This is a genomic window from Rhizobium sp. R693 (genome assembly GCF_002211315.1).
Taxonomy (GTDB): Bacteria; Pseudomonadota; Alphaproteobacteria; order Rhizobiales; family Rhizobiaceae; genus Rhizobium.
Genome location: NZ_LOKY01000001.1, coordinates 113,150 through 342,411, shown reverse-complemented (window position 1 = coordinate 342,411; position 229,262 = coordinate 113,150). Strand labels below are relative to the sequence as shown.

216 protein-coding genes and 4 pseudogenes (2 of these 220 running past the window's edge) are annotated in these 229,262 nt (G+C 59.1%); 98 read left to right on the top strand and 122 right to left on the bottom strand.

Annotation, left to right across the window (positions count from 1 at the left end):
* Positions 1-37: the 5' end (the start) of a hypothetical protein gene (locus ATY79_RS01680; protein WP_088702794.1), read on the bottom strand. The gene continues 116 nt to the left of window position 1, outside the view; 37 of the gene's 153 nt are visible here — the first part of the coding sequence; it begins with the start codon at positions 35-37; its stop codon lies beyond the left edge, outside the window.
* 240 nt (positions 38-277) lie between these two features.
* Here ATY79_RS01680 and ATY79_RS01675 point away from each other — a divergent pair, with 240 nt between their 5' ends.
* Both ATY79_RS01675 and ATY79_RS30710 read left to right on the top strand, forming a co-directional pair.
* On the top strand, positions 278-1,048 hold the full coding sequence (locus tag ATY79_RS01675; RefSeq protein WP_088703012.1) for a glucose 1-dehydrogenase: 771 nt from the start codon (positions 278-280) through the stop codon (positions 1,046-1,048).
* Between the two features lie 195 nt (positions 1,049-1,243).
* A complete protein-coding gene (locus ATY79_RS30710) occupies positions 1,244-1,390 on the top strand; it encodes a hypothetical protein (protein WP_189637940.1) in 147 nt (48 codons plus the stop codon).
* Positions 1,391-1,532: 142 nt separating this feature from the next.
* On the opposite strand, the gene ATY79_RS01665 is transcribed toward ATY79_RS30710, so the two are convergent.
* Positions 1,533-2,414: a LysR family transcriptional regulator gene (locus tag ATY79_RS01665; protein ID WP_088702793.1), complete on the bottom strand. Its 882-nt coding sequence runs from the start codon at positions 2,412-2,414 to the stop codon at positions 1,533-1,535.
* 96 nt (positions 2,415-2,510) lie between these two features.
* Here ATY79_RS01665 and ATY79_RS01660 point away from each other — a divergent pair, with 96 nt between their 5' ends.
* The 3 genes from ATY79_RS01660 to ATY79_RS01650 all read left to right on the top strand — a co-directional run bounded on the left by ATY79_RS01660 (position 2,511) and on the right by ATY79_RS01650 (position 4,847).
* On the top strand, positions 2,511-3,179 hold the full coding sequence (locus ATY79_RS01660) for a DsbA family protein (RefSeq protein ID WP_088702792.1): 669 nt from the start codon (positions 2,511-2,513) through the stop codon (positions 3,177-3,179).
* A gap of 26 nt (positions 3,180-3,205) precedes the next feature.
* A complete protein-coding gene (locus ATY79_RS01655; RefSeq protein ID WP_088702791.1) occupies positions 3,206-3,814 on the top strand; it encodes an NAD(P)-dependent oxidoreductase in 609 nt (202 codons plus the stop codon).
* 127 nt (positions 3,815-3,941) lie between these two features.
* A complete protein-coding gene (locus tag ATY79_RS01650; RefSeq protein WP_088702790.1) occupies positions 3,942-4,847 on the top strand; it encodes an MBL fold metallo-hydrolase in 906 nt (301 codons plus the stop codon).
* A gap of 227 nt (positions 4,848-5,074) precedes the next feature.
* Here the strand turns inward: ATY79_RS01650 and gcvA are convergent, their stop codons facing one another.
* Positions 5,075-5,968 (bottom strand): transcriptional regulator GcvA, encoded by an 894-nt coding sequence (gene gcvA / locus ATY79_RS01645; RefSeq protein ID WP_088702789.1) that lies wholly within the window; start codon positions 5,966-5,968, stop codon positions 5,075-5,077.
* Between the two features lie 180 nt (positions 5,969-6,148).
* Between gcvA and ATY79_RS01640 the strand changes: the two genes are divergently transcribed.
* Positions 6,149-7,024, top strand: a complete 876-nt coding sequence (locus tag ATY79_RS01640) for a DMT family transporter (protein ID WP_088703011.1) — start codon at positions 6,149-6,151, stop codon at positions 7,022-7,024.
* A 182-nt stretch (positions 7,025-7,206) separates the two neighbouring features.
* Here the strand turns inward: ATY79_RS01640 and ATY79_RS01635 are convergent, their stop codons facing one another.
* Positions 7,207-7,413, bottom strand: a complete 207-nt coding sequence (locus ATY79_RS01635; RefSeq protein WP_088702788.1) for a hypothetical protein — start codon at positions 7,411-7,413, stop codon at positions 7,207-7,209.
* Between the two features lie 323 nt (positions 7,414-7,736).
* Between ATY79_RS01635 and ATY79_RS01630 the strand changes: the two genes are divergently transcribed.
* Positions 7,737-8,321 carry a DUF4304 domain-containing protein gene (locus ATY79_RS01630; protein WP_088702787.1) on the top strand — a complete coding sequence of 195 codons (585 nt, stop codon included), beginning with the start codon at positions 7,737-7,739 and terminating at the stop codon, positions 8,319-8,321.
* Between the two features lie 314 nt (positions 8,322-8,635).
* Here ATY79_RS01630 and ATY79_RS01625 read toward each other — a convergent pair whose 3' ends face one another.
* The 9 genes from ATY79_RS01625 to ATY79_RS01585 form a co-directional block, all read right to left on the bottom strand.
* Positions 8,636-8,917, bottom strand: a complete 282-nt coding sequence (locus ATY79_RS01625; RefSeq protein WP_088702786.1) for a helix-turn-helix transcriptional regulator — start codon at positions 8,915-8,917, stop codon at positions 8,636-8,638.
* Positions 8,918-9,203: 286 nt separating this feature from the next.
* A complete protein-coding gene (locus ATY79_RS01620; protein WP_088702785.1) occupies positions 9,204-9,968 on the bottom strand; it encodes a fumarylacetoacetate hydrolase family protein in 765 nt (254 codons plus the stop codon).
* A gap of 80 nt (positions 9,969-10,048) precedes the next feature.
* A complete protein-coding gene (locus ATY79_RS01615) occupies positions 10,049-11,425 on the bottom strand; it encodes an FGGY-family carbohydrate kinase (protein WP_088702784.1) in 1,377 nt (458 codons plus the stop codon).
* The gene (gene rhaM, locus ATY79_RS01610; protein WP_088702783.1) at positions 11,422-11,742 is read right to left on the bottom strand and encodes an L-rhamnose mutarotase; all 321 of its coding nucleotides are present in this window, start codon (positions 11,740-11,742) and stop codon (positions 11,422-11,424) included. Before rhaM ends, ATY79_RS01615 begins: the two co-directional genes overlap by 4 nt.
* Positions 11,739-12,752 carry an ABC transporter permease gene (locus tag ATY79_RS01605; protein ID WP_088702782.1) on the bottom strand — a complete coding sequence of 338 codons (1,014 nt, stop codon included), beginning with the start codon at positions 12,750-12,752 and terminating at the stop codon, positions 11,739-11,741. The genes rhaM and ATY79_RS01605 overlap by 4 nt, the downstream gene beginning before the upstream one ends.
* Positions 12,749-13,750, bottom strand: coding sequence for an ABC transporter permease (locus ATY79_RS01600; protein ID WP_088703009.1), 1,002 nt, complete (start codon positions 13,748-13,750; stop codon positions 12,749-12,751). Before ATY79_RS01600 ends, ATY79_RS01605 begins: the two co-directional genes overlap by 4 nt.
* 10 nt (positions 13,751-13,760) lie before the next feature.
* Entirely contained in the window at positions 13,761-15,296 is a 1,536-nt protein-coding gene (locus ATY79_RS01595) for a sugar ABC transporter ATP-binding protein (protein WP_088703010.1), read from the bottom strand.
* A 73-nt stretch (positions 15,297-15,369) separates the two neighbouring features.
* A complete protein-coding gene (gene rhaS, locus ATY79_RS01590; protein WP_088702781.1) occupies positions 15,370-16,365 on the bottom strand; it encodes a rhamnose ABC transporter substrate-binding protein in 996 nt (331 codons plus the stop codon).
* Between the two features lie 51 nt (positions 16,366-16,416).
* Positions 16,417-17,226 (bottom strand): DeoR/GlpR family DNA-binding transcription regulator, encoded by an 810-nt coding sequence (locus ATY79_RS01585; RefSeq protein ID WP_088702780.1) that lies wholly within the window; start codon positions 17,224-17,226, stop codon positions 16,417-16,419.
* A gap of 200 nt (positions 17,227-17,426) precedes the next feature.
* On the opposite strand from ATY79_RS01585, the gene ATY79_RS01580 reads away from it, so the two are divergent.
* Positions 17,427-19,523 carry a bifunctional rhamnulose-1-phosphate aldolase/short-chain dehydrogenase gene (locus tag ATY79_RS01580; RefSeq protein ID WP_088702779.1) on the top strand — a complete coding sequence of 699 codons (2,097 nt, stop codon included), beginning with the start codon at positions 17,427-17,429 and terminating at the stop codon, positions 19,521-19,523.
* 62 nt (positions 19,524-19,585) lie between these two features.
* A complete protein-coding gene (gene rhaI / locus ATY79_RS01575) occupies positions 19,586-20,878 on the top strand; it encodes an L-rhamnose catabolism isomerase (RefSeq protein ID WP_088702778.1) in 1,293 nt (430 codons plus the stop codon).
* A gap of 64 nt (positions 20,879-20,942) precedes the next feature.
* Here the strand turns inward: rhaI and ATY79_RS01570 are convergent, their stop codons facing one another.
* Complete coding sequence (locus ATY79_RS01570; protein ID WP_088702777.1) at positions 20,943-21,401, bottom strand: carboxymuconolactone decarboxylase family protein; 459 nt, start codon at positions 21,399-21,401, stop codon at positions 20,943-20,945.
* Positions 21,402-21,512: 111 nt separating this feature from the next.
* Between ATY79_RS01570 and ATY79_RS01565 the strand changes: the two genes are divergently transcribed.
* Entirely contained in the window at positions 21,513-22,385 is an 873-nt protein-coding gene (locus tag ATY79_RS01565) for a sigma-70 family RNA polymerase sigma factor (protein ID WP_088702776.1), read from the top strand.
* A 77-nt stretch (positions 22,386-22,462) separates the two neighbouring features.
* Here the strand turns inward: ATY79_RS01565 and ATY79_RS01560 are convergent, their stop codons facing one another.
* Positions 22,463-22,672: a hypothetical protein gene (locus tag ATY79_RS01560; RefSeq protein WP_088702775.1), complete on the bottom strand. Its 210-nt coding sequence runs from the start codon at positions 22,670-22,672 to the stop codon at positions 22,463-22,465.
* A gap of 127 nt (positions 22,673-22,799) precedes the next feature.
* Between ATY79_RS01560 and ATY79_RS01555 the strand changes: the two genes are divergently transcribed.
* Both ATY79_RS01555 and ATY79_RS31835 read left to right on the top strand, forming a co-directional pair.
* Positions 22,800-23,423 carry a TetR/AcrR family transcriptional regulator gene (locus tag ATY79_RS01555; RefSeq protein ID WP_088702774.1) on the top strand — a complete coding sequence of 208 codons (624 nt, stop codon included), beginning with the start codon at positions 22,800-22,802 and terminating at the stop codon, positions 23,421-23,423.
* Between the two features lie 126 nt (positions 23,424-23,549).
* Complete coding sequence (locus ATY79_RS31835) at positions 23,550-23,678, top strand: hypothetical protein (protein WP_280950861.1); 129 nt, start codon at positions 23,550-23,552, stop codon at positions 23,676-23,678.
* On the opposite strand, the gene ATY79_RS01550 is transcribed toward ATY79_RS31835, so the two are convergent.
* Positions 23,675-24,112 (bottom strand): DUF1810 domain-containing protein, encoded by a 438-nt coding sequence (locus ATY79_RS01550; RefSeq protein WP_088702773.1) that lies wholly within the window; start codon positions 24,110-24,112, stop codon positions 23,675-23,677. The genes ATY79_RS31835 and ATY79_RS01550 overlap by 4 nt on opposite strands.
* 71 nt (positions 24,113-24,183) lie before the next feature.
* Positions 24,184-24,492, bottom strand: coding sequence for a hypothetical protein (locus tag ATY79_RS01545; RefSeq protein ID WP_088702772.1), 309 nt, complete (start codon positions 24,490-24,492; stop codon positions 24,184-24,186).
* Positions 24,493-24,715: 223 nt separating this feature from the next.
* On the opposite strand from ATY79_RS01545, the gene ATY79_RS01540 reads away from it, so the two are divergent.
* From ATY79_RS01540 to ATY79_RS01530, 3 genes are read left to right on the top strand one after another with little or no spacing between them, the layout of a single operon-like run.
* Positions 24,716-26,086, top strand: a complete 1,371-nt coding sequence (locus ATY79_RS01540; RefSeq protein WP_088702771.1) for an amidase — start codon at positions 24,716-24,718, stop codon at positions 26,084-26,086.
* Between the two features lie 29 nt (positions 26,087-26,115).
* Positions 26,116-26,979 (top strand): TIM barrel protein, encoded by an 864-nt coding sequence (locus ATY79_RS01535; protein ID WP_088702770.1) that lies wholly within the window; start codon positions 26,116-26,118, stop codon positions 26,977-26,979.
* Between the two features lie 27 nt (positions 26,980-27,006).
* Positions 27,007-27,801, top strand: coding sequence for an aldolase/citrate lyase family protein (locus ATY79_RS01530; RefSeq protein WP_088703008.1), 795 nt, complete (start codon positions 27,007-27,009; stop codon positions 27,799-27,801).
* 1 nt (position 27,802) lies between these two features.
* Here ATY79_RS01530 and ATY79_RS01525 read toward each other — a convergent pair whose 3' ends face one another.
* Complete coding sequence (locus ATY79_RS01525; RefSeq protein WP_088702769.1) at positions 27,803-28,474, bottom strand: hypothetical protein; 672 nt, start codon at positions 28,472-28,474, stop codon at positions 27,803-27,805.
* Between the two features lie 97 nt (positions 28,475-28,571).
* On the bottom strand, positions 28,572-28,865 hold the full coding sequence (locus ATY79_RS01520; protein WP_088702768.1) for a hypothetical protein: 294 nt from the start codon (positions 28,863-28,865) through the stop codon (positions 28,572-28,574).
* Positions 28,866-29,058: 193 nt separating this feature from the next.
* Between ATY79_RS01520 and ATY79_RS01515 the strand changes: the two genes are divergently transcribed.
* Positions 29,059-29,343, top strand: a complete 285-nt coding sequence (locus ATY79_RS01515; RefSeq protein ID WP_088702767.1) for an acylphosphatase — start codon at positions 29,059-29,061, stop codon at positions 29,341-29,343.
* Between the two features lie 38 nt (positions 29,344-29,381).
* On the opposite strand, the gene ATY79_RS01510 is transcribed toward ATY79_RS01515, so the two are convergent.
* The 3 genes from ATY79_RS01510 to ATY79_RS01500 all read right to left on the bottom strand — a co-directional run bounded on the left by ATY79_RS01510 (position 29,382) and on the right by ATY79_RS01500 (position 33,507).
* The gene (locus ATY79_RS01510) at positions 29,382-31,181 is read right to left on the bottom strand and encodes a PAS domain S-box protein (protein ID WP_088702766.1); all 1,800 of its coding nucleotides are present in this window, start codon (positions 31,179-31,181) and stop codon (positions 29,382-29,384) included.
* A gap of 119 nt (positions 31,182-31,300) precedes the next feature.
* The gene (locus ATY79_RS01505; protein ID WP_088702765.1) at positions 31,301-31,978 is read right to left on the bottom strand and encodes a dimethylsulfonioproprionate lyase family protein; all 678 of its coding nucleotides are present in this window, start codon (positions 31,976-31,978) and stop codon (positions 31,301-31,303) included.
* Between the two features lie 194 nt (positions 31,979-32,172).
* A complete protein-coding gene (locus ATY79_RS01500; RefSeq protein WP_088703007.1) occupies positions 32,173-33,507 on the bottom strand; it encodes an aspartate aminotransferase family protein in 1,335 nt (444 codons plus the stop codon).
* Positions 33,508-33,649: 142 nt separating this feature from the next.
* Between ATY79_RS01500 and ATY79_RS01495 the strand changes: the two genes are divergently transcribed.
* Positions 33,650-34,198 carry a cupin domain-containing protein gene (locus tag ATY79_RS01495; RefSeq protein WP_088702764.1) on the top strand — a complete coding sequence of 183 codons (549 nt, stop codon included), beginning with the start codon at positions 33,650-33,652 and terminating at the stop codon, positions 34,196-34,198.
* Here the strand turns inward: ATY79_RS01495 and ATY79_RS01490 are convergent.
* Complete coding sequence (locus tag ATY79_RS01490) at positions 34,195-34,974, bottom strand: pyrroline-5-carboxylate reductase (RefSeq protein ID WP_189637939.1); 780 nt, start codon at positions 34,972-34,974, stop codon at positions 34,195-34,197. The genes ATY79_RS01495 and ATY79_RS01490 overlap by 4 nt on opposite strands.
* Before the next feature lie 377 nt (positions 34,975-35,351).
* Between ATY79_RS01490 and ATY79_RS01485 the strand changes: the two genes are divergently transcribed.
* From ATY79_RS01485 to ATY79_RS01475, 3 genes are all read left to right on the top strand, one after another.
* Positions 35,352-35,930: a DedA family protein gene (locus ATY79_RS01485; protein ID WP_088702762.1), complete on the top strand. Its 579-nt coding sequence runs from the start codon at positions 35,352-35,354 to the stop codon at positions 35,928-35,930.
* Positions 35,931-36,161: 231 nt separating this feature from the next.
* Entirely contained in the window at positions 36,162-37,469 is a 1,308-nt protein-coding gene (locus ATY79_RS01480; protein ID WP_088702761.1) for a hemolysin family protein, read from the top strand.
* 81 nt (positions 37,470-37,550) lie between these two features.
* Positions 37,551-37,841, top strand: a complete 291-nt coding sequence (locus tag ATY79_RS01475) for a DUF1236 domain-containing protein (protein ID WP_088703006.1) — start codon at positions 37,551-37,553, stop codon at positions 37,839-37,841.
* A 143-nt stretch (positions 37,842-37,984) separates the two neighbouring features.
* On the opposite strand, the pseudogene ATY79_RS01470 reads toward ATY79_RS01475, so the two are convergent.
* The 4 genes and pseudogenes from ATY79_RS01470 to ATY79_RS01455 form a co-directional block, all read right to left on the bottom strand.
* Positions 37,985-38,485 (bottom strand): annotated as a pseudogene (locus ATY79_RS01470) (iron chelate uptake ABC transporter family permease subunit); the annotation flags it as partial.
* A 58-nt stretch (positions 38,486-38,543) separates the two neighbouring features.
* Positions 38,544-40,718: a TonB-dependent siderophore receptor gene (locus ATY79_RS01465; RefSeq protein WP_088702760.1), complete on the bottom strand. Its 2,175-nt coding sequence runs from the start codon at positions 40,716-40,718 to the stop codon at positions 38,544-38,546.
* A 162-nt stretch (positions 40,719-40,880) separates the two neighbouring features.
* Positions 40,881-41,774, bottom strand: a complete 894-nt coding sequence (locus ATY79_RS01460) for a helix-turn-helix domain-containing protein (protein ID WP_088702759.1) — start codon at positions 41,772-41,774, stop codon at positions 40,881-40,883.
* Positions 41,775-41,853: 79 nt separating this feature from the next.
* A pseudogene (locus ATY79_RS01455) lies at positions 41,854-42,147 on the bottom strand (multidrug ABC transporter ATP-binding protein); the annotation flags it as partial.
* Positions 42,148-42,278: 131 nt separating this feature from the next.
* On the opposite strand from ATY79_RS01455, the gene ATY79_RS01450 reads away from it, so the two are divergent.
* Positions 42,279-42,581, top strand: a complete 303-nt coding sequence (locus ATY79_RS01450) for a hypothetical protein (RefSeq protein ID WP_088702758.1) — start codon at positions 42,279-42,281, stop codon at positions 42,579-42,581.
* Between the two features lie 92 nt (positions 42,582-42,673).
* Complete coding sequence (locus ATY79_RS01445; protein ID WP_088702757.1) at positions 42,674-42,991, top strand: DUF6665 family protein; 318 nt, start codon at positions 42,674-42,676, stop codon at positions 42,989-42,991.
* Positions 42,992-42,994: 3 nt separating this feature from the next.
* Here ATY79_RS01445 and ATY79_RS01440 read toward each other — a convergent pair whose 3' ends face one another.
* The 7 genes from ATY79_RS01440 to ATY79_RS01410 all read right to left on the bottom strand — a co-directional run bounded on the left by ATY79_RS01440 (position 42,995) and on the right by ATY79_RS01410 (position 48,430).
* Complete coding sequence (locus ATY79_RS01440) at positions 42,995-43,825, bottom strand: ThiF family adenylyltransferase (protein WP_088702756.1); 831 nt, start codon at positions 43,823-43,825, stop codon at positions 42,995-42,997.
* Positions 43,822-44,904, bottom strand: coding sequence for a Gfo/Idh/MocA family oxidoreductase (locus ATY79_RS01435; RefSeq protein WP_088702755.1), 1,083 nt, complete (start codon positions 44,902-44,904; stop codon positions 43,822-43,824). The genes ATY79_RS01440 and ATY79_RS01435 overlap by 4 nt, the downstream gene beginning before the upstream one ends.
* Before the next feature lie 19 nt (positions 44,905-44,923).
* Entirely contained in the window at positions 44,924-45,688 is a 765-nt protein-coding gene (locus ATY79_RS01430; RefSeq protein ID WP_088703005.1) for an amino acid ABC transporter ATP-binding protein, read from the bottom strand.
* 32 nt (positions 45,689-45,720) lie between these two features.
* Positions 45,721-46,362: an amino acid ABC transporter permease gene (locus ATY79_RS01425; protein ID WP_088702754.1), complete on the bottom strand. Its 642-nt coding sequence runs from the start codon at positions 46,360-46,362 to the stop codon at positions 45,721-45,723.
* Between the two features lie 11 nt (positions 46,363-46,373).
* Positions 46,374-47,042 (bottom strand): amino acid ABC transporter permease, encoded by a 669-nt coding sequence (locus ATY79_RS01420; RefSeq protein ID WP_088703004.1) that lies wholly within the window; start codon positions 47,040-47,042, stop codon positions 46,374-46,376.
* A gap of 9 nt (positions 47,043-47,051) precedes the next feature.
* Positions 47,052-47,495, bottom strand: a complete 444-nt coding sequence (gene aroQ / locus ATY79_RS01415; protein WP_088702753.1) for a type II 3-dehydroquinate dehydratase — start codon at positions 47,493-47,495, stop codon at positions 47,052-47,054.
* A gap of 104 nt (positions 47,496-47,599) precedes the next feature.
* Complete coding sequence (locus ATY79_RS01410; RefSeq protein WP_088702752.1) at positions 47,600-48,430, bottom strand: transporter substrate-binding domain-containing protein; 831 nt, start codon at positions 48,428-48,430, stop codon at positions 47,600-47,602.
* A 251-nt stretch (positions 48,431-48,681) separates the two neighbouring features.
* Here ATY79_RS01410 and ATY79_RS01405 point away from each other — a divergent pair, with 251 nt between their 5' ends.
* On the top strand, positions 48,682-50,571 hold the full coding sequence (locus tag ATY79_RS01405) for a sugar phosphate isomerase/epimerase and 4-hydroxyphenylpyruvate domain-containing protein (RefSeq protein ID WP_088702751.1): 1,890 nt from the start codon (positions 48,682-48,684) through the stop codon (positions 50,569-50,571).
* A gap of 9 nt (positions 50,572-50,580) precedes the next feature.
* On the opposite strand, the gene ATY79_RS01400 is transcribed toward ATY79_RS01405, so the two are convergent.
* From ATY79_RS01400 to ATY79_RS01345, 12 genes are all read right to left on the bottom strand, one after another.
* Positions 50,581-51,255: a GntR family transcriptional regulator gene (locus ATY79_RS01400; RefSeq protein WP_088702750.1), complete on the bottom strand. Its 675-nt coding sequence runs from the start codon at positions 51,253-51,255 to the stop codon at positions 50,581-50,583.
* A 40-nt stretch (positions 51,256-51,295) separates the two neighbouring features.
* A complete protein-coding gene (locus ATY79_RS01395; RefSeq protein WP_088702749.1) occupies positions 51,296-51,982 on the bottom strand; it encodes a GntR family transcriptional regulator in 687 nt (228 codons plus the stop codon).
* A gap of 323 nt (positions 51,983-52,305) precedes the next feature.
* On the bottom strand, positions 52,306-52,533 hold the full coding sequence (locus ATY79_RS01390; RefSeq protein ID WP_088702748.1) for a hypothetical protein: 228 nt from the start codon (positions 52,531-52,533) through the stop codon (positions 52,306-52,308).
* Positions 52,534-52,774: 241 nt separating this feature from the next.
* The gene (locus tag ATY79_RS01385; protein WP_088702747.1) at positions 52,775-54,094 is read right to left on the bottom strand and encodes a glycosyltransferase family 4 protein; all 1,320 of its coding nucleotides are present in this window, start codon (positions 54,092-54,094) and stop codon (positions 52,775-52,777) included.
* Positions 54,091-56,274, bottom strand: coding sequence for a hypothetical protein (locus ATY79_RS01380; RefSeq protein ID WP_245312291.1), 2,184 nt, complete (start codon positions 56,272-56,274; stop codon positions 54,091-54,093). The genes ATY79_RS01385 and ATY79_RS01380 overlap by 4 nt, the downstream gene beginning before the upstream one ends.
* Positions 56,275-56,360: 86 nt before the next feature.
* Positions 56,361-57,092 carry a hypothetical protein gene (locus tag ATY79_RS01375; RefSeq protein ID WP_088702745.1) on the bottom strand — a complete coding sequence of 244 codons (732 nt, stop codon included), beginning with the start codon at positions 57,090-57,092 and terminating at the stop codon, positions 56,361-56,363.
* A gap of 8 nt (positions 57,093-57,100) precedes the next feature.
* A complete protein-coding gene (locus ATY79_RS01370) occupies positions 57,101-58,351 on the bottom strand; it encodes a glycosyltransferase family 4 protein (protein WP_088702744.1) in 1,251 nt (416 codons plus the stop codon).
* A complete protein-coding gene (locus ATY79_RS01365) occupies positions 58,348-59,187 on the bottom strand; it encodes a class I SAM-dependent methyltransferase (RefSeq protein ID WP_088702743.1) in 840 nt (279 codons plus the stop codon). Before ATY79_RS01365 ends, ATY79_RS01370 begins: the two co-directional genes overlap by 4 nt.
* Positions 59,184-61,439, bottom strand: coding sequence for a glycosyltransferase family 2 protein (locus ATY79_RS01360; RefSeq protein WP_088702742.1), 2,256 nt, complete (start codon positions 61,437-61,439; stop codon positions 59,184-59,186). Before ATY79_RS01360 ends, ATY79_RS01365 begins: the two co-directional genes overlap by 4 nt.
* 65 nt (positions 61,440-61,504) lie before the next feature.
* The gene (locus ATY79_RS01355) at positions 61,505-62,164 is read right to left on the bottom strand and encodes a calcium-binding protein (RefSeq protein WP_088702741.1); all 660 of its coding nucleotides are present in this window, start codon (positions 62,162-62,164) and stop codon (positions 61,505-61,507) included.
* A 273-nt stretch (positions 62,165-62,437) separates the two neighbouring features.
* Positions 62,438-63,838 carry an HlyD family type I secretion periplasmic adaptor subunit gene (locus tag ATY79_RS01350; protein ID WP_088702740.1) on the bottom strand — a complete coding sequence of 467 codons (1,401 nt, stop codon included), beginning with the start codon at positions 63,836-63,838 and terminating at the stop codon, positions 62,438-62,440.
* Complete coding sequence (locus ATY79_RS01345; RefSeq protein ID WP_088702739.1) at positions 63,835-65,595, bottom strand: type I secretion system permease/ATPase; 1,761 nt, start codon at positions 65,593-65,595, stop codon at positions 63,835-63,837. The genes ATY79_RS01350 and ATY79_RS01345 overlap by 4 nt, the downstream gene beginning before the upstream one ends.
* 196 nt (positions 65,596-65,791) lie before the next feature.
* Here ATY79_RS01345 and ATY79_RS01340 point away from each other — a divergent pair, with 196 nt between their 5' ends.
* From ATY79_RS01340 to ATY79_RS01310, 7 genes are all read left to right on the top strand, one after another.
* Positions 65,792-66,364 carry a MarR family transcriptional regulator gene (locus ATY79_RS01340; RefSeq protein WP_088702738.1) on the top strand — a complete coding sequence of 191 codons (573 nt, stop codon included), beginning with the start codon at positions 65,792-65,794 and terminating at the stop codon, positions 66,362-66,364.
* Positions 66,365-66,408: 44 nt separating this feature from the next.
* Positions 66,409-67,644 carry a glycosyltransferase family 4 protein gene (locus ATY79_RS01335; RefSeq protein WP_088702737.1) on the top strand — a complete coding sequence of 412 codons (1,236 nt, stop codon included), beginning with the start codon at positions 66,409-66,411 and terminating at the stop codon, positions 67,642-67,644.
* Between the two features lie 207 nt (positions 67,645-67,851).
* A complete protein-coding gene (locus ATY79_RS01330) occupies positions 67,852-69,324 on the top strand; it encodes a DUF6212 domain-containing protein (protein ID WP_088702736.1) in 1,473 nt (490 codons plus the stop codon).
* Positions 69,311-71,989, top strand: coding sequence for a glycosyltransferase (locus ATY79_RS01325; protein WP_088702735.1), 2,679 nt, complete (start codon positions 69,311-69,313; stop codon positions 71,987-71,989). The genes ATY79_RS01330 and ATY79_RS01325 overlap by 14 nt, the downstream gene beginning before the upstream one ends.
* A gap of 38 nt (positions 71,990-72,027) precedes the next feature.
* Positions 72,028-73,209 carry a polysaccharide pyruvyl transferase family protein gene (locus ATY79_RS01320; protein ID WP_088702734.1) on the top strand — a complete coding sequence of 394 codons (1,182 nt, stop codon included), beginning with the start codon at positions 72,028-72,030 and terminating at the stop codon, positions 73,207-73,209.
* A 40-nt stretch (positions 73,210-73,249) separates the two neighbouring features.
* Positions 73,250-74,422, top strand: a complete 1,173-nt coding sequence (locus ATY79_RS01315) for a polysaccharide pyruvyl transferase family protein (protein WP_088702733.1) — start codon at positions 73,250-73,252, stop codon at positions 74,420-74,422.
* A gap of 21 nt (positions 74,423-74,443) precedes the next feature.
* A complete protein-coding gene (locus ATY79_RS01310) occupies positions 74,444-75,565 on the top strand; it encodes a glycoside hydrolase (protein WP_189637938.1) in 1,122 nt (373 codons plus the stop codon).
* Between the two features lie 206 nt (positions 75,566-75,771).
* Here ATY79_RS01310 and ATY79_RS01305 read toward each other — a convergent pair whose 3' ends face one another.
* The 3 genes from ATY79_RS01305 to ATY79_RS01295 form a co-directional block, all read right to left on the bottom strand.
* Positions 75,772-76,443 (bottom strand): GGDEF domain-containing protein, encoded by a 672-nt coding sequence (locus ATY79_RS01305; protein ID WP_245312290.1) that lies wholly within the window; start codon positions 76,441-76,443, stop codon positions 75,772-75,774.
* Positions 76,444-76,983: 540 nt separating this feature from the next.
* The gene (gene uxuA / locus ATY79_RS01300) at positions 76,984-78,171 is read right to left on the bottom strand and encodes a mannonate dehydratase (RefSeq protein ID WP_088702731.1); all 1,188 of its coding nucleotides are present in this window, start codon (positions 78,169-78,171) and stop codon (positions 76,984-76,986) included.
* 41 nt (positions 78,172-78,212) lie between these two features.
* Entirely contained in the window at positions 78,213-78,935 is a 723-nt protein-coding gene (locus ATY79_RS01295; RefSeq protein ID WP_088702730.1) for a GntR family transcriptional regulator, read from the bottom strand.
* A gap of 209 nt (positions 78,936-79,144) precedes the next feature.
* Between ATY79_RS01295 and ATY79_RS01290 the strand changes: the two genes are divergently transcribed.
* The 4 genes from ATY79_RS01290 to ATY79_RS01275 are packed head-to-tail and all read left to right on the top strand — an operon-like array spanning position 79,145 to position 83,198.
* Entirely contained in the window at positions 79,145-80,320 is a 1,176-nt protein-coding gene (locus tag ATY79_RS01290) for an extracellular solute-binding protein (protein WP_088702729.1), read from the top strand.
* Positions 80,321-80,377: 57 nt separating this feature from the next.
* Complete coding sequence (locus ATY79_RS01285) at positions 80,378-81,478, top strand: ABC transporter ATP-binding protein (RefSeq protein WP_088702728.1); 1,101 nt, start codon at positions 80,378-80,380, stop codon at positions 81,476-81,478.
* The gene (locus ATY79_RS01280) at positions 81,475-82,353 is read left to right on the top strand and encodes an ABC transporter permease subunit (protein ID WP_088702727.1); all 879 of its coding nucleotides are present in this window, start codon (positions 81,475-81,477) and stop codon (positions 82,351-82,353) included. The genes ATY79_RS01285 and ATY79_RS01280 overlap by 4 nt, the downstream gene beginning before the upstream one ends.
* 2 nt (positions 82,354-82,355) lie before the next feature.
* A complete protein-coding gene (locus ATY79_RS01275; protein ID WP_088702726.1) occupies positions 82,356-83,198 on the top strand; it encodes an ABC transporter permease subunit in 843 nt (280 codons plus the stop codon).
* A 63-nt stretch (positions 83,199-83,261) separates the two neighbouring features.
* Here ATY79_RS01275 and ATY79_RS01270 read toward each other — a convergent pair whose 3' ends face one another.
* Entirely contained in the window at positions 83,262-83,513 is a 252-nt protein-coding gene (locus ATY79_RS01270; RefSeq protein ID WP_088702725.1) for a YMGG-like glycine zipper-containing protein, read from the bottom strand.
* Between the two features lie 242 nt (positions 83,514-83,755).
* On the opposite strand from ATY79_RS01270, the gene pepT reads away from it, so the two are divergent.
* The gene (gene pepT, locus ATY79_RS01265; protein ID WP_088702724.1) at positions 83,756-84,988 is read left to right on the top strand and encodes a peptidase T; all 1,233 of its coding nucleotides are present in this window, start codon (positions 83,756-83,758) and stop codon (positions 84,986-84,988) included.
* A 71-nt stretch (positions 84,989-85,059) separates the two neighbouring features.
* Here pepT and ATY79_RS01260 read toward each other — a convergent pair whose 3' ends face one another.
* The 4 genes from ATY79_RS01260 to ATY79_RS01245 all read right to left on the bottom strand — a co-directional run bounded on the left by ATY79_RS01260 (position 85,060) and on the right by ATY79_RS01245 (position 89,299).
* Entirely contained in the window at positions 85,060-85,512 is a 453-nt protein-coding gene (locus ATY79_RS01260; protein WP_088702723.1) for a helix-turn-helix transcriptional regulator, read from the bottom strand.
* Between the two features lie 160 nt (positions 85,513-85,672).
* Positions 85,673-85,945: a hypothetical protein gene (locus ATY79_RS01255; protein ID WP_088702722.1), complete on the bottom strand. Its 273-nt coding sequence runs from the start codon at positions 85,943-85,945 to the stop codon at positions 85,673-85,675.
* A 117-nt stretch (positions 85,946-86,062) separates the two neighbouring features.
* Entirely contained in the window at positions 86,063-87,223 is a 1,161-nt protein-coding gene (locus ATY79_RS01250) for a fumarylacetoacetate hydrolase family protein (RefSeq protein ID WP_088702721.1), read from the bottom strand.
* Positions 87,224-87,463: 240 nt separating this feature from the next.
* On the bottom strand, positions 87,464-89,299 hold the full coding sequence (locus ATY79_RS01245; RefSeq protein ID WP_088703003.1) for an IlvD/Edd family dehydratase: 1,836 nt from the start codon (positions 89,297-89,299) through the stop codon (positions 87,464-87,466).
* 116 nt (positions 89,300-89,415) lie between these two features.
* Between ATY79_RS01245 and ATY79_RS01240 the strand changes: the two genes are divergently transcribed.
* Positions 89,416-90,324 carry a LysR family transcriptional regulator gene (locus tag ATY79_RS01240; protein WP_088702720.1) on the top strand — a complete coding sequence of 303 codons (909 nt, stop codon included), beginning with the start codon at positions 89,416-89,418 and terminating at the stop codon, positions 90,322-90,324.
* 21 nt (positions 90,325-90,345) lie between these two features.
* Here the strand turns inward: ATY79_RS01240 and ATY79_RS01235 are convergent, their stop codons facing one another.
* A complete protein-coding gene (locus ATY79_RS01235; protein ID WP_088702719.1) occupies positions 90,346-91,254 on the bottom strand; it encodes a helix-turn-helix domain-containing protein in 909 nt (302 codons plus the stop codon).
* Between the two features lie 86 nt (positions 91,255-91,340).
* Here ATY79_RS01235 and ATY79_RS01230 point away from each other — a divergent pair, with 86 nt between their 5' ends.
* The 6 genes from ATY79_RS01230 (at position 91,341) to ATY79_RS01205 (ending at position 98,045) form a co-directional block, all read left to right on the top strand.
* Positions 91,341-92,618 carry an ABC transporter substrate-binding protein gene (locus ATY79_RS01230; RefSeq protein WP_088702718.1) on the top strand — a complete coding sequence of 426 codons (1,278 nt, stop codon included), beginning with the start codon at positions 91,341-91,343 and terminating at the stop codon, positions 92,616-92,618.
* 76 nt (positions 92,619-92,694) lie between these two features.
* Positions 92,695-93,555, top strand: a complete 861-nt coding sequence (locus ATY79_RS01225; protein ID WP_088702717.1) for a sugar ABC transporter permease — start codon at positions 92,695-92,697, stop codon at positions 93,553-93,555.
* Entirely contained in the window at positions 93,552-94,388 is an 837-nt protein-coding gene (locus tag ATY79_RS01220; RefSeq protein ID WP_088702716.1) for a carbohydrate ABC transporter permease, read from the top strand. Before ATY79_RS01225 ends, ATY79_RS01220 begins: the two co-directional genes overlap by 4 nt.
* Positions 94,389-94,402: 14 nt before the next feature.
* Positions 94,403-95,488, top strand: coding sequence for a sn-glycerol-3-phosphate ABC transporter ATP-binding protein UgpC (gene ugpC, locus ATY79_RS01215; protein WP_088702715.1), 1,086 nt, complete (start codon positions 94,403-94,405; stop codon positions 95,486-95,488).
* Between the two features lie 43 nt (positions 95,489-95,531).
* On the top strand, positions 95,532-97,535 hold the full coding sequence (locus tag ATY79_RS01210; protein ID WP_088702714.1) for an aldo/keto reductase: 2,004 nt from the start codon (positions 95,532-95,534) through the stop codon (positions 97,533-97,535).
* Positions 97,536-97,706: 171 nt separating this feature from the next.
* Positions 97,707-98,045 carry a DUF2147 domain-containing protein gene (locus tag ATY79_RS01205; protein WP_088702713.1) on the top strand — a complete coding sequence of 113 codons (339 nt, stop codon included), beginning with the start codon at positions 97,707-97,709 and terminating at the stop codon, positions 98,043-98,045.
* Positions 98,046-98,080: 35 nt separating this feature from the next.
* Here ATY79_RS01205 and ATY79_RS01200 read toward each other — a convergent pair whose 3' ends face one another.
* Positions 98,081-98,392 carry a hypothetical protein gene (locus ATY79_RS01200; protein ID WP_088702712.1) on the bottom strand — a complete coding sequence of 104 codons (312 nt, stop codon included), beginning with the start codon at positions 98,390-98,392 and terminating at the stop codon, positions 98,081-98,083.
* Positions 98,393-98,600: 208 nt separating this feature from the next.
* Here ATY79_RS01200 and ATY79_RS31210 point away from each other — a divergent pair, with 208 nt between their 5' ends.
* The 3 genes from ATY79_RS31210 to ATY79_RS01185 all read left to right on the top strand — a co-directional run bounded on the left by ATY79_RS31210 (position 98,601) and on the right by ATY79_RS01185 (position 103,075).
* On the top strand, positions 98,601-98,792 hold the full coding sequence (locus ATY79_RS31210) for a hypothetical protein (RefSeq protein WP_088702711.1): 192 nt from the start codon (positions 98,601-98,603) through the stop codon (positions 98,790-98,792).
* A 326-nt stretch (positions 98,793-99,118) separates the two neighbouring features.
* The gene (locus ATY79_RS01190) at positions 99,119-102,172 is read left to right on the top strand and encodes an AAA domain-containing protein (RefSeq protein ID WP_141105686.1); all 3,054 of its coding nucleotides are present in this window, start codon (positions 99,119-99,121) and stop codon (positions 102,170-102,172) included.
* Between the two features lie 594 nt (positions 102,173-102,766).
* Positions 102,767-103,075: a hypothetical protein gene (locus ATY79_RS01185; RefSeq protein WP_088702709.1), complete on the top strand. Its 309-nt coding sequence runs from the start codon at positions 102,767-102,769 to the stop codon at positions 103,073-103,075.
* 80 nt (positions 103,076-103,155) lie between these two features.
* Here the strand turns inward: ATY79_RS01185 and ATY79_RS01180 are convergent, their stop codons facing one another.
* A complete protein-coding gene (locus ATY79_RS01180; RefSeq protein WP_088702708.1) occupies positions 103,156-103,596 on the bottom strand; it encodes a hypothetical protein in 441 nt (146 codons plus the stop codon).
* Positions 103,597-104,313: 717 nt separating this feature from the next.
* Between ATY79_RS01180 and ATY79_RS01175 the strand changes: the two genes are divergently transcribed.
* The 3 genes from ATY79_RS01175 to ATY79_RS01165 all read left to right on the top strand — a co-directional run bounded on the left by ATY79_RS01175 (position 104,314) and on the right by ATY79_RS01165 (position 110,126).
* Positions 104,314-104,724 (top strand): hypothetical protein, encoded by a 411-nt coding sequence (locus ATY79_RS01175; protein ID WP_088702707.1) that lies wholly within the window; start codon positions 104,314-104,316, stop codon positions 104,722-104,724.
* A 760-nt stretch (positions 104,725-105,484) separates the two neighbouring features.
* Positions 105,485-106,732 carry an arsenic transporter gene (locus ATY79_RS01170; RefSeq protein WP_088702706.1) on the top strand — a complete coding sequence of 416 codons (1,248 nt, stop codon included), beginning with the start codon at positions 105,485-105,487 and terminating at the stop codon, positions 106,730-106,732.
* 265 nt (positions 106,733-106,997) lie between these two features.
* Positions 106,998-110,126, top strand: coding sequence for a rhomboid family intramembrane serine protease (locus ATY79_RS01165; protein ID WP_189637937.1), 3,129 nt, complete (start codon positions 106,998-107,000; stop codon positions 110,124-110,126).
* 289 nt (positions 110,127-110,415) lie between these two features.
* On the opposite strand, the gene ATY79_RS01155 is transcribed toward ATY79_RS01165, so the two are convergent.
* Both ATY79_RS01155 and ATY79_RS01150 read right to left on the bottom strand, forming a co-directional pair.
* Entirely contained in the window at positions 110,416-110,670 is a 255-nt protein-coding gene (locus ATY79_RS01155) for a hypothetical protein (RefSeq protein WP_088703001.1), read from the bottom strand.
* Positions 110,671-110,883: 213 nt separating this feature from the next.
* Positions 110,884-111,105, bottom strand: coding sequence for a hypothetical protein (locus ATY79_RS01150; RefSeq protein WP_088702704.1), 222 nt, complete (start codon positions 111,103-111,105; stop codon positions 110,884-110,886).
* Between the two features lie 353 nt (positions 111,106-111,458).
* On the opposite strand from ATY79_RS01150, the gene ATY79_RS01145 reads away from it, so the two are divergent.
* On the top strand, positions 111,459-111,701 hold the full coding sequence (locus ATY79_RS01145) for a DUF982 domain-containing protein (protein WP_088702703.1): 243 nt from the start codon (positions 111,459-111,461) through the stop codon (positions 111,699-111,701).
* Positions 111,702-112,377: 676 nt separating this feature from the next.
* On the opposite strand, the gene ATY79_RS01140 is transcribed toward ATY79_RS01145, so the two are convergent.
* Complete coding sequence (locus tag ATY79_RS01140; RefSeq protein ID WP_245312289.1) at positions 112,378-113,166, bottom strand: sterol desaturase family protein; 789 nt, start codon at positions 113,164-113,166, stop codon at positions 112,378-112,380.
* 157 nt (positions 113,167-113,323) lie between these two features.
* On the opposite strand from ATY79_RS01140, the gene ATY79_RS01135 reads away from it, so the two are divergent.
* Genes ATY79_RS01135 through ATY79_RS01120 form a run of 4 tightly spaced genes read left to right on the top strand, consistent with a single transcriptional unit; the run spans position 113,324 to position 115,877 of the window.
* On the top strand, positions 113,324-113,527 hold the full coding sequence (locus tag ATY79_RS01135) for a hypothetical protein (RefSeq protein WP_088702701.1): 204 nt from the start codon (positions 113,324-113,326) through the stop codon (positions 113,525-113,527).
* On the top strand, positions 113,514-114,161 hold the full coding sequence (locus ATY79_RS01130; RefSeq protein WP_088702700.1) for a lysozyme: 648 nt from the start codon (positions 113,514-113,516) through the stop codon (positions 114,159-114,161). The genes ATY79_RS01135 and ATY79_RS01130 overlap by 14 nt, the downstream gene beginning before the upstream one ends.
* A 2-nt stretch (positions 114,162-114,163) precedes the next feature.
* The gene (locus ATY79_RS01125) at positions 114,164-114,502 is read left to right on the top strand and encodes a hypothetical protein (protein WP_141105685.1); all 339 of its coding nucleotides are present in this window, start codon (positions 114,164-114,166) and stop codon (positions 114,500-114,502) included.
* Positions 114,503-114,512: 10 nt separating this feature from the next.
* Entirely contained in the window at positions 114,513-115,877 is a 1,365-nt protein-coding gene (locus ATY79_RS01120; RefSeq protein WP_088702698.1) for an ATP-binding protein, read from the top strand.
* Between the two features lie 107 nt (positions 115,878-115,984).
* Here the strand turns inward: ATY79_RS01120 and ATY79_RS01115 are convergent, their stop codons facing one another.
* The 7 genes from ATY79_RS01115 to ATY79_RS01080 all read right to left on the bottom strand — a co-directional run bounded on the left by ATY79_RS01115 (position 115,985) and on the right by ATY79_RS01080 (position 120,858).
* Positions 115,985-116,341, bottom strand: a complete 357-nt coding sequence (locus tag ATY79_RS01115; RefSeq protein WP_088702697.1) for a hypothetical protein — start codon at positions 116,339-116,341, stop codon at positions 115,985-115,987.
* Positions 116,342-116,395: 54 nt separating this feature from the next.
* Positions 116,396-116,614, bottom strand: a complete 219-nt coding sequence (locus ATY79_RS01110) for a hypothetical protein (RefSeq protein ID WP_088702696.1) — start codon at positions 116,612-116,614, stop codon at positions 116,396-116,398.
* 248 nt (positions 116,615-116,862) lie between these two features.
* A complete protein-coding gene (locus ATY79_RS01105) occupies positions 116,863-117,915 on the bottom strand; it encodes a hypothetical protein (protein WP_088702695.1) in 1,053 nt (350 codons plus the stop codon).
* Positions 117,916-118,388: 473 nt separating this feature from the next.
* Positions 118,389-118,601, bottom strand: a complete 213-nt coding sequence (locus ATY79_RS01100; protein WP_088702694.1) for a hypothetical protein — start codon at positions 118,599-118,601, stop codon at positions 118,389-118,391.
* Positions 118,602-118,604: 3 nt separating this feature from the next.
* The gene (locus tag ATY79_RS01095; RefSeq protein WP_088702693.1) at positions 118,605-118,826 is read right to left on the bottom strand and encodes a hypothetical protein; all 222 of its coding nucleotides are present in this window, start codon (positions 118,824-118,826) and stop codon (positions 118,605-118,607) included.
* A 1,218-nt stretch (positions 118,827-120,044) separates the two neighbouring features.
* Positions 120,045-120,527 carry a hypothetical protein gene (locus ATY79_RS01085; RefSeq protein ID WP_088702692.1) on the bottom strand — a complete coding sequence of 161 codons (483 nt, stop codon included), beginning with the start codon at positions 120,525-120,527 and terminating at the stop codon, positions 120,045-120,047.
* A gap of 109 nt (positions 120,528-120,636) precedes the next feature.
* Entirely contained in the window at positions 120,637-120,858 is a 222-nt protein-coding gene (locus tag ATY79_RS01080; protein WP_088702691.1) for a DUF982 domain-containing protein, read from the bottom strand.
* A gap of 390 nt (positions 120,859-121,248) precedes the next feature.
* Between ATY79_RS01080 and ATY79_RS01075 the strand changes: the two genes are divergently transcribed.
* The gene (locus ATY79_RS01075; protein ID WP_088702690.1) at positions 121,249-122,307 is read left to right on the top strand and encodes a DMT family transporter; all 1,059 of its coding nucleotides are present in this window, start codon (positions 121,249-121,251) and stop codon (positions 122,305-122,307) included.
* 291 nt (positions 122,308-122,598) lie between these two features.
* Here the strand turns inward: ATY79_RS01075 and ATY79_RS31205 are convergent, their stop codons facing one another.
* The 3 genes and pseudogenes from ATY79_RS31205 to ATY79_RS01065 form a co-directional block, all read right to left on the bottom strand.
* Positions 122,599-122,760 carry a hypothetical protein gene (locus tag ATY79_RS31205; RefSeq protein WP_245312305.1) on the bottom strand — a complete coding sequence of 54 codons (162 nt, stop codon included), beginning with the start codon at positions 122,758-122,760 and terminating at the stop codon, positions 122,599-122,601.
* 30 nt (positions 122,761-122,790) lie between these two features.
* Positions 122,791-124,064, bottom strand: a pseudogene (locus tag ATY79_RS01070) (CHAD domain-containing protein); the annotation flags it as partial.
* A gap of 292 nt (positions 124,065-124,356) precedes the next feature.
* Complete coding sequence (locus ATY79_RS01065) at positions 124,357-125,040, bottom strand: SMI1/KNR4 family protein (protein WP_088702689.1); 684 nt, start codon at positions 125,038-125,040, stop codon at positions 124,357-124,359.
* Between the two features lie 125 nt (positions 125,041-125,165).
* Between ATY79_RS01065 and ATY79_RS01060 the strand changes: the two genes are divergently transcribed.
* From ATY79_RS01060 to ATY79_RS01035, 6 genes are all read left to right on the top strand, one after another.
* Positions 125,166-125,366, top strand: coding sequence for an SEL1-like repeat protein (locus ATY79_RS01060; RefSeq protein WP_088702688.1), 201 nt, complete (start codon positions 125,166-125,168; stop codon positions 125,364-125,366).
* Positions 125,367-125,775: 409 nt separating this feature from the next.
* The gene (locus ATY79_RS01055; protein WP_088702687.1) at positions 125,776-126,786 is read left to right on the top strand and encodes a Gfo/Idh/MocA family oxidoreductase; all 1,011 of its coding nucleotides are present in this window, start codon (positions 125,776-125,778) and stop codon (positions 126,784-126,786) included.
* An 11-nt stretch (positions 126,787-126,797) separates the two neighbouring features.
* Positions 126,798-127,895, top strand: coding sequence for a Gfo/Idh/MocA family oxidoreductase (locus ATY79_RS01050; RefSeq protein WP_088702686.1), 1,098 nt, complete (start codon positions 126,798-126,800; stop codon positions 127,893-127,895).
* 3 nt (positions 127,896-127,898) lie between these two features.
* The gene (locus ATY79_RS01045) at positions 127,899-128,285 is read left to right on the top strand and encodes a VOC family protein (protein ID WP_088702685.1); all 387 of its coding nucleotides are present in this window, start codon (positions 127,899-127,901) and stop codon (positions 128,283-128,285) included.
* A 140-nt stretch (positions 128,286-128,425) separates the two neighbouring features.
* A complete protein-coding gene (locus tag ATY79_RS01040) occupies positions 128,426-128,680 on the top strand; it encodes a DUF2934 domain-containing protein (RefSeq protein ID WP_088702684.1) in 255 nt (84 codons plus the stop codon).
* 348 nt (positions 128,681-129,028) lie between these two features.
* Positions 129,029-130,030 (top strand): LacI family DNA-binding transcriptional regulator, encoded by a 1,002-nt coding sequence (locus ATY79_RS01035; protein WP_088702683.1) that lies wholly within the window; start codon positions 129,029-129,031, stop codon positions 130,028-130,030.
* Positions 130,031-130,067: 37 nt separating this feature from the next.
* Here the strand turns inward: ATY79_RS01035 and ATY79_RS01030 are convergent, their stop codons facing one another.
* The 5 genes from ATY79_RS01030 to ATY79_RS01010 are packed head-to-tail and all read right to left on the bottom strand — an operon-like array spanning position 130,068 to position 133,886.
* Positions 130,068-130,859: a transporter substrate-binding domain-containing protein gene (locus tag ATY79_RS01030; protein WP_088702682.1), complete on the bottom strand. Its 792-nt coding sequence runs from the start codon at positions 130,857-130,859 to the stop codon at positions 130,068-130,070.
* 21 nt (positions 130,860-130,880) lie between these two features.
* On the bottom strand, positions 130,881-131,798 hold the full coding sequence (locus ATY79_RS01025) for a N(4)-(beta-N-acetylglucosaminyl)-L-asparaginase (RefSeq protein WP_088702681.1): 918 nt from the start codon (positions 131,796-131,798) through the stop codon (positions 130,881-130,883).
* A 9-nt stretch (positions 131,799-131,807) separates the two neighbouring features.
* A complete protein-coding gene (locus tag ATY79_RS01020) occupies positions 131,808-132,542 on the bottom strand; it encodes an amino acid ABC transporter ATP-binding protein (RefSeq protein ID WP_088702680.1) in 735 nt (244 codons plus the stop codon).
* A 1-nt stretch (position 132,543) separates the two neighbouring features.
* Positions 132,544-133,215 carry an amino acid ABC transporter permease gene (locus ATY79_RS01015; RefSeq protein WP_088702679.1) on the bottom strand — a complete coding sequence of 224 codons (672 nt, stop codon included), beginning with the start codon at positions 133,213-133,215 and terminating at the stop codon, positions 132,544-132,546.
* Positions 133,215-133,886, bottom strand: a complete 672-nt coding sequence (locus ATY79_RS01010) for an amino acid ABC transporter permease (RefSeq protein WP_088702678.1) — start codon at positions 133,884-133,886, stop codon at positions 133,215-133,217. The genes ATY79_RS01015 and ATY79_RS01010 overlap by 1 nt, the downstream gene beginning before the upstream one ends.
* Before the next feature lie 217 nt (positions 133,887-134,103).
* On the opposite strand from ATY79_RS01010, the gene ATY79_RS01005 reads away from it, so the two are divergent.
* A complete protein-coding gene (locus ATY79_RS01005; RefSeq protein WP_088702677.1) occupies positions 134,104-134,631 on the top strand; it encodes a hypothetical protein in 528 nt (175 codons plus the stop codon).
* A gap of 171 nt (positions 134,632-134,802) precedes the next feature.
* Here ATY79_RS01005 and ATY79_RS01000 read toward each other — a convergent pair whose 3' ends face one another.
* Together ATY79_RS01000 and ATY79_RS31830 are read right to left on the bottom strand one after the other, a co-directional pair.
* The gene (locus tag ATY79_RS01000) at positions 134,803-135,168 is read right to left on the bottom strand and encodes a VOC family protein (RefSeq protein WP_088702676.1); all 366 of its coding nucleotides are present in this window, start codon (positions 135,166-135,168) and stop codon (positions 134,803-134,805) included.
* A 107-nt stretch (positions 135,169-135,275) separates the two neighbouring features.
* Positions 135,276-135,404, bottom strand: a complete 129-nt coding sequence (locus ATY79_RS31830; RefSeq protein WP_018858765.1) for a hypothetical protein — start codon at positions 135,402-135,404, stop codon at positions 135,276-135,278.
* A gap of 368 nt (positions 135,405-135,772) precedes the next feature.
* Between ATY79_RS31830 and ATY79_RS00995 the strand changes: the two genes are divergently transcribed.
* Positions 135,773-136,153, top strand: a complete 381-nt coding sequence (locus ATY79_RS00995) for a hypothetical protein (protein WP_245312288.1) — start codon at positions 135,773-135,775, stop codon at positions 136,151-136,153.
* Positions 136,154-136,429: 276 nt separating this feature from the next.
* Here the strand turns inward: ATY79_RS00995 and ATY79_RS00990 are convergent, their stop codons facing one another.
* From ATY79_RS00990 to ATY79_RS00970, 4 genes are all read right to left on the bottom strand, one after another.
* Positions 136,430-136,837: a hypothetical protein gene (locus ATY79_RS00990; RefSeq protein WP_088702674.1), complete on the bottom strand. Its 408-nt coding sequence runs from the start codon at positions 136,835-136,837 to the stop codon at positions 136,430-136,432.
* Positions 136,838-137,442: 605 nt separating this feature from the next.
* Complete coding sequence (locus tag ATY79_RS00980) at positions 137,443-138,132, bottom strand: isoprenylcysteine carboxylmethyltransferase family protein (protein WP_189637936.1); 690 nt, start codon at positions 138,130-138,132, stop codon at positions 137,443-137,445.
* Between the two features lie 84 nt (positions 138,133-138,216).
* Entirely contained in the window at positions 138,217-138,762 is a 546-nt protein-coding gene (locus ATY79_RS00975; RefSeq protein ID WP_245312287.1) for a hypothetical protein, read from the bottom strand.
* 339 nt (positions 138,763-139,101) lie between these two features.
* A complete protein-coding gene (locus ATY79_RS00970; protein ID WP_280950860.1) occupies positions 139,102-140,472 on the bottom strand; it encodes an FAD/NAD(P)-binding protein in 1,371 nt (456 codons plus the stop codon).
* Between the two features lie 326 nt (positions 140,473-140,798).
* Here ATY79_RS00970 and ATY79_RS00965 point away from each other — a divergent pair, with 326 nt between their 5' ends.
* From ATY79_RS00965 to ATY79_RS00955, 3 genes are all read left to right on the top strand, one after another.
* Entirely contained in the window at positions 140,799-141,629 is an 831-nt protein-coding gene (locus ATY79_RS00965; protein ID WP_088702670.1) for a MetQ/NlpA family lipoprotein, read from the top strand.
* A 93-nt stretch (positions 141,630-141,722) separates the two neighbouring features.
* Entirely contained in the window at positions 141,723-142,808 is a 1,086-nt protein-coding gene (locus ATY79_RS00960; RefSeq protein ID WP_088702669.1) for a methionine ABC transporter ATP-binding protein, read from the top strand.
* A complete protein-coding gene (locus ATY79_RS00955) occupies positions 142,789-143,442 on the top strand; it encodes a methionine ABC transporter permease (RefSeq protein WP_088702668.1) in 654 nt (217 codons plus the stop codon). The genes ATY79_RS00960 and ATY79_RS00955 overlap by 20 nt, the downstream gene beginning before the upstream one ends.
* Here the strand turns inward: ATY79_RS00955 and ATY79_RS00950 are convergent, their stop codons facing one another.
* The 9 genes from ATY79_RS00950 to hutI form a co-directional block, all read right to left on the bottom strand.
* Positions 143,443-144,789: an LLM class flavin-dependent oxidoreductase gene (locus ATY79_RS00950; RefSeq protein ID WP_088702667.1), complete on the bottom strand. Its 1,347-nt coding sequence runs from the start codon at positions 144,787-144,789 to the stop codon at positions 143,443-143,445.
* A 67-nt stretch (positions 144,790-144,856) separates the two neighbouring features.
* Entirely contained in the window at positions 144,857-145,711 is an 855-nt protein-coding gene (locus ATY79_RS00945) for an ABC transporter permease subunit (RefSeq protein ID WP_088702666.1), read from the bottom strand.
* Positions 145,708-146,499, bottom strand: coding sequence for an ABC transporter ATP-binding protein (locus tag ATY79_RS00940; RefSeq protein ID WP_088702665.1), 792 nt, complete (start codon positions 146,497-146,499; stop codon positions 145,708-145,710). Before ATY79_RS00940 ends, ATY79_RS00945 begins: the two co-directional genes overlap by 4 nt.
* Positions 146,500-146,568: 69 nt before the next feature.
* Positions 146,569-147,582, bottom strand: coding sequence for a taurine ABC transporter substrate-binding protein (tauA, locus tag ATY79_RS00935; protein WP_088702664.1), 1,014 nt, complete (start codon positions 147,580-147,582; stop codon positions 146,569-146,571).
* 213 nt (positions 147,583-147,795) lie between these two features.
* Positions 147,796-148,380 carry a HutD family protein gene (locus ATY79_RS00930; protein WP_088702663.1) on the bottom strand — a complete coding sequence of 195 codons (585 nt, stop codon included), beginning with the start codon at positions 148,378-148,380 and terminating at the stop codon, positions 147,796-147,798.
* A 494-nt stretch (positions 148,381-148,874) separates the two neighbouring features.
* Positions 148,875-150,563, bottom strand: coding sequence for a urocanate hydratase (hutU, locus tag ATY79_RS00925; protein ID WP_088702662.1), 1,689 nt, complete (start codon positions 150,561-150,563; stop codon positions 148,875-148,877).
* A 25-nt stretch (positions 150,564-150,588) separates the two neighbouring features.
* A complete protein-coding gene (hutG, locus tag ATY79_RS00920) occupies positions 150,589-151,389 on the bottom strand; it encodes an N-formylglutamate deformylase (protein WP_088702661.1) in 801 nt (266 codons plus the stop codon).
* Between the two features lies 1 nt (position 151,390).
* Positions 151,391-152,926, bottom strand: a complete 1,536-nt coding sequence (gene hutH / locus ATY79_RS00915; protein ID WP_088702660.1) for a histidine ammonia-lyase — start codon at positions 152,924-152,926, stop codon at positions 151,391-151,393.
* Positions 152,923-154,179, bottom strand: a complete 1,257-nt coding sequence (hutI, locus tag ATY79_RS00910; protein ID WP_088702659.1) for an imidazolonepropionase — start codon at positions 154,177-154,179, stop codon at positions 152,923-152,925. Before hutI ends, hutH begins: the two co-directional genes overlap by 4 nt.
* A gap of 121 nt (positions 154,180-154,300) precedes the next feature.
* On the opposite strand from hutI, the gene ATY79_RS00905 reads away from it, so the two are divergent.
* The 3 genes from ATY79_RS00905 to ATY79_RS00890 all read left to right on the top strand — a co-directional run bounded on the left by ATY79_RS00905 (position 154,301) and on the right by ATY79_RS00890 (position 157,386).
* Positions 154,301-155,662 (top strand): formimidoylglutamate deiminase, encoded by a 1,362-nt coding sequence (locus ATY79_RS00905; protein WP_088702658.1) that lies wholly within the window; start codon positions 154,301-154,303, stop codon positions 155,660-155,662.
* Positions 155,663-155,719: 57 nt separating this feature from the next.
* Entirely contained in the window at positions 155,720-156,442 is a 723-nt protein-coding gene (gene hutC, locus ATY79_RS00900) for a histidine utilization repressor (RefSeq protein ID WP_088702657.1), read from the top strand.
* 419 nt (positions 156,443-156,861) lie between these two features.
* A complete protein-coding gene (locus tag ATY79_RS00890; protein WP_088702656.1) occupies positions 156,862-157,386 on the top strand; it encodes a tetratricopeptide repeat protein in 525 nt (174 codons plus the stop codon).
* Positions 157,387-157,504: 118 nt separating this feature from the next.
* On the opposite strand, the gene ATY79_RS00885 is transcribed toward ATY79_RS00890, so the two are convergent.
* From ATY79_RS00885 to ATY79_RS00820, 14 genes are all read right to left on the bottom strand, one after another.
* The gene (locus tag ATY79_RS00885; protein ID WP_088702655.1) at positions 157,505-158,080 is read right to left on the bottom strand and encodes a hypothetical protein; all 576 of its coding nucleotides are present in this window, start codon (positions 158,078-158,080) and stop codon (positions 157,505-157,507) included.
* Positions 158,081-158,162: 82 nt separating this feature from the next.
* The gene (locus ATY79_RS00880; RefSeq protein WP_088702654.1) at positions 158,163-159,467 is read right to left on the bottom strand and encodes an AAA family ATPase; all 1,305 of its coding nucleotides are present in this window, start codon (positions 159,465-159,467) and stop codon (positions 158,163-158,165) included.
* A 15-nt stretch (positions 159,468-159,482) separates the two neighbouring features.
* A complete protein-coding gene (locus ATY79_RS00875; protein ID WP_088702653.1) occupies positions 159,483-160,427 on the bottom strand; it encodes a type II secretion system F family protein in 945 nt (314 codons plus the stop codon).
* 7 nt (positions 160,428-160,434) lie between these two features.
* Positions 160,435-161,388 carry a type II secretion system F family protein gene (locus ATY79_RS00870; protein WP_088702652.1) on the bottom strand — a complete coding sequence of 318 codons (954 nt, stop codon included), beginning with the start codon at positions 161,386-161,388 and terminating at the stop codon, positions 160,435-160,437.
* A complete protein-coding gene (locus tag ATY79_RS00865) occupies positions 161,385-162,839 on the bottom strand; it encodes a CpaF family protein (protein WP_088702651.1) in 1,455 nt (484 codons plus the stop codon). Before ATY79_RS00865 ends, ATY79_RS00870 begins: the two co-directional genes overlap by 4 nt.
* Positions 162,840-162,854: 15 nt before the next feature.
* The gene (locus ATY79_RS00860) at positions 162,855-163,424 is read right to left on the bottom strand and encodes a L,D-transpeptidase (protein WP_088702650.1); all 570 of its coding nucleotides are present in this window, start codon (positions 163,422-163,424) and stop codon (positions 162,855-162,857) included.
* Positions 163,421-164,563: a response regulator/pilus assembly protein gene (locus tag ATY79_RS00855; protein WP_088702649.1), complete on the bottom strand. Its 1,143-nt coding sequence runs from the start codon at positions 164,561-164,563 to the stop codon at positions 163,421-163,423. The genes ATY79_RS00860 and ATY79_RS00855 overlap by 4 nt, the downstream gene beginning before the upstream one ends.
* 29 nt (positions 164,564-164,592) lie before the next feature.
* Positions 164,593-165,225: a TadE family protein gene (locus tag ATY79_RS00850; protein ID WP_088702648.1), complete on the bottom strand. Its 633-nt coding sequence runs from the start codon at positions 165,223-165,225 to the stop codon at positions 164,593-164,595.
* On the bottom strand, positions 165,219-165,698 hold the full coding sequence (locus tag ATY79_RS00845; protein WP_088702647.1) for a TadE/TadG family type IV pilus assembly protein: 480 nt from the start codon (positions 165,696-165,698) through the stop codon (positions 165,219-165,221). The genes ATY79_RS00850 and ATY79_RS00845 overlap by 7 nt, the downstream gene beginning before the upstream one ends.
* Entirely contained in the window at positions 165,695-167,299 is a 1,605-nt protein-coding gene (locus ATY79_RS00840) for a TadE/TadG family type IV pilus assembly protein (RefSeq protein WP_088702646.1), read from the bottom strand. Before ATY79_RS00840 ends, ATY79_RS00845 begins: the two co-directional genes overlap by 4 nt.
* Before the next feature lie 95 nt (positions 167,300-167,394).
* Positions 167,395-167,697, bottom strand: a complete 303-nt coding sequence (locus ATY79_RS00835) for a hypothetical protein (protein ID WP_088702645.1) — start codon at positions 167,695-167,697, stop codon at positions 167,395-167,397.
* Positions 167,678-169,159 (bottom strand): type II and III secretion system protein family protein, encoded by a 1,482-nt coding sequence (locus tag ATY79_RS00830; RefSeq protein WP_088702644.1) that lies wholly within the window; start codon positions 169,157-169,159, stop codon positions 167,678-167,680. The genes ATY79_RS00835 and ATY79_RS00830 overlap by 20 nt, the downstream gene beginning before the upstream one ends.
* 70 nt (positions 169,160-169,229) lie before the next feature.
* Positions 169,230-170,141, bottom strand: a complete 912-nt coding sequence (gene cpaB, locus ATY79_RS00825) for a Flp pilus assembly protein CpaB (RefSeq protein WP_088702643.1) — start codon at positions 170,139-170,141, stop codon at positions 169,230-169,232.
* Positions 170,142-170,240: 99 nt separating this feature from the next.
* Positions 170,241-170,444 (bottom strand): hypothetical protein, encoded by a 204-nt coding sequence (locus ATY79_RS00820; RefSeq protein WP_088702642.1) that lies wholly within the window; start codon positions 170,442-170,444, stop codon positions 170,241-170,243.
* Positions 170,445-170,705: 261 nt separating this feature from the next.
* Between ATY79_RS00820 and ATY79_RS00815 the strand changes: the two genes are divergently transcribed.
* A complete protein-coding gene (locus tag ATY79_RS00815; protein WP_088702641.1) occupies positions 170,706-171,218 on the top strand; it encodes a prepilin peptidase in 513 nt (170 codons plus the stop codon).
* Positions 171,219-171,775: 557 nt separating this feature from the next.
* A pseudogene (locus ATY79_RS30330) lies at positions 171,776-171,859 on the top strand (LysR family transcriptional regulator); the annotation flags it as partial.
* Positions 171,860-171,917: 58 nt separating this feature from the next.
* Here ATY79_RS30330 and ATY79_RS00805 read toward each other — a convergent pair.
* The 3 genes from ATY79_RS00805 to ATY79_RS00795 form a co-directional block, all read right to left on the bottom strand.
* Positions 171,918-172,139, bottom strand: a complete 222-nt coding sequence (locus ATY79_RS00805) for a hypothetical protein (RefSeq protein ID WP_088702639.1) — start codon at positions 172,137-172,139, stop codon at positions 171,918-171,920.
* 478 nt (positions 172,140-172,617) lie between these two features.
* Positions 172,618-174,297 carry a hypothetical protein gene (locus tag ATY79_RS00800; RefSeq protein ID WP_245312286.1) on the bottom strand — a complete coding sequence of 560 codons (1,680 nt, stop codon included), beginning with the start codon at positions 174,295-174,297 and terminating at the stop codon, positions 172,618-172,620.
* A gap of 236 nt (positions 174,298-174,533) precedes the next feature.
* Positions 174,534-175,115, bottom strand: coding sequence for a hypothetical protein (locus tag ATY79_RS00795; protein WP_088702637.1), 582 nt, complete (start codon positions 175,113-175,115; stop codon positions 174,534-174,536).
* A 238-nt stretch (positions 175,116-175,353) separates the two neighbouring features.
* Here ATY79_RS00795 and ATY79_RS00790 point away from each other — a divergent pair, with 238 nt between their 5' ends.
* Positions 175,354-178,518: an AAA family ATPase gene (locus ATY79_RS00790; RefSeq protein WP_088702636.1), complete on the top strand. Its 3,165-nt coding sequence runs from the start codon at positions 175,354-175,356 to the stop codon at positions 178,516-178,518.
* A gap of 208 nt (positions 178,519-178,726) precedes the next feature.
* On the opposite strand, the gene ATY79_RS00785 is transcribed toward ATY79_RS00790, so the two are convergent.
* The 3 genes from ATY79_RS00785 to ATY79_RS00775 form a co-directional block, all read right to left on the bottom strand.
* Positions 178,727-178,936, bottom strand: coding sequence for a hypothetical protein (locus ATY79_RS00785; RefSeq protein ID WP_088702635.1), 210 nt, complete (start codon positions 178,934-178,936; stop codon positions 178,727-178,729).
* Between the two features lie 16 nt (positions 178,937-178,952).
* The gene (locus ATY79_RS00780; RefSeq protein WP_088702634.1) at positions 178,953-180,461 is read right to left on the bottom strand and encodes a hypothetical protein; all 1,509 of its coding nucleotides are present in this window, start codon (positions 180,459-180,461) and stop codon (positions 178,953-178,955) included.
* A gap of 628 nt (positions 180,462-181,089) precedes the next feature.
* A complete protein-coding gene (locus tag ATY79_RS00775) occupies positions 181,090-183,045 on the bottom strand; it encodes an EAL domain-containing protein (RefSeq protein WP_189637935.1) in 1,956 nt (651 codons plus the stop codon).
* Positions 183,046-183,471: 426 nt separating this feature from the next.
* On the opposite strand from ATY79_RS00775, the gene ATY79_RS00770 reads away from it, so the two are divergent.
* Together ATY79_RS00770 and ATY79_RS00765 are read left to right on the top strand one after the other, a co-directional pair.
* Positions 183,472-185,055 (top strand): Na+/H+ antiporter, encoded by a 1,584-nt coding sequence (locus ATY79_RS00770; protein ID WP_088702633.1) that lies wholly within the window; start codon positions 183,472-183,474, stop codon positions 185,053-185,055.
* Positions 185,056-185,292: 237 nt separating this feature from the next.
* Positions 185,293-185,481 (top strand): hypothetical protein, encoded by a 189-nt coding sequence (locus ATY79_RS00765; RefSeq protein ID WP_088702998.1) that lies wholly within the window; start codon positions 185,293-185,295, stop codon positions 185,479-185,481.
* Positions 185,482-186,395: 914 nt separating this feature from the next.
* On the opposite strand, the gene ATY79_RS00755 is transcribed toward ATY79_RS00765, so the two are convergent.
* Positions 186,396-188,141 carry a right-handed parallel beta-helix repeat-containing protein gene (locus ATY79_RS00755; RefSeq protein WP_245312285.1) on the bottom strand — a complete coding sequence of 582 codons (1,746 nt, stop codon included), beginning with the start codon at positions 188,139-188,141 and terminating at the stop codon, positions 186,396-186,398.
* Between the two features lie 8 nt (positions 188,142-188,149).
* Between ATY79_RS00755 and ATY79_RS00750 the strand changes: the two genes are divergently transcribed.
* Positions 188,150-188,896: a phosphoglycerate mutase family protein gene (locus tag ATY79_RS00750; RefSeq protein ID WP_088702631.1), complete on the top strand. Its 747-nt coding sequence runs from the start codon at positions 188,150-188,152 to the stop codon at positions 188,894-188,896.
* A 49-nt stretch (positions 188,897-188,945) separates the two neighbouring features.
* Here ATY79_RS00750 and ATY79_RS00745 read toward each other — a convergent pair whose 3' ends face one another.
* Entirely contained in the window at positions 188,946-189,281 is a 336-nt protein-coding gene (locus ATY79_RS00745) for a hypothetical protein (RefSeq protein ID WP_088702630.1), read from the bottom strand.
* Between the two features lie 338 nt (positions 189,282-189,619).
* On the opposite strand from ATY79_RS00745, the gene ATY79_RS00735 reads away from it, so the two are divergent.
* Positions 189,620-190,333 (top strand): DUF899 family protein, encoded by a 714-nt coding sequence (locus tag ATY79_RS00735; RefSeq protein WP_088702628.1) that lies wholly within the window; start codon positions 189,620-189,622, stop codon positions 190,331-190,333.
* A 21-nt stretch (positions 190,334-190,354) separates the two neighbouring features.
* Here ATY79_RS00735 and ATY79_RS00730 read toward each other — a convergent pair whose 3' ends face one another.
* Positions 190,355-191,245, bottom strand: coding sequence for an AraC family transcriptional regulator (locus tag ATY79_RS00730; RefSeq protein ID WP_088702627.1), 891 nt, complete (start codon positions 191,243-191,245; stop codon positions 190,355-190,357).
* A gap of 202 nt (positions 191,246-191,447) precedes the next feature.
* Between ATY79_RS00730 and ATY79_RS00725 the strand changes: the two genes are divergently transcribed.
* From ATY79_RS00725 to ATY79_RS00685, 9 genes are all read left to right on the top strand, one after another.
* On the top strand, positions 191,448-192,914 hold the full coding sequence (locus ATY79_RS00725; RefSeq protein ID WP_088702997.1) for an alpha-glucosidase/alpha-galactosidase: 1,467 nt from the start codon (positions 191,448-191,450) through the stop codon (positions 192,912-192,914).
* Positions 192,915-193,035: 121 nt separating this feature from the next.
* Positions 193,036-195,123: an ABC transporter substrate-binding protein gene (locus ATY79_RS00720; RefSeq protein ID WP_088702626.1), complete on the top strand. Its 2,088-nt coding sequence runs from the start codon at positions 193,036-193,038 to the stop codon at positions 195,121-195,123.
* A gap of 112 nt (positions 195,124-195,235) precedes the next feature.
* Entirely contained in the window at positions 195,236-196,243 is a 1,008-nt protein-coding gene (locus ATY79_RS00715; protein ID WP_088702625.1) for an ABC transporter permease, read from the top strand.
* Between the two features lies 1 nt (position 196,244).
* The gene (locus ATY79_RS00710) at positions 196,245-197,378 is read left to right on the top strand and encodes an ABC transporter permease (protein WP_088702624.1); all 1,134 of its coding nucleotides are present in this window, start codon (positions 196,245-196,247) and stop codon (positions 197,376-197,378) included.
* A gap of 10 nt (positions 197,379-197,388) precedes the next feature.
* The gene (locus ATY79_RS00705) at positions 197,389-199,056 is read left to right on the top strand and encodes an ABC transporter ATP-binding protein (protein ID WP_088702996.1); all 1,668 of its coding nucleotides are present in this window, start codon (positions 197,389-197,391) and stop codon (positions 199,054-199,056) included.
* Between the two features lie 21 nt (positions 199,057-199,077).
* Positions 199,078-200,448, top strand: coding sequence for an alpha-glucosidase/alpha-galactosidase (locus tag ATY79_RS00700; protein ID WP_088702623.1), 1,371 nt, complete (start codon positions 199,078-199,080; stop codon positions 200,446-200,448).
* 319 nt (positions 200,449-200,767) lie between these two features.
* Complete coding sequence (locus tag ATY79_RS00695) at positions 200,768-202,087, top strand: TadE/TadG family type IV pilus assembly protein (protein WP_088702622.1); 1,320 nt, start codon at positions 200,768-200,770, stop codon at positions 202,085-202,087.
* A gap of 618 nt (positions 202,088-202,705) precedes the next feature.
* The gene (locus tag ATY79_RS00690) at positions 202,706-203,632 is read left to right on the top strand and encodes a cation transporter (protein ID WP_088702621.1); all 927 of its coding nucleotides are present in this window, start codon (positions 202,706-202,708) and stop codon (positions 203,630-203,632) included.
* Positions 203,633-203,774: 142 nt separating this feature from the next.
* Positions 203,775-204,110, top strand: a complete 336-nt coding sequence (locus tag ATY79_RS00685) for a hypothetical protein (RefSeq protein WP_088702620.1) — start codon at positions 203,775-203,777, stop codon at positions 204,108-204,110.
* A 219-nt stretch (positions 204,111-204,329) separates the two neighbouring features.
* On the opposite strand, the gene ATY79_RS00680 is transcribed toward ATY79_RS00685, so the two are convergent.
* Genes ATY79_RS00680 through ATY79_RS00670 form a run of 3 tightly spaced genes read right to left on the bottom strand, consistent with a single transcriptional unit; the run spans position 204,330 to position 207,112 of the window.
* Positions 204,330-205,469: a mandelate racemase/muconate lactonizing enzyme family protein gene (locus tag ATY79_RS00680; protein WP_088702619.1), complete on the bottom strand. Its 1,140-nt coding sequence runs from the start codon at positions 205,467-205,469 to the stop codon at positions 204,330-204,332.
* A 10-nt stretch (positions 205,470-205,479) separates the two neighbouring features.
* A complete protein-coding gene (locus ATY79_RS00675) occupies positions 205,480-206,388 on the bottom strand; it encodes a dihydrodipicolinate synthase family protein (protein WP_088702995.1) in 909 nt (302 codons plus the stop codon).
* A 13-nt stretch (positions 206,389-206,401) separates the two neighbouring features.
* A complete protein-coding gene (locus ATY79_RS00670; RefSeq protein ID WP_088702618.1) occupies positions 206,402-207,112 on the bottom strand; it encodes a GntR family transcriptional regulator in 711 nt (236 codons plus the stop codon).
* A 120-nt stretch (positions 207,113-207,232) separates the two neighbouring features.
* Here ATY79_RS00670 and ATY79_RS00665 point away from each other — a divergent pair, with 120 nt between their 5' ends.
* The 12 genes from ATY79_RS00665 (at position 207,233) to ATY79_RS00605 (ending at position 221,590) form a co-directional block, all read left to right on the top strand.
* Positions 207,233-208,834, top strand: a complete 1,602-nt coding sequence (locus ATY79_RS00665) for an ABC transporter substrate-binding protein (protein WP_088702617.1) — start codon at positions 207,233-207,235, stop codon at positions 208,832-208,834.
* Between the two features lie 51 nt (positions 208,835-208,885).
* Complete coding sequence (locus tag ATY79_RS00660) at positions 208,886-209,920, top strand: ABC transporter permease (protein ID WP_088702994.1); 1,035 nt, start codon at positions 208,886-208,888, stop codon at positions 209,918-209,920.
* A gap of 4 nt (positions 209,921-209,924) precedes the next feature.
* Complete coding sequence (locus tag ATY79_RS00655) at positions 209,925-210,836, top strand: ABC transporter permease (RefSeq protein WP_088702616.1); 912 nt, start codon at positions 209,925-209,927, stop codon at positions 210,834-210,836.
* Complete coding sequence (locus ATY79_RS00650; RefSeq protein ID WP_088702615.1) at positions 210,829-211,677, top strand: ABC transporter ATP-binding protein; 849 nt, start codon at positions 210,829-210,831, stop codon at positions 211,675-211,677. The genes ATY79_RS00655 and ATY79_RS00650 overlap by 8 nt, the downstream gene beginning before the upstream one ends.
* Before the next feature lie 7 nt (positions 211,678-211,684).
* The gene (locus ATY79_RS00645; protein ID WP_189637948.1) at positions 211,685-212,446 is read left to right on the top strand and encodes an ABC transporter ATP-binding protein; all 762 of its coding nucleotides are present in this window, start codon (positions 211,685-211,687) and stop codon (positions 212,444-212,446) included.
* Positions 212,447-212,855: 409 nt separating this feature from the next.
* Complete coding sequence (locus ATY79_RS00640) at positions 212,856-214,241, top strand: diguanylate cyclase (RefSeq protein WP_088702613.1); 1,386 nt, start codon at positions 212,856-212,858, stop codon at positions 214,239-214,241.
* Positions 214,242-214,514: 273 nt separating this feature from the next.
* The gene (locus ATY79_RS00630) at positions 214,515-215,441 is read left to right on the top strand and encodes a helix-turn-helix domain-containing protein (protein ID WP_088702611.1); all 927 of its coding nucleotides are present in this window, start codon (positions 214,515-214,517) and stop codon (positions 215,439-215,441) included.
* Between the two features lie 109 nt (positions 215,442-215,550).
* Positions 215,551-217,062: an alpha-N-arabinofuranosidase gene (locus tag ATY79_RS00625; RefSeq protein ID WP_088702610.1), complete on the top strand. Its 1,512-nt coding sequence runs from the start codon at positions 215,551-215,553 to the stop codon at positions 217,060-217,062.
* 239 nt (positions 217,063-217,301) lie between these two features.
* Positions 217,302-218,402 (top strand): sn-glycerol-3-phosphate ABC transporter ATP-binding protein UgpC, encoded by a 1,101-nt coding sequence (ugpC, locus tag ATY79_RS00620; RefSeq protein ID WP_088702609.1) that lies wholly within the window; start codon positions 217,302-217,304, stop codon positions 218,400-218,402.
* Entirely contained in the window at positions 218,395-219,330 is a 936-nt protein-coding gene (locus ATY79_RS00615) for a sugar ABC transporter permease (protein WP_088702608.1), read from the top strand. The genes ugpC (ATY79_RS00620) and ATY79_RS00615 overlap by 8 nt, the downstream gene beginning before the upstream one ends.
* Positions 219,327-220,178 carry a carbohydrate ABC transporter permease gene (locus ATY79_RS00610; protein ID WP_088702607.1) on the top strand — a complete coding sequence of 284 codons (852 nt, stop codon included), beginning with the start codon at positions 219,327-219,329 and terminating at the stop codon, positions 220,176-220,178. Before ATY79_RS00615 ends, ATY79_RS00610 begins: the two co-directional genes overlap by 4 nt.
* Positions 220,179-220,264: 86 nt before the next feature.
* Complete coding sequence (locus ATY79_RS00605; RefSeq protein ID WP_088702606.1) at positions 220,265-221,590, top strand: extracellular solute-binding protein; 1,326 nt, start codon at positions 220,265-220,267, stop codon at positions 221,588-221,590.
* 98 nt (positions 221,591-221,688) lie between these two features.
* Here ATY79_RS00605 and ATY79_RS00600 read toward each other — a convergent pair whose 3' ends face one another.
* From ATY79_RS00600 to ATY79_RS00575, 6 genes are read right to left on the bottom strand one after another with little or no spacing between them, the layout of a single operon-like run.
* Positions 221,689-222,996, bottom strand: a complete 1,308-nt coding sequence (locus ATY79_RS00600) for an MFS transporter (RefSeq protein WP_348627554.1) — start codon at positions 222,994-222,996, stop codon at positions 221,689-221,691.
* A complete protein-coding gene (locus ATY79_RS00595) occupies positions 222,984-224,420 on the bottom strand; it encodes a M81 family metallopeptidase (RefSeq protein ID WP_088702604.1) in 1,437 nt (478 codons plus the stop codon). Before ATY79_RS00595 ends, ATY79_RS00600 begins: the two co-directional genes overlap by 13 nt.
* Positions 224,421-224,428: 8 nt before the next feature.
* Positions 224,429-226,348, bottom strand: a complete 1,920-nt coding sequence (locus tag ATY79_RS00590) for a beta-N-acetylhexosaminidase (protein WP_088702603.1) — start codon at positions 226,346-226,348, stop codon at positions 224,429-224,431.
* 25 nt (positions 226,349-226,373) lie between these two features.
* A complete protein-coding gene (locus ATY79_RS00585) occupies positions 226,374-227,150 on the bottom strand; it encodes an SDR family oxidoreductase (protein WP_088702602.1) in 777 nt (258 codons plus the stop codon).
* A 27-nt stretch (positions 227,151-227,177) separates the two neighbouring features.
* Positions 227,178-228,041, bottom strand: a complete 864-nt coding sequence (locus ATY79_RS00580; RefSeq protein WP_088702601.1) for a MurR/RpiR family transcriptional regulator — start codon at positions 228,039-228,041, stop codon at positions 227,178-227,180.
* A gap of 15 nt (positions 228,042-228,056) precedes the next feature.
* Positions 228,057-228,446 carry a RidA family protein gene (locus ATY79_RS00575; RefSeq protein ID WP_088702600.1) on the bottom strand — a complete coding sequence of 130 codons (390 nt, stop codon included), beginning with the start codon at positions 228,444-228,446 and terminating at the stop codon, positions 228,057-228,059.
* Positions 228,447-228,558: 112 nt separating this feature from the next.
* On the opposite strand from ATY79_RS00575, the gene ATY79_RS00570 reads away from it, so the two are divergent.
* Entirely contained in the window at positions 228,559-229,044 is a 486-nt protein-coding gene (locus ATY79_RS00570) for a hypothetical protein (protein WP_088702993.1), read from the top strand.
* 21 nt (positions 229,045-229,065) lie between these two features.
* Positions 229,066-229,262: the start of a M81 family metallopeptidase gene (locus ATY79_RS00565; RefSeq protein ID WP_088702599.1), read on the top strand. The gene runs 1,264 nt beyond the window's last position; 197 of the gene's 1,461 nt are visible here — the first part of the coding sequence; its start codon is at positions 229,066-229,068; the stop codon falls past the right edge of the window.

Genomic DNA, 229,262 nt, shown 5'->3' with positions numbered 1-229,262 from the left:
AGAGCCGATACTCACCCGATTTCAGCTTGCGGATCATGACATCCTCCTTCGTGTGCTAGTCCGTAAATTCCAAACAAGCCACGAAGGTTCCCGCTTCCCAAGGCGGGGTTCTCGAGTGCACGTGAAGGCGCGAGGCTCGGGACAGCCCAATCGATCTGCCCCCCGCGCCGCTTGGGGATAGCCCATTGGCCAAGGGACGCTCCTCGGCATGCACAGAACATCTGGTATCCGTACTCCGACGCTGCCATAAATGAGCTTCAGCGAGGAGGCCATCATGATGCAGAAGAATGCGCCGGACTTCAGCCTTGAAGGCAAGGTGACTTTGGTGACGGGAGCAAGCCGTGGCATCGGTCGAGCTTGTGCGCTTGCCTGTGCTGCAGCGGGCTCCGATATTGTTTTGGGGGTCCGCGATGTCGCAGCCTCGACGGACCTGGTTGCCGAACTCGAGGGTGCTGGACGAAAAGTTCTCCCGGTCAAACTGGAGATTCCCAATAAGGCCCATATCGCACAAGCCGTCGACGCGGCGCTTACGGCTTTTGGTCGGATAGACGTCCTCGTGAACAACGTCGGCGTGGCGCCGGGCAATCTCGCCGAACTCGTTGAGGAAGAGGACCTTGACGAGATACTCGATGTCAACGTCAAGGGCACCTTTCTGATGACCCAGGCCGTCGGTCGTCACATGATCAAGCTCAATGGGGGCCGCATCATCAACATCAGCTCACAGGCCGGTACCGTGGCGCTGCGTGGTGAGGCAATCTATTGTATGAGCAAGGCGGCGATCAATCACCTCACGCGCTGTCTTGCAGCGGAATGGGCGCGCTATAACATCACCGTCAATACCGTATCGCCGACGTTCATCCACACGGATGGTACAGCACCGTTTCTGTCCGACGCCGACAATCGCAAAGCGACGCTCGGTCACATTCCACTCGGCCGGATCGGTGAAACCGATGATGTGGTGGGTGCCGTAGTCTTCCTTGCATCGCCGGCTGCGAGCCTAATCACCGGCGCGAACTTGCTGGTGGATGGTGGGTGGTCGGTTGCCTGAGGCCAGGACGCTCCTGCAGCGGCGAAAGTCGGCTAGCTGGTCGATGTCCGGTGTCGACCCCTTGCTATCCTCGACGACAAGCACAACGAACGGCCCGATTAATGCCCAAAGCGGCCACTGCCTTGGCAAGGGCAATTTACCAGCCAAAAGGAAGGTTGCCGACGATCTGAAAAGCGATCGCTGGAGCGTCCGGGCATGTCGGTGCAGGCCGCCTGCAGCCATTTACAACGTCGCCGGCCAAACCGCGGCGTCGCAAAGGCCCTGGAGAACGCCGGCAAGGCGGACGAGTCAGTCTTCGTGGGGCACAAGCTGACGAACCATTCCCATGGCCTGCTCGAATAGAGGGTTTGCGAGCGAACTCGCATCGGCCGGGCCAGATGGATAAAGGACAACCTCAACGCCGTCATCACTGAGCCTCTCCCTCTCAGATACTCGTGCAGACACGGCAGAACTGCGGTCTAATGATCTGTCTCATGCACGCCGCCTAGGCGCGCGGCTGCTGTGCTGCCAGGAAGTCGATGAGTGCCCGTGCCGCCATGGGAAGATGCCTGCGGGAGACATAGAGAGCATGGATACCGAGCGTGATCGGCTTCCACTCCGGAAGGACGACCACCAGCTTGCCTGCCTGGACCTCCTGATCGGCGGCGAAGCACGGCAGCATTGCAATACCGAGACCGGACACCGTGGCACGCCTCAGAGCAAGAGCGTCGTTCGTCTGGAATCCTCCCCCCACGGGCACCACGACTTGCGCCTCGCCCTTCTTCAAAATCCATTCCGCGCCGCCAAGATGCGTGTAGGTCAGGCACTTTTGGTCCTTCAGATCCTCTGGCGCGTTCGGCGTCCCTTCCTTTTCCAGATACTGCGGCGACGCGTAGAGCCGCGACGGGCACCGTCCCAGCCGTTTGGCGATCAAGGAGGAATCAAGCTGGTTGGCGATCCGGATCGCCACATCGATACGGTCCTGCACGAGATCGACCGGCCTGTCCGAAATCTGTAGATCGATCTTGATGCGAGGATAGTTATCCGCAAACTCCGAGAGCAAGGGGATTAACTGCGTCTCTGCGAGAATGCCGGGCGCGGTCACCCTGAGGAGGCCGTGCGGCGCATTGGCATGGCCCGCCACTTCGGTTACGGCATCGGCGACGCGGACCATCTCTCTGCAGAGTTCGATCACGCGTTCGCCCGCCGATGTCAGGCTCAGCTGCCGCGTCGTCCGGTGGAGAAGCCGTGTTCCTGACCAGTCTTCCATGGACGCGATGTAACGTGATGCCATCGCTCGGGACATGCCCAATTCTTCGGCTGCACCAGAGGCGCTGCCGCGCTCCACGGTCTTCAGCAGAACTTTTGCTGCGATTATCCGGTCCATCTATTCGCTCGATCCATGCAACATTCTTTGGACCATAGTGGCGTTTATCTTTGATATCCGCAACATTACATTTCTCCTCAACACTAGGAGATCGCAGTGACCACGGACATCGAACTTCACTATTTCTTCGACCCCTTCTGCGGCTGGTGCTACGCAAGCGCGCCCGCGCTCGCTGGCCTCGCCGACAAGTTCGGAAACAAGCTCAAGATGCGCCCGTCCGGCTTGTTCGTCGGAGGACGGCCGATTTCGTCGATCGCCGACCACGCCTGGCGCAACGACCAGCGGATCCAGAGCCTCACCGGGCAGCAATTTTCTGAAGCGTATCGCCAGAACGTCCTGATGGCTCCGAACGGCATCTTTGACTCCGGGCCCGCAACACGTTCGCTGACCGCTCTCGGCGAACAGGATTCAACGCTCGAACCTTCTTTCCTGCATGCCGTCCAAATCGCTCGCTATGTCGAGGGGCGCGACACTTCCGACATCCACGAGGTGGCGAAGGTCGCCGTTCAGGTAGCTGCCGACCACGGCGTCGAACTGACTGCTGCAACGTTCGCGAAGAGGCTCCGGAACGACACTGATCTGAGCGAGCGTACGCTGGAACGGATGGAAGATACGCAGCGTCAGATGAACACCCTCGGCATTCGCGGAATCCCGCAGCTCGTCGCCGTCGTCAACGGCGAGGCCCACATCCTTAGCGGCGAGGCCCTGTATCAGGGTCCGGCCCGTCTCGTCGCAGCGCTCGACACGCTCTGCGCAGACGCATGAATCATCAACCCACCAGGAGTATCATTATGAAAATCGCTCTTATCGGAGCTTCCGGTCAGGCCGGCTCCCGCATCCTCACAGAATTGTCCGCTCGCGGCCACGTTGTCACCGCGATCGCCCGAGATCCGTCCAAGGTCGCCTCTCTGCCGAACGTCACCGCCGCGTCGGGTGACATCGAGGCACCTGAAGCTCTCGCAGGGGTTCTGGAAGGCCATGATGCAGTCATCAGCTCGGTGCATTTCTCCGCCAGCGATCCCGACAAGCTAATCGGCGCGGTCAAGGCCTCCGGCGTTCGCCGCTACCATGTGGTGGGTGGGGCAGGCAGCCTTGAAGTCGCTCCGGGTGTCCTCCTCGTCAACACGCCCGCGTTCCCGGCGATCTACAAATCTGAAGCGCAGGGCGGCGTCGACTACCTGAACAAGCTCAAGGGCGAAAACGACCTCGACTGGACCTTCCTGTCCCCTTCGGCCGCATTCGTCCCTGGCGAGCGGACCGGCACCTTCCGCCTCGGCAAGGACGAGCTCCTGACCAACGAAAACGGCAGCAGCATTTCCTTCGAGGACTTCGCCGTTGCGCTCGTCGACGAGATCGAAGCTCCGACCCATGTCAGGCAGCGGTTCACCGTCGGCTATTGATTCGAACTCCCAAAACTCAATCCTTCATTGCAGTGCGGCCGACACCCTTCGGATGTGTCGGCTGCGTGCCCGACCTTTCAGCCTCAAAGGCAGGGTCGTTCTCACCTACAAACCTCGGAAATTTACGATGATCAACAGACGCACGACCCTCAAGACGATCGCCGCCGCCGCCGCTATCATCATCCCCCTGGCCACATCCGGTCTCGCGCAGGAGAAGTCGGCCCTGTCATGGACGGCATTCAAGAGCACCGAAGCGGGCTTCCTGCGCGCTCCGGTTCTTATTACTGGGACGACGGAAGCGGTACTCATTGATTCAAGCTTCAGCTATTCGGACGGCAAGGTCGTCGCCGATGCCATCAAGGCCAGCGGCAAGCACCTGACCACGATCTACATCACGACAAACGATCCCGACTACTATTTCGGTCTTGCACCTATCCATCAGGCCTTTCCCGATGCTCGCATCCTCGCCGCTCACGACACCGTCGCACTGATGCGGAAGAAGGCCGAAGGCAAGATCAAGGCCTGGTCGCCTGTCTTGGGTGACAACGGTCCGAAATCGGTCTCCGATCTCGTTTTCCCGGAAGCGAGCGACATCAACACGCTGTCCGTCGATGGCGAGAAGCTCGAAATTGTGACTGCGCCGGGTCTCAAGGATCGCGGTCGCTATATCTGGGTTCCGTCGCTGAAAGCCGTCTTCGGCGGTGTCCCAGTCTTCGGTGGCATGTATCCCTGGGTCGCCGATCTTCCGACTGTCGAGGAGCGAAAGGCTTGGCGCGCGGCACTTGACGACATCCTCGCCCGTAAGCCCAAGATCGTTGTCCCCGGTCACACCACCGCCACATGGCCGACGGATGCTTCCAGCGTCGACTACACGCGCGATTACCTGGTCGCATTTGACGCCGAGGCCGCCAAGGCCGCAGACTCCAAGGCGTTGATCACAGCCATGAAGAAAATCTATCCCGACGCTGCCATGCCGATTTCGCTGGAACTGGGTGCGAAAGTCGCCAAGGGCGAAATGACCTGGGGTCAGTAAGAAAAGCGGCAAACTCGCGGGCCAGGGCGGCGCTTCGAAGCCAAACGTCGCCCGCTGGCCTGCTGAGGCGAAGACCGACCCGTTGCGGGCATTGTCGTGCGGCCCCATGAATGGCACGGTTGTGGCGATTGCAGACGGTCGGTGGGACGGAACGAGAGTCCGCTTCGGCCTGGAAGGCTTCAAATGGCCTTGGCATGCGCGCCACAAGCGGACATGTGCGGCGTTCTCTAGGCGCCTGCCCGTATCTCATCGGCGATCCAGTTCCGGAATGCTCTAACCTTGGGATGGTCTCCATTTCCCGTTCGGTAAACGAGGTCATAGCCCCACTCGACGTCCAGCCTGGCTTTCGGGAACAGGGCAACGAGACGCCCTTGAGCAAGATCCTCAGCTACCAGCACACTGCGTCCCAGTGCGACGCCTTCGCCTCGGATAGCCGCTTCGATGGACATGCTGCCATGGCTGTATCCCGGGCCGCGTGTTTTCGAATAGGGCAGCCCGACCGACGCGAACCACCGCTCCCAGGTCGCGGTCATGCCGATCTCATGGATGAATTGGCACTTATCCAGATCAGCGGGGTTGGAGAGCCCGCCAACACGCTCAAGATAGGACGGAGCACATACCGGCGACACTGTTTCGTTCATGATGCGCTCGGCCGTCGCTGCTGGATAAAGGCCCGCTCCATAGCGAAGAGCAACATCGACCTGGCTCTTCGTGAAGTCCACCCAAGTATCCGTGACTTCCAGATGCACATCCAAATCCGGGTATCGCGCCATAAGCCTGTGAAGACGGGGTGTAAGCCATTTGCTGGCGAAGGAGACACCGGAGCTGACCACGAGGCGCGTTGTATCGCTGCGGCTACGGATGGAATCCGCCTCACGGGCAAGCTCGGACAGAAGCCTTGTCACGGTGCCGAAGAAGGACGCCCCTTCTTCCGTCAATTCGATCTTTCGCGTTAGCCGACGGAAGAGTGGAATCCCCAGATGGACCTCCAGCGTCTTGATCTGTCGACTTACGGCCCCGTGCGTCAAATGCAGTTCTTCGGCTGCTCCTGTCATGGATAAACGTCGCGCAGTCGCCTCGAAGGCGCGAAGGGTTTGCAGCGGAGGAAGTTGGTCGGGCATGGCACCTACGCGTGAATAGAAATCACGCATCCTGTGAGGAACAATCGTTTGTCAGCAGAACACGAGCAGAGCATATGGATGACAGCTTTGCACGTATCTTCCAACGATTGAACCACCTGCATGACCCAAGCCGCCGCCATTCCCTTTAAAACATTTGCCTCCACGCGAAGCTTTGCAGCGATGTTTTTGCTTGCCGTTATGTGGGGGCTCTCAATCCCGATAACGAAGCTCGGCCTGGAAACAGTCCCGCCGCTGATGTTCACCGCGATGCGCTTCCTTGTCGCAGTCCCCTTGCTGCTCATCCTCGCAGCCGGTCGCCTTCGGGTGCCGCTCCGGGCCGCGCCGAGCATTATCGCGCTCGGGGTAATGGGCATCACGCTCGGTAATGTCGCCCAGTCATTCGGGGTGCAAGGTACATCGGCATCCGTCGGCACCATCGTGTCGGCAACGATTCCCATCTTCATCGTGATCTTTGCCGCACTACGCCTCGGTCAATTTGTGGCTGGCAGGCATTGGGTAGGCCTCCTCGCTGCATTCGGGGGCATTGCTCTGGTGGCGGTCGCAAGCGGCTCGGGCGTCGACGATCTGTCGAAAACTACAGTGACAGGGGTCGCCTGGATGCTGGTTTCGGCGGTCGCAATCGCCTTCTACTACATATGGAGCGCAGAGCTGACGGAGAAATACGGCACATTGCCGGTGGTCGCTTGGAACGCGCTGGCAGGCCTCCTCGCAATCCTGCCTTTAGCGGCGACCGAGATGGCAAATGCGCCATACCTCGTCACCGTTCAGGCGTTCTGGACAGCGGCCTATCTTGGCGTAATGGTGACGGTTGCTGGCCTCTTGCTTTGGCTTTACATCCTGCGTTCTGTTCCGGCCCGCGTGGCTGCGAGCGTCCAATATCTCCAGCCGGTGTTCGGGATCACCGCGGCCTCGATCATGTTCGGTGATCGGCTTGGTGTCCTGTTCATTGCAGGCGTGATCGTGATTTTGGTTGGCTTGGCTCTCGCGGTCTCAAACAAGCGACCGGTACCGGAAGAGGTGGTCACTCACGAGTAACCCCAATTTCCCCCCGCTCTGTTATTCCAGGAGCGGATTGGCCTGCCCCTCGGGGCGGGCCTTTTTCGCGCAATGACCGCTTCTCTGACACTCGCCCTCTTCGAAGGTCTCAGACGACTTCAAAGAGGTCGGAGGCGTGCTCAGCCGACAACTTCCCTCGAACATCCCATGCGCGGTTTCGATCAGAGGGTTGAAAGCAGCTCTCGCAGTTGGTGGGGTCTACCGACGCCGACCTCAAACCACATCACCAGCTCGCGGGCCGCCGACTGAGCCTCCAAGTCCAAAACGCCGCAATGGCGGCTCTCGCACCATTCCTTGAGTAAGCCGTCGAGCATCTTCAGATCAGTTGAAGACAGCACGCGTTTTTGCGAGGCCACTATGTGTGACATTCGATTTCCTCCCAAAAATCATACATTTACCGGCTCCTGATCCGGCGAACATGACCTTAGCCTAATGTTTCTCTCTCGGAAATACACTTTGACATGCTTTAAGGTGCGGACCGTGTATCTGCTTATTCCGACGCGGAAATTTCTCTTGCGTCAGCGCCGACGGCTGCTTACCGGTGCGTTAAAGTCTGGCTACTGGTGACGATCATTCCCCTTGGTTTCGCATCTCTCATCATTTCAAGGAAATATAGCGAACTGCACCCGGCGACACGGTGACTGCGGACACACACCGGGGCAATGGTCTGCAGATACTGGAGAGAACTGACATGGGCGACGTTGCACGCAGTATCGATGAGGTTATCAAGCATGGATTTGCCGACCTGCTGAAAGCGCATGGTTTCAAAAAGTCGGGACGCAATTGGCACCGGGCCGACGGTGAAAACTGGCTGATCGTGAATGTCCAAGCGAGCAGCTCGAATTCGGGCGAAAATGGAAAGTTCGTGGTAAACCTTGGGGTCTATGCAGCGGCTGTTGCAGCTCTTGCAGGAGAGGTCGCAATCCTTGGAAAACCCAAAGAATATAACGCGACAATTCGGGAGCGGCTAGGGAGCCTCGCCTATGGCGAGGATCATTGGTGGGCGATCGAGTCCGACTCAAGCTTGGATTTGATATCCGCTGATCTCGTGGAAAAAATGTTGTCTGTCGGCCTCCCATGGCTCGACACTCATCGCGACATATCGCATCTTGCCGCCGCCCTCCAAAACAGCCCGTCTCTGTTGTCAGTCAGTGCGGCGTGGCTCATCGGGGATAAAGACGAGGCAAGTCGGCGATTGCGAGAGGCCATAGAGCGCAGGCCTGCCGCCAAAGAGCGTTTCAGTGCCTGGGCGATCAGCAATGGTGTTGCGATCTGAGGCGTCTGGACGCGATCTTTCCAGTCGGAATGGCCGCATTTGGGGCGGGAAGGGGCGACGACAGCCTTGGCTGCCACGCGTCGTCATAAGACGCCGAGGGTGCAGTGGCTGCTCATCAACCTTTTGGCGGGAGGTCGGGTTAAGTGCAGCTTCCCGGTTTTCAGGTATTCTGTAACCGCTGTTACCCGGCCGCCAAAGGGTGGCCAATCATGATAACCAAGGGCGCAAAGAGCGACACGCTCATGAGCGTGGGACGATAAGAATGCAGCCACTTATCATCGACGCAAAGCCACAAGCTATTTCAATTGATCCCGCTAACACGGCAGTTCTTGTCGTGGAGATGCAGAATGACTTCGGCGGAATGTTCGACTGAGCCGGGATCGGTTGCGCACCGATCCAGTCACCTTGCGCGGAATGACAACCACTTCGGCGTCCAGTGCGGCGCAAATAGACCGTAGGGTCGCGAGTTCGACGTTTGCAGTGCCGCTCTCGATCAGGGAGATTGTCGCTTGCTCGGTGCCTGCCAGATCGGCGAGGGCCGCTTGTGACAACTTCTTTGACTTGCGAAGATCCCTGACAGTTCGAGCTAAGGTCATAATAATGAAACCTTCAATACCTTTTACGGGATAAATCGCAATATATATACCTTAAAAGGTATTAGGGCTGATAATCCGTGCCGACGAGCCGCTAACATGGAACGGTCCTAATTATACAGGTTCCGTCGACGCCTCTTAGTCGCTCTCAGACCGCATCTTGGAAGGCACGCCGCTTAATAGGCAGTTTATCCACCCCACGGGCGGGCCTGTGTTCAAGGTTCCTGAATCTAGGGGTGAGATCCCAAATCCGCAGCTTTTTGGACACACGGATCAGATCAGGTCAGGCTCAGACGAGGATCAGGCGGAAAGAAGCAGTGTTGCCAAAAGCAATCTCAAGGTCCCCAGGGGTGATGAGTTCGATGGCGCCGCAGAGCGTGCCTGTCGTGATGAGGGCGCCGGCCTTGAGCGATGTGTTCGGCCGCAAACCATCATTGGCGTAGTCCAGAAGCCACGTCAGCACATCGCCCTTCGGGTGTTGAGCTGGCGCGTCAAAGATCGGCTGGCCGTTAAACGTCACCTTGAGCGGCGTGCCGCCTGCGCTATCCATGAGCGGCTTTTCCACCCGAGGACCGAGCACATATCCGCTGTTTCCAAGTCGATCGGCCAAAAACAGTAGGAACGAGATCCTGCCGCTCTCCTCGACCGCGCTCGCAAGAAGCTCGGCACCCAGATAAACGGCGTCGATCGCATCAACAATGTCTGCGCGGCTGTAGGCGCCGTCGCGGCGGATCGGCAGGTCGCGACCGAGGCGCACGGCAATTTCTGCCTCGAACCTGGTGCCCCGCTGCCAGGGAATCCGTGCCCCAGAGTCGGCCTCCACATAGGGATGAAGTGGTGCCGTGACAGCCTGCCCGTCGGGCGAGACGGTCACTTTCCAGGCGTTGCTTGCGATCGCCTCGTCGGCGACGAGAAAATTCTGTGCGTCCATTGCGTGCCTAAGATCGGCAGGCAGCGCAAATTCCGCCGTCGGCGCCTGGCTTCGTGAACGGCGAAGGCCGTGCAGCTTTGCTGCGAGCGCTCGCGGATCAAAGGGGGCGGCGGAAGCTGCCATGAGGTCTTCTCCATTTTGCTTTGAGTGGCGAGCCTATAGCTAACGCTAAGATTGGGCGAGGGGTCCCGATGGAAAGACTGTTATGCCACCGCTGCATGCCAGGCCTGGCGGTAGGTCTCGAGCCCGGGTATGGCGCTCGGGGGCACCCGACGCTCGGCGCTGGCAGGTGGCTTGATCCCGGTCAAAAGCGCAGCGCCCTGGCTCGTGCCGGTCGATCCGGGCATGGCGATGACATCGCGGCCGGTTAGCGCGGCCAGCAACATCAGGTAGGTATCATTGAGTGCAAATGGTCCTTCGACAATGATCGGGCCTTGTGCGCCGATCAGATCGAGGCAGGCCTGGTTCATCAATGCGAGATAGAGGCACAGTGCCGCATACCGCTCGGACCCAGTCGCGTCCTGTGCGTTGATCCAGCGCGCCCCTTGGCCCGGGAACGGTCCGGAGCCGGAGACAACATTTGGAAGCAGCATCATGCCTTTTTCGACGACTTGCTCGATTGCTGAGACAACCTCTTGCGTGTCAACGTCTCCGATCTCGCCCGCGATCGTTTCAAATTCGCGTCCACCCATGAAACGGGAAGAGGGAACAGCACGGCCATAGGCATCCACATTGGCAAGTGCGTCGCGCTTGGGATCAAGATGAGCGAGATCTCCGCCGACCCCGAAATTGACCACCCATGTGCCTGTCGAGACCACCGCGAACGGTGCTGCGCGATCGATCAGATGCGGCAGAAGTGATGCGTTGGAATCGTGAATCCCACAATAGACAGGGATCTCGTCGGTAAGGCCGAGCGCTTCGCCAATATGCGGCAGAACCGGCCCGAGCGGATCGAAGGCTGAGCGGATCGGCGCCATCAGTTCGCGAATGTCAAGCGTGTCGACAAGCGAGGAATAGCGGTTCTCACGCGGGTTCCAGAGGTCGGTGTGGCAGCCGAGAGAGGTGACTTCATTCGACGCGACACCGGTCAGCCGTGCCGTCCAGTATTGCGGATAGGTGACGATCGTTGCCACTTTGGCAAAGTCTTCGGGGAAGGCAGTCTTCTGATAGTGCAGCTGCGCCCCGATGTTCAGACCCATCATCTGATGCGGCGAAAAGGTTTCCTCGAAGGCAGGGCGCAGCCGCGCATAGGCCTCGCAAATATCGGCGGGATATTCGTGCTCGTAGTCGAGCACCGGCATGGCCAAACTGCCAGCCTTGTCGAGAAGTGCTGCCGAGGCTCCATGCGTTGTGATCGAGATGGCGTCAAAGCCCGGCTTCTTGGCGAAGGAGCGAAGGGCATCCAGCATGAAGGACCAGAGCCGGTCAATATCGTAGTGCGGATAGGGGCCGTCCTTGAGAACCGCATTCGGCGTTTTTGCCACAGCGATCTCCGTGCCGGTCGCGCCGTCCAGGACCACCACTTTGGCATTGGTCTTGCCGATATCGAGAACGGCGATGCGGCGCATGTTCGGCATCATGGCATATGGAAGACAGTGACGAGGTCGCTCTGGACGGGGGAATTGTCCGGGTTGGTCGCCATGATGTCGGCCATGTGCGCCCACCACTTCTTCATGACGGGATGATCGGGCAGGCTCGCCATCGTATGATCGCCGCGACGTGTCAGAACGCCAAACAGCGTGTTCGTATCGCGGTCGAGATGGATCGAGTAATCGCTGGCGCCGGACTGGTGCAGCAGTTCGACCAGTTCCGGCCAGATTTCGTCGTGCCGCTGTCTGTACTCGGCTTCCATGCCCGGATTGAGCGTCATCTTGAAGGCGTGTTTTTCCAGTGTCATTTGGAGCTCATGGCTTTGATGCGACGGGCGACGATCGGGATCGCGATGGTGATGATCAAGAGCAGGCCGATGAAGATCGACATGACGATGCCGGGCACATTCAACAGCCCGAGGCCAAAGGTGACAAGGCCCATGACGAAGGCGGCAATGACGACGCCACCGATCTTGCCCGAGCCGCCGAGGATCGAAACGCCCCCGAGCACGACCATGGTAACGACTTCAAGTTCCCAGCCCTGGGCAATCGAGGGACGGGTAGAGCCGAGCCGCGAGGTCAGGCAGACGGCGGCAACGCCGCTCATGACGCCGGTCAGTATGAAAAGAATGAATTTCACGCGCTCGACGGGGATGCCGGAGAAGCGGGCTGCGAAGTCGTTATTGCCGATCGTGTAGACCTGACGGCCAAAATTCGTGGCATGCAGCAGGATCGCAAAGGCGATCGCCAGCACGATGAAGAGCACGAATTCGAACGAGAAGACCCAGAAGACATAGCCCTGGCCGAAGAAGGCGAAATCCTCCGGATAGCCACCATAGGCCTGATCGCCGAGGACGATGTAGGAAATACCGCGGAACAGGCTCATCGTGCCAATCGTGACCACGATCGACGGCAGCTTCATGACGGAGACGAGGAAACCGTTGAACATGCCGCATACGAGCCCGACGCCGATGCCGATGCCGACGAGGCCGGGCGCCCCGACACCGACCTGCACGGCCGCCCCCATGGCCGTAGAGGCCAGCGCAATAATGGCGGCAACCGAAAGGTCGATTTCGCCGGCAATGACGAGCAGCGCCATGGCAAAGGCGATCATCGCCTTTTCCGTGAAGTTGAAGGTTGCGTCCGACAGGTTCCAGGCATCCAGAAAATAGGGAGAGGCCAGCGAATTGAAAATGAAGATCAGGACGGCGACACCGAAGAGCAGAACTTCCCAGCTCGACATGATGCGCTTGAACGGTGTGCCGAGGCGATCGGGGATGACGCGCTTTTCGCTCGGGGTGGAAACGACGGTGCTCATGCTGCCACCTCTGCTGGGATTTCTGCTGCGGCCTTGTCGCGCAGAATGATGCGGCCGCGATTGCGCTCGCGTCTTGCGTTGAAGACGACGGCAAGGATGATGACGGTGCCCGAAATCGCCATTTGCGTGAACGGCGAGATGCCGATGACGGGGAGTGCATTCTTGATGACGCCGAGGAACAGGGCACCAAGGACCGTGCCGACGACCGATCCGACACCACCGGCAATCGAGATGCCGCCGATGACGCAGGCCGCAACGCTGTCGAGTTCGAAGCCATTGGCGATATCGACATAGGCGACCGCATAGCGCGATACCCAGAGATAGCTAGCAAGGCCGGCGAGCGCACCCGACAGAACGAAGGCGAGGAACTTCGTCCAGCCGACATCGACGCCGGCATAGACGGCGGCTGTCGGGTTGCCGCCTGCCGCATAGGTCGAGCGGCCAAACTGGGTGTACTTCAATAGCATATAGATCAAGGCGACGATGATGATCGCAGCCCAGCTGAGAACCGGCATGCCAAGGATCACGGTACGCGGAACATTGAGGAAGGTCGGCGTCATCTGATGCGCGTTGACCCATTCGCCACCCGACAGCACAAAGGCCATGCCACGATAAATGGTGAGCGTACCGAGCGTGACGACGATCGGCGGAATCTCAAGCGCCCAGACGAGGAAGCCATTGATCGCACCGAGAAAGGCGCCGATCAGGATCGCCGCAAGGATGAGCACGATCAGTGGCAGGTCGGGATAGGCGGCATTCATCATCGCAATGGCCATGCCCGTAAAGGCAAGGTTTGCGGCAACCGACAGGTCGATCGACTTGGTGAGAATGACCGTCATCTGCGCCAGCGCAAGGATGATGAGGATCGACGTGTCGTTGAAGATCGCAGCGAGGTTGCCGGGCGTTGCGAAATCCTGGGCTCTTGTCGAGAAGATCGCGACCATGACCGCGATAATGACGAAGAGCAGCGTTTCGCGTTTTTTCACAAGTCTGGACATTCCGATTACCTCAAGCATTGCCGGTCGCAGCGCGAACCAGCGTTTCCGGCGTCAGATCCTTGCGTTCGAAGAGACCGGCCATCAGCCCCTCCTTCATCACCAGGACGCGATCGGACATTCCGATGATCTCCGGCAGTTCCGACGAGATCATGATGATCGACAGGCCCTCGGCGGCAAGCTCGCTGATAAAGCCGTGAACGGCAGCCTTCGAGCCGATGTCGATGCCCTTGGTCGGTTCATCGAGGATGATCACTTTGGGCAATGTTGCCAGCCATTTGCCGATCACGACCTTCTGCTGATTGCCGCCTGACAGCGTTCCGACGGGAACAGACAGTGCTGCGGCGCGAAGATCCAGGCGCTCGGCATATTTACGGGCGAGCGCAAATTCATTGGCCGCCTTCAAGAACCCCTTGCGCGAGGTGCGGGCGAGCGACGGCAGCGTCATGTTCTGGTAGATCGGCATGGGCAGCGCCAGGCCGTGGCGGCCGCGCTCTTCCGGCACATAGACGATGCCGGCGCGGATAGCGTCAAACGGCGAGTGGATGGCAAGCGACCGGCCCTCGAGCTTCAGCGTGCCGGAGGCAGGCCTGGTGATGCCGAACAGGGACTGGCAGAGTTCGGAGCGACCGGCGCCGATCAGCCCGTAGACACCAAGTATCTCGCCCTTGCGAAGCGTAAACGAGATGTCGCGAAACTCTGTCTGGTGACAGTATTTGTCGACTTCGAGCACCGGGCCGCCGATTGCCACGTCGATTTTCGGAAACGCATTCTCGACATCGCGGCCGACCATGAGGCGAACGATATCGTCTTGCGGCGTCTGCTTGAGTTGGCCGTGGCCAACAGCACGACCGTCGCGGAAAACCACGAAGTTATCGGCAATCTCATAGAGCTCGTCGAATTTGTGGCTGATGAAGAGGATCGCTTTGCCCTGTGCCTTCAGGCCCTCGACGATCCGGAAAAGGTCATCGATTTCCTTGCGTGAAAGCGCAGCTGTCGGTTCGTCCATGATGACGATGCGCGCTTCGATCGAGAGCGCTCGGGCAATGGCGACGAGATGGCGCTGAGCAATCGAGAGATCCTTCAGGCGGATCGTCGGATCGATGTTGCTTTCAAGCGAATGCAGCAATTCCTTCGAGCGACTGTTCATCAATTTCCAGTCGATCGTACGCAACGTCGTGCGCGGGGCGTGGCCGAGGAAAATGTTTTCTGCAACCGTCAGTTCGTCGAAGAGAACGGTTTCCTGATGGATGGCGGTAACGCCGACATCGATGGCGGCCTGCGCATTGGAAAAGGTCGTTGGTTTGCCGTCGACGATGATCTCGCCTTCGTTCGGCCGGTAGATTCCGGTCAGGATCTTGACGAGCGTCGATTTGCCGGCGCCGTTTTCACCGATAAGCGCGGTGACCTTGCCGGGATAGAGCGCAATGCTGACGTTATCGAGCGCCTTCACGCCGGGGAAAATCTGCGAAATGCCACGCATCTCGAGAATTGCAGGTGCGTCATCCGCCTTGGCGCCCGCCACGGGTTGTTGAAGGGCAGTGTTCATCAGCATCTACCAGTGTTCAATGGAAAGGTCCCGGCGGCATGAACCGCCGGGTTTTGCTTGCGTCAGCGAGGTCTTAGAAGACCTTCGAGAACTGGTCGATGTTCGACGCATTGTAGACGAAGGGATCGGCCATCGCAGCTTCGCCGTTTTCGCCAATCTTGATCTTGCCCATGCGCCCGGCTTCGATCTCGGTGCCCGGCTTGCCAGTCGCGTCACCCTTGACGAGGTGATAGGCGATCTGCGTTGCGGAGTAGCCAAGGTCGATCGGGTTCCAGATGGCGAATTCCTTCGTCGCACCCGACTTGATCGCACCAGCCATTTCCGACGGCAGCCCAAGGCCGGTCACATAGACCTTGCCGACGAGGCCCTTGTCCTCGACGACCTTGGAAGCGGCCAGAACGCCGACCGTCGTTGGAGCGACGATGACCTTGACGTTCGGGTTCGACTTCAAAAGGCCTTCGGCTTCACGGTAGGACTTGTCCGACAGATCGTCGCCGTAAACCGTGGTGACGAGTTTGAGGCCCGGGAAGTCCTTGAGTTGCTTCTTCATCTGGTCGATCCAGATATTCTGGTTCGTGGAGGTGGTCGTTGCCGACAGGATTGCGAAGTCGCCCTTGCCACCTTCGAGGTGGTCCTTGGCAAGCGTCAGGCACATCTTGCCGATCAGTTCGTTGGACGAGGGGTTAAGCTGCAGGATGCGGCCGTCCTTGTTGACGCCGGAATCCCAGGAGATGACCTTGATACCGCGCTGCTTGGCCTTCTTCAGGGCCGGCACAACTGCATCCGGATCGTTGGCGGAAATGGCGATTGCATCAACGCCCTGAGCGATCAGCGAGTTGATGACTTCGATCTGGCCTTCTGCCGTCGTCGACGTCGGACCGGTGTAGATGACTTCTACGCCGCCAAGCTCCTTTGCCGCTTCCTGCGCGCCCTTGTTGGCAGCTTCGAAGAAACCATTGCCGAGAGACTTCACGACCAGGCCAATCTTGACGTCCTTGGCGCTTGCGGCGCCTGCCATCAAGGCGACGGCAAAGGCGACGCCCACTGCCAGTGTCTTTACGAGTTTCATGCTTTCATCCTCCCACGTTGATTAGACTTGACTACATCCTGCCGGCGCCACTCAAGCGACCGACGAGGAATCCTCCTTCGCTTGCGAGACCGTGCTCGCAATAACGAGCTTGATGCCCGCATCTTCGATCATTCGCACCGAGTCCTCGGGAATACCGTCGTCCGTGATGATCGTCGAAACGCGGTCGAGCGGGCACAGAATGAGGCTCGACCGGCGGTGAAACTTGCTGGAATCGGCCATGACGACGAGTTCATCGGCCTGGTGCATCAGCTTCTGCTCGCTCTGAATGATCTGCGCATCGGCTTCCATGACGCCGAGCGGTGCAATGCCCTGTGCGCCGATAAAGAAGCGGCGTGCGTAAAAATTGCGGATCGCATCATTGTCGAATGGCGACAGGATGAGGCTCTGCTCACGATAAATGACGCCGCCAGGGACCGTCACCGTATTCTTGGAGTGCTTGACCAGGTGCTCGGCAATCGCAAACGAGTTGGTCATCACCTGCATGCGATGGGCGGCCATATAGTGCACCATCTGGAACGTCGTCGTCCCGCCATTGATGATGATGGCATCGCCAGGATCGCATAGATCAACGGCTGCTCGCGCAATTGAGCGCTTTTTATCGATATTGACAGATTCCGAAACCCGGAAGGGACGCCCGGCGAGATTTCCGAGTTGCGGCGGGTGCACGGCTTCGGCGCCACCGCGCACACGCCGGATCTTTCCCTGCACGTGAAGGGCCGCGATGTCGCGCCGGATCGTCGCCTCGGAAGCCTCGGTCAATTCGGAAATATCCTGAATCGTAACGACCGACTTTTCCTGAACGGCGCTCAGGATGATGCGATGGCGTTCGCGTTCGTGCATGGGGTTCCTCCTAGCTTGCTTATTTCGCAGTTATGAGAATGTGTCAATCAAAAACGATCATAAAATTTCATATTGCGCTGCAGCACAATCGAATTTGATCGTTTTCGATTGACAATGTCTATTTTGATGAGCGATACCGTCACCGCAAAGGGGCGCTGAGTTCGTTCGCGCTTCCAAGAAATTTTACATGGGAGGATGACATGGCGGCAACCGTCCGGCTTCTTGATAACCGTTGGGACGACGCATATGCGGCAGGCCTCGATGAGCCTGGCAAGCTTTTGTATCGCTCGAATCTGCTTGGAGCCGACAAGCGCATCACCAACTATGGCGGCGGCAATACCTCTGCCAAGGTGATGGAGACCGATCCGCTGACCGGCGAGAAGGTCGAGGTTCTTTGGGTCAAGGGTTCGGGTGGCGACGTCGGCACCATCAAGCTCGACGGGTTTGCGACCCTCTACCAGCACAAGCTGGTTTCGCTGAAAGGGATCTACAAGGGCGTCGAAGACGAGGACCGCATGGTCGGCTTCCTGCCGCACTGCACCTACAACCTTAACAGCCGTGCCGCTTCGATCGACACGCCGCTGCATGGTTTCGTTCCCTTCACCCATGTCGACCACATGCATCCGGACGCGATCATCGCAATTGCTGCCTCCAGGAACTCCAGGGAATTGACGAAGCAGATCTTTGGCGACGAGATCGGCTGGCTGCCGTGGCGTCGTCCTGGCTTCCAGCTCGGCCTCGACCTCGAAGCCTTCGTCAAGGCGAACCCGAATTCGAAGGGCGTTGTCCTCGAAAGCCACGGTCTCTTTACCTGGGCAAACGACGCCAAGGCCTGCTACGAGCTGACGCTTGCGATCATCAACAAGGCGATCGTCTGGTTTGCGCAAAACACCGAAGGCAAGACGATCTTCGGTGGCGCCGCTACCGACAGCCTGCCGGTTGAACAGCGCCGCGCCATTGCAGCCCGCCTGATGCCTGAAATTCGCGGCCGCATTGGCAAGGCGGAACGCAAGCTCGGTCACTTCGATGATCAGGACGCCGTGCTGGAGTTCGTCAATTCGAAGAACGTGCAGCCGCTTGGTGCGCTCGGCACCAGCTGCCCCGATCATTTCCTGCGCACCAAGATCCGCCCGCTGATCGTCGATTTCGATCCGGCAAAGCCTGACGTCGACGCAACCATCGCCGGTCTCGACAAGGCACTGGAAGACTATCGCGCCGACTACGCCCGCTACTACAACGACTGCAAGCACGACAATTCGCCCGCCATGCGTGACGCGAACCCGGTCATCTTCCTCGTTCCCGGCGTCGGCATGCTGTCGTTTGCCCGTGACAAGGCGACTGCCCGCATTGCCAGCGAGTTCTATGTCAACGCCATCAATGTCATGCGCGGTGCTTCGACCGTTTCCGAATATCAGGGCCTGCCCGAGCAGGAAGCCTTCGACATCGAATACTGGCTGCTTGAGGAAGCCAAGCTCCAGCGTATGCCGAAGCCGAAGAGCCTTGCCGGCAAAGTTGCCTTTGTCACCGGCGGTGCCGGCGGCATCGGCCGGGCAACGGCTGCCCGTCTGATCGGCGAGGGGGCCTGCGTGGTTTTAGCCGACATCGACCAGGACGCGCTTGATAGCACGAAGGCCGACTTTACCAAGCAGTTCGGCGCGGATGCGGTTTTCGCCGTGAAGCTCGACGTGACCAGGGAAGACGCGGTGATTTCGTCCTTCGCTGAGGCCTGCGTCGAATTCGGTGGTGTGGATATTCTCGTGTCGAACGCTGGTATCGCGTCGTCTGCTCCGATCGAAAGCACTGAGCTTTCTATGTGGAACAAGAACATCGACATCCTGGCGACCGGCTACTTCCTGGTATCGCGGGAGGCCTTCCGCCTGTTCCGCAAGCAGAATCTGGGTGGCAACGTCGTATTCGTTGCGTCCAAGAACGGTCTTGCCTCGTCGCCGAACGCCGCCGCCTATTGCACGGCCAAGGCCGCGGAAATCCATCTTGCCCGTTGCCTGGCGCTCGAAGGCGCAGAAGCTGGCATCCGCGTCAACACCGTCAATCCGGATGCCGTCCTTCGCGGTTCGAAGATCTGGAGCGGCGAGTGGCGCGAACAGCGCGCGGCATCGTCGAAGATCGAGATCAACGAACTGGAGGAGCACTACCGCAAGCGCTCCATGCTGAAGCTGAATGTCTTCCCGGAAGATATTGCCGAAGCAATCTACTTCCTGGCATCCGATCGTTCTGCCAAGTCCACCGGCAACATCATCAACGTCGATGCCGGCAACGCGCAGAGCTTCCCGCGCTAAATTGAGCTTGGCGGCGGGCGTGATGTCCGCCGCCACCCATTCCACTTTCTCGGGAGGAATTCATGGCCGAGTCCAGAATAGCGCAGGATGTCATTGCGCAGGAAAACGACAAGCGTGAAGGTGCGCTGAAGTTCGACTACGAAGCGCTTGGCGAAAATCTTGCTCGCCGCGGCATCGACATTGAAAACATCACGCGCCGGGTATCCGAGTTCTTCGTCGCCGTCCCCTCATGGGGCGTCGGTACGGGCGGTACCCGCTTTGCCCGCTTCCCCGGTGTCGGCGAACCACGCGGCATCTTCGACAAGCTGGACGACTGCTCCGTCATCAATGAACTGACGCGGGCAACGCCGACCGTTTCGCTGCACATTCCCTGGGACAAGGCCGATGCCAAGGAACTCAAGGGAAAGGGCGACGCGCTCGGCCTCGGCTTCGACGCCATGAACTCGAATACCTTCTCCGATGCGCCCGATCAGAAGTATTCCTACAAGTATGGTTCGCTCAGCCATACCGACGCTGCAACGCGTGCACAGGCGGTCGATCATAACATCGAATGTATCGAGATCGGCAAGGCGATCGGCTCCAAGGCGCTGACTGTCTGGGTTGGTGACGGCTCGAACTTCCCCGGCCAGAGCAACTTTACCAAGGCTTTCGAGCGCTATCTCGCCTCGATGGCCGACATTTACAAAGCGCTGCCGGATGACTGGAAGCTCTTTTCCGAGCATAAAATGTATGAACCGGCCTTCTATTCGACGGTCGTGCAGGACTGGGGTACCAACTTTCTGATCGCCCAGACGCTTGGTCCGAAGGCGCAGTGCCTGGTAGACCTCGGTCACCATGCGCCGAACACCAACATCGAAATGATCGTTGCCCGCCTGGTTCAGTTCGGCAAGCTCGGCGGCTTCCATTTCAACGACTCCAAGTACGGCGACGACGACCTCGATGCCGGTGCGATCGAGCCCTACCGCCTGTTTCTCGTCTTCAACGAGCTCGTCGATGCCGATGATCGCGGCGTCAACGACTTCAACCCGGCCCACATGATCGACCAGTCGCACAATGTGACCGATCCGATCGAAAGCCTGATCAACAGCGCCAACGAAATCCGCCGCGCCTATGCGCAGGCGCTGCTCATCGACCGCAAGGCGTTGGCCGGCTACCAGGATGACAACGACGCGCTGATGGCGAGCGAAACCCTGAAGCGCGCTTACCGCTCTGACGTCGAGCCGATTCTCGCGGAAGCGCGCCGCCGTGCTGGTGGCGCGATTGATCCGGTCGCGACCTACCGCGCCAGCGGCTACCGCAGGAAAGTTGCGGCCGAGCGGCCGGCTTCGGTTGCCGGTGGCGGCGGCATCATCTGACCCTCAAGCCTCCCACGGCCTTTCTGTCGGGCCGCCATCGATAAGATGGCGGCCCGATGCCGTCTTACGGCTTCCATTCGCCGGCGATCTGCCGGGTGGCGATATTCAGCCGGTTCCAGACATTGATGTTGGCGATGGCGATAACGAGGGCTGCCAGGCTCTTACCGTCGAAATGCCGCGTGGCTTCGTCCCAGATGTCGTCGGGCACGGGGTCGGCACGATCACTGATGCGGGTCACCGCCTCCGTCAGCGCAAGGGCTGCCCGTTCGGCCGGGGTGAAATAGGGAGTGTCGCGCCAGGCGCTGACTGCGAAGAGCCGCTCGTCGGTTTCACCAGCCCTCTTGGCGATGCGTGGATGCCCGTCGATGCAGACGCTGCAGCCATTAATCTGGCTGGCGCGCAGATTGACGAGTTCCAAAAGGATTGGTGACAGGCCAGATTTGGCCGGTATCGTCCCCAGGGCGTGGAGCGCCTGCATCGCTTCAGGAACGACGAGGGCTGGATTTCCCATTCTTGCTTGCATCACATGTCTCCTTGAGGTTCTTTCCAAAGTGACGCCGCCGGCCCTGCTTTGTCACATCGGCCGGGTTTCGTTCGTCATGAAGTTGACGCAACAGGCTGGAGGAATGTGACAATGGATGAGAAAAATTGGCTGGCGGGAGAATTCGAGGCGAACCGGGCGCATCTCGGCGCCGTCGCCTACCGCATGCTCGGCTCCCGCGCCGAGGCCGACGACGCGGTTCAGGAAGCCTGGCTGCGGCTCGGTCGCTCCGATGCCGACGCGATCGGCAATGTCGGCGGCTGGCTCACGACAGTCGTCGCCCGCATCTGCCTGGACATGCTGCGGCAGAGGAAGACGCGGCGGGAAGAGCCCCTTGATCTACCCGTTCATCAGCGCGTCGCCGACACGTCCAAGTTGGCCGATCCGGAGCGGGAAGTGGCCTTTGCCGACTCGGTCGGCATGGCGCTGCTGGTTATCCTGGAGACATTGGCGCCGGCTGAGCGCGTCGCCTTCGTGCTGCACGATATGTTCGATCTGCCCTTCGACGACATTGCGCCGATCATTAACCGCTCATCGGCGGCAACGCGCCAGCTCGCGAGTCGCGCCCGCCGTCGGGTCCAGGGAAAGACCGATGTGCCTGAGGCGGACGCCGTGCGCAAGAAGCAGATCGTCCTTGCGTTCCTTGCGGCTTCGCGCCTCGGCGACATCAAGGCGCTGCTCTCGGTCCTTGATCCGCAGGTCGTCTTCAGCCCTGATGCTACGGCGATGCAGTATAACCCTTCCGTTCGCGAGCTTTTCGGCGCAGATGCCGTCGCCGAGACCTTCAAGGGGCGCGCCCAGGCCGCCCAGCCCGCACTGGTCGATGGAGAGTTCGGCCTCGTGGTTGTCGTCGGGGGGCACTTGCGCGTTGTCCTGCTTCTGACTTTCGACGGGGAGAAGATCGCCGCGATCGATGCCGTCGCCGACCCCGACCATCTCGGCAACCTGAAATACGAGTTGCTCTGAGAATAGTGGCTCAAACAGAAAGAGCCGTCGCTTGGTCAGCGACGACTCTCACAGGGGGCAGGGAAGTGCCCGAAACGTCAGCAGTAGCTGCACATCGCAGCCGGATTGTTAGGGATCACGTTCAGAAATTTGCCCACTGGAGAGGCCCGCTGTTCGCGCTTCTTGGCGGCCGTCTCGAGGAGACGCTTGAAATCGTCAAGTTTCACACCGTCGGCGCGCAGCACCATGGCGATCAGGGGATCACGAAGGGCTTCGGTAATCGTCAGGTCTTCTCTGGTCTTGCTCATGGTTTGCCTCCTTTCGTGGGCAGCTGCCCGTGTTCCACTCAGGCCGCATCATTCAACCACGTTGACTTCCGCGACGAGTGGTGTTACCGGTAAGTAACAGTGCATTTGTTACCGATCGGTCACATGGATGTCAAGGACCTTGTCCGCAAAAAGATCAGAATCATTGAGCCTGCTGTCTCCCGCAAATACTGATGAGAAAGTCCCGCCACGGGAGCGCATCGTCTCGACCGCGGCGGAGCTCTTTCGTGAGCACGGTATCCGCGGTATCGGCGTGGATGCGATTGCAGATGCCGCGCTGACCAACAAGATGACGCTCTACCGCCATTTCGGCTCCAAGGACGAGCTGGTCTGCGAGACGTTGCGGCGTGCTTCGGAAAAGGCCGAGGCGATCTGGCGTGACCTCGAGACGGCCCATCCAGGCGACGCCAAGGGGCAGCTCAGAGCGTGGGTCGAAGCGCGAACGCAAAGCCTTTGTGGCGAACACGTTGGCTGTGATCTCGCCAACGCAGCCATCGAGCTGAAGGGTGAAGGGCATCCGGCCTATGGCGTGATCGAACGCCACAAGGCAGAGCAGCGCGACAGGCTAGAAGCGCTCTGTCTTGCGGCCGGTGCACGCGAACCGAAACTATTGGCCGACACGCTGACACTTCTTCTGGAAGGCGCTCGCGTCACGCGCCAAGCCATGGGCAACGACACATGTTGCAATCATTTCTCCAAGGCCTGCAACGCTGCCATCACAGCTTTTGCGTGATGGCAACCGCCGATTGGCGGGAATAATATGCCTTTGCACTCGTTTCAAAAGATCTTTGAAACAACGGCAAGGACTACGCCTACCTTCATCGTCTTTATGCAATGCGCGCCGAAATCGAGGCCAAGCTTGAGCTCTATGACGCGCGCAGTTGCTTCGGTGACGAAGACCGACGACGGCACATATCAGGAGTTGCAAGAGCGGGGCAATGAGATCTCAACCGAGATCGAAGCGCTGGAGCTCTCGAGCGCCGGCTAGTTGCTGGCATTGAGGAGCTGGATGGTACGGTCGTCGAACTCTCCCCGATAGAGCCGATCAATCACCTTGTGAAACGGCGATCCGTGTTCGCTGATCGCCGCAAAGAGCGTCATGGAAGAGCGCAGCTTGACATCATCAGGAGAGCCAAAGACCTCGTGCGCGGATCTGCCTTCGATAGCAAGGACGGCATCGACACAGCGCAACAGCCTGCTACCTAAAACGGGGTCTGCGAGATAGGCAGCCGCCTCTTGCGCAGAGCGGATGGCGTATTTCTCGGCCATCAACGATGAGCCGAGGCCGGCGATCTGAGGAAAAATGAACCACATCCAGTGGGAACGCTTGTGTCCCGCTCTCAACTCTGAGAGCGCCTGCTCATAGGCGCCATTCTGAGCATCTACGAAACGCTCCAGATTGTAGTTGATCTTATCGGGCATCGACGATCCTCCCCTTGCCCATAAACTATATCGCAGGGGAGGGTTGTCCATGCCCGGTGCGTGGCAGATCGTCAGCAGGATCTGTCAGGGTACGGGCTGTGCTCACGGCAATAGTCGACCGCGGGCAGCGATTCTGAGATCGAACCAACCATTGCCGTGTCGAGGCCCGATACCATCGGTGCTGTAAAATGGACCGTCAGCCCGGCAACGCCCAAAAGCGCAAAGGCTGCAAGAACGATGAAGCGCTCTGATATGGAAGGTTTGTGCGCATTCACATGCTCGGCGTATTCGCGTTCACCCATGCCGTTCAACTCGTTATCCGTTGCGTGGTGGTGCACCACGTCGCCGCGCGCCGTGTTCCAACTCTCGCCGTTTGTCATTTTGTTAACTCCTACACTGATGCGTGCACCGGCCCGTATCGTCCTCAAGCCGGCAAAAGGCACGCAAAGGCCATGTGTGTTTTCTCAGGCTCCGTTAGAAGACCGGATACACAAACGCAGTGTTCATAAAATCGAACCAATCGGTTTGATTTGACTTTAAGGGCTTGGCTCGCCGAGGAAATTCGGCTTAGTTCGGCGGGTCAGCCAGATTGTGGATACCCCAATGACGAAAACATTTGGCGCGATGTCGGTCGCGCAGCTTTCCGGTCTCATTCAAACGGCAGCTGTCGATCCCATCGAGGTCACGGAAGCGGTGATCGACGGCATCGAAGCATATGCCGATCGGGCGGTTTTCACGGGCATCCTCAAAGATCGCGCCAGAATAGAGGCGAAAGCCTCGTCGAAGCGACTGAAAGAGGGCCGCTCGCGTGGCATGCTGGATGGCGTGCCAATCGCCTGGAAGGACCTTTTCGATATCAAAGATCGAATTACGACGGCAGGCTCGACCGTTCTGGCAAAGGGTCCGGCAGCGCAGGCAGACGCGCCGGTCGTGGCAAGGCTGAAGCAGGCGGGTATGGTCTCGATCGGCTGTACCAATATGAGCGAGTTTGCCTTCTCCGGGCTCGGCATCAATCCGCACTATGCAACGCCACACAATCCGCTGAGCAGCGATGTTCCGCGAATACCCGGCGGCTCGTCTTCCGGCGCCGGCGTTGCGGTGGCAGCTGGCCTCGTACCGGTTGCAATGGGGACGGACACGGGAGGCTCGGTGCGCATCCCTGCCGCCTTCAATGGTATTGTCGGATACAAGGCAACCCGCGGCCGCTACCCGATGGCGGGCGTCTATCCACTGGCGAAAAGTCTGGATTCGCTCGGTCCGCTCTCAAGGACGGTTCAGGATGCGGTTTGGATCGACGCTGGAATGCGCGGCGCAGCCGTTGCCTCAATTGTCGCCTGCCCGCTCAAGGGGCTCGATATCGTAGTCCCTCAAAACGTCGTGTTTGATGGGGCAGAAGCCGGCGTTCTCGCAGCGTTCGAGACGGCGGTCGATTGGCTCGCAGCCGAGGGCGCATCGATCAGCCGGATCAAGATCCCGGCTTTCGATGACATCCTCGCGCTGATGGCGAAACATGGTGCCATGGTGACCGCAGAAGCATTCGCGCTTCACCGCGAACGGTTAGCCGGGCCGCAGGCCGCCGACATGGATCATCGCGTCGTGATGCGCATGAAGCTTGGCGAAAAGACAACGCTTTCAAATTATCTGGCGATCCTCGAGGCGCGTGAAGCCTTGATAGGTGACGTCGAGCGCCTTGTCGGCGAAAGCTTTGTTGCCTTTCCGACCGTTGTTCATGTGGCGCCGCCAATCGCGCCGCTTGAAGCCGACGACGACTTGTTTTTCGCAACCAACGGCAAGACGCTGCGCAATACGATGCTGGGCAATTTTCTCGATTGGTGCGGCGTATCGATCCCCTGTGGAACGGGAGATGCCAACATGCCGGCAGGCTTCCTGCTTTCGGCTGTGGGCAAGCGGGACGAGGCGCTCCTCAGTGCGGCGCTTTCGATCGAGGAGGTTCTCCGCGGAGAGTTCATTTGAGACGCTAGGTATTGCTCCTGGGAGGAAACATGACGGAAGGCAATATGGAGAATGGACGTTTTGCGGTCTCGACATGGTCGCTGCATCGGCTGCTAGGGGCCGTCTATCCCTACAGCCCGGATCCGGACAAGAGTGCAGCGCGCAAGGAACCATACGGGCCGGGGCGCTCCTCGCTGACCGAGATCCCCGCGCAACTTGCCAACCGGGGCATTGGGCGGCTGGAGATATGCTCGTTCCATCTGCCAAGCCTTGATCGCGCCTATCTCGCGGAGATGCGTGCCGCGCTCCAGGATGCTGATATTCTGGCGCAGACACTGCTCGTCGAAGATGGGGATCCAAGCCATCCAGATACCGGCCAGCGTGATATTCGGTGGATTGCCGGCTGGATTGAGATCGCGCAAGCGCTTGGCGCCAAGAACATGCGAGTGATTGCCGGCAAACAGGCACCGACGGCAGGCAACCTTGAGCGCGCAGCCGACCATCTTGGCTGGCTTGCGAAGCAGGCTGACAACAGCGGCGTTCGTGTCGTCACCGAAAACTGGTTCGAGCTTCTCGCCTCTCCAAAGCAGACGAACTGGCTGCTTGATGCTTTGCAAGACAAGGTCGGTCTGAATGGCGATCTCGGCAATTGGCCTGCTCCGGAAAAATATGCAGGGCTTTGCGACATCATGCGTCGCGCGGAGCTCTGCCACGCCAAGGCCGATTTCAATGGATCGGGGCTCAACAGCGTGGACTATCGCAAATGCCTCGAAGCGTGCCGGTCGGCAGGCTACAGCGGACCATACACCCTGATTTACGATTCGCCGTTTTTTGCCGACGAGTGGGATGGCATCTTGCTTGAAAAGGCATTCATCGAGGACTTTCATCAGGAAAAGCAGCGCGCGGCTGGCTGAACTGCAAAAGGAGATCCCATGGGTGACATGAGTGGCGCAACGACGATCGACGGCTTCTCAACGCGGATCCGAAGCGGAAAGGGTGGATTGATATCCGCATGGATCGGTATTCCCGATCCGCTTTTCGTCAATCATCTGGCGCAAGAGGCTTTTGATGCCATCGTGCTGGATATGCAGCACGGTGTCTGGGATATCGGATCAGCCACCATTGGCATCGGCCAGGGCAGGCTTGCCGGCAAGCCCGTGCTCGCCAGAATTCCGGTCGGCGATTTCGCATCCGCCTCGCGGCTTCTCGATGCAGGAGCGTCGGGCATCATTGCGCCGATGATCAACTCGGCGGCGGACGCCGCAGCCTTGGCGAAAGCCACCAAGTACCCGCCGGTCGGCGAGCGCAGCTGGGGGCCGACATTGGCGATGAATCACACTGGGCTTTGCGCGGCAGAATATCTCGCGAAAGCCAACGAGCAGACTGTGGCGATTGCCATGATCGAGACACGCGCCGCCCTTGACGCCGCGGATGAAATCATGCGGGTCGATGGCATCGACGGCATCTTTGTCGGGCCGTCCGATCTGTCCATTGCATTGTCGGATGGAGCGAAAGTGGCGCCTGACACGGCCGAGGTCGACGGTGTTCTCAAGCATCTGATCGCGCGTTGCCGGGCGCACAGCAAATTCGCCTGCGTTTTCGGCAGCAATGGCGAGCGGGCCGGTGAACTGTTGAGAATGGGTTTTGATTTCGTCATAGCCGGGGCCGACACGCAGCAGCTGCGGGCTGGTGCTGCCAGTGCGATTGCAGCTGCACGGCGGGTTCAGGCAGGCTGATCTATTTGACGGCCAGCCAGATGACATGACGCACGCCGCCGCGCTTGCCGTTGGCGCGCGTGTTGACGGCGTCGACGGCAAAGCCGCAGTCACGAAGCCGCCGGGTGAAGGAGGCGTCCGGTCCGGATGACCAGACGGCGAGAACGCCCCCGGGTCGCAGCGCATCGCGTGCGGCGCGCAGACCCGCGAAATCATAGAGACGATCGTTGGAGCGGCGGGTAAGTCCGTCCGGACCGTTGTCCACGTCGAGCAGGATGGCGTCGAACCGTGCAGTGCTACGCCGTACCAACTCGCCAACGTCGCCCTCATGGATGGCAACGCGGGGATCGTCGAGGCAGCCCTGGAATACCTCCGACATCGGCCCCCGGGCCCATTGCACGACGGCCGGCACCAGTTCGGCAACGATGATCGCAGCATCCTCTGGCAAAACGGCCAGGGCAGCGCGAAGTGTGAAGCCCATGCCGAGGCCACCGATCAGTATGTTGGGCCGCGCATGTGCCTTGATCTTTTCTCGCGAAAGCGTCGCAAGCGCTTCCTCCGAGCCACTCAGGCGGCTGTTCATAAGCTCGTTCGAGCCCAGCATGATCGAAAATTCACTGCCTCTCTGCTTGAGACGCAATTCACCATTTTCTCCGGGAATGGCGGCGGAAGCGAGTTGAATCCAGGGGAGCATGTCTGTTGTGCCTCGTGTTACACGTTCCCCCTAGCACATGCAAAGCACCCCGCGAACCGCCAATTCGCGCCGCGGGGTGACGTCACAGAAGTCTCGCTTAGTCGTTGCGGCACGCCTGATTTGTCAGCGTGTTGGTCCGGCCATGCGCTCGTCCGCGCTGGTCCTCGGGGCATCCTGTCCATTGGATCGAGCCGGAAGTCGAACTGGTGGCGCCAAAGTCGATCGGGATCGAGAGCCCTCCACCGCCGGTTCCCTCGCTGTCGGGCGAAGTACCAAGTGGCGGCGAGCCGTCAAAGCGGCCGCTACTGTCCATGCCCATACTTGCTTGCGCAAAGGCTGAACCGACGAAACTGACGAGGAGCACTGAAGTCACTGCGATAAGCCTGCGCATGATCGAGATCCCTTCAAGTTGAAGCACTTATCAATGTAGCGCAGCGTTTGATTCGGTAAAGCGGTTCGCGCATTTCTGGCGTCGAAATACCGATCCATGCTTAACGGGGGCGACATGCCGCCGCGTGAGCGACGCTTGAATTCTTTTCGGATGCGCCAGATTGCTGACAAGGCAGGCGTAAATGGAGGCTAGCATGGACGAGGATTCCAAGGCGGTACTGGTGCGGATATCCGGTCGGGTTCAGGGCGTCAGCTTTCGCGTCTGGACACGGGCGCGGGCCAGGGAGCTCGGGCTGGCGGGTTGGGTTCGCAATGAAGGCGATGGCTCTGTGAGCGCTCTCATCGCCGGTCCGGAAACGGCTGTTTCGGCAATGCTAAAGGAGTTCTGGAAAGGACCACCCGGCGCGTCTGTCGTTGCAGTGGAGGCGCAAACGGCATCCTTGGCGAAAGCACCCTCTGGATTCCAGATCACGGTATAGGTTGGCAGCGAGCCTGCGGGAACTGCCTGACGCAGATATCACGGCGAAGATAAGGCCGATTGATCGTGATCCCATCCACCAATAGGGGCGTTGACCACGCAGATCACGCCGGCCGGATCATAGGTGATTGTCACATCACCTTTCAATTCGGCCGCCAGCAGGCTTTCGATCAGACGCGAACCGAAACCTTTGCGCGAGGGTTGCACAACGCTTGGGCCTCCCGTTTCCCGCCACTGCAGCCTCAGCCTGGCAGGATCATCCCCCGGAAACGACCATTCGATCGAAACCCGGCCGTCTTTAACGGACAGGGCTCCATACTTGGCGGCATTCGTCGCCAGTTCATGCAGTGCCAGCGAAATCGATACGACGGCGCGCGGCGCGAGTTGAATGGGCGGGCCCGAGATCGAGATCCTGTCGGGTTGATAGGGCGACAGTGCTTGTCGCACGACCGTCTCCAGTTCTGCCTGCTCCCAGTTGCCGTGCGTCAAGAGATCGTGCGCTCTCGACATCAAGGCAAGACGAGCCTCGAATGCGTCCACTCCCGCCTGATTTGCTTCCTCTCGACCGAGCGTCTGTCGCGCGATGGCCATCACCGTTGCGAGCACGTTCTTCACGCGATGGTTGAGTTCGCCAACGAGAACGGTCTGGAGCCGCTCGGCCTCCTTTCGCGCGCTGATGTCGTGCGCTATTTTCGATGCCCCGACGATCCTGCCATAAGGGTCGAAGATAGGCGAAACGCTGAGCAGCACGTCGACCAGGCGACCATCCTTGCGCCGTCGCTTGGTCTCATAGGGATCAACCTTAAGACCGGCGCTGACCTGGCGGATGATTGCCGGCTCCTCTTCAATCCTGTCGTCGGGAACGAGCAGTACGACCGAGTGGCCGATCGCTTCCTCGGCCGAATAGCCGTAGAGCTTTTCGGCTCCGCTGTTCCAGCTGGTGATCCTCATGTTCAGATCTGTGCTGAGAATGGCGTCGTCGGACGAGGCAATGATCGCGGCAAGACGACGCTCAACCTCCTGAGCGCGCTTGCGTTCCGTGATATCGACCACAACGGTGGCAGCCTGGCGTATGTCGCCATTCGCGTCGCGCATTGGCGAGACCGAATTCGCTACCCAGACCAGGCTGCCATCCTTGCGAACGAAGCGCTTCTCGATTTCAAAGCTCTGTCCGGTTTGAAGCATTGTCCTGAAGGCGTGAACGTAGTCGTCGAGGTCCCTCGGAAACGTGATGTCCTGCACCCGCATCTTCAAAAGCTCAGCCTCAGAGTAGCCGATGATCTCGCAGAAGCGGCTGTTGACGAGCAGGAGCCTCCCGGCGAGATCCGACTGGCCGATGCCCGCTGCCGACTGCGAGAATATTGCGCGAAACCGCTCCTCGCTCTCCCGCAATGCCGTTTCGGACTTCACGCGTTCCGTCGTCTCGCTGACGATGCAAAAAACGCCACCAACCTTGCCAGCATCGTCCCTGATCGGTGAATAAGAAATGTCGAAGTGGACGGTCTCGGGATAGCCGTGCCGTTCGATATAAAACGGCCGGTCTTCTGCAACCACCGTTTCTCCATCGTCGAGGACACGCCGCAGCAGCGGTTCCAGGTCGCTCCACAATTCGCTCCAGTTCTCGCGGGCGGGGCGGCCGAGGGCCTGAGGATGCTTGCTACCGATGGTGGGCGCATAGGCATCATTATAAAAGGCAATGAAATCCGGGCCCCAGAAGATGACGATCTGAGCTTTGGCCGGCAGCATGATGTCGACGGCCGATTTCAGGCAGGGCGGCCACGAAGACGGCGGGCCAAGGCCGCTTGCTTCCCAGTCATCGCCATAAATGCGATCGGCCATCTCGCCTGACCCGGGATTTGTATCGCTGCTGCGCAGGAGTTTTGTCCTCTCTAGAACGGCCTTTGCCATTCAAAGGTTTGGCGCGCAAACGTCAAGAGGCAAATCAGGGAAGCGATCCGCTAGCGCTCGACATGGCACCAGGCAGCCAGAAGAGGTCGTGCGGTGCACCGCATCGCGACGTTGTGGCCCGCTTCATTGAAGAAGATGGAGCCGACGCAAGCGCGCTGCCATCCCTTGTCGTCACAGGAAAACTCGCAGTCGGACAGCGCAAGGAAAACACGGGAGCGATACTGAATGTGATCCGGGAAGCGGCTGTACGGCGCCATGATCGTCAGGCCGAGGGCGACGTCGTCTCGTTCCTCTACCCCCGATATGCCCGCCACCACCGCATGCGCATGCGTGTGCTCTATGTTGATGCTGGCAAATGGGCCGGTCTTGCTCGCAACCCATTCCAGGTTTTTGGCGACATCGCTGATGGCTGCCGCGACTTCGGCGAAGGGCTGGCCTTTCGAGCTCAAGTTGCGCAACGCAAACTGCAACTGCGGCCCCAACGGCACTGGCGTGGCCGGCTTGGTTGCGATCGCCCCCGGGTCCTGCAGCCGGTGAAACACCTTCCCGGCAACGAATTTTTCCATCAATGGAGCCGCATCGGACAGCATGATGTTGCCCAACGCACCGATCAGGCGCTGTACGGCGGCAGGTCTGCGCGCTCGGCTCACGGGATAGTCGCCGCTGGCAGCCCTGGTCCCACGATGCAGAAGGAGATCTGCTTCCCGTCTCAACCGGGGTTTCGACATCGATATGGAAAACTCCTTGGTCACACTCAGGGATCCTTATCCCGGTGGGATCAAAAAGCAAACTGTTCGAAGCGCCTTTTGCAAGGATGCTGACGCGATGCCAAGCGGCGGATGGCAGAATTCTTCATCGAACGAACGCGTTGCGCTTCTGTTTGGCTGTTCATCGCCAAACAGAAACGGTCCGGACATGCCAGCTAGGCTGCACGCTTCAAGGCATCCGCCAGGATGGCCACGATGCTTTCGATTTCGCCCGTCTCAATGATGAGTGGCGGCGAGAGCGCAATTATGTCGCCAGTCACACGAATGAGCAGCCCGTTGCGGAAGCAGTCCACGAAGACGTCATAGGCGCGTGTCCCCGGAGCGCCGTCGCGTGGCGCAAGCTCGACGGCACCGACGAGCCCAAGGTTACGGATGTCGGCGACATGCGGCAGCCCCTTCAGGGAGTGTAGGGCGTCCTGCCATGTGCCCGCCAGGGATGCCGCCCGCGTGAGCAGTCCTTCCTCCTCGTAGATTTCCAAAGTGGCGATGCCGGCGGCACTGGCGACCGGGTGACCGGAGTAGGTGTAGCCATGGAAGAGTTCGATCTGGTTTTCCGGCCCGACCATCAACGCGTCGTAGACGGATCGGCTCGCAAAGACCGCGCCCATCGGAATGGCGCCGTTCGTCAGGCCCTTGGCGGTGGTGACGAGATCGGGAACGACACCGAAATAGTCGGTGGCGAATGGCGTGCCCAGGCGGCCGAAGCCGGTAATCACCTCGTCGAAGATCAACAGAATGCCGTGCTTGTCGGCAATGGCGCGCAGGCGCTCCAGATATCCCTTTGGGGGCAGGATCACGCCTGCCGATCCGGACATCGGCTCGACAATGACGGCGGCGATCGTTTCTGCGCCGTGCAACGCGACGAGGCGCTCCAGATCGTCCGCAAGCTCGACGCCGTACTCGGGCAGGCCCTTCGAGAAGCCGTTACGTTCGATGTCGAGGGTATGGCGCATATGGTCTGCGGGAATCTGCGGAAAGACCCGACGGTTGTTGACAAGCCCGCCGACCGAAATGCCCCCGAAGCCAACGCCGTGATAACCCTTCTCGCGACCGATGATACGCGTGCGCGTGCCCTGGCCAATGGCGCGCTGATAGGCGATTGCAATCTTCAATGCCGTGTCGACGGATTCGGAGCCGGAGCCTGTGAAGAACACGCGATCGAGTTTTGCGGCCGGGCCGCCCGGCGCGATCTTTGCGAGCTTTTCGGCAAAGTCGAAGGCAACAGGATGGCCCATCTGAAACGTCGGAGCGAAGTCCAATGCCTGCAATTGGCGGGCAACGGCGTCGGCAACGCGCTTGCGCCCGTGGCCGGCATTGACGCACCAAAGGCCGGCGGTGCCGTCCAGCACCTTGTTGCCGTCGATATCGGTGTAATACATGCCTTCAGCCGAGGCGAGCAGCCGGGGCGTGGCCTTGAACTGGCGGTTTGCCGTAAACGGCATCCAGAAATTATCGAGGGAAGGCCGGTTGGAAATGCTGATCTGGTCCACCACTATCGTCTCCATTGTGCGTGGCTTCATGTTCAGTGATTTCCGTCACGGAACAAGTCCTTTTCTGCATGTGAGTAAACACTTGAATTTCATAGGTGTTGGGTGAATATGTTCGATATAATCAACAGATGAAACACGCCACATGTCAGTCGATATCGGCAACCGCCTTCGTCATCTGAGGATGACGCACAATCTCTCGCAACGTGAACTGGCAAAGCGCGCTGGTGTCACAAATTCGACGATCTCCTTGATCGAGTCGAATTCCTCCAACCCCTCCGTCGGCGCGTTGAAACGCATCCTCGACGGTATTCCCATCGGTCTCGCGGAATTCTTCGCCTTCGAACCGGAGCGGCCGAGAAAGGCATTCTACGCGGCCGAGGAACTCGTCGAGATCGGGAAGGGGGCAATCTCCTATCGGCAGGTAGGGGAAAGCCTGTTTGGCCGTAGCCTGCAGATTCTGAAGGAGTGCTATCAGCCAGGCTCCGACACCGGCAAGGTTGCGCTCGTCCACGAGGGAGAAGAGGGAGGAATTGTCCTTTCCGGGCGGCTCGAGGTGACGGTCGACGACGAACGCCGGATCCTGGGGCCGGGAGATGCCTATTACTTTGAAAGCCGGCGGCCGCACCGGTTCCGATGCGTTGGGCCGGTCGCGTGCGAGGTCATCAGTGCCTGCACGCCGCCGACCTTCTAGGCGCCCTTTATCCTTGCCAGAACGCGCTCAAGCGCCAGGATCAAGGCATCGCGTCCGCCGTTTTGATGAAAGTCGGACAAGACCTGCTCGTTCAGGCCGCCCTTTGTCGCAAACTCGCCGCTGAGCTCTTCGAGCGTAACAGTGTCGGAACGAAGCGCTGTCTGCGAAAGACTGGCAAACAGCGGTGCGATATAGGCGCGCCCCTTGCCTTTGGCGAGGCCGCGCTGCTCCAGCCACGCCGCCGAGACGTCCATGATCCCAAGGACGGTTGACATCAATGAACTCGCCGCCGCCAAGAGGTCATACTCATCCTCGCTCTCGCATTCGACAGCCGTGCCAAGAACCGAAAAGAGCGCCGCAACATGTGCGTCTGGCGGGAAAACGGCAGTCACTCCCTCGCGATCCGCGACGAAAGGCAATGGGATGGCCTGAACGAGGTGAACATCGGCCCCGATCCTTTCCAGAAGCGTCTTGCGGTTGGTCGCGGCAATGACGCTAACAACGAATTGGCCCTTTCTGAACGTCAGTCCGCTCAGAACGTCCTTGGCAATCTGCGGGCGCACGGCCAGGACAACCATGTCGCTCGCGTCGATGACAGCCTGGTTGTCGGCTGCAATCGAAACCTCGGCAAAGTCATCAGCCAGCGCCCGCGCGATCTTGGCGTTGCGGGGCGAAATCGTCACCAGCGAGACGGCAGCAGGATTGGTCAGCAGGCCCCTGACCATGGCGTCAGTGATGGTTCCAGTTCCAATGAAGCCGATCGTCCCTACGTCCACGACTGTTCCCCTGAGCGCTCGAGCACGATATAGGTCGCGCATTCCTGTGCAAGAGCGGGATATCGTGTCGCAAGCGGGCTTGCAAGGCTGCAGACAACCCTAGGGCTCGCCTGCGCGACATGACATCTTTTTCACCATGTACCGCGTGGAGTTCGATTTATGCCACGACTCCCGCGGGCTGGCATCGCCAGAGCAATTGATCGGGAATAGGCCTGGGCGACCGGCTGCCCGGCATGGTTTCATCGAGCAAGGGCCTCTCCAGGTCGCACGCGTCTGACCGCTCGCCTCGGTGTGTCGGGAGGGCGCCTTCGGCGGGCGTTGCCGCAAAACGCAATTCAGGGCAGATTGCGCAGCGTTGGGCCGCCGGAGGTTAGACATTGCTGGAGAGGCTGATTGGTGAATACGGCGTGCTGGCCGTCTTTCTCGGGGCTGCGGTGGAAGGCGAAACGGCCGCGTTTCTGGGTGGCGTTTTCGCCCATCGGCAGCTCATTCCATATTGGCAGGTCGCGTTGGCTGCATGTCTCGGATCGTTTGTCGCAGACCAGTTCTTCTTTCTATCCGGTCGCTACGCCACGAAGTGGTCCTATGTTCAAAGGCTGCTTGGATCGGAACCGATTGGGAGAGTGACGCGGTTCCTGGAAGCGTATCCGACAAGCTTCATTCTCGCCTTCCGCTTCATCTACGGCATCCGTACGATCAGTCCCGTTGCGATTGGCGTCTCCAGAATTTCGGCGCTGAGGTTCGTCACGCTCAACGCGATCGCCGCCCTGATTTGGGGCCTCCTGATGACGGGAATTGGGTTTCTCGCCGGACAGGCCGTAGAGGCCGTGCTCGGACGGCTGGAGCTGCACTTGCATTTGCTGATCGCGCTCGTCTGTGTCGCAATCCTTGTTCCGGTCAGTGCCTACGCTTTGCGGCGAGCAATGGCGAGACGCGCGGCGCGCCCGGGCGCTTGAGAAGAAGCGAGCAATCAACATCGGGTCACGGGCGAACGCGGCCGGCGTTGATCGAGCCGTGGGAGGCTCGAAAGATGTCAACGCAAAGTGATGGCGCTCCTGGCGCAATTGCAGCGATCCGATCTCGCTGCGATCAGCGAAAGAAACAATCACTGAGACGGCCTTGGCGCTGGTGTTCTGTGGGAGAATGCCTATGTTTCGCTTAGTTTCGAAACAACAGGGTTTTCATTTTTGCTTCTCGAAATTTCAATCGTTGCTGTACTCACCATCTTGAATGGCGTTCTTGCCATGTCCGAACTTGCGGTAGTTTCCTCACGGCCGGCTCGTCTCAAAGTCCTCGCCGATCAGGGAAGTCGCGGAGCTGCCATGGCCATCCGGCTGGCTGAGGAACCAGGACGGTTTTTATCGACCGTGCAGATCGGCATCACCCTCGTTGGCGTGCTGTCCGGTGCATTCTCGGGTGCAACGCTCGGTGCGCGCCTGGCCGACTGGCTCGGCACGCATGGCCTGTCACGGGCCGCAGCCGACGCGCTCGGGGTCGGCTCGGTCGTGGTCGCGATCACATACCTGTCGTTGATCGTTGGTGAATTGGTGCCAAAGCAGATCGCGCTTCGCGCGCCCGAGACGGTCGCAAGCAAGGTCGCTCCGGCGATGATGTTCCTGTCTCGCATGGCGGCCCCGCTCGTCTGGTTGCTGGACATCTCCGGGCGCACCATCCTTCGTCTGCTTGGCCAACAGGGTAAGTCCGGTGACGTCGTGACCGATGAAGAGATCAAGACCGTGCTTGCGGAGGCGCACAGCGCCGGCGTCATCGAGACGGAGGAATCGGCGATGATCTCAGGTGTCATGCGGTTGGCAGACCGAAATGCCAGGGCCTTGATGACACCGCGCCGCGATGTGGAGGTGATCGATGTCGAGGACGGTTTCAACGAGATCAGGGATCAACTCCGCCGGACCGTGCAGGCGCGATTGCCGGTGCGTAAGAACAGCTCCGACGAAATCATCGGCGTGCTTCTGGCGAAGGATTTTTATGACGCGCTTGCGTCGTCCGGCCATGTCGACATCACCACGATTGTGCAGGAGGTGCCAATCGTTTCTGATCTTTCAGGCGCTCTTGACGTCATTCAGGCCATTCGCCGCTCACGCTGCCACATGGTGTTGGTCTACGACGAATACGGCCACTTTGAAGGCGTCATCACCTCCGGCGACATCCTGGAGGCGATCCTTGGCGCAGTCCAGGAGGATTCGATTGGAGAAAAGGCCATCGTGCGACGTCACGATGGCAGCTATCTCGTATCCGGCTGGACACCGATCGACGAGTTTGCGGATTTCATGAACTTTCAGGTTGCCGACGACAGGGACTATCAGACGGTCGCCGGGCTCGTGCTGGAAGAGATGAAGCATCTGCCCGAGGTTGGTGAGAGTTTCGTCATGAACGGCTGGCGGTTCGAGGTCGTTGACCTTGATGGACGCAGGATCGACAAGCTTCTGTTGACTGCTGAACTGCCTCCCGGCGATGGAAGCCGAACCCTTCAGTAAGGTCGCCGCTCGACCCTCCTGCCATGTTCGTGAAGGAACCTTCATGTGAAAGGGGAGTTCCCTTTTCATATGGAGGCAGACATGAAAGCTCTTACAATAGCTACGGCTGCGGCAGCAGCATTTGCGTTTACCGGCACCGCTATGGCTCAGACAGCTGTTGTGACCGTGCCGGGCGAAGTGAGGACCTACATTACCGAACAGGACGTCCCTTCCACTGTCTATGATGGTGATGTCATTGTCGGAACAGAACTGCCGTCATCGATCGAAATACGCACCATCCCAAGCAATGATGCATACGGTTACACGGTCATCAACAAGCAACGTGTAATCGTCGATCCGCATACGCATCGCGTGATCGAAATCATCAGATAATCAATCGGTTTATGGTGATCGTTGATGTTATGCTTGCGCTCGGATGCATCCGCCTTGCGTTACGGAAGGTAACTCTGGCCGATGCGACCGAGCGCAGACGCTAACGACGCGCCCGGGCGCTTTCGCAATCCCTGGCGGACGCGCTAGGCACGCGGTTCCTTTCGACCAAGAAGCCACAGAAGATACGGTCCTCCAATCAGGGCGGCGAAAAGGCCGACCGGCACTTGGTAGGGATAGATGACGACGCGCGACAACCAGTCGGCCAGGACAAGCAGGCCGGCGCCGATCAGCATGGCAGCCCTCAGGCTATGGTGCACCCGGTGGAAGCCTGTCAGTTTCGACAGGTGGGGTGCGATCAAGCCGGTGAGGCTCAGCGGTCCAATGAGGAAGGAAGAGATCGCTGTGATCAGCGCGGCAAGGACGGCAAGCAGAAGGCGTGTCGATGTGACGCCAAGTCCGACACTGCGCGCCAACACCGTGCCAAGCGGCAGGATTGCGAACCAGCGCGTCATCAGGATGAGCGGCGCGGTCAAGACGATCAGCGAAATGATCGCTGTCCAGGCTTCAAGCGTCCCGGCCCGATTGGTCGAGCCCGAGATCCAGGTCATGAGAATGTAGCTTCGCATGTAGTGACGTGCTCAAATTCGTCTCCAATCGAGTGAAGAAGGCGCGGTGGCCTTCTTGCTATTCAAAATTAATATGTTACCAGACTTTGCTCAGTTTGAAGGTGAAGGTACGTGCGTCCCCGTAACCGCATGCGCCCACACCGCCGCAGCTTTCGACGTATACGTTGTCAAAGAGGTTTGTGACGTTGAGCGATGCAACCCAATCGTTCTTTTTGTAGCGAACCGCCGCGTCGACAAGGGCAGCGTCCGGAACCTTGAGCGTATTGGCCTCGTCGGCCCATGACTCGCCCTTGTATCGCACGCCTGCGCCGAGGCTCAGGCCCTCGAGTGTGCCTGTTGTCACGGTGTAGTCGAGCCACAGCGAGGCTGTCACGTCGGGCACGATATACGGTGTCTTGCCGACAAGCGATGGATTGGGATCGTTCCTGGTGATCTCGACATCATTATAGGTAAATGAGCTGAGAACCTTCCAGTTGTCGTTGAGGTTGACCTTGCCTTCCAGCTCAACGCCCAGGGATCTGACTTCACCCAATTGATCCTGCCACGGTGGCACTGCGATCGACACGACGTTGTTACGCTTGTTGATGTGGAAGACCGAGGCTGTGAAGGTCGCATCCATGAAGGTCGGTTCGTACTTCACACCGGCTTCAAATTGCTCGCCTTCCTCGGGTACCAGCGGGCCTTGCGCGCCAAGCCCAACCAACGGGTTGAAGAAGCTTGCGGCACTGATGTATGGCGTCACGCCATTGCCGAATTCATAAGCGAGCCCCGCACGACCGCTCCAAGCCCCTTCAGAGGTGTTAAAGTCGTCGTTTGCTGGAAGCCGGTCGTCCATGTCGGTCAGCACATAGTCGTAGCGGCCGTTAAGGGTGGCGATCCAGCCATCGCCGAAGCGGAGCTGGTCCTGGGCGTAGAGGCCGAGCTGGTTCATTGCCAGGACCTGGTTGTAAAGCGGGTTGTTCGGCGGCAGCGGTAGCCCGTAGATCGGGTTGACCGGGCTGATTGGCGTCGTGCCGAACAGCGAGTTTTGAACATTGTCGATGCGGTAGTATCGGTAGTCTATCCCTGCCATGACGGTATGGGTGGCACCACCAAGTTCAAAATCGTTCTCGACGCGGTTGTCGAACGCCAGGGTGTCGGCGCTGGTGTCGCCCTCGAAGCCGATGCGCAGCAGCTCGTAGTTCGGCGCAGTCGGTGTTGCGCCAACATAGCCGTAGGGGTAGGGCCCGAATTCATACTTGTTAAGATGCCCGTAGTGGAAGTTCGACGACAGTTTCCAGCCGTTGTCGAACGCGTGCTCCAGCTCATAGCCGACCATTTCCTGACTATAGCGGCCGCTGTCGCTGTCGGGTTCGCCCGGGAAGAAGTCGCGGCGTATCTTGCCGAACGGCGCGTCCACCACGGTGCCGACGTAAGGCAGGAACCCATTGCCGACATGCACCTGATCAAGGCCGCCGGCATAAGCCCATACTGTGAAATTGGTGGAGGCGTCAGGGGAAATTGTCAGCTGCGGCATGATGAAGCCGCGAAGGTCGTGCGAGAAATCGGAATAGTTGTCGCCGCCGGCGATCTTGCCTGTCAGGCGATAACTCATCGTGTCGCTGCTGCCGACCTTGTCCGAGAAGTCGAAACCGCCAAACCCGTTGCCGTTACTGTTGATGCCGGTCTCAGTGTAGTAATGGGGCTCGTCCGTCGGTCGCTTGCGCACCATGTTGACGATGCCACCCGGGTTGGAGCCGCCGTAAAGAGCCGAGGCGGGGCCTTTGAGGACCTCGACGCGCTCCAGCATGAACGGATCGATCTGGAACCCACCGAACCCATAGCTGAACAAGCTGAGGCCATCCAGGAAAACGCCGGTCTGGGTGGCGTTGAAGCCTCTGATATAGAACCAGTCGGTATCAGCGTCCGTGCCATAGGGCGCAGCCGTCACGCCAGGCGTATAGCGCAGCGCTTCATCGACTTTGCTGACGACCCCGCGGTCGTCCATTTCCTGCCTTCCGACAACCGAGACGGCCTGTGGGATCTCGTTGAGTGGCGTGTCTGTCTTGGATCCGGTCGTGGTCTCCTTGGCGACGTATCCGTTCACAGGACCGGTCGCGCTCTTATCGGCGCCCTTGCTTAGAACAATGATCGGCGCAAGTGCCGTATCGGCGGTCTGCGCCTGCGCTGTCCAGGACGCGCAAATACCGATCAGCGTGACGCTTGCACTGAGAGCCCGGCGCGAACCCTGGAAACCTTCTACCTTGTACATTCATTCTACCCCGCTTATTCGCCCGCCGGCCGCCCGCCAGGCACCAGCACGGATAAGGTGAGCGATTAACTCAAATTTAATAGTTGGGCTTGGCCGGATCGGCGGCGATTGAACGATTTTGGGCAATTCCAGAATTCGCGGGCAAATCTTTGCAAAAATGCATCACTCGCCCGGCTCGCCCTTTGATCGTTTCCAGCGCGCCGGTGTCGTGCCAACGTGCTTGCGAAACACACGGGTAAAATGCGCTTGGTCGGAAAAGCCGGTCTCGACGGCGATCGCGGTGAGACCCTGTTTGCTGGCGCACAACAGCTGTTTGGCAAGCTCAAGTCTTGCGTTCATTTGCCAATCGTGTGGTGTGAGGCCGGTGGAGGCCTTGAACGAGTGGCTGAAATGCGACTGCGACAATCCAGTCAGTTCCGCCAGTTCCTGCAGGCGGATGTTTCGACCGCAATTCTCCCGCATGAACTCGGTGGCGCGGCGCAATTGCCAGGATGCCAGTTCACCGCGCTTGCGCGCCGGCGTCTTGACCATCTTCAGGACGTCGATGACAAGTGAGAGCGCAAGGCCATCGCCATAAAGATCATGCAGCGGAGCGCGACTGGCGATCTCCGTGGCGATCAATTCGGCAAGCGCTATCGCCCTCTGGTCGAAGAAGAGCAGTTGCGGCTCTTTGAGCCTTTGCGGATCGATCTCTTCCATCAGCCGCTGACCGACAATATCGGCATCGAAATGGACGTCGAGATGACGCATCGAGTGCACGTCTGCGATATCCACCCACAACTCCATGTCTGCGGGAATGTAGGAAATTGGACTGTACAGGCGGTCCTGAGGCGCTCCGGCCGCCGTTGCTGAACGCCTGACCGAGGGGCGACCACGCCCAAGATGATCGAGAAGAATGAAGAGCCGCGGATCGCGTGCCACGTAGTGTCCGCCCGCATAGGCGCCGCATTCGACATCCCACAGGTCTGCTGTGATGCCGTTCCAGTTTCGACGCCTCAGCCCGCCAACGACCGAGAAACCCTCGATTGCGTTTTGCATGCGCGGCTGAAATGTCATGGGGATGTCCTGCAATGGTAAAACATGTGCGCAATTATCAAGTTTATTGCATCGCATCAATCGTGACGTGTCGGGTTTTTCAGTGGTTCTTCATCTGCGCGTCATGAAGACGGTCATAGGCGCCGTGTCTGGCAATAAGCTCGTGATGCGTGCCTGCTCGACGATGCCCTTGGCGTCGACGACGACAATCCGGCCCGCTGCCTGGATGGTCGCCAGCCGATGAGCGATAGCGAGTGCGTGTGCCCAGCCGACAGGCCGGCAAGCCAGCGCTGAACGGCTCCGTCTCGGCGTCGAGAGCCGACGTCGCTTCGTCGAGGATCAGGATTGGAGGGTTCTTCAGGAACATGCGAGCAATGGCGACACGCTTTCTTCTGGCCACGCCGCTTTAAAATCAGGGCCAAAGACGCGATATCTTTCTTCAACAGCGCCTAAGGGTTAGACTTGGCTGTTGGCCGCGGCGTTGCGATGAAGGACGTCTGGCGCAGGGCTGAAACGAGCTGATTGATGATCGAGTTTGGCAAAGGCGCGGTGGTGCGTGCCAAAAAGATGGTGACGCCTTCATTGACCGCTCTTGCGGCGGCCAGCTCATTTGGCGTCGAGGCGCGCGAACACAGCGCCCGCACACCTCTTTATGCGACCTTTTTGTCGCCCGGCGGTTTGTCCGGACGTGTCGTGCTTGGGCGGGCTCGGCCGGGCGAGATCAATCCGCCTCAAGTCGTTTCGGCCGAGGCAGTTGCCATGCCAGCACGTGATATTAGTTCCCGATCAAAGGCCCGGAAGCCACCGCTGAGGCGCGATGGGATATAGCAAACGTGCCGAGCAAGGAGGCGTGCTAGCCCGTTTGCATCGCGACTTCGCTGCCCGACGACAATGAGGCGCATGTGCGGAAAGGAGACAGTGTGAGTCTGAGGCCACCACGATCAATCTCCGGCCAGTCGAGTGCCTTGAATCCGCTTGAATATGAGCTTGCCTCAGTGAGAGCAGACGCATTGGGCCGTCAGGGCAGGAAAGCCGAAGCCGCGCTGGCGAAGCTTGCGGCATGGTCGCCAGGCAACCGAAGAATTGACCGACAAACTCTTGTCGACGAGGCCTCGGAAGCCGTTTGGGCGTTGTTTATCCAGCGCGAGATTTGCGGGCTCCACAATGGCAAGGATGTCATCAAGCTCTATGAGATCCCCGGCGAGGTTCTTGCAAGGCTCGGCGCCGCGCGCAAGTAATCCTCATTGAAGCCGTGCGATTGATCGCAGGTCATCTGCCGTTGTCGTTGGAAATCCGAAGAACTCCAGATAGGCCGGGATCTGCTCGAACAACATATCCGTGCCAACCTGGAATGGGCATCCGCGCTGGCGCGCCGCCGCAAGCAGTGGCGTGATCTCTTCCTTCATGACGACCTCGCCCACGAAGGTGGACGCAGACAGGCGAGAGACGTCCAGTGGCAACGGATCGCCTTTCCGCATTCCCAGAGGCGTCGCATTGACGACGATATCGAAGCCGGTCGGATCGTTCGAGCCGGCAGTCACGTCAGTATCCGGATAGTATGTAGCCAGGCGGCCTTTAAGCCCATTCAGCGTGACCATGTTGTCATCGTGCAGTGCAATTCGCCGCACCCCAGCACCTGCCAGTGACGCGGCGATCGCCGACCCGACGCCGCCGGCGCCGAGGATCAATACCTGCGCTCCCGCGATTGTCCGCCCCTTGCGCAAGAGGCCCCGCACGAAGCCTTCGCCGTCGAACATGTCGCCGATCAGCCGCCCGTCCGGCGCCAGCCTGACCGCATTGCAGGAGCCCGCAACCTTGGCGTTGGTGGAGACCTCGTCGATCAATCCCATCGTCGTAATCTTGTGAGGCATCGTGACGAGGGCGCCATGAATATTCGAAAGTCTGAAGACGAGCCTGAGGAACGACGGATAGTCTTCTGCCCTGCAACCCATTGGCACGACGACGGCGTCGATGCCGCTCCTCTCGAAATAGGGATTGTAGATCAGCGGAGCCTTGAAAGCTTCCGTCGGATAGCCGAGATGCGCAATAAGCCGCGTGGTTCCAGTTATCATTTCAGTGACCTCGTCGAAGCCGGGGTTTTATCCAGGTGGATCGTCTCGCCTGACTGCGCCGATGCCTTGATCGCTTCGATGACGCGCAGGGTGGCAAGCCCTTCCTTGCCGCTGACAAGAGGCTCTGCCTCGCCACTTATGACATCGCAGAAGTGCTGGAGCTGTATTGTCAGTGGATCGGCCGGAGTGAATGGTAAGTGCTCTTTGACAAGCGGTTGAAGCCAATCGGGATTCGACATGTTGGTCCAAAGTGCGAGCTGGGGAACGGCCAGCGATCCGCCGGTCCCGCCGATTTGATAGCAAAACTGATCCTGCTTTGGATAAGCCGGGTTCTCCCCGGTCGTCATTTCCCAGCTCCAGGGGGAGGCTACAGCATCGGAGGCACTCAAAGTCCCAAGCACACCGCTTGCGAACCGGAGCAGGACGACGGTGGTATCCTCGACAGGATACCCGCGCGCCAAATTCGATTCCATCGCATGGACGGCGTCGATCTCGCCGAAGAAATAGCGGAACAGATCAACGTCATGGATCAGGTTGATGAAGGTAGGGCCTGCACCTTGCTGTCGGCGCCAGTCGACATGGAAGTAGTCGTCCGGCTTTGCCACCCAGAATGTTCCCTGCACCGTCAGCGTCTTGCCGAGCCGACCACTTTCGAGAACGCGCTTTGCTTCCTGGATCATGGGGTTATGACGGCGATGGTGACCAATCAGGATTGGCACGCCTGCTCTTGCGCCGGCGGCGACAAGGACGGCTGCTGCTTCGGCACTGTCGGCGATCGGCTTCTCGACAAGGACCGGAATTCCGGCCGCGACGACCTCCAGGGCGTTGGCGACATGAACTTGGTTCGGAGTGGCAATGATCACTCCATCCGGGCGCTCCGTTGCGGTTGCTTCGGCAACAGTGGAGAACCATGGAACCGCCTTTGTTGCCGCAAAGTCCCGCCCGGCATCCGAGGGGTCGATCACGGCCGATAATGTCGTGCGCGGCTCGGCCAGAATGCCTTCGATATGGCGCCTTCCGATGAGGCCGGCGCCCATCACAGCAATCTTCAAGGGAGGCGTCTGCGAGGCGGCTGACATGAAATTTCCTTTGGAGGTCTCAGTTGCGCAGGATTTCGCCGAGGAATTTACGTGTGCGCTCGTGGCGGGGATTGGTGAAAAATTCACCGGGAGGCGCCTCTTCGACGATGGCGCCGTTCGACATGAAGATGATGCGGTTTGCCACCTGCCGGGCGAAGCCCATTTCATGGGTCACGCAGACCATCGTCATGCCTTCATCGGCAAGGCTGATCATGGTATCGAGCACTTCCTTGACCATTTCCGGATCGAGGGCGGAGGTCGGCTCGTCGAAGAGCATGATTTTTGGGCGCATGCAGAGCGCACGCGCAATGGCGACGCGCTGTTGCTGCCCACCGGAAAGCTGCAGCGGATACTTGTCGGCCTGTTCGAGAATCTTGACCCTCCCAAGCAGCGAGCGTGCGCGGTCTTCGGCCTCGGCCCTTCCCACGCCAAGCGCGCGCATCGGCGCCAGCATGCAGTTCTGCAACACGGTCAGATGCGGAAAGAGGTTGAACTGCTGGAAGACCATGCCGACTTCGCGGCGGATCGCGTCGATCGCCTTCGCCTGCTTTCCAAGCAGGATGCCACCAACCCGGATTTCGCCCTTCTGATAGGTCTCCAGATGATTGATGCAGCGAATGAGCGTCGACTTTCCGCTGCCGGATGGGCCACACAGCACGATCCTCTCGCCCTTTAGAACCGACAGGTTGATATCGTGCAGGGCCTGAAATGCGCCATACCACTTCTCCACATGGTTCATGGCGATAACGGTCTTTGCGGTCGATGCGCTCGAGGCAGTGTTCATGGTTTCATCTCTTTCGTGGTCGGCGCCGGAAATCACCGCGATGCGGCGGCAAACTTCCGTTCCAGGCGAGCACCGAAGATCGTCAGTGGGCAGCACATCAGAAAGTACAGGGCGCCGACGATCCCGAAGACCGTCAGCGGCTCGAAGATCTGGTTTGAGATGATGTTGCCGGCGCGGGTAAGCTCGGTGAAGCCGACGATAGAGGCGAGCGAGGTTCCCTTGATCAACTGCACCAGAAACCCGATTGTTGCCGGCAGGGAGATGCGTAGAGCTTGTGGAAGAATGACGTCCTTCATGCGGGAACCATATTTGAGGCTGAGCGCTCTTGCGGCTTCCGTCTGGCCGCGCGGCACCGCTTCGATCGAGCCGCGCCAGATCTCGCCCAGATAGGCGCTGGCATGTAGCGTCAGGCCGATCGCGACGGCCACCCAGGCATCGAGCCTGAAGCCGATCAGGGCAAGACCATAATAGACCACGAAGAGCTGCATCAGCAGCGGTGTTCCCTGGAATACTGCGATATAGCCCGCCATCACCCGCTCCAGCAGCGGAATTTCCGAGGTGCGCGCGAGCGCCACACCAAGCCCGGCAATGCATCCGCAGACAAAACCAACCGCGGACAAGATGACGGTCCATTTGAGACCGATCAGAAGGAAGACGAATTCTTCGCTGCCCATCGAATTGGCTCCTACTTGACCGGATAGGTGAAATAACGTGCCGAAAAGAACGCGAAGAGGCGCATCATCAGCCAGGACATGACGAGGTAGAAAACCGTCACCGTGAAATAGACTTCGAAGCTGCGAAAGCTTTCGGACTCGATGCGCTGCGAAACCGAGGTGAGCTCATAGGCGGAGATTGCCGAGGCGATGCTGGTCGAAAGCGTCAACAGCACAAACTGACTGGTCAGCGACGGATAGATCGCCCTGAGTGCCGGCTTGAGAATGATCAGGCGGAAAACCTGAGCCTTATGCAGCCCGAGCGCCAGGCCCGCCTCCATCTGCCCCTTGGAGATCGACTGGACGCCGCCGCGGATAATCTCGATGGCGTAGGCGCCGCCGTTGATCCCAAGCGCAATGATCGCCGTCGGCGTCGGATCCAGCCGGATGCCGGCCAGGGGGAGGGCGAAATAGAGGAAGAAGATCTGGACCAGGAATGGCGTGTTGCGGATGAGCTCGACAAAGCCGATCACCAGCCAGCGCAGCGGCTTGTGGTGAGAATCTCGCAACGCGACCCCGCCGATGCCGATGACGATTGCCAAAAGCATACCGCAGAGCGCAAGCAGTAGCGTGCCCAGGCAGCCGAGGAGCAGGTTTGGCAGGCCCTCGATGACGGGCGTGAAATCCAGCGTGTAGGTCATCATCCCTCCTCAGTCGCGTCCGACCATGCCGGCCATGGCCTGGATCGCCAATTCATACCCGGCTGCGCCAAGGCCGATGATGATCCCCGTTGCGACGCGAGAGATGAGGGACTTGTGATAGATGCTCTCACGGGCATGCACGTTGGAAATGTGCAACTCGATCTTTGGCGGATCGAAGGTTTTCAGCGCGTCGAGAAGCGCAATCGAGGTGAAGCTATAGGCGGCGGGGTTGATGATGATGCCGCAGGCCTCCTTGCGTGCCTGGTGCACGCTCTCTACCAGTTCACCTTCGAAATTCGTCTGGCGAAAGTCGACGTCGAATCTAAGCTCATTGGCCCTGGCGAGGCACCTTTTTCTGATGTCCGCAAGCGTTGTCGTGCCGTAGACGGAAGGCTCCCGCTCACCAAGAAGGTTCAAGTTTGGCCCGTTGAGCACGAATATCGTCTTGTTCATGATCGCTCCCAAAGACGCCCAAAGCCGTGTTTTCGGCATCGCGATATCACTGGCGGGCATCGCAACGCCCGCCAGACTGCTTTCTTGCAAAGCGATTGGCGGGCTCAGTTGGCGGTGAACGGAATGCCGTCGAGGCTCTCGGGGAATTCCGGAACCGGCACCTTCATCCACTTGTCGTAGATCTTCTTGAGTTCGCCATTGGCCTTGATCTTGTCGATGAAAGCGTTGATCGAGGCGTTGATTTCCTTCTCGCCAAGCCGCGTGCAAGCGCCGTTGTAGAGCTTCTGGAACTCCAGCTTGTTTTCGAATTCGCCCGGACGGGCCTTTTCGACGCGATCCATGTAAAAAATGTTGCCGCCGAGCGCCTGCACCTGGCCGGACACCAGCGCCTGGACGCTCGGTGCATCACCGTCGAAACGGCGGATCGTAGCACTTTGCGGCGCGTTCTTGGTGACCTGGGTATCTTGCGCCGCACCTTTCGCGACGCCGATCGAGAGATTGGCCATGTCGTCATTCGTCTTGACTGACATCGACTTTGGAGCAATCAGCACGATGGCGTTGGCAACATAGGGCTTGGAGAACTGAACGGCTTTGGCGCGTTCCGGCAGCATGGCCATCGTTGCGAAGAGAACGTCGACGCGGCCCGTGGTCAAAGCGGGAATACGGTTGTTGACTTCCAGCGGCACGAACTCGACTGAAACACCCAGTTCCTTTGCGTAAAGTGTTGCAATATCGGCATCAAGGCCGTCCTGCTTGCCACCGCTCGTCACAAAGCCCCATGGCGGGTTGTCGCCCTGGATACCAACGATGAGCTTTCCTCTGGCTTTGATTTCCTCCGGCGTGACGGCGGCAGCCGGATTTGCGAGCCCGACGGCAGCGACGAGACCAGCCGCATAAAGCATTGCATTTCTGCGCGTCAGCATCGATTTGAACATTGATTCCTCCTCCTTTTTTGGTGGTCGTGCGGACCCAACAGTCATCCTCTCCCGACTGCATGCCCAACTTTTTGCCAGAGGACTTGTCACAAATCAACAGAGTTTTTTAAAATCATATGAGACTTTCGATTTGACCAATTGATTTGAAATGCTCACGACATTCGGCATAATGCCATTATCGAGAGTTGGTCCGTGATGCAGATCGGCCGGTGGCGGCGCTCTCGTGGCGCCGATGGAAAGGGTTTTGAATTATGAAGACCTCGATTGCGACGGTGACGCTCAGCGGTGAACTGCCCGACAAGCTTGAAGCCATTGCGCAGGCGGGCTTCGATGGTGTCGAGATTTTCGAGAACGACTTCCTGGCTTTTGACGGGAGCCCCGCCGACGTCGGCAAGATGGTGAGCGATCTGGGGCTTGCGATAACGCTCTTCCAGCCGTTTCGCGATTTCGAAGGCATGCCGGATGCACTTCGAAGCCGGACCTTCGACCGGGCCGAGCGCAAGTTCGACGTCATGCAGGAGCTTGGAACCGAGATGGTGCTCGTCTGCTCGAACGTCTCGCAGGCCGCCCTTGGAGGCATCGATCGCGCGGCCGCCGACTTTCACGAACTGGGAGAACGTGCCGCCAAACGCGGCCTCAAGGTGGGTTATGAGGCACTTGCCTGGGGACGTTATGTCAATGACCACCGTGATGCCTGGGAGATCGTACGGCGTGCCGATCATCCAAGTGTCGGGCTCATCCTCGACAGCTTCCATTCGCTCTCGCGCAAGATCGACATCAACTCGATCCGCTCGATCCCAAAGGAGAAGATTTTTATTGTCCAGTTGGCCGATGCGCCGCTGATCGATATGGATCTGCTCTATTGGAGCCGTCATTTTCGCAACATGCCGGGCGAGGGTGATCTACCGGTAACTGCGTTTGCCGAAGCCGTGGCCTCGACCGGGTATGACGGCTACTTCTCGCTCGAGATTTTCAATGATCAGTTCCGTGGTGGCTCCGCGCGCGCAATCGCCGCGGATGGCCATCGCTCGCTGATCTATCTGGCGGATCAGGTTCGCAGCAAGGTCGAGACGCCGATTGGGGTGCCGATGCCCAAACGCGCTGTCGTCAAGGGCGTGGGCTTCGTCGAATTCGCCACGGACGAGGACGAGGCCGCTGAACTGATCGCCCTGCTGCGGGCCCTTGGCTTTCGCAAGGCGGCCGTTCATCGTTCGAAAAAGGTCTCTCTGTTCGAGCAGGGTAACATTCGTATCCTCGTCAATGTCGATCCTGCAGGCTTTGCCAGTGCCGCATATGCCGTTCACGGCACATCAGCCTACGCACTGGCACTCGTCGTTGACGATGCCGCCAAAGCCTATGGCCGCGCGCTCGCGCTCGATGCCGAGCCGTTTCGCCAGCCGGTGGCCGATGGTGAGCTGGAACTTCCGGCCATTCGAGGGGTCGGCGGGGGGCTCGTCTATCTCATCGATGACAAGAGCCCGCTTGGCCGTTTCTCGGAGATCGATTTCGAACAGGTGGCTGACGACAGCGATAGCGGCGGCGTCGGATTGCTGCGGTTCGATCATATCGCCCAGACGGTTGCCTATGATGAAATGCTGACCTGGCTGCTCTTCTACACCTCGATCTTCGAGACCAGGAAGACGCCGATCGTCGATATCATCGATCCGAGCGGCGTTGTGCGCAGTCAGGTCGTTGAAAATGAAACCGGCACGCTGCGCCTCACGATGAATGGCGCCGAAAACCGGCGCACGCTCGCCGGTCACTTTATCGCCGAGAAATTCGGTTCGGGCATCCAGCATCTGGCCTTTTCGACCAACGACATTTTCGCCACTTCGAAAATCCTTCGAAAGCAGGGCTTCAAACCGCTCCATATCTCGCAGAACTACTATGATGATGTCGAGGCCCGCTTTGGCCTTGACCCGGATCTGACCGAGCGATTGAAGGCAGAAAATATTCTCTACGACCGCGACGAGCATGGCGAATATTTCCAGCTCTACAGCGGCAACTACGGCGAGGGGTTCTTTTTCGAGATCGTCGAACGACGCGGCTATCGGGGTTACGGCGCGCCGAACGCCATTTTCCGCATTGCCGCACTCAAGAGGCAGATGCGGCCGGAAGGTGTGCCGAAGGATGCCGTCTGATCAGCTCGCTCAGTCGATGCGACCGCTCTTGAGTACGTGGGCCACGCCACTTTCGATATGGCGACAAATGACGGCTCGTGCTCCCTCGACGTCACGCTTCAGGGCGAGTTCGAACAGTCGCTTGTGGTCGTCGACCACGGCCTGCCCGCGAAAGCTCTGGGCAAGCATATGATAGCGTAAAAACCTGTCGAACACGGATGACAGCGCAGCCATCAGCGTGGCGGAATTGCAGGCAGACACGATCGCCTGATGAAATTCCCAATCGTAGCGAACCCAGTCGATCGTGCGCGATGTATCGCCCGCAAGCAGCTTCTTTTCCGCTGCCGCCAGCTTGTGGTGGGCCGCAACGATGCGTCCCTCCCATTCAAGATCCCCGGCCGAAAATGACAGGCCGATCGCATGGGTTTCGAGTACGGTGCGCAGATCGGCGAGTTCCTCGAGTTCCTTGCGCGATGCCGGGCTGACTTCGAAGCCACGCTGGCCTTCCGCCAGCACCAGGTTTTCCGTGGTGAGGCGACTGAGTATTTCGCGAAGCGACGATACGCTGATGGAATAGCGCTCCTTGGCCTGCTCAAGCTTGATTTTCGCCCCAGGCGCCAGGGCACCCGAAATAATGTCCTGACGGACCTGCCGAAAGACGACGTCGCTTACAGTTTCGGAAAGTTCACCGACAGTTTTGAGCATGAGATCCTCTGCTTCGCTGAAGCGCCAGGAGTGACGACGATCACGCTTGTGGCGGAACGGCTGATAGCAAGCCCTTCTTCAGCGCATGTTCGACGCCTTCTTGTATGTGACGCTGCAGGACCGTCTTTGCGGTCTTGCTGTCACGTTGCAAAGCGGCTTCCAAAAGCTGCTTGTGTTCTTGTTGGGCAACTTCACCGCGATAGGACAGCGCAACCATCTGATACCGCAAATATTTGTCGAAAACGGCCGAATGGGTTTCCATCAACAGACGCGATCCGCACGCTGAAATCAGCGCCTGGTGAAACTCCCAGTCATAGCGCTTCCAGTCTTCCGCCTTGCTGGTGTCGCCCGACGCCATCACCTGCTCCATCCGCGCAAGTTTATAATGCGCGGAAACCAGCCTTGCCTCCCACTCTACGTCGCCCTGTTCGAAAGATTGTTCGAGCGCATGTTCTTCGAGAAGCAGGCGCAGGGCTGCGATCTCCCTAAGATCCGCAATTGACACTCGTGCAACTTCAAAGCCCCGCTGGCCCTCCGCCACGACAAGCCCTTCGGACGTCAAACGGTTCAAAATCTCGCGAAGGGTGCTGACGCTGGTCTCGTAAGCGCCTTTCAAATTCTCCAGCTTGAGCTTCTGGCCGGGCGCCAGGCGTCCGAATATGATGTCCGCGCGTATTTGCCGATAGCCGCTTTCGGCGACAGTTTCTTCAACAATTTCCTGGCGCACGCTCTGTCTCCGAGATTTTGCTTTTCGTCCTATATATCTGAATAACTAGGTCGAATTCAATCTGATGTTTGCGTGTGGTTCATCGCTCGGCAATAAGCTGCCGCCGATTTTATCGCGCGGGTCCAAGGCCAGCGTCGCAATCTTGATCGAAAGCTTGCGGGAGAAAGTGAAGCGATCGCGTTACCGTTGCCCGCTCAAGCGGTTGTCTCGGGGGTCACCGCTTGGCTTTTCGATTTAACGATGCTCTCGTTGCAAAAGATCATGCCGATCTTCGCTGGAAAGAGGTCAACGCGTCGTAACAGGCCGTTCCGGGCCTATGCCGTTCAAGCCGACTTCGGCAATTTCGGGCTTTCTGAAAGAATGCGCGCCTGGGCAACAGAAACGCCGTAGGACGCCATCAGCCACAGGCTGAGGGCCACGGCACGCGGGACCGGCTGTTCACCCGACGCCCACCGACGGCTGGTGAGTTCATCGACGCCAAAAAGCTCTGCGGCGACGCTTGCCGTCAATCCAGTGACAGCGAGCGCCGCCCTGTATTCGGACGGGGTCATTTAATGCGTTCCCGGCGCGCTTCGCGCGCGTTTTATTTCGTTATGGTGTAGATTAGCTTTCATTTAATTACGCGACATAGTAATGGGCGACATTTTATATCTGCTTTGCGACATCCTCCCAGCGAGCGGAAAACGGAGGAATCGATTTGCTGCCTTGAGCAAATATGTGGATCACGGATTCACGGGCCTTGGGGCGCTGATCTTGGTCGACGCAGTTTCCTGTTGCTCAAGACGATGGTCGTCAAAGCGCGGGTGAGAGAAGCGCAGGGTTCTCGGCCATCGCGGCGTCGCGTTTGCGCTGCAGCAGCGCGCGGTAGAGCTTCACATGGTCGCCCGCGCAACCGAGGTGGTCGGCGGGTTGTCGCATGGACGCGCGTAGCCGATCCCAGGTTTGGTTATCACCCAATACCTCGACGATGCGGTCCGCGAGATCCTGGCTGCTTCCGGCGCGGAAGTGCAGGCCGTCCTGTCCTTCCCGTACCTTCTCGGCCATCCCGCCGATGTCGGAGCAGATCATCGGCCTGCGATGGAGCAGGGCCTCCTGGATCACGACAGGCGAATTTTCCCACCAGACGGACGGTAGAACCACCCAGTCGACCGAGCGCATCAGGCGCGGCACGTCCGCGTTCTGGTAAGCGCCATAGAATCGGACGCGCTGGCCGGCGTCTGCGATAAGCTTCTTCATTCGTTCCTGGAATTCGCTCGGCTGTCGCTCGAGGTTGCCGCCGAAGATCATCAAACAGGAGTCTTCGCCCCATGTCTCCTTCGGGATGCGCAAAACAGCGTCAATCAGCACGTCGACACCCTTGAACGGGGTCATCTGGCCGAAATAGGCGAAGCGGTTGCGACGCGGCTTGTGACCCTGCAAGTCGCGCGCGGGTGCAGCCGCTTCGAGGACGATCCCGTTTTCGATCACGCAGAGCTTGTCCTCTTCGATGCCCCATTTGATGTAGCGCTCCGCCAGAAACCGGCTGGGCGAGACGAAGGCGTCTGCAAGGCCAAGCATGCCGCGCGCAAACAGCTCCCGCTTCAAGAAGTGCGAGACGGGGATGTCGGGAAAGCAACCGTGGCAGGCGATCGGGGAGGCCGTTTCGCAGAGCTGACCGGAGGGACGTTTCACCATCTGCCCGTGATTGTGGCAGATCGAAAGGTATTCGTGGAACGTGACCAGTATGGCCGCATTGGGAAATGCCTCTCTAAGGGCGTAGAGCGCTTCGAGACCGATGCCGAGAACATGATGGAAATGCACGACATGGGGCCTGAGATCGCGCGCGAAGCGCAACAGGTCCCGGCTGATCGCCTGCGTGTCTCCATTCGACAACAAGAAGTGGTCGTAGTCGTCCGTGTGAAACAGCAACTCATCTTCGGCAAGGCGAAAGCTCATCAACGCAGACGCGGCATGCCGGGGTACCGGATGGCCGACCCGGGCGAGGTAAACCGATCTCACGTCCGGCAATGCGTTTAGGCCACGATGCAGGTTGTGCGATGCGATTTCTGCCCCGCCGAGCGACACTGTCGGGTGCGCATGCGAGACGACAAGGACACGAAGTTGCTCGTTCATGCGGGCCTCATTTCACGGTGTTTCTCGCCTGCGAGGACAGGCGACCATTGGCTCGTGAAGATCTTTCGATCGATGTCTTCCACCAGAGCCGCCATTGCCGGACTGTCCCCATCGCCTGCGTCGTCGCAGCCCCACATCTGCACCGATGGCAGCAAATAGGAGTCGATGCCGGACCGGCTGAGACGGAGGCCGAGATCCAGGCCTTTTTTCTGTACGCCGAGATAGCCGCCGGAAAAGCCGCCCGCACCCAGCAGGGCGTCGCGAGGCATGACACAGCACTCGAGCGAGGCCGCCGCGATGCGGCTCAGCTTCATGTCGGTAACTGCTTTGAGCGGATATCCGGCATATCGACCCACAACTGGCTGGTCGCCGTTGTCGTTATCGATCCAGTTTCCCGCCCAGCGAACGGAATGGTCCTCGTAAGCCAGGACGGGCGAGATGATACTTCCTTTCAGGGTCGCGGCCGTGGCCAGGAGCTTGCCGTACCAGCCTGTCGCGCGCGGGACCAGTGATGCAGAGAGCGACACGACTGTTTCACAGGAGAGTGCCTGCGTGCCGGCTTCAAGCATATCGTAGAAGTCGCCTGAACCCTTCGCCGATACCAACCTGGCCGAAAGGCGATAAAATCGCACGAGTTCTTTGAGGCGGGCTGCCTGCCTGCGAAAGCGCTCGGCAGGCATGGCGATCACGATCGGCGCGCGTCGGGTCTCCGGATCGAGCGCGAGCAAGGCCAGCAGCGGGGAAATATTCTCCTCTTTCTCCCCAACGCCGATGAGGATCGGCGGGCCGCTTTCCTGATCGAAACAGCCAGCGTCCAGGATTGTGTCGGTGACCGGCGCCGACTGTCTGGACTCGCTGAGGAACGGCACAATTTGTGTGTCGACGATCGCCGGCAACGCACAGTTCGCTGGATCGATGGAACCGATTTGGCGCAATGCCGCCAAGCGCGCCGAAACCCGCGTCGGTTTGACTGGCAAGAACGCACGGCGCGAATCGCGCAGCGTCAGTTCGAAGTAGCAAGGTGCACTGTGATCTTCACTCGGCAATTGGGCGTGGGCGATGAACCCGTGGGCACACTGTGCGCCGTGAATGCTCGGCGCGAAGTTCTGCTGGTCATTGAAACTGTCCGCGACATCGGGGCGATCAAGGCGCGTCCAGCGTTCGTCGAGGCGAGCCGCGCCATTGCATCTACGAAGTCTTACCGCCGCGACGTGGGCGTCGGGATCATAAAGCCAGCCGGAGGCGAGGAGTTTTCCTCCATCGGCCTCGAACATGTTGTCAATTCCCATCCGAACGGGAAACGGCAGGCTGGAGACGGTTTCTTCGCCATCAAAGCTGTTAGCGACTGCTCGCAGGGATAAGAGCACGTCCGGCGCGCCATGTGCGCGCGGCAGGATTGACCTGACGTGTTCGGGCGTTTCCAGCGGGCCGGCCATGCGCTTTCGGGGGTGGACCGCGGCATACCTCCAACCGGCGCGCCCCCGAAAGATGAGGCCTTCGATGTCGCGTGCGCGGGGAGCCTCGGTAGCCTCGAGAAGACCGACAAAACCCGGGGCGCCATCGGGCGCGTCCGGGCGGGAAAAGACGGCGATGCTGCACTGCGAGGCCATCGATGTCGGGCTGCCGACCACGGACACCCGGCAAGGCCCGGGCGCTATGCCGCGGCTCCAGCCCTGCAGGAACGTCGTGCCCTCATGACTTTCACCAATCAACTCGATGAAACCATCGTTTGCGTGGGCTGCCTGCAAAAGTGCGGTGATGGTTAGACGTCTGCGGAGGTCAAGGTTGCCGGCCATCAGAACGTCGATGAGCCCGTCGATGACGGCGGCTGACTGAGATCCCGCGGATTCGGCCACGATCGCGGCTGCTTCCTCGGCGGAGGCGAGTCGGGGCGCGAAGATGTAGCGTGCCCCCGTTTTCTCCTCGCCGAACCGCATTGCAGTGATGGCGCCGTCCGTGCCGTCTGTCGGCAGGAGCGCCGCGAAGCCGTGCTTAGCCCTTGGCGATTGAGCGGTGAGCCGCCATTCTAAGACAAACGCGCTTCGCGTGCCCGCTTGATCCCCGTCGACGTCGACCATCACGTCGCCGGCCACCACTTCTCCTGCCAAGACACGACCGAGACCGATGATCAACAAGGTGGTCTTGTCTACACGGCAGCCGATAACCCTTCCCGGGCGCATGGCCCTGCTGGCCAAAGGCTTAACCGCCGTGGGGTTCCTAACCGCGAGGGACTGTTCAGTAACCAACACGCCTTGACCTCCCCGCGTCAGATCCTGACAATCAGCGCGAGGCCAGCGCCCGCGGCAAATCCTACAAGTGCAAACAGCAGCAGCAGCAGGGGTTTCAACTCGCCGCTCTTACGCTTGTGTAACGCACTCAGGTTCTTCTCCATTGCTGCCACCACCCCATCCAGCCGCATCAGATGGACATCGAGATCGTTCAGCCGTTGGCCGATATCGACTCTGAGATTTTCGACGGCGTTGCTGACGTCGGTCAGGCCGACTGTCTCAATCTTGTCCACGTCGATTTCTGTTGTGCGCTGCAGCGAGCGCTGTGAGACCTGCAGTTGCCGCTGCGACGCCATCAGTAAGTCGAGCTTGTCGAGCACTCTCGCGAGCGGCGCGGCGATCAGAGCTTCGGCCGCCTGCTCGTCTGGCTGGGGGACGCGCAAGGCGTGTTCGGAACCACTTCCATTTCGCGCCACGACGACGACGTCGTTCGCGCGCGACTGGACGGGATCGGGCAGTGCGATTTCAAATGCGTGCTTGCCGTCGCCGATACCGTTGCGCCGCAGGTCGGGACGATTGCGATCGGCAACCGTTTCGGCAATCACCTTGCCATCGAGCAGGACACGGACGGTCAATCGTTGGCTTGGTGCCATCGGGTCGAATGCCCAGCCGAAGACCCGACCCTTGTCGATGGCATCTACCCGGCCGTTCATCGGCTTGGCGTCGTCCTGTTCGGATGCGGCGTCCGGTCGTTCAGCGGGACTGGCCATAAGTTCTCCTATGCCTGAAGCGGTGCCGCCTCGAACCGCTTGAGGTAGCGGCGGGCGGTCGTATCGATGTCGTCGGGCTTGCGAGCGTTTTCGCCGAACTGGCGCAGCAGGCTCGGCTGCTCCATGATGTTACGCATCGCTGCGGCGAGCGCTCGCGCATCGTTGGGTGGAACAGTCAGGCCGTTGACGCCGTGCTCGATCATTTCAGCCATGCCACCAATGTTGCTGGCGATGACGGGACGACCCTGAGCCTGGGCCTCCTGAATGACCAACGGGGCGTTCTCCCACCAGATGGAAGGAACAATGGTGCAATCGACCGCGGCCACCAGATCGCCAATGTCTTCGCGTCGATACGGCCCCCGGGGCTGCACGCAGTCTGCCGTTTCGGCGAAGCGGCGATCGACCTCGTCGACGAAGGTCTTGCTTTGGAACGGCGCGCCTCCATGCACTCGCAGCTCGAATTCGAGGCCATCGGCCAGAAGCTGGCGCGCGGCGTCGAGCAATACGGTCACCCCTTTCCAGGGATTGAGATTTCCGAAATAGCCGAAGACCGGCCGTCCGCCTGCGAGAAGCTCGCGCCGCGCGCTGGCGTTTCGGATGGGAATACCATTGGGAATGACGCTAATCGCATCTGCGTCCAGCCCCCATTGCACGAAGCGCTCCCTCAAAAAAGCGCTTGGCGATACGAAGTGGTCGACCGTGCTCAGCAGGGCCTTCAGGTGCCGCTCGCGCAGGACAAAGCGATCGAGGGGAATGTCCTTGAAGCAGCCATGGCAACGGTCCGGGCTGGCCTGATGGCAAAGCTCTTTGCTGCCGGTGCGCACCATCAGGCCGTCATGATGGCAAATGGGGTAGTAGTCATGGAGCGTCATGACGATCTGACAGTGGGGCAGCGTGCGGCGGATAATGTGAGGGAACTCGGCGCCAAGCAGCAACAGATGGTGGATGTGGACCACATCCGGATGGAACTCGCGCAGCAACTCCGTTATGTCAGGCACCACGCCATAGAGGTCGATCTGACTCATGAAGAAGTGGTCGAAGTGTCCGGACCACAGCAGGACTTCGTCTCCCGCCGGGCCGATGCCCTGAAAGCTCGTGCCTGGCCTCGCCTCGCGATGGATTTGGTTCGTGGCACCAAGAAACAGAGCCTCGTGCCCCGCGCGCTGGTAGGCGCGAAACAAGTCGTGGGCGAATATCTCCGTTCCACCTGGATGGAGGGACGGATGGTTGTGGGCGGCCACCAGAATGCGCTTGCTCATCGAGCATTTCCCCGGCGCTTCGCCACGACGAAGTCCTGATGGTGGCCAGCGTTCGTGCCGCGCCAATGACCCAGAGATTTCAGCGCGACGGAAAGGCCGGCCCGTTCGAGCGCCTTGTCGAGAAAACCTTCTTCGAAGCCGATCGCGGCAAGCGGCGGCTGGTTGGGTACGAACCAGCACGGCCCCTTGCCGTAGCGACGGAAAGCGAGACGCGGATCGCGCCGCCCGTTTTCGTTTGCCGCGGCGATGCCGTCGACCACGAACGCGGTTATGAAGAGGCGGCCGCCGGGTGACAGGACTCTGCGGACCTCGGAGAGGTAGACAAGCACCTCCCCGGGCGGCAAATGAGTGACCACGGACGTCATGATGACGAAGTCGAAATGATGATCGGGAAAGGGCAACGCCAGGGCCTTTCCGCTGATCTTGCCGCTCGGGTTGTAGAGCTCGTGCGCGATATCCAGTCGCTGAAAGGCGAAATTGGGGTAGGCGGGCGTGATCGTACGCTGGCACCAGATGATGCCGCCCTCGACCGGATCGATACCATCGTAGCGGCTCGTTTGTGGATCGAGATACTGGGTGAGCGGTACGGCCATCCGGCCGATACCGCAACCGATGTCGAGCACGCGGCTGTCTTCGCGCAAGCCGCCGATGCGAATAAAGTAACCGAGAAACTCCGCCCCTATCGCGCGAAAATCACCGTCTCCCACGAAGACGTTGGTTGGTTCCGGTCGCGGTAGAAAACGATTGGACCGAACGGATTCTATCAGCCAACGAACACGGTCTTCATCGATCAGCCGGGCCGGCGCGGGGGGATGCACGAGGGCCGCTTGTATCACGCCGCGTTCCTTTCCCGGGTTCTCCCACCCGCGGTGGCGGGGCGATCCCGGTCTTTGCCGAATTGATTTGCCATCAGTTCGGTGATGTCGTCGTCCCAACGCTGCGTGTGCAGCCATGAATTGTATTGGCTTGCAACGCCGCGCATGTAGTCCTGGCTACGGCGGATCGAGCGACGCTCGAAATGATACAGGCACGCTGCCGGTTCATAGACTATCTTTAGTCCGAGGCGACGGATCTTGAGGCACAGGTCGCTGTCCTCGTAGTCGCCGATCACATAGTCCTCGGTGTAACCGCCAACGCTTTCATAAGTATCCCTGCGGGTCACCAGGCAAGCGCCGGTGACGCCGGGAACCTCGCGGGCATGTAGCGCCGGCGCGTAGTCGCCCGGCATGCCCTTGTGGAAATGATGGTTCAGCCAGATCCCGCGCTGGTCGCGGCCGAAGTAGAGACCGGCATGCTGCAGCGATCCGTCCTCGAAAATCAGCTTCGGGCCGATGGCGCCCAGTGTTGGCCTTTCCAGCAACGGACGCGACAACACCTGGAGCCAGCCCGGCGCTGACGGCACGACATCCGAATTGAGCATCACCAGGATGGCGCCGCGTGCAAAGCGTGCGCCGGCATTGCAAGCGCGCGCGTAGCCTGCGTTGCGGTTCATCACAACAAACTTCATCGCCAGCCCGTGCAGAAGATGCAGGCCGCCCAAAAGGTGCTCCGTCTCGTCCTGAATTTCCGGGGAATCGAGGACATAGATGATCTCCGCGTTGTTGGCGAGCCACGGATCCGTCGCCATCCCGGACAATTGGAAACGCAGGAAGTCGAGAACCCGGTAAAGTGGGACGACAATGGAAACGAGGGGCGCATCTTTGGTAAGGCCGTAGTCCTTGGTGCGGTTGACCTCTATGGTCCTTCCCAGTCGTCGCTCGACGTCCTGCAAGGCGGGGGCGAGGATTGTACGGAAGGCGTTGTCGACCGCATGCTGCGGAGGCACGGCGCGCAGGACATGGTTTCGCTGCATTGCGGCCTCGAAAGCCTGTGGCTCCGGGACAAGAGGCATGGCCGCTCCCGAGGCAAGGCGCATCTGAAATCGTGGCTGCAGGAGCGGCCCGGGGGATTGCGCCAGAGGGACCCAGGCAACGAAACCGGTTACATCGGTCTTGCTCTTCTCATCCTTGCCTTGTGCCCATGCCGGAAATTCGTAGCTGTTGCCGTCGAGCGGCACGGCCGTGCCGTCCTCTTTGACGTAGTCGATGCCGGCGAACACGGTTGACGGCGCATGGAACCAGCCGCCGGCCAACAGACCGCCTTCGAGCGCCAGAGCGAGATCGACCTCTCCGGACGGATGCATCGACGACTTGGCGATCCGGATTGTCGCCAATGGTGCGCGAACTTGCAGGTCGATCGCCGTGGCGGCGCCGCTTTCCGGCAAGGTGGCGAGCCGACGCACAATCATCTCGCGCAACTCCACCGCCTCGCGGTGTTTAGCCCACCAACCCTGAAGGCTGGAATAGCGAGGCTTGCCGTCGGCGAGCTGGCGGATGGCGAGGCCATTCTTGCTCAGGAGGACGATGAGAAACGGAGGAGAGGGGGCAGGCGCCTCGGTGATGAAATGGCACGACCGCGCGCCGTGTTTCATGTTGCGTCCAAGGACAATCCTTGCGGCCATGCGCGTGATCGACGCCACGCCAACCGCATAGATCGCTGTGATGTCGCCCAGATCCGGATTGATGGTCGTCTCAACCAGATGGCGTCCTTGCGCAACCTGGCACACGATGCTGGCGCCCTGCGGTTCGGGTACGAGCGCGTGAAGGGCGTCTTCAACGACCATGCTGAACAGATCGTCGCTGGCAATGCGGAAGGCGCTTCGCCACACAGTCAGGAGGTTGTTGACGAACTTGATGCGAGCATCTGGCGCAAGACCGGTAAACAGGGCCTCAACATCGAGTGGCGCGAGCGCGCGCGCGGGCTGCATCACGATCGTATCAACGGTGGCGCCGTCTTCTGTGCAGATGTCCACGCTCTGCGGCTGGTTTCCGGGCCTCATCGCCCAGAACATGCGGTGCCGTCCGTTGCCAAGCGGGAGCGTCATGCTGACGAGCGGTACCGGCGACTGGTCCATGGACAACAGGCACCTTGTGGCGGTGGGAAGGGCTGGGGGGAGATCCAAGACAAGGACGGCCAGCTCGGCGCCGAGCCGAAAAATCTCTGCATTCCTGAAATCGCCCGTGGCGTCTATCGGTACGTCGAACGTCACACGCTATCCTCTGGATTGGAATAGCGCGCCCCGAGGGAGGAAGCAGGGCGCGCGGGGCCCACGCTTTAGTGAACCGTGAAGTAGTGGTCGGGATTGGCCTGGATGTCGTGGGCATCGACATTGACCAGGGTGAGGGTATCGCCATGTCCGAGATCCACGACGACATTGCCGCCGACCTGGGTGACGCGCGAGGCCAGGTCTTCGGCCGAAGACACGTCGAGGCCATTGATGCCCTTCGAGATCTGCAGCAGATCCTCGCCCGCAGTAAAGTCGAGAATGACGTCATTGCCGCCGCCGCCGTCGAAGACGAAGACGTCATGGCCAGCACCACCTGCCAACACATCGTTTCCGGCACCGCCGTCGAGGATGTCGTTGCCATCGCCACCATAGAGGATGTCGTTGCCCTTGCCGCCGGACAGAAGGTCGCTTCCTTGTCCGCCAAACAGGGTGTCGTTGCCCTTGTCGCCGTACAGAAGGTCATCACCCCAGCCGCCAACGAGGTTGTCGTGACCGTCTTCACCGTTCAGCAAGTCGCTGCCTTCGCCGCCAAACAGGGTATCGTTGCCCTTGCCGCCGAACAGCAGGTCGTCACCGTCATCACCGAAAATGATGTCGTGCCCGTTGCCACCGCTCACGAAATCATCGCCCCCATGGGCGCGAATGAAGTCGCTGAAACGGGAGCCGAACAGGGCGTCGTGGTATGCACCGCCTTCCAATGTGGCCATCTGCCTCTCCTTTCAGGTTTCTATGCACGCGTTGTTCGCACGGGGTGCGACGATTGCGCGCCCGAAATGTGCACTGCAAAAAAAATCTTCGCAAGCGTCCCGGGAAGAGAAAGCGTCCAGTTTTGAGAAATAAATTTCTTATTTTGAGTCTTATTGGCACATCATTTCGAAAATCGCGGCTTTTATGATGTAAAATTCCAGCAGTTTACTTTGAAATAACTTCAAAAATTGAAACAAATTACACGTGGTATGCCCCAATGTTGTTTCTGCGTCCTAGTCTTCTCTGAAGGCGCGATTGAAACTCTCGGCGACGGGAGAGGTAAGATATTCGATCGCAAGGCGTGACTTGTGGATGATCAGCACCTCCGCGGGCATACCGGGATAGAGGCGGACATCAGGGTTTGCCTTGAATGATGCCGGGTCGATTTTGGCGCGCGCGACGAAAAATGCGGAGTTTGACTTTTCATCTAGCGACTGGTCCGCGGCCACATATGTGATGGCGCCTTCCATGGGCAGGCGGGAACGCTGATTATAGGCCGTCAACCGGATTTGCGTTTTGGAGCCCACGGCGATGCTGTCGATGTCACGGGGATTGACGCGCATCTCGATCAGGAGAGGCTCATTTTCCGGCACGATCTCGATCAACGGCTGGCCGGGCGTGACCGCGCTGCCAGGGGTGCGCAGGAAGATGTTGCTGATGATCCCGTCCTGCGGAGAGCGGATTTGAAGACGCCGCAGGACGTCGTTCGAGGCGGTGATCTGTTCTTCGACGTCCGCGAGCTCGACGCGCGCCGTTGTGATTTCGCCGGCAATCGTCGACTGAAAATCGCTTTCGATGCCGGTTAATGCAAGCTGTGCGCCTGCTTCGGCCTTTTCGGCCCGGGCCTTGTCGCCGACGAGTTCGCCCCGCTCCCTCGCGAGCCCGCTGAGCTTGGAGTCGATCTCGATGAGTTGCATGCGCGGTACGGCGCCTTTTTTCACCAAGGTTTCTGTCGCAGTCCGGTGCTCTTTGATGAGGTCCATTTGCTGGTCGGTCGCCTGGATCTGGATGGCGAGTGATTTTGCTTGTTCGATGTACTCCTCAATGGTCTTTTCTTGGACGTCGATGCGCCCGTCCTTGGTCTCGCGCCGCTTTTTGAAAAATATCGTCTCCGCCCTGACGGCGTCATCGACCGTACCGTCCCGGGCGTCGCCGAAATCGCCAGGAAAGCTGATTTGCGCCATGTCACTCTGCTCGGCCTTCAATCGCGCCAGTTTCGCAATCAGGCCGATACGTCGGATCTGGAGCGACCGCAGGCTGGAACGGGCGCGCGTATCCTCCAATTCGATCAGGGACTGCCCGGCGGACACCTTGTCACCCTCCTGAACGAGCAGCCGGCTCATGACGCCGCCTTCGAAATGGCTGACGGTCTTTCGCTTCGAATCGACGATGACCGTGCCGCTGGCGACTGTCGCGCTGCTGAGTTCGGTCGAAAGCGCCCAGGCAAAAAATCCACCAAAGGACAAAAGGATCGTGGCCATCCCCGCGATGACAAGACGGCGGAGCGGCGAGCGGGTATCAAATTGGTCGAATTCAACGTCGGCAGGGTTGACACTCAGCGACACCGGCTGATGCGTCTGTAGACGCCGTTCGGAAAGGTCTGGGCGGGCTGCAAGAGGCTTCTTCTCGGTCATTTCGCAGCGACCTCGCGGCGTACTTCGCCCGGCATCGTAGCGGGAATCACGTCCGTTCGCGGCCCGAACTGTGTGACGCGGCCGGATTCAAGCACGAGCAGCTTGTCGGCGACCTGCATGATGGCCGGCCTGTGAGCGATTATGATGACGATGGCGCCGTCGTCGCGCGCATGCTGGATCGCGCGGATGAGGGCCCGCTCGCCAATCGCGTCCAGGTTTGCGTTCGGCTCGTCGAGCACGATGAGGCGGGGCCGGTTGTAGAGGCAACGTGCCAACGCTATGCGCTGCCGCTGTCCTCCTGAAAGGGTCAGGTGTCCGTCGCCGACGGGTGTGTCGTAGCCCAGTGGCAGGCGTCCGATCATGTCGTGGACGTCGGCCAATCGCGCCGCCTCCAGCACCTTGTATGGATCGCTGTCGGTCATCCGCCCAATGTTTTCTCGAATCGTGCCCTCCAAAAGGGAGACGGATTGCGGCAGATATCCGACCACTTGGCCGAACGAGCTACGCTCCCAGAGATAGGTGTTGTTGCCGTCGAGAAAGACACCGCCGGACGTCGGCCGCAAGGTTCCGACGAGCAGCCGGGCGAGGGTCGATTTACCAGCCGCGGAGGGACCGACCACACCCAGGACCTCGCCTGGAGAGAGGGAAAACGAAATGCCCTTGATGATTGGCACATCCAGCCCAGGGGCTGCGTAAACCAGTTTGTCGATGACGATGTCGCCCGACGAATGCGGCGTGGGCATCGTTTGGCGGATAGCAAGGTCCGCTTTGAGGGTCGCCTCAAGGCGACGCCAGCCTGCGATCGCCAGCACCCACTGCCGCCAATTGTCGATGACCGAATCGAAAGGTATCAGGAGGCGTCCGACAAGAATGCTCGATGCCATCATTGCGCCGGGCGTGATGGCCTGCTCCAGCACGAGGAACGCCCCGGCCGCCAGGGTGACGATCTGGATGGAATAGCGCAGGCTGCGGGTGATGGATGACATCGCCTTGCTCCTGCTGCCGCTCGCTTCAAAGGCGTCGAGGGCTTGCATTTGCTGGGCGCGCCAACGATTCGCCAGGGCCGGCAACATGCCCATCGCTTCGATAGCCTCGGCATGTCGCAGTGATGCGCCGATCTTTGAGATGGCTTCGACATTCGTCTGGTTCGCTTCCTTGGTGAGTTGGCGTGTCAGCATGTCCGTGATCAGGCCGCCGCAAAGGAGCAGCGCTGCGGAGACGGCCCCGATGAGGCCGAATAGCGGATGCAGAACGAAAAGGGCGCCGAGAAAGATCGGTGACCAGGCCGCGTCGAGGGGCGCGGTCACCGCTGACGAGGTCAGGAAGCTTCGCAATTCCGCGATGTCGCGAAGTGACTGGGTCGCGCGCGACAGGCCCTGGTCAACGGAGGCCTGAACGGCGGCAGCCAGGACTGGCGTGTTTAAACGGCGCACGAGTGCGCCAGCGATGGCTTGGAAAGACAGGGCGCGGATGAATTCCAGAACACCGAGCACCACAAGGGCGCCGATCGCCAAAATCATCAGCATGACCAGCGTCTCCATGCTCTGACTGTTGAGCACCCTGTCATGAACCTGCAGCATGAACAGAGGCATCGTGAGTTGTAGGAAATTCAGACACACGCTAAGCGCCGCCGCATATATCAACCCCGACAAGAACACGCGCTTCGCTTGCGCGATCAGCATCCCTGGGTTGTTTTTGTCGTTGCCTCCCAAAATTTGAGCCTTGCTTCTTGTCTCATTTTGAACAGTATCACGCATGGCAATTTGCCTTGAATTAACGTTATGGCCATCTGCTGGAGGACAGAATTGGTTATAACTGGGGGGATGTGTAGTATCGCTTTTACCAATCTGGCATAGAACGGGGGGCGCGTGCAAGATCAGGTTGATCATGGGTGGTAGGGATATTTGAAAATTACTTCAAGTTTTGAAGTATTTTTCCGAAATGGGGAATATAATGAACGAAAATGATGCGCTTAATCTATCCGAGTTGAGTGACGGTCTGAGAATTCAAAATAACGGTCAGGCTGCACAAGCAGTTTCCGGGTATGCTCAAGATGTCGAGTCTGGTGATCTCCGTCAGATTACGTATTTTGAGCTCGCTCGCCTTATGGAGCGGGCAAGTAGACGGTTTTCCGGACTGATACGCGCGGCGCTCACCAAGCTTCGTGTGGATGATATTGGGCCTGCACAGGCGATGATACTACTCGCAATCGGCGATTCGGAACTTTCGGTCGCCGAGCTTCTAGAACGTGGGCATTATGTTGGTTCCAATGTTTCCTACTATTTGAAGCAGCTTGCCGACGGCGACTACATTGATCGCGTAGCCTCCCAGCGCGACAAGCGGTCCGCACGCATCAAGCTGACGGCGAAGGGGCGGCAACTGAGGGCAAATCTCCGCGATGCGGCGATGGCCTACGAGCGTGCGGTGAAACGTGGCGACCAGGATCAGCGGATGCTTGAGACGGCCTTCCAGACACTGCACGAGCTTGAGCTGGCCTGGGCCAACGGTTCACGGTTCGGCGTCTAGGCGGTGCGTGGTGCCGCGGGCCCGGCAAGGGCGGACTAGACGCGATGCATGTGGCGTTTGTTCATCGTAGGGGCTTCGGTCAGTTCGCTGCCTTGGCCGCTCAACTCGCGCAGGCGGGCAATGAGGTCAGCCTTATCACCGAGACCATAGACAGGAAGATCCCATCCGTTCGAGTCGTTCGACATCGAACGGAAGCGGGCCCGCGCGCAAGTCCGCACATGGCCCGGCACATGGCCATTCCCGATCACCACGCGCGAATCGGCCATCGTGTTGCCGAAACGCTCGACGCCATGGTGCGGCAGGGGCTGGCGCCCGAGGTTGTCGTCGGCCATATCGGTTGGGGCAGTATGATGTTCTTGAAAGACGTGCTGCCACAGGTGCCCGCATTGGGATATTGCGAGTTCTTCTACCGGTCGGAAGGCGCGGACATCGGGTTCTCCCTCGACGATCAGCCGGATCTGGAGACGCGCAAGAGGCTGCGCCTGCGCAACATCGCGCAACTCTTGTCCCTCGAGGCCATTGAGGCGGGTATCAGCCCCACCCATTGGCAGAAAAGCCTTTATCCCGCCGATGCCCAGGGGCGCATTTCAGTGTGCCACGAGGGTATCGATACAGCGCGGTTTCGACCGGACCCGACAGCTTCGGTCACGCTTGCGGATGGGCGTATGCTCTCTGCTGGCGGGCCTCCCATTGTCACCTTTGTCGCACGTGACCTCGAGCCGTACCGCGGATTTCCACAGGTTCTGGAGGCTGCCGCCAAGGTTGCGCGGCAATGTCGCGATGCACTGTTCGTTTTCGTCGGCGGAAATGGCGTCAGCTATGGCGTGCCGCCGCCTGGCGGCGGCGCCTGGAAGGACCATCTCCTCGAGACGCTGGATATGCCGCGGGAGAATATCCTCTTCCCCGGCGTGGTGCCGCATTCGGTTTTGCGGCGACTTTACCAGATATCGTCCGCGCACCTCTACTTGACCTATCCGTTCGTTTTGTCCTGGTCGGTGCTGGAGGCAATGGCGTGCGGTGCCCTCGTCATCGGATCGGATACCGCCCCTGTCCAGGAAGTTATACGCGACGGCCGCAACGGCCTCTTGGTGCCATTCTTTGACACGGACGCACTCGCAAAGGCCATTGTCGGCGCCCTGAACGAACCCGAACGCTATTTCGGGATGCGCGCAGCGGCACGCCGGACGATCGAATCTCGTTTCCGACTGGCGGACTGTCTCGATCGTCAGCGGGATATCCTTGAAGGATTGGTCGGAAAATCGCTTCTCCGTCATGTATGAGCAAAAATAATAGATTATTACTTTGATTTTTAAAGTATATCTGAACTTCTTTTCTTATATGCTGTCGAATATTATTATTGTGCGCCGCAATCTTAGTTGTTAGATTCTTGCTGGTGACGCTGCGATGATTTGAGCAAGAAACTGATTGTCTGGTGTCTTTGGGTTCGTTCCGAAATAATTCTTCAGAGGCCGTAAGTGCGAGAGTTGATGTCCTCCGGCATTGGAAAACGACAGGCGACGAGAAAGCTGATAGCGGCATCGGATCGGGATCGGTCATGCTTCGAAGGGAGCGATATCGAGCATCTCATCGTTCACCTCGAGGGGAACGGCCGCCCTCCAGCGACATTGCAGAATGCATTTCCATTGATCGCCGTCGCCTTTTCCGACGAGGGTGAGGCGGATCTTGAGGAGCGCCTGGCGCTGCTTGGATCGCTGGGGACGGTCCCCGCGGTTCCCCTCCAGCGGCTTGATCCTGTCAACAAGTCGGACAGTTTCGCGCTTCTGCGGGCGCTGGCCGAAGGTGGCGTCGGCCGGCTCGCCCAGTACAGCGCCTCGATCACCTCGGAGCTTGCGATCTTGCGCCGGGAGCGCGAAACGCTGCTGGAAAACTACCGGGTCCTTGAAGATGCGTTTCAGGCGCGAAACTGGGAGCCGGTTTCCGAGATTTTCTCCCACGATCCCTATGCCGATCCCAAGGACGACGGGATCGGGCAGTTGCTTGCCACCGCCTTTGTCGAGCAACTGCTGCCGGTATCCAGCCTTGGCGTGGCCGGGTTCGCTCTTCACCTGCATTCGGTGCCCAGGGTCAGTGGAGAACTTGTCGTCGCACTGAGCTATCTCGAGAGCGGCGAAGGGGTGGCCGAGTGGACCGTACCCTATGCGCAACTCGTGCCGAACTGGAATTTTTTCTCGTTGCCGCGTGCCTGCGGTGGGGCGGCGCGCACGCTTCGGCTGCGCATCTCCGCAACCGGACCCGAGACCGCCGGCGTTTCGCTCGGCTATCCGATCGCCGGCGAGCGCTATTCGGCGCGCTCGGAACTTCCGCATCCGGATCTCGACCTGCGCCCGCTGGCGTTCAAGGTGTTCACGGGACTGCCCGGCGTCAAGCCCGCCAGCGCACCCAACATGATTGCGCCGAGCAACCTGCTCGAAGGCCAGTTCATCGTCGATTATCGTTTGGCGGTCGACACGTTGAGTCAGATCGCGGACGTTTCGGTCACCCCCATCGTCCCGGAATTCCAAACCGTGCGGTTTCTTCCGCATGAGCACGCCATCGTCTGCCACCCATTGCCGAGCGGTATAACCGCGGGCGCGGTCAGTCGCGCCGTCGAGCCGGGAACGATATCCTTCTCGGCAAGCGCCGTTATTGATCATCCGGAAGGTCAGCCTGCGGCGGTCAGCTTCCTGCTCGCTCCGGCGAATTCGAACGCGCGTTCCGAAGTGGCCGAGCTCGCGCGAAAGGGCACGGCCAGGCCATCTGCATTCTTCAGCGGATGGCGCGAAGTCACCTCTAATCAGGTCGTCAACATCAACATCCAGTTGGAGGAGCCGGTACGCGGCCCGATGGATCTGATGATTCTGAGCCGCGCAGTGACGGGTTCGGTCGATTTCTCCTGGCTCAAGGTGTCGGGCTTCAGGCTGGTCAAGCAATCGACGGAGGCCGCCGATGTCCGCGCATAGGGAACTCCCCGATCTGATCGCCGTGGCTATGCCCCTCTATGGTCACGCGGCACTCGCCCTGGAGGCGATCGAGTCCGTACTTGCCTCGCAGCTAAGTGGCTGCCAGGTCGTCATTGTCATCTCGGTCGATGGGGATCCGCGGCATGAGACGTTCGATCAACTGTTGCTCTACGCCGCGGCCCATCCTTCCGTCCATGTCGTGATGGGCCAGAACGCCGGGCCGGGCGGCGCACGCAATCGCGCAATCGAATACGTTCTCGAGTGTTTTCCCGAGACGAAGGCGGTCTATTTCCTGGATGCCGACAATCGTGTCCTTCCCGGCACCATCCAGACGCTTTACCGGCAGCTCCAATCCAGTGGTTGCGGGTGGGTCTACACCAATATCGACACGTTTTCGGTGAGCTGGCGTGCCCACTACGGCAACCGCTATTCGCGGCTCGTCCACTGCATTACCGACAATATCTGCGACACCGGATCGATGATCTCGATCGACGTTTTCCAGACGGGTGTGCGCTTCAGCGACGACAGGCAGAACGGCTTCGAGGATTGGGAGTTCTGGCTGTCCTGCATCGACCATGGCTTCGTCGGCACGCCCTGCCACGACACAGTCTTCGAATACAGGCTGCGGGCCGAGAGCCGCTTCAAGGAGGCGAACCGAGACCGCGCCACGTCGGTCAGCTTCCTGCGCAAGCGCCACAAAACATTGTTCCAGCGACCGATGCTGGTCGATTTCGAGCATGAGGAGTGCCCGCGCTACCTGTTTGCGCGAACCGAAGATACTGCGATCTCCTTCTTCACCGATCCGACCAAGCCACCGACGATGCTTCGTCTCGACGACATCATCCCGGCATTCTGGGCCAACACAGGCGAACCCGACAATGAACACTTCCCGCCGTTCATGGTCGCCGGAAGCGGCGCGGCGCTCGACCTCCTCCGGCGTTCGCGCATGCTGCCGAACGTGCTTGCCCACCTCGAACGCTTGAGCGAGAGCAGCAACGTCGTCTTCGTCCAGCTCGCCAACGATGCCGCTCAGCGCAAGATTGAGCCGATTGATCACGGACCCGGCGGAGAACGCATCGGCTCTGCCGATCTCATTTTCCTTTCGACCCGGCTCATCCAGGACGTGGTCCAGAACAATGCGGTGGACTGGTTCGCTTCGATCGGCAGCCAGCAAGTATGGCCGACATCGACTGTTTTGAAAGTGCGCTTTCCTTTTCCAAGAAGCCTTCCGCGCCGCTCTCTCATTACGCCTCAGCAGGTGATGATCAATTGCGTCAACGCGATTGCCGCAAGTCCGCTGCGCGAGACGGCGGGCAGGCGGTGGACCTGGCGTCCGGCACGGCTCGTGCCCTACGCCGATCTGCACAAGGCGCTGCGCAAGGAAGTCGGGGGGGGGCCCGTTCTGCCGCTCGGACACAGTGACGGCAAGCGGACCGTAGCACTACTCGTTCCGAACGCGTCGTTCGGGGGGGCCGAGAAAGTCGTCTACGCGGCCGCCCGGGAATTGAAGGCGGTGGGTTACGAAACCCATCTCTTCGTGCTCGGCTCGTCCCGGATGGACGTCATCGACGAATTCGATTCCAGCTTCGACTACATTCACTTCTGGGACGCGGGAATTCCGGCCTGGGGAGGGTCGGGTTCCTTCCTGGGGCAGGACTTTATCGCCGAGGGGCATTCGGTCGACTGGGAGGCGCTGAAGGGACAGCTTTCCGGCTTCGACCTCGTCATCAACAACCACGTGATGGCCGTCCATCCGATCATCGCGCGACTGCGCTCCGAAGGCACGCGCACCGCCTGCTATCTTCACGTGGTCGACAACACGGCGTTCAAGAGGCCCGCCGGGCAGCCCTTTGCAGCGGTTGCCCACGAGCATTGCTACGATGCCTTCCTGACCTGCTCCGAACAGCTCAAGATCTATCTGCACAGCTATGGCGTCCCGCACGAGAAAGTTTTCGCCGTTGCCAATGGTGCGAGTTTCACGGTGCCGCCCAAGGCCCTGGCGGAGGTTCTGACCGTCAGGCGGATCGAGCGCAAGGATGACCGCTTGCGGCTTCTCTACATGGGGCGGCTCGATCAGCAGAAGGGCATCGATCGACTGGCGGCGACGCTCGCGGAACTGCGGGCCTCCAACGTCTCCTTCGACGCCCGGGCCATTGGCGGGGAAATCCTCGCCGATTCCAGCTTGTCTTGGAGCGAACGATTGAAGGACCTTGGCGTCGACGTGCGTCCTCCCGTCTTCGCCAGCAAGGATCTGATCAAGGCGCTGGGCTGGGCCGACATTCTCGTCATGCCGTCGCGCTGGGAGGGCGCGCCGCTGATGATCGCCGAGGCGCAGCAGCTTGGCTGCGTGCCGATCGCGACTGCGGTCGGCGCCGTGGACGAACTGATTTCCGACGGTGAGGACGGCATCCTCGTCAACGCGGCGTCCGATCCTCAGGTGGTGAGGGAGATGGCGCGGATCATCGAAGAGGTCGCGCTCAATCGCGAGAGGCTCGCTCCGCTCATGGAGGGCTGCCTGCGCACTGCTGCGCGCCGCTCATGGGCCTCCTCCTTCTCGGACTTCATCGCGTGGAGCGATCGCTCCGTTAATAACTCATCACTGTCGCGCGCCGCAGTCTTTCGCGAGCCGCCAGTGACAAATCCCGTGGTCGCGGCGATCGGCTGATTGCCGGGCCGCTCCCTGAAACAGAAAGGTCTAGTCGAATGCGTCCACGAATTCTCGTGACGGGTATTCCTGGTCACTACACGCGCCTTGCCAATGGCGCCCATGGCTTGTCCGTCTCCTATGCAGAGCGGCAGAAGCAGCCGGAATCGAAAGAGGATTTCCTGCAGGAGCTCAGCAACATCAGCAACACCGGCAACTACCTCATCGGTGAGGGCGCCCTGCGCGCGCTTGCGCCGCATGCGAAGCAGGTTCCCTTCTGGCATCTCTACAATTTGAGCAAGAACGGCAGCAGCGGGTTCGACGAGTTCAACGCCAACTTCGACATCTGCGTCTTCACCTGCGCGAACCTGTTGCGCAAGGGGCTGTCCGCCGACGCCGAGGCTGAGGTCCTCAGCCGGCTCAACATGCCGATCGTCATGCTCGGCATCGGCCTGCAAAACCGCAAGGATCTGGAAAACAATCTTCCAGAGGGAACGAAGCGGCTCCTGGCCATCTTGAAGGAGCGTGAGCACTACTTCCTGACGCGCGGCCACGAGTCGGCCGGCTTCCTGAAGGACCAGGGCTTCTCCTTCGTGCGCCCGACCGGTTGCCCTTCCGTCTATTTCATGCCGGACAACATGCGCCGGTCGATGACGAAGCTGTCGAGCGTGGAAATCGGCAAGGCGCGGACGATCTTTTCAGGTTACCTTGGCGGCAATCAGGATGCGATCCTCGACGCCAATGCGCTTGCCCCAAACGACACCGTTCCGCAATACGTCGTGCAGGACGAGTTTCTCCACTTCGACATGAAGGTGGAGCCCAACAACGAGGGGCGCGTCTATGATTCCGCATCGGGCCTGATGATCGGCAATCTGGCCTATCCCGGCACGGAGCGGGAGAAGCAGCGGTTCGAGGTTCGCACTTTCTACGACACGAACCAGTGGCGCGCCTGGGCCTCGTCGATGGACTTCAATCTCGGTCGTCGTTTCCACGGATCGATCATCGCCATGCAGGCGGCGGTGCCGAGCCTGATGGTGGCGGTGGACGACCGCATGCGCGAGATGCTCGGCTTCACCGGCCTGCCCGCCGTCGACATCACCGAGATCGACAAGGCGGAAAACCGAGCCGAGTTCGTGGCCGATCATCTGGCAAAGCTCAACACGAGCGAACTTGTCGACCGGTATTCCGACCGCGAGCGCGCCTTCCGCACCACACTTCGTGAAATCGGCATCGGACACTAGCGGCCCCCGGGGTCATCTCTTTTCGGTTCAAAGGACAGTTATGCGTATCTTGCTTACGGGAATCCCATCCTATCTGCAGCGGACGATTGCGGACGTCTCCGGCACGACCGTCATCCACCGGCCCTATTTCGACGAGGCCAGGACCAGAAAAGACCTGATCTCGCAAGTCAGAAAGATCGCCAACACCGGCAACTACCTGATCGGTGAAGGCGCGGCCGAAAGCCTGCGCGGCCATGACGTCACCTATCTGCCGTTCTGGCATCTCGCCAACAATCGGGATTCGCACGAGCTATACGAACGCGTGAACCGCGAATTCGACTTGTGCGTCTTCGCCTCCGCCAATCTCCTGCGGCCCGGCTATTCGGCCGACCTTGAAGCGGAGATCTTCGCCAAGCTGAAGATGCCGGTTGTGGTGATGGGCATCGGCATCCAGCGCAAGGAGGGTCTCAAGGAGCAACTGCCGGCTGGCACGCTGAAATTCCTGGAAGTCTTGAGAAACAAGGAAAGCTTCTTCCTGACACGCGGCTATTTCACCGCCGAGTTCCTGAGGGAGCAGGGAATGAAGTTCGTCAAGCCAACGGGCTGCCCGTCGCTCTACTTCTCGCCGAACGACATGAGGCGCTCGCTTTCGGCGCTTGCCAATCCGGGACTGGCGGAAGCCCAGAAAATCGCCTTCGGCGGCTATCTCGGCAGCGTTGCCGACACGATCGTCGATGCCCACGCGCTGCTGAAGCCCGACAGCGTCGCAAGCTATGTCGTCCAGGACGAAGTGGTTGCCTACAACCTCTTTCTGACAGGCGACGACAACGACATCGTCTATGACCGGGCGAGCGGGCGTATCACCGGGGGGACCGAGTACAAGCATTCGGAGAAATGGCAGCGGACATATGAGCTGCTGGTCTATTTCGACACGAACCAGTGGCGCACCGCGATGTCGGCGCGCGATCTCTGCTTCGGTCGTCGCTTCCACGGCTGCATTATCGGCATGCAGGCCGGCACGCCCGCGCTCATGATCGCGGTCGACGACCGAATGCGGGAAATGCTGGAGTTCATCGGCTTCCCATATATCGAGGCGGCCACTTGGAACAGGGAGGCGGACAAGCGCGCCTATCTCGCCAATTTCTTAGGCAAGATCGACACGCAGGCCGTGATTGACCGCTATAGCGCCTGCGAGGCGAACTTCCGAAATGCTCTTGGGCAGATCGGACTTTGAGCGGATGACGGGGGGCCGAAAATGCGCGCGCTACTCGCTTGCGCGCTGACAACACTGTGGGCCTTGGCCCCGGCGCCGCCGGCGGACGCGGACGATGTGCTCCCCGATCGCATCGGCATCAACCGGGTAAACCTTGCATGGCTTTCGCGCGCCGATCAGGAGCGCGTGCTGAAGGAGATCGCGGCAAGCGGCATCACCCATGTCCGACTTTCACTGTCGAGGCCGGTGGACAAAAGCATCGAGGCGCTCGAAATTGCGGACCGGCTCGGGCTGAAGATCCTGCTCGAGATCCAGCTCGGGAACAAGGACTACTATCCGTCCGAGACGCGCCCTCGCACCGGTTTCGGCCGCGTCTGGGACGTTCAACGGCTTTCGGATATCAACCTTGATCTTTACCGTGAGCACCTGCGCGCGGCGCTTCGCCGTATCGACAAGATGGGCATCCGCATCGACGCCGTCGAGCCCGGAAACGAGATAAATTACAGCACCTACAATGGCGACCTCCTCGTCTACGAAAACCCTGGGCGGCGCACGCCGCGCAGGGTTTCGGAAGTCGCAAATCGCTCGGCGTTCGAGCGCGGCCTCGACGCCTATATCGGCACCATACGCGTCACCCGGGAAGAATTGCGGGCCACGGTGCACAGCGGCGACGCGCTTCTCATTTCAGCCGGGCTTTCCGATGCCGGCACTGCCGAGGCAGATCGCCGTGGCATGGAACGGCTCGATCCCTCGTCGCTTATTTCGCTTCTGCGGAGGCGGGGGATCGATGCGCTAATCGATGGCTACGGCATCCATGTCTACCCTGGGCGCAAAGGTGACACGGCGCTTGCGCGCTACGTGAAGACGCTCCTCGATTTTTGCCAGCCCGAAGGGCAGGGCAAGCCGTGCTGGGTGACCGAATGGGGTATTGCCAACACCGCGCTTTCTTGCCCGCTCGACGACCGTGAGCGGGAAAAGGCGGTCCGCGCCGTGCGCCGCGCCTTCTCGGAAATGATGGAGAAAGGGAGGCTGGACGCGGCCTTCTACTATGACTGGGATACGCAACCGGTCTACAGCGTCTGGCGCTGCGGCGTCTTAAGCGCAGCCGGAGTCGCGGCCACCGAAACGAATACTGGCGGTGGGGTGGCAAGAGGATCGCCGTAACCGGGAACCGGCGCCAAGTCGCCTGGCTTTGATGGAGCGGGCACGCGGATAGCCCCACCTTAAGCGTTTACCTTGAGACGCCGAGCCTGAGGTGGCCAGGCCGGAGACCTGCTGGCTGGCACCGGCGTCCTTGTACCCCCAGCTTGTCGTGTCCGCCGATACGGCCGTCTCTCATAGCCGGAACGTGTCTATGGGATCAGCCCCTTTTACGAAAACAATTCCCGGAAAAGCAGCGGGCCATCCTTTTCTTCCGCAAGGGCAGCGCTGTTGGCAGCCTGGCAGAGCGCCTGGAAGGCGGACTGGTCCCCGACCCTGGTGCCGCCAAACCGCACCGTCACGGATATCTGCCGCTCTTGTCCAGCTATGAAGGTGGTTTCGTATACCCGAGCGCGGATGCGCTCGCAGATGTCGCTGACATTTTCCGTTGTGGTGCTTGGCAGATAGATCCCGAGTTCGTCGGAGGCAAGGCGGGCGACGAGATCACCATGGCGCACGGAAGAATGCACGATCCGAGCAATCGATTGAAGCAGTGTATCGGCCCATTCCGGTCCATAGCGGCGACCGATCTCATCGAAATTGCCGACCCTGACAACGAGCATGACGCCATCCGGGCTTTCCGTGGTGCTCACGCGCCTGCGGTCTATCACATGCTCGACCGAGGTCGCAAATTCGTCGGCACGCAGTGTAACTATGACGGGATCATGATGGAGGGCGTGTTGAAGTTCTATCTGGAGATCACGAAGCGCTTTTTTGCGTCGGTGAAGCGCAAATTGCAGCGGAAATGTAATAGCCGCCGATATCAACGCCACAGCGACCAATTCTGCCCAAAACGGACGTTCGGGAACAAGCAGGCTTAACAAGAAGACGACCCCGGTCATCACACCCGCCCAGGTAAGGGCGCCGAGCGTTGCATTCTTGAGATGCGGGACTATTGCGGCTGGGCGAAATTTAAATTGCAGAGTCATCGGTTAAACGGAGCTATTGCAGTGGTCGCTATATTTGACAGATTCGGCGCAAATAGCAGGTGAATTAATCTGACGGCATTTTAGGTATAGCCACTCAGAATTTTAAGGCCTGCATGGCCAAGATCTATGCGCCTGTTTAAGAAACCCATTCGCATGTTCCGCGTCGGTGGCGTTCAGGCCAAAAGAGCAGCGGCTTGTTTATAAGGATGGGCATCCCGTCGAAATTGCGATGGCGCCGCGGTCTTTCCAAACAGCACCCCGACGCATTCTCATGTTCATGCGCGGGTGCGTGCAATATTCCAGGACGTTTACGATCTGCATACCGCCTGAAGTGCTTACTTCAGGCGGTTTACTGCGTCTGCTCGACGTCGGTCAGCAGCTGATGTCATGGACGGCAGGAGGAGGTGCCGTCATCCGCAAAGGACACTGTAGGTCCTAAGCGGTAGGGCGCAATCACGTCGGCTTCGCGCCCAGCGCGTAGAGTATGCCGCGAAGCTCCGCCAGGCCGCGCAAACGTCCGATCGCGGGATAGCCTGGCGTCACATTCTTGTTGAGATCATCGAGCATGCGATGGCCGTGGTCGGAGCGGAATACGATCGTCTCGTTTGCCCGACGTTGGCGGTCTTCGGCGACAAGCTCCTTGAGAACCGCAACCATGTCGACGTCGCCCTCAAGGTGCGCGCTTTCATGGAAGGTGCGGCCATCGCCCTCGCGCTTGGTCGCGCGCAGATGCGCAAAATGAATCCGCGACGCAAAGCGACGGGCGATTGCCGGCAGGTCGTTGTCGGCGCGCACACCAAGGCTGCCGGTGCAGTAGCACATGCCGTTTGCTTCTGAAGGGACTGCTTCGAAGAGTGCGGCATAGTCGTCGGCTGTCGAAGCGATACGTGGCAGACCGAAGAGGGAGCGCGGTGGATCGTCCGGATGCAATGTCAGTTTGACACCTCGGGCTGCGGCGGCCGGTGTCACGGCCTGCAGAAATTCGATGAGGTGTTGGCGCAGCTTGGCAGCGTCGATACCGGCGTAGGCGGCGAGCCTTTCACGAAACTGCGGGATCGTCAGCGGTTCGGTTGTCGAGCCGGGAAGGGCGGAGGTTATGATCCGCGTGATCTCCGCGACCTCGGCTTCGCTCATCGCATCGAACACGTCGCGCGCACGCTTCATGTCTTCGGGAGAATATTGCTGCTCGGCGCCGGCACGCTTCAATACGAAAAGATCGAAGGCCGCGAACTTCTCATGATCGAAACGCATGGCGGTCGCGCCGCTGTCGATCACATGGTCAAGTTCGGTGCGCGTCCAGTCGACCACGGGCATGAAGTTGTAGCAGACGATAGGTATCCCACAGGCTGCAACAGCCTCAAGGCTGGCGATCCAGGCCTCGATTTCCGCCTTGGCGCGTGCGCCATTGCGCTTGACCGCATCGGGGATCGGGATGCTTTCGACGACCGACCAGCTCAGGCGCGAACGCCCGGGCGGCGTCGTTTCGATCATCGCCTGACGCTCACGGACTTCGCCTTCAGTCCAGGCGCGGCCGATGGGGACCTGGTGTAGCGACGAAACGATATTGGTGGCTCCCGTCTGGCGCACTTCGTCAAGCGTTACGGGTGCTTCCGGCCCGAACCATCTCCAACCTTGGCGCATCTATTCCTCCTTGGGGTCGTTGTCGTTGTTTGCTGATCGGCTCAGCAGAAATAATCCGGATATTGGGTGCGAAGCTCGGCGACATCAGGGATGACGGCGCCCAGATGGTGGGTCATCGCCGTGCGCGCGCTCTCCGCGTCATGGGCGGCGATCGCGTCGCGAATGAGCTCGTGCTCGTGCACAACATTGTCCATGCGCCCAAGTGCTGGCAGCGTCAGACGTCGCGCCCTGTCGATCTGAACCTTGACGGTCTTGAGGATCGTCCAGATGCCGGGATACCCGGCAATGCCGGCAATGGCCTCGTGGAAGGCCTCATCCTCCTCGTGAAATGCCGAGGTGTCGCCAAGGGCTGCAAGCGATTTCTGTCGCGCAATGATGGAATCGAGGCGGCCGATATCGGCTGCCGTCGCAATCTCGGCAGCGCGCTCCACGGTCGTGCCCTCGAGCGACTTGCGAACGACCACTGCCTCGGGAATTGCCGAGACCGGCACCCGCGAAACGACGGTACCGGATTGCGGGTAGATATCGACAAGACCGCCTTCCGACAGTCGCAGCAACGCTTCGCGCACCGGTGTGCGGCTGACCGCAAACTCTTCGGCAATCCGCTTTTCCTGCAACTGCATTCCAGGTGGTATCCGCAAAGCAAGAATATCCGCGTAGAGCCGATCGAAGATCGCGTCGGCCGTCGTCACGCGGCGAAGCTTCGCTGGCCTTTCGGCTTCGGAAGGCATGGCCGCCGGAACGGGAACAACTGCTGCCTGCATAAGGTGCCCTGACGTTGACTTGTTTGTGCATACTAGTATATCAATTTATTGCGACTGCCAAGAAGCGCCGTGGAGGAATGGTGTTTTTGGCAATCATTTCAGGAGGTTTCACACAGTTTGAGACAAGGTTCCGGTCCCCTGCAGCGATCGGCCGAAGACGCAACCACACCGAATTGGCGGCGTCCGGCAACAAGAGGAGGAGAAACAGAATGAAAGTCACCCGCAGAACATTTGTCGGTACCGCGGCGGGCGCCGCTGTCGCAACCATGCTGCCCTTGAAGGTCTTTGCCCAGGCGAAGAAACCGGCAAGCCCGGTCACCATCACGATTGCCGACGTTGCCGGCAACCTGGCGCTGACGCAGAAAATGTTTGAAGCCTATGCGGCCGAAAAGGCCGACTGGGTCTCCAGCTTTGCCTTCACGAAGGCGCCGGCACCTGAGCTGCCTGGCAAGATCAAGGCGCAGCAGGCGGCCGGCAAAGTCGATATCGATCTCGTTCTGACCGGCACGGACGCACTGTCTGCGGGTCTTGATCAGGGCCTCTGGATCGATCTCTCAGCACATAAGTCGCAGCTTCCCAACCTCGAGCAGATCCTGCAGCCGCAGGCTTTCAAGATGCAGGCTCTTGCCAAGAATGAGGGCGTTGTCATCACCTATTACCCGTCCGGCCCGCTCATCGAATATATGCCCGACAAGGTGCCCACACCGCCAAAATCGGCGCAAGAACTGCTTGACTGGGCAAAGGCCAACAAGAACCGCTTCATCTATGCCCGGCCGGCCAATTCTGGCCCTGGCCGTACCTTCCTCATGGGACTGCCATATCTCCTTGGTGACAGCGACCCGCGCGATCCTGCCAAGGGCTGGGCCAGGACTTGGGACTATCTCGCAGCGCTTGGCGAACACATCGAGTACTATCCGACAGGAACCGGCCAGGTGATGAAGGAACTTGGCGAGGGGACGCGCGACATCGTGGTTTCGACGACAGGCTGGGACATCAATCCGCGCGCGCTCGGCATTGTTCCAGCCGAGGCGAAGGTGCAAAAGCTCGATGGCTTCCATTGGGTCACCGATGCCCACTATGCCGTGATCCCGAAGGGTGTCTCGGACGAAAAGACCGGCGTGCTGATCGACGTCCTCAACTATATCCTGCAGCCAAAGCAGCAGGCGATCGCCTACGACGCCGGCTATTTCTATCCGGGCCCGGCCGTCAAGGACGTCACCCTCGAGATGGCGCCGCAGGAAAGCCAGGACACGATCAAGGAGTTCGGCCGGCCGGAATATGCCGACTGGATCGCCAACAATCCCCTGGAGGTTCCGCTTCAACCGAAACAGCTCGTTGAAGCCTTCCGCATCTGGGACGAGAAGATCGGCGCCAAGAAGGGCTGATAAAAGGACATCGGCCGGCCCGGGATTGCGCCTCGGGCCGGCAACCTCATTTTGCAGATGGAGATTGGTTTGACCTCGGTTTCGAATGCCACCGCGCCGATGCGCAAGACCGCACGCCTGGAACTCGATGGGATGCGTCGCGCATTCGGAGCGTTCAATGCCCTGAACGGCATCGATCTTGCAATCGAGCCAGGAGAATTCGTGGCCCTGCTTGGCCCATCCGGCTGCGGCAAGTCGACGGCGCTCAACTGCATCGCCGGCTTGCTGGCCCTGACCGGCGGCGAAATTCGCCTTGGCGGCACACGCATCGACCAGCTCGAACCCGAGCGCCGTGGCTTTGGCATGGTCTTCCAGAGCTACGCACTGTTTCCGCATATGAGCGTGCGCAAGAACGTCGGATTCGGCCTTGCCATGCAGGGCATCAAGGGTCCGCAAGCCGATCAGCGCATCCGCGATGCCCTGGCGCTGGTGCGCCTTGAAAGTCAGGCCGAGAAGTTGCCGGGTCAGCTCTCCGGTGGCCAACAGCAGCGCGTGGCGATCGCCCGCGCCATCGTCATCCGTCCCCCGATCGTGCTGATGGACGAGCCGCTGTCGAACCTCGACGCGAAACTGCGGCTTGAGATGCGCGCCGAAATTCGCGGCATTCACGACCAGATCGGCTCCACGACCATCTATGTTACGCATGACCAGGACGAGGCGCTGTCGCTTGCCGATCGCATCGTCGTCATGAGCCAGGGCAATATCGAACAGATCGGCTCGCCGCAGGATCTCTACCAGCGCCCCGTCAATGTCGAGGTTGCGGATTTCATGGGCTTCAGGACGCGTGTTGCGGGCCGCATTACGCGCGTCTCAACCGAAGAGGCTGAGATCGAGGTCGCCGGCGCGAGGCTCGTCGGCACGATGCGCTCGCCGCTTAGCGTCGGCGACGCAGCCATCCTGTCCGTTCGCCCGGAGGATCTTGTCGCTTCAAGCGGCGAGGGGATCGTCGCCACCGTCAGCAGCATGGAGTATCGCGGGCGCGCTTTCTTCGGCATGGCGCGGGCCGCGGACGGTTCGGAACTCTATTTCCGCGCAGATGAGCCGTTGGCGCGCGGCGCGTCGACCAGGCTGCAACCGGCCGTCGGTCGGGCGCTCGTCTTTGCAGGGAGAGCGGGATGACCGGCCCATCGCTACAAACACGACTTGGAGCCCGAGGTCTCGATGGCACGACGCTCCTGCTCTTGCCAGGGCTGATCTTCATGCTCGCGCTCTTTGTCTACCCCTTTCTTTATGGGGTTGCCGTTTCCCTCATGCCGAGGGAGGGCGCGTGGTATGCCAACTACACGAAGTTCTTCAGCGATCCATTCCAGTACCGGACCATCGCCGCGACGCTGTGGCTGGCGCTGCCGGTCACCGTGATCAACCTCGCCTTTGCCGTGCCGGTGGCGCTGCGCGTGCGCCTGATGCGCAGGCAGCGGCTGCTTACCACCATCCTCGTCTTGCCCATCACGCTCGGCACGGTCTTCGTCGCCGACGGCCTGTTGACGTTTCTCGGTCCGCGCGGCTGGTTCAATCATACGCTCTTGATGCTCGGCATTCTCGACGCGCCGGTGAAGCTCACCAACAATTACTGGGGCGTCTTTGCCTCGCTTCTGATCACCGGCTTTCCCTTCGCCTTCCTGTTGACGCTGTCTTACGTCACCGGCATCGATCCGGCGATTGAGCAGGCCGCGGCGACGTTGGGTGCTGGACCGCGCCAACGCTTCTTCCGCGTCTTTCTGCCGCTTCTCGTCCCGGGGCTTGCCGTCACCTTCTGTCTCGCCTTTGTTCAGGCCTTCGCAGTCTTTCCTTCTGCTGTGCTCTTGGGAGCGCCCGCCGGCCCGACCCGTGTCATCTCGATTGCGGCCTATCAGGCAGCCTTCGAGCAATATGATCATTCGCTCGGTTCGGCGATTGCACTGATCATGGGCGGCGTGGAACTGGTCGTCGTGCTGGCGGTAATGGCCACACGTTCACTCTTTTACCGCGGCCCGGCCGGCGGAACGAAAGGCTAGTCATGATCCGAGATCAGGGCCTCACCTCGAAGATCTGGCGCTTTTCCATTTGGGCGCTGGCCATCCTCTTTGTCCTCAATCTGCTTGCAGTCATCGCCGCCGTCATCGTCAATTCCTTCGCGACGCGCTGGCTTGGCACATGGCTGCCTGCCGGCTGGACGACGCGCTGGTATTTCAGCGCCTGGAAGGAATTCCAACTATCGAGCGTCGTTCTCGTCACCTTCGAGATCGTCTTTACGGTCGTCTTCATCTCCGGAATTCTCGGCGTCACGACTGCTTATGCGCTGGCACGCCGCGATTTTCCCGGAAAGCGTCTGGTCGTTTTGCTGTTCCTGCTGCCGTTGCTCATTCCGCCGCTGACCTACGGCATCCCGCTCGCAACCCTCCTTTACCAGCTGGGGCTTGGCGGCACCTTCTGGGGCGTCGTGTTGATCAACATCGTGCCGTCGCTACCCTTTGTCGTTCTCGTCATGATCCCCTTCATCGAACAGATCGACCCGCGTATCGAAGCCGCCGCACGGGTGTTTGGTGCAGGCACGACGAGCCTTTTCGTCCGTATCCTGCTGCCGCTGCTTCTGCCGGGGATGCTGGCCGCACTGTTGCTTGTGCTGGTGCGCACGATCGCGATGTTCGAGTTGACCTTCCTGATTGCTGGGCCAACGACGCAAACGCTGGTGGTATCACTCTACTACGCTGTCTTTGCCTCCGGCGTTCGTGCCGGGCAGTCGATCGATGCAATGGCGGTGGTCTATATGGTCACGACATTGTTCTGGCTCATTCTCGCCTTGCAGTTCGTGAACCCGACGCAGATCGTTGCAAGGGCAAAACAGCAAAGCGCCCACTAGTTCGGGTCTTGTCAAATGCAGGCCGCCTCCTCCTTAGAAAGAGGCGGCCTTGCGGCGGCGCTATTAGCAGCGCGCCTCATACCTGCGGCCGTACCGATCACGGTAAACACAATAGCCGCGGCGCTCGGTCGAGCGTCCGATCAGAGCGCCTGCCACACCGCCTGCAACAGCGCCAATGGCTGCGCCGCCCCAGCTGTGGCTGACGGCACCGCCGATGATGGCGCCCGTGCCCGCTCCGATTGCCGTGCCCTTTTCGGTGGCCGTGCACGACGCCAATGCACCCATAAATGCGCCAACCAGAATAATTTTTCTCATCTGACACTCCTACCATTATGTCTTTGGTTTACCGGACCAGAACTAAGGCCGCAGTCTTTGCGTTCCATCGGACTTAAGTCCGACGCACCTTTCCTCTGCATCTCTTTACTTTAGTCTCCCCCGGCCGCGCGGCAAGAGAGCCATTTGTTGTCAAATGACCTCCTCGGCCCTGAAAACCTCTGTTCACAACGCATTCCCGAAGGCTATACCGGGGCGACGCCCAAACATCGAATGGACCTGCCATGACCGATACCGTCCTCGATCGCTTTCTTCGCTATGTCGTTATTGATACCCAATCGGATTCGGCATCGTCGACGCAGCCGTCGACCATGAAGCAGAAGGAGCTCGGTCGTTTGCTGGTCGACGAACTATTGGCAATGGGCCTATCCGATGCGCATCTGGACGAACACGGCTACGTCTATGCGACCGTTGCCTCAAACACCGACAAAGCGGTTCCGATCATATGCCTTTGCTCGCATATGGACACGGCACCCGACTTCACTGGAAGAAACGTGAAGCCCCAGATCGTGCACAATTATCAGGGCGGCGACATTCAGCTTTCCGGTGACAGGAAGCAGGTCATAAGGGTCAGCGACAACCCGGCGCTCAACGACCAGATTGGCAACGATATCGTGACGACCGACGGAACGACGCTGCTTGGCGCCGACGACAAGGCAGGCATTGCCGAGATCATGACGGCAGCGCAGATCCTCGTGAGTAATCCGGATATTAAGCACGGAACCATCAAGTTGCTTTTTACACCGGACGAGGAGATCGGCCGCGGCGTCGACAAGGTGGATCTGGCGAAACTTGGTGCCCAGTTTGCCTATACGATGGACGGCGAAACAGCCGGGTACGTCGAAGATGAGACGTTTTCGGCCGATGGCGTCGAGATTGTCATCGAGGGTGTTGCCATCCATCCGGGCTTTGCCAAGGGCAAAATGGAAAATGCGATCAAGATCGCAGCTGCGATCATCGACCGGTTGCCGAAGTATGCCGCACCCGAGACGACCGAAGGACGAGAAGGGTTCATTCATCCGACCAGCGTGACCGGCTCGATGGAAAAGGCGGCCATCAGCCTCATCGTCCGCGACTTCGAGGAGGCAGGTCTCCGCGACAAGGAGAAGCGTCTTGAAGCCTTGGTACAGGAGGTGATGGCCGCCTATCCCGGTTCTTCCTACACTTTCGTCGTCAAGCAGCAGTATCGCAATATGAAGGTCGTGCTCGATCGCCATCCTCAGATCGTCGAGAACGCTGTCGAAGCCATCCGGCGAGCCGGCATGTCGCCCATCCGTGGCAGCATCCGAGGTGGAACGGACGGGTCGCGTCTCTCCTTCATGGGATTGCCGTGCCCGAACATTTTCGCCGGAGGGCATGCCTTCCACTCGCCGCGCGAATGGATCAGCAGGCAGGACATGGAGAAGGCCGTCGCCACCCTCGTCGAACTTGCAAAGCTATGGGAAGAGCGAGCTTAGGCTGCGAAGAAGGTTGTCCACTTGTAACGACCGGGTCGCGTGTTCGTCTCGCGGGCTCCGTTGCATTCCTCTCAGGCGAAAGTCGCGCCTGGCTTCGATCGCCTGGTCACAACGTCACGTCCCTCCTGCGCCTGGGCCATCGCTTTGACCAAGGCGACAATCTTCTCGCGCAGCTGCGTATCGGTGATTTGCAGGAAGGCGCGGTTGAGGGCGAGGCCTTCTTTCGAATGCAGGAATTCGGCAACTGGGTCGGCCGCAACCGTCATCTCGGATCCGGCCAAGCTTTGTGGCTCGGAGTCGTCCTGTTGAAAGAAGAAGCTCGGGGACGTGCTCAGTACGTCGGCAATCCGTTGCAGTCGGCTGGCACCGATCCGGTTCAGGCCTTTCTCGTATTTCTGCACCTGCTGGAATGTAACACCTATCTGATCGGCTAATCTTTCTTGGCTAAGACCGAGCAGTTGTCTGCGCATCCTCACGCGAGAACCGACATAGATATCGATGGCATTCGGCGTCTTTGCATTCATCTTGATGTTTCCATGTGCCGGGCTGGCGTCGCGATCATCGCTCGACCTCCGGTATACAGCACTCCTATGAAATGTGTATTAGCCGTCGACTAAATTCAATTGTTAGTTCGTACGGCGCGGATAATATCATCCGAGAGAAGGTGACTAAGAAGCGCGGCGCTCAGCGGTTGAAGCGAATTGGCCGGATTTCCCTGTGCACGATCTTCAGCGACCGATCGGGTTGTATCATGTAGGTCTCATCGACCTGTCGGCCCCACTCGTCAATGAAGTTGTGCGGGAAGGTCGACCCGGGCGGGGATTTCGTCAGCTTGGTGCGCGGCTGGCCACCATAGGTGACGCTGCCGGGGATTGGATCGAGACCTGGCGAGGAAAAGTCCTTCATCGTGCACCCGACAAGCGCGAGCACACCGATCAACACAAGGGCCTTCTTCATGGCACACCCAAACAGTTCCGCTTCATTCCCAAAGGCATATATGCGATCAACTGCGCCGGAACAGATGCGGTGCGGCACAAGAATGCAGCAGGTCCGCCGCTTTGCTTGCCCCAACGTCTATAACAGGCCCCGCTTTGCAAGATTTGCCATCAGGGCAGTGATACCGAACGTCCAGGGAGGGCACTCGGTCGAAAGCCGTACGGTATTGACGAGCGCGCCGAGGCCGGCCGCCGAAATTTCGACGACATCGCCCACCTTGTGGGTGAAGCCCTGGTTCGGCGTGTCACGATCCTGTGTCGGGGCAAACAGCGTCCCTAGGAACAGCATGAAACCATCCGGGTACTGATGGTGAGGCCCGCAGGTCTGCTTGACGAGATCCGTCGGATCACGGCTGATCTTCGACATCGAACTCTTCCCGCGAAGAACGAACCCGTCTGTCCCTGTGACTTTCAGATCGAGTTCGGCGCTGCGCACGTGATCGAGGCCATAGCCTTCGTCAAAGAGGCGGATGAAAGGACCTATCGAGCAGGACGCATTGTTATCCTTTGCCTTGCCGAGCAAGAGTGCAGAGCGGCCTTCGACGTCGCGCAGATTGACGTCGTTGCCGAGTGTTGCGCCCTTGATTTCGCCACGGCTGTTGACGGCAAGCACGATCTCCGGCTCCGGGTTGTTCCAGGTCGAGATCGGGTGCAGGCCGACATCGGCACCCCAGCCGACGGACGATAGCACCGGCGACTTCGTGAACACCTCGGCGTCCGGGCCGATGCCGACCTCGAGATATTGGGACCACATGCCTTCTTCGATCAGCGCCTGCTTGACCTTCGAGGCTTCCGGCGAACCTGCCTTCAGATTGTTCAGGGTACCGCCAATTTCCGTGCTGATGCGCTCGCGGATCGCGGCGGCGCGATCGGGATTTCCTGCAGCCTTCTCTTCGATCACGCGTTCGATCATCGACTGGGCAAAGGTTACGCCACAGGCCTTGATTGTCTGAAGGTCGGCGGGAGCAAGCAGGTGGACGCGGGATGGGTCAGCCTTTCCCATGCCACTTGCCCCGACATCCTCCAGTGTGGCGAGCACAGGGCCATGCGCGGCGCCCACGAAGCCGGCGGGGTCGGCTTGCTCGAGGAGCGCGCTCAACGTCGGCACAGCTTTGGAGGTGATGTCGAGCAACTGACCGTCCCGAACCACCACGACGCTCGGGCCCTGGACAGCAGGGTTCCAGGCACGACCGACAAACAATCCGCCGGCGGCGGCAAAATCCAGAAGAGTGTAAGACATCGATATGTTCCGTCACGCGAGCGATGGAGGCGCTCAAAATCAAAACGAACCAGCCGCCCTCCAACCCAGCGGCACGGCAAAATCGACCACAATAGATGCGGGTCGGCAAGGTCAAAACCGGGCAATCTCGTCCTCGTTGTTAAAAACGAGAAAGGGCGCGATGCCGCAGATGGCATCGCGCCCTTGGTACTTAATCAGACTATCTTCACGAACGCTTGCTGCTGCAAGCGCGCCAATGGCTTAGTGGTTGTCGCGCGGAATGCCCTTGGTCTGGGCAATGCGCTGGTACTTGACGGCAGGCTCAAGCACGGCGCCGGTTTCCATCTGGCCGACATAGGTGCGCTGGATTTCCTGCCAGGGCGTCTGGCTCTCGGGATAGACATAACCGCCGGCAGCCTCGAGCGCCTTGCGTCGTTCCGCAAGCTCCTCGTCGCTGATAAGAATGTCGGCAGTGCCCTTCTTTAGGTCGATGCGAACCTGATCACCGGTCTTGAGCAATGCAAGCCCGCCGCCGGCTGCCGCTTCCGGCGAAGCGTTGAGGATCGAGGGGGAACCAGACGTGCCGGACTGGCGACCGTCACCGATGCAGGGCAGGGAGCTGATGCCCTGCTTCAACAGGTAGTCCGGCGCGCGCATGTTGACGACCTCGGCAGCACCCGGGTAGCCGATCGGGCCGGCTCCGCGCATGAACAGGACCGTCGAAGCGTCGATCGCCAGCGACGGATCGTCGATTCGATGATGGTAATCTTCCGGTCCGTCGAAGACGACCGCGCGGCCGACGAAGGCTTCCGGATCATTCGGGTTCGAAAGATAACGCTGACGGAACTCCGGCGAGATCACGCTGGTCTTCATGATCGCCGACGAGAACAGGTTGCCGCGCAGCACGCGGAACCCGGCGCGCTCCTTGAGCGGACGCTCGAACGGGCGAATGACCTTGTCGTCTTCGATCGTTGCCGTGGTGTAGTTCTCGCCGACGGTCTTGCCGTTAACGGTCATCGCACCTGTGTGGAGGAGGTCATGCTTGATCAGTTCGCCCATGACGGCGGGAACGCCACCGGCATGATAATAGTCCTCGCCGAGATATTCGCCGGCCGGCTGCAGGTTGACGAGCAGCGGGATTTCTTCACCGTAGGTCTGCCAGTCGTCAACCGTCAGCTCGACACCGACATGGCGCGCAAGCGCATTGAGATGGATCGGTGCATTGGTGGAACCGCCGATCGCAGAGTTGACCTTGATCGCGTTGATGAAGGCCTCCTTGGTCAGGATGTCGGAAGGCTTTAGGTCTTCGCGAACCATTTCGACGATGCGCAGGCCGGTTTCATAAGAAACTTCCTGACGGTCGCGGTAGGGCGCCGGAATTGCCGCGCCGCCCGGCAGTTGCATGCCAAGTGCTTCGGCAAGCGAGTTCATCGTGGTCGCAGTACCCATGGTATTGCAATAACCGGTCGAGGGGGCGGACGATGCGACGAGCTTGACGAAGCCCTGATAGTCGATTTCGCCGCGCGCCATCATCTCGCGAGCTTTCCAGACAATCGTGCCCGAGCCCGTGCGTTCGCCACGGAACCAGCCGTTCAGCATCGGGCCGACCGAAAGCGCGATGGCCGGAATGTTGACGGTCGCCGCGGCCATAAGACAGGCCGGTGTCGTCTTGTCGCAACCGATCGTCAGGACAACGCCATCCAGCGGATAGCCGTAGAGGACCTCGACAAGGCCGAGGTAGGAAAGGTTGCGGTCGAGACCCGCGGTCGGGCGCTTACCCGTTTCCTGGATCGGATGCACCGGAAATTCGATCGCGATACCACCAGCGTCACGAATACCTTCGCGGACGCGCTTGGCGAGTTCGATGTGGTGACGGTTGCACGGCGACAGATCCGAGCCGGTCTGTGCGATGCCGATGATCGGCCGTCCCGACTGCAGTTCTTCCTGGCTGAGACCGAAGTTCATGTAACGCTCGAGGTAGAGCGCGGTCATGTCAGGGTTTGCGAGATTGTCGAACCACGCCTTGGAGCGAAGCTGGCGCGATCCGTCCTGCGCTTGAACTGCATTCTGATTCGGGGAGGGGGTCTTCTCTACCACGATGAATTTCCTTGCGTTGACGCGGTTGTTGTCATGCACTTAGCTGATCGATACAGGAATGTATAATCAGTCTTTCGCATTTTGATATGCAAATTTCTTATATCGGGTGAGGCAATATGGGATTGGACGGTTTCAGACTGCGGCACTTGAAGATGCTCGTGGCGCTCAGCGAACACGGAAAGCTTGGCGTCGTTGCGGAAATGTTTGGCGTCTCCCAGCCGGCGCTATCCAGAACCTTGAACGAGTTGGAGCAGATGTCCGGCCACCAGCTCTTCGAGCGCCACAATCGTGGTCTCATACCCACCCCTGAGGGCGAGGTGATTGTTCGCCATGCGAAGATGCTGATTTCCGAAGCGCAGCGGGCGGAATACGAAATGGTGGTTGCCGCCGCCGGGCAGGGCGGCAGCGTTGCGTTCGGCACGATCATGACGCCGGCTGCCGATTACGTTGCCCCTGCGCTGAAACGGATCTTCGAAACCCACCCGACGATCGACATCAGCATTTCCGTTGGCAGCAGCGACGTGCTTCTGGAGGACGTCTTGAGCCGAAGGCTCGACTTTGCCGTGTGCCGCGTTCCGAGCGGCATGAACCCGCTCTGGTTCGATTATCTGCCGGTCGGCCAGGAGACGTTGCGCGTCATCGTGGCCGTGGACCATCCGCTATCGGCCAAGCCCGTGGTCACCGAGGATGATCTCAGGCACCAGAGCTGGGTGCTCCAGCCCCACGGTTCGTTCCTGCGCCAGGTCGTCGATGACTTCATACGCCGCCATGGCATCGTTCCGTCAAGCGTCGTTTCAACCTCCGATGCGCTGCTCACCATGCTGCTGATACTACAGAGCCAACGGCTTGGGATCTTCGCCGAGCCGGTGGCCGCACTTCTCGAACGGCACGGTCTCGTCAAGGCGTTGCAAATCGAGGGAGACATCTCGGTCCCGGGCTTTGGTCTCATCAAACTCAAGGACCGCGAGCTGTCGGCCTCCGCCGAGCTTCTCTACAATGTCTTCGCCACAACGCGAAACCCGTGAGGCCGTGCCGTTGCCAACCGCTTAAGGCGCATATTGCGTGACCATTCGTGCGTCACGGCGGAAATCGGAAGGCGACATGCCCGCGATATGACGAAACGACTTGTTGAAGGCGCTGATCGAGCCGAATCCGCTGTCCATGGCGACCTGCAACACATTTGCCTCATCGTTCATCAGCATGGCTTGCGCGCGCGATAGACGCAGCAGATTGACATATTTGTTGAGTGTCATGCCGGTCGTCTTCTTGAACAGGTTCATCGCATATTTCGGATGAAGGTCGGCGGCGCGCGCGATATCCACCGAATCAATCTCCTGCAGGAAGTTGACGGCAATGAAGTCGCACATGCGCGCAACGCTGCGCGACGATTGCGGATAGCACTGCTCGATATCGTCGGCGTCTGTCGGCCCGAGTGTCGGCAGCATCGAATAGGGTTCAAGCGCGATTCGCTCCACCCTCAACAGCATCTCGTCGACGGCGTGCTGTGCCTTGGCCGGATCACCGGATCTCGCATAGCGCACCCAGCGGGGAAAGTTCTCTCTGTCGGCAGCGTCCGTTGCCGAGGTGAACAGGATCTCGCCTTTCATCAGGCGGCTGGAGATATTGATCGGCAGGCGCATGCGGAAGAAGTAGACGAGCGGAAGGTGTCCGCCGGCATAGATCGCGTCCTCGGAACAATCGTCCATCTGGTGGGGTTGCCCGCCCCAAAACAGGCACATGTCGCCCGCCTTCATCGAGATCCTCTGGCCGTTCATGCGGTAGTGCACGCTGCCTTGCATGATATAATTGACTTCGACCTGCACATGCCAATGCGGCATCAGCATCACAGGTGGATGGTTGTGAAATATCTGAAGGGCCGTCGGCAACCCCTCGATACTGCTCGCTCCCGGCTGGTAGACAGCCCGCTTCACGATCTTACTTTCCGCCAAATCCATGTTCCCTTTTTAGGAGACAGCGGCTCCCTTCCAGATAGTCTAGCCGCGTTCGCTAAGGGACGGCAATTGAAAAGGGAGGATTTTCAATGCGCTTCAAACTTATCGGTGCGACCTGTGCCGTCGCACTGCTTGCTTCCGGTTCTGCATTCGCACAGCAGTCGGGCAATCTCACCATCTGGAGCTGGAACATCGCAGCATCGGCGCTGAAGTCCACGCTCGAGGGCTTCAACAAACAGCATCCGGATATCAAGGTCACGGTCGAGGATCTCGGCAACCAGCAGGTCTTTGACAAGATGCTGGCAGCATGCGCGGCCGGCGGCGAGGGCCTGCCTGACATCGTCAGCGTCGAGAATTTCGAGGCGGAAATCTTCTGGAGCCGCTTCCCGGACTGCTTCGCCAACCTGAAAGAGCTCGGCTACACGCCGGAAATCCAGGCAAAATTCCCGGACTTCAAGCGCACCGAGCTTGAGGTCGGCGACGTCGCCTATGCCATGCCCTGGGACTCCGGCCCGGTCGCCGTCTTCTATCGCCGCGACTTTTATGAAAAGGCCGGCGTTGATCCGTCGACGATCAAGACCTGGGACGACTTCATTGCGGCTGGCAAGAAGATCTCAGCGGCCAATCCGGGCGTCGTCATGGCGCAAGCCGACTTTAACGGCGACAGCGAATGGTTCCGCATGATTTCCAACGAGCAGGGCTGCGGCTACTTCTCGACAGACGGCCAGACGATCACCATCAATCAGCCGGCCTGCGTTGCGACGCTCGAAAAGGTCAAGCAGATGAAGGACGCCGGCACGCTGACGGCAGCCATCTGGGATGAGAAGATCCAGGCCAATACCGCAGGCAAGGCCGCCAGCCAGATGTATGGCGGCTGGTACGAAGGCACGATCAGATCCGGCTCGCCCGATCTTGCCGGCAAGTGGGGCGTCTATACGATGCCAAGCCTGACGACCGATGGCCCACATGCGGCAAACCTCGGCGGTTCGTCGCTCGCAATCGCGGCCAACTCGCAGAACAAGGAGGCCGCCTGGACCTACATCAACTATGCTCTTGGTACCAATGAGGGCCAGGTGACGATGCTGAAATCCTTTGGTCTCGTTCCCTCGCTTCTGACCGCCGTTCAGGATCCGTTCGTCAACGAGGCGCAACCTTTCTGGGGCGGCCAGAAGGTCTGGGTCGATATCCTTTCGACCCTGCCGAAGATCGTTCCAAGCCGCGGCACGGCGTTCCAGACGGACGCGGACTCGATCTACAGGGCAGCGCAGACCAAGTACTTTGCCGGCGGTTATCCCGACGCGAAGGCAGCGCTTGATGACGCCGCAAAGCAGATTGCCACGGCGACAGGCCTTCCGCTTGCGAAATGAGTAACGGTGCCGGGCGTCTTCTGATGCCCGGCCTCCATCCTGCGGGGTGGCTCGTCTCGTCTGTCAGGAGATTAGAATGCCGATCCGGAACCGGAACGCCTACGCATTTCTTGCGCCCTATCTTTTGGTCTTTGCCACCTTCTGGATATGGCCGATCATCAGTTCGTTTCTGACCTCGTTTCAGAACACCCGCGTCAATCCATGGAAATTCAGTCTTTCCGTCAACTGGGGCCGTCTTATCGGCGATCCGGCCTTCTACAACGCGCTCTACAACACGCTGATCATCCTGGTCATCCAGGTACCCGTCATGATCGCCATCGCCACCGTGATGGCCGTGCTCTTGAACTCTCCGCTTCTAAAGGTAAGGCCGCTGTTCCGCTTTGCCTTTTTCGCGCCTGTCGTCGTCGGTGAGGTGGCCTACTCTGCGGTTTTCCGCCTGATGTTCAGTTTCGATTTCGGGATCGTCAACAAGATGATCACCTTGGTCGGCCTTCCTGCCGTTTCCTGGTTCGACAATGCCAACGCTGCCATGACCCTGATCATCATCGCCGTGACATGGCGCTGGGCCGGCTACAACGCCATCATCATTCTCGCGGGCCTGCAATCCATTCCCGACGACGTCTACGAGGCGGCAACGCTCGATCGCGTCAGCAAGACGCAGCAATTCTTCCACATCACCCTGCCGCTCTTGAAGCCGATCATCCTGTTTTGCGTCATCCTGTCGGTCATCGGTACGATGCAGCTTTTTACCGAGCCGTTCCTGATTACCAATCGCGGTGGCCCGGGAGGTGGAACGGAAACACTTGGCCTCCTGCTTTACCGCGAAGGCTTCCGCTCACTCAATTTCGGCTACGCCTCTGCTGTAGCCTACACGATGGCGGCGCTCGCAGTCGCGATCTCGCTCTTCAATCTGTGGATCGGAAGGGAGCCCAAATGAGATCGAAGTCTCAATCGCTGCTGTTGCGGCAGATTGCCCTCCACGCCATCCTGACACCGCTCGCCGTCATCTGGCTGTTCCCGCTGTGGATGATGTTCGTCTTCTCGACGATGTCGGACTTCGGCATTTTCAGCCCCGAGATCGTCCTCTGGCCCTCGACCAACTTCGTCGAGAACTTCAAGAGCCTGCAGGCCGATACGGACTTCATCCGCGCGATGTTCATCTCTATTGGCGTGGCGGTGATCTATACGATCCTGTCGGTGCTTCTCACCTCGATGGCCGGCTGGGCGCTGGCCCGCTACCGCTTCGTCGGACGCTCGATCGTCATCGCCATCATCTTAGGCACGATCACGCTGCCCTTTGCCGTCGTCGTCATTCCGCAGTTCATCATGGTCGCCCGCGAGTTCAAGCTGGCAAACACCTGGATCGCCTTGATCGTTCCGCCGCTCTTCAATTCGCTTGGCGTGCTCTTCATGCGACAGGCCTTCTCGATGATGCCCGGGGAGCTTTTTGATGCGGCGCGCGTCGAAGGCGTCAAGGAATGGCAGATATTCCTTCGGATCGCCCTACCACTCGCAAGGCCCACAATGGCGGCGCTTGCCATCATCCTCTTCCTGCATTCCTGGAACAATTACCTTTGGCCGCTGCTCATCAACTCGAAGCCGGGGATGATGACGGCACCGGTGGCGCTTGGCACGCTGATCGGCCTCACCAAGGTTTCCTGGGGAGGGATCATGGCGGGTGCGATCATGCTGACGGCGCCGATCCTGGTTGTTTTCGTGTTCCTGCAGCGCCACTTCATCGCCGGCATTTCGGCCGGCGCCGTCAAATAATCGGGGAACGCCTGATGTCCGAACTTTCGTTGAAAAATGTCGTCAAGCGCTTCGGCGCGCTGGAAATCATCCATGGTGCCAATCTTGAGGTCAAGGACGGCGAGTTTGTCGTCTTCGTCGGTCCGTCCGGCTGCGGCAAGTCGACACTGCTTCGAATGATTGCCGGTCTTGAGGATATCTCGGGCGGCGAGATCAATATCGGCGGCAAGATCGTCAATGACGTCGAACCAGCCGACCGCGGTATTGCGATGGTCTTCCAGTCCTACGCGCTCTACCCGCACATGACGGTCGAGGAAAACCTGAGCTTCGGTCTGCGCATGAACGGCAATCCGAAACAGGACACCGAAAAGCGCGTCAAGCATGCGGCCAACATCCTGCAGATCAACGAGCTGATGCAGCGCCGTCCGAAACAGCTTTCGGGCGGCCAGCGTCAGCGGGTCGCCATCGGCCGCGCCATCGTGCGCGAGCCGCAAGTCTTCCTCTTCGATGAGCCATTGTCGAACCTCGATGCTGAACTGCGCGTACAGATGCGCGTCGAGATTTCGCGGCTGCACAAGCAGCTCGGCACGACGATGATCTATGTGACCCACGACCAGACCGAAGCGATGACGCTGGCCGACAAGATCGTCGTGCTGCGTGCCGGCAATATCGAGCAGGTCGGCGCACCGCTCGACCTTTATGACGATCCCGCCAACCAGTTCGTTGCCGGCTTCGTCGGCTCGCCGAAGATGAACTTCCTGAAGGCCGAGATCATCGAAAAGGATGGTGCGAGCGCAACCGTTGCACTTGCCGGCGACAGGAACGTCCGCCTGAGCATGCCGATCAGCGGCCCGATCGTACCGGGTGCTGAGGTCACGCTTGGCATCCGGCCGGAGCATTTTGTCGACGCCGGGCAGGGGCAGGCGGATCTCACCGTTACGATCGACGTCGCCGAGCACCTCGGCAATACGAGCTACATCTACGCGACAATGGCAGGCGGCGAGCCGCTCATTATCGAGCGGCCGGAATCGCGCGCTGCCGGTAATCGCGACACGCTGAGCGTCGGTCTGAGCGTCAGCCACATTTTTCTGTTCGACAGCGACGGCAAGCGCCTGCGCTGAATGCACCTTCATCCCAAGACCTATGCAATGAAGAGGAATTCCTATGAGCACAGATCAACCGATCCGTTGGGGCATCATCGGCCCTGGCACGATCGCCCGCACCTTTGCGGACGGCATCGCGCATTCGCGCACCGGAAAGCTCGTCGCCATTGCCACCCGCAACCCGCAAAAGCCGGGGCTCGGCGACAACTTTCCTGGCGCCCGCATCGTTAAAGGATATGACGCGCTGCTGGCGGATGCAGAGATTGATGCGATTTATATCGCAACCCCTCACACCGGTCATGCCGAATGGGCGATCAAGGCTATCCGCGCCGGCAAGCATGTTCTGGTCGAAAAGCCGATTGCGCTTTCCGCATTCGATGCTGATGCAATTTATTATGAAGCGAAGAAGGCCGGTGTGTTTGCCGGCGAGGCCTTCATGTATCGCCTTCACCCGCAAACGGCCAAGATCGTCGAACTGGTCAAAAGCGGCGTCATTGGCAGCGTGCGCATCATCCGTTCGAGCTTCGGCTTCAACATGGGTTCGTTCAAGCCGGAGCATCGGCTCTTTGCCAACGAGACGGCCGGCGGCGGCATCCTCGACGTCGGCGGTTATCCGGTCTCCATGGCTAGGTTGATCGCCGGGGTTGTCGAGGGCAAACCGTTCCTCGAACCGGAAAAGGTCTCCGGCGTCGGTCACCTCGGTCAATCCGGCGTCGACGAGTGGGCTTCTGCCGTCTTGAAATTTCCAAATGGCATCATCGCTGAAGTGTCATGCTCGATCATGGCGCAGCAGGACAATACGCTGCGCATCATCGGCTCGGAAGGACGTATCGAGGTCAAGGATTTCTGGTTTGCCTCTGGCCATAAGGGCGGTGTCGGCAAAATCGAGATCTTCAAGGGCAATGAGCAGCAGACAATCGAGGTCACGGAAGATCGCTGGCTCTACTCCTTCGAGGTCGATGCGGCCGGCGATGCAATCCGCGCCGGCGAAAACGAATTCCGCTCGCCCGGCATGAGCTGGACCGATTCGGTGGGAAACCTGCGCGTTCTCGATCAATGGCGTACCTCGATTGGTCTGGAATACGAGGTCGAGAAGGCGGGCAAGCGAACAGTGAACCTCGCAGGTGGTACGGTGCGCCGTGGCAACAGCATTCCGCAACGGCAGATTCCCGGCATTTCCAAGCCCGCCTCGGTCGTCACACTCGGCTTCGAATTCTTCCCGAGCTTTGCTGCCGCATCTCTGACCCTCGACGCATTCTACGAAGCTGGTGGCAATGTCTTCGACACGGCCTTCGTCTACGGCGGTGGCAAGACCGAGGGCATTTTTGGTGACTGGCACACCAGCCGAAAGGTGCCGCGCGAGGAAATCGTGCTGATCGGCAAGGGCGTCCATTCACCGCTTTGCTATCCCGATGTCATCGCCAAGCAGCTTGATCAGTCGCTAAACCGGCTAAAGACCGATTACGTCGACATCTACTTCATGCATCGCGACAACACCGATATTCCGGTCGGCGAGTTCGTCGATGCCATGGATGCAGAGGTCAGGCGTGGTCGAATCCGCGGCATTTTCGGCGGGTCGAACTGGACGCGCGAGCGCATCGATGAAGCCGCGGCCTACGCTGCCAGGAACGGCAAGACGGCACCGGCGGCCCTTTCCAACAATTTTTCGCTTGCCGAGATGCTGGATCCGATCTGGGCTGGATGTGTGGCGGCCTCCAACGATGACTGGAAGAATTGGCTGAATGCCAAGCAGATCCCGAACTTTGCATGGTCGAGCCAGGGACGCGGCTTCTTTACCAATCGTGCCGGACGCGACAAGCGTGATGACGAGGAAATCGTTCGTTGCTGGTATTCGGATCGCAACTTCGAGCGCCGGGACCGGGCAATCGAGCTGGCAAACAAGCTCGGCCGCAGCCCGATCCACGTTGCACTCGCCTATGTGATCGCTCAGCCGTTTCCCGTCATTCCGCTGATTGGACCGCGCACGATTGCAGAACTGGAAGACAGCCTTTCGGCGCTCGACATCCGGCTGACGCCGGAACAGGTGAAGTGGCTGGAAGCGTGACGCGATAGCGGCGATCGCCCGGGGCTGCGAAGCGCCAGTCCCGGGCACCTGACACGCCTTCGAGTGCCAGGGGCACTCAAGGCTGGAGCGCGACGCCTTCGGGGCGTATAGTTTAACGCTTTAGGTCGGACCATCGGCCTCACCCTTGGTGTGAATAGGGGAGCGAGAACCATGAAACGGCTGGTATTGACCACGGCGTCGATGACGCTCGTGGCCTTCTCTGTTTTGGCTCAAGAGCCTGTCGTCGGCACCTGGAAGACACAAGTCGGCACCACCGCCGCGATCGACGAATGCCCCCAAGGGTACTGCATCACGATGAAGACGGGCAACAGTGCGGGCAAACGCATCGGCTCGTTCCAGGGCAGCAACGGCAATTTCACCGGAACCATCGTTGAGCCGGAAAGCAAGAAGACTTTCACGGGCGTGCTCACCCTCAGCGGCGATACGGTGCACATGCGCGGCTGCACGATGAAGGTTATTTGCGTTTCGCTGATCTGGACCCGGTGGTGACGATCGTGCGGAACTGTGCCGGCTTTTGTGCGCTGCTAGTTCCTGCGCTTCAGCCCGTCGATGACCTGCCGGTATTCCTCGGCAATGGAGATTGCCGCTTTTGCAACCACAGGATTGACTGATTTGCGGTCAATGGCGTGCGAGCAGGCTTCGAATACGCCGCGCAGTTCACGCTCAATCGAGGAGAGTTCCGGGTATTGCTCTACCAGCACATGCGGAAGTAATTTTGCCTTCTCCTTCATAGACTTGGAGCAAACGAGGACGCTGGGATCTGCAGCGGTAACATCGAGAATGGCTGCTTCGAGCTGTCCAGTGGCGCTGACGATATCGGTAACCAAGGCCGTCATTCTTCCCTCCTGACAAAGGAACCCCTGGAAAATACCATGCATTCCTCGTGCCAAACTGGTGAGCGGTAACTTTGGTGACCGTCAAAGTTGATTGGTCGCAGAAAAGTTCTCCTGGCAGCAATCGATGACGAAGTATTGATGGCACGCGATATTTTCCCGGTCCCACCGCGAACTAGTTTCTGTCGCAGTGGCGATGTGGGAGGATGGCATGGAAACGCTTCGCAAGATGACGCGCCTTGGAATGGCCGTTGCACTCGCGGCTATCGCAACGGCGTGTTCGACAAACTCGGACGCTCCGCGAACAACGGGGTCAGTTGGATACGGCGCTCACAACGCCGACTTTGCACTGCGGCCGGCGTGCAGCGGTGGATTCGGCAACGATCGTCCCTGTAGCTATTAGATGTCAGGTGCGGCCTGGCTCAAGCACGCTCGGCTGCAAGCCTTCGAGAGCGGCGAGCCTTTTCCTTAGACCTGCCACAGCCGTGGTCATCGGCCTGCGCTATCTTCGCAAAGAGGAAGAGAGCGGCCGATGATCAAAGGGATGGTCCAGCGCTGTTGCTCCATATCTCTTAAATACCGTCACCACGATGAGCGGTGATCCTCCTACTAACGTGCCGGCTGCCACGAGCTTGTTCGTTCCCGATCCCGCAAGAAGGCCGCCTGCGCCATACCCAATGAAGGCCCCCACATCCGGTAGGCGGGCTTGCGTTAACGATTTGTTAACCATTGTGGCCGAGCCTCGTTGTTGAGGCACTGTTAACGATTCTCGCGTCTCGATGGATAGCAGAAGGCAGTCAGGGTCCGGCTTATTGCAGTAATCGCGAAGGCATTTCCCAAATGGCAGGTACCCCATCTCCTTCGGATAACAAGCGACCACCTTATGTTCCCCCCTACGATAGCGAAATGCACCAGCAGGTTGCCCGTATCCTCAGCTACTGGGAAAATATTGAGTACTACAGTCCACCTGTTCTCGAAAACGATGGCGATAAAAGCGCCTCTGTTTCAGTTACACACGTCGTCAACAAGAATGATCCGTGGCCGCAGACCGAGGACAACGGCAAAGCAGTTCGCCATTTTATCCGCTTTGGCGTGGCGGCTGTTCGGGAATGCGACGATCTCCTGATCCGCCGCTGGACGAATGGTACGAATGCCCCCGACGATAAGACTTGCGAGGAAACAAAGTTTACCTTTGCAGGCACATTCGCTGTGTCCGACAAAAGGGCCGCGGACCGTGGTTCGCTGGTCATCAACCGCTTTCTCTACGATCTTGCGGTAGCGATCGAGCGGACGCAGATGAGCTTCGCCGAGTACTCAGAGGCTTTGGCGAGGGAATTCAAAGCGCGAGTGACGGTACGTTCGAATCCTGTCGCCATTGCAGAAGCCCTGGCCGACTTGGCTTTTTCCACGCTTGGGCTGCCCGCCGAGGTTCAAGCCAGGGTGAAGTGCGTCGTCGTCACATCTTCCAAGCCGGTCATAGAGGGCAAGGCAAGCCGCAAGCCCAAAGATGCAAGGCCGTTCAACAACGTTTACCCAAGCCTGTTGCGTGAGTTGCGCGGCGACGTCGTCAATGGTGTGGTTATCGGAGCGGCCTGGGATCTACTGACGCAGTCCTCGGCAGAATCCGACTTCGATGCCACGAGTGACGCAGCCGTTTCGAATAGTCTCGAAACGGGCCGCTATCCCTCGACTAGGTGGCCGTCGGACTTCTCCTTATCCGCCCAACAGCAAGTCGCTGTGAACGAACTTTTCGCCAGATTGTCGAAGGAGGGGGTCTTTTCGATCAATGGACCGCCTGGAACCGGGAAAACGACCCTCCTGCTGGACGTTGTTGCGGGAATTCTTGGCCGTCGTGCAGACGTCTTGTTGAGCTATGACGATCCCCGGTCAGCTTTTACGCCAGTATATGATGAAGAAGGCGGTACGCATTTCAGGATCGACCGGGCGCTCAACGATTTCCTGGTGGCTGTCGCCAGCTCCAATAATGGCGCTGTGGCCAATCTGACGCTAGAGCTTCCGAAGCGATCTAAGATAGGAAAAGCATACTGCGATACGGTGGGTTTTCTCCCGAAGCTTGCTGAGCGCCTGATGGCCCAGCATCAGCTCACCTCCAAGACCTGGGGGGCGATATCGATCCCGTTGGGAAATCGACAAAATCGAGACCGCTGTGCAACGGCAATGGCGGAAGCGATTGACGATGAGACGCTGTTTGAAGGCGGGACCGATAATTGGGACGATGCCAGGACGGAATATAGAGCTGCGAAAGCGAAATTGGATGAGATAAGGGCGAAGCACCTAAGCCTGTACGAACTCGTGAACGCGGCAAGTAACCTCGAGGCTGCTCAGCGTTGTTCCAATCAGAAATGGACGTCGCCGGTGCGCTCTGCAATGGGTACGGCCGCGATTGCATTTGAACCGGGCCTTTCGGCAACGCATCCCGTCCTAATGCAGGCACGAGAGCAAATCGAGCAGCTTAGGGAAGAGCTTGGCAACGTCGTTCTTCCCGACGAGTTCACGCAAGCGGACCTCAAGGCCCAGGCTCAAATGCTTCCTGGTACATCAACAGCACTCGAACGCGCACGTTGCGAGATGTTCGTCGCAACGATGCGGTTGCACCAGTCATTTGTGGCTCATGCCTGGGCATCAATCAGGCCCAACCTCGCGGCGTGGATCGACCTCATGTCGGCAAAAGGGCGATCTTGGTCAGAGTCCGCCGCTCGCGATCTGTGGAGCACATTCAGCCTCCTCGTCCCGGTCGTATCGTCGACCTTCTGCTCCTTTTCAAATGCCTTCGGCAGCATGGGACGTGGCGCGATTCCGTGGCTGATTGTCGACGAGGCAGGACAGGCTTCCAGCCAGCACGCGATCGACGCTTTGTCACGAGCAAGGCGCGCGATCGTGGTCGGTGATCCATTTCAGCTCGAACCGATCTCCACAATCAGCGACGCTGTCGAAACTGCGCTCGCGACCAAATTTGGCATCGCGCCTCAATTCCGGACGAAATATACCTCCCTGCAGACACTTGCGGATCGGATCAACCCGTTTGGTGCAAAGCGAAAAGGGAAATGGGTCGGCGCCCCCTTGCGTGTCCATCGTCGTTGCGTCGAACCGATGTTTTCGATCTCGAACGGCCTTGCCTATGATCAATCGATGATCCTGGCAGACGAAATCGTTCGCAGTGATGCATTGGATAATGTTCGACGGCCGACATTTGGACCCAGTGCATGGATCAATGTCGTGGGCACGGCCGAGACCGCAAATGATTTCTACATTCCGGAAGAGGGTGCGTTAGCTGCGCACATAATGTCGCGATGCGTCGGACGGACGAGCCCGTCACAACCGGCGACCGAACTACCCGACATTCTTGTTATCTCTCCTTTCAGAAAGGTCGCCGAAGGCCTCAAGCAATACTTGCGCGATCATGCTCCTGCCGTGTTTGGAGAGACAGCCGCAGCGCGGGCGGAGGAATGGATCGAGAGATCCGTGGGAACGGTGCACAGCTTTCAGGGGAAGGAAGGTGACACGGTTCTTTTGATCCTGGGGGCGACGCGCTCCGACAGCATTGATTGGGTGCTTGCCAAACCGAACATCATGAACGTCGCCGTCACCCGCGCTCGCAGGCGCCTCTACATCATCGGCAATCGCAGCAATTGGTACCGCGATCCCATTCGCGATGCATGGATGGTCGGAACTGGGGGCGACTGGTTGATGCAGGAAGGCGAGGCGAGGCACATGTTCAACGCCAGCCCCATCCAAAAACCATTTCTTCGGGTCGTCAAATGACAGGCATCGGCAAACGTTAAACCCCTGCCCACCGGTCGGCGATGAAGGGCGGAGGCAACGTGAAATTTGCCCCGGGGATGATTGCTTCATCAGTATCTTACTACAAATGGCTCTGCTCACGTCTCGCGGCACCGGCAGCAATGGACTGCGAAGCGCTGCATGACCACCTCGCGCCAACATGACGTGCATATTCCCTGGGCAATCCAGCGCACCCCCGGAGAAGCCTATAGACGCTCCTCAGGCGAGGACATCAGTCCCGCCCTCGATATACCGGCAATGGGTGGAGGAGGACCTCATCGGCAAGCCTGGTGCCGTCGCAGACGTCGTATAGAGCGATGGCGTCGGTCATAAACACGCCCGTTTCCAATCGCACGTTTGCGTATCGGTCACGCGCATTCCATCCAGGCAGGCGTCATCGGGCCCTTCGCAACACCTTTGCCTCTCGCCTCTGGGCAAGCGCAGATCTTTTATCGTTCGGGAAGAAGCGGCAGTTCCTCCATCGCTATAGCGGCAAAGCACAAGGGCGTCATCGCGCACTGCGCCGGACTGCTATATGGTTAGCAGAATGACCTGATCTGAGAAAAGGTGGGGGAAATGTCCAACCAAGCACTGCTGATTGTGCGCGCCGATGTTCCCAATGAGCCCGACCGAGCGCCCTTCGACCAATGGTACGATCGCCACATGGCAGACGCAGTCCGCGTGTTTGGGGCACGCGGGGCATGGCGCGCCTGGAGCCGAACCGATCCCTCGAAACACACTGCCTTTTATGAGTTCGACAGTTTGGAGGCGGCAAACGCCGCCATTCAATCGCCGGGCACAGAATTTGATGCCGCCTGGGGCTCGCGGGCAACACGCACGCGTGACATTGTTGAAGTTGTTCAGCGACTGCCAATTTCAAACTGAGACGCTACGGAAAATGGCTTTTCTGCCCGTTCACGCTTGACGAGATGGAAATCGAACCTCCGCGAACCGAGTAGACCGCCTTACTTTACCGTGATGCTCATACCGCTGATATCGGCGTTGACTTGGAGGCCTACCTGCCTGCCTGAGAGCTCGAGTTGGGCGCCCTTGTCATTGGTCATGACAATTACTTGGGCTCCCTCGCCGACCGCGCCGCCGCCGCCTGCTGCAGCGTATACCCCCGTCACGTCTTGGGCGCGGCGTATGTGACGCACGGTCCCTTGGAAATAAGTCTTAGAGGCGCCGAAGGCGAGGCCACCCGAGATGCCGCCGACCGAGACGGGATATCGGCGACCGTGGAAGGTCAGCGTGCCATCGCCTCCGGCGCCACCGACGAAGAAGGCCGCCTTGTAGATGGCAAATCGGATCGTACCGCTGTCTGCATGCGCGGCGCTGGCAAAGCTAACTCCCGCGATGGTGATGGCGGCAACCACAATTGAACGAAATCTGGACGAAACTTTCATGATGAGAGACTCCTCAAGATCGCCGCTTGGCCCAGCCGGTCGGGCATGTCAGCGTCGAATCAAATCTATAGCTGAACAGTCTCGCGCGTCATTAGTTCCAAGGTACGCGCACTGAAACCAACGCAACCGACCACCACAAATTGACGCGGAAGGCTTGCCCGTCCGACGAGGCGCGGGTGAAGCGGGTTTTCCAGATAGCAGACCGCAAGGGATTTCCTCGGAAGTCGCCCAATTATCCCCTCTTTCGGCTCGCCCGGTTCACGTCGAGCATCGTGGCGTACCCGTCCTCGCCAGGATTGAGAATTTCAAGGAGCTTTTCGGATTTTCCGAAGATCCATTGCGCCACAGCATAGACACCGATTGACACCTTTGCGTCGCCGGCCTGCATCCTGCGCAGTGTAGGGATCGAAGTCCCCGTCCTCGCGCGTGCCAACGTCATGAAGTGCGAGACGTGTGGTGACTTTAGGTGGCAGAAAATCCAATAGATTCGTAGAATCTAGCCCCGCAGCGGTGTCCGTTAGCAACCAGACCTTCGAAAACCCGTCTTCTCGCGCACATTCTGGCAAGGGGCAGTCGCCAATTCTTGGCGTCGAGCCTGCTTCAAATCCACAGCCTTGGAACACCGGTTCTTCCCCATTCTCGCCGTTAACCATCCGTCTCCTTGCCTCTAGCGTAATTTTTCAACCCTGGGTAAGAAGGCGCGGAAAGAGGGGTCACATGAAGAAACTGATTTCGCTCGTCGCCGTCGCTGCGTTCATCGCCGCTCCCGCCTTTGCTCAGTCGAGCGTAAGGGCCAATCATACCAACCGAGTGATCGAAAGCTACCGGGCCTACAGTGGTGAGGCTGATCTCTTCAATTCGAATGGCGTCCGGCTCACGCAACCGTGGCAAATCATTCGTCAGGACCGAGCGAACTTTCACCAATATGGGATACGTGATCGAGACGATGGATCCGATTCCTTCTTTGCCGACCCCGCAAATCGGCAGGCACTCGAAGCAATGCTTCGTAATGGCACCATGACGCGAGACGCCGCAAATATGATCGTTCGAGGCAACGTCTGGATCGACGTAGACATCTACGGCAGTCAAGGGTCTGGACGATGGATTGACGTGACGGTCTCCGATTGACCGGCACGGCGCCCAAGTTCGAGGGTGCTCTTGTGCGGCCGGGTTCTCACTCGGCACGCTGACGTTCCAACGAACGTCTTGAATTCGTCCCCCACCGCGGAATCGTAACCTTTAGGTTGAACCACAACAGCAAAGCCCGGAGCCTAGCCCCGCAGCAATGCTGAAAGCGTTGGCTTTGGTGGCCCATTCAATAGATGGCAAAAGACAAATCCAAACATTGGAAAAAAGATCGGCATAGCAACATCCAGACGCCAGTAGTCCGCCTAACGAACCTGCCGGGAAAATGGTCTTCTAGCCCATCTCAGGAATCAATCATGCATTAAACGTCCGCTGGTGATGAAATATCGGGGGTTCTATTGCACGTCACGGTTGAATTACGGTTTGCAGCTTTATCGTGGGTGGGAATTCCCAGCAATGGGCGTGATAGGTTAGGCGCAACTGCGAATAAAGAACCGCGGCGGACGGAGTTCAATCAGTATCGCCACTCCGATCGTGCCGAGCCTATCCCTTCGGGCAACCGTTTCAATGCCGGCCTGGCGGCGGTTATGACGGGCAGGGCTCTCAAGCGTCATTGAGCAACGGTGTCGTGGGTTGGTTGACAGGCCGGAGCGGATATGGTCCTGCCTACTGGTTCAAGGCGCCGCCTCTGTGGCTCCCATAGCCTTTGCCACAGCAAAGAAAATCGCACCTTTGCGAACCAACCATCCCAATGGCACTGCCCTTGCTGCGCCGTAACGCTCTAATTTGGATACCGATCAATATGACCGCTGCCACTTGGCTGATTTCTAGCGCAACCGTGCTCGGCGTCGTGAGCCGACCTTTCGGCTGGCCTGAGGCGATCTGGGCTGGTGTCGGGGCCGTCTTGTTGGTGGCTCTGGGGTCTTTGGGTATTCAAGAGGCTTGGAACGGGGTTGCTAAAGGATTTGACGTCTATCTGTTCCTGATCGGAATAATGCTTCTGTCCGAAACGGCGCGTATAGAAGGACTGTTCGATTGGCTCGCCTCAATTGCCACCGGTCATGCGAGGGGATCGCCGAGACGCCTTTTCGTCCTGATTTATGTTGTCGGAATCCTTGTCACTGTCCTCCTCTCAAACGATACAACAGCAGTGGTCCTCACGCCCGCCGTTTATGCGGCATGTCGCACAGCGCGGGTCAAGGATCCGATGCCTTACCTGCTCATATGCGCCTTTATCGCAAATGCGGCGAGCTTCGTCCTGCCGATTTCCAACCCGGCCAACCTGGTAATCTTCGGTGGCGGCACCATGCCGGCGCTTTCGGACTGGCTGTCAGTCTTCGCTTTGCCATCGCTGATGGCGATCGTTGTGACATTCGTCGCTCTCTACGCGACCCAACGGAGTACCCTCGATACGGAAACCGTCGCGGTGAATGTGCCGACCGTCTCGCTCAGTGCAGGCGGGAAATTGGCAGGCGTTGGGCTTTGCGCAACTGCCCTCATGCTGGTGACGGCGTCAGCCTTCAATTTCGATCTGGGACTGCCGACATTTCTGGCCGGACTTTTCACGGCAGCAGTGGTTTTACTATCGACGGGAAAACAGGTCGCCCAGATCGCGCGGAGCGTCTCGTGGGAGGTGTTGCCTCTCGTGGCAGGTCTGTTCGTGGTGGTTGCAGCTCTCGATAAAACAGGACTGATAAATCACCTCGCCGCCACATTGGCAGGTTTGTCATCGCTCGGCGCAACCTCGGTAACAATGTACGCAGCCTCGGCCGTTGCTCTTGCGTCGAACCTTGCGAACAATCTTCCCGTCGGTTTGGTGGCTGGTAGCGCGGTCCAGGCTGCGGATGTGTCGCCGAAGATTTCCGCCGCTATCCTGATCGGTGTCGATCTAGGTCCAAACCTCTCCGTGACCGGATCATTGGCAACGATACTATGGCTGGCGGCCTTGCGCCGCGAGGGTCTGCATATGGACGCATGGGCCTTTGTGAAAATTGGCGTGATTGTTATGCTGCCGGCACTCGTTCTCGCGATCGCGTGCCTGTCGATTTAACCCCAATGGATTGGACGCTCGCCTCACGCCTACTCCAGTTGACGAGAGCGGCGTAGATTCGCCGTAAGGGAACCAAACGCAGCTTGTGGCATCTCGCGATTGAGACGCGGTGGCTCCAGTCATTTTCCATGTGTCCAACTGTCTGTTATCAGCAAGCGAAACGGAGACCCCCGAGCAATCCTTGAGCAGCCCATAAGCCTCAAGGCTCGGAAGCCGCAACACTTCTGCAGCGGCGCGTGTATTGCCGTCCAATTGACAATCTAGGTTGTATATCCTTATTCAGGCCGGGCAACTACGTTCTAATACGCCAGTTTGGCACCAGGGCCTTTCCGACTGGCACGACGCATCTGATGTTGGCGAACTGAAGGACGAAGGCGCTGAGAGTATTTCTGCTCCAGCCGCCTCAGGAGTGCCCCATGCTGAACGTCTGGATTATTCCGGCGCTGTAGTCGTGCTGCAGCCGGGGGACTTCAGATCTGCCCCATCCAGGATTCTTCCACCAACGTCGTACCGTCGGGACGACGGTAAATTGCTTCGGGCTGTTTTGGGGGGCTTCGTGTTCGCGGCCCTGATCGTCGCCAACACATGGATGTCAGAAGGGGCCGGCCGTTTTCCCGGTATCATTTTTTCATGGATCGGGGCCACACTCTTCGGGCTGCTCGCCGCCAGAGCTTTGTTGAATCTCCTCTCCAGAGATATCCCGTTGGCAATATCGACCGACGGTATCCTGTTGCCAAGTTTCAGCACGCGGCCCATTCCCTGGGCGGCCCTCAAAGGCCTCGAACGCTCGCGTAGCCGACATCTGTACGCCTTGAAGCTTCAGATCGACCCGGGGATTGCAAAAAGCATTCGTAGGCAGGGTCTCAGGGGCTTCGTTTGCATGGTGATGCATGCCTCGAAAAGCGAAGCCAGCTTCAATCTCAAGACGCTGCAGGGGGACCCAGATAGGATCTTCAATCGTTGCTTTGAAGCGTGGAAGCATGCACGCGAAACTATAGCAGAGGGCGGGCAGGCGATTGCGACCGCGCATCCCGCTGAGGCCGAAGTGCCGCTTGTTCGACAGGTCCTTACCTATCTTATCATTGGTCTGCTCGTCCTAATCTACATCGGCGAACTGATATTCGGTGTGGATCCTCCGGAAAAAGGATGGCCAAGCTCGCAAACCTTGTTTGTGCTCGGAGGAACCTACGGGAACGCGATCTTCGAAAATCACCAGTGGTGGCGGCTGTTCACCGCGCCATTGCTCCATGGCAGTCCGCTGCATCTGGTCTTCAATTGCCTTGCTCTGTGGTTCGCCGGCAGGCTACTTGAGCGCCTGACCGGTTGGCGCTGGTTTGGTGCAATTTTCGTCGCAAGCGCGTTGGGCGGGGCGATCGCCTCCGTCCTAATCAACGCACCGAATATTGTCGGCGTGGGGGCTTCCGGCGGCATCGTCGGGCTATTCGCGGCCACTATTGTGACCAGCTTCCGGCGTCCTTTCGCTCCGATCGCCCCGGCGCTAAGGCTTGGCGCAGCGCGACTACTGGCACCAGCGCTCATCCCGTTTCTTTCCGCTACCAAGGATGGACAGCAAGTGGACTACGCAGGGCATTTCGGCGGTGCAGTTGCAGGCGCTCTGGCCGGATGTCTTCTCATCATGGCATGGCCGCGCAAACGACGGCTACCCCGCTACGGGGGTGCTGCGGTTGCCTTCAGCAGCCTCTTTGCGGTCGTGGCCATTGTGTCTCTACTGCCTATTGCGCTGATACGCGGGGCAGTGCTGAGAGATCCGTTCCACGAGTTTTTCGCAGGACGCTACGACAAGGCCGCAGAGCAGTTTCTTGCCAAAGCCGAAACCGAAGGAGTCCCGGCTCCTTACTACCGCCTTTGGCGATACCTGGCACAGGAAAGAGGCGGCGACAGCGAAGCAGCCGCCAATCTGCAGAACGCTGCCGCGAAACTCAAACCGGCCCAGTGGCCGTACCCCATCTACGACCTCTTCCTCGGCAAACTCACCCCGGAGGAGCTCGCGATGGGGGCGGCAAACAACGATGAGCTGTGCGAGGCCATTTTCTATGCCGGCGAATGGTACCTGCAGCGCGACAAGATCGCGGAGGCTAATCGACGCTTTCAAGGTGCTTTGTTGTCCTGCCCGAAGAGCTTTTTGGAATATGACGGAGCGGCGGGCGAACTGAGACTGCTCGCCACGCGAGAGGTCGCGAACGCGAAGCAGTCGGCAACCAAGCCTATTCAGTCAGCCAGGCAAACAGTGCCAAAGGAGCAATCCTCGGCGAATGCCTTTACGGAACCAGGTTCCGTAGAGCGGCTGAAAGCTCCCAATGACGTGATTGAACACGCTGCCAACGGATCAACGATCCGAACCATGTTCGACTACCGAACCCGAAAGACTTTACAGACTGAGACCACGGTTGAAGGAAGCACAATCGATACAATTTTCGATGTGGCAACCGGAAGGCCGCGCAGCGTTGAACGCAAGGACAAGGGTGGCCGGAGGACAAGTATTACGCTCTATGATCCCCTCAATACTGAGAGCTGGACCAGGGTGGAACAAGATTTCGCCCCGAGCGGCACGCGAACATTTGAAATGCAGCACAGGGATGACGGTACCCGGGTTGGAGTGACTTTTGCGGCGTCCGGCGCGCAGAAAAAGCTGGAATACTACAGCAAGACGAGCAATTTGACGGACGTCGTCGATCTTGACTCAGACAATTCAGAACCATGGTCAAAGATTACGAGGCAACTGGGCGCAAAGGGGCTGGTGAGGGCGCAGGTCACCGTCCTGGACGATGGCTCCAGGAATCAAGTCAATTACGACGTCGACAACCAGGGCAAATGGATGCGCCACGAGCAGGCCTTTAGCACAACAGGCCAACTCACATCGATTGCCCAGGCGAATGACGACGGTACCAGAAACTACGTCACGTTTGACGTTTCAAACAGTCAGGATTGGTCCAAGTTTGAACAGTTCAGGGACAGCTCCGGCCGGCTACTCACTGAAACCAGATTTTTCGACACCGGCGCTAAAGTGGTGACCAGCTACGACACTGCCAACGCGGCAATCTGGTCTGCCTACCAGCAGCACTATGACGCTGCTGGGTCGCTCCGATATATCGACCAAACAAATCGCGATCACAGTCACTACTCGATCACTTACGACACCGACACCCGGCAGCCGTGGACACGTTACGAGCAGGTTAATAGCAGCGGCGGGCAGATTGTCTCCCAGACCAACTTCAATGACGACGGCTCGCGGGACTACGTCGTCTTCGATGTCAGCGGAGCCTATCCGTGGATATCGAAGTCCGACCGCTACGATCCGTCAGGCAAACTCGTTGCGATACGTTGGGTTGACGACAACGGAAGGCATCATGGTGATCTTGTGCCGATGAAATGATCCATGCTGGGCAAAATCCTCACCTTGACCGGTACGGGTCGGTTTTCGGTCGGCGCAAGGGCGCACATTCCCCGTCATTTCTTGCACTATGGAGTCTCCGAGAAAAAGACGCGGACCAGACTGCGGGGGCATAGAGGGTTTCGAGCAGCTTCGCGACCGATCGCGACTAGCGAGGAGCCTGCGGACCTCCGACGAATGGCATGCGCCTTCATATCAATGGAGAAGACGGTGATTGCCTAACGCAAGACCGTAGGGGGATTTCGGATCGGAGTGGAGAGACCCGCCTTCGTTAGTGCAAGGTCATGTCGGAAGAGGTGATCCACACCCGTCCATCATATGCCAGCTCGCCCTCAGAGAACTTGCGATCCGCAATATTCTCATAAACATGAAGATAACGAAGGATACCTTGGATCATGTCCCCTTCGCCAGCAGGCATTGCATCAACAGAGATGCAGACTGTCTGATGCAGACTTCCTTCCGTCATCACCAAAATAGCATAACTGCCATATAGCTTTATTTTGCCGGGCACGGTCGCGAGCGACATGGCGTCCTCCTCGAAATTCATCCGACTTTCGCTTTCGGGTAAGCTAAGGAGCCATGGTTAACGAAAGGTTAATATTCGGCAATCTGACAATTTGGAGGGATCACACCACAAAAAGACGCAGTGCGATGCGGTCAACAAGCTGACGTTGAACGAAATCTGGATCCTTCGCGGGCGACAGACGAGGGCTTTTCTTGCGGAGCCCTGTTGCTCGCGCTACTCGGCAGCCTGACGGATCGGATACGCTTCCGGTGGCTCGACAAGGGCGATGATCTCGAAGTCGGTGATCATGTGGTGCTGATCCGACCCCAATACCGCCAGAGTCCAGTAGTCCGGATCTTGGCCGAAGATCGTGGAAACCTGCACGATGGTCGTTCGCCCATCGGTATGCTTATCGGATGTCGCCCAATAAAAAGCGTCCGCAACCAAACTCGTCATAACGCCTACTCCCCACAAGGAGGCGAACGATATCACAAAATCAACAGATGACTATGCTTCGCGTTTAGTCACCCACAAGCGACCGATGTCCCTGGAGTCCGCTGGCGAAAATCTAGGGAAGTTGGCAGGAAGGAATGTCAATTGATCGCAAGATCAAAGATCGCGGTTTGCGTGTCGAAATGACGCCTTCCGCGCCGGTGTCTAGCTGTCCGGCGCAAAGACCGAGCGCGAGCCGCATGATTTTTTTTAGCGGTTGCTAACAAATGTGGTGAGCAGCCGAAATTTCGCCTTGGTGGTTGGGAACCTTCGTGCGCGGTCTGCGTTTGCAGTCCGTTAAAATGGAGGAGGAAGTCATGCCGGTAGCGAAGTGGCAATCGCCAATCACCATATCGACTGGAACCCGCAGCAGCGAGACGGTTGCCAGCCCGTTCGAGGCGGTCATCTATCTGACCGATAGTTGGGCGGACTGCAGCAGCGCACCCTTCGTCGAGGCACGGAACGCCTGCCGCGGTGCGCTGGCCGGTCGTATCGACGGTGAAGTCGCTCGCGCAAAATTCCTGGCGGCCGTCAAGGCAGCAAACATGAATGTGCATTAGTCGCGTTCACGGGCGGCCCCCACCGCCCGTCGTTCCATTGTGATCCCCTTTACCACCAAGCCTGTTTCACTCAAGATCACAGGAATCCGGCGGCGTACCAAACCACGCAGTGCCTCCTAAGGCGGCGTTCATGGAAAACATCCTTGTCGTGTTCTGATCGAAGCTCCGCCAGCCCGAAGCATTCCGCGACCACGTCCAGTCTGACCAGCCCCTCAGCGGTGCTGATGCTCTGGCCATCTCCCTAAGACGCGACAGGAAATCGTGGAGATCGGCTCGATCCACACATAAGTGTGCGGAGCGCCGGGATGCAAGTCGCCGAAACGGATCTTGCCCATGGGGTATTTTGACGAGAATTCATGGTCGGTCGATTTTTGCGACGAAAATCTTCGACCAATCGTGGAAAGATGGGTGAGAAGCCTCCCAAGCAAACATCGGCAAGCAACATCGGCAATTTTCTTGCGCCATGCAGCCTAAACTCTTACAGTCATTTGGATTTTGACCCGGCGAAGATCGGCGAATGATGGAAGAAGTCCCAACACCCATTGAGCCTACATTCTTTGAAGGGAGCATCCCACAGGTTCTATCTGACCTGGTTGTCGAACTTCGAGGTGCCGCCGCATCGCTCGGTCTTAGACGGCTGGATGGATGAGATCCGCGTTACCAAGAGCGTTGCGCGCTACGCCTCGGATTCAGGGTTCTCCGTTCCGACTGCGGCATATCCACGGAGTTGATTTCCCGCTGCACTGCCGGCGCGCTTGAACGGATACACGAGTTGCTGGTGGTAGAGCGGAGGTACAGGATCATCAACGCCATATGCCTTCGGCATCCGCTCCGGCATGTATAAGGTGCCTGCCAAAGCATCGATGAAGGGTAACTGAGCGGCGAAGTTTTTGTCGTAGGCCTGCCGCTCGTTAGCATGGTGCCAGTGATGGAACGCGGGTGAGGCAAGTACCCATTTGAAAGGTCCAAACTCGATACGCGTGTTCGAATGTATCAGAAGCGCCTGCCCATGATAAATTAAAGTATGGATTGCGATCGCTGTGCTGGAGAAACCAAGGGCATAAATCGGGAGCAGGGATACCGTCATGGTGACGATCTGGTCCACCGGATGAACACGATGAGCGGCCAGCCAGTCCATTTCCTCGATGCTGTGATGGATAGCATGGAACTTCCAGAGGAAAGGGATGGCGTGGAAGGCGCGGTGTGCAAGGTAAACGCCGGTATCGGCGACAAGAACGACCTCGATCGTCTGCAGCCATATCGGCTGAGCTCGCACAATGTTGCCCAGTCCTTCCGGAACCACGAAACGGCTGGCAACCAACAGTGAGCCAACGAGCAGCACAAAACCGATCCAGATCGGGATGCTGTTGAAAAAGAGATAGAACACATCGTTCAGCCAGCGCTTTCGCATTACTTTCTGACCGGCATAAAGCGGAACAACGCGCTCAAGCGGGATGAAGATCATGGCGACGATGAGTATCGTCTTCAGGTCAATGAAGGCTGAAATAGACTCTAGCATATCCGCTTAGTTCCCCAATCCCCTCAATGCAGGCTCGCACAGAGCACGCAGAAGTCAAGGACTTGGGCCTTCCCACAACCTCCTCACAATTCCGGAGCCTTCCATGCGTCTCGTCAGCAATCCCTGGCGCGTCCTCACGCGCTCGGCTTCCATGTGGTGCGTCTATCTAAGCCTGCTGTCGGAACTGGTCCCGTACATCGTTCCGTACCTGGACGATTACATCCCGTCGTGGCTTTCGGTCGCTCTCCTCCTGTTGTCCCCGCTCTTGCGCGTCAAAGACCAAGGAAACCTCCATGCCGATAAATAAGATCGTCGCATCCAAGCGCGGCAAGGCTGCGGCGGCGGCTGCCATCGTTGCTGCCGGCATCAGCGGATGGACAGCCTTTACCGGGGCAAAGCCGGCGCCAGCGCATCCAGAGATTACGCCGGCTATCATCCATGCCGCCGTGGCCAAGGGAATCACGCCGCCGGCCGTCGAACTGGCGATCAAGGAACTGATCAAGCCGTGGGAAGGCGTCAAACTGACGGCCTATATCGACATCGTCGGCGTGGTAACGGTGTGCTGGGGCGAAACGCTGATCGACGGCAAGTCGGTCAAACTTGGCACGACCTTCACGCTCGAACAGTGCGACGCCATGCTGATCCAACGGGTCATTCGTGACTACTTCCTCCCACTGGTCGACAAGGTCGATGGCTTCGCGCAGGCGCCTTACACGGTGCAAGCGTCGATGACGTCAGGGGCCTACAACTTCGGCACACCCGCGCAGATCCGATCGACGGCCGCAAAGAAGGTCGGCAAGAACGAATACAAGGATGCTTGCGAAGCCCAGACCGCCTTCAACAAGGCCGGCAAGATGATCGTCCGCGGCTTGGTGCTTCGTCGCGAGATGGGCGATGCCCAACGTATCGGTGAAGCCGAACTTTGCGTCTCGGGTCTATGACCATGTGGACGATCGCCTGGAACATCCTCGTCTCCCTCGCAAAGTCCAAGATCGGGCGCGTGCTCATCGGCCTGGCGATCATCGGTTTTTTCTATGCCGGGTTCCGGATCTGGTTGCCTATTCACGACGCGTCCGTGGCAAGAGAAGCAACCTCACAGATGGTCACCAAGTTCGAGCGCGACACTCTGGCCTCACAGTTGACCGAGGAACGCCGTCGAGCCCAACAGGCGGCACGGATCACCGACGAGTATCGGAAACGCACACATCCGGTGTACCGAAGAAGACCTTCTGACCTTTTACCATGGAAAACAGAACAAAGCGTTCGACACCCATGTTATTGACGACGCTTCGATGGATGATATCGATCCGGCTGCAATTTCTGCTTATCGTAAAGCTAGGCAGGAGAGCAATGCGGAGGCTGAGGAACTCAACTGGGGAGACGAGGAGCTGCTGCATGCCGTGGGAGCGCTGCGTAGACTTGACGGACGCCTCAGGGTGACCGCCGCGGGAATCTTAACCTTTGGCAGGGCGTCAGCAATCCGGCGATTGTTTCCAGTTCACCGCATCGACTACATCCGCGTCCCAGGGAGGACATGGATTTCTGATCCAGAAAATCGTTTTGAGTCGATTGATATGCGAGGGCCGATCATCCTTGTGATCTCCCGCATCATTGCCGCTATTACAGATGACTTGCCCAAAGCGTTTCATCTGGAGGACAACAGGTCTGGGCAGAGACTAGACCTGCCAATACTGCCAGTGCGGGTACTTCGTGAGGCGGTTGTGAATGCGCTGATGCATCGTAACTACCAGATTCATCAACCTATTCAGATAATCCGCTACGCGAACCGGCTCGTGATCAAAAAACCCGGTTATTCTTTGAAATCGGAAGACAAGTTCGATGACCCTGGGTCCGTCAGTAGAAACCCGCATTTAGCTGCGATACTCCACGATACCCGTTTCGCTGAAAATAAAGGAAGCGGCATTCGAGTAATGCGGGAGCAGCTCGAAGGAACAGGATTGTCCGCACCGTCACTAGATTCCGACAGAAACAACGACACCTTTACGGCCATTTTCCTATTCCATCATTTCTTGAATCGGTCAGATTGGGATTGGCTGAAACAGTTTTCTGATCTCGATCTATCTGAGGACCAGAAAAGGGCCCTGATTTTCGTTCGCGAGGTGGGCGCAATTGATAACTCCACCTTTCGCAGTTTCAGTAAGGTAGATACCTATTCAGCAAGTCGCAGTCTGAAAAAACTGCGCGATTTAGAGCTGTTGGTCCTGAAGGGGAGTAGCTCTAAAACCTACTATCAGGCGGGAGAGCGTCTGCTTGCCGCAAGTGATGAGACTGAAGCTACCTTGGAAGTTAGCTCCCAAGATAAGGGCGGCAGCTCCCAAGATACAGAAATCAGCATCCGCGATGTTCCCGCAAAATTACGCGTAGCTCTCCAGTCAGTGGCGCTGGGTAGAAGAGCCGCTCCCGAGAAGATGTCTGCAATAATTCAAGACCTTTGTTCGTGGAAGGCGTTATCGGCGGCAGACTTAGCGAAACTCATGGATCGGTCTTCTGTCTATATCGCTCAAAACTATTTGTACGGAATGGTTCGAGACGGAAGCTTGAGCTACCTCTTTCCGGAAATGAAGAACCATCCAAATCAGAAGTACGTTCACAAGAAAGCTACGGCTAAAGCAGCGCCCCCACCGGGCCAGCTTTGAGTTGCGCTAAAGAAAATCGCGGATCAGGAGGGCTCGCCGGCTGATCTCCTCGTCTTCCTCATCAAGACGCCCAGGGGCAACAGAGCCTATCGAGCGCGCCTCCGTGACTAGCCGACTTTCGGCCGGAAGTTGCTCTGCCGCTTACCTGGGCAATACTCTTTAATGATTTTCTGCATTTCCTCACATGCAAGCCGCTTTTGCCAGTCTGCCGGCGGCTTGGCCAATTGGCCGCCGATTTGTGATGGATATCCCGACGTGGCGCTTTTCAACATGTAAGTCACGTCAGGCCGGCCATGGCTCTTTTCTTCTTTGGCAATGAGATCGAGCAAGTCCTTCGCACCGCGCATGCGCCAGATTCCGACCTCGTCCCCGAATTTCTCATACGTGACAGGCTCGCCGCCCTCCGCCACGCGAACTAATGCATCTCTGATTTCATCTTTCCGATCGATGAATCTCACGGGCATGAGCGTACCTCTTCCCTCTTCTTGTGCTTACGGCTTTTGAGGCGCTGCTTGCGATCAGTCCCCAAGGCAGAAATCGCACAACGGGTTTTCGGGGTCTGTTGCCTGCCAAGAGTGCATCGGATTGTTACAGTGGAGGCATCTTGTATCCATCCGCTGCATGTCCGCGATGCGCCACGCTTCTCTGTCTCTCTCCGCGGCCTTGATGGAATTTCGAATGGCATCATCGCGGCGTTTCATCTCGGCCGCGCGCTCCTCGTCAGTAAAACCGCTCATTGGCGCCCCCGTTTTCACTTCCTTAACCGGGTGCAGCGTCGCAGAGCACGCGCTGGAATCAAATCTGTCTGAAGGGAGTAGGACCACGGTGCCGAGTCATCGAAGAGATTGAAGGGAAGCCTTCGGTGGGGCGTACCGCGCGGGTGGCGGCTTCCCTTCGTGTCCTGCCCAGCTCAGGACAACTCCAGATTACGCTGATCAGGGAAGCGCGCTAGTCGGACCAAGGTCCTAGCGCGAAAGGAGGGAGGTTAGCGTTCACTTGTATCGCCCAGATTCGGAGGCATGACTGCGCTCGCTGGATCATAGTTGTAAAGCTCCACCACTACCTGAAATGGGAACTCCCATGTGGGATCATCATATTGACGCAAGGTCTTCATCATTCGCCCATCCTTATCGGAGACCCAAATGCCTATGTTGGCGGAGAACGGGTCTTTATGCCACCTTGCTGTATAGTAAGTTGCCGGCTCTGAGCCGACGTTGGCAGTCTCCCCCAAGCTGCAATCCGAAAACTTAGGCCCATAGCGATCAACGGCAGACCAGTAATCGGGGTCGTAGGGCATCCACTCGGTTGAGCGTGGACGTCTCTCAAAATGCTTCGTCTTGGTAACCCTGATCTCTCGGAACGCGTCCAGAGAGCCGTTCTCTTTGACTCCGTAAATGACCTCGCTGTATTCCTTGCTTCGGCGGGTCTTTACGTACGCCGTGTTCACCGCATCGCAGGTGGCGTCGTTTTTCCATACATCACGGGTGACAATTGATGCGTCGTCAGGACGCTTCGCTTCCTGAGCATGATAGTCAAACGTCGAAATGACCGTTGAGAACGGAAACTCTTTCTTGTCGGGTGGATAGCGACGTATGACCTTCGAGAGTTTCTTCCTGTCGGGCGTCAACCAAATTTCGGCCGATGCACGGTACCCGGGCTTGTTCCAATTGGCATAGTAGTGAAAGCTATTATTTTCGATACCGACGGACGTACACGAGGTGTATCTTTGGTCGTACGGATCGACCTCGTGAAGGTCGAATTCTTGCCAGGTGGATCTGCCCGAATATCTTTCGAACGAGGCGGAAGCCCTGAAAATGATCTCGATATATTCTTTCGTTTTTCCATCTAGAAAGGGCTGATGGATCAATTCCCGGTAGTTGTAGCCCCTTCGTGTATTGACATCGGCTTCGTTGACGGCGGTACAAGTGCGGTCGAGCCGCTCATCGGGGCGCCGTGCGTCGGCGCCAAAGGCAAGTGATTGCGCAAAAAGAACCGTAGCGAACAAGGTCGCGCCCAGGCAGGCGGGTTGAAATTTCATGATTCCCTCGACTTTTGAGGGAAGATATCCCCGATGCCCTTGCAGCAGTCAATTAGCCAAGTGAGGACAATAATAATCGTTGGAAGCTTCTTCGGTTCTATGACAGTGGTGAGAGCCCAGCACCAATAGGTGGAACCGCGATGAGTATCTCTAAGGCTGCGAAGATGACGTCATATTTGCGTGGGCGGTTGCCTTGTCCGGTTTTGCAATGTTCCTCTTTTTTGGATTAGCTGGCTTTGTCGCCTGGAGCGACAGCTCTTTCCGCGGATGTCCCGACGCTGTCCAGTGCGAGGATAATGACGCAATCATTTCGATCGCGGCATGGCTGTCGCCGAGTAGTCTTTTTCTCGCGGTAGTGGCGGGCTGGGTAGCGGTTCGGATCTATCGTTTCTCAAAGCCGAATGACAACCGTGCCTAGCGCCTCTTCTTCGGCTTCTCCCGTCTTGGGGGAGGGCCCAAAATTGCTGGGCGCATCAATTGCTCAGGGGATCGTTGCTTGCAGCTTCCAATATCTGGCGCACCCACTTAGCCAACGCCGGATCTTTTGAAAGCTGGAACTGGAAATCTTTCTCGTCGAGCTTCCCCAATCGATAAGCGTCAACCAGCTCCCGCTGTTGTTTATTCAATCCTCGGTCGTTCGCGTGCCTCAGCCGGATTTTGAATGTCTTGGTATCGCTCGTCGACATCACCTACTCCGCTCGCCCTTCTGGCTCCAGCGCGTTGGCAAGCGCGATCGACAAGCTCTCACGAGTCGTGAAGCCGTCGTGCATCAGGTCAAGCGCCGTGGCGGTCACCGCTCGAGCGCACTCGCTTTCGGGATCTATTTGCTTTTCCTTGCACCATGTTTCGATGACGGAGGTGAGGACTTCAATCTCGCCGTTTTTGAGCGTGGGAAATGTGGGAAACATCATCGATACATCCCTCCCGATTTACGGCAGGGGCGCATAATCGACCCATGCCGTGCACTTGGACCGATGCAGACATTATAAGCCGTATCAGCCGAGTTTTCCACAGGATGGCCCAGGCCGAAGGGCTACCTGCTTCGAGGTCGTTCTTGGCCCAAAAGAAGCCCCGCATGGGCGCGCGGTCGAAGCAAATTCGCCATAGTCGCTCAACCGCACGCCCGGTTAATACACGGAAGGGCCGGGTTCGGCTTCGAGGTCAGCCCCTCAAACTAATGAACCTTCAGCTCCTCTTCTTCCGCTTCTCCCGCCGTGGCGGCGGCTCGGAATGTTCATGCGTTCGCGCCACGATAGCCAACTAGCGGCTGGCAAAAGGCCGCCTCAATTGGCTTCTGCCCGCGCGGGCTAGTGGATTTCACCCCTCGGCTTGTAAGAGATGTCGCCGCTGAGTTCGGCCACTTTCCCGTCCTCTGTCACGTGCCATCTTACCTCGGCGTCCATCGGGGTTAGACACCCTTTTTGGCAAACTGGGCCAGACGGACATTCGGATTGTACTTAGGACAAGGTGAAACAACCTTGAACCCCATCGATTGAAGGCCCGCTCTATACCAGCCGCATCACTGCCGGCGGGAAACAGTGCCTGCAAGCGCCTTGTAAACTCGGGTGTAAAGGCCTGTTTCTTCCCTTCGGGAGGTCCGCATCCGTCACTGAACATGTCCCCTTCGCGAAATTCCCTTGGAATGTGCGCGCTCATAGGAGCGATTAACGAAATCGCACGAAGGGTCTTCGCCGGGCAGCCGGTCGAGTAAGCCGGAAGACCTACGATCTTCTTGCGCGGAAGACGGCGATGCGATCGACAAACTCAGCGCGAAAATTAGAGGAAAGAAGCTAGCGATCGACCGTAGTTGCATCGTGAATTATCCTCGACTTTTGAGGGAGATATTCCCGATGCGCTTGCTGCAGTCAATTGGGCAAGCGCGGTCCTCCTTGAAGCACGTCAGAAATTTGTTTCAATTATTTCCGGGATCGCTAATGTGCCGGCATGGCAAACCGAACGGTGCGGCTTAAACAGGGCGCAACGGGGACCGAGCATCCTGTACAGGACGAAATCTCGAATGCCAGAGGGAGAGAAGCTTAGCTCTTCGGAGGCAACGCCTGAGTTTCTCTCCCGATCCTGAAGCCCGCTCGACGTGATTTTCGATTTTCACCGCGTCAGGTGCCTCACCATCAAACAGGCGCTCTCGGACGGGTAGCACTCGTGCTGGGTCTGGCTGCCGAGCCGACGACCTTCGGAACCTTCTGCGACAATTCCTCGAGCGTCGCCATGACGCGGTTCACCTGCGACAGCGCAGCAGTCATTTCAGGACCGTATCTTGTAATCAGGTACTCCCGCTTCGAGGTCAGGGTCTCCAGGTGCTCGGCCGTACGCTTGCGCAAGTTCAACCCGGCATCCGAAGCCATTCTTGATCGTTCGCCAATATTGTGCTGAAGGCCGCGAACGGATGCAGGGTCGAGAATTCCTTTGGCGAGCAGAAACACATTCAGGTAAAGCTCGATCGAGTGCAGAGCGAGAAACCGACGCGGAATGTGAGACAGTGGCTGGCCCCGTGGTGATCGTTCTCCGAGCAAGATAGCGGCCATTCGGTACTGCGATGCCAGACCGAGAATCTCGTGAATGCTTGCTGTATCGCCTGGGTACGCTGCATCCAAGGCGGAACCTCCCTTTACCCTCAGTGTCGGTGGCTAGCGTCGCAGAGCAGGCGGTTGGAGAAAATTTATCCGAAGGGAGTAGGCTGACTAGATGGCGTCAAGGCCGTGCCTAGCGCTTCTTCTTCGGCTTCTCCCGCCTTGGGGGAGGCTCAAACAGTTCCGGATTCCCGTTAACGTCGATGCCAGCATCTTCGGCTGCCATCATGAACGCGGCTCGGGCCGCCTCGGCGTTCGTCTGCGTTTCCAATGCTCTCAGACAAGCCTCTATGGCCCCCCGCCATGCATCGCCCTGCTGCTCCTCCGGCCATCGCTGCGTCTGGATCTCGGCCATGCCTTCAACTGCCCGTCAATCAAGATGAGACTCGGCGGCGGTGGGTGTGACGAAGGGAGGGCGTAGCCCGACCGGAGTTACACCCACCGCCGCGGCGCAAATTTCGACGTCTCATGATCGCGGTCGGCCCGATACGATGACGGTTTTCTGGAATGGAGAACCACCTTTGTGCCGGGTCGGCATGTAACCGATCATCAGATGAGATTATTCATGAAGTACCGACAAACACATTCTGTTGAGGTCGCCGGGTCGATTGCAGTACGAGGCGACTTACCGAAACCGCACGCTCACCGCTATCGTCAACGGCCACAGGCAGAACAAGATCGCTGAATGCTGCCGTGGAGCCATTCGAGGTAGATAGCGGATCATGACGTGTGGTAGTTGAAGGACATGATCGATAAAAGCCACCACCTTTGGCCCGGCGTCCCGCTCGCTTTGGGTTCCGCTGTTCTCTTCGGTGCCTCCGCGCCACTCTCGAAGCTCCTTATGGGATCAATCGATCCTTGGCTGTTGGCTGGAATTCTATACTTAGGGGCTGGATTTGGCCTCGTTATCGTCAGTTCGGGCCGCCGCCTGATCGGACTGCCAAATGTCGAGGCACCGCTCCAGGTGAGAGATACCCCCTGGTTGGTTCTGGTGGTCCTGTTCGGAGGCGTGCTCGGTCCGCTTCTCTTAATGCTGGGGCTTGCTCGCACGTCAGCATCATCGGGGTCGTTGCTGCTCAATCTTGAGGGATTGGCGACCATGTGCATTGCATGGTTGGTCTTTCGTGAGAACGTTGATCGCCGATTGCTACTGGGTGCGGCCGCCATTCTCGCGGGCGCGGCCCTGCTGTCATGGGACGGCGGGACGCTCAATCTCGATGTTGGTGGGCTGCTTATAGCGGCCGCATGCCTGTCATGGGGTATCGACAACAACCTTACACGAAAGCTGTCGTCTGCTGACCCGGTTCAAATTGCCATGATCAAGGGGCTTGTGGCCGGTGCGACCAATCTTGCATTAGCCATCTTATTCGGCGCTTCATTGCCGACCCCCGCTTTCGTCTTCGCCGGTTCTATTGTTGGTTTCCTCGGTGTGGGGATCAGCCTTGTGATGTTCATGCTCGGGCTTCGCCATCTTGGGGCAGCTCGCACCGGAGCCTACTTCTCTTTAGCTCCCTTCATCGGCGCAATGCTCGCTGTTGCTTTCTTGGGCGAGGCCATAACGGTTCAGCTTGTCGGAGCGGGAATCCTGATGGGCATTGGCTTGTGGCTCCATCTGGCTGAGCGCCACGACCACGAGCATTTCCACGACGTTTTGGAGCACGAACACTCGCATATCCATGACGAACATCACCAGCATGCCCACGAGGGACCGTTCACCGAACCCCATTCACACTGGCATAGACACGAACCGCTTAGGCACAAGCACGCACATTACCCTGATCTACACCACCGCCACTCGCATTAATAAAAAGACGCCGCCGCCCCAAGGTCCTGGCGACAAACTCAAGCGGGAGCAGCACACCGCTTTCGTTTCAGGGCGAGACTCGGACCGTAATAGTGGATGCTCAGCCGCTGGACGACCAGCCGAAGTAGATTGCGGTGGCAAAAGCGACTTCGGCCAGCCCGATCGCCATGCAGAGCAGAAAGGCCGAGACGAGGAGTCTTCTTCGAGTCGTCTTTCGCATAGAAGGCTTTTAGCCTCTGAACGATGAGACGATCAAGGTTGGAGCTCGCCGGCGACTACCTGTGGCCGGTATTATCTCCAAAATTTCTTGGCATCGATGACGTCGTCGAGCGCGGTCTGAGCGGACCTGATCATCGCGTCTTTGTCTCCATGGACGGTGAGTGCCTCCGCCTCCGGATGATCGCCAAGCCCAATGTCTGCAAGCACGATTGCGCCAGTAACGAGATCGTTCAAGGCACCGAGTTGATCCTGCAATTCCTCCATGGCATCGATGAAGCGCTTATGGCGCCGGGCACCTTTCTTGTCGTTGTAGAGAGAGGCGAAGAACTCTGCCGCGTAGCGAAGTTTTTTGCATCCTTGCGCGCCTGATGCCGCTGCTCGTCATCGACGTGGGCAAGCGCCTTGCCGTGTTTCCTCAATTTCTTTCTGGCTTGGTCGAGGGCGAATGCAGCGTAGTCGGCCGCAGGACGATCTCGCTCTTCGGCTGTCGTCGGTTTCGACAGATAGTCCCCACTGTGCAGCCACTCGTTCAGGTCCAGCATCAAGGCGCGGCCTCGAAAGCCATTCAGCGCATCTGACGCGTCCTCGTAGCGATCCTTCCGCACCTCCTCCAAGCGATCGCGGAGATCGCCTCGAGGTTTCCGGGACAACAGCACATCCACGTCGCGTGCCTTACCGAGCACGCCTGCCAGGTGCCTGAGTTCGCCGTTGAGGCGCGGGCTCTCTGCGTCTGAAACGACGTGCTTGAAAAGCGAGAACGCGGAACGCATGCGACGAAGCGCGACCCGCGCCTGGTGGAGGGCTTCCGGGTTTGCGTGACAGCGAAGGATTTCCTCGTTCAAACGGAATTGCCGGAAACAGGCGGAGGCGATTGCCTGAAAGGCCTCAATCGCTCGCATGCTCCGGTCAAGCTCGATCGGCTCCGCCTTCGACGCCAGTTGCCGAGGGGCGATCAAACGGTAGCCGCGCCCGGCTTTCGAGACGATGCCGAAACGCAGGGGGACCACCGCCTCGATCTTGCGCGCAATGCCGAACAGGGCATTTCGGTCGCCATCCTTCAGTTCGATCTCGATTTCGCAAATCCGCGTCTCCCGGTCTCCCGCTCTGACCAAGCCCTGATCCGCGACGACTTCGACGTCAGCACCGTTCTCCTTTGGTCGCCAAATCTGTCTTTCGACTTCAACGGTAAACTGCGGCTCGAGGTCCTGAAGTATGTCGCCGAACTCGCGTTGAAGGGGCGTCGTGTGATCAAAGACAGGTCTCTCATCTGTAAGGGGCTGCTCCCACACCGATCGCGCAAACAGCGATGCGACAGCGCCGGCTGCCTTGACGGCCTGCGTGTAGGTCTCGCCGATTCTCCGGATACGTAGTGTAAAGCCGGACTTGAAGAGGTCGTGATTGCATGTGTCGAAATAGATCGAGCGCTGCTGTACGGTCTCCTCCGGGTCTCCCAACAGTTCCGAAGAAATCAGCCGAGGACGGTCTTCCCGTGAGATGTCGAGCTTGATTTCAACTTCCGCGTTCAACTGAGGCTCCATGCTGAAAGTGGACTTTCCGGAAACGCCTCGTTCTCAAAATCGTTCGCCCGTTCTGACGCCACGGTGACGCCAATTTGAGAGTCTGCAGCGGCCGGCACAATCATTATAGCTCTTTGGCAGACCCGACGGCCATCAGGCAGTGAGGCATGGCCGAGCATCGTTTGCGGTCTGCGGGTCGCGCAAACGAATCCGTCGTGGAAGCCTGATACTCGATCTTTGATCGAAACGAATCCAACAAAGCGAGGCCGATCTGAGCGCCGTTAGCCGCGACATGATAGGAGCCCGAAACCACTCATCGTTTGGCTATCATCCGATGGTTGAGATTGAACGTGTACGTTCCTGTTTCCAGTCCATCTGCGATGCGTGCGAACATTTCGCCAATACTCTGCGCATCTCTTCTGCGGAAGGCCTCATCATGGTAGTAGATGACGATTTGCCCCAAATTCCCACCCGCCGTCGGGTCCATGTCGACGCATAGATAGTCGCCCCCGCCGTTTTCCATAAAAGGAATCCACTTGGGCCACCACCACACTGGCCGGACACCCACGTCGGCATCGATTGGCGCATGGTTTGGGTTCTCGAGATTCTTGCCGCCTGGAAACTCCTCGAGCAGGAATTTGTAAGCCGAGACCATCTCATCGAGTGTCATTAAGCCAAATGCGCCCGCTAGCGAGGGAGAGCTGCTGGTGGCACCGTTCGTGAAGCTCAATAGGGCGTGCAAATCGGGATGGAATTGCACCCCAATTTCCCGTTCGGCTTGGGTTATTTGCTCCAACGACGCCGGTTCGCGATAGATCGGAAGAAATCGAGGCGGTGCGTGCGCGGCGAGCCATGTGTCGATGCGCTTCATATCTGCGACCAGTTTCTCCGGCTGGATGGCAAGCGGATTGGACGACTCGGGAGCCGCCACGCTTCGACGTGGCATCGATAAGCCAGCGGCAAGCGCCCCGAATATGCGACGAGTAATGCGGATCAAGGATATGCCTCACGTTCGACTGACCCACGCAACGGGTGTTTTGCGGATAGCATCAAAATCCAATAATCTCCAGGAGGGGAGTGAAGCCATTGAAATCATGCGCACGTCGCGCCTGGAGTCGCGGCGTGCCTGCCGAAGCAGATCAGGCAGCTTTCTGGATTACGAAGGCGGCGGAGCAAAATCTACCGAACGCCCAACTCTTCCTGAGCGGAATGTATGAAGCCGGAATTGGCGTGCCTAAAGATCATGAAAAGGCAAAATACTGGAGCGGGAAGGCGGACAATGCCATCAAAGACGTCCTCCCTCTATTGATGCCCACACTATAGGTTCCAGCCGTAGAGGGTTTCGAAGGCATGTCGCCGCCGAGGAAGCAGCCCGACGGGTTCGAACCGGAATAGGTGCATCAGTAAAAAGTCTAGGGTTTTTCAAGAGGCGCGGGCTCATCAGCGACAACGCAGCAAACCTGGTACAAATCATCCAAACAAGCGTGCAGATGGAACATGCAAGCGAGCATTGGCAGATGCGAGTCTGTCAGAGGGCGAGCCAGATAAATAAATAACTATTTAGATACAAAAAATTGTTTTTAATTTCCGTGGGTTAATATGTTGTGTCTGGATTCTGGTCGCCGGTCCAACCTTGACAGTGCGCCGGTTTCGCTGTCAGCTTCAGGCTGAGGAGACCGCCCAGGATCTGAGTCACTGGGCTTCGTGAATTTCCCAGGAGGACATTGCTGTTATGTTGAGATTTGCCGTCGTCGGGATCGATCATGGGCACACGTTCGATCACGTGAGGGGCCTGCTTGCGGCGGGTGCCGAGTTCGTCGGATATTGCCCGCAGACCTCAGTGCCTGCGCTGCTGGAAACCTTCAAGAAAACCTATCCAAATGCCCCGCAGATCGATCGCGACACAATCTTCGCCGATCCGTCGATCGACGTCGTCTGCATCGCCGCGATCCCCAGTCACCGTGCAGGATTGGCCGTCCGCGCGATGCAGGCCGGCAAGGATGTCATGACCGACAAGCCCGGCGTGACGACATTTGCCCAACTCGAAGAGGTCAAACGCACGGTCGCCGAGACCGGCCGCATTTTTTCGATCTGCTTTTCCGAGCGCCATTGCGTTCGCTCTGCCGTCAAGGCGGGCAAGCTCGTCAAGGAAGGCGCGATCGGTACGGTGATCCAGACACTCGGCATCGGGCCGCACAGGCTGCAACTGCCGACACGGCCGAATTGGTTCTTCGATCCGGAGCAATTCGGTGGCATTATCGTCGATATCGCCTCGCACCAGGTCGATCAGTTCCTCTTCTATACAGGGTCGACCGGCGGTGAAGTCGTGGCAAGTTCGGTCGGCAATTTCGGCATGCCCGACAAGCCGGCATTTCAGGACTTCGGCGAGGTTCTGCTGCGCTCGGAGAAAGCCTCGGGCTATGTGCGTGTCGACTGGTTTACGCCGGAGGCTCTGCCGACCTGGGGCGATGGCCGCCTGACCATCCTTGGCACGGAGGGCTACATCGAACTGCGCAAATACATCGATATCGCCGGGCGCCCTGGCAAGGACCACCTCTTCCTCGTCAATGGCAAGGAGATGACGCATATCGATTGCAGCGGCGAGAAGCTTGACTACTTCGATGCCTTCGCTGCCGATGTGCGCGACCGGACCGAGACGGCGATGTCGCAGGCCCATGTCTACGAGGTCTGCCGCCTATCACTGGAAGCACAATCAAGGGCCGCGCGCCTGGGTCACCGCTAAGGGAAGCTATCATGTCCAAGAAGTTTCGCGTCGGCGTCATCGGAGCAGGCATCGCTTCGCGCCACCTGACGGGCTTTGCCTGGAACAAGGAGCTGTTTGACGTTGTGGTCCTTTGCTCGCTCGACGAGGACCGCGGCCGGGCGCTTTGCGAGGAATTCGGCATTCCCGAATATACCCAGGATGCAGAGACGATGATCGCTCGCTCCGATCTCGATATCATCGACATTTGCACCCCGCCGAGCTCTCATTTCGAGCTGTGCCGTCAGGCAATCGAAACCGGAAAGCACGTCATTTGCGAAAAGCCGCTGTTCGGCTCGATAGCTGAGGTCGACGAGATGGCCCGCATTGTTGCGCGCGCCGAGGGTCCGCAACTGATGCCGATCTTTCAGTATCGCTACGGCTCGGGACTTCAGAAACTCAAAATGCTGATCGATCTCGGGCTTACCGGCACTCCATTCCTGACCACAATCGAGACCCACTGGTGGCGGGGGCCGGACTATTATGCCGTGCCATGGCGCGGAAAATGGGTGACGGAGCTGGGTGGCGGCCTGCTTGGACACGCGATACACGCGCACGATATGCTGAATTATGTGCATGGCGCATGTGCCGAGATCTTCTCCTACGGGGCGACGCTGGTAAATCCGATCCAGGTCGAGGACACGGCAGCTCTGTCGGTGAAAATGAAAAACGGTTCGCTGGCGACGCTGTCGATGACGCTCGGTTCCCGTAAGGAAATCTCTCGTCTGCGCTTCTGCTTCTCAGATCTCGTCGCAGAAAGCATTCTCGAGCCCTACACAATGGGTCGAGATCCCTGGAGCTTCATTGCCGGGACGGAGGAGCACCAGAAGCGCGTGGATGAGGCGCTGGCCGATTATGTCGTCAAGGAAGACGGCTACACCAGACAGTTCGAACTCTTCCACCATGCGCTGACCACCGGCGGCGAGCTGCCGGTGACGTTGGAAGATGCCCGCAATTCGCTGGAGATTGTCACGGCCGCCTACCATTCGCAGCGCACGGGCAAGCCGACGCCACTGCCGATCCTCGCCGAGCATCCGCTCTATCATTCCTGGTTGCCGGAAGAAGAGAGACGTCTGGTCGTCGGAGCCTGAATCATGATCAAGAGCTTCGAGCATGTCGGCATGGTGACTGGTGATATGGACCGGTCGCTTGCCTTTTACCGCGACCTCCTGGGCCTGCGTCTTCATTTGCGCAAGACCATGGCCAACGGCACGGACGTGGCGTTCCTCGACACCGGCAACGGCATGCTTGAGATCTTCGCGCCCCTGGGCGGCGCCAGATCTGCATCGGATCTGCCGCCCGCCACATCGGGCGTTCTGCATATTACCTTTCTTGTCGACAACGTCGATGAAAGTTTCGCAAAGCTCCAAGCGGCAGGCGTGGCAATCAAGGAGAGGCCGCGTCCCGCCGTCAATTCTGAAGTGCTGGACCGCGTGGCCTTTCTTCGCGATCCCGACGGTATTGTCGTCGAGCTCGCGTAACGCCGTCGTGAACTGAAACGCGATTGATCCCAAAAACAAACAAGGCCGCCGCAGATTTTTTTGCACTGCGGTAACGACTCCGCAATGCCCATTTGGTAGCCTGACGATGACGATACATTCCTTCATGGCTGGGGGCTGGCATGTCACACAGCAAAGACGACTGGATCAATCAGCGCGCTTACGCACTCTGGGAAGCCGAAGGGCGACCGGAGGGTCGCAGTGGCGAACATTGGCAGCAGGCCGCCCTGGAATATCAACACCTCGAACTGACCCGCGCTTCCGTTGACGGCAGCGATCTTATCGCGCGCTTGCGGGCAATGGGCCGCCTGATGCGTGCCAGGGACGCTGAAAATGGCATCGACACCGGCGCACCGGAACAAAAAGCATCTGCATGATTGATATTGCCCGGCGCACGATGACCGTTGCTTCGGCGCAGACCGTCCCATTACTCCCGCAGGAGAATGTTGCCCGACTGCAGCCAGGACGGCGGCAGACAGTGCGGTGTCGACGAGAGCGGCGAAATGTTTTCTGAGAGGTCACGCACCAGGCCGCCCGAAACCCGGTAATGCGACAAGTGCGAGACTGATCGACATGAAGTTCCTCCAACCAGAGGAAAGTCAGACAAAGGGAAAAAGCATAAAATCCCTGTAAAGCGGCTCGCGAACCCTCGAGGAGCGAAAGATTACATAGCCGAAGCACGCGACGTTGCGTTATCACGCTCCAAAGGTGGAAAGCTCTCGATCATGAATCACGACAATAGCCGCGACGCTCCCCCCACGATTGCCGATGTTGCGCGCATGGCGGGTGTCTCGCGTGCGGTTGCAAGCCGAGCACTTTCCAACGAGCCGCGACCGGTATCGTCCGAGAAGCGAGAGCGCGTCATTGCCGCCGCTGCAAGCCTCGGCTACAAGCCGAACCTTTTGGCGCAGAGCCTGACGACCAAGACCGTCAATCTCGTCGCTGTCGTCGTCAATCACATCCATGATCTCTCCGACCTCGATCTCTTTGACCGGCTCATCGATCAGGTCCAAATGATCGGCAAACAGGTCATCCTGATCCGCATCGGATCTGTTGCGCGCGTCGAGGAATTCCTGCGCAATGGCGTCGCCTACCATGTCGACGCTGCGCTGGTGTTTTCCGATTTTGCCGACGCGCCGACCGTTCGTCGCATGTTCCGCTCCGACCATGTCGTCATGCTGAACGGTCTTCACGACGAGTTTTCTCCCGTGATTATCCCTGACGAGCACGCCGGCATTGCCGAAGCCGTTGCTGATGCAGCATCGAAAGATGTGCGCAGCGCCGTTCTGGTGACCGGACGGGCGTCTTCTCCTGTCGAGCAGGCGCGCATTCGCTCCTACCAGGACGCCCTTTCGCACTATGGGATCAATCTCCTTCGAACGGTCCAGGGCGACTACTCCTATGAAAGCGGACATGCGGCGGCGACGGAGATCAGGGGCGTTAATCCTCCCGACGCAGTATTTTGTACATCCGATGCAATGGCGATGGGCATCCTGGACGTCTGTCGGGCCGACTTTCCCGATGGTCGTCCCTCATGCTTCCGGCTTTACGGTTTCGACAATCTGTCGCTGACCGATTTCGACGCCTATCCGATCTCGTCGATCGGCTATGACAAGGCACTTTATGTCCGCCATATCGTCGATTCCGTCGCCAATCCCGGCAATTTCAAACCGGGCCAGCCGCCGGTCACAGTGCCGACCTGTTTCGTGCCACGCCTGACCGCCTAACGAGAAACGGACCGCCCGAAGACGGCCCGCAAACAGCTTACCACTGAGGGTTCAGGGCAGGGGGATTGGATTCCGGTCCCCACCACTTCTTGTAATTTGTCGCATAAGCGCCCGACTGGATGTAGTCGGAAACGAACATGTCGAGCCAGCGCACGAACTCCGGATCTCCCTTGGCGACGGCGATCCCGATCGGATCGTTGGAATAAAGGCCCGGCAATGTCACGAGAGACGGGTTCTTTGTCGCGAGGTAATCGAGCAGCGACGAATCCTCAATTGCCGCATCGGCTCGCTTCTGTTGCAGTTGAAGAACACCGTCAGGTGCAAACTGATCGACATAGACGAGCTGGGCCTCAGGAACGGCGGCCTTCAGGAAGCTCTCGCCCGTCGTACCGCGACCAACGACCACTTTCTTGCCGGCGAGGTCCTTCAATTCCTTGATGCCCGCGTCCTTCTGAACGATGACGCGCAAGCCAGCGCGATTGTAGGGGATCGTGAAGTTTACTGTCCTGGCGCGCTCGAGCGTTGCGGAGGTATTGGCAACGGCAAGGTCAATCTGGCCCGAAACGAGCATCGAGATACGAGCGTCGCCCGAGACGTCGACGAATTCCGCCGGCACGCCGAGCTTCTGGGCGAGCTGCGTTGCGACATCGACATCATAACCGACCGGGTTGTTTTGCGCATCACGGAAACCGATCGGCTCACCACCGAGCGACACACCGATGCGAACGGTGCCGCGCGAGCGGATGTCTTCGATCATTCCCGCAAGGGACGGAAGTGCCGAACCGGCCACGATGGCCATGGCGGCAAGAGCAGTCAGAATGCGTTTCATGGTTTCATTCCCTCGTTTGATTTATGCCAGTTTCGCTGCCCGCAGTTCCGGTTCGGGCATCTTATCCTCCCAGAGCCAGTAGCGAATCTCGCCCTCGCATCTGAAATTTACGACCTCGTGGTTCCCCTTGGCATCGACAGCGTGGATCACGACGCCGGCCAGGAAGCCGCACGAGAGCTCATTGAGCTCATCGACGGCGAGCTTCACGGCGTCTGAGAGCGAATAGCCGAGCTTCATCGCAAGAACGACCGTGCGCGCCGTCGAACAGCGCATCGTCATTTCGCCGGTATGCGTGCACGCGGCCGCGCCGTAGCGGCTGTCGGCGTAGAAGCCAGCGCCGGGGATGGGGCTGTCGCCAAGCCGACCGGGATATTTCCACGCCCAACCGGAGGTCGACGTCGCCGCGTGGATGCCGCGCTTGGGATCGGCGGCCAGGAAGACGGTCGTGTCGCGAACGCGCTCCGGATCGGTGATCGCACGACTGAGAGGGGCCAACGGAATGTCTGGAAACTTCGCCAGATCCTCAGGCGAGAGTTCCTTTTCCAGTCGCTCCCACCAGACCCGCTTGCTGTCCTCGAACAATACACTGTCTTCTGAGAAACCGATTTCACTGGCAAAGCGCCGCGCACCGTCGCCGGTCAGCATGACGTGCGGCAGGCGCTTCATGACCTCATGTGCAAGGCGTGCGACGGCAAGCGTATTTGGAACGGCGCCAACCGTGCCGACTTCGCGCGTGTTGCCGTCCATGACCGCGGCATCAAGCTCCATATTGCCAAGCATGTTGGGCCAGCCGCCGTAACCGACGCTGCGCACTTTGACGTCGCTTTCCACCTTGCTGATCCCGGCAACCATCGCGTCGAGGCTGACTGCACCGTCACGCAACATTTCGACGGATGTCGGAAAGCCCGGCCAGGCTTCTTTATTGGCCAAAAGGAGCATCTTGAACCTCTAATCTTTGCGCATCTTGGAAAGAAACTGGGCAACCCGCGGCTGCCCCATGCCGCCGTCGGCGGCGAAGAACGCCTTGGTCGGCAAGTCGACCAGCAACCTGCCTTTATCGAGAAAGACGATGCGATCTGAAATCTGCCTGGCGAACTCGACCTCGTGCGTGACGAACAGCATCGTCGTGCCATCCCGGGCGAGCCTGGCAAGAATTGTCAGCACCTCCCCCGTCATCTCCGGATCAAGCGCGCTGGTCACTTCATCCAGCAACAGGTAACGCGGCTGCATTGCGAGCGCGCGGCAGATGCCGACGCGCTGCCGTTGGCCCCCTGACAGCTGCGCCGGATAGGCGTCGGCCCTGCCACCGAGGCCGACCGATTCCAGCAAGCCGCGGGCCATCGCTTCCGCCTCGCTGCGAGGCCGCCTCAATACCTCGACCGGCGCGAGCGTGATGTTGCCGAGCACCGTCATGTGCGGATAGAGGTTGAAAAGCTGGAAGACCGTGCCGGAGCGCTTGCGTGCTTCGGCAAGCTCCTTCGGCTTGCTCACATCGAACTCGTCGACCATGATCCGGCCGCCGTTGAGCTTCTCCAAACCGTTGATGCAGCGGATCAACGTCGACTTGCCGGAGCCGGACGAGCCGAGGATCGAGACAACCTCGCCAGGCTCGATCGTCAGATCAACGCCATCAAGTACCGTCGTGTGGCCGAAGGCCTTCTTTACGTTTTCAACTCTTATCATTTCAGAGCCCTCTCCAGGCGCTATGGGCGCGAAGGCGTTTTTCAAAGCGCGACCCGAGCCATGCGACGAGCTTGGAGGCGAGGTAATAAAGCAGGCCAACGGCCGTCCAGACGATAAACGGCTTCAGGGTCCGCATGTTGAGGATGTTGCCAATCTTGGTCAGGTCGACGACGCCGATGACCGAGATCAGCGATGTCACCTGCAACTGGTTGACAAGCAATGCGACGAGCGGACCAACCGCAAACGCCGCCGCCTGCGGCAAAACGACGTGACGAAGCACTTGCCAGCGGCTCAAGCCAAAGACGCGCGCCGCTTCGATCTGGTCGCGGCCGATCGACTCAATCGCCGAGACCGCAATCACATAGGTGAATGCGGCCGTGTTGGCCGAAAGCGTGATTGCCGCTGCGGTGACCGGCGTGACACGGATGTGAAGAAGACCAGGTAGGCCGAAGAACACCAGAAACAATTGCACCAGCACCGGTGAATTCTTCAAGAGCTCGGAAACGAAGGCGATCAATTCGCTCAACACCGGTACGTGATAGTAGCGCACGATTGCCCAACCGATGCCAATCACCAGTCCGAGCAGTGAGGTCCCGAGGAAGAGGGCGACATTGACGCCGAGACCCTGTGCGAGAAGAACGAGGTCGAAGGGTGTGAAATCGGTGAAGCGCATCAGGCAACAGCCTCCCTCATGTCACGGTTGAGGCGACGGTGGAGGAGTGCGATTGCGAGCGAGACGAGGTAGGTCAAAATCGCATAGACGACGAGCAGCACGACATAGACTTCGAAGGGCCGGTATGTCTGCGAGACCACGATCTGTGCTGAACCGGTTAATTCGTTGAGCGTGATCGTTGAGAGGATCGACGAGGTGAGGATCATGTTGATGAGAACCGAGCCGAGTGGCCGCACCGAGGTTCTGAGCGCGATCGGCAAGACGATGCGCGTGAATATCACACGCCGCGACAGGCCACTGACCTCGGCTGCTTCGATGACGCCCTGGTCGATTGCCAGGATACCGGCTCGGATCACATCCGAGGCGTAGGCGCCACCGGCGATCGACAAGGCGATCACTCCGGTCGTGAACGCATCGATATAGATACCGATCTCCGGCAGGCCATAATAGAAGAAGAACAATTGCACGATGAAGGGCACGTTGCGGAAAATATCGACGTAGATGAACGACGTCCTTTGCAGACGTACCGACGAAGATGTTCGCGCAATCGCCACGAATGCGCCCATGATGACGCTGCCGACAAGCGCGAGCGCGCATGCTTGTGCCGTCAGGAAGGCGCCTTGCGCGAGAAAGCCGAGATGAGGCAATAGAACCGACAGGTCGAGCCGCACGATGCCTCCATGAGTAAAGTGAAACCGGTTTCATCGTGTATTGCAGATCAGATATTGTCAAGAATGCCGGGAAGGTTTCCTGGTGCGTCCCGTCATCCGTGAGCTAAGGGATTGGCGCCAGGCGGCCGATCTTGCGAAGATGCAATGAAAAGCCGTGTCAGTATGATGTCCTGTCTCGCAGACGCCGGACAGTTGCCCACATGGAACGAGGATCGCCATGAGCCATATCTCGCAGATCGATTACGCAACGGTTTCCGAAGAGATCAGGGCGGCACACGACGAGGAGGTGAGGGTGCGCGGCCGGATGACGAACATGAAGCGCACATTGTTGCATTCGCCGGTCGCCCATCGCGTTTACGCCGAATGGTTCACGCTTCGCGCCGAGCTCTCTTCAATTGCCGATAGACCTATTTGGGTCTTCTCGCACGCCATTTCGAAAGCCGCGAACTCGAAGATTGCCATCACTTTCTTTCGCCGGGCACTGATCAATGCGGGGTTCGATCCGGACGGCCTGATACTTTCTGAAGAAGAACGACTTCTAAACGCTTTCGGCAAGGCAATCGTTGCCGATTCCAACGCGATCCCCGCAGAGATCTGGACGAAGCTGAAGGATCGCTACGATGCCAAGACGCTCGTCGATCTGGTGGCTCTTGCTGGCATCATGCTTGCGACTGCGGTCTTCAACAATGTGGTCGAGGTTGACTTCGATCCAGAGCTCGAAGCCTTCGCGGAGACTGTAAAGTAGGCACGGTTGTTGCCTGCCCAAAAAGTTGGAAGACAACTGGGGATTGGCGCAACGAACCAAGAAACTTTTGGCATCCTTGGTTTTCTCGGCCAGGTTGACACCAGGCCGACATAGCATGGCGGTGGGCCAATACCGCAAGAAAACTGGCCTTTGAGCCAACAGGAGGAGGCGTCAGTCCCTCTTGAACTCGAACAGTTCGATAACGTTGCCTGACGGATCTTCGAGCAGGATGGCACGGCCAGCACCGCCGTCGCTTATCTCGCCGCGGAAACCTGCATTGGCTTGGCGCAGTCGCTCAATCAACGCATCGAGTTCGTTGGTGATGAGCATAAACCGGTTCCACCCGCCCGGCTTCGGGTTGCCGCCAGCCTGACCGCCGCTTCCTGCACCTGGGGCGCTCGAATAAAGCGTCAGCTCGTCGCGCACGAGCGCGGCGAATTTGCCCGGACTGTGCTTGTCGAGCCTGAAGTCGAGGTTGTTTCGGTAGAACGCGACCGCCTTGTCAACGTCGGCAACGATATATCGGACGGAGACCATTCAGGCTTCTCCTATCGTCTGATAGCGACACGGGTATAATCTAGACCAAAATCGCCAGGCAGACAGCTGGTTCCGTACCCTGCCTCGGTATCAATCGTTAGATTTCACTAGAATGTGGTTTCCTGTACCAGCCACCACACCGGAAGAAATGCCAGCGCGATAGCTGCCAACCAGACCGAGGCGAACTTGATCAGGTATTGCCGTCTCGCTTTGGCTTCGTTCCATTCGTAGTACATCGCCAACTCCCAACTTTAGGCTTCCCTACTGAAGCACCGCGTCGGCCGCGAGTCGAGTGCGCAACTGCAACACTAGCCATCGCTCGCTTCAACCATCCCTTTTTTCCTTTCACCAATCTGGAGCTTGCCATCGACGCTGGCGACCGCGTCGACCATTGCGTGACACTGGCGCTCGTGTTGTTGGGCTACGAGCCAAACGGTGCCGGGCGATTGTCGCAATCAAGAGCATCCGCGACGCGGTGGGGAACTGGGATATGGGCGGTTCCGTCGGTGAGGATATACGTCGAAATAAGGCGTTGATTTAGCCGTAGCTTGAGGAGAGCCTTTCGAGGGACGCCAGCCGGCGAAGTATATTTATGGAGAGTTTCATGAAGAAAATCGTGATCGTCAGTATGGTGATGCTTGCTTCCTGCACAGGGGTCTCTCAGCGAGAACAGGCCGTCCCCTACACCTTATCGCAGGACGAGCTTTCTGCGGTTCAGGACGGAACTCGCAAGTTCCTGAGAGATCCTGCCAGCGCGACGTTTGCAAGTATCAGAGCTTCACAGAAACCGTCCGGGATCTATGTTTGCGGCATTGTGAACTCCAAAAGCCAGTCGGGAAATTTTACAGGCGGTGAGCCTTTCGCAGGTGTCTTGAGAACCACGAATGTTGGGAGAAAAGCGACGTTGTCGTTCGCCCTGACCACTCAAGGCAATGTGCGAACAGACCTGGATTCCGTGTGCCGGCAGAACGGTATCGTCAGCTGAAGTTCACCCTCGCGCTGCGAAAAACATCTAGGAGAGACGCGGGCCAATCCAGTCAGTGCCCGATCGCGCTACAGTTGGCGTTCCTGCGGCGGTAGTTCGCATGCTCGATTGAAGGAAGCCCGGAACCAGGCGCTGCGGCTTGCCGGCCTCGTCATGGGTATTGATGAGAGATACGGAGTTCCGGTGAGTGAGCACATCGGCCGGTCGTGCTGGAAAGCACAAGGGCTTAGAGTGGCACCATGAATAGGAAGGCCCTCATACGGTGGCAATCAACATTCAGCCATCCCGTGCGCCAAATTCATGTCGTCTTGGCCGTATGTCCTGGTTCATCAGGGCAGCTTGAGCAATCGACCCGGTGAGCGGGCGCAGCATCTCGAACATCTCGTAGACGATTGGAGGGGAGGAGACCATCACGCTTTGAGGCCGCATCTTTTTCGCCATCGATACCGACTTGCGCGACGCGCTCCTGAGGCGATCAATGCCCTTGAGAATAGCCAGCATGTGTTTGGCTTCCACCGCATCCATGGATGAAAGTGGAACGCCGTCGAGCCGCGCCGGCTCTTGCGTTGCTTGATCGATGATGGACCAGAATTCCCCTTGCGAACAGAGGCGATATTCGCCGGCCATAGCTTTCCCTTTCTTGCAGATGAACCAAGCTTGGCAGACCGCGACAGTATCTGCCATTTGGCAAATATGTCGGTTTCCTCACTCAAACGTTGTATATTTTTGATTGCGATATCAATCGCTGCCATGGCGCCGCTGGGTGGCAGGTCTGTATGCGGCAATGCGCGTGGCGATGCCTTTGACGGACCGGAAGTCGGTCGTTGAAAGCTCCGGATTGTTCGGGAGGCGCGAGGTTGCTCGGCCGCGCTGACTAACGAGCTAATAAACGATCGTTGATATCGAGCCGCCGCACGAAGCGGAGAGGCGTCGCACATGGTTTGCGCGCCCTTGTCCCTTTTCGCTGGCTTTGCGGCCATCTTCTACAACGAAACGCCACCAGAATTTCCGGTTTGGCCGGAGGCGCTTCTCGCTGAGACAGGTCAGTCCTCCCATCCTGAGGCGATTGCCATGATAAAGGTGGCGGAGGAGTTGGAATGTCCGATCCGGCGCAAGGCTAAATGTCATTTTCGGCCGCCACACGGCATGAAGACCAGCCCCGATCTGACCGGCTGATAGCGGTTGCAAGATCAGATCGGGCGGCGGCGGCTCAGTCTACATAAACCCATAGCGCGCCACGTCCTTGGTGAAGCGGCTCTTGTCCAGCCAACGTGCCTCGGATTGCGGGTTCACCGAACCGACAGCAACTTGCGGACGCTCCTAAACGGCACGATGCGTGGCACGCTTGCGGCGTATCGATCGTATTCGAGGAAAGCACTCCGAAGTACGCGCTCCTCATTGACCATGCGCCTGAGCTGCAGCATCCAGTGTACAGCGCCAAGCAAGACCGTCCAAACGGATAGGTTGAGGATGATGAAACCAATCACCGCGACTTCTTCGGTGAGATAGAGAGGATTTCGCACGACAGAGTACGGCCCGGAGGTAATAAGGGTGCGTGCCTCTGGCATGACACTAAAGGCCCGCCCCAAATATAAGAGCACGTATGCCGAGGCCAGACATCCGATGATCGTTAAGCCAAGCCCGATCAGGCGAAACACCATTGGCATCTCTGTAGCGGGCGGAAGATAGCCGACTACCAAGACCATAAGGAATGTCCCCGACATCGCGGTAACGTAACCCTCGATGTTTTCGGCCGAGCGGATGGGCGGCAACCGCGTGATGGTAACGACGCTCATCATTCCAGCGAACACCACAGAAGAAAAATCAGCCGCCACTGTCACCATATCGAGGAACTTGAGATCGCCCCTCGCGAAAATGTGATGGATGGCAACCACCCTGCTGATCATCACCGGGATGAAATAGAGACAGATGCAGATCCTGCCAACGATGTCGGCAATAGCCAGGTATCGACTGCTCATTGGTTCCCCATCGGTTGTATGGAGGCAATCTGTGCATGGTTGCAGCAAATAGCAATCGCAACCATCGAATTTGTTTACCGATGGTTAACTACGCTGCTCGCGCATGGCCGTGATGATCTCGGCATGCGAGGATAGGCAGGCCAAAGAAACGAGACAGAACAACGCGGTCCCGAGCAGCGTCGCCGGCATCAGCACGGACCAGTCGCCATGACGCATCCGAGGGAGAATATAGACAATGAGACTGGCTTGAGCGCTACTTGTCCCGATGTTGGCAAGCACCAGAGCTATCAACGCAGTATGCGAATGGATGAACCGCGTTCGAAGAAACTGTTGCGGGTGGAAGGAAAGATACACGCCGATAACGGCGGCTGATGCCAGAATGGCGACCACGCCCGAAATCGGGACGTTCGGAATGCCCAACAACATGAACACCGGCAACCGCATCAAAGGCAGGATTGTCATATAAAGCGCCCAGACAAATGGGCTTGAAGGGAATAGGGCTAGCAAGAGCATGCTGGCAGCGAATGTCGCGCCCACTGCGTAAACCAAAGTGGGGCCGAGACGAATACACTTCATGGCCAAGTCGCGCATAACGTTGCCCTCACGGCGTGCATTGGTTTTGGAAAGCATTAGCCGATACATGCGCAAGACTTATCGGTCCAGAACAGAAATGGTTAATCCGTCACCCGTGTCAAGTATCGGCCCAATTTGCACTTGGCAAACACACATGAAACTGATTGCCAACTGGCGGCAGGGCCTCAAACACGGCTGATTGAGCGCGCATTACGGCCTAATGGGATGACGATCCAAGATTTCGCCCAAGTAACTGTCGTGCCGCGCCGTTGCAAAACCGGTGCGTTCCAAACCTTTTGACCCAGCCGCATTTTCGAACGGCCGCCACGAAAATCCTGGCGCAATAATCGGCCCGCAAACCGACGGCTTAATCCGGCTTAATTTCAGCGGGATTTCTCATTGTTTTACCTTTGCGGCCAACTTGCTGGCCACGAAGACCGCATGTTCGGTGATCTGCGGCAGCCCCATCAACTCTCCGAACGTGCCCCGAGCCAGAGGCCCGGAAATAAGCAAGCTCGGATCGGGGTCTCCATCGGCACCAACCGCCTCCGAGTTCTCGGAACAGGCAATCCCGAGGCCGGTCGGGTCGAGCTGCAAGTGTGATTGATCGCGAAGCCTCAAAAGCCAGTTCTGGCTTTCGAGAATGCCGCCATGCGCAGGGCCAGTTGTGACGACCACGGCATCATAACTCCTCTGCAGCGGCGGGCCATGCCGCTGCCTAAGCTCTACGTGGATGGTCTCGCCCTCGCGATGCACGCGACCGACGGAGGCGGCGAGTACCTCCATCCTGCCTTCCGCGATTGCGTGTTCCAGCACGTCTTCCACCTGCGGCGCGATCCGGAACCGATGGACGTCCCAATAGGGCCTCACATGGCGAACGATCCTGCGACGCTCTGAAATCGGCAGGTTCTGCCAGATTGTGTGGCCGTGTCCGCGTACCTGATCAATCACGGCGTGCCATGTCAGCCCGACAGCCTTTGCCTCATTGATGGTCTGCCGGATGCTGCGTAACAGTGCCGTCGCGCTTAGAGCCGGCGCCGCCTCGAAGTCGCCGAACGGCTCCTGCGGACAAAGTGCATGGCCCCTTGATCTCAGTCCCCGGCGCGAAATCGATGTGATCTGGCCACGATGGCCGGTCCGCGCTAGCGATGCGACGATGTCGGCGGCGGTAAGACCATTGCCAACGATCAGCAACCGGTCGTCCGAACGGATGGTCTCAAGTGCTCCGGCACAGGTGGAATCCGGTACAAACCGGTGGTGGCCTTCAAGCGCGCGTAAAACACCTGGCGTCGATGGCGACGGATGGCTGGTCGCGATCACCAGGAAATCGGCAAACAGCTGTCCGCCCTGGCTATCTGTTATATGCCAGAGCGCACCGTCCCGCCGCACCTCGGTAACGAGCGCGACGCGATGGCGCACCGCGCCGCTCTGCACGAAGGGAGCAAGCGCCGAAGCAATATAGGCGCCGAAGACATGGCGCCTGGGAAAGAGGTTGCCATCTGGCCGGTAAGCTTCGGGGTCGTCCGCGACAGCATCATTGCGCGCGATCCATTCGAGGAAATCCTCCGCATGATCAGGTAGCAGGCTCATGCGGGCGGCTGGAACATTGATGCGATGGGCCGGATCGGTCGTATCGTAGGCAAGCCCTCTGCCAAGCTCGCGCCGCGGCTCAAAGACGACGATTGCTGGCGCTCGGTCAGTCATGGAGCGCGCCAGGTGGTATGCGACGCCAGCTCCCGAAACCCCTCCGCCGATAATCGCCACCAGGGGGCGGCGCGTTCGGTCGCGGGGCGGCTGTTTTGATTTCGTGCTGTCTTGCATCTATGCCCGCTGTCCAGATCGTCTTGGTTTCAAGAGCGCAGGTTTGTTCTTCGCGCTCGGATGGTCTAATTTAGAGTCAGTCAGGCAGCCCGGCAACGGCAATATTCTACTAAATCAGTAGAATTTTTATCCCGCCATTACGTCCAGGCGCCGAAGAGTTTTTCCGTGCTGCAGCGCAATAGAGATCGGCTTGCTTGGTTTACCATGAGCGGTTTTGAAATTATCTGGCCGTTCGAGGCTCGCCTCATCAATTCAAGACGGGAAACACCACAATGAAGAAGACGTCCAAATCAAGCCTGACGCGTCGTGCAAGTCTTGCCGCAATCGCCGCCTCGACGGTTGCCCTGATTGCCGTTGCATCGCCTCTTGCTTCCTTTGCGCAAGACAAGTCGATCAAGGTCGGCATCATGAGCGGCGAGGATGAAGACGTCTGGCGCGTCGTAACCGCCGAAGCTGCCAAGAAGGGCCTGACGATCGAAACGGTCGTCTTCAACGATTACACACAGCCGAACGAGGCCCTGGAACGCGGCGAGATCGATGCCAATGCCTTCCAGCATAAGCCCTATCTCGACAATCAGGTCGCGCAGCACGGCTATCATATCGTGCCGGTCGGATACACGGCCGTCTGGCCGATCGGTCTTTACTCCAAGAAGCACAAGGCAGTCGCCGAGATCGCCGAAGGCGCGACAATCGGTGTGCCAAATGACCCGTCGAACGAGGGTCGCGCACTGCGCGTGCTGCAGAACGAAGGCGTCATCAAGCTCAAGGACGGAACGGGCATTCTGGCAACCGTCACCGACATCACCGAGAACCCGAAAAACGTCGAGATCAAGGAGCTTGATGCCGGCGTCGTCGGTCGCGCCATTGACGATCTCGATGCTGCAGTCGTCAACACCGACTGGGCATTGAAGGCAGGGCTGTCTGCGGCTGACCGCATTGCGCAGGAGCCGATCGCCGACAATCCGTACCGCAACTTCATCGCCGTCAAACAGGGCAGCGAGAACGAAGCCTGGGTCAAGACACTGGTGTCGTCCTACCAGAACGACGCCGTTAAGGCAGAGTTCGACAAGGTGTATAAGGGAACCGGCGTCAGCGCTTACTGATCTAACATTCGCGCCGAGCGGTAGGCGCGTTGAACAAGGCGGTCCGGGCGTTCCTTGCCCGGGCCGCCTTGGGCGTTTCCGAAGGGAAAGAACATGAACTCAATTGTATCGGCCTCTCTAGTCGGGGCAAAATCGCAGGCGGCGTCAAAAGAGGTGGTCCGCCTTGTCGATGTCCATCGGCACTTTGGTGCAACCGCTGCGCTGGACGGCATATCGCTCACTGTTCACAAGGGCGAAATCCTTGGCATCATCGGGCGAAGCGGTGCGGGCAAATCCACACTGATCCGCTGCCTCAATGGTCTGGAGCGTCCTGACAGCGGCGAGATCGAGATCGAGGGCGGTAGCATTGTCGGTCTCGATGAAAAGGATCTGCAGCCGCTTCGCCGCCGCGTTGGCATGATCTTTCAGCACTTCAACCTGCTGTCATCGAAAACAGTGGAGGAGAATGTGGCGCTGCCGCTGAAGATCGCCGGTGTCGGGAAGGCCGAGCGTCTGAAGCGGGCGCACGAACTGCTGGATATCGTTGGGCTCGCGGGCAAGGCTAAGGCCTATCCATCCTCGCTATCTGGCGGTCAGAAGCAGCGCGTCGGCATTGCCAGAGCGCTCGCCGCGCGTCCTGCTTTGCTGCTCTCGGACGAAGCGACATCGGCACTCGATCCGGAGACGACACGGCAGATCCTTACCCTTCTGAAGGATATCAACCGCAAGCTTGACCTGACGATCGTCCTCATCACGCATGAGATGGAAGTCGTGCGCAGTATTGCAGATCGCGTCGCCGTGATCGATGCCGGTCGCATCGTGGAAGAGGGACAGGTCTGGTCTGTTTTCGCCGATCCCAAGGCGCAGATCACCCAGAGCCTGCTGTCGGGCAGCCGTCCGCAGCTACCGGAGCACATAGCCGCCCGGCTGTCACAAACGTCTGGTGACGATGCAATCCTTAGTATCGACATGGCAGGGACTGCAGCGCAGGGTGCTGTTTTTGCCGATCTCTTTGAGGCACTGCCGCAATCTTTCCGGCTGATCCACGGCGGTATCGATCACATCCAGAACCAGCCGGTGGCGCGGTTCTTCATTGCTGTGCCGATGCGCGAGCCAGCCCTGAAGGACAAGGTTGTGCAGTTTCTAACGGCGCGCTGCGCGCGGGTGGAGGTTCTCGGCTATGACACCGATCATGTTTAATCTCCTGCTTCGTTCCCTCTGGGAAACGATCCTGATGACGGGTGCATCCGGGCTCATCTCGCTGGTCTTCGGCCTGCCGCTTGGTCTGGCGCTGGTTCTCACAAACAAAGGGGGAATTGCCGAGAACGCCTGGGTAAACGGCTTTCTTGGCGCCATCATCAATGGCTTCCGCTCCGTACCCTTCATCATTCTCCTGGTCGCGCTGATCCCACTGACGCGGCTGATCGTCGGTACCGCACTTGGCACCTTTGCGGCCATCGTGCCGCTCGCCATTGCCGCAACCCCGTATTATGCCCGCATCGCCGAAGTGTCGTTGCGCGAGGTCGACCGCGGTCTGATCGATGCCGTGCGCGCCATGGGCGGCAACCGTTGGACGATCATTTGCGAGGTGCTCGTTCCAGAAGCGCTGCCAGGCATCGTCGCAGGCTTCACGGTTACGCTGGTAACCTTGATCGGCGCATCCGCGATGGCCGGCGCGATCGGTGCGGGCGGGCTCGGTGATCTCGCCATCCGCTATGGCTACCAACGCTTCGAGACCGCCGTCATGGTCGCAGTTGTCGTCGTGCTGATCGTCCTTGTCTGCGGCATACAGTGGCTCGGCGATCGACTGGTCGCGAGGCTCGACCACAGGTAGTCAGCGGCGAAACGCAGCGGCAGGGTGCGAGGATGGCAACCTGCCCCCGCCGCCGAACAGTTTCTGCCTAAGGGGCCCCTCGGCGTAGTCCGCCTTGAACAGCCCGCGCTCCTGCAGCACCGGTACGACGAGATCGACAAAATCGCGCAGGCTTTCGGGTGCCACCGTGCGCGCCAGATTGAAGCCATCCACGTCGCCATCAAAAATCCACGCCGCCAGGTGATCTGCCACCTGCTCGGCCGAACCGACGATCGGCCGCATGCGGCTGCCAAGGACCATTTGGTCGATGATCTGGCGCAGCGTCGCCGGCGCCCTGGTGATAGCAGCAAGCGCAGACTGATTGGCGTTGGTCGACCTCTGTTCGATCGGATCGTCAAGGCCGTACTTCGATAAATCGACGCCTGTCGAAGCCGAGTAATGCGCGAGAGATGCTTCCACGCTCGCATGCCGGCGGTAGTCTTCGAGCCTGGAAAATGCTTCCTTTTCGGTGCGACCGACGACCACCGTGACGAGACCTAGAATGCGCAAGGCGTCCGCTCCACGCCCGAATGCCTCGGCCTTTTGCCGCAGGGCCGCCACGGTCGGCCGGGCAGCCTGCGGGGTCGGTGCGGCAATGAAGACGCATTCGGCGTGGCGGGCGGCGAAATCCTGTCCGCGCGCCGAGGCGCCTGCCTGGAAAAGCAGCGGCGTGCGCTGCGGCGAGGGCTGCGAAAGGTGAATGCCTTCCATCTTGTAATATTGGCCATCGTGCTTGACGGCGTGGACCTTTGAAGGCTCGGCGAAGATGGCCCGCGTCTTGTCACGAAGCACGGCATCGTCGTCCCAGCTTGCCTCCCAGAGCTTGTAGAGGACTTCGAGATATTCCTCGGCTGCGTCGTAGCGTGCGTCGTGTTCCGGCAATCTCTCCAAACCCATGGCGCGCGCAGCACTGTCGAGATAGCCGGTGACGATGTTCCATCCGATCCGACCTTTCGTCAGGTGATCGAGCGTCGACATGCGCCGCGCCAAAAGGTAGGGCGGCTCGTAGGTCGTGTTGACGGTTACCGCGAAGCCGAGATGGCTGGTGACGTAGGCCATGGCCGAGATCGGCATCAATGGGTCGTTGACCGGCATCTGCGCGCCGGTCGCGATGACCGATGCGGGACTGCCCTTGTAGACATCGTAGACACCGAGGATATCCGCCAGGAATATCCCGTCGAGCTTGCCCCGCTCGGCGGTGCGGGCAAAATCCACCCAGTAATCGAGATCCGTATATTGGCTGGACGTATCGCGTGGATGTGTCCACAAACCGTGGTTGATATGGCCGACGCAGTTCATGTCGAATGCGTAGATCTGCATCTGCTTCATATCGTCGTTCCCTGTGCCGGCAAGACCCGGCAGGTCGTAAGCGACAAGGGGTGGTCGTGAGCCCTTGTCAGCTCTTACCTTTCCACGGAACGATGGTGGCTTCCAAGAGCCGAACGGTGGCACTGAAGGCAAATGCACAGGCGGCGATAATGGCGATGCCGACGAAGACGACGTCGGTCGCCAGAAACTGGGAAGCCGACATGATCATGTAGCCGATGCCGCGGTTGGAGGCGATCAGTTCAGCCGCGACAAGCGTACCCCAGCCGACGCCAAGCGCAATGCGGATGCCCGTCAGGATCTCCGGCAGCGCCGATGGCAAGACGATGCTGACAAGAAGCTGCAAGGGCCGGGCACCAAGAGCGCGCGCCGCATTGACACGCTCGATCGGCAGCGAGCGAACACCGGCCTGTGCCGAAAGGCAGATCGGTGCGAACATCGCGAGCACCAGAAGCGTCACCTTCGACGTCTCACCGATCCCAAGCCAGATGATCATCAGCGGCAGATAGGAAAGCGGTGGCAGTGGCCAGTAAAATTCGATCGGCGTATCGAAGATACCCTTTGCCCAGCGATTGAGCCCCATCAGCAAGCCGATCGGGATGCCCGCCGCGATGGCGATGGCCGCCGCCGTCGCGATTCTGAAGAGACTTGCCGAAACATGTTCACCAAGCGAGGCTCCCGCATAGCCGTTGCGATAGACAGCGCCGATCTGCGTGACAACCTCCTGCGGTGTTGGCAGGAAGAGCCGCGGCACCAATCCAAGTTTCGCGACGCCCCACCAGGTGCCAGTCAAAACGACTGCCGTTGCAAGGCTGATCACGAACGTGCTGGTTTCGCCGGAGCCGAACCCCTTCATGTGAACGGGTTTCGCCTGCCTTGGCTCGGCCCGGACGACAACGCCTGTCGTTTCGATGACATTGCTCATTGCGCCGCACTCCTGATCTCGTCGGAGCCGTGGAGAATGGTCCGGATTTCTTCTCGCAAACCGGCAAACTCTGGCGCGGTCTTGATCGATCGGGCGTCGCCCGTTCGGGCAAACTCCCTGACGAAATCGAGATCAAAGCGCGCGACGATACGGCCTGGACGCGGCGACATCACCACGACCTGCGTGCCGAGGAAAAGAGCTTCCTCGATCGAGTGCGTAATGAAGAAGATGCGTTTTCCCGTGGCTTTCCAAATCGATACGAGCAGTTCTTGCATCTGTTCTCGAGTGAGACTGTCGAGCGCACCGAACGGCTCGTCCATCAGGAGGACTTCGGGATCGGCAGCAAGGGCGCGGGCAATGCCGACGCGCTGGCGCATGCCACCGGACAATTCGTAGGGAAAGGCGTTTGCAAAGTCTTTCAGACCGACCAGATCCAGAAGCTCTTTTGCGCGGGCGCGCCGCACAGCCCTTGGAACTTTCGCAAACTGCGGGCCAAGCGCGACATTGTCGGCGACCGACTTCCAAGGCAGCAGCGTGTCCTTCTGGAAGACGACGCCGCGCTCCGCGCCGGGATGCGTGACCGGTCGTCCGTCAAGAGTAATGGCGCCTGACGAAAGCGGTAGAAAGCCCGCAATCGCGTTGAGAAGTGTGGACTTGCCGCAACCCGAGGCACCGAGTGCCACGACGAAGCTGTTGTCCGAAATATCGAGACAAACGCGATCGAGGGCATGGACCGTGCTGCCATCCCGCGTCCTGAAATAGACGCTTGCGTGATCGACTTTGAGCATGTGCCGTCTCTTCATATTGGTGCGCTGGCGCGATATCGCGCCAGCGGGAAGGGGGGATTATATGTTATTTCAGTTACTTGCGTTGACGAGTGCATCCGGCGTGACAAAAGCCGCGTAGCTCGGCAGCACTTCGCTCACCTTGCCCTGATCCTTCAGGAAGGCGGCCGTATCCTTGAGGATCTTGGCAGCGCCCGATTTTTCGCCACCGCCGAGCCAGGCTTCGGATGCTTGCACCTCAGGCGTCAGAAGGGTCAGGTTCTTGAGTGCGGCAGCCTGCTGTTCGGGCGTTCCGCCAAGTGTCTTGGCGAGCAGCTTGGCGTTCTCGCTGTCGGCATCCCAAGCCTTCTTATCGGCTGCGAAGGAGGCGTAGTACTTGTTGATGACGCTGGCGAAGCTCTTCAGGAACGCCGGATTCTCATCTGCAAACTTCGATGCGGCAACCCAGGCGGAGAAGGTCGGAGCGCCCTTGTCGGCGACGTCCTTTGAGGTGACCAGCACCTTGCCGCTCTTTTTCAGCTCAGTCAGAGCCGGGTCCCAGACGAAGCCGCCATCGATGTCACCCCTGTTGTAGCTGGCGACGATTTCCGGCTGCGGAATTGCAAAGACCTGCACGTCCTTTTCGGTCAGCCCCAGCGACCTGATCAGGGCCAGGAGTTGATAATGGTCGGTGGAGACCGGCGCGGCAGCAAGCTTCTTGCCTTTCAGGTCAGACAGAGAGGATATGCCCGAGCCGTTGCGAACCACGAGCGCCTCGTCGATGCCCGAAATCGAGGAGAGGTAGAAGGCCTTGACCTCCAATCCGCGGGATATTGCAGCGGCAAACGGGCTCGAGCCGACATAGCCGACCGCAACATCGCCAGAGGCGATGGCCGCAAAGATTTCGGCCCCTGAGTTGAACTTGCGGAAATCGATCTCATAGCCGGTTGCCTTGGCGAGGTCGCCATTGGCAATTGCGACCGAGGACGGCAGTGCGTCGGTCTGATAGGCGACGACCACTTTCTTGTCGTTTGCCTGGGCAACAGACGCTGCCAGCAAGCTGGCGGAACCGAGAGTGATCGCCGCCAATAGTGTCCTGATTTTCATGTTTCGCCCCCTTGCAGCTGAGCGTCAGCTTCAGCGCTTGAACTTGTTTCGACGCTAAAACCGTAGGGCGGATGCTTCGGCGTAAATAGATAAAACTATCTATTTTATAGACTATACGGACAATAATGTTTTTTGATTGATTTGCGGGGCAAACATTCGAGCCTTGGCCAACCTAGGCCCGCCAAAGGCCGTCGTCCTTATCGAGGACGCCCGTCAGATCGGATCGATGGAAATCAGAAAGCAGCGCGCTTTACCGCTGATCACGACATCCTTGCCTTTGGCTTGCTCAAGCACGACTGCGTCCTTGGGGCCAAGATCGGCGTGTTCACCGCTGCAATCGACGGTGAGGGTTCCCTGGTGACACAGGACAAACAGTGTCGGCGCTGCCGGATGCACCGTCACCGTGGAATTGACGTCAGCCCTCTCGACCCGATGGCCAAAGCCGTTGCGCCGGGTCATGACGTTCAGGTCTAGGATCGGTCCATCGGCAAGCGTTGCCGAAACTGAGATGTCGGCGGGAAAGGCGAGGGGAGCACTGTCTTGTGTCAGCAGCACCCGAGCCTCACCTCCGATCGTCAGCGACATGCCATTCCCATCGAGGATTGAGAGCGTGCGGTCGATGCCGGCAAAGATCGAGAACGGCCCATCCGTCGCAACGGCGGCCATGCTGATACGCCAATCGAAATCAGACAGCGCCGCGCCGTCCGGCGAGACGGCAATTTCGACGGTCTCGCCGCCACCATTCTTCCATGGCATACGGCGATAGGTACTGGATCTGAGGACGGTGGCGCGGATCATTTGGGCTCCATGTCGCAAAGGGGGGTAGCGTAAACGAAGGTTAGTGGACCAGGTCTATCGAGCCATGCAGACGGTGAACATCCACCAAGCGAAGAGGCTCTGTGGCAGCTTGTCGATACGGCCGCGAAAGGTGAGCTATTCATCATAGTCAGAGCCGGCAAACCCTTGGTGAAAGTCGCCCCCTGGAGAAAGCCGATGCCCCGAAGACGCGGCGGATTGACTTCATGAAGGGCAGATCTCGGTACCCGATAATTTCGATAGCACGAAGGCGGATGAGATCGGGGAGAGTTCAGCGAGGGAAAACGGTGTCCCGAATGAGGCTGCTCCTTGATACTCACATACTAATCTTGGCGGCCGGCGACAGCGGGCCACAAGGACCCCTTCGACCGTATCCCAATTGCCCAGTCAAAGATCGAAGGCATTCCTTTGGTCACGGTCGATCGGGCCGTGCTGCAGTCCGGGCCCCATGGAATTTTGAGGCCCGGCGCAACAGATCAATTTCCGAGAATTGCCGGCAGGCGCAGGCCCTGCTCCCTGGCGCAATCAAGGGCGATCTCATAGCCCGCATCGGCATGACGCATGACGCCGGTCGCCGGGTCGTTCCAGAGCACGCGCTCCAGGCGCCGCGCCGCATCGTCCGTCCCGTCGGCGCAGATGACCATGCCGGAATGCTGCGAGAAGCCCATGCCGACGCCGCCACCATGATGGAGCGACACCCAGGTCGCGCCCGACGCCGTGTTGAGCAGGGCGTTGAGCAGCGGCCAATCAGAGACGGCATCCGAACCGTCCTTCATCGCTTCCGTCTCGCGGTTCGGCGAAGCGACCGAGCCTGAGTCGAGATGGTCGCGGCCGATCACGATCGGCGCCTTCAGTTCGCCATTCTTGACCATTTCGTTGAAGGCAAGACCGAGGCGATGACGATCGCCGAGACCTACCCAGCAGATGCGGGCCGGCAGTCCCTGGAACGAAATCCGCTCCCTGGCCATATCCAGCCAGTTGTGCAGGTGCTTGTTGTTGGGCAAAAGTTCCTTCACCTTCTGATCGGTCTTGTAGATATCCTCCGGATCGCCGGAAAGTGCGGCCCAACGGAATGGACCGATACCGCGGCAAAACAGCGGGCGAATATAGGCCGGCACGAAGCCGGGGAAGGCGAAGGCGTTCTCAAGACCTTCATCTTTAGCAACCTGGCGGATGTTGTTGCCATAGTCGAGTGTCGGGACGCCGGCATCCCAGAAGGCGACCATGGCTTCGACGTGCAGCTTCATGGAGGCGCGCGCTGCAGCTTCCACAGCCTTCGGATCGCTTTCGCGCTTGGCCTTGGCCTCCTCGACGGTCCAGCCGGCCGGTAGGTAGCCGTTGCGTGGATCGTGCGCGGAGGTCTGGTCAGTGACGATATCGGGGCGTGGGCCACCGGCCTTCATGCGACGAACGAGTTCCGGGAAGATCTCGGCGGCGTTGCCGAGCAGGCCGACGGACTTTGCCTCACCGGCCTTCGTCCATTTCTCGATCAGCGCCAGGGCTTCATCGAGCGTCTTTGCCTTTTCGTCGACGTAGCGGGTGCGGAGGCGAAAATCGATGCGCGTCTCGTCGCTCTCGACGGCCAGGCAGCAAGCACCTGCCATGACGGCTGCAAGTGGTTGTGCCCCGCCCATGCCGCCAAGACCGCCAGTCAGGATCCACTTGCCCTTGAGGTTGCCATTGTAGTGCTGGCGGCCGGCCTCGACGAAGGTCTCGTAAGTGCCCTGAACGATGCCCTGCGTGCCGATATAGATCCACGACCCGGCCGTCATCTGGCCATACATGGCAAGGCCCTTCTTGTCGAGTTCGTTGAAATGATCCCAGGTCGCCCAATGCGGCACGAGGTTGGAATTTGCGATCAGGACACGTGGGGCATCCTTATGGGTGCGGAAGACGGCGACCGGCTTGCCGGACTGCACGAGGAGCGTTTCATCCTCGTTCAGCGTCTTCAGGGTCGCTGCGATGCGATCGAAGTCATCCCAGGTGCGGGCCGCCCGGCCGATGCCGCCATAGACCACCAGTTCATTCGGGTTTTCTGCCACGTCAGGATCGAGGTTGTTCATCAGCATGCGAAGCGGTGCTTCAGTCATCCAGCTCTTGGCATTGAGCTCGTTGCCGCGCGGCGCGCGTATCTCGCGAATGTTGTGGCGTGGGTTTGAGGTCATGCGGGGTTCCCCCTGTGAGTGATCGTTATCGTTTCAGGCCCGGTGCAATCTGTTCGATGCGCACCAGAATGTCTTTGAGGTGAGTGCGAAGGCGCTTTGCCTTGGCAGTGTCGTAGGCAAATGGCGGCGCTTCAGTCTCAAGATGCGTCGATTGCGCAAGCTCCATCTGGATCGCGTGCACACCTGTGGCGGGGCGTCCGTAGTGGCGTGTCGTCCAGCCACCCTTGAAGCGGCCGTTGAGCACACTGTCGTAACCCTCGGCAGCCTCGACCACGGTGAGCGTTGCCAGCTCGATAGCACCGTCGCAGGTCTTGCCGATATCCGTGCCGATGTTGAAATCCGGCAGCTTGCCTTCGAAGAGGAAGGGAATATGCGAGCGGATCGAGTGGCAGTCGTAGAGGATTGCCACGCCATGCATTGCTCTGACGCGCTCGATCTCGGCGGCCAATGCCGCATGGTAGGGAGCGTGGAAGTCCCGCAGCCGCGCTGTAATGTCGGCCTCGCCCGGCGCCTGCCCATCCTTCCAGATCGCCTTGCCGTCAAAATCCGTTTCAGGAACCAGGCCCGTGGTGTTCTGGCCGGGATAGAGGCTGGCGCCTGCCGGATCGCGGTTTGCGTCGATCACGTAGCGGTGGAACGTTGCGCGCACGGTGGTCGCGTCTGGCAGCAAGCCATCATAAAGGTGATGGATATGCCAGTCGGTATCGGCAAGAATCCTGCCGTTTTCGTTCAGGCGCTCCCAGATGTCGGTCGGAACCTCGGTGCCCGTGTGGGGAAAACCGAGGATAACAGGAGATGAACCCTGTTTGACTTCGAATACGGCCATGTCAACTCTCCAGGACGGGCAGGATACCGGGCAAGACGGATGCATTGAGTGCTCCCGTCGCAATGAGGTCGCCTGCAGCCTGGAGGTCGTTTGCCATGTAGCGATCGAGCTCCAGTGTCGGCACTGCGCTGCGGATCGTCGAAATCGCCTTCTGCAGTTCACGGCTGGTTGTCAGGGGGGCACGGAACTCCACGCCCTGGGCCGCCGTCAGTGCTTCGATGCCGATAATGTTGAAGAGATTGTCGGTCATCGTCAGCAGGCGACGGGCGCCGTGGCAGGCCATGGAGACGTGGTCTTCCTGATTGGCCGACGTCGGCGTCGAATCGACCGAGGCCGGGTGCGACATCTGCTTGTTTTCTGACATCAGCGCCGCCGACGTTACCTCAGCGATCATCAGTCCGGAGTTCAGACCCGGCTTCTTTGCCAGGAATGCCGGCAAACCGTAGGACAGCACAGGGTCGACCAGAAGGGCGATGCGCCGCTGTGCGATGGCGCCGATCTCGCAGACGGCAAGCGCGATCTGGTCCGCCGCGAAAGCAACCGGCTCGGCATGGAAGTTGCCGCCAGAGACCACAGAATTGTCCGAAAGCACCAGCGGGTTGTCGGTGACGGCATTCGCTTCGATTTCCAATGTCCGCGCCACCGAGCGCAGCAGATCCAGGCAGGCGCCGTCAACCTGCGGCTGGCAGCGAATGCAATAGGGATCCTGAACGCGCTCGTCGCCTTCAATATGGCTCTGGCGGATGACCGAGCCTTCGAGAAGCATCCGTAGTGCTGAAGCCGTATCGATCTGGCCCTTATGGCCGCGCAGCGTGTGAATATCCGGATGGAAGGGCGCCGACGAGCCCATGGCTGCATCCGTCGACATGGCTCCGGTGATCAAGGCTGCCTGTGCTGCCCGATGAGCCCGGAAGAGACCGGCAAGCGCCAGTGCCGTTGACGTTTGCGTACCGTTGATCAGTGCGAGGCCTTCTTTTGCAGCGAGCACGACGGAGTTCAGCCCGGCCCTTTTAAGGGCCTCGCCGCCGGCAAGACGCTCGCCGGCAAAGAAGGCTTCGGCTTCGCCCATCATCACGGCGGCCATGTGGGCAAGGGGGGCAAGGTCGCCAGAGGCGCCAACCGAACCCTTTTCCGGGATGACCGGGATAACGCCCCTTTCCAGCATGCCTTCGATCAGCCGCACCAATTCAAGTCGCACGCCAGACGCGCCACGACCGAGCGAGACCAGCTTCAGGGCCATGATCAGGCGAACGACGTTTTCAGGCAGCGGCGCGCCGACGCCGCAGCAATGCGAGAGGATCAAGTTACGCTGAAGCGTCGCCACATCGGCGCTGTCGATCTTGATCGAGGCGAGCTTCCCGAAACCGGTATTGATGCCATAAACGGGGGCATTGCCGGCAGCAATCTCGGCGATGCGTGCGGCGGCCTTGACGATGCCGGCATCAAAGGATGCGTCGAGTTTTGCCGGCTCACCGGTCCAGTAGATCGTCTCCAGATCCTTGAGCGAAACGGAGCCGGGATGAAGGGTAATGGTCAACGGTCGATCCTTTCGCCCTTGAAGACATGTGCATGAAGCGGGTTGAAACCGATGCGGTAGACGAGCTCGGCAAGGCTCTCGATATCCCAGATCGCAAAGTCGGCGGACTTGGCCGGTTCGAGCGTGCCCGTTTCGTCCAAAAGCCCGAGGGCGCGTGCGCCTTCGCGGGTCGCGCCGGCGATGCATTCCTCGACAGTAAGGCCGAAGAGGGTCGCTGACATGTTCATCGTCAGGAGCAGCGAGGTCAGCGGCGAGGTCCCCGGATTGCAGTCAGTGGCAATGGCGATCCGGGTGCCGGCATCGCGCAACGCCTGAACCGGCGGTTTCTGCTTCTCGTTGATCGCATAAAAGGCGCCCGGCAGCAGGACAGCGACCGTACCAGCCGCTGCCATCGCGGCGGCGCCTTCCGCATCGAGATACTCGAGATGATCGGCAGACAGCGCATCATAGGACGCTGCGAGTTTCGCGCCCCCGAGGTTCGACAATTGCTCCGCATGCAGCTTGACCGGCAGGCCGAGCGTCTCGGCCTTGTCGAAGACCCGCGCTATCTCGGCCGTCGAAAAGGCTATCTTCTCGCAGAAGCCATCGACAGCGTCGACCAGGCCCTCGCCATGGGCATATTCGAGGGCCGGGATGACGACATCGGTTATGTAGTCGTTATTGCGGCCCTTGTATTCGACCGGCGTCGCATGAGCGCCGAGATAGGAGGTCACGACCCGGACCGGACGGAGGCGCTCGAGCTGGCGGGCAGCGCGCAGCATCTTCAATTCGCCGTCGACGTTCAACCCGTAGCCGGACTTGACCTCAATCGTCGTCAGACCTTCGGAAATAAGCGCATCCAGACGGGCAAGTGCCGCCTCGACGAGGCCTTCCACCGAAAGTGCATTTGTTGCCTTGACGGATGAGACGATGCCGCCGCCGGAGCGCGCAATCTCCTCATAGGTCGCGCCCTCCAGCCGCATTTCGAATTCGCGGGCGCGATTGCCGCCATAGACGATGTGTGTATGGCAGTCGACGAGGCCAGGTGTGACCCAGCGATCTTCAAGATCCGTGATCTGGGCTCGTTCTATTGCCGACACTGGCACGTCGGCCTCCGGTCCGACGAAACTTATGCGACCGCCCTCCGTAACGATGGCTCCTTTTTCGATGATGCCGAGACCCGGCTTTTGCCGGTCGAGCGTCGCCAGTCGCGCATTCCGCCACAGATGTGGGCGACCGGATGCCTCATCGCCTGAAAATTTGTTCCCATTCATCAGCTTTGCGCCTTCCTTTATGTGGAAACATGTATATACATAATAAACGGGTGACAAGTGAAATTTTGTGCGTCTCCATGGAAAAGAAAGATGCGCGGCGCCAAAGAGGAGAAAAAGCGTTATGGCTCAGACGGTAGCGACCAGACTTCACTCAAGCGCAGCACTTCTGCCGCACGGATGGCAAAAGGATGTGCGCCTGACGATCGCCGATGGCCGTATTGCCAGCGTCGAAACCGGCGTTGCAGCCGAGCCCGGCGATGAGCATCACGACACGCTTGTCCCTGCGATGGGCAACCTCCACAGCCACGCCTTCCAGCGCGCAATGGCTGGTCTTGCTGAAGTGCGCGGACCGGCCAACGACAGCTTCTGGAGCTGGCGCACGGTCATGTACAAATTCGCCCTCTCCATGACGCCTGAGCATGTCGAGGCGGTGGCCGCCCAACTCTATATGGAAATGCTGGAGGCCGGGTTTTCCCGCGTCGGTGAATTTCACTATCTGCACCACGACAAGGACGGCACGTCCTATGCCAATATTGCCGAGCTTGCCGAGCGCATCGGGGCCGCGGCGAGCATCAGCGGCATCGGCTTGACGCTGCTTCCGGTCTTTTATGCCCATTCAGGCTTTGGCGGGGCGGCACCGATTGACGGCCAGCGGCGCTTCGTCAATTCGCTGGACAGCTTTGCCGCATTGATGGACGGCTGCCGCAAAGTGACGGGCGCGCTTCCCGGTGCCGAGCTCGGGCTTGCCCCGCACAGCCTGCGCGCCGCAACGCCTGAGGAACTCATCAAGGTCGTGCCGCTGGCCGGTGACGGGCCGATCCATATCCACATCGCCGAGCAGGTCAAGGAAGTGGAAGATTGCATCGCCTGGTCGGGCGCACGGCCTGTTGAATGGTTGCTTGAAAACGCTCCCGTCGATGGCCGCTGGTGCCTGATTCACGCAACACACATGACCGATGACGAAACCCGCGGCATGGCGCGAAGCGGCGCGGTCGCCGGCCTTTGCCCAATTACCGAAGCCAATCTCGGAGACGGCACCTTCCAGGCGCCGCTCTTCATCGACGAAGGCGGCCGCCTTGGCGTCGGCTCGGATTCCAACGTCCAGATCTCGCTTCCAGGCGAACTGCGCCAGCTCGAATATTCCGAGCGTCTGGCGCTCAAGGCTCGCAATGTCGTCGCTGCACCAGGCGGTTCGACCGCTCGAAGCCTGTTTGACCATGCGATGACAGGTGGCGGTGTGGCACTGAAGGCACCGGGAGGGATCGCGGTCGGTCACAATGCCGATCTCATTTCGCTCGACAACAAAGCCGTGCCCTACCTTTCCGGCGACCAGCTGCTCGATCACTGGGTTTTTGCCGGTGGCGTGGCCGTCGATAGCGTCTGGGCGCTTGGCCGCAAGCAGGTGTCGGGCGGCCGTCATGTGGCGCGCGATCAAATCAACCGGCGTTTCCTGAAGGCGATGGGCGAGCTTCTGGCAGCATAGGGCTTTCCAGGTCGCCTCAGACAGATTAGAGCGGGAGGCACTAGACGGAGCGTGACGATGAACGAAAGCAAGGAGACAACCTTGCACCAGCGGATCGTGAGCGACATCGAAGGCCGCATCGTTTCTGGCGAGTGGCCGCCGGGTCACCGCATCCCGTTTGAGGTGGATCTCACCAAGGACTATGACTGTTCGCGCATGACCGTGAACAAGGCGCTCACCCAACTCGCCAAAGCCGGCCTCATCGAGCGTCGCAAGAAATCCGGCAGCTTCGTCACCCAGCCGCAGGCGCAATCGGCGGTCCTCGAGATCCACGACATCAGGGCTGAGGTCCAGTCGCTGAACCTTTCCTACGCCTTCACTGTCTCGAAGCGCGAGCAGCGCAAGGCGAAGGACGATGACGTTAAACGGCTTGACGTCGCACCAGGATCGTCCGTTGTCGATGTGGCCTGTATCCATCAGGCCGGCGGCCGACCGTTCTGCCTGGAAGAGCGACTGATCAGCCTGTCGACCGTGCCTGAAGCGGCCGACGCCGATTTTACCGAAATGGCCCCAGGCGCCTGGCTCATCAATCAGATCCCCTGGAGCAGCGCCGAGCACCGCATTCACGCCGTTTCGGCCGGGTCAGACGAGGCGGCAGCACTTGATATCCCGCGCAACACCGCCTGCCTGGTCGTCGAGCGCCGCACGTGGAGCAATGTCGGGCCAGTCACCCACGTACGCTTTACCTATCCCGGTGACCGGCATGCGCTGGTGGCGCGTTTCACACCGGCTTCGCAGTAGTATCCCCCGACGGCACCGTTGTCCGGCCGTTCGGCGGGCCGCCAGGTTCGACCCATTCAGGGCCGTGCGTTTGATGATCCTCAAGTGGGAGCAAATGCATGCCGACAAGACGCAGGTAAAAGGAAAAGTGCCAAGCGGCGACTGGGATAGCGGCGGGAATGACCAGTCGCGCTGAAACTGTGGCAGCGAAGAGCCGGAAATGCCGGCTTGCGCAACTGCCGGCCGCCCGATGGTGGGGCCGGTCACGATCAGAGCGACATGGGCTGGATCAATCCTTCGGCGTGCCGGCAAAGGCCGCCTGTCGCTTTTTTGCGACTATCCACCCAAATTCTTGAGTTGTTAGCTTTTTTTTACGATGATTTCTCGTGAACGCATCCGAATCGTTGCTAAGAATGTCTGACGGGGGGATCGAATTGCCAATGTTTGAGATCAAAGCTCGGACCAGATGCATTGCATTTTTGATGGTGAGTGGGGCCGTTTTGGCCGGGTGCCAGTCATCCAGTTTCGATGGCCTGGCTGCATTTGGCGATAGTGCGAAGACCCTTGAGGATGAGTCAGCCGTGGCTTTCTACAAGAACGACGAGTTGATCACCAACGGCAAACTGCAGTTTCAGGAAAAGAACTACGGAAAATCCTACGCCATTTACAAGCGAGCAGTCGACGTTTTTCCGGAAGATCCGGCCGCTTGGCTAGGTTTTGCAGCCTCCGCGGATATGGTTGCCCGCTTCGACACCTCCGACCGCGCTTACCAACGGCTGTCGCGAATGATCGGAAACACCCCGGTCTACTACAACAACATCGGATACTCTCACCTTTTACGCGGTGACTTGCCAGGCGCCAGACGGTATTTCCTGAAAGCCTATGAGCTTGATCCTGCAAACGAAGTCACCGCCCGCAATCTTGAATTGATGAGGAACAGCGTGAATTTCGCTCAGCGGGGATAGGCTCTTTACGATCGACAGGCCGCGTCGAGATGCCAACAGCTTAGCGTCCTTGCCGCATTGGTGTAGGCACTCCGCCGGCTGTCCAGCGATTGTTTGGTAACCTTCGTGAAGGCGCCCTTTACCGCGCCTTCCGGAGGATAAGCTGGCCTTCCGGTGAAAGCGTTCGTTCGTAACGCGGCAGGTCATTGACTGCGATGCCACTGGCAGCGATGGACGCAAGACTGCTATCTGGAGTTTGGGTTCCCGCTGTCAGGGTGCTGGGAGACGGTGCAAAAAACTGCGATGGCTCCTTGCCTGGCGCGCTCAGGACCAATGCTGAACCCATGCGTGTGCCGCTTGCCTCGTAGCGGCTCCGTTCGTTCATCGCCAAAATCGTCTTTTGCAGGTTATCCATCTCCTGGCGGATATTTGCGACGTCGTCGGCCTTGGCATTACCTGCGATGTTGCGCGACTGTTTTTCCATTTGTGCCCTCAGGCCATCGATGGACCGTTTAAGCGCGGCCATGGTCTCGCGGCTCTCGCGAACATCGGCCGAGTTTTTGGCCGTATAGATGAGAACCCCCGCGTTCACGGGCAAGAGCATCAGGACCATACCGATGAGTAGCGCATTTTTCGGTCTTCTCTGCTCTGTTGTACGCATACTGTGTGGCTTTGAGCCGTCCATGTCGACTTCGAGATCCGGGATGCTGGTCATTTGCTTTACTCCGCCGCGAGTCATTAGATCAGCGTTACAAAAATGTCCTAAGGAGACGCCATGATCGCCTCCCATTCGGCAATCATTCCAACGTAAATACCCCTTCCCACGCCCGTTCGAGCATATCGAGTGACGCGATTCGAGGCAGGCCATTGAATTCGCAATAAGAACTGACGAAATCCAGAAGGTATTTCGGATGATAGCAGGATGCTAGCACATCGCCCTTGTAGCTGCGATCATAGAAAAGGTTCAGGTCAGAATCAGAGACACCCAATCCGGTGCCGCTGGCGTACGACTTGAAAATCCGCAGATATTCGTCCCGGGACGGCGTGTTCACAAAGATCTTGTACTTCAGGCGTCGCAAGCCTGCCTCGTCAGAAAGATCCTTCGGCGCGATGTTCGTCGAAAAGACGACCAGTTCGTCAAACGGAACCTTGAACTTCTTGCCGGTGTGCAGCGTCAGGAAGTCGTATCCGCGCTCGAGCGGCACGATCCAGCGATTGATGAGCGCCTGCGGCGCCACTTGTTGCCGCCCAAAGTCATCGATGATGAAAACGCCGCCGGACGCCTTCAGGTGTATGGGCGCTTCATAGACATTCGGCCCTTCGTTGAAGGTGAGATCGAGGAGATCGAGGGTCAATTCCCCGCCCGTCTTGATCACAGGACGACGGCATTCGATCCATCGCTGATCAGCCTTCGGATAGGATCGTGCTTCAGCCCCGGCTACGGATTGATGCACAGCCTCGTCATAGAAGCTGATGACATGACCGCCGACCTCGATCGCGTAGGGCACCCAGATTGTTTGCCGAAACAGTTGCGACGTCCGTTCCGCAATGCTGGTCTTTCCGTTTCCGGGTGGTCCGTAAAGCAGGATGGAGCGACCGGAGTTCATGGCTGGGCCGAGCTTTTCAACCAACGAGGCTGAGAGCACCAGCCCGTCAAGGCTGTCGGTCAGCCGCTCTGGGGTCACACGCTCGTCATGGATGGACTGCAACCCTACTTGTCGGCAGAAGGCGTCCAGCGAAACCGGTGCCGGCCCGACATATTGGGATTGGCGCTGCGCCGCGTTTGCATATTCGAACCCCTTCATCGAAAGCGCGTAGCGAATATCGGATCTCACATCTTCACCCGCCAGGCCACGAGCCTCGAGGTAGGCAAGTTTCACGAGTTCCTTGATCAGAATATTGACGATCACTTTCGGCAATTTCATGCGGTCAGCCAGATGCGATGCCGTGATCGTATCCTGCTCGGCTGCACATTTTGACGCCAGCCGAAGCAGGAACGACGGGTCCAGGCCGGCTTCCTCGATGCTTGCCGGTGCCATCGGCATCCGCGGATCGAGGGAAATCATGGCATCAGTCTGATTCTGTTCGAGCGAATACTGCATACAACCTCGCTTGGCTCAACCGCCGGGTGTCATGCCGACAAGAAGACTGACGACACGGATAACGATAGGAACGAGAACGATGAAGAGGCTTACCGGGAAAAGGAACGCGCCGAGCGGCAGCAGCATCTTGACCGGCAGGGCGTTTGCCTTTTCCTCCGCGCGAACAATTCTGAGATCGCGCATTTCCTTGCTGTAGACGCGCAGCGTCTGCGTTACACTCGTGCCAAGCTCCTCCGATTGGCGGAATAGAACCGAAAGCGCCCGCGCCTCGTCAATCCTGAGGCGGGTGGCAAGATTGGCCAGCGCCTCCCGCAACCGCCGGCCACCTCGCACTTCCAGCATCATGATCGACAGATGCAGGCCGAAGTCCTGCTGTTTGTCGACGAATTCCCGGGCAACACGGTTGGCCGCTGCCTCGATACTCATCCCCGCATCGAGGCAGACGATCAGCATGTCCATGAAGTCGGGAAAAAGCCGGCGATACTCCCGCTCCTTGGCGCCGCCGCGACGGTCGATATAGATGTTGATGAGAACAAAGGTCGCCCCGGCTGCAAACATGGCGAGGAGCAGGGTAGCCAACCGCGACATGTCGGGTGCGAAGCGATTGAGGGCCCAGACCGCTGCAACGGCGACGCCGATACAGAGCAGGGCTCGAATCATTTGGAAGGTGGTTACCGCGCCGGCATGGAAATAGCCCGCGCGGATCAGCCGGTTCTGGGTGGAGTTCGCGTTCGTATCACGTCGGGTTATTTCGAAATAACGCCGGATAAGGCGGTTCTCCGCCTCGCCGAGATCGGCGATCGCCGTATCGCCAACGTTGAATTCCTCACCTCTTGCAGCCGTTGCTTCCGACAGCCGCACGCCAACCTCGCGCCGGCGGAAGAACAATTCCGATGCTGCCGCAGAAAAAATCAATACCGCAAAGAAGACGATGAGGTAGATACCATACTCACTCGACATGACGACCTCAGTACTCGAAATTGACCATCTTGTAGAGAATGACATTCCCGACGGCCATAATGGCCAGCAACACGCTCACCACGGTGGGTCCGTAGCCGCTATCCCATACGGGATCGAAGTATGTCGGCGACAACGCCTTGATCATCGCGTAAAGCAGAAATGGATAGATCGACATGAAGATCGCCGTGATGCGCCCTTCTGACGAGATCGCCTTCACCTTCGCCTTCAGCATGGTCCGGTCGCGCAACGTCTTCGAAAGGTTCTGCAGGATTTCGACAAGATTGCCGCCGGTTCCAGCTTGTACGCTCAGCGATATTGCAAGCAGGTTGAGATCCTCGACGCCAACCCGGTTGGACATGTTTACGAGGGCGTCGTCGAGCGTCACGCCGTAGGTGAGTTCGTCCGTCAGGAGGCCGAACTCGGTACCAATCGGATCGGGCATCTCGCGTGCGACAAGAGCAATCGCCGCCGGCAGCGGATGGCCGGCGGCCAGACTGCGGTTGGCGACATCAAGCGCCTCCGGAAGCTTCAGAGCAAATTTTCGCATGCGGCTTGCTCGGGCGCGCCAGACGACGAGCGCAGGGATCAGCAGGCAGATCACAAGAAAGGCCGGAACCCGAACCAGGTTATTCGGCACGAGAAACTGAACGACCAGCCATATCAAGACTGCGCCGGCAATCGCAAATAGCGCAAATCGTCCGAAATCGAGCTTGATACCGGACTGGGTGTAGAATTGCCGCAGGCGCTGCATCAGTGGGATTTGGCGCCAGCTTCCGTCGGCACCGCGCTCCTTCAGCATGTCGCGGTAAGTCTTGCGATGATCGTTGCTGACAGCAAGCAAGCTCAGCCGATGGTTTACTGCCCGGTGACGCTCGGACGTCCTGAAGTAGCCGCGCATGATTGCTTCGACGGCCACAAGGGTCGCAATGAATACGGTGGCGTAAAGCAGGGCAAGGGTCATGATTGAACAGGTCCGGTTTGCAGCGGTTTGCCGGGCTCGAATATTGTCGCCGGGATCACGATGCCGAGTTCGGCAAATTCCTCGATGAAACGCGGCCGGATGCCGGTGGCGCGGAATTCTCCGCGAAGCCGCCCGTTCTCATCGGTGCCTGTCTTCTTGAATTTCATAATCTCCTGCATTTGCACGACCTCACCTTCCATACCGGTGATCTCTGAAATCGAGACGACCTTGCGGCTGCCATCGCTCAGGCGCTGAACCTGCACGATGATCGTGATGGCGGAAGAGATCTGCGAGCGAATGCTGAGCTGCGACATTGGCATCCCCGCCATGCCGACCATTTGTTCAAGCCGGCCGACGGCGTCGCGGGGGGTATTGGCGTGAATGGTCGTCATCGACCCCTCGTGGCCGGTATTCATCGCCTGCAGCATGTCGAAGGCTTCATCGCCGCGCACTTCGCCGACGATGATGCGATCAGGGCGCATGCGCAACGCGTTTTTCAAAAGTTCGCGCTGACGGATCTCGTTGCGCCCATCGAGCGTCGGCGGCCGGGTTTCCAGCCGGCCGACATGCGGCTGCTGCAGTTGGAGTTCAGCCGCGTCCTCGATCGTGATCAGACGTTCCTTCGGAGAAATCTGAGACGAGAGCGCGTTGAGCAAGGTGGTCTTGCCCGATCCCGTGCCGCCGGAAATGACCATGGAGACCCTGCCTTTGACCGCAGCGCTGAGAAGAATGCGCATCGCATCGGCCATGGCGCCGTATTCCACGAGGCGCTCCATCGTCAGCGGCTTGCGGGTGAACTTGCGGATGGAAACGAGTGGCCCGTCGACCGAGATCGGTCTGATGGCGACGTTGACACGTGAGCCATCCTTGAGACGTGCGTCAACCATCGGCGTCGATTCATCGACGCGACGGCCAACCGCCGAGACGATCTTGTTGATCACCCGCAGCAGATGGTCCTCGTCCTTGAACCGCACGGCAGTCGGCTCGAGCCTGCCTGACCGTTCCACGTAGACGCTATTGTAGCCGTTGATGAGAATATCAGCGATCGTGTCGTCTGTGAGCAGCGGCTCGATCGGTCCGAGCCCCAACATCTCGTCGGTAATGTCGCGGATCAGATCATTGATTTCCTTGGCATTGAGCGGAAAGTTGTTGCGCCGGATATAGTCTTTGACCAGCGGCCGGATCTCAGTTGCAATCTCCTCGTTGTCGAGCGTGTCGAGGATGCCGAGATTGATACGATCGAGCAGATAGCGATGCAGATTGACCCTCTCGGATACCATGTCCGGTCCGAGCGAAGCCTCTTCCTCAATCGCTGGCGCTTTGCCGATCTCGGATGCCAAGGCGGGTGCGTTCTGGACTGGGCCGGCGAGAGACACTTCGGGTGCCTCCACACGCTCCTGGCTCTCCGGATCCCGCTGTTTGTAAAAACGCCCCATGATGCCGTTCGCCATGCCTTCCACCCCTGACTATTTTACAATGACCGTGGAACCGACCTTCACGCGCTCATAGAGATCGATCACATCGGCGTTGCTCATGCGGAAGCAGCCCGACGACGCGAAACCGCCAACCGTCGACTGCTCGTTGGTTCCATGAATGCGGTACAAGGTGTCGGCTTCACCCCGGTATAGATAGATTCCGCGCGCCCCCAGCGGATTGAACGGCCCGGGCGGAACCAGGTTCGGAAGTCCCGGCGAGCGCGCCTTCATCTCGGCCGGGGGCCGCCAGCCAGGCCATTCTTCCTTGCGTCCGACCCGAACAGTCCCGCTCCAGCGAAATCCGTCGCGACCAACACCGATTTTGTAACGGATCGCGCGACTTCCTGAGATGATGAGGTCGAGTGTCCGCTTATCGGTGACGATGACGATCGTCCCTGCCGGATAGCTCTGCTCGACAGTTACCATCGCCCTTGATGTTGGTCCGAGGCTGCGTGGCACGAGGCCGTTTGCATGCGCATCCGCAACCGCGGCCGCGATCGCGCAAACCGAAAGGCCGAGGTTCATGGCGGCGGACCGCATGCGACAACCGAGCGACTTCATCGCACCAGTGCTCCCAGTTTACCGACCGCGCTGCAGAAGCGGCCCCGGGAATTCACGTCAACCGGCAGCACCCCGCGGTTGACCGCCTCGCTGAGCGTATCCCAATCATCCCTGATGACATGAGTGGGAATATCCTTGAATATCTTTTCCGTTTGCTGCCGGCGCACACCCGGGCCGAAGAGCTTGGTTCGGTATTTGTTGATGACGACGAATATCTGCTCCGAACTGCCTCGCAACCGTACCAGATTGGCAAACAGATCCTTGGCCTGGGAAAGAGCCGGGATCGTCATTTCGGTGACGATGCAGATGCTGTTGACCGTACTGAGGACATCGTATTTCCACGGCGTGTCGTAATAGGGAATATCGATAACCGTATGGTCGCTCTCGAAGGCAGCCACATCGAGCATGCGCAGCACGAGTTCTGCACCCCTCGGCGTCAGAAGGACAGACGGCTGCTTGAAGGACAGCAGCGAAAAGCCGCCCGAATGACGCTTGCGGACCAGATCGATGAATTCCAGATCGACCCGGGAAGGATTGGCGATGACCGGCTTCAAGTCGTAGTCGTTGACAAGATTAAGATAGTAGCCGAGTGCGCCGGAAGAGAAATCCAGGTCGAACAGATCGACGCGCGGCGTGAAATTCTTGGTCGGCTGGGCAAGCACGTGCGCGAGCGACGAAGCGATCACGCTGGCGCCCGCACCGCCGACGGCCGAGACCACCGCATGCACCCGGCTGTCGCTGGCCCCGGCGCCAGGCGCATGGGTCGAGATCATGTCGATCAGCGCGCGCCGCTCGAGCGGTTTCTTCAGCCAGTCGTTTCCGTTCAGCCGAAAGAGCAGCCGCAGCATGTCGTCCGGCAGGTTTTCAGAAACGACAACCAGCGGAATGTCGCGATGGCTGGTGCGGAACGCGAACAGTTCCGGGCGGTGCAGTGCTTCGCCATCGTCAACGTCAAGAACGATAAGGTCGACTTGCGTTGGGTCGAACCGGCCCTTCTCGCCGAGGGCCTTCAATGCCAGATGGCTCACATCATATCGCGATAGCGCACCGAACGCGTCGAGCATGAAGCTTGCGGCCGCGGCGTCGTCGGACAGGATCAGTATCTTGGCGGATGCTGCAATGTTCATGTGAGCTGTCATTTCGCTTCCCCCACGCAATATTCAAGGAATCAGCAGGTCGAACACGTTTTGAGATCTTCCGTCGTTATCGTTACCGGATGCGCCGGAATGGTCACGTCATTGAGCCCAAGCAACCCACCGAGAACCGGCAGGTCGAAGGTGATGTCGCGCACCTCCAGCCGCATCGTCAGCACCGGCCCATCCGGTCGCCCCCAATAGCCAAGCCCCGAGCGTTGGTAGGTGACGACAACGTTGCTTGCGCCGATCCGCGGGTTGATGTGGCACATCCCGATCTGGGCAACAGATGCCAAACTCGGACAATCTTGCGCATCCTTTGACCCATAGACGATGCGCTTCAGTTCGGCGCTGCATCCAGAACCCGTGCAGGTCGCGGAGATACTCGCATCGTTCGGAGTGGCCTTGCCGTTGTTGAGTGGATCGCTCGCATCGGCCGGGAAGGCGGTGCTGAAGGCCGTAGCCGGCACCAGTGGATCGGACACTGCAGCAAGCCGCGCACCATATTGCAGTGCCTTCACCGTCTGGTTCCATTGCGACATCGCATAGCCGAACTCGATGAAGGCGGCAAACACCAGCATCACGATGGGAAAGGTCAGCAGCGCCTCGACGAGACTGACGCCACTATTGTCCCGACAGAAGTTGGCGAGTGTCCGCGAAGTCACCATCCGACATACCTCTCTTCATGGAAGGAGTTGATGGTGATGGCATCGACGCCAAGCCACCCGAATAGCGGCGAAGTCTGGTAGAGGTGGGCGGTGGAAACAGTGATGTTCCCGTCGGCATCCGGCCCTGCGAAGGTGATTTCGGCGGCGTTATTCCAGCCTGGCACCCGCGGTTTGGCATCGGCTGCAGGGTTTTGCGTTCCGTAAAAGGCGATTGTCGCCGCCGTTGCCTGATTGCATGTCGGCGCATAGGTTCCCGACGCTGGCCGACAGCGTGACATGTAACGTCCAGCATCGCGCAGGCCGGCGTCGATCTGCATGCGCTCCCAGAAAATGTTGCCGAACTCCAGGATCCCCGCGGCAAAAAGCGTCACGAAGGGGATCGCAAGCAGTGCTTCGGCAAGCACCGCGCCTTCCTCCTGCCGCCAGAAGCCGAGGCAAAGCCGATGCCGGATAAAATTGCGGAGCGACATCATCTGACCAGCTCCGCTTCTTCACGCAGGAATTCGTCCAGCGTACCGCGCCCGCCCTTGCCGGTGATGTCGATCATTTCCAGGGAAAGGTATCGCTCGGCTGAGTCCTTGATCGCCGGCTTGGTCAGGAACATGCGCGCGAAGGCAACGGCCCGAGTGGCCTTGTGGCCATTCAAATGACCAACTGAGGCCTCGTAGCCACAATTTACGATCGCCGAGAATATCTCACGGCGATCGCCGTATTCTGCTGCCGTATAATTCGAAAGGTCCGGACCGCCGTAGCACTGGCCGCCTGTCGCAGGCGTGCCGGTCTCGCCGTTCGCAGAGGCATGGCTGATGAGCGTGGGATTGGAAAGTTCGTAGCGGTAGACGTCATAGGCGGAGGGCTGCGACGGCGTACCGGCCGCTTGCGCCGGATAGCTGGAGTAGTTGCTGAGGATCGTGCTTGCCAAGGGAGCAGTCGTTCCCTGAGCAACATTCCAGTATGTCGCATATTGCCAGTTGTTCCCGCTGCTGATCTTGCCGCCGGCAAGGGATGTCATGGCTGCCCCGTAGCCCAAGGGGAGGGCCTTGCTTTGATCGCCGACAATGTTCCCGACCATCTCCGGATCGTATGTATCGCAGCTCTTGTTGCCGTTTCCTGTCGTCTTTTGGGCAGAACGGACGTCTTGCGCCGGCCGATAGTGATAATCATTCCTCACTTTATTGAACGACGAGGAGTAGTAGCCGAAGCGCGTGTTCACACCGTCTTCGACGGGCCCCGCCTTCGCACCGGTCTCGGTATCGAGGCTGTCTTGCGTATAGCAGGTACCGGGATTGCCAGTGGCAAGAGCCTCAGCCAGCACTGACGCGCCACTTCCCAACGGGGTCCGCAAGAATCCGAAATTGCCAGGGCCCGGATTGGAAACCGAGGTGCTGTGAAGTTCGATCTGCCGCCCATAGAGATTACCGGCCGCAAAATTGGTGTGCAGGGCCTCAGCGGCAGTCTCGGCTGCCGTTTCGTTCGTATTCCCAGGGGGCTCGAACGGATTGCAGATATAGATCGGCGTCACGTCACAGGCGCTGGCGTGATACACCGCCACGGCATCAGCCGAGATATTCACGGTGTCACGGTTAAACCCGACCGGTATCGGGAAGATGGTCTGCATCGCCTGAGGCTTGCTGGTCACCCAGGCATAGGATGCCTCGCTGGATTGCGTTGTTTCCATGGACGAGGGGATCGGCGTATCATCGTTGGCTGGGATGTCCTTTAAAAACACCACATTGACCGTGCTCCCGCTATCGTTTCCGGCATGATAGGCTACGGTGATATGTGAGCCGAGCGACATGCCGATGCCGCCGTCCTTGAAGGCTGCCGTATTCGCGATCTTCTCGATCGCCGCCTGTGCTCGCGCAATCGCATCGTCACGACCGTCGAGTTCGCGGGCTCCGGCAAGCGCCATCGCATCAACGGCGTTCTGGAGGTCCGTATGCAGGTTGCTGCTGCGGCCAACATCGATCACCAGCAGCGAAAAACCGAGAAGCATCGGCATGGCGATGAGCGTCAAGGCAATGACGTAACCGCGGTGATCGTTCCAAAATCGCCTGATAGCGCTATTCAGCATTTGCTACCCACCCCCTCGCGGCGCTTTCGCCGTGACCTCCCTGCTTCGTGCGTCTTTCCCTTCCGGCACTTGGGCCGTTCATGCTTTTTCGAGCGTTACTGACCGGTGGTGGCCCCACCGGTTGTTCCATTGACCGCCATACCTGGCGTCGGCTGGATGACCGCTCCGCCGGTCTGATACTCGGTGACCACTCTGCGGATCACCTTGCCGTCGCTCGCGATATGGGTCCGTTGGGCTTCCGGCGGGAACGGATCCTCGATGTGGATCGCCTTGTTGGCCTCGACGGCATTGCCGAGACCGAAGGTGATCGAATCGCGATGGTTCATGTAGTCGGCGCAACCGGCAAGCAGACTGGCGGCGAGGACGAGGAGCGTCCGCTTAACGCTTTGTGACGGCAAGTTGGCCTCCCTGGTCCAGGTCTAGACGATGGCCGTAGGGCCCAGTCACACCTTCGCCATAGCGAAAGCGTCGCAGCATGTCCTTGTCCACTTCCATGACGCCAAGCGCGAAAAGCTCGACGTCGTTTGACGAGCGCGTCTGGTCGAGCGGGCTATAGAGATCTTCGCCTGGCCGGGACGGTCGCACGATATGCGGCGTGACGACGATGACGAGGTCGGATTCCTTCTTCTGGAAACTCGTCGAGCGGAACAGCGCGCCAAGAACCGGCAGCTTCCCGAGGCCCGGCAACTGCTGGATGTCCTTGGAGTTGATCGACTGCAAAAGCCCCGCCAGGGCAAAGCTCTGCCCGTCACGCAGCTCCACCGTGGTACTGGCCGCCCGCGAGATGAAGCCCGGATTGCCGTTGACGTTGATCGACGTATCGAGCTCGGAGACCTCTGGGTCGATCTGCAGGTTGATGAGGCCGTCGTCGAGGACAACCGGCTTGAAGGTCAAGCGCACGCCGAAGGGACGATAGTCAGTCTCGGTGGCGACGGTCGTACCGTTGTTCGTGGTCTTCAGGATCGGTACTTCGCCACCGGCATGGAAGCTGGCGGTCGAGCCGCTCATTGCGATCAGGTTCGGCTGCGCCAGGCGACGCACCAGCCCTTTCTGCTCAAGCGCGTTAATGACTACGTCGATGCGGCCGCCGGAGATTTCCAGTACCTTGGCGATAAGCTGGCCGAAGGGCAACATCCCCGTTGCAGCACCTTTCGGGTCGAGAAGGCTGCGTGCCAGGTTGCCGTCATCGTCAACCGTGATGCCCTGGCTGGTCGTTGCCTTGCCAATGCCGTTGTTGCCGTGACCGGACCAGCCAATCCCGAGGTCGCGGCCCGTCTGCCGCGAGGCCTCGATGATACGAACCTCCAGCATGACCTGCTGGCTGTCGCTGACCCTGAGCTGGTTCAGCACCGGCTGGTTGGAATAGGACTGGGCGACTTCGACGACGCGCTGCAGTTCGGCGGCGTCACGCACAATTCCGGTCAGGCGGATGCGATCGTTGGAGTTGTACACCCTGACCCGGGCCGAGGGCGCGGCGGAGCGGATGGCGGAGGCCGCCTCGCTGAAATCACTGGAGATGCGCACGTCTATGACGCCGAGCAGCTTCTTGTTGTCGTCATAGACCGAAATGTTGGTGGCGCCGATCTGCTTGGCGCGGACGAACAGCGACCGGTCGGACAATGGCACCACGTCGATCATATCGGCGCTACCGATGACGAGATCGCCGAACGGGTGTCCGGTGTTAATCGTCAGCGTCTCGTTCGGAGGCAGCGTGATATGCTGGACCGATCCCCCGAGCGTCACGAACTTTTCCTGTGCCTCGGCGCGCCAACTAAAGCCTGGCCCCCAGTACGCGCAGGCCGAAAACATTGCAACCAACGCCGCAAGCCTCGACCTTGCGATTCTCTTGCTCCTCGACATGCCTGCTTTTACCCCCTTATGGCATTCAGACCATTCGGCCCCACCGCGGGCCGAATGGCTGCATTTCACCTCAATCTATGAGTCCCACCCTGAAATCTTCGCGCTTTGTCTTGTTCCAGACGCCGACCGTCGCCCATTTTGGCTGAGGTGGCAATACCGGTTCCACCTTGCGTTCGACAATCTGCACTTGTTTTTCGGGCTCCGGCGTCTTCGCCAGATCCTTGCCGAGTTCGGTCGCCGTCGGTCCGCCGCCGAGATCGGAGACGGTGATCGCCCGGGTCTCTTCGACCGAGGAGGAGGCAATATTGCGAAGCGCCAGCGACAGCGTACCGATGCTGGAGCCGAGCGTCAGGCGCTGGGCCTCGCCGGTCGTCACCTCGAAGGTCACGGTCTTCACAACCGAAGGCTCATCCTTGCGCTCGTCGGCCGTCTGGTCCACAGCCAGCACCTTGACCCCCTGCAATAGCACATCGACAAACGTCTGGTCGTTGCCAGCCTGCCCTCGCACGACCCGCGTCAGAAGCACGTCGACGCGATCTGAAGGCCGCACGAAGCCGGCGACGCCGAGCACATCGTTAACGCGAATCGAAACTGCTTTCATGCCCTGGTCGAGCGCCGCTGAAAGCGTGGCGCGCTCGCCAGCGCCGGTGATCTTGGAGGACAATACCGGTTCACCGGGATCGATCGCCTCCATGGCATAGCGCGGCTGGGCGTCATCGCCGACCACTGCTTCGATGCTCAGGAAAGAACCTGTGGGTGTTTCGTCCGAGGGCCATGGGATGGCCTTGAGATTTTCGGGGCGCACCCGGTCGCCGAAACGCATTGGCTTTGCGGCGACGACTAGCGTCTTTTCTGGCGTCTTGGTGCCGCCCAATGCCAGCAGGCGGGCCTGCTGCCCGGCGAGGTATTCTCGCATTCCGAAGACCGCCGCGGCTGCGAGTACGAAAGCAAAAAACAGACTGAAAATGGTGGAAGAACGCATCGCCGCTACTCGTTACACCGGACGGAAAATTTCCATCTTAGATTTCTAATTTAGGAGAGAGGGGTTAATAAACCCCACTCTCTTCTTCGGATTCCAAAGTCATGGGGTAGTGGTAGGAGCAGTCAGGTTGGTCGTAAACCACCCGGCCCATCCCTTCCAAACGGTAGCCAGATTGGTTCCTGCAAGGGTAACCGCGGCGATGACACCGCCGACCAGCAAGGCAAGCAAAATAAGATATTCAGTCAGTGCCACACCATCTTCTTCCCGCGCGAAAGCGCGTACGCAGTTTACAAGTGCTTTCATCGAGAACTACCTCCAGATTATCTTGCGCGCCGTCATTTTCCCCCGGCCTCGCCTTGTCGTCGAGACCGCCCCTCCGACTGGGAATATTAATAATATGTTAATTCTAATATAGTCAATTACTCATACATACTCCAATCGGGAAGTATACTTTATGGTTAAAGTTCGTTTCGATCCATATTTGTTAAAACCGCTCTATGGCGGCACTTATGGTGTTTCGAAACAGAAATTCCGTAGATTATCTCCACCAAAAGGTTGAGTTTCATGATGCCGATAGTTGCTTTCACCAATTGGATCTCAATATTGCTCTTCCTTTATGCTGCCTGGACCGATTTCCGCACATGGAAGATCCCCAACACGCTCGTGCTCGCGCTCGTAACACTTTATGCGCTGCGTGCGGTGGCGGTGATACTTGGCTCCGAGGATGTCGGCGCGTCGCTGTTTGCCTCTACCGGAATTGGCGGCGACGTCGGGGCCGGTCTTCTAATGTTTATGCTTGGGGTCGTGCTCTGGGGCTTCCGGCTGTTCGGCGCGGGAGACGCCAAACTATTCCTGCCAATCGGGCTCTTTGTCGGATGGCACGGAATGCTGCCGTTTTCGTTCTTGCTCCTCGTCCTCGGCGTCGTGACACTCCTGATACTGCGACTACCAGTGCCGCTGCCCGTCGCACATCTCGCCTTTTTCATGCGCATCGAGGAAATCCGGGCAAGCCGCAAGGTACCCTATGGGGTCGTCATGGTCTTCGCCGCGCTTATCACCCTCGCTGTTTTCAAATAGCAGCTTAGGCTTCCGCAACCTGGCATCGCAGAAAAGGTTTGATTGCAGTCGTCTGTAGGAAGAGGTTCAACAGCGGCCTCTCTGGCCGTTAAGGGCAGATATCTGGAGCAATGCTCGATATCTCGAAAACACGTCTTTTGTTCAAGGAAATTACGGGAATTAGGCAACATACGCCACGAGATTCCGGCCACGTCCTGCCGCAACGTTCGCTTCATGACGGCGAGATGGTAGGAGGGCTGCAGGTCACCCCCCCGCACCGGGGAATGCGGCGGCGTCGCCGACGTCTACTGTCATCTTGACTCGGAGAAAAAACCTGGAGTTCTCGGATGATCTTTCGTCCGCCGGGTCAGCCCGGGTGAGTTCCTGCCAAGGGAAGGAGCCAACGAACGATAGCTGCTTAACACAGCGCCATCTCCCATTAAACATCCCTTTGATGGTTAGATAAATCATAAAAATTCGGATATAGACCCCTCGAAGGGAGCTATAGATGCGTTTAAGCATCGAAACATTTTGGAATGGCGGGTGGCACGCCGCAGCCAGCGTCAGGATCGAGGATGAAGCACGACCTGACCAAGAACATTGCCGATACCTGTGACGACACTTGGTCGCTGGTGTCGCTCGTCTCGGCCGGGCTCGGCATATCTGTTCTCCTTCCGCCCAACAGGCAAAGCGGAGAATGCCCGCCGTTGTGCCGTGAACTTATTTCGTGGTGATCACGATGTCGTCGCGGATCAGATCCGTGAGCTCGTGTTCATCCGTGACGCCAAGTTCAATCCACTGAAGTAGGCTCTTTGCCTTTTGGCTTGCCTCCGCGCTTCCCTTTTGATGCCCGTTCTCATCGCACCAATTCCTAAGAATGCGATCGATCAACTCCGTGATCTTAGATACTAGCACCGGTCGTTGCCACGAAATCCATTGCATCGGCCCATCTCCCTTCGAAGCCAGAACTTAAGGGGTGCGACGTCAGGCAGGCAATGCCGCAATATGATAAAGTGCTCATATAGTCGCGCTAAAAGACGAAGCGTTGCAAAATGGCAATAGTCGCCGTGTGAGAGCCTCTCGGAAAGACTACGAGACCGCAGCGGTTCTCCCTTGCGAATGCCTGGCATCCGGTCCCTGCTTTGCGACGGGGCTGTCGTCTCAAATTTTGCTTTTTCGTCGGATGAGGTCCTCGGCCGCCTGTGCCCGAAATAGTCGCTGTCAAGGATGATTGTCCCCACGTTCCGGCGCAGTTCAATGCCCAAGGATGTTGGTGAATAGCCAAGAGCGCGAAATATGAGCACAGGAGTAGCCCAACAAAACAGCAGTGAGGTCGAACCCAGGGCCACAACGACTTGATGTGTTCGCCGCCGGTGGGGCGGCGGTTCCTTGAAATGGATCGACGCTAACCACGCCAGGCCTATCTGCCGCAATCGACGTCCCTGTAGAGCAGGTAGTCGGCTTCGCTGAACCGGATCCCAGTATTATCGAAGCAGAAGCGCGCCGGCACGATCCTGAATAGGTAGCGCTTTCCGCATGCCGCCGGAACGTCTACGTGATATAAGCGAGGTGTGTCGGACGGGGCGGGATCTGTCCATTTTTCGTGCCCGGCGAAGGAAACGTCTTTCAGGAGCGTCGCCGATCCCGAGCGGCCGACGCCATCTGCCGCCGCGACAAAGGAGATTCCCTTTGCTTCGTCAGCCGTTGGATACTCCGGCCGCGTCGGTGCTCCTTTGGCCAGCGGCACATCCACCGTCTTAAATGCCACGTTGAAGCGCACATCGTCTCGGGCCGGCACGTCGCCGTAGCCGTTCAGGTACTTCCAGGACAGGCGCAGGATCCTCTGCACGCCGGCCGAAATGCCCGGGTAGAAGTGTACCTCAGCGGAAAAATCCGTCGGAATGAAGGTGTCGCCGCCGCTGCCGGGGGGCGGGCACTGCGTAAACAGCGGTCTGTATCCACACTCGCTTGCGCCGAGGCCCCATGCGCATCGACTAAGACGCAGCCATTCGTCGTTGTTGAGGTCGCGCACGCCCTTCCATAAGCTGCCGCCATGCTCTGGTGTCATCCACGGACTGATCCTGCCCGCTCCTGAGGCGGAGGCCCATTCGGTCCTATGGTTCTGGACAAGTGCGAGAGCTCCCTTTTGCGCAAAGAGGGCGGCGTTCTGCATCACCGTCGCGTTCGGGAGGATGGGCGTTTTGCCAGTGGCATCGGCGGAAAAGCGGCGTCCCGATTCCAGCGTCGTCAGGCTGTGGCAACCCGAGCACGGATGACCTTCGATCAGGATGGATCTGGCCTCGAGTAGAGTGCTGGCATGGGCGGCCGCATATCCTGAACCGATGACGCGAAACGGCGCGTCCGGTCTTGCAATTCGGCCCGGAAGGAAGTTGCCCATCCCGAGCGCGGCGCGTCGATCATGCCGACCCGCGAAATAGCCGACCCTTGCCTGCTGCATGTGGGGATCAATGACGGTGGGCTTCTTGTTGTCGTGACACAGTACGCAATCGACCTTGGAGCCGCCGTCGTAAAGCTCGGCCGCAGCGCGTCGCCCGGCGGCATCGTCGTAGGACGCTCCGCCAGGCGGTGGGAAGGGTTCCGTCCAGTCGAAGACAAAGCGGTCCTTCCGGCCGTCGAGGAACGCGATTTCGCCGGTCACGTCGTTGAAACCGATGGCGCTGTACCGGGAAAACCGTGGATCCGTCGCTGTCCAGTAGGGTTCCATCTCCAGTTCCAGGCTCTCAGACGACTTCCGGCAAAGAAACAGCCACTGTACATGGTTGCGTGTGACCCGACCGATCCGCGAGTTCATCCCGCAAAAGGTTACGCCACCCGCGAGCGAAGGTTTGTCGCAGCGATCGACGGCGTTCGTCCACTTCACCAGGCGGCCGGCAATGTCACGGTGGGCAAATTCGAGTGGAGCGCCGGTCTTGGAGCGGTTTGGCTCCAGCGTTACGACGTTACCGTCGACCTCGAGGCCGACCTGCTGCGAGTTCGCTCCCGTGCAGGCACCGTCCGGCATGGGGCCGAACACCGATCTGGCCTCGTCGCCGAATTTCGTCACCGGATCGGCACTTGCCGTGGCCGGAGCCCACAACACGCCACCGTTCAATTCAATTAGAAGGTCGTATGGTGACCCAATCCCGGTACCCGCGGTTGCTGCGCCTGGCAAAGAAACTGGGATGGGTCCCGCTACCTCGCGGGGCCCTGCCAGCAGTTCCCTTGGAATGGGGGGTGCCTCCAAGCCATCGGAGAGACAAAAAGCAGCCGCAGTCGCTGCGGCGAGGTTGACAAGGCGTCTCATCAATCCGTCCCCCAATTCCCGTCCGCGTGCAGTCAGCGCGCGCTGGCCTGGATCCCGGATTGGGCAGGGGCGACCTTGAGGACAACGAACTTCAACAAGTCGCCGTCCTTCGTGATCGTGGCGTATATCTTGGCAGTATAGTCGAGATGGGCCGCGCTGACGCCGATTGTCTGAATGTTCACTTGAACCGAGAACGCAACCTCGAAGTTGCCGTCTTTCGTCTTCCCGATCAGGATGTTGCTGAGCAGCCGCGTCGCGCTGGAGTTCGTTGCAGCGAGGTTTGCAAACATCGTCTGGAACTGTTGGGCCAACGACCCTGCCGAAATGGCCAGCACGGCATTCGCATTGCCCGGATCGCAGTGGTAGTAGTGACCGTCGTCCACGAACAGGGAAGGCAGCCCGTTGAAGTCCCGGTTGTCCATCCTCCATGCGTATTGGGAGAGCAAGTCGATCACGGCGCCCCGTTCCTCCGGCGTGGGCGCTATCAATGGCCCGCCGCGGAACTCCCTCCAGCCCATGTCGTTTGCCCCGGGGCATTCGCTGGCGGCGAATGCGGGCAAGGCGGCAAGCCACGAAAAAAGGGCTACAGCCCCGAACATCTTGAATGCTTTCATGTTGACCCCTCCGTGCTGCCCGCCGAGGGTCCGGTCCGCCTTCTACGCCATTCACACCATGCATTACCAACGGACCGCACCAGACGCTCTCGCAGCACTGCAAATATACGCGGCCACACCATGCCGCCGCGTGAAGAATAGACTGAAGTTATTGAATGACCTCTGGTAGTATAGTAGCCTGAACTGAAGAAATGCGCAAGTTGAGGTGCGGATCGGTATTAAGCGGGCGGGTCCGGCGATGAGCGACGTGACGACATGGCTTGCCGAGATCGGGCTACAGCACTTGGCGAACAAATTCGCCGACGCGCAGATCGATTTCGATACGCTCGCGCTGCTATCCGATCACGATCTGCGCGAGCTGGGCGTGCCCTTGGGGCCCCGCCGCAAGCTGCTGGCCGCGATTGCGGCTCTTGGCAGGTCGCCGCCCCACGCAGGTGATCGCACACCGGTCGAACGCCGGCAGCTGACAATCCTGGTCGGCGACATGGTCGGTTCGACCGAGTATGCTTCCAGGCTCGACCCCGAGGACTTCAGCCAGCTGACGCAGTCATTCCTGTCGCGATGCAGCGCGCTTGCGAGGTCGCACGGGGGCTTCGTCGCCAACTATGTCGGCGACGCACTGCAGGTCCTGTTCGGATTTCCGGCGGCCGAGGAGAACGACGCGGAACGCGCGCTGCACCTTGCGCTCGACATCCTGGCAGCGGTCCCACAGATAGAGACGCCGGACAGTTCGCGCCTGGAGGTAAGGATGGGAGTGGCGAGCGGCCTGGTCGTCGTGGGCGACATCGAGGGCGCGCCCGCCGGGATTTCGACGGTGGCATTTGGCCATGTCCCAAATCTCGCCCACCGACTTCAGGCCATCGCGGACCCGAACAGTATCTACGTCGACGAGAGCACGTTCCAGGCGACATCGAGCGCCTTCGAGTACGCCGACATCGGCGCGAAGACGTTAAAGGGTTTCAGCAATCCGATACACATTCGGCGTGCCATCAAGCCGATTGCAAGACAATACCGCTTTGCCGGCGAAACCAGATCGACGCCCTTCGTGGGCAGAAGGAACGAGTTGCAGGCTATCGAAACTCTCTGGGACACCGTGCGAGCCAATCGCCATGGGCGTGTCGCATTGATAAGCGGTGAGCCCGGGATCGGGAAGTCGCGGCTGCTTTTCGAGATCGCAAGGAACTTTCCCGAGGCGAAGACATTGGTGGCGCAATGCGCCCCCACCTACACCAACAGCGCACTCTATCCGTTCCTGCGGCTGTTCAAGCAGCAAGCCGGCATTACCGAGGACACGTTGTTGCCGTCTGAAAGGCTGCGGGCCGCTTTGTCGGCCAGTGATGTCCCGTTGTCGGTCTCGTACCCGATCTTCACACGGCTTCTGGCCTTCGAACCGGACTTCGAACCGTCCAGTCTCGCTTCGTCCCAGCAGGAGGCCGCAATCACACACGTGTTTTCGGACTGGCTCCGGCAATTGGCAAACACCGGCCCCTTGATGCTTGTCGTGGAGGACGAGCAATGGATCGACCCGTCCTCCGGCAAGCTCCTCCAGACGCTCGCGAATGACGTGGCGCAGTTTCCGGTACTCCTGCTGGTGACCTCCCGCGAGAAGCAGACGAAGGCTACCTTCGACGACGCCCTCGCGGTGCATCTTGCCCTCGAACGCTTCTCAAGCGAGGAGGCCGGCGAGTTCCTCCAGAACGTTGTCGAAGGGGAGCATCTGTCTGCAGGTCTCGCCTCGACGCTTCTGAGCAAGGCCGAGGGCGTTCCGCTCTATCTTGAGGAACTCGCCCGATCGGCCCTCATGCTTGGTCCCGATGCGGCCGGTCAGTTGGGGGTGAAGGCAAGGAGCGACGTCGGCGTCCCGGTCTCCCTACAATCCGCCCTCATGTCCCGTCTCGACAAGCTTGGCGCCGTAAAGTCGGTCGCGCAGACGGCCGCTGTGATCGGTCGGGAGTTCGACCTGAAAACGCTCGCCCATGTCGTCGGTCTCTCGAGCGAGGCGCTGCGGCCGCAGATAGATCGGCTTGTCGCCGTCGGACTCGTCGCGCCGCAACCTTTCTCCAACTGGCCCCGCTACTCCTTCGCCCACAGTCTGCTGCAGGAGGCCGCTCGCGGAGCACTGCTTCGCGACCGGCGGCGGGAGCTTCATGCGCTCGTTGCCAAGGCGATCGAGGTGGTGCAGCCTGGGACGGTCGTGGAGCATCCCGAGGTGCTCGCCCAGCACTACGACGAGGCGACGCTGTTTGAGCGCGCGGCCGACTATTGGCTCAAGGCAGGCAGAAAACTTGGGGCGACGTGGGCGAAGGTGGAGGCTGCGAACATGTTCGCGAAAGGGATCGAATGCGTCCGCCGAATGCCGCCGTCGACGATGCGCGACAAGAGAGAGCTGACCCTCGAACTCGAAAGGGGCGATGTCCTCTACGCAGCGTACGGATATATGACCGGCGACGGCAGCGAGGCGTATCGCAACGTCATGCGCCTCAGTGAGGCGATCGGAGATCCGCAGGCAGCGATCCGGGCCTTGGACGGTCTGTTTGGAACTTCGTTCAACTCGGCCAGGTTCTCGGACGCCGAATGGGCGAGCAACCAGCTCAAGGCGATTGGCCGCCGGGATGGCAATATGAAAGCCCTGGTGCTCGGATTGCAGTTCGGCGGTATGTGCGCGTTTGCCCGCGGCAGGTTTGCGCAGGCGCGAGACCTGCTGCTGGAGGCGCTCGAGCATCGCGAGCATGCCGACGAGATCGGAAGCGATTTTCCCAGCATGTCGATGCTTTATCTCTCGTGGACGCTGCAAATAATTGGGGAGACCGGTGCGGCCATGGAGTTGTTTCACGCGGCTGGAATGGAGAGCCGCGGACTAACGGACTACCGCCTCGCCGCGTATCTGGGTAACGGCTGCATACTGATGGCGCTTCGCCAGGATGTAGCGATGCTCCAGAGCCTATTGGACGAACTCGTTCCGCTTGCGACACGCAATGGATTCCAGCTTTGGCTCAATCTCGCGTCTTTCTTTTCCGGGTGGGCCAAGGCTGCAAGCAGCCAGGACGCCACCGGCCTCGCACAGATGCTGCATATTTGCGACAACATGGGCGAGCAGGAGGTCGACAAGACCTGCTACCTGGGCATACTCACCGATGGCTACCTTCGAATGGGACGGCCCGACGAGGCAAAGGTCGTGCTCGACCAGGGGATCAAGCTTGCGCTGCGTACCGGTGAGCACTACTACATGCCTGAGCTGCTTCGTCTGAGGGGTGAATTGCTCCGGCGCACAAACCGGCTCGCTGACGCCAAAGCATCGTTCGAGGAGGCGATCTCTTTCGCACGCGGTCAAAAGGCAACAACCTGGGAGGCAAGAGCCAGGCAGTCGCTAGACTTTCTTTTGGCCGATCCGCCCCAGAAGTGAAGGATATGCGACCTTGCCACGTGGTCATACCGTCGCGAGTGCCGTCTGTTCTGAGGCTAGGTAACGAAAAGCCGTCAACCCGGCAGTGTTGCTGACAGACCGATCGCGGAGGGGACGGCCGGCGACCGTCGGACGCCCCGCCATGGACAGTGCTCGAGGCTTGTAACGTCATGGTGCACGGTCTGAGCTGTGGCCGCCGTTGGAGCCACTAGAACGCGTTGAATCGCATGCGCTTCACAATCGGGAGGCCTTCGCCGGTCCTGCCAATGATGATGTGGGTGGCGCGCGGCGGAAGCTTGCCGCTGCGCGTCGGCGCCACTGCTTCTCCGCGCTCAACAAGTCCCCTGACGAAGGCCTTGGACGGCTCATCGTTGGGCACGATGATGTCGGGATCCGGCGGGATTTCCTTTTGCGTCACGCTCGTTGTTTCCTTTCTAGTGGCTGACGCCGCGTGCACACAGGCCGCAGCTGAAAAGTCGGCGCTCAAGACGCGCGCCTCCTGGGGCCTTGACCAGCGCGTGGGTCTTCACCTTGCGGCCACGCACCAGCCGGCGTTTCGGATCGACAACCGTGCCATAGTCGACACAGCCACGCATGAAGAGGTCGTCAACAAAGGCCTTGGCGGCAGAAATTCCGCTCTGCGGGGCGAGCGGCTCACCGTTGCAGCCGGCGCTCGTCACGAGAAACTCGCTGGGTTGGGTCGGTGCCTCCACGAAGAGCAGGCCATCAATGCCGTAATGCGACGCCGGCAGCGCGATTGTGGGCAGCGGCTTCTCGGCGGCCCCGGCCGATTTCACCTCTGCAGCGAGCGACTTGAGTTGAGATATCATCGGGAGCGAGGACACAGATTGCAGGGAAAGGATGCTTCTAGCGACGAACACCCCCTTGACGATGGACAAGTAGGCCACGTCCGCCTGCGCCGCGATCACCATGTTCGCAGCGACGCTGGCGTACCAGTTGGCGACGATCGGGTACGACCACGTGATGCCTTGAACCAGAAATCCAGCCAGGTCGTCGGCGACGGCAAGCAACTCCGCCTCGGTTGGGGCCCCCGGTTGCACCGCCTTCGCTGCGAGCGAGGCCCCGAGGATCTCGAAAAAGGCGCCCGTGAAAACGCGCGAGAAGGAATGCGGTTCCGATGACAGAGACGACATGGGGGCCGTACTCGGGAGCAGGGTCGGATCCTGGTAGTTGAATGAGTTGAGCGCGCTACGCAAGCAGTCCGCCTCGGCCAGAGCCGGATCCTGGGCGCGCAGGGCACTACCGAGCTGCTCGGCGAGTGTCGAGAGCCGCGACTTGGTATGTAGGTTGCCCCCCGTGGCGTTCAGGATCGCGGTCCGCAGCGATGGGATCTGGATCGCCGACATCAAGGCGCTGATGTCTCCGAAAGACTCGTGAAAGGCGGCGATCTCCTGGCTGGCGGCGCCCCACAGTCCCGGCTTGAACGCGTCAAGCACTGCGTGTCCCAATTCGTGACAGCTCACGTCGGGGCTCTCGCAGGTAAACACCGTTCCCGTCACACCCGGACCATGGAAGAAGTTCAACGCAGTCCGGTCGTAGTTTGCGTCGAGGTCGAAGCCCTTGTCGAGTACGACCTTGAGGCTTGGTCCGCCGTACCACTGTGTCAAGGGCACGCGCGTCGCCCAATAATCGGCGCCGCGTCTCAATGCGGCCGCGGTGGCCCAGTAACGGAACTGGGGCGTGCCGTGCGGGTAGATGGCAGGCGCTGGGCCCGACGCTGGGAAGACGAAAGCGAGGGGAAGCTTGGCGACATCCGGAGTCGGCACGATCACGGCCACGGCCGAGTCAGGATCGTCCTCCCACGTTTCCACCGTTGCGGCGGACATGGCTAAAGATGCGTTCTTGTTTGTGGTCTTTGTTTTCGCAGCGGTTGCTGCCGACTTGGCCGGAGCTTTTTTGGATTTCACAAGTGCTTGAGACATGGCGGATATCCTCTCCCATGTGTTGCGCCGTTTCGCGTGAGCGACGCACAGCGTGTGCAACAATGATACTACCAGCCGCAAGCGCAATTACAACGGGAGAAGCGATTAAACGCGAGGTTGTTTTAGCAATAAGTAATGTAATGCTTCCTTCGCGGTTCAGGCACTATCCCAGGCTTTAGGACCTTCGGCTCGTTCTCCTCAGGGCAAAGTGCCTCTCTTGTGCGGATGAATGACGTCGCAACTACGCGCTGGCGGCCCGATGCTAAAGGGAATCTTGGGGACGGCGCTCGCCTCAATCTTTGCAATATCGGCACCAGGGAGATGGCGGATTTCCAAGAGCACTCGCCAAGCTCTGACAGGGAGACTCCTGCTCATGGTGCGACGCCAATATGGGATCCCCAAAGGCAAAGCGTTGGAGAATAGACGGCGTGTGAGAAGGACTGGAGGCGGTATAAATGGCGCATTCGAGCGTAACCCTTCGCATCGGTGGGGACTGACGCATCATCTCGAAAGTGACGCGCTCTGCCGAACGCAGGTTTGCCCTCCGATATACAATCGCGTCTCCGGATCAGGGCCGCATCTGTCGCGCGCGGGTCGTTTCAAAGCCGAAGCGTCATTGCAGATCGTATTATTGGTGCCCGGTTACGGCGATATCGATCGATTTCCTTGACAGAAATTCACCGACGTCTTCTTCGCGAAGCGGCGGCGAATAGACGTAGCCTTGCACCAGTGTACCTCCAAGACCTGCAAGAGCCGCAAGCTCTTCAGGCGTTTCAACCCCTTCAACCACGCATTCCAGCCCCATGTCACGGCTGAGAGTAAGAAGAGATTTCACGATTTTGTAGCTTGCAGGCCTTTCATGCAAACCTGTGACGAAGCTGCGGTCGACCTTGATCTTGGTCAGCGGCAAGGCGTGCAGCCGCGTCAGGCTGGAATAACCGGTGCCAAAATCGTCCAGTGAGATGCCGCAGCCGAGGCGTCGTAGCACTTCGACGGACTGCTTGACCTGCTCGAAATCGTGCGCAAAGGCGGTTTCGGTGATTTCAAGGTCAAGACGTCGTGCATCAAAGCCGCTGTTTTCGATGATTCCGATCAGTGACAATACCCCTTCGCAGGAGTTGAGGTCGTGCGCGGAGAGGTTGAACGAGAAACGCAGATGCTCTTCCCACTTCAATGCGCAGGCAAGTGCCTTCTTGAGAAGAGGTCGCGTCAGCGAACCGACGATACCGGCTCGTTCCGCAATGGAGAAGAACTGTGCCGGTGAGACGTGTCCGAGGGTCGGGTTAGACCAGCGGGCCAGCGCCTCGAAGCCAACAGTCTTTTGGCAGCAGACGTCGACAATCGGTTGAAAAACCACCGAAAGTTCGTTTTCCAGATCGGCTTGCTTCAGCAGATGTTCGATGCGGGCTTCGATGTTAATCTGCTTCTCGTGCTCCGCATCAAACAAGACAGCACCGCCACGCCGGGTTTTTTTGGCGTGGTAAAGGGCATAGTCGGCTCTGTCGAAAAGCTGTTCGAGAGTTGACGCAAGGTTTGGAAAGACTGCTATGCCCATGGATGCTGAGACGTGCACCGTCCCTTCCGGCATATGGTAAGGTGCCCTGAGCTGCTCGGAGATCGCATTTGCGTTTGCGACAAGCTGTTCATCTTCCGGCACAATCGGAGCGACGATCGCAAACTCGTCACCACCCAGTCGAAACGCCCGGCTGGCCTTCAATGCAGTCGCGAGGCGGCTGCTGACCTTAACTAGCAATCTATCTCCGACGGAGTGGCCGTAAAGGTCGTTGACCGGCTTGAAGCCGTCGAGATCAATGACGCCGAGGGCCAGTCGCGTACCTTCAACCTTGGCCTTTTCGAGTTCGGCTTCCAAATGCGCGAAAAACGCACGGCGATTGGGTAGGTCCGTCAGACTGTCGATATTGGCAAGCTGCAGGTTCTCATTGCTCAGTGCTTGCGTACGCTGTTGTGAGACCACCATGCGCTCGAAATTGCGGTAGTTGGTCATGAGGATGGACATCATGCCCGCACAGACCAGCAGTACGTTGATGGCGATCGCAATAAAGGTCGGTTGCTTCGACGCCACGAAGAAGACAACGAATGCTCCATTGACAATCAACGCGACGATAAATGCCGCCGAACGAACGTACATCAGACAGAAGATGCAGGAGATGACGGTGATCGCCATATAGAAGGCGACATGAGATTGAGTATACGCATTCCCGTAAGGTACGAGCAAAAAAGACCAGGCCGTGAATATAGTGGCAATGCCGATCGCTAGGCGATTGGCTCGAACGAGCGCTGCGTGGGCCACGTCTGGCTTCGGATCGATACCGCGCGTTCTCCACCAGAACATGACCCGAAGCATGCAGCCGGCTGTGAAAAGAGCAGGCATTGCGACGGTGAGCCAGAGTGGAGCAAATTGCATATGCGTGATCGCAAGCGCCCATGTACTTGAAAGCAGGATGAAGTACATCATTGGCATCTGACGTGTAAAAGCGCGGTATTGCGCTTTCAGGAGGTCCGAATTTTCGGACTGAACGGACATGAAATGCTGCAATTTCTGTCTGGCGCTTAATATTGTCATTGCACGGCTCATTAAGTACAGAGCGCCATTGATAGCGTGGCTCCCGTTACATCAGTGGAAATACAAACAGTTAACCGAAAGACAATTACATCAACCCCAACGTGCGGGCATTCTTGGGTGACCCGTTTCAAGGTACGCTGCCAAGACTTCAGACGGCTTTCTGCGTGATACTGCTGATGCCCAATGAGCCGCGACGTTTTGAAAATTGGAGCCGTTCGGCAAGTCTTCAAAATGCGCCCGACGTCTCCGTCCTCAAGGGCGGTGGGGCACAAGATTTACATGCCAAGGGAGAACGGGCTCCGGTTGCATCCCGTCGGGTCTCACAGCCTTCGCTTCGTAAAAAGACAGAGGTTGCGTTCGGCTGGTTGCCTTTCGCGGCAAGCCGTTCTTTCATACCGCTCAATTCAGCCCATGTCGGGGAGACGCATGGACGGCACCCACCTTTTCGAACTTGTCATCGCAATGTTCCTCGCCATCATTGCGCTTCACTACCTGGCCCACAGGCTAGGCCTTCCACCCTCCGTCGCGCTGCTCGCCGGTGGAGCGATGCTGGCGTTCGTGCCTGGCCTTCCAGCGATCACCGTTGACCCGGAGCTCGTGCTTGTCATCTTTCTGCCCCCGCTTCTGCTTGACGGTGCATGGTCCATCGCGGTGAGGCGGCTTCGCCGTCACATGTTCGGAATAGCATCGCTCGCGGTTGGCGCGGTCTTTTTCACATGCGCGGTCGTGGCAGTGGTCACTCACATGATGTTTCCGTCGCTACCCTTTGCAGCTTGCGCAGCACTTGGGGCGATCGTATCGCCGCCTGACGCCGTGTCGGCGCGAGCCGTTCTGGACAGGGTGAAGCTGCCTCGCAGGCTTCAGATCCTGCTCGAAGGAGAAAGCCTGTTGAACGACGCGAGCGGTCTCGTCCTGTTCCGGCTAACGGTCGCGGCAGCGGCAACTGGAAGCTTCAGCGCTCCGGCAGCCGTTGGAGGCTTTCTGGTTCTTGCGATCGGGGGCGCTGCGGTGGGGGCCGTCGTCGGCTATGCCTGGGTGAAGCTCGTGCGGCGTCTGGGTGACGAGTACTTGATCATTGCCTCGACGACATTGCTCGCCTGGATCTCCTATCTTTTGGGGGAAGCCCTGCACGTGTCCGGAGTGATTGCCACCGTCACCACAGGACTGATCGCGACCTGGCATCAGCACACGGTTCTGTCGGCCGCCACGCGTATGCGCGGGACGTCGTTCTGGACTGTCGTCATATTCCTGATGGAAGCTGCGGTGTTCATATTGATCGGTCTTTCGCTGCGTGACGTCGTCGAACGCGGCGGAGGGTTTGGCACGGTTGTCGCAACAATGGGCCTGCCCGCCGCCATTATCCTCGTAACACTTGCGATCGCGCGCCTGGCGTGGGTGTTCGGCTCCGAACAGGTGGTCAAGCTGTTCAACTCCCTAGGGCTTGCTCGAACGCGGCCGCTTGGTGTCGGCAGTTCGACAGTATTGAGCTGGGCAGGCATTCGCGGTGTCGTCACGCTTGCCCTTGCACTCAGTTTGCCGGAAGGCTTTCCCGCCCGTGACTTCATCCTCGTGACATCGTTTGCGGTGATACTCGGAACGGTGCTCTTGCAAGGCACGACGCTCGGACGCGTCATCGAATGGGCAAAGCTGACCGAGCAGGAATCAGACAAAGCGCCTTTGACGATGAGCCAGGCCGAGGCTGCGATGGCGCAGGCACAACTCGTCACGATCAAGGAACTCGCATACGATCGAGACGGTACCCTCATTCATCCGCAGCTGCTTGCGAGGTACGAGCGTCGCGCAACGGCAATCGTCGATTACGCTGCGCGGACGGAGGAATACATTCCGACCCTGCATGCTCACTTCGACGTCGTGCTGAGCGCGGTTGCGACGGGCCGCCGGGAGCTCATCCGCCTTCATCGGGCAGGCGAGATCGACGACGAAACCTTGCGAGAGCTGGAAAGGGACCTCGATTTGGAGGAACTGAGCGCCATCTCGGCGAAGGCGTAGCGCTCCTGGCGAAATCCCGGGGACCCACACGATCGCAAGCTGCTTGCGGGCAGGCGCGACAGCAGGCCGACAGGCTGGGGAGCGGTTACAGATACGCCGCCTGCGGTGTTTCATGGAGTAGCCATGGTATGCTTCTACCAAGGCCGTAGTGGTTTTTCGTACTGATCCACGAAACCGTTGCCATCGTGGCACTCGCTTCCAGCGTCTAGAATGCCCCGGCTTGCGAGGGGCAGTGCGGTGACCGAGACAACTGCAGAACAACTGATCTTCACCTTGAGCGTCGCGCAAGAGATTGCGTCGCTGGAAAGTCCGGACTACGACCTCGTTCTGCTTCTTATCCAAAAGGCCCTGCAGGTGGCCAAGGAGGAGGCGTCGCGCCGTGGGGCCATAGTCGACTTCGATGATGTCTCGCAGCGAGAGCATTAGGAGCGTACGGTCGAAGCCAATTCGCCTTGAGCCCCAACCGCACGCCCGTTGATCCTGGAGGGGCTGGGGTCCGGCTCCAAGATCAGCGCAAGGCAAGCTAAAGAGGCATGATTAATTAAGTGTATTCTTGACATCTAAAATACGCGCTCGCATAGGCCCCGCCAGCTGTGTTTGCTTTGCAGAGGCCGGAGGAAGGCCTCGCAAGCCGCTTGGCGTCAGTTTTCGCGAGCAGTCCAACCGCAGCTGATTTCTTTCACGAAATTGTCCAAGGCCGTCTGGCCTTGCCAAACCTTCATGGCGAAGCATCCTCCGGCTGGCAGTTCTCAGTCGTGATCTATCGCGCGCTTTGGCGTGATCGGTCCTATTCTCGAGACAGCGTCTCTTCGGCCTTTGAGCAAGGAAAATGTGCCGAGACCGCCGCCATTGCGGCGGTCTGGCCGTAGACAGAGGCTCAACAAGGCTCGATGGGGTTCTGATCGGCCTTGAACTAACCCTGCTCACAGAGGATCTGCGAGCCATTCCCAAAATAGCCTACTTGCGCAAAGGACAGGATGCCTTCGTTAGAAGAGGAGGGCTTAACCATTCGGTGGGGATCTGCAAAGGCGAGGCCCGCAGGGGTGGGCGCGGACCTCGGAGCACTGCAGGAAAAACGGCCACTCACATCTCTGGCCGCCCACATAAAAGCACAACCAACCGTCGCTCGCACGTACCTCAATGGTGGTAGTCGCACCTACCGTTGGTAGATAACATTTGAGAATTCCAAGAGATACATCGGCGTTACTGCGGGGAGGACATCTGTTGATCGTCCTGACGATCCCGCACGACCGAGCTTCAACGGCAATTCATGTCGCAACGGATGGTGCGATCGCGGAAAGTCCTCGTTAAAGCCGGCTGTCGGATAGACGCCCCAGACCCTATTGGTTTGTGACACCGGCATCTGAGCAAACGCCGCCATCGCCTTGATAGGACTTGGTTGTCTCGCCGTTGGGCCAGCCTGTTTGGCGCAATTTACGCTTTATCCCGAGATCCAAGCTCAGGAGAGACTTTCCCTGGCAAGTTTCGCCATGCCCGGTCACCTCGATGATCCTGGCGCCCGCAAACCGCTTTTTCTCGATACCGGTGTATTCAATCCTGACCAACTTTCCCGCGAGCGGCTTCAGGGGCATCGCTTTTCCGTCGGGCCCGACAGCATCGGACAAAATCAGGTGGTGGCCGCGCAGGACGACGTCGCTTGCATCGACGATCTTGATCCTGTTGCGATCGTCGCCTTCGAGGCGACCGATCACACAGCCTGCCACAAACGGACCACAGCTTAAGGGCTTACTATCTTTCTCGACTTTGCTCGCCGCCTCGGATCGGATTGCTGCAGCTGCCGATTGTCTCCGGTCTGCCGTTGCCTTCGGTCCGTCGCAGGGCCCGGTCGGATCAAGTGACTTGCCGATCGAGTTCGTGCCAACGGCCTTGTTGCTCTCAGAAATATTCTCGCAGATTTTTCCTTGAGGCGCCCGCTGCGCCCGGATCAACCTGACACCCACATTGCGAAAGGTGTTGCCGTAGACATCATTATTGATCCCATCCGTCGCCTCGTCCCCGCCAAGGCGCACGCCGGTTCCAACCACGTCATAGACAAGATTGTAGCGAAAGACATTATTGTTGCCGCGCGAGTCGAAGCCGCCCGAGCTGGGGTCTTTCTGTCCTGTGCAAATATTCTTTTCGACAATATTGCCGCTCGAGCCCTCCTTGATGTCGACGCATTCATTGCCTGCGGTGCTAATTACATTGTCATGGATGCGGTTGCGATCGGAATGGTCGATCGCCTTGTCAGGAGCGCCACGCCCACCCAATTGTTCTGGCGCTGTTCCGATATAAATCCCCTCGCCATTCTTTCCGCCGTCGTTAAACAAGAAGTCGAAGCGACCGCACGAACTTATTCTGGAATAAGCAATTTCATTCTGTCTGGCTTGATAGCGCAGGCGAACGCATTCGCCGCCTGCGTTGCGAATGTCCATCCCGAGCACGCGAAGTCCCGTCAATTCCTTGCCAGGCGCGTGTCCGATGACGTAGAGAAGCTTGTCTCGATAGCTTTTCTTCGTGTTCGATTTCTCAAATCGGCCATCGACGGTAAAATTCCTGAGTTCTATATAGCTGTGATTGATTTCGATCACCCTGGGCTGGCCGCCACCTTTAACGACAGATCCAAGTGTGCCCTCGATCGCAATCGGCTTTCCGAGTTCACCATCCCGCACCGACCGAAAATCCTGCATATAGGTTCCGGGCGCCAGCATGATCGTGTCACCCGGCTGTGCGATGGCGAGCGCATCCTGGATCGTCAGTCCTTCATCACGACCCCCGCTTTTCGGCGCAACGTTGATTGTCGCGCTATGTGCAATGCCGACAATGCCCAAGACCCCGTAAACACCCAGGATGATCACCATTAAGCGAGGAACCACGCATGCTTTCCAGATATCGTTGGTCATAGATACCTCCGGTAGCGGACGCGACTTGCAATAAAAGCATGCGCTAATGTTTAACTCAATTGCGCTCTCTGCTCCTTGCCCACCACAATCCTCGTTGCAGGCATCCCGCGCGCGTCTGAGGCCGCCGACGTTGCGCCGCGCCTTGCGTACCTTCATGATGGTCCAATCGATACGAATACACACGGCGACCAATGCGCATCTTTCTCGTCCGGCACGGCGAATCCCTCGGAAACGTCAACGAAAAGGCCTATGGGCAGTTTGGCGATCACAATGTCCCGCTGACACAATGGGGCTATCGACAAGCGCTCCTGGCTGGACGAGCGCTGGCGTCTTATCTTGCCGACTTGCCCGGGAGTGAAAATCAAAGACTGGATATATGGTACTCGCCCTACCTGCGGACGCGACAAAGCAAGGACGCGCTTTTGGAAACCCTGCCGCCGCAATGGGTGAGGGACGTACGGGAGGACTTTCTGTTGCGCGAGCAGGATTTTGGTCTCTTTACCGAAATCTACGACCATGCGCAGCGGCGACAGAAGTTTCCAGATGAGTTCGAGAAATGGGCCAGACTGCGAAACAACAGTGGAAAATTCTATGCAAGGCCACCAGATGGCGAGAGCAGGGCGGATGTGGCCCAGCGGCTTCGTCTTTTCCTGCAAACCGTGATCGATGGTATGTCCGATAAAGAAAACGACATCATCATCGTCGGCCACGGCGTCACAAATCGGGCATTCGAAATGAACTTTCTCCACCACGCCGTCGACTGGTTCGAGCGCTCCGACAATCCGGGAAATTCCGACGTCACATTGATCGAAGGAACGCGCCTTCAAGGTTACAGATCAATCCTCCTTCACAAGGCAAACGACCGCCAGCCTGGCGATGACGAGTTGCAGGAAGCGCATGGATCAGAGCTGAGAATCGCGCAAAAGGCGACGCCCTAGCGCTTCCTGCGTCAGCCGTGAAATGCACCCGCGCCGGCTATGCTGGACTTTATTGTTGAGCAGGCGCCAGGCCACACTCGGTGACCTCGGGCTCGTCCTTGACGCTTGCCTTGATCCGTAGCTCCCAATTCGACCCCAGCTGAAAGCCATGTGCACGCAGCATGTCGACAACCTTGGGGCAGTCTGCAGGGCTGTCATATTGTCCCGCCAGCGAAACCTCAATGAGCGTCTCCTTGGCATCGACGGCACAATCGCCATTCAGGCCGGTGTTTTCGAGAAACGAGCACACGGCCTCAGCGCGCTCAAGGCCCTTGCCGTCATCGGATGCAACAGGAGAACCGGCAGCGACAACGGCTGCCTCGATCAGGGAGATGAAGGATCTCATTGTTTTCCTCCATGGAGGGAGGCTTCGACACCGGTTGCCACGATGTTTTGAAGTCTCCCTCGTCCTTCCAGGAGATGAAGGATCAGGGGGACATAGGTCTTAAATCGGAACGGGGAAGGGGAAAAATCACTGAGACAGAAGAATATGCGCCGAGCTGCAACGGCGGATGGTATCGCAGTAAATTCAAGCGCCTAGAAAGTGCAGGCGGGTCGGTCCGGTAAAAAATCAGATCGTCTTGTCGATTTTTGCGGTCCTCAAACGTTTCTTGTCTGAACGGCGGACAGCGTCCGCGAAATCCGCCGCATGGTCCTGTAAACAGCTTGAAGGAGATTCACGTGATGGATGCGATTAATCTTGTTTCCGCAAGCGAGCTGGCAAGAAGAAACGGCCTCAGTTTTCCGAACGAAAGCCCCGAATATCGGCGCGCGCGCGATGAATTGCTCGCCGAAGAAATCGAGTTGCGCCGACATATCGAGCGAGTGGCCGAGCAACGCCGCGCGCTGCCGCCAGGCGGCCAGGTACGCAAAGACTACCGCTTCCAAGGTCCCGACGGCGAGGTGACGCTGCGCAATCTCTTCGAGGACAAGTCCACACTGGTCATCTACAGTTACATGTATGGGCCGCAGCGCGCACGGCCATGCCCGATGTGCACATCCATGCTGTCGGCGCTCGACGGGGAGGTCCCCGACATTCGCCAGCAGGTCGCCTTTGCCGTGGTTGCACGCTCGCCAATCGAGCGATTGCTTGCTTTCAAAAAGCAGCGCGGATGGCATCACTTGCCACTCTACTGCGACCCGACCGATGAATTCAGTCGCGACTATCACGCCATTGGCCCCGACGGCAGCGATGACGCTGCCTACAACGTTTTCACGCTCAAGGATGGTGTGATCCGCCACTTCTGGAATCCGGAAATGGGGCCGGCAACCGCAGACCCTGGCCAGGACCCACGCGGCGCGCCAGACTTCATGCCGCTTTGGACCGTGCTCGACACCACACCGGACGGGCGCCAGCCCAGCTGGTATCCGAAGCTCAATTATGACGCCGCACAATAGCACCGAGGCTCGATGCGGGCGTCAGCGAACTTTGCCGACGCTCGCATACATGCCAGTTGTACGGAACTCGGTCGGATTTGTTCCATAGACGCGCCGGAACACTTTGGAAAAATAATTGGCGTCCTCGAAGCCCGAGCGGATCGCCACTTCCTTGACCGGCATGTTGGCGGTCTTGGTCAACAGCTTCACCGCTCGCTTCAGCCGCTTCTGCAAAACGAATTCTGCCGGCGGCAGGCCTTCATTGGCCGCAAACATTCGGGAAAAATGTGCCCGGCTGAGACCGGCCACCCGCGCAAGATCCTCGACGGGCAGCGGATGCTCCAGGTTCGCCATGATGTAGTCGATGACGTGCTGCATCGTCCGGTATTCTTCACTGAAGACGGGATGTGAACCGAAGACGTCGTCGTAGAGCGCCATAGCGGCCTCATAAGCGATTGCGGAGGCAAGTCCCGGCGTTTCTGCATCATTGATCAGCCGCAGGCTGCAGTCGGCCAGATGCTCGATTGTCTGCGGTTGCAGCTTCAGGATCGGGCCGGTCACTGCAAGGATCGAGCGATGGATACGCAGCGCCTCTTCACCGTTCATTGAAATCCAGAAGAACTCCCAGCGGTCTCCATCCTCGAGCCAATAACGGTGATTGTGCGGAACGAGGACCAGCAGCGTCTCTCCCTCCTTCACCCGAAGCTGGCGATTCTCGTAGCGCAGGTTTCCCGCACCCCGGATCGTATGCTGCAGGACGGTGAACGGCGTTTGCCCTCGCTTTCGGCCATCCCAGTCATAGGTGGCGTTCTCGCGGATCTCGTAGCCGGTGCTGGTTGGCATCGTGTGCAGGCTCTGGCGGCCGCGCGGCAATGACACCGTCCGCATGACTGGACCGGTATCAATCAATTTCTGCAGCACAGAATTACCCATGAAAGCATAATCCTTCTCTGGCGGCCTCGCCGAATATGCGCATAATCGGCTCTCAAGAGAGAGAACACCGCCAGCAACGAGGAGTGGCGGGGAGGAGAATAAGCCGGATTTCTGGACTTTTTTGGCGCCAGGCGCAAGCCCGCGTCGAATTCTTCTTCTCATTCTTCAGCGCCGGCAATTTGATCGCATTGAGGCAAGGGTCATGAGTTTCAAAATCGCTATCATCGGCGCAGGCAGCGTCGGCTTCACGAAAAAACTGTTCACCGATATCCTCTGCGTGCCGGAGTTCCAGGACGTGGAGTTCGCGCTTACCGACATCAGCGAGCACAATCTGCTAATGATCAAGCAGATACTCGACACGATCGTTTCTTCCAACAAACTCCCGACCAAGGTGACGGCGACGACGAACCGGCGCGAGGCGCTGACGGGGGCGCGTTATATCATCAGCTGCGTGCGCGTCGGGGGTCTCGAGGCCTATGCTGACGACATCCGCATTCCTTTGAAATATGGCATCGACCAGTGCGTCGGCGATACGATCTGCGCCGGCGGCATTCTCTACGGCCAGCGCAATATTCCAGTCATTCTCGATTTTTGCAAAGACATCCGGGAAGTTGCCGAGCCGGGTGCGAAGTTCCTGAACTACGCCAATCCTATGGCCATGAACACCTGGGCCGCGATCGAATACGGAAAGGTCGACACGGTCGGGCTTTGCCACGGTGTTCAGCATGGTGCCGAACAGATCGCCGAGGTACTTGGCGCAAAATCGCCTGCCGAGCTCGACTATATCTGCTCGGGCATCAATCATCAGACCTGGTTTGTCGACCTGCGGCTGAACGGGCGTAAGATCGGCAAGGACGAGTTGATCTCGGCCTTCGAGGCGCATCCGGTCTTCTCCCAACAAGAAAAGCTGCGTATCGACGTCTTGAAGCGCTTCGGTGTCTACTCCACGGAAAGCAACGGCCACCTGTCGGAGTACCTTCCCTGGTATCGCAAGCGTCCGGACGAGATCACCAAGTGGATCGACATGTCCGACTGGATCCACGGCGAAACCGGCGGCTACCTCAGGCACTCCACCGAAACCCGCAACTGGTTCGAAACCGAATTCCCGCAATTCCTGGAATCGGCGTCCAAGCCGATCGATCCGGCAAAGCGTTCGAACGAGCATGCGAGCCATATACTCGAGGCGCTGGAAACCGGACGTGTCTATCGCGGTCATTTCAACGTCAAGAACAATGGGGTCATCACCAATCTGCCGTCGGATGCGATCATCGAGTCGCCTGGCTTCGTCGACCGCTTTGGCATAAACATGGTGGCCGGCATCACCATCCCGGAAGCATGTGCCGCCACCTGCACAGCCTCGATCAACGTCCAGCGCATGTCGGTTCATGCGGCCGTCAGCGGCGATATCGATCTATTGAAGCTTGCCGTCCTGCACGACCCGCTGGTCGGTGCGGTCGCCACGCCGGAAGAGGTCTGGCAGATGGTCGACGAGATGGTCGTCGCCCAGGCCAGATGGTTGCCGCAATATGCCAATGCCGTTCCGGCTGCCAAGGAGCGTCTGGCGAAATCGACTGTCAAGACCCGCGACTGGGCCGGTGCGGCGCGCCGCGACGTCCGCTCTATCGAGGAGTTGCGTGCCGAAAAGGCGGCACTCAAGCAGGCCGTATAGAATTGCCGGAGAACGGGTGGGCGATGGCTCCGGGAGGGAGCCCATCGCCCATAGCCCGTCGCCGGATCGTTTGAGGAGAAGCGGGGCAGCCAAAGGCGCCCCGAAACAAGAGGGAGAAACGATGAGAAATTTCCGCAACATTGGCATTATGGCCGGACTGGCGCTCAGCGTCTCCGTTTCGGCCCTGAGCGCCTACGCCTCGGAGCCGACCGCACCACCCGCGCCGCCGCCGTTCCCGGCGGAAGGCAAGATCAAGTATGTCTCGAGGGATTCCATCGAGGAATTCAAGGCATTGCCTGACTATCACGAGCCGGATTGGGTGACGAAGAACTTCGTTGCGACCGGCAAGCTGCCCCCGGTCAAGGACCGCCTTCCCAAGCAGCCGCTCGTCTTCAAGACGGAGAACATGGCCGACGGTGTCGGGGTCTACGGCGACACCATGCGCCACGTTATCGGTGGTCGTCCGGAAGGATGGAATTATGGCGCCGGCCAGACGCAGGGCTGGGGCGGCATCGATATCGGCCTGTCGGAATGCCTGACGCGCACCGCGCCTCTCTTCCAGGTGCAGGCAAAGGATACCGAACCGCTTCCGAACCTCGCCAGGAGCTGGGAGTGGTCAAAGGACGGCCACAAGCTGACCATGCACCTCGTCGAAGGTGCGAAATGGTCGGATGGCGCCCCCTTCAACGCCGACGACATCATGTTTTACTGGGACGACGAAGTCATCGACCCGAACGTTTCGCCGCTCGGCGGTGGTGCATCGCCGGAGGCCTTCGGCGAGGGAACGACGCTCAAGAAGATCGACGACTTTACCGTCGAGTGGACCTTCAAGGATGCCTTCCCGAAGCAGTATCTCTACACCATGGCCTATCCGAGCTTCTGCCCGGGTCCGTCGCATATCCTGAAGCCGCAGCATCCGAAGTATTCGAAGAACACCTACGACCAGTTCAAGAATGCCTTCCCGCCGGAATTCATGAACATGCCGGTCATGGGCGCCTGGGTGCCGGTGGAATATCGTCCCGACGACATCATCGTGATGCGTCGCAACCCCTATTACTGGAAGGTCGACGAGAAGGGCAATCAGCTTCCTTATCTCAACGAGCTGCACTACAAGCTGTCGACCTGGGCAGACCGTGACGTGCAGGCCGTTGCCGGTTCCGGCGATTTTTCCAACCTGGAGCAGCCGGAAAACTTCGTCGCTTCGCTGAAACGCGCTGCCGAAAAGTCGGCGCCGGCGCGTCTTGCCTTCGGCCCACGTCTGATCGGCTACAACCTGCGCATGAACCTCTCCGGAAACGGCTGGGGCGATCCTGATGCACGTGGCCAGGCCGTCCGCGAACTGAACCGCAATGAAGACTTCCGAAAGGCAGTCACCATGGGTCTCGATCGCAAGGCGATCGGTGACTCGCTGGTCAAGGGTCCGTTCACGGCGATCTATCCCGGCGGCATTTCGTCGGGCACGAGCTTCTACGATCGTAATTCCGTGGTTTACTACCCCTTTGATCTGAAGGGCGCCAAGGAATTGCTTGCCAAGGCAGGCCTGAAGGACAGCGATGGTGACGGCTTCGTCAACTTCCCGGCAGGCACCGAAGGCGGCAAGAACGTTGAGATCGTGCTTCTCGTCAACAACCAGTACGCGACCGACAAGAGCCTTGCCGAAGGCGTCATCGGGCAGATGGAAAAACTTGGCCTGAAGGTCATTCTCAATGCCTTGGACGGTACGAAGCGTGACGATGCCCACTACGCCGGCCGTTTCGACTGGCTGATCCAGCGCAGCTCGCCGGAACTTGCCTCGGTCGTGCAGAATACCGAGCAGCTTGCCCCCGTCGGTCCGCGTACAAGTTGGCAGCATCGCGCCGGCAAGGACGGCAAGGTTGACCTGATGCCCTACGAAGAAAAGCTGGTCGATATCGTCACCAAGTTCCAGGCCACCCAGGACAACAATGAGCGCGTCGAACTCATGAAGCAGTACCAGAAGGTCGCGACCGAGAATGTCGATACGGTCGGGCTGACGGAATATCCGGGTGCGCTGATCATCAACAAGCGCTTCTCGAATGTGCCCGAAGGTACCCCGATCTTCATGTTCAACTGGGCTGAAGACTCCGTCATCCGCGAACGTCTGTGGGTGGCCGCCAACAAGCAGGGCAAATACGAGCTGTTCCCAGAACAGTTGCCCGGCAAGCCCGGTGACAAGGGCCCGGTCAACTAGGAGTTCCCTCCCACCGAAAAAAGCCGGTCGCGCGTGAAGCGCGGCCGGGCAATATCAACAAGCCGGCCGCACCGACAGGCGCGATTGGCGGCAAGGAGAAGCGAACCGTCCGATGTTACGTTTCCTGCTCGTGCGCATAGCCTCTGCGATCCCCGTCCTCATCATTTTGAGCATCGTGACCTTCGCGATTATCCAGGCCCCGCCCGGTGACTATGCCGACTACATCCGTTCGCAGCTGATCAATCAGAGCGGCGCCTCCTTTGCTCAGGCAGACGAACAGGCTCAGGCCTATCGTATCGCCCATGGCCTCGATCAGCCGATGGTCGTCCAGTATTTCAACTGGATCAAAGGCATCGTGACCCAGGGCGATTTCGGCTACAGCATGTTCTACAACAAACCGGTCGCCGACGTGGTGGCCGAGCGACTGCCGCGCACACTGGCGCTGGCCTTGGTCTGCCACATCTTCGCTTCTGTGCTCGGCATCGGCTTCGGAATCTGGGCGGCCACCCGTCAGTATAGCTGGATCGACAGCCTGCTTTCGGGCGTCTCCTTCCTTGGCATGACGGTGCCGCGCTTCCTGATGGCCCTGATCATCGTCTATCTGCTTGTCTTCCAATTCAACGTCTCGGAAATCGGCAGTTTCTTCTCGCCCCAGTTTGGTGGAGCGCCGTGGTCATGGGCAAAATTCGTCGACCTCGTCAGCCATGTCTGGCCGGTCGTTGCCATCGCCACCTTCGGCGGCCTCGCCTACAACATGCGCGTCATGCGCGGCAATCTGCTCGATACGCTGAACGCGCAATATGTCGAAACGGCTCGCGCCAAGGGGCTGTCAGGCGCAGCGGTCGTCATGCGTCATGCCGTGCCGAACGCGCTGCACCCCCTGGTCATGTACCAGGGCGTCGTGCTTCCCTACATGCTGACGGGCGAAATCGAGACGGCGATCATCTTCTCATTGCCCACCGTCGGCCCGGCGATCGTCGGTTCCATGGCGATCGGCGATGTCTATGTCACGGCCACCTTCATGATGGTCCTTTCGGCAACGCTGATCGTCGGCAACATTATCGCCGATATGCTGCTTGCCATGCTGGACCCGCGTGTCCGCCAGTACGCAGGAGCCTGATATGCTCGCCTTCGATTCCGCGCCTCCGCCGCCGCACGAAGAATCTGTCAAGAACGCACCGCATGGCAATGAAAGCTATCTTGCCCTCGTCTGGCGCCGACTGAGGCGTTCGTGGACCGGCATGATGGGTCTTGTCCTCGTAGGTCTGCTGCTTCTCATGGCAGTTTTTGCGGATTTCTTCGCGCCGATGGACCCCAAGGCGACCGATGTCGGTTTCGCCCCGCCGCAGGTTATCAGCTTTCGCGACAAAGACGGGAACTTCGCCTATCCGCCGCGCGTCTACGCGTTGGGGGAATCCGCAGAACTCGATCCCGTGACCTTCCAGCCGATTGTCGGGCCGGACTATGACAACCCGCGCTATCTCGGCTTCTTCGTCAAGGGCGCAGAGTACAAACTGCTCGGCCTCGTTGCGGCCAATCGGCACTTCTTCGGGTCTGTCGACGGCCAGCCAGTCCATTTCCTCGGAACCGACAAATTTGGCCGTGACATCCTCTCGCGCGCCATTATCGGCTCCCGCATCTCGCTGATGATCGCACTGACGGTGGTCTTTATCGTTACGATGGTCGGCACGACGGTCGGCATGGTTTCCGGCTATTTCGGTGGAACGTTCGATGCCTGGGTTCAGCGCTTCGTGGAGATTGTCCTCGCCTTCCCGCAATTGCCGCTCTACCTGGCTTTGACGTCCCTGATCCCCGTTACCGCGCCGACGAACGTATTTTTGGCTTTCGTCATTGTCGTTATGTCAGCGCTCGGCTGGGCGCAGATGTCACGCGAGGTCCGCGGAAAGACATTGGCTCTCGCGCGTATCGACTATGTGCGTGCAGCCATGGCGGTTGGCGCAACTGACCGGCGCATCATCTTTCAGCACATCTTCCCGAACGTGATGAGCCACGTGATCGTGGCGGTCACCCTGCACATTCCGAGCGTCGTGCTTTTGGAATCGTTCCTCGGCTTCCTCGGCTTCGCCGTCAAGCCGCCGCTGATCTCCTGGGGCCTGATGCTGCAGGATACCGCCAATTACTCCGTCATCGGGACCTATCCCTGGATCCTTGCCCCCGTCGGCTTCGTGCTGGTCACCGTCTTCGCCTTCAATGCGCTGGGCGATGGTCTGCGCGATGCGGTAGATCCCTATTGAGGTGATGAAGATGGTACTCTCACTCGTCAATTCCTTCGCGCCGCCCCTTCGTCACGACCACGAGGCGCATTCGGACAAACCCGTTATCGACGCGCGCAATATCGGCGTCAAATTCAAGGTCGAGCACGGTATCGTCGATGCGGTAAAGGATATTTCCTTCCAGCTTTACCGTGGCGAAACAATTGCCATCGTTGGCGAATCCGGCTCCGGAAAATCCGTGACGGCCCGCACGGTCATGGGGCTTTTGTCGAAACGTGCCACCGTCTCCGACAAGTCGAGCGTCCAATATGACGGCAACAATATCCTGACATTTTCGGAGCGTCAGCGCCGCAAACTGCGGGGTGACCGGATCTCGATGATCTTCCAGGAGCCGATGAGCTCGCTCAATCCGATCTACACCATCGGCAGCCAGATCGTCGAGGCGATCCGCGTCCACCGCAAGATTAGCCGAAGCCAAGCCGAGGCGAGGGCCCTTGAGCTCTTGAAGCACGTTCAGATTCCCGATCCGGAAGCGCGCCTGATGCAGTATCCACATCAGCTGTCGGGCGGACAGCGCCAGCGTGTGATGATCGCCATGGCCCTTGCCAACGATCCCGACGTCTTGATTGCGGACGAGCCGACGACGGCGCTCGACGTGACCGTGCAGGCCCAGATCCTCAATCTCATTCGCAACCTCCAGACGCAACTGCGCATGGCGGTGATCCTCATCACCCACGATCTTACGGTCGTGCGCAAGTTTTCCGACTACGTCTATGTCATGCAGCATGGTGAAATGCGCGAGCACAACACCACCGAAAAGCTGTTTTCCAATCCACAGCACGCCTACACCAAGCATCTTCTCGGCTCGGAGCCGCGCGGCCAGGCCAACCCGTTGCCGGAAGGGTCCGATGTCATCCTCGATGCGCGCAACATACGTGTCTCGTTCATGATGCGGCACGGCAGCTTCTTTAGACCGCAACTGAAGGAACTGGTCGCTGTCGACAGCCTGAACCTGACGCTTCGCCGTCACGAAACGCTCGGGCTTGTCGGTGAGTCTGGATCCGGCAAGACGACCTTCGGACAGGCCCTGCTTCGACTGAACGACCCTGATGGAGGCGAGATCTTCTTCGACAAGCTGCCGATCCATGGCAAATCGCGGGCCGAGATGCGGCCACTGCGTTCGCGCATGCAAGTCGTCTTTCAGGACCCGTTCTCGTCGCTCAACCCACGCATGACGATCGGCCAGATCATCGCGGAGGGATTGATCGTCAACCAGCTCGGCGCGACCAGGGCAGAACGGCTCGATCGGGTTCGCGAGGCGCTCATAGCAGCCGGTATGCCCGGCAATATCCTGTCACGCTTTCCGCACGAGTTTTCCGGGGGGCAGCGGCAGCGCATCGCGATCGCTCGTGCAATTGCGCTCGAGCCTGAATTCATCCTGCTGGATGAGCCGACGTCAGCGCTTGATCTGTCCGTGCAGGCCCAGATCATCGAATTGCTGCGCAAGCTGCAGGACGAACGTGGCCTCAGCTATCTCTTCATCTCGCATGATCTCAAGGTCGTGCGCGCCCTTTGCCACCGTGTGATCGTCATGCAGCACGGCAAGATCATGGAAGAGGGGCCTGTCAACGATGTTCTCACCAATCCCAAGACCGCCTACACCGAACGGCTCGTCAAAGCCGCTTTCGAGGTAGCCTGATTGCACATGCCGGAGGTTATTATGGCAAGAAATCCCAAGATCACATTTATCGGAGCAGGCTCCACCGTCTTCATGAAGAACATCATCGGTGACGTGTTGCAGCGCCCGGCGCTGTCAGGTGCGACCATCGCTTTGATGGACATCAATCCGCAGCGCCTGGAAGAAAGCGCAATTGTCGTCAACAAGCTGATCTCCACGCTTGGGGTCAAGGCGAAGGCAGAGATCTATTCCGACCAGCGCAAGGCGCTTGATGGCGCCGACTTCGTCGTCGTTGCCTTCCAGATCGGCGGCTACGAGCCCTGCACGGTTACCGACTTCGAAATCCCGAAGAAGTTCGGCCTGCGCCAGACGATTGCCGATACGCTCGGTGTCGGCGGCATCATGCGTGGCCTGCGCACCGTGCCGCATCTTTGGAAGATCTGCGAGGACATGCTTGCCGTCTGCCCCGAGGCGATCATGCTGCAATATGTCAACCCGATGGCGATCAACACCTGGGCGATCGCCGAAAAATATCCCTTAATCAAACAGGTCGGCCTTTGCCACTCGGTGCAGGGCACCGCAATGGAACTCGCTCACGACCTCGACATTCCCTACGAGGACATCCGCTACCGCTCTGCCGGCATCAATCACATGGCGTTTTATTTGAAGTTCGAGCATCGCCAGGCCGACGGTTCCTACAAGGATCTCTATCCGGAGCTGGTGCGCGCCTACCGCGAAGGCCGTGCGCCGAAGCCTGGCTGGAATCCGCGTTGCCCGAACAAGGTTCGTTACGAGATGCTGACCCGCCTCGGCTATTTCGTGACCGAGAGCTCGGAGCATTTTGCCGAATACACGCCCTATTTCATCAAGGAAGGTCGCGACGACCTGATCGAGAAGTTCGGTATCCCGCTCGACGAATATCCGAAGCGCTGCATCGAGCAGATCGAGCGCTGGAAGGGGCAGGCGGAAGCCTATCGCTCGGCCGACAAGATCGAGGTCAAGCAGTCGAAGGAATATGCCTCGTCGATCATCAATTCGGTCTGGACGGGCGAACCCTCGGTGATCTACGGCAACGTCCGCAACAATGGCTGCATCACATCGCTGCCCCATAATTGCGCTGCTGAGGTGCCTTGCCTCGTTGACGCATCCGGCATCCAGCCGACCTTCATCGGTGACTTGCCACCCCAGCTGACGGCGCTGATGCGCACCAACATCAACGTCCAGGAACTAACGGTCCAGGCCTTGATGACGGAAAATCGAGAGCACATCTACCATGCCGCGATGATGGATCCGCATACGGCTGCAGAACTCGACCTCGACCAGATCTGGTCGATGGTGGACGATCTGCTCGCCGCCCACGGCGACTGGCTGCCGGCATGGGCGCGCAGCGGCCGCAAGGTTCAGGCCGCCTGACCATCTCTCTCCCGGTCACGGCCACATGAAGTCCCGCGGCATTGCCGCGGGACTTTTTTCTGCCGCGGCTGCCGCAAGAGCGGTTCCCGCCCCCCGCGGTGAACAAGAAGCAAGTGAGCCCGCAGTACCGGCGGCAGGTCGTTGGCTCATTGGCGAGAAGGCGGGAAGGCTGATGGTTGATACGCCAACAAGCGTCTCGACCATGTCCTTGGGTGGACTCTATTCGAGGATACGTAGAATTCGAATGGTTCAAGCAATCAATCTTTATATCGATATATATTAATGTGCCCCGTGGCTTTATCGGGTTAGGGACGCAAAGATGCTTGAATTTCTCAATCGGCATGCCCATCGATTCCTTCGCAACAATGACGGCAACTTTGCAGTTCTGACTGCGCTGGCAATGGTGCCGTTGCTCGCGGCCGCCTCCGTTGCAGTCGACTACACCAATGCCGGATTCGAGGCTGACAAGCTGCAGGAGGCGTTGGACAGCGCCGCGCTCAGGGCAGTGCGACTTTACGGCGAGGGCCAAACCGAGACGGAAGCCACTCAGGTGGCAAACGATACGTTCTTCGGTAACTGGGACCACGCTCAAGGCAACGGGCAAGCCGCCGCGGCCGTGCCCCCGTCTGTGAATATCCTTTACTCGGAGGTGGGACAGCAGATAACGGCAGCGGCGGACTATTCGTTTGACTACCAGCCTGTGTTCCTGACCCGCTTATCGTTTCCAATCTCCCGCCACAGCAGCGCCTCTTACCAGACGGGCGGTGAAGCCTGCATCCTGGCGCTCAATCGGACGGCTGACCGCGCGTTCGAGGTTAGCGGCAGTTCGAGGGTTGATACGTCGGGCTGCACGATCACCGCAAACTCAAGCAGCAACGAGGCCATCTATGTCGGCGGATCGGGAACCTTAAAGGCGGAATGTCTTTATACGCCGGGCAAAGTCTCTGCCTCGCCAAACAGCACGACCCTTGGATGCGGCCAGGCGCACGAAGGAAGCTCAGTGGCCATCGACCCGTTCAAGCGCAAGACTATGCCGACAGCCGCACAAGCGGTCGACCTGTCCGGATGCGGACAGAACTTTGTCGGCGGTGGCGGCGGCGGCGGTAACTGCAACGGCACGGGCAAGACGCCAAGCAAACCCGCTGAAGGATATGCCGTAACGCTGAAGCCTGGAACGTACGCTGGCCTTGAAATCAAGGGCAATGTCAAGCTGCAGCCCGGCAATTACATCATCGACGGCGGCACTTTGAAGTTCGCAAGCCAGTCGGTCGTCACCGGCGATCAGGTCACCTTCTTCCTGCTGAACGGTGCCGCAATCGACATCCATGGCGGCTCGACCTTCAACGTCACCGCTCCGACATCGGGCGCATGGGCCGGGTTCTCGATCGTTGCCGACCGGAGCAACACTACTGCTGCGGTCATCAACGGGAACAGCAACTCGCATCTCAACGGCATAATCTACATGCCGGCGGCCGGAGAAGTCCAGTACGCCGGCAATGGCGGGACGGGTGGCGAATGCGTCCGCATCATCGCCCAGGAGATCACCATGATCGGCAACAGCACGTTCAAGCTGGATTGCAAGTCGGAATTGGCCAATAATCAGATCAACAGTCCCGGCGCCATCCGGCTTGTCCAGTAAGGGTGCGATACCGGTGACGGACGGCGGCCTTTTCGATTGACGCCAGCAGCGTCGGGAGCGGGAAATAAAAGGTGTGGCGCGCTCCTCAAGTTTTGGGTCATTGCACAAGCGGCGACGCGCTTGCATCGAGATCGACGCCGGTGATATCGGCTAGCAAAGGATCAATGAAATACAATCCCGGTTCGATAGTTCCACCGAAGGAAACGTCCCCAGCGATCGCGACGTAGGCGAGGTGCGCTCGGCGTAAGGCCCACCGACGACAGGCACGCAGGTGAGACAGAGCCAGATCGGAAAGCGCCGATTATCGTCCAGATGACGATCGCAAGATTGCGAGGGAGGCGACGGCCTCCGGCGAAAGATAGCCTCCCATGCTCGCGACGACGATTGCGGTGCAGGACTGCAAGTCCGAGGCTTTTGCCTCGGCGACGTTCTCATAAGGTTCCTCCCAGGAGGACGCCTCGTCGGAGCCTGGCTCCAGGGGCCAGGGCCTCTCCTTAAGATCAGCAGCAAAACTCGGGTCAACGCATAGGTCGGGGACGGCCCCAGGGCGTCTTTCCGATCCGTCCCGAAACGATAGAATGAACGTGGTCAGCGCCGTGGTTCGGGGAGAGATGCGGGATGTGGAGCGAGCAGGGTTTTTTACGCGTCTCGATCGCAGCCACGGTCGTGCTTGCCGCGCTCGGTGTCGCTTTCGGCATATTGTCGGGCTCGTTTTCCATCGCCTTTGACGGTGTCTATTCGCTGGCCGACGCGGCAATGACGGGGCTTGCGCTGTGGGTTTCAAGCCTGATCGTCAGGTCGGCGCAGACCGATGCGCTCTCCGGCAGAATTCGCAACCGCTTCACCATGGGCTTCTGGCATCTGGAGCCGATCGTGCTCATGCTCAACGGCTGTCTGCTCATGACGGTCGCTGTCTATGCGCTGATCAACGCGATCATCAATATCCTCAACGGCGGTCACGAGCTGCATTTCGGTGTGGCGATCGCCTATTCCGCGGCGACATTGCTCGTCTGTGTAGCCATGGCCGGAATGGGCATCAAGCTGAACCGCGGCCTCCAGTCGAACTTCATATCGCTCGATATCACGACGTGGATCATGTCCGGCGGGATCGCGCTCGCATTGCTGATTGCGTTTCTCATCGGCCTTGCCGTTTTGCCAACGCCCGCTGCCTGGGTCGCGAATTATGTCGATCCAGTCGTCCTGGCTCTCGTCAGCCTGGTGATGATCCCGCTTCCAATCGGCACTGTCTGGAAGGCGTTGACGGAAATCCTCTTGATCGCGCCGGTCGATCTGAAGGACCATGTCGACGACGTTGCATCGCAGACGGTGCGCCGCCTTGGTTTTCTGTCCTACCGCGCCTATGTCGCGCGCGTTGGCCGGGCAACGCAGATCGAGCTCTACTTCATCGTTCCCGAGGGCTTGCCGCCAAAAACGGTCGAGGAATGGGATATGTTGCGCGACGAAATCGGAGCTGCGATTGGCGATGAGAGTGCCAATCGCTGGCTCACCATTGCCTTTACCGCCGATGTGGAATGGGCGGAGTAGACACCTCCACCCTTCCGACTGCCTGGGCGCAACGACAAACAATCGCCACGCGCAAAAAAACGGTACCAATTGGTACCCTTTTTTACTTGCTGGTAACGCAGGGCGACGTAGATAGGCGCAAGTTGCCTAGGAGAAGGGTCGCATGGTCACCGCTATTTCGAATTCGTCGTCATCGACGACATTGCTTTCTACATCAACGTCTTCCTCTTCGTCGGACGATGCAGCGAGCATCAAGCAAGAGATCGCCAGCAAAAAGGCCGAACTTGCTGGCGCCAAGGACCCGAGCGAAGCCCAAGGTCTGCAAAGCGACATTTCAACGCTTGAGGCAAAATTGGCCAAGCTGGAAAAGTCTTCGAATTCAGCCTCTGGCCAGCAGGGCGGCGGCCAGCAGTCGACGCTCTCTGGTGAAGACGATCGCATCGGAACCAAGAACTTTGACGACGACAGCGAATTCGGCGAGCGGGTCGCCTACGTCTGACTTCAACACTGCGCTTTCAACACACAGCGCTTGGCGGCGAATTCGCCCAGTCACCTCCATCTGATCGGCGCACAGACCGCTGACTGCATCGAGGCGCGACCCGTTGGCCGACGAATGCGGCGAGGGTGGTGCGAAAAGAATGGGTGACCGGACGTTTCGCTCGGTCTCTCCCGCAGCCATGTCGGTTGACGTCAGGCCTTGTAAGCGGTGGAGCGTTGCCTATGGGTAGGCTGTCGCGCCATCTGGCTTGCGCGTGATCTTCCGTTCCCAGTGCACGTAATCTTCCTTGGCGAGGGCCTTTTCGTCAATTTCGAGGCCCCAGCCTGGCCGGTCGGGTCTCAGCTCCATGTGCCCGTCAACCGGCATATATGGATCGCTCGCCCACGGCGCGAATTCATGCGGCTTGAATTCGAGAATTTTGAAGTTCGGCTGCGCGGCGCAAAAATGAACGTTGACGGCGGTCGCCAGCGGCCCCATCGGATTATGTGGCGCAACCGTCACGTAGTGTGCCTCCGCAATGGCGGCGATGCGGCGCATTTCAGTGACGCCGCCGACGACGCAGATATCAGGCTGGATGATGTCGGCGCCACGCGCGCTCAAGAGCGACAGGAACTCGAAGCGCGAGTAAAGTGATTCACCCGTTGCAAGTGGTACCGTCACCTTCGATTTCAGCTCCGCCCAGGCCGGAATGTGTTCGGGCCTGATCGGCTCCTCGTAGAACAGCGGATCATACGGGGCGATTGCTGCAGCGAGCTGGGCAGCCTGGTAGGGCTCGTAGATCTTTGCATGGGCGTCGAATGCGAATTCGAAATGCGACGGGGTAAGGTCACGGATCTTGCCGAACCAGTCGCCGGTTTCCCTGACCAGTTCGCCCCATCGGCCGGTAAAAAGATCGCGCCGGTAGGGGCTCAGCTTGAAAGCCGTATAGCCGTAGGTCTCGTTCAGCTTGAATGTTTGGTCGCGTGCGGCTTCCGGGTCGGGCGCAGTGTAGACGCCGCAATAGACACGGACGCGATCTCGAACATTTCCGCCGAGCAGCATGTAGACGGGAAGGCCAGCTGCCTTTCCTGCAATGTCCCATAGCGCATGATCGATCGCGGATATCGCAGCAAGGCCAAGCGCGCCAGGCGGAAAGCGGCATTGCTGGTTCAGCTTGAGGACCAGGAATTCTACCCGGCGCGGGTCTTCTCCCTCGATTTGATGGAAGAGATAGTCGAGCAGGGGTGGCAGGGCCCAATCCGGACCGTGATTGTAAGCCTCTCCCCAACCGGAGATGCCTTCGCTCGTTTCGATCTTGACCAGCAGGCGCGGGCGGTCATCGACCCTTTGCATGTAGGTCTTCAGGGCAGTGATATACATATGATTGTCCTCAGGCTGCGCGGCTATGCTCGCTGACGCGTGCAACGATTGCCTGGAGTTCACCGCGCTCTGCCTCCGTCAGGGCTTCGACGCCGGGGATGCGAACCGGCCCGACGTCGTTGCCAAGCATGCCGAGAGCCTCCTTCACCACTGTCACGTTTGCGCCGTTCAGATATTTCGTGCGCATCGCCTCGAAACCGGCGATGTCATCAATAAGCGTGCGGGCGCCGGCATAGTCACCCGCTTCCAGCGCTTGATGAATAGCGTGCGAACGCGCGGGAAAGACGTTGACGAGGCCTGAGGTAAAGCCACGTGCGCCCATGGCGTAAAACGCCGGCGCCCAGCCTTCAGCAAGTCCGCAAACCCAGATCGCCGCCGCGTCCTTCGTCGCACGGATTACCTCAGCCAGCAGCATGAGGTTGCCGGAGGCGAACTTGATGCCGGCAATGTTTGCATGCAGCGCAAGCTTGCGGAAATCGGCAACCGAAAACGTGTCGCTTCGTACATACGCTATGACGGGAACGCTTGAAGCTTCGGCAAGCTCCAGGAAGTACTTGGCCTGATAGCTTGGACCGGCAAACGGATCCATCGGATGATGGCCCATGATGGCATCGGCACCGTCGGCAATGGCTTCGCGCGCCAGCATCTTTGCATCGGCAAGCGAACGACCAACGGCGGCGCTGACAAGGGATTTGCCGCCGGCGGCCTTGATTGTCGTCGCGTGAACCTGGCGGATTTCTTCCAGCGTCAGGGTGAAGAATTCACCGGTGTTTCCAGCAGCCATCAGATTGTGAACTTTGGCATCTGCAAGACGGCCAATGAGGCCAGCGAGCTTGACGCTATCGATCCTGCCGTCCTTCTGATAGGGCGTCACGGGAACACCTGAAATGCCCGTCAGAGCCTTGCGGATTTTGTTCATTGCCTCGGTCACGTCAGATGTCCTCGTTCTTCTTGAATACGATTTTGAGGTAAGTCTCGCCCGAGCGCACGACATGGTCGCGCATCACGCGCTCGGCCTTGTCGCTATTGCCGGAGATGATGGCCTCTGCGATCGCAATGTGTTCTGAAAGCGCCTTGTCGCGCTCTTGCGGATCGGAATGAATGACACGTCGAATACTCGCGTCATAGAACTGCTGCCGCTCGATCATCCTCGCAAGGTATTGGCATCTGGACGAGACGTGGATCTGATCGTGAAACGTCTCATTAAGCGCAATCAGCTCGTCTGCCGATCCAGCTCTCGTCGCCGCCGTCATAAGGCCGATGGTCGCTTCTATGCCACCAGCCTCATCCCTGGAAATCCGCTTTGCGGCCAGGTGCGCAATCATCGATTCCAGTGCTGCGCGGGCAAGGATCATCTCTTCTGCCCAGCCAGAGTTATACCGGATGAGGACCCCGCGGCGCGGGAGGGTTTCGACAAGACCTTCGGTTTCGAGCTGGCGCAGGGCCTCTTTGATCGGAGTCGTGCTGACGCCCAGCTGGTCTGCGAGCTGGCGCTCATTGACGCGTTCATTGGGCGAAAAGCGCCCCGAAAGAATAGCTGACCGCAAAGTGCGATGCACGTGATCGCGCAGTGTTGTCAGGAAGCGCGGGTCGAGTCTCTCGATCCGGTCCTCGCTCGATGCTGGAAGCGCATCTTTCTGCATCACTCGAAAATCCCCGTTGACGTCAAAATTGTTTTGTGAGATCTGATATACCAGATTTCATATCGGTGTCGATATGAAAATTCGCGTTCGACGCGATGAAAGTGCACCAGGGAGGAACGAATGGGCATTCAAAGACGCAGTTTCCTGATCATCTCGACCCTCATGGCCGCAGCGCTTTCGATGCCGGTCTCGGCACAGGCGGCGACGCCGAAGGATCAGCTGGTTGTTGCCATGAACATGTCGTCCATGCGTGGCTTGGACCCGAACGAACTGAACCAGCTGGAGGCTGCCGAAATTGTCGCCAATCTCTACGAGCGGCTCATTGTCTTACCCGCGCACGACATCACCAGGCCGATGCCGGGTCTTGCCGAAAGCTGGACCGTTTCGCCCGATGGCAAAACCTTCACCTTCAAGATTCGCAAGGGTGTGACGTTTCACTCGGGAAACCCTTTGACCGCCAGGGATGTCGAGTGGTCGTTGCGGCGACTGGTCAAGCTCGGGCTTGCCCCTTCCGTCGATCTGCGCCAGTGGGGGTTCACCGACAAGAATGTCGATGGCCTGATCAAGGCGACGGATGACGCGACCCTTGTCTTGGAAACACCGGAGGTCTGGAACCCCAACCTGATCTTCTATTCACTGGCGAGTTTTTCGACGTCCATTCTCGACAGCAAGCTTCTCGCCGAGAAGGACAAGAGCGGTGACATGGGCCGCGAGTTCCTGCAGACCGCGGATGCCGGGTCGGGGCCTTATTCGCTGCGGACGTGGCGCGTCAACGATCTGCTCATTGCCGATGCTTTCAAGGACTATTGGCAGGGCACGGCGAAGATGCGTCGCGTTATCCTTCGCCACATCCCGGAATCATCCGGCCAGCGTCTCCAATTGGAAGCTGGTGACGTCGATGTGGCAACGCGTCTCTCGTCGACCGATCTCGCAGCCGTCGAGGCGGGAGGCAAGGCTGATATCCAGAAGACGCCGGGCTTCGGATTTTACTATCTGGCGCTGAACCAGAAGGACGAGATCCTGTCCAATCCGAAGGTCCGCGAGGCCTTCCGCTATCTCATTGACTATGATGGGCTCGCGGCCACGGTCATGAAATACTACGGTATTGAGCAGCAGACCATTGTCCCCGCTGGCCTGCCAGGCGCCAGCCATACGGCTCCCTACAAGCTTGATATCGACAAGGCAAAACAGTTGCTTGCCGAAGCCGGCTATGCGAACGGATTTTCCAAAGTCTACTATGCGACACCGGTGACACCGGAATATGAAGTGGCCCAGTCGCTTCAGGCCAATGCCGCCAAAGCCGGTATCAAGCTTGACCTGCAAGGGGGCGACCATATCGGCAAGTTTCGTAACCGCGAGTTCGAAATCTTTTCCGCCCGCACCGGCGAGCGTCTCCCCGATCCGCACGCGGTCTTGGCCTCCTATGCGACCAACCCCAATAACGCCGACGATGCGAAGTTGAGCGGCCTGATCGCCTGGCGCAGTGCCTGGGACGTTCCGAAGGAGATCCAGGATATGGTGACTGCAGCGGCTCACGAGACCGACCAGCAGAAACGTTCCGATCTCTATGCAAAGATCAACGAGGCCTATCTGAAGGCCTCTCCGGCTCTCGTGACCTCCTTCCAGCGCACCGATGCAAAGGCCGTCCGCAAGGAGATCAAGGGCTACGTTGGCCATTCAACATGGCTGACACGTTGGGACACGGTCTCCAAGGGAGAGTAGACCGGATCTCTTAAGGAGCATGACGTGAGTATCGCAAAGACAACCGCAACCATGCCGAGCCGCGGTTCGGCTGCGCTTGGAGCAGTGCGAAAGGTGACGGCATCGTTTGCCGTCATCTTGACCACGCTTCTCGGGCTTTTGCTGATCACCTTTGTCGTCGGGCGCATGGTGCCCGCCGACCCGGTCATCGCTGTGATCGGCGATCAGGCCGACCACGAGACCTATCAGCGCGTTTACAAACAGATGGGCCTGGACCAGCCTCTCCATGTCCAGTTCGCCACATATCTTACAAACGTCGCTCACCTAGATTTCGGCCAGTCGCACGTTACCAAGAACCCGGTCGCCAGCGACCTTGCCCGTGTCTTTCCGGCAACGCTGGAGCTCGCCACGCTGGCAACGATAATCGGTGCGGGCCTTGGCATTCCCCTCGGTATCGTCTCAGCTGTCAGGAAGGGGAGCTGGATTGACCACCTGGCGCGCGTCGTCGGGCTGCTTGGGCATTCGACGCCGATCTTCTGGTTGGGAACGATTGTCATTCTGGTTTTCTACGCGAAGTTCGGTCTCATCCCGGGCAGCGGCCGCCTCGACGTCTATAACGAGGGATTGGTGGACGGGCCGACGAACTCGATCCTGGTCGACGCCATGCTTGCCAAGGAATGGGAGGTTTTTCGTGATGCGCTTTTGCATGTGGCAGCGCCCGCGCTCATTCTCGGCTACGCCGCCATGGCCTATCTCAGCCGCATGAGCCGCAGTTTTATGCTCGAACAGTTGCGGCAGGAATATGTGCTGACGGCAAGGGCCAAGGGCCTCGGGCAGCGCGCCATCATCTGGCGGCATGCCTTCCGCAACATCCGCGTCCAGCTTTTGACAATCATTGCCCTTGCGTACTGCGGTCTGCTTGACGGCACCGTTCTCATCGAGACCGTTTTCGCCTGGCCGGGACTTGGTCAATACCTGACATCGGCATTGTTTTTTGCCGACATGAACGCAGTTCTCGGCAGCGTGCTTCTGATCGGCGTCATATCGATCGCCATCAACCTTTTGTCGGACCTGACCTATCGCTTCCTCGATCCGAGAACCAGGTGACACCATGGCGGTCCGCTATCTCAACGATCTCCATGACTGGCTGGTCAACGAGGAGTTTTCCTCATTGCGCCAGGCGCGTCTGCACAAGGCCTATGTGCTTTGGCTCAACCTCATTGCCAATCCACTTGCCTTCGCGGGCTTTCTGGTCGTCATTGCCTTGATCGCAATTGCGATCCTTGCGCCGCTGCTGGCAAATCACGACCCGATCCTGCAGGATCTGAGCATGGCCTTGAGGCCGCCGTCGACGCTCAACTGGTTCGGGACGGACGAGTTCGGCCGCGACGTCTATTCGAGGCTCGTATACGGCGCGCGCACCACCCTTTACATCAGCATCCTTGTGACCGTCATCGTCGCCCCGATCGGTTTTGCGATCGGTGCAACAGCCGGCTATCTCGGTGGCTGGGTCGATGTCGTGCTTATGCGCATCACCGACATTTTCCTGTCCTTCCCGAGTCTGGTGCTTGCGCTCGCCTTCTCGGCCGCCCTTGGGCCGGGCATCGAGAATGCCGTCATTGCCATAGCCTTGACCGTGTGGCCGCCGATCGCCCGTCTTGCACGCGCCGAGACACTGACGTTTCGCGCCGCCGACTTCGTCGTCGCGGCCGAACTGCAGGGCGCCGGCATGGGGCGCATCCTGTTTCGCCATATCGTGCCACTGTGCGCACCTTCCATCATCATCCGCCTGACGCTTAATATGTCGAGCGTCATCCTGACGGCTGCAGGTCTCGGATTTCTCGGCCTTGGTGCGCAACCGCCGATGCCCGAATGGGGTGCCATGGCCGCATCCGGTCGACAATATCTCCTCGACGCCTGGTGGCTTACGACCGTTCCGGGCATTGCAATTCTTCTTGTCAGTCTGGCCTTCAATCTGCTTGGCGACGGACTGCGCGACATCATGGATCCCCGAAATGCCTGATCTTTTCCAGCCGATTCTTTCGGTCAAGAACCTGTCGGTCCAGTTTCCGACCTTGTCGGGCGTCGTGACGGCGGTGAAAAATATCTCCTTCGACGTCGGACGCGAAAAAGTCGGCATCATCGGCGAATCCGGGTCCGGCAAGAGCACCACCGGACGTGCGATCATGCGCCTCCAGCCTGCCAATGCCCGCCTTGTGGCTGATGAGTTGCGTTTCGAAAAGGTGGATCTGCTCGCAGCCAGCGAAGCCGAGATGCGTGCGATCCGGGGTCGCCGCATTTCGATGATCCTCCAGGATCCGAAATATTCCCTCAACCCGGTGATGACGGTTGGCGAGCAGATCTCAGAGACCGTCATTCTGCATGAGCGCATCGGGCGGCGCGAAGCCCGCCAGCGTACGCTTGCCATGCTCGAGCGGGTCAATATTCGTGATCCGGAGCGTGTCTTTGATCTTTATCCGCACGAAGTATCGGGCGGCATGGGCCAGCGTATCATGATTTCGATGATGCTGATCTCAGCGCCGTCACTTATCATCGCCGATGAACCGACCTCGGCGCTTGATGTAACCGTCCGTCAACAGGTGCTGACCATTCTCGACGACCTGATCGTCGAGCGCGACATTGGCCTGATCTTCATCTCACACGATCTGAATCTGGTAAAGAGCTTCTGCGATCGCGTGATCATCATGTATGCAGGGCGTATCGTGGAAACGCTGGACGCCTCTTGTCTCGAAGCGGCGAAGCATCCCTATACGCGTGGCCTCCTGGAAGCGCTGCCAAGCCTCGATCACCCGAAGGACAGGCTTCAAGTGCTGCGACGCGACGCAAGCTGGGCGGAGGCATGAGATGACCATGATATCCGTCAGCAATCTTGCCGTTTCGTTCAGTAGTGGTCGCGCGGTCAAGCATGTCGTCAAAGGCATTTCCTTCAATGTGAATCCAGGCGAGACATTCGGTCTTGTCGGCGAGAGCGGCTGTGGCAAGTCCACCGTTCTCGGGGCCCTTGCCGGCAGAGTGAAGAATTGGACCGGCGCGTTCGAAATTGACGGAGAGGCGATCGTTAAGAAGCGATCGCGCCAGCAGCTCGCAAAACAGCAGATGGTGTTCCAGGACCCATTCGGCTCGCTCCATCCGCGTCATACCGTTGGCCGCACCCTGCTTGAACCGCTGGAAATCCACGGCCACGACCAGCGCCAGGAGCGGGTAGAGGCGGTCCTGCGCGATGTCGGTCTGCCGGCCCGCTTTCGCCACCGATTTCCGCACCAGCTGTCGGGTGGACAACGCCAGCGCGTCGCGATTGCACGGGCATTGATCCTCAAGCCCCGCATCCTCCTTCTCGATGAACCGACGTCGGCGCTCGACGTGTCGATTCAGGCCGAGATCCTCAATCTGTTGAAAGACTTGCGCGAAAGGGAAAATCTGACCTACATCCTCGTCAGTCACGACATGGCGGTTGTCGCTCACCTGTGCAATCGTGTTGCCGTCATGCAAGATGGCGTGTTCGTCGAGATCGCGACGCGCGAGCAGCTGCTCGCCGGCAAGGTCGCCCACAAATACACGCAGACATTGCTCGATGGCAGTCGCGGATATGTCCCAACCCGCAAAGGCAGATAGAGCGAGCTTTGCACCTGGCGAAGGATTGAGGTGTTTCACGCGCGGTGACTGAACGGGAAGGGGCAGCCTTCTATGGTTTATCTGTGGCTGCTGGCAAAGCATCGACAAGAATGCGTCATAGAGGCGCAGACGCTCGGGCCGCCGATCAAGGCAGCCGCTGAGCTGCACCCATCTTGCCGTCGTCGATGGCATTTGGAGCGCCCCTGAAGCAATGTTGACCGATAGTCGGCGCCAATCTCATCGAAATTGATCCAGGAAAGATCGAAACCGAAACTCTTTCTTCATGACTTCTAAATTAAGCGCGTGCATAGGTCATCTGCAGAGGCGGACGGTCACCCAAGCCAAGAGCGCCGGATTTTTTTGATTGCTCGGCGCCATTCCGCGCAAGAAATGCTGTTCGTTGAGAAACATGCCCCGACAAATCGATACCACCCGGCAATTCTTCTTCAAGGTCATTCTGCCGCTTGCCCTGCTGGTCACGTTGCTGCTCGTTGGTTCGGCTGGCGGCTTGATCTGGCTCGCGGACTATCAGACGAAAACCGCGATTGGCGAACAGGCGCGATTGGCGCGCGCTGCAGTTGACGTCCATGGCGAAGCCCTTGCCAAGGGAGCGGCAGACTACGGTCATTGGGATGAGGCCGTAGAGGCGATCATCGATCGCTTCGATTTTTCCTGGGTCGACGGCAATATCGGCCAGGCCGGCGCGCAGAATTACGGCCTCGCCATGTCATTTGTCCTGGACCCGGAAAATCGTACTGTCTACTCTTATGTCGATGGCAAAGGCGCAACGGTGGATGCCCGCTCGCTTCTTTCCAACGGCTTCAACGAAATACTTGCCCGCAATCGTGCCGGCGATCACGTCAGTTCGACATCTGGCCTGGTAACTGCGGGAAACGAACTCGCAATGGTGGCGGTAGCGCCCTTGCGCCCCTTCGATGACAAGGCACGCTCCCAGGATACCGGCTATCTGATCGTCTTCGTCGACGTCTTGAACGGAGCCCGCCTGGCCGAGCTTGGCCACACATATCTGCTGCCCAATCTGAGATTGGTTGATATCGATGACGGGAGTGTTGATCCTCGGGCGCGGATACGCATTTCGGACGAGATACGGGCAACGGCCCGTTATCTGGCGTGGGATCCTGTGCGTCCTGGTGATCAGCTTTTGCAAACGGCCGGGCCGGTTCTTGTCGTCATTCTGTCTGCCTTCTTGGCCCTGTCGATATTCGTGCTTCGCTATTCGGGAGAGGCTGCCCGGCTGATCCGCAGCAGCGAGGCTCGCGCCATGCGCGACGCACTCACAGGCTTGCCCAATCGCCTGTTGCTGCTTGATCGCCTCGATCGCCTCGTCGGCCATCTGAAAAGCCGCAAGCCGGGCGTGGCCCTCATGTATCTCGATCTGGATGGCTTCAAGGCGGTCAATGACGGGCACGGCCATGCGGCCGGCGATGCGCTTCTCTGTCAGGTCGCGGAGCGGCTGCGGTCGCTCCTTCGTGAGCAGGACACAGCAGCCCGTCTCGGCGGCGATGAATTTGTCGTGGTGATGCCTGGGCTGACCAACGAGAACGAGTTGCGGACACGTGCAAGCAGGATCATCGAGACCTTGCGCTCCCCTTACAGGGTCGCCGACACGGTCGTCGAAATCGGTGTCAGCATCGGCATCGCAGTCTCGCCCACCGATGGGCAGGAAAGTGCCGCTCTCCTGCAGAAGGCCGATCAGGCGCTCTACCTGGCCAAATCCAGCGGCAAAGGAACAGCACGGTTTCACTCCGACAAGGCCCTTCAGGTCGTCGGCTAAGGCTGTTTGCGTTCCCAGTTCCGCATGAGGGCCTCTACGAACATGTCAGCCAGTCTATTCGTGCCTTGAACCGCCGCGCCGTCCCGAGCCGCGGGGAGGCGCGCGAAAACCTTGCGGACGGAACGCGCACGCCTGTGCAGAGTAGCCATAGTTCGGTCGTCTTCGCCGCGGCCGCTCGCCAATCGCTCTCATCGACCAATGCTGATCGCCCGATTGATAACATCATATTTTCTGATATAGAACAGGGATGACGTTGTCGCAGATCGGAGCCCCATGAGCCGCAATTTTCTTGTCGTCGACCCCGAAGAGGGCATGCCCATCCTCAAGGGGCTCGCATCGCCGGCTCGCGTCGCCGTGCTGAAACTCCTGCACGAGAAGGGGGCGCTGAACGTCAACGAAATCGCTGATATCCTTGACCTGCCGCAGTCGAGCGTCTCCACCAACGTCCAGATGCTGGAAGAGGCTGGGCTGATCCGCACCGAGACGCAGAAGGCACGCAAGGGCAACCAGAAGGTCTGCCGCAGCGTCTATGACGAGATTCTCGTCGTCTTCAAGAATGAAATCAAGGAAACCGAACCGGACGCGATCGAGGTGTCGATGCCGCTTGGGCTCTATACCGGTTTCGAAGTGACGGCACCTTGTGGGCTGTGTTCCGCCGACGGTATCATCGGGCTGCTCGACGTTCCCAATACCTTCCTCGATCCGGATCGCATGAAAGCGGGGCTCATTTGGTTCACGCGAGGCCACGTCGAATATCAGTTTCCCAACAATGCGCGACTGACGAATACCAGCATTCGCGAGATCGAATTCGTCATGGAGTTAAGCTCCGAGGTTCCTGGCACCAGCGCCGACTGGCCCTCCGACATCACCCTCACGGTCAACGGCGCCGATATCGGAACCTGGACGTCTCCGGGTGATTTCGGCGACAAACGTGGGGTTTTCACGCCAGACTGGTGGAAGCTGAAGGGCTCGCAGTACGGCAAATTGAAGAACTTCCGCATCAATGATGATGGCGCCTTCGTCGATGGATTGCGCATTTCCGATGTCACGCTTGCCGATCTGAAGCTGGATGAACACCATTCGGTACGCCTGCGCATCGGTGTGCGCGACGACGCCAAACACCCTGGCGGCATCAACATCTTTGGTCGCGGCTTCGGCAACTACGATCAGGACATTCTGCTGCGACTGAAGACTCGGTGAGTCTATTCGGATTTCTGAATTTTACGCTTGACCAGGTCTCGTGCTTCCGCTTTATTGATCTCAAATTGTGATACAAATCACAAAAGACGATATAGTGGAGGACGACAGCATGAAGGCCGCGGTTACAGCGCATAGCAAATATACGATCTCGGACATCGATCCGCGCCTGTATGGCTCGTTCATCGAGCACCTCGGCCGTGCTGTCTATACCGGTATCTATGAGCCTGGTCATGCGCGCGCTGACGAAAACGGCATGCGCAAGGATGTCATCGACCTCGTCAAGGAACTGAATGTTCCGATCGTGCGCTACCCGGGTGGGAATTTCGTGTCTGCCTACAATTGGGAAGACGGCATTGGCCCGAAGGAAAGTCGCCCGACGCGCCTCGATCTTGCCTGGCATACCTCCGAGAGCAATCAGGTCGGCATCCATGAGTTTGCCGATTGGTGCGCCTTGGCAAGCACCGAGATGATGCTTGCCGTCAACCTCGGTTCGCGCGGTCTTGATGAAGCGCGTAACTTCCTTGAATACGTCAATCATTCCGGCGGCAGCGAGTGGAGCGACAAGCGCATTGCCAATGGCCGCAGCGAGCCCTGGAATGTCAAGCTCTGGTGCCTCGGCAACGAGATGGACGGCCCCTGGCAAATCGGCCACAAGACGGCGGACGAGTATGGCCGGCTGGCGCATGAGACCGCCAAGGCGATGCGCGCCTTCGACAGCTCGCTCGAGCTTGTCGTCTGCGGTTCGTCAAACGCGCACATGCCGACCTACCCGCAATGGGAAGCGACGGTGCTCGACCACACCTACAACGAGGTCGACTACATCTCGTTGCACATGTACTTTGAAAATCGCGCCAAGAACACCGCCAACTATCTCGCCCGCAGTATCGAACTCGACAATTACATCGGCACGGTCGCCGGCGTGATCGACTACGTCAAGGCGAAGAAGCGCTCATCGAAAAACGTCTACATCTCGTTCGACGAATGGAATGTCTGGTACCACTCCAAGGAACGCGACAAGGCAACGCTTGCCGGCGCGAACGGTTGGCCGCATGCCCCCGCACTTTTGGAGGATGACTACAACTTCGAAGACGTGCTGCAGGTTGGCTGCATTCTCAACACCTTCATCAATCGGGCGGATGTGGTCAAGATTGCCTGCCTGGCGCAGCTCATCAACGTCATCGCCCCGATCATGACGGTCCCGGGTGGTCCGGCATGGCGCCAGACGATCTTCTATCCCTATTATTTCGCCTCTGTGTACGGACGCGGAACGGCGCTCAAGCTGATGGTCGACAGCCCGACCTACAAGGTCGACGGCCTTGGCTGCGTTCCCTACCTCGACGTGTCTGCGGTTCATGATGCCGACAAAAAGACCGTGACCTTCTTTATCGTCAACCGCCATGTCACCGAGACGCTCGATCTCGATGCGGGCCTGCTCGAATTCGGTGCGTTGCGGGTTATCGATGATCAGGTCATCGCCCACAACGATCTCAACATCACGAACACCGCCGACAAGCCTGACAATGTCGTGCCGAGGGCTGTCACCGGTTCAAGCTTCGTCGACGGCAAGCTCAGCGCAAAGATCGCGCCGCTCTCTTATCGGATGATCCGTTTGCAAGCGTAATCAAAATCCTGTTTTCTGATACATATCAAACGATATGTTGACAAAGCAATTGTATGATTTAACGTCAGCGCACCGGTCTTGACGTGCCACTGGGAGGAAAAGATGGGAGCGAGCGCTTCTGTTTTGGCACCATCACTGACTGAGGGGGCTCCACTCGTGGACGCTTTCTTGGTGGGAACATGCCATTTGCGTGTCCATATCGGCATTTCGGGTTCTGACCGCAATCCAGGAGCTGTCGGATGACCGCCAATATCGAAATCCAGAATGTCACCAAGCGCTATGGTTCCATGACCGTCCTTGACGGGCTGTCGTTGTCGATCAAGGCGAACGAGTTCATGGTCTTCCTGGGTCCTTCCGGCTGCGGCAAGTCTACGCTTCTTCGCATGATCGCGGGCCTTGAAAGCGTCGACGACGGGACGATTTCGATCAATGGCGAACGCATCGACACGCTTCCGCCCGGCCAGCGCGACATCGCCATGGTGTTCCAGTCCTATGCGCTTTATCCGCATATGACAGTGGCCGACAACATGGCCTTCGGACTGCGCAACATCAACGTTTCTGCCGATCTGATCTCCGCACGCATTGCCGAGGCGGCTCGCATGCTCGAGATCGGCCATCTCTTGGAGCGCAAGCCGGGCCAGCTTTCCGGCGGACAGCGCCAGCGCGTCGCCATTGGCCGCGCGATCGTCAAGGAGCCGAAGGCCTTCCTGTTCGACGAGCCGTTGTCGAACCTCGATGCGGCGCTGCGCGTTCGCACCCGTGTCGAGCTCGCACAGCTGCGCCACCGGGTCAGATCGACAATGATCTTCGTAACGCACGATCAGATCGAGGCCATGACGCTGGCCGATCGCATCGTCGTGATGAACAATCGCAAGATCGAGCAGATCGGAACGCCGATGGAGATCTATTCCCGTCCGGCAAGCCGTTTCGTCGCCACCTTCGTCGGCTCGCCGACCATGAACTTCCTCAACGTCAGTGTGGCGGAAGAAAGTGGCTTTCTGCACGCAAAGCTGCCGGACGGAACAAAATTGCAGACCACGATCCGGGCGAACGGGGTTAAGGCCGGCGAACTCTCTCTCGGCATCCGTGCCGAGGCGGTCAAGCTTGCTAGCGGCGTTGCTGCAACGACCACAGGCAAAGTGGATGTGCTGGAACGCCTCGGCGACCGCACGCTTCTGTATACCCGTCTCAAGGATGGCAGCGTCATTGTTGCCGAGGATATCGGCAGCAGCCGCGTTGCAATCGGCGACGAGGTGGCTCTTAACCTCGACGGCACCCGCACGCACCTCTTCGACGATGCCGGCCACGCCTGGCACAATGAGGATGCAGGTCATGGCTGAGGCGACGCTGTCATCAGCCGGATCTGCGGCCCACGCCCCTGCAAGGCAAAAGGTTAAGAACATCAATGCGCCACTCTGGCGAAATGCTCTTTTCGTCGCGCCTTACCTCTTCTTTTTCGTGACCCTGCTTGTCGTGCCGCTGTTCTGGGGCATCTGGCTCAGCCTTCACAAGGCCGACGCATTTGGGACGGGCCGTTTTGTTGGCCTCGGCAATTACACCAGGCTGTTTAACGACAAGGTCTTCATCCAGGCCGTCGGCAATACGTTCTACTTCGTGCTTTTGACAGTGCCCACACTGGCGATCTTGGGTCTGCTTTTGGCGCTCGCGCTCAATCGAAAGACGAAAATGGCAGCCGCGCTGCGGGCCGTCTACTTCTCGTCCTCCGTCCTGTCGGTGACGATTGTCACATTGATCTGGCGCATCGTCTTCATCGGCAATTTCGGCCTGCTTGCCACCATCTACGGCTGGTTCGGCGTGCCTGCGCCGGCCTTTCTCTCCGACCCGAACCTCGCCATGGTCGGTATCGCCATTGCGACCGTTTGGTGGTGTATCGGCCTGCCAATGATGCTCTTTCTCTCGGCATTGCAACAGGTGCCGGGCGAAATCTATGAAGCAGCGGCCCTCGACAATGCCAGCCGCTGGCGAACACTCTGGTACATCACGCTCCCTTCGATTAAACGAACTTTCGTGCTCGTGCTGATCATCCAGGTGGTGCTGCAGTTTCAGCTCTTTGGTCAGGCAAAGCTGATGACGCTCGGTGGCCCGAACAACGTGTCGAAGCCGATCGTGCTTTACATCTACGAAGCTGCATTCAGGCAGTGGGACCTCGGTCTCGGTGCTGCCGCCTCTGAAATCCTCTTCATACTGATCCTGATTGCTGCGATGGCGCAGTACTTCATCTCGCGCCGCAAAGGAGAAGAAGGATGAGCGCTTTATCCGGTGGAAGCATGGTCGGCCGCTCGACCGGCGATCGCGTGATTTTGCTCCTGGCACTTGTCTGCGCGCTGATCATGATGGCGCCGGTGCTGTGGGTGATCGGGCTGTCCATCAAGGACAACAAGGAGCTGATGGCGGACATGAATTCCGTCTTCCGTGCGCCTTACACGATCAACAACTATATCAATATCCTGGCGACCTCCTCGGTGTTCCGCTGGATCTTGAACAGCATCATCGTTGCCGGCGGCCTGACGATCTTCACGTTGATCTTATCGTCACTTGCAGGCTATGGCTTCGCACGACTGAACTTTCCGTTCCGCAACACGCTCTTCATCATTGTCTTGCTCGGACTTGCGATCCCCGAGCAGGCGGTCCTTATCGCTCGTCATCAGATTTTCAGCTGGTTGAAGTTTCACAACACCTATCACGGTCTGATCCTGCCGGGATTGTCGGCACCCTTCGGCGTGTTCCTGATGACGCAGTATTTCCGGGCCATCCCGAAGGAACTTGACGAGGCAGCGCTTTTGGACAACGCCAGCCGGTTCAAGATCTTCTGGAAGGTGCTCTTGCCGTTGACGGTTCCCGCGCAGGCGACGCTCGGCATCTTCACCTTCCTTGGTGCCTGGAACGACTACCTCTGGCCGCTGATTTCCGGCACCAAGAAGGAAATGTATACGCTGACGATCGGAATTGCCTCGTCGCAGACCAACTTTGCGCAGTCGGAGGGCCTCGGCTTTCTGATGTCGCAGGCGGTCTTCGCCGGTGCCCCGATCCTCATTCTTTACCTGTTCTTCCAGAAATACATCGTGACGGCAGTGTCTGGCGCCGCCGTGCGCTGACACGTCGCCATCGGTAACGTTGCAACCCGCTCCCGGGGAGGGGGCTTGAAGCCAAGGGTCGAAGACCCGATGAGGAGGAGATGGAAATGACGCTTACCTTCAGAAAATACATGCTGGCGGCAGCCTCGGTGATCGCGCTTGCGGGTGCAAGTCCGGCCTTTGCCGCCACGGAATTGACCGTCCAGCGCTTCTTCGGCGCTTGCGATGCCGATTTCGGTACCAACACCGATGTCAGCAAGGCCGTCGGCGAATGCGGCATCATCACCTCCCTGATCAACAAGTTCAATGCCGACAATCCGGATGTTCATGTGACGGTGACCACCGTCGAATGGCCAGGCTACGATCAGCTGACGGCGCAGTTTGCTGCAGGGGACCCGCCCGATATCGTCACCGTCCATCAATCGGTGCTTGCCGACTATCAGTCCAAGGGCCTGCTCATGCCGCTGGATGACGTGTTGAAGTCCGTCGGTGTGGCGTCGTCCGACTTTACCGATGCCAGCCTCAATGGCGTGACCAAGGACGGCAAGATCTACGGGCTGCCGATCGACAACTGGACCATGCTGTACCACATCAACATGGATCTCTTCAAAAAGGCCGATCTGGTCAATGCAGATGGCACTCCGAAGCTTCCGACGAGCGTCGACGAGCTCCTTGCGCAGGCCAAGCAGTTCAAGGAAAAGACCGGCAAGCCATACTTCGTCCAGAACCTGGCGAACGAAGTCGCTCTTTATACCCGCAACTTATATACGTACCTCTTCCAGCAGGATTCGACCTTCTTTGCTGATCCGAAGCAGGTCAAGATCAATACGCCCGAGGCCAAGAAGGTCCTCGAGATGTACAAGGCGATTTACGACAACGGTTACACCACCAAGGATCTCGACTACGCAGCCGGCATCAACGCCTTCCTGGCCGGCGAAGGTGGCGTTCACCTGAACGGTACCTGGGTCATCGGTGACTACACGGCGTCGTCGCAAAAGGCTGGTAGCGCGCTTAACGCTGGCGGCTATGCCGTCTATCCCTATCCGCAGCTCTTTGCGGGCAAGAAGGCGCAGTATGCCGATGGTCATAGCTGGGCGGTGTCGCAGAAAGACCGGTCTGAGGATGAGACCGCTGCAATCGGCAAATTCCTGAAGTTCTTCCATGACAACGACTTCGACTGGTCGCGCACCGGCCATCTGCCGTCCGTCAAGGCAGTTCTGGAATCAGACAAGTTCAAGGCGCTCCCGCATCGTGACACGATCTCGGCCGTCGCCACGCTTGGAACACCCTTGCCGTCGACGGTTCAGCGCCAGTTCGCAATTCAGGACATCATCGGCCAGGAAATGAGCGCTGCGATCACTGGTCAGAAGGAGGTCGATGCAGCACTCGCTGACATGGAAAAACGCATCAACGAGTTGCTCGCCAACATCTGAGGCTCAACTCTCTCCCGAGCCTCAGGAGCAGATGCCCGCCGCCGGTCTCGCGGCGGGCATTTCCGTTATCGGCGCCGCAGGCCCGAACATGCGCGATTTTAGCGCGCTCGCTTGGTTCCGTCGAATGACAGCAACAGTGCAAGCCCGATCAAACCGGCCAAAGCACCGATGATCGCCGTCCCGGAATAGCCGCTGACAGTGGTTCCGATCGCAAACAGAAGCGCGCTCAGCCCAGCGCTCACGAAAATATTGACGGATATGAGCGCACTGCCGAGGCCCGGGCGCTCCGCGATCAGATCCTGCAGATAGGTGATCGGGATCGAGATGAGGGCCGCAGCGCCGATCCCGCTGATGATGGTCAATGCGTAGACATGCCAGGCAGCAGAGGCAAAGCCGAGCAAGACGAGGTAGACGACGTAGATGATCGTGCCGATCGCCAGGGCCGTGACATGGCTCATGATCCGCTGGGCACGCCCCCACACGACGATAAAGACGACCTCGAGGAAGGCGACGATCCCGACCAGTATTCCGACATCGCCGACGGTCGCGTGCGCGGGTCCGGTGACGATCAATGGCAGGATGGCGCCATTCACGTGAAGGGTACTGCTGATCAGCGACACCGCGATCACGCGGAGGAAGACGCGCGGCGAGACGACTTCTGCAAGGGCTGCAAGATAGGAAAGATGGTGTGTGGCCGCCTTGTCCGTTCCGCGCTGGCGCGGCAGGAAGAGAGCAATCAGACCAAGGCACGCCGTGCAGGCGAGGCTCGCAAACAAGTAGGCCGGCAGCATGCTTGTTGATCGCGACAAGACGACACCGACAAGGCCTGGCACGACGACCCAGGAAAGCGAGATCATCGCCCTCACGCCGGAGTTGACTGCAGCAACCTCGCCGCGCGGCATTCTGCTGGTCCTGGCGCGCACATTGGCAAAGAGCAGCGAATTGAGTGCATTGTAGACCGGCAGCAGAAGCAGCCCACTGATTATGAAGGTTGCCTGAGCAGGAACGAGATAGACCGCGCCGTAGCCGAAAATTCCAAAGACGGTAACCGTGAGCATCAGCGCTCGATATTCGCCAAGCCGGTCGGCAAGATTGCCAAGCAGGATGCTGACGGTGACGTTGACGGCTGCGGCCGCAAATATCAGCGCCGAGTAGAGGGTATTGCTCAGACCCAATTCGCGAATGCCAATCACCGACTGGTACGGCGAGGTCGCCGCTCCGGCAAAGCCAAAGGCAAAGATCGCAAGCATGCTGACCCGGATCGTCGGGTCGCGATAAACATCGGAGAGGAAACGGGCCATGACATGGATCGGGCGGTGACAGGTCACCGGGATTGCGGATGAAGGGGCTCCAGCAGCTTCGCGGTGAGGACGAAACCTGCTGGCGCGAAAGATCAGTCTTGCCAACGCGCCGAAATGCGCGCACGCGGTGCGTAGTCAAAGGTGCGATCGAACGGGAAGGTCGGTCGAGCGCGTCGATTGCTGACCAGGCCTTCGATGTCCTGGTTGACGACGCCGTCGGTCAAGGCCATCAGGTTCGGATTGGCGATCACCGCCAGTTCCGGGGAAAGATAACCGGACTTGACCACCAGCAGCCGCACTGACTTCGGATCGAGCCCAAGCCGCCCGAAATCCGAGATCGCGTGATATGGACGCCGCCGTGCCGCGAGCACCACGACAATACCCCCGGTGCTTATGACCGCCTGACGCTCCGCCTCCGGACCCGGGTCATCGAGAAGAATGACTTCGGCTTCAATGCCAACGGCTTTGCTCGACGGGTCAAGGGCGGCGCCGACGTCAAGTGCGATCGTTGCACCCTTGCCGGCCGTAAAGCATGCCGCCACGGCCGGCGGATCCGTGATGCCGGCAACCAGCACGCCTTCAAACCGACGGGCGAGCAGCGCCGCCAGCACGTCGGCCCGATCGCCAACGCCGCCGCCGGTCGGATTGTCGGCCGAATCTGCCAGGATGACCGGCGCTGTCGACGCGTTCGCCGCCATGTCGAGCATGGCGTCGAGTGGACCGGTAACGGCGCCAAAGACGAAATCGTCGCGCGCATTCCAATAGGAAAGCGCAATCTCTTCGGCCGCTGTCAGAGCTGCTTGCTTGTCTGTCGCGGTCACGACCGCGCAGGCGCTCGCCCGCGGTTCGTCCGCCCACACATAGCCGATCATCAAATTGGCATCGAGCACGCCGGCGCGCCGATCAATTGCAGAAAGGGCTTTGTAGAGGCTCCTTGCGGGCTCGTCCTCGCTCGACGTACGCTCGCCCGGCCACAAAACCGGCACCGGGGCCCAGGCGACACCTGGCCGCGTGCCTGACATCAGGGCGTCGACCAGCAATGACCATGCACGCACCATCGTTTCGCGCACATCAATATGCGGGGCCGTGCGGTAGGCCGCGAATATATCGAGCTGGTCGACGATCCTCTGACTGACATTGCCATGCAGATCATAGCTCGCAGCGACCACGCAATCTGGACCGACGACAGAGCGGGCCGCGGCAATCCAGTCGCCCTCGGCGTCGTCCATGCCCTCGACGTTCATGGCGCCATGCATCGCAAGATAAAGGCCCTCGACGGGCAAGGCAGCCTTCAACCGATCAAGAAATTCGGTCTTGAATGCCTCGTAGGCCACTATCGAGACCGGCCCCCCTGGCACTGCGCGCGCATGCAACAGCGGTAAGTGCTCAACTCCATCGGCTTTCAAAAATCCGAAATAGTCGGACGCCAGGAGATCCGCGCCGCGCAGAACGCGGAAGTCCTCGATTGTCATCAGCACCGGCGAATAGGTGCTGCATTCCGTGTGAATTCCGCCCACTGCAATCCGCATCGTCGGCCTCACAATTTCGGGCTCAGGGGTACGATCGCAGCGAAGCGGTGCCAGTCCTTCATCGCACGAGGCGTCCATGCGGCTTCCGCAATCGCCGGCAGGCGAGGGAAGACAAGCCGGTTGAAATAGCCGCGCGACAGGAAATGTTCCGACCATATGCAGGCCTGAACGCCTTTCATCTTGTCCTTCAATTCCTCCGGGAAGTCGCCCTCTGCATCATAGGCGTAGGTGTGTGCCGGCGGCACGGTTCCGGCCCAGCTTGCACCAGGCTCCTGGAACGCCTCCGCCTGCACCATGTCGAGATAATAAGCCTGGCCAGGGGTCATGACGACCTCGTAGCCTGCCTTGGCCAGATCGATACCGACCTGCGGGTTCTCCCAGGCCATCAGCAGCGTGTCCCTGGCTGCGACACCGCCACCGTGCGCCACTTCGTTCCAACCGGCGAGCTTGCGACCGCGCGCCGTCAGCATGTCCTTCACGCGCTTCAGGAAGTAGGATTGCAGCGCAAATGTGCCCGAGATTCCTTCCTTCTCCATCAATGCCTTGGCAAGTGGCGATGCAAGCCATGAACCGTTTGCCACCTCGTCACCGCCGATATGGAGGTAAGCGGATGGGAAGAGTTCGACCATCTCGTCAAGCACCTTTTCGAGAAATTCATAGGTCAGCGCCACCGCGGGATTGAGCGCATTGTTCGGATATCCCTGGACGGAATGGTAGCTCTCCGGCGCTTCCTGGCCGTCTGTCAGATCCGGCAGCGCCGTCAATGTCGCTGTGCTGTGGCCGGGAATGTCGATCTCGGGGATGATTTCCACATTCAATTGCGCAGCATGCGCAACGATGTCGCGCACATCGGCCTGGGAATAAAAGCCGCCGACAGGCTCGGCACTGTTGCCGAGTTGTGGCAGGAGCGGCTGATCCGGACCGCGAAGGACGCCCGTCGTCGTCAGTTCGGGATAGGCCTTGATTTCAAGACGCCAGGCCTCGTCGTCGGTCAGATGCCAGTGGAAGATATTGAGCTTCAGCCAGGCGAGGATGTCGATCAGCCGCATGATGTCGGCTTTGGGATAGAACTGACGCGAAACGTCGAGATGGCAGCCGCGCCATCCGTATCTCGGCCTGTCGGAAATCGTCCCGGAGATCGGAAAGCGAAACGTTTGCGGTTGGCTGCGGGCTCCATGCAGGAGCTGGGCAAGCGAGGTCAACCCATATTGACGCCCGGCGGCATCGGCAAAGGACAATGTGATCCGTGTGGCCGAAAAGCCGAGCTTGTAGGCTTCCGGGGGCAGGGCGGCATCGACCAGAAACTGCACGGGCCGTCCCTGCGGCGAGGGCCCGAGATTGAAGGGCGCATGATCGCTCTCGAACAGTCGAAGGCAAAGGCAAAGCAGCGTCGAGACTGCCCGCTCGTCGTCTCTCGAGGATCCTTCCGCTGGATAAAGAACGACGGGGAAATCATCCCCCGGCCTGGCGTCGATGTCCGCCGGCCAGGGCTGCAATGAAAACGGCAGTGAGAGCTTGCCTTCAGGAAGCAAGACCGGAGGCGGCGCGTTCACGCGTCCTTCAAGAAGCAAATCGGAAACGGCAACCGTGATGTGTTTCCCATCCTGAAGCGTCACATAGGCGGACTTTGCACCATCGGTGCAGTGGCGAGCCGGCCGGTGGAGGCCGCTGACAGTGAAAGTCCAGCGACTGCCGGGCGCGAGCGTAAATCCCTGCGGCGGAGCAAACTCATGGAAATTGGCGTTGCGACGCAGAAAGGTCGCGTTCTCACAGGCCTTCGCATCGATGACGCGTGTGAGCGACGTATAGACCAGCGTGAAGCCGGAAAGCGCGACTTCAGAGAGATTGAAAAGGGAAAAAGTGAAGCGCCCGTTCGGGCCACCATCCGGCTGCCACGAACTCTCCAGGCGATAAGGCGCCAACGTCATATCTGTTCCTCTCTTTGCAAGTCTCTTAATAATGCTCGGACTGCGTGAATGTCCGGGCAAGCTCAGCCTGACCGGCAGTCAGTCCGCAATCCACCGGCAGGCAGACGCCGGTGATTGCGCCAGCCTGCGGTCCGGCAAGAAATGCCACCGCATTGGCGACATCCTTGGGGTCGACGACCCGCTGGAGCGGGTACCAGCGGCGGGCCTCTTCGAAGACGTTGGGGTTGGCGGCAGCGCGCGCCTCCCATGCCTGTGTGCGCACGGTGCCGGGTGCGACCGCGTTCGAGCGGATACCGAGCTTTCCATATTCCACCGCAACCAGCTTGGTGAAGTGCAGCAGTCCAGCTTTGGCTGCGCTATAGGCGGGATGGCCAAAGACGTTCATGCCGTTCACGGATGCGATGTTGATCACCGAACCCTTCGACGCCTCGAGCAGATCTTCGACGGCGCGGAAGCACAAGAAGGCAGCCTCGAGATTAAGCGCATTGTCCATCCTCCAGATTTCGGGGGTGGTGTCGTGCAGGCTGACGGCGCGTGCTGCCCCGGCATTGTTGATCAGCGTGCGCACCGAACCAAGCAAGGCGGCCTGCCGTGCCATTTCGGCGACACTTGTTTGGCTGGTCACGTCTGCGCCGTGGGCGACAAAACGGGCGGTTGGGCCGAGAGCGCGGGCGGCCTTTTCGGCCGCGGCGAGGTCGATATCGACCATGAAGATGACATCGTGCTCGTCTGCGAGCCGCTCTGCAATGGCCCGTCCAATATCGCCCGCAGCACCGGTTACGATCGCTATCGTCTGTGTCATGCGCCATTCCTTCTTGGCATGGAACTGTCAGTCCCCGAGCAGTTGCCGATCGTCGCCATCGCGGTGGGCAACAAGCTGCTGCTTGATGCGGCGAAGGGCGACCGCCGCCTTTGGCTGGATTGCATAGGCGACGAGACTGGCGAGAATATCGACGACCGCCAGATAGGCGATGCGCGTCGAGGTCGGACGGAAGATATTGCTTCCTTCCTGCAGGTCTATGGGCACAACAATTTCAGCTACTTGCGCGACCGGGCTATTGCTTTGGGTGAGCGCGATCGTCGTCACTTTGGATTCGCGCGCAAGCGCAAAAGCGCGCACGAGTTCGGCGTTGCGCCCGGTGAAGGATGATCCGATCAACACGTCCGTCGATTTGGCGGCGGCCGCCATCATCAATTGCATGCCATGGTCCGAACTTGCCGTCACATGTAGGCCGAAGCGAAACAGTCGGTTCTGCAATTCGCTGGCGATCATTGACGAGTTTCCACCGGAGCCGAAGGCATAAATCATGTCGGCGCGCGAAAGTCGCTCGGCCGCCAGCTCGATTGCAGCAAGGTCGAGCGAACGATGAAGCAGGAAAAGCGCGTTCTGTGCCTTGGTGATGATGTCCTGCGCGACATCGCCCGGGTTGGTGCTTTTGGGTTCCGGTTTGAGGTAACGCATGCCGACATAGGCTGTCCTTGCGAGCTGGACCTTGAAGTCGGAAAAGCTCTCGCACCCTAGTCGGCGGCAGAAGCGCGTCACCGTCGGCGGTGACACATCGGCCTTTTCGGCAAGCTCGATGATCGAGGCGTTGACCGCAAACTCGAAGTCGTTGAGGAGGATATCCGCGATACGGTTTTCCGAAGGCGAAAGCCTGGCCTTCTCTTCCTGCAATGTCGAGAAAATGTCCATCCCGTCCCCCGTCGGCTACTGGTCCTTCGGCTTGTACGCTACGCAGTCGATTTCGACCTTGCAATCGACCATCATCGAAGACTGCACACAGGCCCTCGCCGGCGGATGGCCGCCGAAATACTCTTGGTAGATCGCGTTGAATGTCCAGAAGTCACGCGGATCATCGAGCCACACGCCGCAGCGTACCACATGCTCCACGCCGTATCCGGCTTCTTTGAGAACCGCCAGCACGTTCTTAATCGTCTTGTGCGTCTGCGCGACGATATTTCCATCGACGATTTCGCCATTTTCCATGGCAACCTGACCCGAGACATAGAGCCAGCCGTCTGCTTCGACAGCACGCGCAAAGGGCAGGGGTTTGCCGCCGGCACCTTCCTGAACCGCGCCATAACGCTTGATGGACATCGACCGATCCTTGCAAATTATTTTCGTATTAAGTTGACAACTCACCATAGAAAGCGGAATTTGACCAGTGAAAAACGCCGTTCATGAAAAGAATTTCAATCCGGGGGAGATAATGCGCGATCCGTTCAAGAACCCATTTCCTGCGTCCGACGTTGCGCGGCACTCAATATGGGAGATGCTGGTTCCCCGTGACATCGATGCCTTCCTGGCCGCCGACTGGTCAATGGTCGAAGATGATTTCGTCGAGGAGGGCTTCATCGGTATCGATGGACGCAATGAGACAAGCCCGGACAGGTGGCGTCTCGCATTTCCGACCCTGTCGGCCTATCGCGACGAGTGGCTGCGCCAGGCCAGGGACTTCGCAACGCAGTCCTTCTCGGAAGACACACGCACTGCCATCTTCACGACGACAACGCTCGAGGACATCGAGATCGAAGGCGACATGGCGCTCGTGCGCAAGAAGTTCGATGGTGGACTTGCCAAGGCCGACGGTACACGTGATGTGATGCAGTGGCAGACGCTTTACTATTGCCGCCTTTATGACGGCCGCTGGAAGATATTCGGCTTTACCGGCTATTTGCCGAACCCGATGGGCTGATCAACACAAAGGCCAGGATCCTTGCGCATTTTCACGGCGGCACTCGCAACCGAGACCAACACCTTTTCTCCCATCTGCGTCGATCGGCGCGCGTTCGAGGCGTCTCTCTACGCGCCGCCCGGCCAGCATCCGCAAACGCCCACTCTCTGTTCGGCTCCCATCACCGTGGGGCGCCGGGTCTGCGCTGAGAAGGGATGGGAGCTGATCGAGGGAACGGC

Excerpts from the sequence above, each read along its gene's own strand:
- uxuA (WP_088702731.1), bottom strand. The coding sequence starts at position 78,171 with ATGCGCCAAGGTTGGAGATGGTTCGGGCCGGAAGCACCCGTAACGCTT.
- ATY79_RS01620 (WP_088702785.1), bottom strand. The coding sequence starts at position 9,968 with ATGGCAGCTTCCGCCGCCCCCTTTGATCCGCGAGCGCTCGCAGCAAAG.
- ATY79_RS01380 (WP_245312291.1), bottom strand. The coding sequence starts at position 56,274 with ATGCGCCCGGGAAGGGTTATCGGCTGCCGTGTAGACAAGACCACCTTG.
- ATY79_RS01140 (WP_245312289.1), bottom strand. The coding sequence starts at position 113,166 with ATGATCTTCATCCCGCTTGAGCGCGTTGTTCCGCTTTATGCCGGTCAG.
- ATY79_RS00575 (WP_088702600.1), bottom strand. The coding sequence starts at position 228,446 with ATGTCCATCAAGCGTTATGGCGCGGTTCAGGAAGGTGCCGGCGGCAAA.
- cpaB (WP_088702643.1), bottom strand. The coding sequence starts at position 170,141 with ATGCGTTCTTCCACCATTTTCAGTCTGTTTTTTGCTTTCGTACTCGCA.
- ATY79_RS01155 (WP_088703001.1), bottom strand. The coding sequence starts at position 110,670 with ATGTCGCTCGCGACCGTGCCCGGCAAAATAAAGCTATATGGCAGTTAT.
- ATY79_RS01075 (WP_088702690.1), top strand. The coding sequence starts at position 121,249 with ATGATCGATAAAAGCCACCACCTTTGGCCCGGCGTCCCGCTCGCTTTG.
- ATY79_RS01675 (WP_088703012.1), top strand. The coding sequence starts at position 278 with ATGCAGAAGAATGCGCCGGACTTCAGCCTTGAAGGCAAGGTGACTTTG.
- ATY79_RS01615 (WP_088702784.1), bottom strand. The coding sequence starts at position 11,425 with ATGATGCCGAACATGCGCCGCATCGCCGTTCTCGATATCGGCAAGACC.
- ATY79_RS00975 (WP_245312287.1), bottom strand. The coding sequence starts at position 138,762 with ATGCTTTCCAAAACCAATGCACGCCGTGAGGGCAACGTTATGCGCGAC.
- ATY79_RS01320 (WP_088702734.1), top strand. The coding sequence starts at position 72,028 with ATGCGTCCACGAATTCTCGTGACGGGTATTCCTGGTCACTACACGCGC.
- ATY79_RS01350 (WP_088702740.1), bottom strand. The coding sequence starts at position 63,838 with ATGACCGAGAAGAAGCCTCTTGCAGCCCGCCCAGACCTTTCCGAACGG.
- ATY79_RS01355 (WP_088702741.1), bottom strand. The coding sequence starts at position 62,164 with ATGGCCACATTGGAAGGCGGTGCATACCACGACGCCCTGTTCGGCTCC.
- ATY79_RS01595 (WP_088703010.1), bottom strand. The coding sequence starts at position 15,296 with ATGAACACTGCCCTTCAACAACCCGTGGCGGGCGCCAAGGCGGATGAC.
- ATY79_RS01600 (WP_088703009.1), bottom strand. The coding sequence starts at position 13,750 with ATGTCCAGACTTGTGAAAAAACGCGAAACGCTGCTCTTCGTCATTATC.
- ATY79_RS01475 (WP_088703006.1), top strand. The coding sequence starts at position 37,551 with ATGAAAGCTCTTACAATAGCTACGGCTGCGGCAGCAGCATTTGCGTTT.
- aroQ (WP_088702753.1), bottom strand. The coding sequence starts at position 47,495 with ATGAACAAGACGATATTCGTGCTCAACGGGCCAAACTTGAACCTTCTT.
- ATY79_RS01405 (WP_088702751.1), top strand. The coding sequence starts at position 48,682 with ATGAAGACCTCGATTGCGACGGTGACGCTCAGCGGTGAACTGCCCGAC.
- ATY79_RS01220 (WP_088702716.1), top strand. The coding sequence starts at position 93,552 with ATGAGATCGAAGTCTCAATCGCTGCTGTTGCGGCAGATTGCCCTCCAC.
- ATY79_RS00690 (WP_088702621.1), top strand. The coding sequence starts at position 202,706 with ATGTGGAGCGAGCAGGGTTTTTTACGCGTCTCGATCGCAGCCACGGTC.
- ATY79_RS01240 (WP_088702720.1), top strand. The coding sequence starts at position 89,416 with ATGGGATTGGACGGTTTCAGACTGCGGCACTTGAAGATGCTCGTGGCG.
- ATY79_RS01205 (WP_088702713.1), top strand. The coding sequence starts at position 97,707 with ATGAAACGGCTGGTATTGACCACGGCGTCGATGACGCTCGTGGCCTTC.
- ATY79_RS00585 (WP_088702602.1), bottom strand. The coding sequence starts at position 227,150 with ATGACACAGACGATAGCGATCGTAACCGGTGCTGCGGGCGATATTGGA.
- ATY79_RS00610 (WP_088702607.1), top strand. The coding sequence starts at position 219,327 with ATGAGCGCTTTATCCGGTGGAAGCATGGTCGGCCGCTCGACCGGCGAT.
- ATY79_RS01210 (WP_088702714.1), top strand. The coding sequence starts at position 95,532 with ATGAGCACAGATCAACCGATCCGTTGGGGCATCATCGGCCCTGGCACG.
- ATY79_RS00700 (WP_088702623.1), top strand. The coding sequence starts at position 199,078 with ATGGCAAGAAATCCCAAGATCACATTTATCGGAGCAGGCTCCACCGTC.
- ATY79_RS00715 (WP_088702625.1), top strand. The coding sequence starts at position 195,236 with ATGTTACGTTTCCTGCTCGTGCGCATAGCCTCTGCGATCCCCGTCCTC.
- ATY79_RS00960 (WP_088702669.1), top strand. The coding sequence starts at position 141,723 with ATGAACTCAATTGTATCGGCCTCTCTAGTCGGGGCAAAATCGCAGGCG.
- ATY79_RS01530 (WP_088703008.1), top strand. The coding sequence starts at position 27,007 with ATGAGTGGCGCAACGACGATCGACGGCTTCTCAACGCGGATCCGAAGC.
- ATY79_RS00660 (WP_088702994.1), top strand. The coding sequence starts at position 208,886 with ATGCCGAGCCGCGGTTCGGCTGCGCTTGGAGCAGTGCGAAAGGTGACG.
- ATY79_RS01305 (WP_245312290.1), bottom strand. The coding sequence starts at position 76,443 with ATGACCGGGGTCGTCTTCTTGTTAAGCCTGCTTGTTCCCGAACGTCCG.
- ATY79_RS00870 (WP_088702652.1), bottom strand. The coding sequence starts at position 161,388 with ATGACCCTTGCCCTGCTTTACGCCACCGTATTCATTGCGACCCTTGTG.
- ATY79_RS01520 (WP_088702768.1), bottom strand. The coding sequence starts at position 28,865 with ATGCGCAGGCTTATCGCAGTGACTTCAGTGCTCCTCGTCAGTTTCGTC.
- ATY79_RS01335 (WP_088702737.1), top strand. The coding sequence starts at position 66,409 with ATGCATGTGGCGTTTGTTCATCGTAGGGGCTTCGGTCAGTTCGCTGCC.
- gcvA (WP_088702789.1), bottom strand. The coding sequence starts at position 5,968 with ATGCCCGACCAACTTCCTCCGCTGCAAACCCTTCGCGCCTTCGAGGCG.
- ATY79_RS01650 (WP_088702790.1), top strand. The coding sequence starts at position 3,942 with ATGATCAACAGACGCACGACCCTCAAGACGATCGCCGCCGCCGCCGCT.
- ATY79_RS00820 (WP_088702642.1), bottom strand. The coding sequence starts at position 170,444 with ATGAAAGCACTTGTAAACTGCGTACGCGCTTTCGCGCGGGAAGAAGAT.
- ATY79_RS30710 (WP_189637940.1), top strand. The coding sequence starts at position 1,244 with ATGTCGGTGCAGGCCGCCTGCAGCCATTTACAACGTCGCCGGCCAAAC.
- ATY79_RS01555 (WP_088702774.1), top strand. The coding sequence starts at position 22,800 with ATGTCAAGGACCTTGTCCGCAAAAAGATCAGAATCATTGAGCCTGCTG.
- ATY79_RS01550 (WP_088702773.1), bottom strand. The coding sequence starts at position 24,112 with ATGCCCGATAAGATCAACTACAATCTGGAGCGTTTCGTAGATGCTCAG.
- hutG (WP_088702661.1), bottom strand. The coding sequence starts at position 151,389 with ATGGCCGTATTCGAAGTCAAACAGGGTTCATCTCCTGTTATCCTCGGT.
- ATY79_RS00580 (WP_088702601.1), bottom strand. The coding sequence starts at position 228,041 with ATGGACATTTTCTCGACATTGCAGGAAGAGAAGGCCAGGCTTTCGCCT.
- ATY79_RS01000 (WP_088702676.1), bottom strand. The coding sequence starts at position 135,168 with ATGGTCTCCGTCCGATATATCGTTGCCGACGTTGACAAGGCGGTCGCG.
- ugpC (WP_088702715.1), top strand. The coding sequence starts at position 94,403 with ATGTCCGAACTTTCGTTGAAAAATGTCGTCAAGCGCTTCGGCGCGCTG.
- ATY79_RS01505 (WP_088702765.1), bottom strand. The coding sequence starts at position 31,978 with ATGTCGAAACCCCGGTTGAGACGGGAAGCAGATCTCCTTCTGCATCGT.
- ATY79_RS00865 (WP_088702651.1), bottom strand. The coding sequence starts at position 162,839 with ATGGCGAACGGCATCATGGGGCGTTTTTACAAACAGCGGGATCCGGAG.
- ATY79_RS01525 (WP_088702769.1), bottom strand. The coding sequence starts at position 28,474 with ATGCTCCCCTGGATTCAACTCGCTTCCGCCGCCATTCCCGGAGAAAAT.
- ATY79_RS00830 (WP_088702644.1), bottom strand. The coding sequence starts at position 169,159 with ATGTCGAGGAGCAAGAGAATCGCAAGGTCGAGGCTTGCGGCGTTGGTT.
- ATY79_RS01280 (WP_088702727.1), top strand. The coding sequence starts at position 81,475 with ATGACCGGCCCATCGCTACAAACACGACTTGGAGCCCGAGGTCTCGAT.
- ATY79_RS01270 (WP_088702725.1), bottom strand. The coding sequence starts at position 83,513 with ATGAGAAAAATTATTCTGGTTGGCGCATTTATGGGTGCATTGGCGTCG.
- ATY79_RS00770 (WP_088702633.1), top strand. The coding sequence starts at position 183,472 with ATGGACGGCACCCACCTTTTCGAACTTGTCATCGCAATGTTCCTCGCC.
- ATY79_RS01425 (WP_088702754.1), bottom strand. The coding sequence starts at position 46,362 with ATGGGCAGCGAAGAATTCGTCTTCCTTCTGATCGGTCTCAAATGGACC.
- ATY79_RS01260 (WP_088702723.1), bottom strand. The coding sequence starts at position 85,512 with ATGAATGCAAAGACGCCGAATGCCATCGATATCTATGTCGGTTCTCGC.
- ATY79_RS01540 (WP_088702771.1), top strand. The coding sequence starts at position 24,716 with ATGACGAAAACATTTGGCGCGATGTCGGTCGCGCAGCTTTCCGGTCTC.
- ATY79_RS01150 (WP_088702704.1), bottom strand. The coding sequence starts at position 111,105 with ATGACGAGTTTGGTTGCGGACGCTTTTTATTGGGCGACATCCGATAAG.
- ATY79_RS01315 (WP_088702733.1), top strand. The coding sequence starts at position 73,250 with ATGCGTATCTTGCTTACGGGAATCCCATCCTATCTGCAGCGGACGATT.
- ATY79_RS00930 (WP_088702663.1), bottom strand. The coding sequence starts at position 148,380 with ATGATCCGCGCCACCGTCCTCAGATCCAGTACCTATCGCCGTATGCCA.
- ATY79_RS01340 (WP_088702738.1), top strand. The coding sequence starts at position 65,792 with ATGAACGAAAATGATGCGCTTAATCTATCCGAGTTGAGTGACGGTCTG.
- ATY79_RS01495 (WP_088702764.1), top strand. The coding sequence starts at position 33,650 with ATGTCAGTCGATATCGGCAACCGCCTTCGTCATCTGAGGATGACGCAC.
- ATY79_RS01640 (WP_088703011.1), top strand. The coding sequence starts at position 6,149 with ATGTTTTTGCTTGCCGTTATGTGGGGGCTCTCAATCCCGATAACGAAG.
- ATY79_RS00730 (WP_088702627.1), bottom strand. The coding sequence starts at position 191,245 with ATGGGTAATTCTGTGCTGCAGAAATTGATTGATACCGGTCCAGTCATG.
- ATY79_RS01125 (WP_141105685.1), top strand. The coding sequence starts at position 114,164 with ATGTGGACGATCGCCTGGAACATCCTCGTCTCCCTCGCAAAGTCCAAG.
- hutU (WP_088702662.1), bottom strand. The coding sequence starts at position 150,563 with ATGACCTCAAACCCACGCCACAACATTCGCGAGATACGCGCGCCGCGC.
- ATY79_RS00795 (WP_088702637.1), bottom strand. The coding sequence starts at position 175,115 with ATGAAAGCATTCAAGATGTTCGGGGCTGTAGCCCTTTTTTCGTGGCTT.
- ATY79_RS01005 (WP_088702677.1), top strand. The coding sequence starts at position 134,104 with ATGAGCCATATCTCGCAGATCGATTACGCAACGGTTTCCGAAGAGATC.
- ATY79_RS00720 (WP_088702626.1), top strand. The coding sequence starts at position 193,036 with ATGAGAAATTTCCGCAACATTGGCATTATGGCCGGACTGGCGCTCAGC.
- ATY79_RS00625 (WP_088702610.1), top strand. The coding sequence starts at position 215,551 with ATGAAGGCCGCGGTTACAGCGCATAGCAAATATACGATCTCGGACATC.
- ATY79_RS01025 (WP_088702681.1), bottom strand. The coding sequence starts at position 131,798 with ATGCTCCTTTTGGCCAATAAAGAAGCCTGGCCGGGCTTTCCGACATCC.
- ATY79_RS00860 (WP_088702650.1), bottom strand. The coding sequence starts at position 163,424 with ATGAAGTCGCTCGGTTGTCGCATGCGGTCCGCCGCCATGAACCTCGGC.
- ATY79_RS00995 (WP_245312288.1), top strand. The coding sequence starts at position 135,773 with ATGAAGAAAATCGTGATCGTCAGTATGGTGATGCTTGCTTCCTGCACA.
- ATY79_RS00685 (WP_088702620.1), top strand. The coding sequence starts at position 203,775 with ATGGTCACCGCTATTTCGAATTCGTCGTCATCGACGACATTGCTTTCT.
- pepT (WP_088702724.1), top strand. The coding sequence starts at position 83,756 with ATGACCGATACCGTCCTCGATCGCTTTCTTCGCTATGTCGTTATTGAT.
- ATY79_RS01565 (WP_088702776.1), top strand. The coding sequence starts at position 21,513 with ATGGATGAGAAAAATTGGCTGGCGGGAGAATTCGAGGCGAACCGGGCG.
- ATY79_RS01095 (WP_088702693.1), bottom strand. The coding sequence starts at position 118,826 with ATGATGTTTCCCACATTTCCCACGCTCAAAAACGGCGAGATTGAAGTC.
- ATY79_RS00655 (WP_088702616.1), top strand. The coding sequence starts at position 209,925 with ATGGCGGTCCGCTATCTCAACGATCTCCATGACTGGCTGGTCAACGAG.
- ATY79_RS01030 (WP_088702682.1), bottom strand. The coding sequence starts at position 130,859 with ATGAAACGCATTCTGACTGCTCTTGCCGCCATGGCCATCGTGGCCGGT.
- ATY79_RS01255 (WP_088702722.1), bottom strand. The coding sequence starts at position 85,945 with ATGAAGAAGGCCCTTGTGTTGATCGGTGTGCTCGCGCTTGTCGGGTGC.
- ATY79_RS31210 (WP_088702711.1), top strand. The coding sequence starts at position 98,601 with ATGGAAACGCTTCGCAAGATGACGCGCCTTGGAATGGCCGTTGCACTC.
- ATY79_RS01225 (WP_088702717.1), top strand. The coding sequence starts at position 92,695 with ATGCCGATCCGGAACCGGAACGCCTACGCATTTCTTGCGCCCTATCTT.
- ATY79_RS00665 (WP_088702617.1), top strand. The coding sequence starts at position 207,233 with ATGGGCATTCAAAGACGCAGTTTCCTGATCATCTCGACCCTCATGGCC.
- ATY79_RS01420 (WP_088703004.1), bottom strand. The coding sequence starts at position 47,042 with ATGACCTACACGCTGGATTTCACGCCCGTCATCGAGGGCCTGCCAAAC.
- ATY79_RS01130 (WP_088702700.1), top strand. The coding sequence starts at position 113,514 with ATGCCGATAAATAAGATCGTCGCATCCAAGCGCGGCAAGGCTGCGGCG.
- ATY79_RS00885 (WP_088702655.1), bottom strand. The coding sequence starts at position 158,080 with ATGACCAGCATCCCGGATCTCGAAGTCGACATGGACGGCTCAAAGCCA.
- ATY79_RS01080 (WP_088702691.1), bottom strand. The coding sequence starts at position 120,858 with ATGGCCGAGATCCAGACGCAGCGATGGCCGGAGGAGCAGCAGGGCGAT.
- ATY79_RS01330 (WP_088702736.1), top strand. The coding sequence starts at position 67,852 with ATGTCCTCCGGCATTGGAAAACGACAGGCGACGAGAAAGCTGATAGCG.
- ATY79_RS00780 (WP_088702634.1), bottom strand. The coding sequence starts at position 180,461 with ATGTCTCAAGCACTTGTGAAATCCAAAAAAGCTCCGGCCAAGTCGGCA.
- ATY79_RS01570 (WP_088702777.1), bottom strand. The coding sequence starts at position 21,401 with ATGCAAGCAAGAATGGGAAATCCAGCCCTCGTCGTTCCTGAAGCGATG.
- ATY79_RS01325 (WP_088702735.1), top strand. The coding sequence starts at position 69,311 with ATGTCCGCGCATAGGGAACTCCCCGATCTGATCGCCGTGGCTATGCCC.
- ATY79_RS00670 (WP_088702618.1), bottom strand. The coding sequence starts at position 207,112 with ATGCAGAAAGATGCGCTTCCAGCATCGAGCGAGGACCGGATCGAGAGA.
- ATY79_RS01115 (WP_088702697.1), bottom strand. The coding sequence starts at position 116,341 with ATGCCCGTGAGATTCATCGATCGGAAAGATGAAATCAGAGATGCATTA.
- ATY79_RS01105 (WP_088702695.1), bottom strand. The coding sequence starts at position 117,915 with ATGAAATTTCAACCCGCCTGCCTGGGCGCGACCTTGTTCGCTACGGTT.
- ATY79_RS01400 (WP_088702750.1), bottom strand. The coding sequence starts at position 51,255 with ATGCTCAAAACTGTCGGTGAACTTTCCGAAACTGTAAGCGACGTCGTC.
- ATY79_RS01275 (WP_088702726.1), top strand. The coding sequence starts at position 82,356 with ATGATCCGAGATCAGGGCCTCACCTCGAAGATCTGGCGCTTTTCCATT.
- ATY79_RS01310 (WP_189637938.1), top strand. The coding sequence starts at position 74,444 with ATGCGCGCGCTACTCGCTTGCGCGCTGACAACACTGTGGGCCTTGGCC.
- ATY79_RS00890 (WP_088702656.1), top strand. The coding sequence starts at position 156,862 with ATGTTTGAGATCAAAGCTCGGACCAGATGCATTGCATTTTTGATGGTG.
- ATY79_RS00725 (WP_088702997.1), top strand. The coding sequence starts at position 191,448 with ATGAGTTTCAAAATCGCTATCATCGGCGCAGGCAGCGTCGGCTTCACG.
- ATY79_RS00980 (WP_189637936.1), bottom strand. The coding sequence starts at position 138,132 with ATGAGCAGTCGATACCTGGCTATTGCCGACATCGTTGGCAGGATCTGC.
- ATY79_RS00705 (WP_088702996.1), top strand. The coding sequence starts at position 197,389 with ATGGTACTCTCACTCGTCAATTCCTTCGCGCCGCCCCTTCGTCACGAC.
- ATY79_RS01345 (WP_088702739.1), bottom strand. The coding sequence starts at position 65,595 with ATGCGTGATACTGTTCAAAATGAGACAAGAAGCAAGGCTCAAATTTTG.
- ATY79_RS00710 (WP_088702624.1), top strand. The coding sequence starts at position 196,245 with ATGCTCGCCTTCGATTCCGCGCCTCCGCCGCCGCACGAAGAATCTGTC.
- ATY79_RS00750 (WP_088702631.1), top strand. The coding sequence starts at position 188,150 with ATGCGCATCTTTCTCGTCCGGCACGGCGAATCCCTCGGAAACGTCAAC.
- ATY79_RS01375 (WP_088702745.1), bottom strand. The coding sequence starts at position 57,092 with ATGGCCAGTCCCGCTGAACGACCGGACGCCGCATCCGAACAGGACGAC.
- ATY79_RS01390 (WP_088702748.1), bottom strand. The coding sequence starts at position 52,533 with ATGACCCCGTCCGAATACAGGGCGGCGCTCGCTGTCACTGGATTGACG.
- ATY79_RS00840 (WP_088702646.1), bottom strand. The coding sequence starts at position 167,299 with ATGCTGAATAGCGCTATCAGGCGATTTTGGAACGATCACCGCGGTTAC.
- ATY79_RS00775 (WP_189637935.1), bottom strand. The coding sequence starts at position 183,045 with ATGACAATATTAAGCGCCAGACAGAAATTGCAGCATTTCATGTCCGTT.
- ATY79_RS01465 (WP_088702760.1), bottom strand. The coding sequence starts at position 40,718 with ATGTACAAGGTAGAAGGTTTCCAGGGTTCGCGCCGGGCTCTCAGTGCA.
- rhaM (WP_088702783.1), bottom strand. The coding sequence starts at position 11,742 with ATGACACTGGAAAAACACGCCTTCAAGATGACGCTCAATCCGGGCATG.
- ATY79_RS01585 (WP_088702780.1), bottom strand. The coding sequence starts at position 17,226 with ATGCACGAACGCGAACGCCATCGCATCATCCTGAGCGCCGTTCAGGAA.
- ATY79_RS00950 (WP_088702667.1), bottom strand. The coding sequence starts at position 144,789 with ATGAAGCAGATGCAGATCTACGCATTCGACATGAACTGCGTCGGCCAT.
- ATY79_RS01045 (WP_088702685.1), top strand. The coding sequence starts at position 127,899 with ATGATCAAGAGCTTCGAGCATGTCGGCATGGTGACTGGTGATATGGAC.
- ATY79_RS01515 (WP_088702767.1), top strand. The coding sequence starts at position 29,059 with ATGGACGAGGATTCCAAGGCGGTACTGGTGCGGATATCCGGTCGGGTT.
- ATY79_RS01450 (WP_088702758.1), top strand. The coding sequence starts at position 42,279 with ATGATCGAGTTTGGCAAAGGCGCGGTGGTGCGTGCCAAAAAGATGGTG.
- ATY79_RS01605 (WP_088702782.1), bottom strand. The coding sequence starts at position 12,752 with ATGAGCACCGTCGTTTCCACCCCGAGCGAAAAGCGCGTCATCCCCGAT.
- ATY79_RS01230 (WP_088702718.1), top strand. The coding sequence starts at position 91,341 with ATGCGCTTCAAACTTATCGGTGCGACCTGTGCCGTCGCACTGCTTGCT.
- ATY79_RS01015 (WP_088702679.1), bottom strand. The coding sequence starts at position 133,215 with ATGCGCTTCACCGATTTCACACCCTTCGACCTCGTTCTTCTCGCACAG.
- ATY79_RS00965 (WP_088702670.1), top strand. The coding sequence starts at position 140,799 with ATGAAGAAGACGTCCAAATCAAGCCTGACGCGTCGTGCAAGTCTTGCC.
- hutI (WP_088702659.1), bottom strand. The coding sequence starts at position 154,179 with ATGAATGGGAACAAATTTTCAGGCGATGAGGCATCCGGTCGCCCACAT.
- rhaS (WP_088702781.1), bottom strand. The coding sequence starts at position 16,365 with ATGAAACTCGTAAAGACACTGGCAGTGGGCGTCGCCTTTGCCGTCGCC.
- ATY79_RS00955 (WP_088702668.1), top strand. The coding sequence starts at position 142,789 with ATGACACCGATCATGTTTAATCTCCTGCTTCGTTCCCTCTGGGAAACG.
- ATY79_RS01625 (WP_088702786.1), bottom strand. The coding sequence starts at position 8,917 with ATGACCTTAGCTCGAACTGTCAGGGATCTTCGCAAGTCAAAGAAGTTG.
- ATY79_RS01250 (WP_088702721.1), bottom strand. The coding sequence starts at position 87,223 with ATGTCTTACACTCTTCTGGATTTTGCCGCCGCCGGCGGATTGTTTGTC.
- ATY79_RS01290 (WP_088702729.1), top strand. The coding sequence starts at position 79,145 with ATGAAAGTCACCCGCAGAACATTTGTCGGTACCGCGGCGGGCGCCGCT.
- ATY79_RS01170 (WP_088702706.1), top strand. The coding sequence starts at position 105,485 with ATGACCGCTGCCACTTGGCTGATTTCTAGCGCAACCGTGCTCGGCGTC.
- ATY79_RS00940 (WP_088702665.1), bottom strand. The coding sequence starts at position 146,499 with ATGCTCAAAGTCGATCACGCAAGCGTCTATTTCAGGACGCGGGATGGC.
- ATY79_RS00845 (WP_088702647.1), bottom strand. The coding sequence starts at position 165,698 with ATGATGTCGCTCCGCAATTTTATCCGGCATCGGCTTTGCCTCGGCTTC.
- ATY79_RS00650 (WP_088702615.1), top strand. The coding sequence starts at position 210,829 with ATGCCTGATCTTTTCCAGCCGATTCTTTCGGTCAAGAACCTGTCGGTC.
- ATY79_RS01430 (WP_088703005.1), bottom strand. The coding sequence starts at position 45,688 with ATGAACACTGCCTCGAGCGCATCGACCGCAAAGACCGTTATCGCCATG.
- ATY79_RS00790 (WP_088702636.1), top strand. The coding sequence starts at position 175,354 with ATGAGCGACGTGACGACATGGCTTGCCGAGATCGGGCTACAGCACTTG.
- ATY79_RS00595 (WP_088702604.1), bottom strand. The coding sequence starts at position 224,420 with ATGCGGATTGCAGTGGGCGGAATTCACACGGAATGCAGCACCTATTCG.
- ATY79_RS01035 (WP_088702683.1), top strand. The coding sequence starts at position 129,029 with ATGAATCACGACAATAGCCGCGACGCTCCCCCCACGATTGCCGATGTT.
- ATY79_RS00570 (WP_088702993.1), top strand. The coding sequence starts at position 228,559 with ATGCGCGATCCGTTCAAGAACCCATTTCCTGCGTCCGACGTTGCGCGG.
- ATY79_RS01050 (WP_088702686.1), top strand. The coding sequence starts at position 126,798 with ATGTCCAAGAAGTTTCGCGTCGGCGTCATCGGAGCAGGCATCGCTTCG.
- ATY79_RS01440 (WP_088702756.1), bottom strand. The coding sequence starts at position 43,825 with ATGATAACTGGAACCACGCGGCTTATTGCGCATCTCGGCTATCCGACG.
- ATY79_RS01040 (WP_088702684.1), top strand. The coding sequence starts at position 128,426 with ATGTCACACAGCAAAGACGACTGGATCAATCAGCGCGCTTACGCACTC.
- hutC (WP_088702657.1), top strand. The coding sequence starts at position 155,720 with ATGAACGAAAGCAAGGAGACAACCTTGCACCAGCGGATCGTGAGCGAC.
- tauA (WP_088702664.1), bottom strand. The coding sequence starts at position 147,582 with ATGAAAATCAGGACACTATTGGCGGCGATCACTCTCGGTTCCGCCAGC.
- ATY79_RS01200 (WP_088702712.1), bottom strand. The coding sequence starts at position 98,392 with ATGACGGCCTTGGTTACCGATATCGTCAGCGCCACTGGACAGCTCGAA.
- ATY79_RS01545 (WP_088702772.1), bottom strand. The coding sequence starts at position 24,492 with ATGACAAACGGCGAGAGTTGGAACACGGCGCGCGGCGACGTGGTGCAC.
- ATY79_RS00745 (WP_088702630.1), bottom strand. The coding sequence starts at position 189,281 with ATGAGATCCTTCATCTCCCTGATCGAGGCAGCCGTTGTCGCTGCCGGT.
- ATY79_RS01100 (WP_088702694.1), bottom strand. The coding sequence starts at position 118,601 with ATGTCGACGAGCGATACCAAGACATTCAAAATCCGGCTGAGGCACGCG.
- ATY79_RS01510 (WP_088702766.1), bottom strand. The coding sequence starts at position 31,181 with ATGGCCGATCGCATTTATGGCGATGACTGGGAAGCAAGCGGCCTTGGC.
- ATY79_RS01180 (WP_088702708.1), bottom strand. The coding sequence starts at position 103,596 with ATGAAAGTTTCGTCCAGATTTCGTTCAATTGTGGTTGCCGCCATCACC.
- ATY79_RS00850 (WP_088702648.1), bottom strand. The coding sequence starts at position 165,225 with ATGGTGACTTCGCGGACACTCGCCAACTTCTGTCGGGACAATAGTGGC.
- ATY79_RS00695 (WP_088702622.1), top strand. The coding sequence starts at position 200,768 with ATGCTTGAATTTCTCAATCGGCATGCCCATCGATTCCTTCGCAACAAT.
- ATY79_RS00630 (WP_088702611.1), top strand. The coding sequence starts at position 214,515 with ATGAGCCGCAATTTTCTTGTCGTCGACCCCGAAGAGGGCATGCCCATC.
- ATY79_RS00880 (WP_088702654.1), bottom strand. The coding sequence starts at position 159,467 with ATGCAGTATTCGCTCGAACAGAATCAGACTGATGCCATGATTTCCCTC.
- ATY79_RS00875 (WP_088702653.1), bottom strand. The coding sequence starts at position 160,427 with ATGTCGAGTGAGTATGGTATCTACCTCATCGTCTTCTTTGCGGTATTG.
- ATY79_RS01630 (WP_088702787.1), top strand. The coding sequence starts at position 7,737 with ATGGGCGACGTTGCACGCAGTATCGATGAGGTTATCAAGCATGGATTT.
- ATY79_RS00735 (WP_088702628.1), top strand. The coding sequence starts at position 189,620 with ATGGATGCGATTAATCTTGTTTCCGCAAGCGAGCTGGCAAGAAGAAAC.
- ATY79_RS00590 (WP_088702603.1), bottom strand. The coding sequence starts at position 226,348 with ATGACGTTGGCGCCTTATCGCCTGGAGAGTTCGTGGCAGCCGGATGGT.
- ATY79_RS01235 (WP_088702719.1), bottom strand. The coding sequence starts at position 91,254 with ATGGATTTGGCGGAAAGTAAGATCGTGAAGCGGGCTGTCTACCAGCCG.
- ATY79_RS00945 (WP_088702666.1), bottom strand. The coding sequence starts at position 145,711 with ATGAGCAATGTCATCGAAACGACAGGCGTTGTCGTCCGGGCCGAGCCA.
- ATY79_RS01185 (WP_088702709.1), top strand. The coding sequence starts at position 102,767 with ATGTCCAACCAAGCACTGCTGATTGTGCGCGCCGATGTTCCCAATGAG.
- ugpC (WP_088702609.1), top strand. The coding sequence starts at position 217,302 with ATGACCGCCAATATCGAAATCCAGAATGTCACCAAGCGCTATGGTTCC.
- ATY79_RS00990 (WP_088702674.1), bottom strand. The coding sequence starts at position 136,837 with ATGGCAGATACTGTCGCGGTCTGCCAAGCTTGGTTCATCTGCAAGAAA.
- ATY79_RS00855 (WP_088702649.1), bottom strand. The coding sequence starts at position 164,563 with ATGACAGCTCACATGAACATTGCAGCATCCGCCAAGATACTGATCCTG.
- ATY79_RS00815 (WP_088702641.1), top strand. The coding sequence starts at position 170,706 with ATGATGCCGATAGTTGCTTTCACCAATTGGATCTCAATATTGCTCTTC.
- ATY79_RS01175 (WP_088702707.1), top strand. The coding sequence starts at position 104,314 with ATGAAGAAACTGATTTCGCTCGTCGCCGTCGCTGCGTTCATCGCCGCT.
- ATY79_RS01655 (WP_088702791.1), top strand. The coding sequence starts at position 3,206 with ATGAAAATCGCTCTTATCGGAGCTTCCGGTCAGGCCGGCTCCCGCATC.
- ATY79_RS01020 (WP_088702680.1), bottom strand. The coding sequence starts at position 132,542 with ATGATAAGAGTTGAAAACGTAAAGAAGGCCTTCGGCCACACGACGGTA.
- ATY79_RS01370 (WP_088702744.1), bottom strand. The coding sequence starts at position 58,351 with ATGAGCAAGCGCATTCTGGTGGCCGCCCACAACCATCCGTCCCTCCAT.
- ATY79_RS01635 (WP_088702788.1), bottom strand. The coding sequence starts at position 7,413 with ATGTCACACATAGTGGCCTCGCAAAAACGCGTGCTGTCTTCAACTGAT.
- ATY79_RS01135 (WP_088702701.1), top strand. The coding sequence starts at position 113,324 with ATGCGTCTCGTCAGCAATCCCTGGCGCGTCCTCACGCGCTCGGCTTCC.
- ATY79_RS01295 (WP_088702730.1), bottom strand. The coding sequence starts at position 78,935 with ATGCAGGCAGCAGTTGTTCCCGTTCCGGCGGCCATGCCTTCCGAAGCC.
- rhaI (WP_088702778.1), top strand. The coding sequence starts at position 19,586 with ATGGCCGAGTCCAGAATAGCGCAGGATGTCATTGCGCAGGAAAACGAC.
- ATY79_RS00615 (WP_088702608.1), top strand. The coding sequence starts at position 218,395 with ATGGCTGAGGCGACGCTGTCATCAGCCGGATCTGCGGCCCACGCCCCT.
- ATY79_RS01110 (WP_088702696.1), bottom strand. The coding sequence starts at position 116,614 with ATGAGCGGTTTTACTGACGAGGAGCGCGCGGCCGAGATGAAACGCCGC.
- ATY79_RS01055 (WP_088702687.1), top strand. The coding sequence starts at position 125,776 with ATGTTGAGATTTGCCGTCGTCGGGATCGATCATGGGCACACGTTCGAT.
- ATY79_RS00675 (WP_088702995.1), bottom strand. The coding sequence starts at position 206,388 with ATGAACAAAATCCGCAAGGCTCTGACGGGCATTTCAGGTGTTCCCGTG.
- ATY79_RS01560 (WP_088702775.1), bottom strand. The coding sequence starts at position 22,672 with ATGAGCAAGACCAGAGAAGACCTGACGATTACCGAAGCCCTTCGTGAT.
- ATY79_RS01410 (WP_088702752.1), bottom strand. The coding sequence starts at position 48,430 with ATGTTCAAATCGATGCTGACGCGCAGAAATGCAATGCTTTATGCGGCT.
- ATY79_RS01385 (WP_088702747.1), bottom strand. The coding sequence starts at position 54,094 with ATGAACGAGCAACTTCGTGTCCTTGTCGTCTCGCATGCGCACCCGACA.
- ATY79_RS00905 (WP_088702658.1), top strand. The coding sequence starts at position 154,301 with ATGGCTCAGACGGTAGCGACCAGACTTCACTCAAGCGCAGCACTTCTG.
- ATY79_RS31830 (WP_018858765.1), bottom strand. The coding sequence starts at position 135,404 with ATGTACTACGAATGGAACGAAGCCAAAGCGAGACGGCAATACCTGATC.
- ATY79_RS01665 (WP_088702793.1), bottom strand. The coding sequence starts at position 2,414 with ATGGACCGGATAATCGCAGCAAAAGTTCTGCTGAAGACCGTGGAGCGC.
- ATY79_RS01285 (WP_088702728.1), top strand. The coding sequence starts at position 80,378 with ATGGAGATTGGTTTGACCTCGGTTTCGAATGCCACCGCGCCGATGCGC.
- ATY79_RS01460 (WP_088702759.1), bottom strand. The coding sequence starts at position 41,774 with ATGACATTTCAGCCGCGCATGCAAAACGCAATCGAGGGTTTCTCGGTC.
- ATY79_RS00605 (WP_088702606.1), top strand. The coding sequence starts at position 220,265 with ATGACGCTTACCTTCAGAAAATACATGCTGGCGGCAGCCTCGGTGATC.
- ATY79_RS01145 (WP_088702703.1), top strand. The coding sequence starts at position 111,459 with ATGCCGGTAGCGAAGTGGCAATCGCCAATCACCATATCGACTGGAACC.
- ATY79_RS00645 (WP_189637948.1), top strand. The coding sequence starts at position 211,685 with ATGATATCCGTCAGCAATCTTGCCGTTTCGTTCAGTAGTGGTCGCGCG.
- ATY79_RS00680 (WP_088702619.1), bottom strand. The coding sequence starts at position 205,469 with ATGTATATCACTGCCCTGAAGACCTACATGCAAAGGGTCGATGACCGC.
- ATY79_RS00640 (WP_088702613.1), top strand. The coding sequence starts at position 212,856 with ATGCCCCGACAAATCGATACCACCCGGCAATTCTTCTTCAAGGTCATT.
- ATY79_RS01120 (WP_088702698.1), top strand. The coding sequence starts at position 114,513 with ATGGATGATATCGATCCGGCTGCAATTTCTGCTTATCGTAAAGCTAGG.
- ATY79_RS01580 (WP_088702779.1), top strand. The coding sequence starts at position 17,427 with ATGGCGGCAACCGTCCGGCTTCTTGATAACCGTTGGGACGACGCATAT.
- ATY79_RS01435 (WP_088702755.1), bottom strand. The coding sequence starts at position 44,904 with ATGTCAGCCGCCTCGCAGACGCCTCCCTTGAAGATTGCTGTGATGGGC.
- ATY79_RS01535 (WP_088702770.1), top strand. The coding sequence starts at position 26,116 with ATGACGGAAGGCAATATGGAGAATGGACGTTTTGCGGTCTCGACATGG.
- ATY79_RS00805 (WP_088702639.1), bottom strand. The coding sequence starts at position 172,139 with ATGCAATGGATTTCGTGGCAACGACCGGTGCTAGTATCTAAGATCACG.